This window comes from Streptomyces sp. NPDC085927, from assembly GCF_044540975.1.
GTDB classification, from domain to species: Bacteria; Actinomycetota; Actinomycetes; order Streptomycetales; family Streptomycetaceae; genus Streptomyces; species Streptomyces hirsutus.
Window position 1 is genome coordinate 234390 of sequence record NZ_JBITSN010000006.1, and the last position, 229729, is coordinate 464118.

At 71.0% G+C, this 229729-nt stretch carries 207 protein-coding genes, 6 tRNA genes and 7 pseudogenes (2 of these 220 only partly in view); 105 read left to right on the forward strand and 115 right to left on the reverse strand.

All coding sequences use genetic code 11. The features are described from left to right. A protein-coding gene (locus ACIF80_RS18330; RefSeq protein WP_399805695.1) for a glucose-6-phosphate dehydrogenase crosses the window boundary here: on the reverse strand, positions 1–374 show its 5' end (the start). Its footprint begins 1060 nt before the window's first position; 374 of the gene's 1434 nt are visible here — the first part of the coding sequence; the start codon lies at positions 372–374; the stop codon falls past the left edge of the window. Beyond that, positions 371–1216: an SMP-30/gluconolactonase/LRE family protein gene (locus tag ACIF80_RS18335; RefSeq protein ID WP_399805697.1), complete on the reverse strand. Its 846-nt coding sequence runs from the start codon at positions 1214–1216 to the stop codon at positions 371–373. The genes ACIF80_RS18330 and ACIF80_RS18335 overlap by 4 nt, the downstream gene beginning before the upstream one ends. 191 nt (positions 1217–1407) lie before the next feature. Between ACIF80_RS18335 and ACIF80_RS18340 the strand changes: the two genes are divergently transcribed. Together ACIF80_RS18340 and ACIF80_RS18345 are read left to right on the forward strand one after the other, a co-directional pair. Further along, complete coding sequence (locus tag ACIF80_RS18340) at positions 1408–2655, forward strand: aromatic acid exporter family protein (protein ID WP_399805699.1); 1248 nt, start codon at positions 1408–1410, stop codon at positions 2653–2655. Positions 2656–2915: 260 nt separating this feature from the next. Further along, positions 2916–3338: a DUF3151 domain-containing protein gene (locus ACIF80_RS18345; protein WP_399805701.1), complete on the forward strand. Its 423-nt coding sequence runs from the start codon at positions 2916–2918 to the stop codon at positions 3336–3338. Positions 3339–3367: 29 nt separating this feature from the next. Here ACIF80_RS18345 and ACIF80_RS18350 read toward each other — a convergent pair whose 3' ends face one another. The 7 genes from ACIF80_RS18350 to ACIF80_RS18380 all read right to left on the reverse strand — a co-directional run bounded on the left by ACIF80_RS18350 (position 3368) and on the right by ACIF80_RS18380 (position 11253). Continuing rightward, on the reverse strand, positions 3368–4885 hold the full coding sequence (locus ACIF80_RS18350) for an MFS transporter (protein WP_399805703.1): 1518 nt from the start codon (positions 4883–4885) through the stop codon (positions 3368–3370). 121 nt (positions 4886–5006) lie between these two features. Next, the gene (gene fbaA, locus ACIF80_RS18355) at positions 5007–6038 is read right to left on the reverse strand and encodes a class II fructose-bisphosphate aldolase (RefSeq protein ID WP_399805705.1); all 1032 of its coding nucleotides are present in this window, start codon (positions 6036–6038) and stop codon (positions 5007–5009) included. Between the two features lie 249 nt (positions 6039–6287). Continuing rightward, a complete protein-coding gene (gene pyrE, locus ACIF80_RS18360) occupies positions 6288–6836 on the reverse strand; it encodes an orotate phosphoribosyltransferase (RefSeq protein WP_399805707.1) in 549 nt (182 codons plus the stop codon). 58 nt (positions 6837–6894) lie between these two features. Then, a complete protein-coding gene (locus ACIF80_RS18365; RefSeq protein ID WP_399805708.1) occupies positions 6895–7692 on the reverse strand; it encodes an aldose 1-epimerase in 798 nt (265 codons plus the stop codon). A gap of 72 nt (positions 7693–7764) precedes the next feature. Next, entirely contained in the window at positions 7765–8733 is a 969-nt protein-coding gene (locus ACIF80_RS18370; protein WP_399805710.1) for an SRPBCC domain-containing protein, read from the reverse strand. Positions 8734–8876: 143 nt separating this feature from the next. After that, positions 8877–10592, reverse strand: coding sequence for a polyamine aminopropyltransferase (locus tag ACIF80_RS18375; protein WP_399805712.1), 1716 nt, complete (start codon positions 10590–10592; stop codon positions 8877–8879). Positions 10593–10734: 142 nt separating this feature from the next. Continuing rightward, positions 10735–11253: a DUF2617 family protein gene (locus ACIF80_RS18380; RefSeq protein ID WP_399805714.1), complete on the reverse strand. Its 519-nt coding sequence runs from the start codon at positions 11251–11253 to the stop codon at positions 10735–10737. A gap of 823 nt (positions 11254–12076) precedes the next feature. Between ACIF80_RS18380 and ACIF80_RS18385 the strand changes: the two genes are divergently transcribed. Then, positions 12077–13267 carry a pyridoxal phosphate-dependent aminotransferase gene (locus ACIF80_RS18385; RefSeq protein WP_399805716.1) on the forward strand — a complete coding sequence of 397 codons (1191 nt, stop codon included), beginning with the start codon at positions 12077–12079 and terminating at the stop codon, positions 13265–13267. A 222-nt stretch (positions 13268–13489) separates the two neighbouring features. Here the strand turns inward: ACIF80_RS18385 and ACIF80_RS18390 are convergent, their stop codons facing one another. From ACIF80_RS18390 to ACIF80_RS18400, 3 genes are all read right to left on the reverse strand, one after another. Continuing rightward, positions 13490–14236, reverse strand: coding sequence for a UPF0158 family protein (locus tag ACIF80_RS18390; protein ID WP_399805718.1), 747 nt, complete (start codon positions 14234–14236; stop codon positions 13490–13492). Between the two features lie 121 nt (positions 14237–14357). Further along, positions 14358–16445, reverse strand: a complete 2088-nt coding sequence (locus ACIF80_RS18395) for a hypothetical protein (protein ID WP_399805720.1) — start codon at positions 16443–16445, stop codon at positions 14358–14360. Positions 16446–16771: 326 nt separating this feature from the next. Then, positions 16772–17326 carry a Uma2 family endonuclease gene (locus ACIF80_RS18400; protein ID WP_399805721.1) on the reverse strand — a complete coding sequence of 185 codons (555 nt, stop codon included), beginning with the start codon at positions 17324–17326 and terminating at the stop codon, positions 16772–16774. Between the two features lie 162 nt (positions 17327–17488). On the opposite strand from ACIF80_RS18400, the pseudogene ACIF80_RS18405 reads away from it, so the two are divergent. Next, a pseudogene (locus ACIF80_RS18405) lies at positions 17489–17929 on the forward strand (aminotransferase class I/II-fold pyridoxal phosphate-dependent enzyme); the annotation flags it as partial. 144 nt (positions 17930–18073) lie between these two features. Here ACIF80_RS18405 and ACIF80_RS18410 read toward each other — a convergent pair. The 3 genes from ACIF80_RS18410 to ACIF80_RS18420 form a co-directional block, all read right to left on the reverse strand. Beyond that, a complete protein-coding gene (locus tag ACIF80_RS18410; protein ID WP_399805723.1) occupies positions 18074–18604 on the reverse strand; it encodes a YbjN domain-containing protein in 531 nt (176 codons plus the stop codon). Between the two features lie 172 nt (positions 18605–18776). After that, the gene (gene clpB / locus ACIF80_RS18415; RefSeq protein ID WP_399805725.1) at positions 18777–21374 is read right to left on the reverse strand and encodes an ATP-dependent chaperone ClpB; all 2598 of its coding nucleotides are present in this window, start codon (positions 21372–21374) and stop codon (positions 18777–18779) included. Between the two features lie 668 nt (positions 21375–22042). Then, positions 22043–22378, reverse strand: coding sequence for a hypothetical protein (locus ACIF80_RS18420; RefSeq protein ID WP_399805726.1), 336 nt, complete (start codon positions 22376–22378; stop codon positions 22043–22045). Positions 22379–22734: 356 nt separating this feature from the next. Between ACIF80_RS18420 and ACIF80_RS18425 the strand changes: the two genes are divergently transcribed. Then, complete coding sequence (locus ACIF80_RS18425; RefSeq protein ID WP_399805728.1) at positions 22735–23712, forward strand: helix-turn-helix transcriptional regulator; 978 nt, start codon at positions 22735–22737, stop codon at positions 23710–23712. A gap of 24 nt (positions 23713–23736) precedes the next feature. Next, a complete protein-coding gene (locus tag ACIF80_RS18430) occupies positions 23737–24714 on the forward strand; it encodes a LuxR C-terminal-related transcriptional regulator (protein ID WP_399805730.1) in 978 nt (325 codons plus the stop codon). On the opposite strand, the gene ACIF80_RS18435 is transcribed toward ACIF80_RS18430, so the two are convergent. The 6 genes from ACIF80_RS18435 to dnaK all read right to left on the reverse strand — a co-directional run bounded on the left by ACIF80_RS18435 (position 24677) and on the right by dnaK (position 31894). Then, positions 24677–25729 carry a LuxR C-terminal-related transcriptional regulator gene (locus ACIF80_RS18435; protein ID WP_399805732.1) on the reverse strand — a complete coding sequence of 351 codons (1053 nt, stop codon included), beginning with the start codon at positions 25727–25729 and terminating at the stop codon, positions 24677–24679. The genes ACIF80_RS18430 and ACIF80_RS18435 overlap by 38 nt on opposite strands. 356 nt (positions 25730–26085) lie before the next feature. Further along, positions 26086–27192 carry a sugar ABC transporter substrate-binding protein gene (locus ACIF80_RS18440; RefSeq protein ID WP_399805734.1) on the reverse strand — a complete coding sequence of 369 codons (1107 nt, stop codon included), beginning with the start codon at positions 27190–27192 and terminating at the stop codon, positions 26086–26088. Positions 27193–27636: 444 nt separating this feature from the next. After that, positions 27637–28089, reverse strand: coding sequence for a heat shock protein transcriptional repressor HspR (locus ACIF80_RS18445; RefSeq protein ID WP_399805736.1), 453 nt, complete (start codon positions 28087–28089; stop codon positions 27637–27639). A 5-nt stretch (positions 28090–28094) separates the two neighbouring features. Continuing rightward, a complete protein-coding gene (gene dnaJ / locus ACIF80_RS18450) occupies positions 28095–29285 on the reverse strand; it encodes a molecular chaperone DnaJ (protein WP_399805738.1) in 1191 nt (396 codons plus the stop codon). Between the two features lie 90 nt (positions 29286–29375). After that, the gene (gene grpE / locus ACIF80_RS18455) at positions 29376–30050 is read right to left on the reverse strand and encodes a nucleotide exchange factor GrpE (protein ID WP_399805740.1); all 675 of its coding nucleotides are present in this window, start codon (positions 30048–30050) and stop codon (positions 29376–29378) included. Continuing rightward, entirely contained in the window at positions 30047–31894 is a 1848-nt protein-coding gene (dnaK, locus tag ACIF80_RS18460) for a molecular chaperone DnaK (protein ID WP_399805741.1), read from the reverse strand. Before dnaK ends, grpE begins: the two co-directional genes overlap by 4 nt. 605 nt (positions 31895–32499) lie before the next feature. Here dnaK and ACIF80_RS18465 point away from each other — a divergent pair. From ACIF80_RS18465 to ACIF80_RS18490, 6 genes are all read left to right on the forward strand, one after another. Then, the gene (locus tag ACIF80_RS18465; protein WP_399805743.1) at positions 32500–34806 is read left to right on the forward strand and encodes a heterodisulfide reductase-related iron-sulfur binding cluster; all 2307 of its coding nucleotides are present in this window, start codon (positions 32500–32502) and stop codon (positions 34804–34806) included. 327 nt (positions 34807–35133) lie between these two features. Next, positions 35134–36588: an FG-GAP-like repeat-containing protein gene (locus ACIF80_RS18470; RefSeq protein WP_399805745.1), complete on the forward strand. Its 1455-nt coding sequence runs from the start codon at positions 35134–35136 to the stop codon at positions 36586–36588. A gap of 284 nt (positions 36589–36872) precedes the next feature. Continuing rightward, the gene (locus ACIF80_RS18475; RefSeq protein WP_399805746.1) at positions 36873–38327 is read left to right on the forward strand and encodes a hypothetical protein; all 1455 of its coding nucleotides are present in this window, start codon (positions 36873–36875) and stop codon (positions 38325–38327) included. Positions 38328–38422: 95 nt separating this feature from the next. Then, positions 38423–39853, forward strand: a complete 1431-nt coding sequence (locus tag ACIF80_RS18480; RefSeq protein WP_399805748.1) for an FG-GAP repeat protein — start codon at positions 38423–38425, stop codon at positions 39851–39853. 61 nt (positions 39854–39914) lie between these two features. Continuing rightward, on the forward strand, positions 39915–41294 hold the full coding sequence (locus tag ACIF80_RS18485) for an FG-GAP-like repeat-containing protein (RefSeq protein WP_399805750.1): 1380 nt from the start codon (positions 39915–39917) through the stop codon (positions 41292–41294). A gap of 91 nt (positions 41295–41385) precedes the next feature. Continuing rightward, positions 41386–42453, forward strand: coding sequence for a Yip1 family protein (locus ACIF80_RS18490; protein ID WP_399805752.1), 1068 nt, complete (start codon positions 41386–41388; stop codon positions 42451–42453). A gap of 88 nt (positions 42454–42541) precedes the next feature. Here the strand turns inward: ACIF80_RS18490 and ACIF80_RS18495 are convergent, their stop codons facing one another. Both ACIF80_RS18495 and dcd read right to left on the reverse strand, forming a co-directional pair. Continuing rightward, positions 42542–43048 carry a phosphoribosyltransferase gene (locus ACIF80_RS18495; protein WP_399805754.1) on the reverse strand — a complete coding sequence of 169 codons (507 nt, stop codon included), beginning with the start codon at positions 43046–43048 and terminating at the stop codon, positions 42542–42544. 5 nt (positions 43049–43053) lie between these two features. Then, positions 43054–43629, reverse strand: a complete 576-nt coding sequence (gene dcd / locus ACIF80_RS18500; RefSeq protein WP_399805756.1) for a dCTP deaminase — start codon at positions 43627–43629, stop codon at positions 43054–43056. Positions 43630–44203: 574 nt separating this feature from the next. On the opposite strand from dcd, the gene ACIF80_RS18505 reads away from it, so the two are divergent. Then, a tRNA-Gly gene (locus ACIF80_RS18505) sits at positions 44204–44277 on the forward strand. A gap of 198 nt (positions 44278–44475) precedes the next feature. On the opposite strand, the gene ACIF80_RS18510 is transcribed toward ACIF80_RS18505, so the two are convergent. Then, positions 44476–44913: an ATP-binding protein gene (locus tag ACIF80_RS18510; protein ID WP_399805758.1), complete on the reverse strand. Its 438-nt coding sequence runs from the start codon at positions 44911–44913 to the stop codon at positions 44476–44478. A gap of 322 nt (positions 44914–45235) precedes the next feature. On the opposite strand from ACIF80_RS18510, the gene ACIF80_RS18515 reads away from it, so the two are divergent. After that, positions 45236–46021 (forward strand): GntR family transcriptional regulator, encoded by a 786-nt coding sequence (locus ACIF80_RS18515; protein WP_399805760.1) that lies wholly within the window; start codon positions 45236–45238, stop codon positions 46019–46021. Positions 46022–46498: 477 nt separating this feature from the next. Here the strand turns inward: ACIF80_RS18515 and ACIF80_RS18520 are convergent, their stop codons facing one another. Then, positions 46499–46981, reverse strand: coding sequence for a hypothetical protein (locus tag ACIF80_RS18520; RefSeq protein ID WP_399805761.1), 483 nt, complete (start codon positions 46979–46981; stop codon positions 46499–46501). Between the two features lie 351 nt (positions 46982–47332). Here ACIF80_RS18520 and ACIF80_RS18525 point away from each other — a divergent pair, with 351 nt between their 5' ends. Continuing rightward, the gene (locus ACIF80_RS18525; RefSeq protein ID WP_399805763.1) at positions 47333–47848 is read left to right on the forward strand and encodes a putative immunity protein; all 516 of its coding nucleotides are present in this window, start codon (positions 47333–47335) and stop codon (positions 47846–47848) included. Between the two features lie 478 nt (positions 47849–48326). Here ACIF80_RS18525 and ACIF80_RS18530 read toward each other — a convergent pair whose 3' ends face one another. Further along, positions 48327–48971, reverse strand: a complete 645-nt coding sequence (locus ACIF80_RS18530) for an SMI1/KNR4 family protein (RefSeq protein WP_399805765.1) — start codon at positions 48969–48971, stop codon at positions 48327–48329. A gap of 397 nt (positions 48972–49368) precedes the next feature. Between ACIF80_RS18530 and ACIF80_RS18535 the strand changes: the two genes are divergently transcribed. Together ACIF80_RS18535 and ACIF80_RS18540 are read left to right on the forward strand one after the other, a co-directional pair. Further along, on the forward strand, positions 49369–49821 hold the full coding sequence (locus tag ACIF80_RS18535; protein WP_399805767.1) for a hypothetical protein: 453 nt from the start codon (positions 49369–49371) through the stop codon (positions 49819–49821). 738 nt (positions 49822–50559) lie between these two features. Then, positions 50560–51261: a hypothetical protein gene (locus tag ACIF80_RS18540; RefSeq protein WP_399805769.1), complete on the forward strand. Its 702-nt coding sequence runs from the start codon at positions 50560–50562 to the stop codon at positions 51259–51261. 334 nt (positions 51262–51595) lie between these two features. On the opposite strand, the gene ACIF80_RS18545 is transcribed toward ACIF80_RS18540, so the two are convergent. Together ACIF80_RS18545 and ACIF80_RS18550 are read right to left on the reverse strand one after the other, a co-directional pair. Continuing rightward, a complete protein-coding gene (locus ACIF80_RS18545) occupies positions 51596–51910 on the reverse strand; it encodes a hypothetical protein (protein WP_399805771.1) in 315 nt (104 codons plus the stop codon). 240 nt (positions 51911–52150) lie between these two features. Beyond that, positions 52151–52507: a hypothetical protein gene (locus ACIF80_RS18550; protein WP_399805772.1), complete on the reverse strand. Its 357-nt coding sequence runs from the start codon at positions 52505–52507 to the stop codon at positions 52151–52153. 740 nt (positions 52508–53247) lie between these two features. Between ACIF80_RS18550 and ACIF80_RS18555 the strand changes: the two genes are divergently transcribed. Together ACIF80_RS18555 and ACIF80_RS18560 are read left to right on the forward strand one after the other, a co-directional pair. Further along, the gene (locus ACIF80_RS18555) at positions 53248–53463 is read left to right on the forward strand and encodes a type II toxin-antitoxin system VapB family antitoxin (protein ID WP_358498045.1); all 216 of its coding nucleotides are present in this window, start codon (positions 53248–53250) and stop codon (positions 53461–53463) included. Next, a complete protein-coding gene (locus tag ACIF80_RS18560; RefSeq protein ID WP_399805775.1) occupies positions 53460–53882 on the forward strand; it encodes a PIN domain nuclease in 423 nt (140 codons plus the stop codon). Before ACIF80_RS18555 ends, ACIF80_RS18560 begins: the two co-directional genes overlap by 4 nt. A gap of 974 nt (positions 53883–54856) precedes the next feature. Here ACIF80_RS18560 and xerC read toward each other — a convergent pair. Next, a pseudogene (xerC, locus tag ACIF80_RS18565) lies at positions 54857–55423 on the reverse strand (tyrosine recombinase XerC); the annotation flags it as partial. Between the two features lie 339 nt (positions 55424–55762). Continuing rightward, positions 55763–56785 (reverse strand): peptidoglycan-binding protein, encoded by a 1023-nt coding sequence (locus ACIF80_RS18570; RefSeq protein ID WP_399805777.1) that lies wholly within the window; start codon positions 56783–56785, stop codon positions 55763–55765. An 803-nt stretch (positions 56786–57588) separates the two neighbouring features. On the opposite strand from ACIF80_RS18570, the gene ACIF80_RS18575 reads away from it, so the two are divergent. The 6 genes from ACIF80_RS18575 to ACIF80_RS18600 all read left to right on the forward strand — a co-directional run bounded on the left by ACIF80_RS18575 (position 57589) and on the right by ACIF80_RS18600 (position 63088). Continuing rightward, complete coding sequence (locus ACIF80_RS18575; protein WP_399805779.1) at positions 57589–59136, forward strand: ATP-binding protein; 1548 nt, start codon at positions 57589–57591, stop codon at positions 59134–59136. 2 nt (positions 59137–59138) lie between these two features. Beyond that, positions 59139–59546: a roadblock/LC7 domain-containing protein gene (locus ACIF80_RS18580; RefSeq protein ID WP_399805781.1), complete on the forward strand. Its 408-nt coding sequence runs from the start codon at positions 59139–59141 to the stop codon at positions 59544–59546. After that, positions 59543–59908: a DUF742 domain-containing protein gene (locus ACIF80_RS18585; protein ID WP_399805783.1), complete on the forward strand. Its 366-nt coding sequence runs from the start codon at positions 59543–59545 to the stop codon at positions 59906–59908. Before ACIF80_RS18580 ends, ACIF80_RS18585 begins: the two co-directional genes overlap by 4 nt. Next, complete coding sequence (locus tag ACIF80_RS18590) at positions 59886–60494, forward strand: GTP-binding protein (RefSeq protein WP_399805785.1); 609 nt, start codon at positions 59886–59888, stop codon at positions 60492–60494. The genes ACIF80_RS18585 and ACIF80_RS18590 overlap by 23 nt, the downstream gene beginning before the upstream one ends. After that, on the forward strand, positions 60491–61765 hold the full coding sequence (locus ACIF80_RS18595) for a cytochrome P450 (RefSeq protein ID WP_399805787.1): 1275 nt from the start codon (positions 60491–60493) through the stop codon (positions 61763–61765). Before ACIF80_RS18590 ends, ACIF80_RS18595 begins: the two co-directional genes overlap by 4 nt. A 69-nt stretch (positions 61766–61834) precedes the next feature. Continuing rightward, positions 61835–63088, forward strand: a complete 1254-nt coding sequence (locus ACIF80_RS18600) for a cytochrome P450 (protein WP_399805789.1) — start codon at positions 61835–61837, stop codon at positions 63086–63088. A 237-nt stretch (positions 63089–63325) separates the two neighbouring features. On the opposite strand, the gene ACIF80_RS18605 is transcribed toward ACIF80_RS18600, so the two are convergent. Further along, complete coding sequence (locus tag ACIF80_RS18605; protein ID WP_399805791.1) at positions 63326–63631, reverse strand: hypothetical protein; 306 nt, start codon at positions 63629–63631, stop codon at positions 63326–63328. 254 nt (positions 63632–63885) lie between these two features. Between ACIF80_RS18605 and ACIF80_RS18610 the strand changes: the two genes are divergently transcribed. After that, positions 63886–64719: a PIG-L family deacetylase gene (locus tag ACIF80_RS18610; protein WP_399805793.1), complete on the forward strand. Its 834-nt coding sequence runs from the start codon at positions 63886–63888 to the stop codon at positions 64717–64719. Positions 64720–65283: 564 nt separating this feature from the next. On the opposite strand, the gene ACIF80_RS18615 is transcribed toward ACIF80_RS18610, so the two are convergent. Beyond that, positions 65284–65709, reverse strand: coding sequence for a hypothetical protein (locus tag ACIF80_RS18615; protein ID WP_399805795.1), 426 nt, complete (start codon positions 65707–65709; stop codon positions 65284–65286). 78 nt (positions 65710–65787) lie between these two features. Between ACIF80_RS18615 and ACIF80_RS18620 the strand changes: the two genes are divergently transcribed. Then, positions 65788–67053, forward strand: a complete 1266-nt coding sequence (locus ACIF80_RS18620) for an IS701 family transposase (protein WP_399805797.1) — start codon at positions 65788–65790, stop codon at positions 67051–67053. A gap of 111 nt (positions 67054–67164) precedes the next feature. Here ACIF80_RS18620 and ACIF80_RS18625 read toward each other — a convergent pair. Continuing rightward, positions 67165–68078, reverse strand: a protein-coding gene (locus tag ACIF80_RS18625; RefSeq protein ID WP_399806124.1) for an IS5 family transposase whose coding sequence is annotated in 2 segments (ribosomal slippage) — positions 67165–67712 and positions 67712–68078 — 915 coding nt in all. Because the reading frame shifts where the segments join, the coding sequence is not laid out codon by codon here. A gap of 132 nt (positions 68079–68210) precedes the next feature. On the opposite strand from ACIF80_RS18625, the gene ACIF80_RS18630 reads away from it, so the two are divergent. Both ACIF80_RS18630 and ACIF80_RS18635 read left to right on the forward strand, forming a co-directional pair. Continuing rightward, entirely contained in the window at positions 68211–69446 is a 1236-nt protein-coding gene (locus ACIF80_RS18630; protein ID WP_399805799.1) for a hypothetical protein, read from the forward strand. Between the two features lie 841 nt (positions 69447–70287). Then, positions 70288–70428: a hypothetical protein gene (locus tag ACIF80_RS18635; RefSeq protein WP_399805801.1), complete on the forward strand. Its 141-nt coding sequence runs from the start codon at positions 70288–70290 to the stop codon at positions 70426–70428. A 372-nt stretch (positions 70429–70800) separates the two neighbouring features. Here the strand turns inward: ACIF80_RS18635 and ACIF80_RS18640 are convergent, their stop codons facing one another. Further along, a complete protein-coding gene (locus tag ACIF80_RS18640; protein WP_399805803.1) occupies positions 70801–71400 on the reverse strand; it encodes a hypothetical protein in 600 nt (199 codons plus the stop codon). A gap of 437 nt (positions 71401–71837) precedes the next feature. Beyond that, a pseudogene (locus tag ACIF80_RS18645) lies at positions 71838–71960 on the reverse strand (helix-turn-helix domain-containing protein); the annotation flags it as partial. A 559-nt stretch (positions 71961–72519) separates the two neighbouring features. On the opposite strand from ACIF80_RS18645, the gene ACIF80_RS18650 reads away from it, so the two are divergent. Continuing rightward, entirely contained in the window at positions 72520–73134 is a 615-nt protein-coding gene (locus ACIF80_RS18650; RefSeq protein ID WP_399805805.1) for a DUF1326 domain-containing protein, read from the forward strand. Then, positions 73131–73898: a DUF2182 domain-containing protein gene (locus tag ACIF80_RS18655; protein WP_399805806.1), complete on the forward strand. Its 768-nt coding sequence runs from the start codon at positions 73131–73133 to the stop codon at positions 73896–73898. The genes ACIF80_RS18650 and ACIF80_RS18655 overlap by 4 nt, the downstream gene beginning before the upstream one ends. Positions 73899–74404: 506 nt before the next feature. Here ACIF80_RS18655 and ACIF80_RS18660 read toward each other — a convergent pair. The 3 genes from ACIF80_RS18660 to ACIF80_RS18670 all read right to left on the reverse strand — a co-directional run bounded on the left by ACIF80_RS18660 (position 74405) and on the right by ACIF80_RS18670 (position 77135). After that, on the reverse strand, positions 74405–75715 hold the full coding sequence (locus ACIF80_RS18660; RefSeq protein WP_399805808.1) for an Nramp family divalent metal transporter: 1311 nt from the start codon (positions 75713–75715) through the stop codon (positions 74405–74407). A 34-nt stretch (positions 75716–75749) separates the two neighbouring features. Next, complete coding sequence (locus tag ACIF80_RS18665; protein WP_399805810.1) at positions 75750–75974, reverse strand: hypothetical protein; 225 nt, start codon at positions 75972–75974, stop codon at positions 75750–75752. Between the two features lie 252 nt (positions 75975–76226). Then, a complete protein-coding gene (locus tag ACIF80_RS18670; protein WP_399805812.1) occupies positions 76227–77135 on the reverse strand; it encodes a manganese catalase family protein in 909 nt (302 codons plus the stop codon). Between the two features lie 544 nt (positions 77136–77679). Here ACIF80_RS18670 and ACIF80_RS18675 point away from each other — a divergent pair. Then, positions 77680–78435: a BTAD domain-containing putative transcriptional regulator gene (locus ACIF80_RS18675; protein WP_399805814.1), complete on the forward strand. Its 756-nt coding sequence runs from the start codon at positions 77680–77682 to the stop codon at positions 78433–78435. 390 nt (positions 78436–78825) lie between these two features. Here ACIF80_RS18675 and ACIF80_RS18680 read toward each other — a convergent pair. The 3 genes and pseudogenes from ACIF80_RS18680 to ACIF80_RS18690 form a co-directional block, all read right to left on the reverse strand. Then, positions 78826–78960 (reverse strand): annotated as a pseudogene (locus ACIF80_RS18680) (hemerythrin domain-containing protein); the annotation flags it as partial. A gap of 57 nt (positions 78961–79017) precedes the next feature. Then, positions 79018–80241, reverse strand: a complete 1224-nt coding sequence (locus tag ACIF80_RS18685; RefSeq protein WP_399806126.1) for a PP2C family protein-serine/threonine phosphatase — start codon at positions 80239–80241, stop codon at positions 79018–79020. 354 nt (positions 80242–80595) lie between these two features. Further along, a pseudogene (locus ACIF80_RS18690) lies at positions 80596–81003 on the reverse strand (SDR family NAD(P)-dependent oxidoreductase); the annotation flags it as partial. Here ACIF80_RS18690 and ACIF80_RS18695 point away from each other — a divergent pair. Together ACIF80_RS18695 and ACIF80_RS18700 are read left to right on the forward strand one after the other, a co-directional pair. Then, positions 80929–81876: a Rieske 2Fe-2S domain-containing protein gene (locus tag ACIF80_RS18695; protein ID WP_399805816.1), complete on the forward strand. Its 948-nt coding sequence runs from the start codon at positions 80929–80931 to the stop codon at positions 81874–81876. The pseudogene ACIF80_RS18690 and the gene ACIF80_RS18695 overlap by 75 nt on opposite strands. 59 nt (positions 81877–81935) lie before the next feature. Continuing rightward, entirely contained in the window at positions 81936–82478 is a 543-nt protein-coding gene (locus tag ACIF80_RS18700) for a DUF1360 domain-containing protein (protein WP_399805818.1), read from the forward strand. A gap of 349 nt (positions 82479–82827) precedes the next feature. Here the strand turns inward: ACIF80_RS18700 and ACIF80_RS18705 are convergent, their stop codons facing one another. Together ACIF80_RS18705 and ACIF80_RS18710 are read right to left on the reverse strand one after the other, a co-directional pair. Further along, positions 82828–83397 (reverse strand): hypothetical protein, encoded by a 570-nt coding sequence (locus ACIF80_RS18705; RefSeq protein ID WP_399805820.1) that lies wholly within the window; start codon positions 83395–83397, stop codon positions 82828–82830. Between the two features lie 44 nt (positions 83398–83441). Next, on the reverse strand, positions 83442–83756 hold the full coding sequence (locus ACIF80_RS18710; RefSeq protein ID WP_399805822.1) for a hypothetical protein: 315 nt from the start codon (positions 83754–83756) through the stop codon (positions 83442–83444). Positions 83757–83871: 115 nt separating this feature from the next. Here ACIF80_RS18710 and ACIF80_RS18715 point away from each other — a divergent pair, with 115 nt between their 5' ends. From ACIF80_RS18715 to ACIF80_RS18725, 3 genes are all read left to right on the forward strand, one after another. Beyond that, on the forward strand, positions 83872–84507 hold the full coding sequence (locus ACIF80_RS18715; RefSeq protein ID WP_399805824.1) for a TetR/AcrR family transcriptional regulator: 636 nt from the start codon (positions 83872–83874) through the stop codon (positions 84505–84507). 859 nt (positions 84508–85366) lie between these two features. After that, complete coding sequence (locus tag ACIF80_RS18720) at positions 85367–86260, forward strand: serine hydrolase (protein WP_399805826.1); 894 nt, start codon at positions 85367–85369, stop codon at positions 86258–86260. Positions 86261–86415: 155 nt separating this feature from the next. Beyond that, positions 86416–86958, forward strand: a complete 543-nt coding sequence (locus ACIF80_RS18725) for a dihydrofolate reductase family protein (RefSeq protein ID WP_399805828.1) — start codon at positions 86416–86418, stop codon at positions 86956–86958. Positions 86959–87293: 335 nt separating this feature from the next. Here ACIF80_RS18725 and ACIF80_RS18730 read toward each other — a convergent pair whose 3' ends face one another. Beyond that, positions 87294–87590, reverse strand: coding sequence for a GYD domain-containing protein (locus ACIF80_RS18730; RefSeq protein ID WP_399805830.1), 297 nt, complete (start codon positions 87588–87590; stop codon positions 87294–87296). Positions 87591–88545: 955 nt separating this feature from the next. Further along, positions 88546–89277 carry a flavodoxin family protein gene (locus ACIF80_RS18735; RefSeq protein ID WP_399805832.1) on the reverse strand — a complete coding sequence of 244 codons (732 nt, stop codon included), beginning with the start codon at positions 89275–89277 and terminating at the stop codon, positions 88546–88548. A gap of 138 nt (positions 89278–89415) precedes the next feature. Between ACIF80_RS18735 and ACIF80_RS18740 the strand changes: the two genes are divergently transcribed. The 3 genes from ACIF80_RS18740 to ACIF80_RS18750 all read left to right on the forward strand — a co-directional run bounded on the left by ACIF80_RS18740 (position 89416) and on the right by ACIF80_RS18750 (position 92004). After that, a complete protein-coding gene (locus tag ACIF80_RS18740; RefSeq protein WP_399805834.1) occupies positions 89416–90435 on the forward strand; it encodes an NAD-dependent epimerase/dehydratase family protein in 1020 nt (339 codons plus the stop codon). Between the two features lie 109 nt (positions 90436–90544). Then, a complete protein-coding gene (locus tag ACIF80_RS18745) occupies positions 90545–91240 on the forward strand; it encodes a glycosyltransferase family 2 protein (protein ID WP_399805836.1) in 696 nt (231 codons plus the stop codon). Next, positions 91237–92004 (forward strand): DUF2064 domain-containing protein, encoded by a 768-nt coding sequence (locus ACIF80_RS18750; RefSeq protein WP_399805838.1) that lies wholly within the window; start codon positions 91237–91239, stop codon positions 92002–92004. The genes ACIF80_RS18745 and ACIF80_RS18750 overlap by 4 nt, the downstream gene beginning before the upstream one ends. A 136-nt stretch (positions 92005–92140) precedes the next feature. Here ACIF80_RS18750 and ACIF80_RS18755 read toward each other — a convergent pair whose 3' ends face one another. Together ACIF80_RS18755 and ACIF80_RS18760 are read right to left on the reverse strand one after the other, a co-directional pair. Further along, complete coding sequence (locus ACIF80_RS18755; RefSeq protein WP_399805840.1) at positions 92141–92644, reverse strand: hypothetical protein; 504 nt, start codon at positions 92642–92644, stop codon at positions 92141–92143. Further along, on the reverse strand, positions 92644–93882 hold the full coding sequence (locus ACIF80_RS18760) for a molybdopterin-dependent oxidoreductase (protein ID WP_399805842.1): 1239 nt from the start codon (positions 93880–93882) through the stop codon (positions 92644–92646). Before ACIF80_RS18760 ends, ACIF80_RS18755 begins: the two co-directional genes overlap by 1 nt. 112 nt (positions 93883–93994) lie before the next feature. Between ACIF80_RS18760 and ACIF80_RS18765 the strand changes: the two genes are divergently transcribed. Continuing rightward, positions 93995–95461, forward strand: a complete 1467-nt coding sequence (locus tag ACIF80_RS18765) for a hypothetical protein (protein ID WP_399805844.1) — start codon at positions 93995–93997, stop codon at positions 95459–95461. A gap of 224 nt (positions 95462–95685) precedes the next feature. On the opposite strand, the gene ACIF80_RS18770 is transcribed toward ACIF80_RS18765, so the two are convergent. The 5 genes from ACIF80_RS18770 to ACIF80_RS18790 all read right to left on the reverse strand — a co-directional run bounded on the left by ACIF80_RS18770 (position 95686) and on the right by ACIF80_RS18790 (position 100598). Then, positions 95686–96756 (reverse strand): CU044_5270 family protein, encoded by a 1071-nt coding sequence (locus tag ACIF80_RS18770; protein ID WP_399805846.1) that lies wholly within the window; start codon positions 96754–96756, stop codon positions 95686–95688. Beyond that, positions 96753–97373, reverse strand: coding sequence for an RNA polymerase sigma factor (locus ACIF80_RS18775; RefSeq protein ID WP_399805848.1), 621 nt, complete (start codon positions 97371–97373; stop codon positions 96753–96755). Before ACIF80_RS18775 ends, ACIF80_RS18770 begins: the two co-directional genes overlap by 4 nt. A gap of 320 nt (positions 97374–97693) precedes the next feature. After that, on the reverse strand, positions 97694–98650 hold the full coding sequence (gene ppk2, locus ACIF80_RS18780) for a polyphosphate kinase 2 (protein WP_399805850.1): 957 nt from the start codon (positions 98648–98650) through the stop codon (positions 97694–97696). Positions 98651–98700: 50 nt separating this feature from the next. Next, positions 98701–98943, reverse strand: a complete 243-nt coding sequence (locus tag ACIF80_RS18785; RefSeq protein WP_399805852.1) for a DUF6411 family protein — start codon at positions 98941–98943, stop codon at positions 98701–98703. 146 nt (positions 98944–99089) lie between these two features. Then, positions 99090–100598 (reverse strand): helix-turn-helix domain-containing protein, encoded by a 1509-nt coding sequence (locus ACIF80_RS18790; RefSeq protein ID WP_399805854.1) that lies wholly within the window; start codon positions 100596–100598, stop codon positions 99090–99092. 324 nt (positions 100599–100922) lie between these two features. On the opposite strand from ACIF80_RS18790, the gene ACIF80_RS18795 reads away from it, so the two are divergent. The 7 genes from ACIF80_RS18795 to ACIF80_RS18825 all read left to right on the forward strand — a co-directional run bounded on the left by ACIF80_RS18795 (position 100923) and on the right by ACIF80_RS18825 (position 104417). Continuing rightward, positions 100923–101471: a DUF4232 domain-containing protein gene (locus ACIF80_RS18795; protein ID WP_399805855.1), complete on the forward strand. Its 549-nt coding sequence runs from the start codon at positions 100923–100925 to the stop codon at positions 101469–101471. Positions 101472–101986: 515 nt separating this feature from the next. Continuing rightward, positions 101987–102409 carry a CBS domain-containing protein gene (locus ACIF80_RS18800; protein WP_399805857.1) on the forward strand — a complete coding sequence of 141 codons (423 nt, stop codon included), beginning with the start codon at positions 101987–101989 and terminating at the stop codon, positions 102407–102409. A gap of 89 nt (positions 102410–102498) precedes the next feature. Further along, positions 102499–102726 (forward strand): DUF6480 family protein, encoded by a 228-nt coding sequence (locus ACIF80_RS18805; protein ID WP_399805859.1) that lies wholly within the window; start codon positions 102499–102501, stop codon positions 102724–102726. 217 nt (positions 102727–102943) lie between these two features. Then, positions 102944–103186: a hypothetical protein gene (locus ACIF80_RS18810; protein WP_399805861.1), complete on the forward strand. Its 243-nt coding sequence runs from the start codon at positions 102944–102946 to the stop codon at positions 103184–103186. Between the two features lie 175 nt (positions 103187–103361). Beyond that, positions 103362–104024 (forward strand): NADPH-dependent F420 reductase, encoded by a 663-nt coding sequence (locus ACIF80_RS18815; protein ID WP_399806128.1) that lies wholly within the window; start codon positions 103362–103364, stop codon positions 104022–104024. Between the two features lie 43 nt (positions 104025–104067). After that, positions 104068–104307 (forward strand): transposase, encoded by a 240-nt coding sequence (locus ACIF80_RS18820; RefSeq protein WP_399805863.1) that lies wholly within the window; start codon positions 104068–104070, stop codon positions 104305–104307. Further along, on the forward strand, positions 104211–104417 hold the full coding sequence (locus tag ACIF80_RS18825; RefSeq protein ID WP_399806158.1) for a hypothetical protein: 207 nt from the start codon (positions 104211–104213) through the stop codon (positions 104415–104417). The genes ACIF80_RS18820 and ACIF80_RS18825 overlap by 97 nt, the downstream gene beginning before the upstream one ends. Positions 104418–104458: 41 nt before the next feature. Here ACIF80_RS18825 and ACIF80_RS18830 read toward each other — a convergent pair whose 3' ends face one another. The 3 genes from ACIF80_RS18830 to ACIF80_RS18840 all read right to left on the reverse strand — a co-directional run bounded on the left by ACIF80_RS18830 (position 104459) and on the right by ACIF80_RS18840 (position 108074). Next, a complete protein-coding gene (locus ACIF80_RS18830) occupies positions 104459–105001 on the reverse strand; it encodes an MOSC domain-containing protein (RefSeq protein ID WP_399805865.1) in 543 nt (180 codons plus the stop codon). Then, positions 104898–105824: a Crp/Fnr family transcriptional regulator gene (locus tag ACIF80_RS18835; RefSeq protein WP_399805867.1), complete on the reverse strand. Its 927-nt coding sequence runs from the start codon at positions 105822–105824 to the stop codon at positions 104898–104900. Before ACIF80_RS18835 ends, ACIF80_RS18830 begins: the two co-directional genes overlap by 104 nt. 294 nt (positions 105825–106118) lie before the next feature. Further along, positions 106119–108074, reverse strand: coding sequence for a YncE family protein (locus ACIF80_RS18840; RefSeq protein WP_399805869.1), 1956 nt, complete (start codon positions 108072–108074; stop codon positions 106119–106121). 450 nt (positions 108075–108524) lie between these two features. On the opposite strand from ACIF80_RS18840, the gene ACIF80_RS18845 reads away from it, so the two are divergent. Continuing rightward, on the forward strand, positions 108525–108668 hold the full coding sequence (locus tag ACIF80_RS18845; protein WP_399805871.1) for a hypothetical protein: 144 nt from the start codon (positions 108525–108527) through the stop codon (positions 108666–108668). A gap of 171 nt (positions 108669–108839) precedes the next feature. Here the strand turns inward: ACIF80_RS18845 and ACIF80_RS18850 are convergent, their stop codons facing one another. The 5 genes from ACIF80_RS18850 to ACIF80_RS18870 all read right to left on the reverse strand — a co-directional run bounded on the left by ACIF80_RS18850 (position 108840) and on the right by ACIF80_RS18870 (position 113085). Further along, entirely contained in the window at positions 108840–109373 is a 534-nt protein-coding gene (locus ACIF80_RS18850) for a hypothetical protein (protein WP_399805873.1), read from the reverse strand. A 469-nt stretch (positions 109374–109842) separates the two neighbouring features. Beyond that, positions 109843–110319: an SRPBCC family protein gene (locus tag ACIF80_RS18855; protein ID WP_399805875.1), complete on the reverse strand. Its 477-nt coding sequence runs from the start codon at positions 110317–110319 to the stop codon at positions 109843–109845. 71 nt (positions 110320–110390) lie between these two features. After that, on the reverse strand, positions 110391–110879 hold the full coding sequence (locus tag ACIF80_RS18860; protein ID WP_399805877.1) for a DUF5709 domain-containing protein: 489 nt from the start codon (positions 110877–110879) through the stop codon (positions 110391–110393). A gap of 140 nt (positions 110880–111019) precedes the next feature. Further along, a complete protein-coding gene (locus ACIF80_RS18865) occupies positions 111020–112087 on the reverse strand; it encodes an MBL fold metallo-hydrolase (RefSeq protein WP_399805879.1) in 1068 nt (355 codons plus the stop codon). Between the two features lie 83 nt (positions 112088–112170). Further along, a complete protein-coding gene (locus ACIF80_RS18870; RefSeq protein ID WP_399806129.1) occupies positions 112171–113085 on the reverse strand; it encodes a serine hydrolase in 915 nt (304 codons plus the stop codon). A 210-nt stretch (positions 113086–113295) separates the two neighbouring features. Between ACIF80_RS18870 and ACIF80_RS18875 the strand changes: the two genes are divergently transcribed. Further along, a complete protein-coding gene (locus ACIF80_RS18875; RefSeq protein ID WP_399806131.1) occupies positions 113296–114255 on the forward strand; it encodes a LysR family transcriptional regulator in 960 nt (319 codons plus the stop codon). Between the two features lie 227 nt (positions 114256–114482). Here the strand turns inward: ACIF80_RS18875 and ACIF80_RS18880 are convergent, their stop codons facing one another. After that, positions 114483–118871, reverse strand: coding sequence for a CHAT domain-containing protein (locus tag ACIF80_RS18880; protein ID WP_399805881.1), 4389 nt, complete (start codon positions 118869–118871; stop codon positions 114483–114485). Positions 118872–118938: 67 nt separating this feature from the next. On the opposite strand from ACIF80_RS18880, the gene ACIF80_RS18885 reads away from it, so the two are divergent. From ACIF80_RS18885 to ACIF80_RS18895, 3 genes are all read left to right on the forward strand, one after another. Further along, positions 118939–119325, forward strand: coding sequence for a hypothetical protein (locus ACIF80_RS18885; RefSeq protein ID WP_399805883.1), 387 nt, complete (start codon positions 118939–118941; stop codon positions 119323–119325). Between the two features lie 5 nt (positions 119326–119330). Next, positions 119331–120149, forward strand: a complete 819-nt coding sequence (locus tag ACIF80_RS18890; RefSeq protein ID WP_399805885.1) for a hypothetical protein — start codon at positions 119331–119333, stop codon at positions 120147–120149. 804 nt (positions 120150–120953) lie between these two features. Then, entirely contained in the window at positions 120954–121568 is a 615-nt protein-coding gene (locus tag ACIF80_RS18895; protein WP_399805887.1) for a hypothetical protein, read from the forward strand. A gap of 266 nt (positions 121569–121834) precedes the next feature. On the opposite strand, the gene ACIF80_RS18900 is transcribed toward ACIF80_RS18895, so the two are convergent. Both ACIF80_RS18900 and ctaD read right to left on the reverse strand, forming a co-directional pair. Then, positions 121835–122434: a hypothetical protein gene (locus tag ACIF80_RS18900; RefSeq protein WP_399805889.1), complete on the reverse strand. Its 600-nt coding sequence runs from the start codon at positions 122432–122434 to the stop codon at positions 121835–121837. Positions 122435–122436: 2 nt separating this feature from the next. Next, complete coding sequence (gene ctaD / locus ACIF80_RS18905; protein WP_399805891.1) at positions 122437–124146, reverse strand: cytochrome c oxidase subunit I; 1710 nt, start codon at positions 124144–124146, stop codon at positions 122437–122439. A gap of 371 nt (positions 124147–124517) precedes the next feature. Here ctaD and ACIF80_RS18910 point away from each other — a divergent pair, with 371 nt between their 5' ends. The 4 genes from ACIF80_RS18910 to ACIF80_RS18925 all read left to right on the forward strand — a co-directional run bounded on the left by ACIF80_RS18910 (position 124518) and on the right by ACIF80_RS18925 (position 128732). After that, positions 124518–125102 carry a sigma-70 family RNA polymerase sigma factor gene (locus tag ACIF80_RS18910; RefSeq protein WP_399805893.1) on the forward strand — a complete coding sequence of 195 codons (585 nt, stop codon included), beginning with the start codon at positions 124518–124520 and terminating at the stop codon, positions 125100–125102. Next, positions 125099–125860, forward strand: a complete 762-nt coding sequence (locus tag ACIF80_RS18915; RefSeq protein ID WP_399805895.1) for an anti-sigma factor domain-containing protein — start codon at positions 125099–125101, stop codon at positions 125858–125860. Before ACIF80_RS18910 ends, ACIF80_RS18915 begins: the two co-directional genes overlap by 4 nt. 366 nt (positions 125861–126226) lie before the next feature. Then, a complete protein-coding gene (locus ACIF80_RS18920; RefSeq protein WP_399805897.1) occupies positions 126227–127864 on the forward strand; it encodes a molybdopterin-dependent oxidoreductase in 1638 nt (545 codons plus the stop codon). A 211-nt stretch (positions 127865–128075) separates the two neighbouring features. Then, entirely contained in the window at positions 128076–128732 is a 657-nt protein-coding gene (locus ACIF80_RS18925) for a fasciclin domain-containing protein (protein ID WP_399805899.1), read from the forward strand. A 198-nt stretch (positions 128733–128930) separates the two neighbouring features. Here the strand turns inward: ACIF80_RS18925 and ACIF80_RS18930 are convergent, their stop codons facing one another. Then, positions 128931–129824, reverse strand: coding sequence for a LysR family transcriptional regulator (locus tag ACIF80_RS18930; RefSeq protein ID WP_399805901.1), 894 nt, complete (start codon positions 129822–129824; stop codon positions 128931–128933). 101 nt (positions 129825–129925) lie between these two features. Here ACIF80_RS18930 and ACIF80_RS18935 point away from each other — a divergent pair, with 101 nt between their 5' ends. Then, positions 129926–130324 carry a YybH family protein gene (locus ACIF80_RS18935; RefSeq protein WP_399805903.1) on the forward strand — a complete coding sequence of 133 codons (399 nt, stop codon included), beginning with the start codon at positions 129926–129928 and terminating at the stop codon, positions 130322–130324. A 58-nt stretch (positions 130325–130382) separates the two neighbouring features. Here ACIF80_RS18935 and ACIF80_RS18940 read toward each other — a convergent pair whose 3' ends face one another. Beyond that, positions 130383–130784 carry a RidA family protein gene (locus ACIF80_RS18940; RefSeq protein ID WP_399805905.1) on the reverse strand — a complete coding sequence of 134 codons (402 nt, stop codon included), beginning with the start codon at positions 130782–130784 and terminating at the stop codon, positions 130383–130385. Positions 130785–130898: 114 nt separating this feature from the next. Here ACIF80_RS18940 and ACIF80_RS18945 point away from each other — a divergent pair, with 114 nt between their 5' ends. Continuing rightward, complete coding sequence (locus ACIF80_RS18945) at positions 130899–131279, forward strand: winged helix-turn-helix transcriptional regulator (RefSeq protein ID WP_399805907.1); 381 nt, start codon at positions 130899–130901, stop codon at positions 131277–131279. A 73-nt stretch (positions 131280–131352) separates the two neighbouring features. Here ACIF80_RS18945 and ACIF80_RS18950 read toward each other — a convergent pair whose 3' ends face one another. From ACIF80_RS18950 to ACIF80_RS18960, 3 genes are all read right to left on the reverse strand, one after another. Then, a complete protein-coding gene (locus ACIF80_RS18950; RefSeq protein ID WP_399805909.1) occupies positions 131353–131706 on the reverse strand; it encodes an SCO4225 family membrane protein in 354 nt (117 codons plus the stop codon). 65 nt (positions 131707–131771) lie between these two features. Then, the gene (locus ACIF80_RS18955) at positions 131772–132455 is read right to left on the reverse strand and encodes a response regulator (protein WP_399805911.1); all 684 of its coding nucleotides are present in this window, start codon (positions 132453–132455) and stop codon (positions 131772–131774) included. Continuing rightward, complete coding sequence (locus ACIF80_RS18960) at positions 132452–134869, reverse strand: histidine kinase (RefSeq protein ID WP_399805913.1); 2418 nt, start codon at positions 134867–134869, stop codon at positions 132452–132454. Before ACIF80_RS18960 ends, ACIF80_RS18955 begins: the two co-directional genes overlap by 4 nt. A gap of 387 nt (positions 134870–135256) precedes the next feature. On the opposite strand from ACIF80_RS18960, the gene ACIF80_RS18965 reads away from it, so the two are divergent. Further along, positions 135257–135706 carry a DUF5707 domain-containing protein gene (locus ACIF80_RS18965; RefSeq protein WP_399805915.1) on the forward strand — a complete coding sequence of 150 codons (450 nt, stop codon included), beginning with the start codon at positions 135257–135259 and terminating at the stop codon, positions 135704–135706. Between the two features lie 94 nt (positions 135707–135800). Here ACIF80_RS18965 and ACIF80_RS18970 read toward each other — a convergent pair whose 3' ends face one another. After that, positions 135801–136514: an ABC transporter gene (locus ACIF80_RS18970; protein WP_399805917.1), complete on the reverse strand. Its 714-nt coding sequence runs from the start codon at positions 136512–136514 to the stop codon at positions 135801–135803. A gap of 82 nt (positions 136515–136596) precedes the next feature. On the opposite strand from ACIF80_RS18970, the gene ACIF80_RS18975 reads away from it, so the two are divergent. Next, the gene (locus tag ACIF80_RS18975; RefSeq protein ID WP_399805919.1) at positions 136597–136818 is read left to right on the forward strand and encodes a hypothetical protein; all 222 of its coding nucleotides are present in this window, start codon (positions 136597–136599) and stop codon (positions 136816–136818) included. Between the two features lie 555 nt (positions 136819–137373). Here the strand turns inward: ACIF80_RS18975 and ACIF80_RS18980 are convergent. From ACIF80_RS18980 to ACIF80_RS18990, 3 genes are all read right to left on the reverse strand, one after another. After that, complete coding sequence (locus ACIF80_RS18980; RefSeq protein WP_399805921.1) at positions 137374–139314, reverse strand: copper resistance CopC/CopD family protein; 1941 nt, start codon at positions 139312–139314, stop codon at positions 137374–137376. 327 nt (positions 139315–139641) lie between these two features. Then, the gene (locus ACIF80_RS18985; protein ID WP_399805923.1) at positions 139642–140253 is read right to left on the reverse strand and encodes a GNAT family N-acetyltransferase; all 612 of its coding nucleotides are present in this window, start codon (positions 140251–140253) and stop codon (positions 139642–139644) included. Beyond that, positions 140246–142585 carry a penicillin acylase family protein gene (locus tag ACIF80_RS18990; RefSeq protein ID WP_399806133.1) on the reverse strand — a complete coding sequence of 780 codons (2340 nt, stop codon included), beginning with the start codon at positions 142583–142585 and terminating at the stop codon, positions 140246–140248. Before ACIF80_RS18990 ends, ACIF80_RS18985 begins: the two co-directional genes overlap by 8 nt. Before the next feature lie 76 nt (positions 142586–142661). Between ACIF80_RS18990 and ACIF80_RS18995 the strand changes: the two genes are divergently transcribed. The 3 genes from ACIF80_RS18995 (at position 142662) to ACIF80_RS19005 (ending at position 144913) form a co-directional block, all read left to right on the forward strand. Next, positions 142662–143384 carry a siderophore-interacting protein gene (locus ACIF80_RS18995; RefSeq protein WP_399805925.1) on the forward strand — a complete coding sequence of 241 codons (723 nt, stop codon included), beginning with the start codon at positions 142662–142664 and terminating at the stop codon, positions 143382–143384. A gap of 294 nt (positions 143385–143678) precedes the next feature. Then, the gene (locus ACIF80_RS19000) at positions 143679–143975 is read left to right on the forward strand and encodes a type II toxin-antitoxin system VapB family antitoxin (protein ID WP_055572735.1); all 297 of its coding nucleotides are present in this window, start codon (positions 143679–143681) and stop codon (positions 143973–143975) included. Between the two features lie 314 nt (positions 143976–144289). Next, positions 144290–144913, forward strand: a complete 624-nt coding sequence (locus tag ACIF80_RS19005; protein ID WP_399806134.1) for a LytR C-terminal domain-containing protein — start codon at positions 144290–144292, stop codon at positions 144911–144913. Between the two features lie 219 nt (positions 144914–145132). Here the strand turns inward: ACIF80_RS19005 and upp are convergent, their stop codons facing one another. Next, positions 145133–145768, reverse strand: coding sequence for a uracil phosphoribosyltransferase (upp, locus tag ACIF80_RS19010; protein WP_399805927.1), 636 nt, complete (start codon positions 145766–145768; stop codon positions 145133–145135). Between the two features lie 290 nt (positions 145769–146058). Between upp and ACIF80_RS19015 the strand changes: the two genes are divergently transcribed. From ACIF80_RS19015 to ACIF80_RS19035, 5 genes are all read left to right on the forward strand, one after another. Next, a complete protein-coding gene (locus ACIF80_RS19015; RefSeq protein ID WP_332429424.1) occupies positions 146059–146229 on the forward strand; it encodes a hypothetical protein in 171 nt (56 codons plus the stop codon). A 374-nt stretch (positions 146230–146603) separates the two neighbouring features. Continuing rightward, positions 146604–147146 carry a hypothetical protein gene (locus ACIF80_RS19020; RefSeq protein ID WP_399805930.1) on the forward strand — a complete coding sequence of 181 codons (543 nt, stop codon included), beginning with the start codon at positions 146604–146606 and terminating at the stop codon, positions 147144–147146. 83 nt (positions 147147–147229) lie between these two features. Then, positions 147230–147661, forward strand: a complete 432-nt coding sequence (tadA, locus tag ACIF80_RS19025; RefSeq protein WP_399806136.1) for a tRNA adenosine(34) deaminase TadA — start codon at positions 147230–147232, stop codon at positions 147659–147661. A 67-nt stretch (positions 147662–147728) separates the two neighbouring features. Further along, positions 147729–147813: transfer RNA gene (locus tag ACIF80_RS19030), tRNA-Ser, on the forward strand. Between the two features lie 199 nt (positions 147814–148012). Continuing rightward, positions 148013–148672 carry a hypothetical protein gene (locus ACIF80_RS19035; RefSeq protein WP_399805932.1) on the forward strand — a complete coding sequence of 220 codons (660 nt, stop codon included), beginning with the start codon at positions 148013–148015 and terminating at the stop codon, positions 148670–148672. Positions 148673–148793: 121 nt separating this feature from the next. On the opposite strand, the gene ACIF80_RS19040 is transcribed toward ACIF80_RS19035, so the two are convergent. From ACIF80_RS19040 to ACIF80_RS19110, 15 genes are all read right to left on the reverse strand, one after another. Next, the gene (locus ACIF80_RS19040) at positions 148794–150071 is read right to left on the reverse strand and encodes a tyrosine-type recombinase/integrase (protein WP_399805934.1); all 1278 of its coding nucleotides are present in this window, start codon (positions 150069–150071) and stop codon (positions 148794–148796) included. Positions 150072–150087: 16 nt separating this feature from the next. Next, positions 150088–150318, reverse strand: a complete 231-nt coding sequence (locus tag ACIF80_RS19045; RefSeq protein WP_399805936.1) for an excisionase family DNA-binding protein — start codon at positions 150316–150318, stop codon at positions 150088–150090. A gap of 140 nt (positions 150319–150458) precedes the next feature. Next, positions 150459–151697, reverse strand: coding sequence for a DUF3631 domain-containing protein (locus ACIF80_RS19050; protein WP_399805938.1), 1239 nt, complete (start codon positions 151695–151697; stop codon positions 150459–150461). Next, entirely contained in the window at positions 151694–151960 is a 267-nt protein-coding gene (locus ACIF80_RS19055) for a hypothetical protein (protein ID WP_399805940.1), read from the reverse strand. Before ACIF80_RS19055 ends, ACIF80_RS19050 begins: the two co-directional genes overlap by 4 nt. An 86-nt stretch (positions 151961–152046) precedes the next feature. Beyond that, on the reverse strand, positions 152047–152949 hold the full coding sequence (locus ACIF80_RS19060) for a bifunctional DNA primase/polymerase (protein ID WP_399805942.1): 903 nt from the start codon (positions 152947–152949) through the stop codon (positions 152047–152049). A gap of 86 nt (positions 152950–153035) precedes the next feature. Further along, positions 153036–153500 carry a hypothetical protein gene (locus tag ACIF80_RS19065; protein ID WP_399805944.1) on the reverse strand — a complete coding sequence of 155 codons (465 nt, stop codon included), beginning with the start codon at positions 153498–153500 and terminating at the stop codon, positions 153036–153038. A 20-nt stretch (positions 153501–153520) separates the two neighbouring features. After that, a complete protein-coding gene (locus ACIF80_RS19070; RefSeq protein ID WP_399805945.1) occupies positions 153521–153985 on the reverse strand; it encodes a hypothetical protein in 465 nt (154 codons plus the stop codon). A 204-nt stretch (positions 153986–154189) separates the two neighbouring features. Next, positions 154190–156307 (reverse strand): ATP-binding protein, encoded by a 2118-nt coding sequence (locus tag ACIF80_RS19075; protein ID WP_399805947.1) that lies wholly within the window; start codon positions 156305–156307, stop codon positions 154190–154192. Positions 156308–156389: 82 nt separating this feature from the next. After that, positions 156390–156590, reverse strand: coding sequence for a hypothetical protein (locus tag ACIF80_RS19080; protein ID WP_399805949.1), 201 nt, complete (start codon positions 156588–156590; stop codon positions 156390–156392). Positions 156591–156592: 2 nt separating this feature from the next. Further along, entirely contained in the window at positions 156593–156772 is a 180-nt protein-coding gene (locus ACIF80_RS19085; RefSeq protein ID WP_399806138.1) for a pRL2-8, read from the reverse strand. Further along, a complete protein-coding gene (locus tag ACIF80_RS19090; protein ID WP_399805951.1) occupies positions 156766–157083 on the reverse strand; it encodes a hypothetical protein in 318 nt (105 codons plus the stop codon). Before ACIF80_RS19090 ends, ACIF80_RS19085 begins: the two co-directional genes overlap by 7 nt. A gap of 1 nt (position 157084) precedes the next feature. Next, complete coding sequence (locus tag ACIF80_RS19095; protein WP_399805953.1) at positions 157085–157432, reverse strand: RRQRL motif-containing zinc-binding protein; 348 nt, start codon at positions 157430–157432, stop codon at positions 157085–157087. Next, the gene (locus ACIF80_RS19100; protein WP_399805955.1) at positions 157432–158478 is read right to left on the reverse strand and encodes a hypothetical protein; all 1047 of its coding nucleotides are present in this window, start codon (positions 158476–158478) and stop codon (positions 157432–157434) included. The genes ACIF80_RS19095 and ACIF80_RS19100 overlap by 1 nt, the downstream gene beginning before the upstream one ends. Next, on the reverse strand, positions 158475–158774 hold the full coding sequence (locus ACIF80_RS19105; RefSeq protein WP_399805957.1) for a DUF6303 family protein: 300 nt from the start codon (positions 158772–158774) through the stop codon (positions 158475–158477). Before ACIF80_RS19105 ends, ACIF80_RS19100 begins: the two co-directional genes overlap by 4 nt. Next, positions 158771–159040, reverse strand: a complete 270-nt coding sequence (locus ACIF80_RS19110) for a DUF6284 family protein (protein ID WP_399805959.1) — start codon at positions 159038–159040, stop codon at positions 158771–158773. The genes ACIF80_RS19105 and ACIF80_RS19110 overlap by 4 nt, the downstream gene beginning before the upstream one ends. Positions 159041–159672: 632 nt before the next feature. Between ACIF80_RS19110 and ACIF80_RS19115 the strand changes: the two genes are divergently transcribed. Both ACIF80_RS19115 and ACIF80_RS19120 read left to right on the forward strand, forming a co-directional pair. Then, positions 159673–160389, forward strand: a complete 717-nt coding sequence (locus tag ACIF80_RS19115) for an XRE family transcriptional regulator (protein WP_399805961.1) — start codon at positions 159673–159675, stop codon at positions 160387–160389. A 2-nt stretch (positions 160390–160391) separates the two neighbouring features. After that, the gene (locus tag ACIF80_RS19120) at positions 160392–160865 is read left to right on the forward strand and encodes an NUDIX domain-containing protein (protein ID WP_399805963.1); all 474 of its coding nucleotides are present in this window, start codon (positions 160392–160394) and stop codon (positions 160863–160865) included. Here the strand turns inward: ACIF80_RS19120 and ACIF80_RS19125 are convergent. Continuing rightward, the gene (locus ACIF80_RS19125; RefSeq protein WP_399805965.1) at positions 160853–161425 is read right to left on the reverse strand and encodes an HD domain-containing protein; all 573 of its coding nucleotides are present in this window, start codon (positions 161423–161425) and stop codon (positions 160853–160855) included. The genes ACIF80_RS19120 and ACIF80_RS19125 overlap by 13 nt on opposite strands. Beyond that, complete coding sequence (locus ACIF80_RS19130; RefSeq protein WP_399805967.1) at positions 161422–161889, reverse strand: GntR family transcriptional regulator; 468 nt, start codon at positions 161887–161889, stop codon at positions 161422–161424. Before ACIF80_RS19130 ends, ACIF80_RS19125 begins: the two co-directional genes overlap by 4 nt. 416 nt (positions 161890–162305) lie before the next feature. Here ACIF80_RS19130 and ACIF80_RS19135 point away from each other — a divergent pair, with 416 nt between their 5' ends. From ACIF80_RS19135 to ACIF80_RS19150, 4 genes are all read left to right on the forward strand, one after another. Beyond that, entirely contained in the window at positions 162306–162482 is a 177-nt protein-coding gene (locus tag ACIF80_RS19135) for a hypothetical protein (RefSeq protein WP_399805969.1), read from the forward strand. Then, a complete protein-coding gene (locus ACIF80_RS19140; RefSeq protein ID WP_399805971.1) occupies positions 162482–162775 on the forward strand; it encodes a Dabb family protein in 294 nt (97 codons plus the stop codon). Before ACIF80_RS19135 ends, ACIF80_RS19140 begins: the two co-directional genes overlap by 1 nt. Positions 162776–162934: 159 nt before the next feature. Then, positions 162935–163843, forward strand: a complete 909-nt coding sequence (locus tag ACIF80_RS19145; RefSeq protein WP_399806139.1) for an RNA polymerase sigma factor SigF — start codon at positions 162935–162937, stop codon at positions 163841–163843. A 243-nt stretch (positions 163844–164086) separates the two neighbouring features. Beyond that, positions 164087–164998 (forward strand): RNA polymerase sigma factor SigF, encoded by a 912-nt coding sequence (locus ACIF80_RS19150; RefSeq protein WP_399805973.1) that lies wholly within the window; start codon positions 164087–164089, stop codon positions 164996–164998. Positions 164999–165159: 161 nt separating this feature from the next. On the opposite strand, the gene ACIF80_RS19155 is transcribed toward ACIF80_RS19150, so the two are convergent. Then, a complete protein-coding gene (locus ACIF80_RS19155; protein WP_055597646.1) occupies positions 165160–165357 on the reverse strand; it encodes a hypothetical protein in 198 nt (65 codons plus the stop codon). A 353-nt stretch (positions 165358–165710) separates the two neighbouring features. On the opposite strand from ACIF80_RS19155, the gene ACIF80_RS19160 reads away from it, so the two are divergent. The 3 genes and pseudogenes from ACIF80_RS19160 (at position 165711) to ACIF80_RS19170 (ending at position 168776) form a co-directional block, all read left to right on the forward strand. Further along, entirely contained in the window at positions 165711–166289 is a 579-nt protein-coding gene (locus tag ACIF80_RS19160; protein WP_399805975.1) for a MarR family winged helix-turn-helix transcriptional regulator, read from the forward strand. A gap of 13 nt (positions 166290–166302) precedes the next feature. Then, positions 166303–168087: an MDR family MFS transporter gene (locus ACIF80_RS19165; RefSeq protein WP_399805977.1), complete on the forward strand. Its 1785-nt coding sequence runs from the start codon at positions 166303–166305 to the stop codon at positions 168085–168087. 196 nt (positions 168088–168283) lie between these two features. Next, positions 168284–168776: pseudogene (locus ACIF80_RS19170) on the forward strand (PPOX class F420-dependent oxidoreductase). Between the two features lie 117 nt (positions 168777–168893). Here ACIF80_RS19170 and ACIF80_RS19175 read toward each other — a convergent pair. The 6 genes from ACIF80_RS19175 to ACIF80_RS19200 all read right to left on the reverse strand — a co-directional run bounded on the left by ACIF80_RS19175 (position 168894) and on the right by ACIF80_RS19200 (position 177326). Beyond that, complete coding sequence (locus ACIF80_RS19175; protein WP_399805979.1) at positions 168894–171161, reverse strand: ArnT family glycosyltransferase; 2268 nt, start codon at positions 171159–171161, stop codon at positions 168894–168896. After that, positions 171158–172699 carry a glycosyltransferase gene (locus ACIF80_RS19180; RefSeq protein WP_399805981.1) on the reverse strand — a complete coding sequence of 514 codons (1542 nt, stop codon included), beginning with the start codon at positions 172697–172699 and terminating at the stop codon, positions 171158–171160. Before ACIF80_RS19180 ends, ACIF80_RS19175 begins: the two co-directional genes overlap by 4 nt. Before the next feature lie 14 nt (positions 172700–172713). After that, complete coding sequence (locus tag ACIF80_RS19185; protein ID WP_399805983.1) at positions 172714–174486, reverse strand: ATP-binding protein; 1773 nt, start codon at positions 174484–174486, stop codon at positions 172714–172716. Beyond that, complete coding sequence (locus ACIF80_RS19190; protein ID WP_399805985.1) at positions 174483–175223, reverse strand: response regulator transcription factor; 741 nt, start codon at positions 175221–175223, stop codon at positions 174483–174485. The genes ACIF80_RS19185 and ACIF80_RS19190 overlap by 4 nt, the downstream gene beginning before the upstream one ends. 101 nt (positions 175224–175324) lie before the next feature. Next, entirely contained in the window at positions 175325–176308 is a 984-nt protein-coding gene (locus ACIF80_RS19195) for an amidohydrolase family protein (RefSeq protein WP_399805987.1), read from the reverse strand. 118 nt (positions 176309–176426) lie between these two features. Next, positions 176427–177326, reverse strand: coding sequence for a DUF2797 domain-containing protein (locus ACIF80_RS19200; RefSeq protein WP_399805989.1), 900 nt, complete (start codon positions 177324–177326; stop codon positions 176427–176429). A 476-nt stretch (positions 177327–177802) separates the two neighbouring features. Between ACIF80_RS19200 and ACIF80_RS19205 the strand changes: the two genes are divergently transcribed. Continuing rightward, positions 177803–178240, forward strand: coding sequence for a hypothetical protein (locus tag ACIF80_RS19205; RefSeq protein ID WP_399805991.1), 438 nt, complete (start codon positions 177803–177805; stop codon positions 178238–178240). 35 nt (positions 178241–178275) lie between these two features. Beyond that, positions 178276–178824, forward strand: coding sequence for a potassium channel family protein (locus tag ACIF80_RS19210; RefSeq protein ID WP_388441998.1), 549 nt, complete (start codon positions 178276–178278; stop codon positions 178822–178824). Positions 178825–178916: 92 nt separating this feature from the next. Here the strand turns inward: ACIF80_RS19210 and ACIF80_RS19215 are convergent. Together ACIF80_RS19215 and ACIF80_RS19220 are read right to left on the reverse strand one after the other, a co-directional pair. Beyond that, positions 178917–178989 (reverse strand) — tRNA-Arg (locus tag ACIF80_RS19215). A gap of 191 nt (positions 178990–179180) precedes the next feature. Further along, positions 179181–179271, reverse strand: a tRNA-Ser gene (locus ACIF80_RS19220). A 488-nt stretch (positions 179272–179759) separates the two neighbouring features. Here ACIF80_RS19220 and ACIF80_RS19225 point away from each other — a divergent pair. Beyond that, the gene (locus ACIF80_RS19225; protein WP_399805993.1) at positions 179760–184388 is read left to right on the forward strand and encodes a PAS domain-containing protein; all 4629 of its coding nucleotides are present in this window, start codon (positions 179760–179762) and stop codon (positions 184386–184388) included. A gap of 121 nt (positions 184389–184509) precedes the next feature. Here the strand turns inward: ACIF80_RS19225 and ACIF80_RS19230 are convergent, their stop codons facing one another. The 3 genes from ACIF80_RS19230 to ACIF80_RS19240 all read right to left on the reverse strand — a co-directional run bounded on the left by ACIF80_RS19230 (position 184510) and on the right by ACIF80_RS19240 (position 187908). After that, positions 184510–186165 (reverse strand): long-chain fatty acid--CoA ligase, encoded by a 1656-nt coding sequence (locus ACIF80_RS19230; protein ID WP_399806141.1) that lies wholly within the window; start codon positions 186163–186165, stop codon positions 184510–184512. Between the two features lie 136 nt (positions 186166–186301). Beyond that, on the reverse strand, positions 186302–186862 hold the full coding sequence (locus tag ACIF80_RS19235) for a SigE family RNA polymerase sigma factor (protein WP_384013784.1): 561 nt from the start codon (positions 186860–186862) through the stop codon (positions 186302–186304). 722 nt (positions 186863–187584) lie between these two features. Next, the gene (locus ACIF80_RS19240) at positions 187585–187908 is read right to left on the reverse strand and encodes a hypothetical protein (protein ID WP_399805996.1); all 324 of its coding nucleotides are present in this window, start codon (positions 187906–187908) and stop codon (positions 187585–187587) included. Between the two features lie 359 nt (positions 187909–188267). Between ACIF80_RS19240 and ACIF80_RS19245 the strand changes: the two genes are divergently transcribed. From ACIF80_RS19245 to ACIF80_RS19255, 3 genes are all read left to right on the forward strand, one after another. After that, on the forward strand, positions 188268–189149 hold the full coding sequence (locus tag ACIF80_RS19245) for a bifunctional DNA primase/polymerase (protein ID WP_399805998.1): 882 nt from the start codon (positions 188268–188270) through the stop codon (positions 189147–189149). Between the two features lie 121 nt (positions 189150–189270). Continuing rightward, the gene (locus ACIF80_RS19250; RefSeq protein ID WP_399806000.1) at positions 189271–189702 is read left to right on the forward strand and encodes a hypothetical protein; all 432 of its coding nucleotides are present in this window, start codon (positions 189271–189273) and stop codon (positions 189700–189702) included. Positions 189703–189743: 41 nt separating this feature from the next. Continuing rightward, the gene (locus ACIF80_RS19255) at positions 189744–190328 is read left to right on the forward strand and encodes a DinB family protein (RefSeq protein WP_399806001.1); all 585 of its coding nucleotides are present in this window, start codon (positions 189744–189746) and stop codon (positions 190326–190328) included. Positions 190329–191846: 1518 nt separating this feature from the next. Here the strand turns inward: ACIF80_RS19255 and ACIF80_RS19260 are convergent. Together ACIF80_RS19260 and ACIF80_RS19265 are read right to left on the reverse strand one after the other, a co-directional pair. Then, positions 191847–191933: transfer RNA gene (locus tag ACIF80_RS19260), tRNA-Ser, on the reverse strand. A 65-nt stretch (positions 191934–191998) separates the two neighbouring features. After that, complete coding sequence (locus ACIF80_RS19265) at positions 191999–193612, reverse strand: S1C family serine protease (RefSeq protein ID WP_399806003.1); 1614 nt, start codon at positions 193610–193612, stop codon at positions 191999–192001. A gap of 309 nt (positions 193613–193921) precedes the next feature. Between ACIF80_RS19265 and ACIF80_RS19270 the strand changes: the two genes are divergently transcribed. From ACIF80_RS19270 to ACIF80_RS19280, 3 genes are all read left to right on the forward strand, one after another. Continuing rightward, positions 193922–194749, forward strand: coding sequence for a glycerophosphodiester phosphodiesterase (locus ACIF80_RS19270; protein WP_399806006.1), 828 nt, complete (start codon positions 193922–193924; stop codon positions 194747–194749). 165 nt (positions 194750–194914) lie between these two features. Next, on the forward strand, positions 194915–195553 hold the full coding sequence (locus ACIF80_RS19275; protein ID WP_399806008.1) for an ATP-binding protein: 639 nt from the start codon (positions 194915–194917) through the stop codon (positions 195551–195553). 262 nt (positions 195554–195815) lie between these two features. Beyond that, positions 195816–196781, forward strand: coding sequence for a DUF5926 family protein (locus ACIF80_RS19280; RefSeq protein ID WP_399806010.1), 966 nt, complete (start codon positions 195816–195818; stop codon positions 196779–196781). 497 nt (positions 196782–197278) lie between these two features. Here ACIF80_RS19280 and ACIF80_RS19285 read toward each other — a convergent pair whose 3' ends face one another. Continuing rightward, on the reverse strand, positions 197279–197944 hold the full coding sequence (locus ACIF80_RS19285; RefSeq protein WP_399806012.1) for a bifunctional DNA primase/polymerase: 666 nt from the start codon (positions 197942–197944) through the stop codon (positions 197279–197281). A 528-nt stretch (positions 197945–198472) separates the two neighbouring features. Between ACIF80_RS19285 and ACIF80_RS19290 the strand changes: the two genes are divergently transcribed. Both ACIF80_RS19290 and ACIF80_RS19295 read left to right on the forward strand, forming a co-directional pair. After that, a complete protein-coding gene (locus ACIF80_RS19290; RefSeq protein WP_399806013.1) occupies positions 198473–200020 on the forward strand; it encodes a PP2C family protein-serine/threonine phosphatase in 1548 nt (515 codons plus the stop codon). A 306-nt stretch (positions 200021–200326) separates the two neighbouring features. Beyond that, positions 200327–201796: an aminopeptidase P family protein gene (locus tag ACIF80_RS19295; protein WP_399806143.1), complete on the forward strand. Its 1470-nt coding sequence runs from the start codon at positions 200327–200329 to the stop codon at positions 201794–201796. A 195-nt stretch (positions 201797–201991) separates the two neighbouring features. Here ACIF80_RS19295 and ACIF80_RS19300 read toward each other — a convergent pair whose 3' ends face one another. After that, positions 201992–202456 (reverse strand): ATP-binding protein, encoded by a 465-nt coding sequence (locus tag ACIF80_RS19300; RefSeq protein WP_399806015.1) that lies wholly within the window; start codon positions 202454–202456, stop codon positions 201992–201994. Positions 202457–202675: 219 nt separating this feature from the next. Between ACIF80_RS19300 and ACIF80_RS19305 the strand changes: the two genes are divergently transcribed. The 9 genes from ACIF80_RS19305 (at position 202676) to ACIF80_RS19345 (ending at position 212981) form a co-directional block, all read left to right on the forward strand. Then, on the forward strand, positions 202676–203548 hold the full coding sequence (locus tag ACIF80_RS19305; protein ID WP_399806017.1) for a hypothetical protein: 873 nt from the start codon (positions 202676–202678) through the stop codon (positions 203546–203548). A gap of 264 nt (positions 203549–203812) precedes the next feature. Then, positions 203813–204577, forward strand: coding sequence for a YcnI family protein (locus ACIF80_RS19310; RefSeq protein WP_399806018.1), 765 nt, complete (start codon positions 203813–203815; stop codon positions 204575–204577). Positions 204578–204666: 89 nt separating this feature from the next. Next, entirely contained in the window at positions 204667–205320 is a 654-nt protein-coding gene (locus ACIF80_RS19315) for an SCO family protein (RefSeq protein ID WP_399806020.1), read from the forward strand. Beyond that, a complete protein-coding gene (locus tag ACIF80_RS19320; RefSeq protein ID WP_399806022.1) occupies positions 205317–205820 on the forward strand; it encodes a copper chaperone PCu(A)C in 504 nt (167 codons plus the stop codon). The genes ACIF80_RS19315 and ACIF80_RS19320 overlap by 4 nt, the downstream gene beginning before the upstream one ends. Before the next feature lie 13 nt (positions 205821–205833). Beyond that, a complete protein-coding gene (locus ACIF80_RS19325) occupies positions 205834–207951 on the forward strand; it encodes a copper resistance CopC/CopD family protein (protein ID WP_399806024.1) in 2118 nt (705 codons plus the stop codon). Between the two features lie 6 nt (positions 207952–207957). Next, positions 207958–209250: an iron uptake transporter deferrochelatase/peroxidase subunit gene (efeB, locus tag ACIF80_RS19330; RefSeq protein ID WP_399806026.1), complete on the forward strand. Its 1293-nt coding sequence runs from the start codon at positions 207958–207960 to the stop codon at positions 209248–209250. Positions 209251–209352: 102 nt separating this feature from the next. After that, on the forward strand, positions 209353–210285 hold the full coding sequence (gene pheA, locus ACIF80_RS19335) for a prephenate dehydratase (RefSeq protein ID WP_399806028.1): 933 nt from the start codon (positions 209353–209355) through the stop codon (positions 210283–210285). A gap of 618 nt (positions 210286–210903) precedes the next feature. Beyond that, on the forward strand, positions 210904–212181 hold the full coding sequence (gene serS / locus ACIF80_RS19340; protein WP_399806030.1) for a serine--tRNA ligase: 1278 nt from the start codon (positions 210904–210906) through the stop codon (positions 212179–212181). Continuing rightward, positions 212178–212981: an HAD family hydrolase gene (locus ACIF80_RS19345; RefSeq protein WP_399806032.1), complete on the forward strand. Its 804-nt coding sequence runs from the start codon at positions 212178–212180 to the stop codon at positions 212979–212981. The genes serS and ACIF80_RS19345 overlap by 4 nt, the downstream gene beginning before the upstream one ends. 64 nt (positions 212982–213045) lie before the next feature. On the opposite strand, the gene ACIF80_RS19350 is transcribed toward ACIF80_RS19345, so the two are convergent. From ACIF80_RS19350 to ACIF80_RS19375, 6 genes are all read right to left on the reverse strand, one after another. Continuing rightward, positions 213046–213130: transfer RNA gene (locus ACIF80_RS19350), tRNA-Ser, on the reverse strand. A gap of 387 nt (positions 213131–213517) precedes the next feature. Next, entirely contained in the window at positions 213518–213733 is a 216-nt protein-coding gene (locus ACIF80_RS19355) for a hypothetical protein (protein WP_399806145.1), read from the reverse strand. 316 nt (positions 213734–214049) lie between these two features. Beyond that, positions 214050–214769 (reverse strand): ABC transporter permease subunit, encoded by a 720-nt coding sequence (locus tag ACIF80_RS19360; RefSeq protein WP_399806034.1) that lies wholly within the window; start codon positions 214767–214769, stop codon positions 214050–214052. Positions 214770–214780: 11 nt separating this feature from the next. Then, positions 214781–215692 (reverse strand): ABC transporter ATP-binding protein, encoded by a 912-nt coding sequence (locus tag ACIF80_RS19365; RefSeq protein ID WP_399806035.1) that lies wholly within the window; start codon positions 215690–215692, stop codon positions 214781–214783. Then, a complete protein-coding gene (locus tag ACIF80_RS19370) occupies positions 215689–216606 on the reverse strand; it encodes an ABC transporter permease (protein WP_399806037.1) in 918 nt (305 codons plus the stop codon). Before ACIF80_RS19370 ends, ACIF80_RS19365 begins: the two co-directional genes overlap by 4 nt. Further along, a complete protein-coding gene (locus ACIF80_RS19375) occupies positions 216596–217621 on the reverse strand; it encodes an ABC transporter ATP-binding protein (protein ID WP_399806147.1) in 1026 nt (341 codons plus the stop codon). Before ACIF80_RS19375 ends, ACIF80_RS19370 begins: the two co-directional genes overlap by 11 nt. Before the next feature lie 282 nt (positions 217622–217903). Here ACIF80_RS19375 and ACIF80_RS19380 point away from each other — a divergent pair, with 282 nt between their 5' ends. The 7 genes and pseudogenes from ACIF80_RS19380 (at position 217904) to ACIF80_RS19410 (ending at position 224163) form a co-directional block, all read left to right on the forward strand. Continuing rightward, a complete protein-coding gene (locus ACIF80_RS19380) occupies positions 217904–219676 on the forward strand; it encodes an SDR family oxidoreductase (RefSeq protein WP_399806039.1) in 1773 nt (590 codons plus the stop codon). A gap of 237 nt (positions 219677–219913) precedes the next feature. Further along, positions 219914–220462, forward strand: coding sequence for an RNA 2'-phosphotransferase (locus ACIF80_RS19385; RefSeq protein ID WP_399806041.1), 549 nt, complete (start codon positions 219914–219916; stop codon positions 220460–220462). A 32-nt stretch (positions 220463–220494) separates the two neighbouring features. Continuing rightward, complete coding sequence (locus tag ACIF80_RS19390; RefSeq protein WP_399806042.1) at positions 220495–220953, forward strand: hypothetical protein; 459 nt, start codon at positions 220495–220497, stop codon at positions 220951–220953. 77 nt (positions 220954–221030) lie between these two features. Beyond that, positions 221031–221240: pseudogene (locus ACIF80_RS19395) on the forward strand (LLM class flavin-dependent oxidoreductase); the annotation flags it as partial. A gap of 64 nt (positions 221241–221304) precedes the next feature. Beyond that, positions 221305–222177, forward strand: coding sequence for a DUF72 domain-containing protein (locus ACIF80_RS19400; RefSeq protein WP_399806044.1), 873 nt, complete (start codon positions 221305–221307; stop codon positions 222175–222177). A gap of 10 nt (positions 222178–222187) precedes the next feature. Further along, positions 222188–223084, forward strand: a complete 897-nt coding sequence (locus ACIF80_RS19405; RefSeq protein ID WP_399806046.1) for an LLM class flavin-dependent oxidoreductase — start codon at positions 222188–222190, stop codon at positions 223082–223084. 170 nt (positions 223085–223254) lie between these two features. Continuing rightward, positions 223255–224163 (forward strand): HAD family hydrolase, encoded by a 909-nt coding sequence (locus tag ACIF80_RS19410; RefSeq protein ID WP_399806048.1) that lies wholly within the window; start codon positions 223255–223257, stop codon positions 224161–224163. 114 nt (positions 224164–224277) lie between these two features. Here ACIF80_RS19410 and ACIF80_RS19415 read toward each other — a convergent pair whose 3' ends face one another. The 3 genes from ACIF80_RS19415 to cydB all read right to left on the reverse strand — a co-directional run. Further along, a complete protein-coding gene (locus tag ACIF80_RS19415) occupies positions 224278–225342 on the reverse strand; it encodes a peptidoglycan DD-metalloendopeptidase family protein (RefSeq protein ID WP_399806149.1) in 1065 nt (354 codons plus the stop codon). A gap of 197 nt (positions 225343–225539) precedes the next feature. Then, positions 225540–229091, reverse strand: coding sequence for a thiol reductant ABC exporter subunit CydD (gene cydD, locus ACIF80_RS19420; protein ID WP_399806050.1), 3552 nt, complete (start codon positions 229089–229091; stop codon positions 225540–225542). Positions 229092–229103: 12 nt separating this feature from the next. Continuing rightward, positions 229104–229729 carry the 3' portion of a cytochrome d ubiquinol oxidase subunit II gene (cydB, locus tag ACIF80_RS19425; RefSeq protein ID WP_399806052.1) on the reverse strand. The gene runs 379 nt beyond the window's last position, so 626 of the gene's 1005 nt are visible here — the last part of the coding sequence; its start codon lies off the right edge, out of view; the stop codon is at positions 229104–229106.

The following is a 229729-nucleotide window of genomic DNA, read 5'->3' on the forward strand; positions in this document are numbered from 1 at the left end:
GCGAAGTACAGGGTGAGACGGCCCCGGCGGCCCTCCAGGAGGCGGCGCAGGCCACCCTCGTCGGTGGCGTCCGCGGCCACGTAGCGCGCGTCGCGGACGACGGCGTCGACGGCGGGCCCGCCCGCCCCTCCCGCCGCGAACGCCTCCGCGACGACCGTCCGCCACTCCTCGTCGCTCCCCTCCCCGCTGTCGCAGCCGACGAGGAAAAGGCCGGTCAGCGAGGACGCGGCGATCAGGCCGCCCAGACCCGGCAGGAGCAGCCGGGACGTCAGGTCTCCGCGCGCACCGAAGACGAGCAGCGTCTGGGTCCGGTCGTCGCCCGTACCGTCCGCGCCGTCCGCGCGGGCTTCGGCGGGGACGTCGGCGGTGCTCATCCGGCGAACTCCCGTACCGGCACGCCCCGGACACCGGGCACGCAGGTGAACAGCGCTCCCGCGGCCGGTTCGGCATCGGGTGGGAGGTGTTCGCGCGAGGTCGTGACGAACAGCCGGCCGAGCTCCGGCCCGCCGAAGGTACACGCCGTCACCTTGGTGACCGGGAGGCCCACGACCTCGTCGAGGGTGCCGTCCGGCGTGTACCGGAGCACCGCGCCACCGTCGTACAGGGCGACCCACACGCCGCCCTCCGCGTCGACCGTCAGCCCGTCCGGATTCCCGGGCCCGGGAATGACGGCGAACGGGCGCCGTCCGGTCAGCCCGCGCTCACGGTCGTAGTCGAACACGTCGACGCGGCCCGTCCCCGTGTCGACGTAGTACGCGCGATCGCCGTCGGGGCTCCACTCCAGGCCGTTGGAAATCGTCACGGCGCCGAGGACGGTGGCCGTCGAGCCGTCGGGGTCCAGGCGGTGCAGCGCGCCGGCGCCCCGCCGGGCGCCGTACTCCATGGAACCGCAGTAGAACCGCCCGTCCGGATCGCAGCCCCCCTCGTTCATACGCACGCGCTCGTCACTCCACAGGGGGTCCAAGATGGTCACCTTTCCGTCCGGGTCCTCGAGGGCGAAGCCGCGTTCGACTCCGAGTACGGCACCGCCCCCTCGTCTGGGGCGGACCGCGGCGACCACGGTGTCGATGTGCCGCCGTGCCACTGTTCCGTCGGGGGCGAGCGACAGCACGTCTCCCGCCAGCATGTCCAGCCACCGGAGGCCGCCCCAGGCGTCCGACCAGACGGGTCCCTCGCCGTGGTAGGTGAGGACTTCGGTCAGTTGCTCGACCTTCATCGCCGTCGCCCCCTCTCGGCCGGCGCGGTCACGGGCATGGTTCGCCGGAGCTTCCCGGCACCGGGTGGGCCGGACGGCCGGCTGGCATCATGAGCAGGGTGAGCGCGCTGCGGTCCCGCACAGCAGCCCGCACGGAAACCCGCGGAGCAGCCCGTGGAGCAGCGCTCGGGCCGGCCCGCGGAGCCCGTGCGGTGGCGCAGTGGGTGACGTCGCGCTTCTCCGTCGGCGGCCGCCGGATCACTCTGGACGTGTGGCTGCTCCTCCAGGTGACCGCCAGTGCCGCGGCGGCGTGGCTGGTGGCCCGCTACGTGTTCGACCACCCCACGCCGTACTTCGCCCCCATCGCGGCGACGATCGCGCTGACCGAGAACCTCGGCGAACGCGGCCTGCACGCGATCCGGCTCCTCCTCGGCGTGATCCTCGGTCTGCTGGTCGGCCAGCTCGTGCTCGCCACTCTGGGGACCGGCCCCGGTGCGATGGCCTTCGCCGTCTTCGTCTCGCTCGCGGCCGCACGCGCCGTGCGCAGCCCGCAGACCGTCGTCGTCCAGTCCGCGGTGACCGCCATCCTCGTGGTGGCGGTGGGCGACGAGGCGAACGGTTTCCAGCGTCTGGTGGACGTGCTGACCGGCGCGGGCATCGCCCTCGTGTTCTCGCAGCTCCTCTTCCCGCCCGAGCCACTGGCCCTGCTGCGCCGCGCCGAAACGGCGGCACTCGGTGCGATCTCCGGCGGTCTCGCCACCCTGGCCGACGCCATCGACCGGGACGACGACGGTCTCGCCGCGCAGTCGGTCGGGGAACTCCGCGAGGTACTGGACCATCTGGTGGAGCTGCGCCGGGTCCGCCGGACCGACATGCGGGTCACCCGCCGTGCGCCGACGTGGCGGGCGAAGGTCGTCGTGCGCGAGAAGGAGAACGCGGAACACCTCGACCTGCTGGGTGCCAGCTCCTTCATGCTCGCGCGCCTCGTCGCCTCGGCCGGCTCCGACAGCCGTGCCCGGCTGCAGCGGCCGGTGCGCGAACTGACGGACGTCATCGCCTCGCTGGCCGACGCGCTCGACGACCGCGACGTACGCCAGCGGGCCGCCGACCGCGCACTGGCGCTCGCGACCCGGATCACGACGGACACAGAGGCTGCCGGGGCCGCCGGCTCCACGAGGCCCGCGGAGTCCACGGAGTCCACGGAGTCCACGGAACCGGCCGAAGCGGTGGACCCCGCGGCCTCGGACCGTACGTTCCTGGCCTACAGCCTCCGCACGGTCGCGACCGACGTCATCGCGTTCGCCGGTGTCGACCTCGCCGACGCACTCGAGGCGATCCGCACCGGAGCGCTGGACCGGCGCGTGGCCCCCACCCGACGGCCGCCCGGCCGGCTCGGCCGCTGGGCGCAACGCCTCCGGGACAGGGCCCGTCGGTCGTCCGTCCGGAAAGAGCCGTCCTGAGAGAGGCCGCGAGAGCTCGGGCATGACCATCCCGTCCTGAGGAGGAGACCGGTGGTGGGGCCGGCGCCAGGACCAGGGGCGGGGACCAGTGGTGCCCTCGGGTGAGGAGCGGTCGCGGGACCGGTCGCACCCCGGTGGCGAACCGGCCGGCTGACGGTACGGGGCCGCCACCGGTCCGATGGTCACCCGGGCCCCGCTCGCCCGCATCTCCAGCGCACGGTCCCGGCGGAACGCACCCCGCCAGGTGGCAGACTGGCGTCATGACCACTCAGAAGAACCTGCTCGGCGGCCCGGACCCGACACATCTGCCGGCGAACGAGGAGGCGTACCGCCTGCTCGGTGAGGAATCCCTGCCGCCCGCCGAGGTGGTGGCGAAGTTCCCGACGTTCTCGCTGGCCTGGGCCATGCTCGCCGACGACGCCTTCGAGGCGGGGCGAGTGGTCGAGTCGTACGCGTACGCCCGGACGGGCTACCACCGCGGGCTCGACTCGTTGCGCCGTTCCGGCTGGAAGGGCCACGGACCGATCCCGTGGAGCCACCGCGCCAACCGTGGTTTCCTGCGCTGCCTCGCCGCCCTCGCCCGCGCCGCCGAGGCGATCGACGAGAAGGACGAGGCGGAGCGCTGCAAGCAGTTCCTCCAGGACAGCAGCGCCGAGGCGTACGAGGAGCTGAAGCGGGCCTAGGGCCTGCGCCAGGGCCTGCCCTCGGGGGCTCAGGTTCCGGGCTGCCGGGGTTCGGGCGGTCGCGTTTCACGTGAAACACCACCGTCCGGCCCCACTCCGACCTCGGGTTCCAGCGGGGGCACGGCCACGCTGCCGTGCGTACGGCATTCGGGGCGGCGGCAGCCCGGCGCGGGACGCCGTACGGTCGCGAAGGCGATGGCCGAGCCGGCCACCAGGACGGCGGCGCACAGCACCATCGCCCGGCCGAACGCCTCGTCGAAGGCGTCCGGCACCCGGTACGCCTCCGGCCCCATCCCGACGAGCAGCGGCAGCGCGGCCACCGCCACCAGGCCGGCCGCGCGGGCCGCCGCGTTGTTGACACCGCTGGCCAGGCCCGCCCGCGCGGTGTCCACGGCCGCCAGGACGGTCGCGGTCAGCGGCGCCACCAGGGTGACCATGCCGAGGCCCAGCACCAGCAGCGCGGGCAGCACATCGGTGAGGTACGAGGCGCCCGGCCCCACCCGCCTCATCAGCAGCATCCCGGCCGCGCACAGCAGCGGTCCGACGGTGAGCGGGATGCGCGGCCCGATCCGGTCGGCGAGCTCGCCGGAGCGGGCGGAGAGCAGCAGCATCAGCACGGTCGTGGGCAGCAGCGCCGTACCGGCGGCGAGCGCGGACCAGCCGACGGCGACCTGGAGCTGGAGCGCGGCCAGGAAGAAGAAACCGCCGAACGCCGCGTACACGCACAGGGTCACCACGTTGATCACCGTGAACTGGCGGGACGCGAAGATGTCCAGCGGCATCATCGGGTGCGGCCGGCGCTTCTCGACGAGCACGAAGGCCACGGCCGCGACCAGTCCTGCGACCCCGGCGGCCACAACCGCGAGGGAGCCGTCACCGGCCTCGATCAGCGCATACGTCACCAGGGCGAGGGCGAGCGCGCCGAGCACCGCGCCGAGCACGTCGAAGCGGCCGGGGGCCCGCTCCCCGCTGTCCGACTCCGGTACGTGACGGACGGCGATCGGGGCGCACAGCACGGCGAGCGGCACGTTGATCAGGAACACCCAGCGCCAGCCCGGCCCGTCCACCAGCCAGCCGCCCAGGAACGGGCCGACCGCCGCGCCGATCCCGCCGAAGCCGGACCACAGGCCCACCGCCCGGCCCCGGTCGTCGGGATGGAAGGAGGCCTGGATCAGGGCGAGGGAACCGGGCGTGAGCAGCGCGCCGCCGATCCCCTGCAGGGCACGGGCGGCGATCAGCACACCGGCGTTCGGCGCGATACCGCACAGCAGGGAGGCCGTGGCGAACCACAGCACCCCGACCACGAACACCTTCCGGCGCCCGAACCGGTCGCCCAGCGCCCCGCCCAGCAGGATCAGGCCGGCCAGCGTGACCATGTACGCGTTGACCGTCCACTGGAGGGCGGCGAGGTCCGCGTCGAGATCGCGGCCGATGCGCGGCAGGGCGACGTTGACGACGGTGGAGTCCAGCATGGCCATGCTCGAACCGAGCACCGTGGTGAGCAGGATCCACTTGCCCTGCGGTGAGGCCAGCCGGACACCGGGCATGCTCGGAGCATACGGAAGCGGGCCGAGCCCGGCACCCCCTGCGCACGCGCCGCAACGGGTGCGGACGGACGTGACGGGCGGGGTGCCGGGCTCGGCTGCGCGCTACCGATGAGCCGCCGGGTTACTTGATCTTCGTACCCGTGGAGCGCAGGTGCTGGCAGGCCTCCAGGACGCGGGCGGCCATCGACGCCTCGGCCAGCTTGCCCCAGGTGCGCGGGTCGTAGGTCTTCTTGGAGCCGACCTCGCCGTCGACCTTCAGGACGCCGTCGTAGTTCTTGAGCATGTGGTCGGCGACCGGACGGGTGAAGGCGTACTGCGTGTCCGTGTCGATGTTCATCTTCACGACGCCGTTCTCCAGCGCGGTGAGGATCTCCTCCGGCGAGGAGCCCGAGCCGCCGTGGAAGACGAAGTCGAACGGCTGCGAGCCGGCCGGCTTGCCGTACTTGGCGGCGGTGCCCTCGTTCAGCTCCTTGAGCAGCTCCGGGCGCAGGACGACGTTGCCCGGCTTGTACACGCCGTGCACGTTGCCGAAGGACGCGGCCAGCAGGTAGCGGCCCTTCTCGCCGAGGCCGAGCGCCTCCGCGGTGCGGATCGCGTCGTCGACCGTGGTGTAGAGGGAGTCGTTGATCTCGTGCGAGACGCCGTCCTCCTCACCGCCGGTCGGGGTGATCTCGACCTCGAGGATGATCTTCGCGGCGCGGGCGCGCTCCAGAAGCTCCTGGGCGATGCTCAGGTTGTCGGCCAGGGTCTCCGCGGAGCCGTCCCACATGTGGGACTGGAACAGCGGGTTGCGGCCGCCCTTGACGCGCTCCTCCGAGATCGCGAGCAGCGGACGGACGTAGCCGTCGAGCTTGTCCTTCGGGCAGTGGTCCGTGTGCAGGGCGATGTTGACGTCGTACTTCTCGGCGACGATGTGCGCGAACTCGGCCAGGGCGACCGAACCGGTCACCATCTCCTTCTTGTGCTGACCGCCCAGGAACTCGGCGCCGCCCGTGGAGATCTGCACGATGCCGTCGCTCTCCGCCTCGGCGAAGCCGCGCAGTGCCGCGTGCAGGGTCTGGGACGAGGTGACGTTGATGGCCGGGTAGGCGAACTTTCCTGCCTTCGCCCGGTCCAGCATCTCGTTGTAGACCTCGGGAGTTGCGATGGGCATCTGTCCGCTCCTTATGCAAGCGCGTACGGGTTGGCGTACTGCGTACTGTCGGCCCTGACCTGGAACCTTGGATGCGACGTCATTGTCGGGGCCATCTTCCCAGACTTGTCCCGTCCGTCGACGGCGCCGGTCGAGTCGTTATGCGGGGGTTGCCGAGGGGGCCGGAACACGGGCCCCGGGGGCCGGGACACCGGCCGGCGGTGTGGGCGCCGGGGGCCGGGGGCCGGCCGGTGCGGTGGTGCCGGCCGGTCAGTCCAGGCCGAGCTCGTCCTTGCCGAAGGCGAACAGGTACGGCACCCCGGCGCCCTCCTGGATCTTCTCGGCGGCGCCGGTCGCCCGGTCCACGATGGTCGCGACGGCCACGACCTCGCCGCCGGCCTCACGCACGGCCTCGACGGCGGTGAGCGGGGAGCTGCCGGTGGTGGAGGTGTCCTCGACGACCAGGACCCGGCGGCCTCTGATGTCCGGGCCCTCCACCCGCCGCTGCATGCCGTGCGCCTTGGCCGCCTTGCGGACCACGAACGCGTCCAGCCGCTGCCCGCGCGCCGCGGCGGCGTGCAGCATGGCGCCGGCCACCGGGTCCGCGCCCATGGTGAGGCCGCCGACCGCGTCGAAGTCCAGCTCGGCGGTGAGGTCCAGCAGCACCTGGCCGACCAGCGGGGCGGCCTCTCCGTCGAGGGTGACGCGGCGCAGATCGACGTAGTAGTCGGCCTCGAGCCCCGAGGAGAGGGTCACCTTGCCGTGCACCACGGCCTTGTCCTTGATCTGCTGCAGCAGCGCGCCACGTACGTCACTCATGGCAGCCAGGGTAGACGGCGCCGGGGGATGCCCCACAGGGCATGCCCCGGGCTGCCGTCTAGAGCCGCCGCCAGGTCCAGGTGGTCGTGGCCTCCAGCGGCTCCAGCGGGGTGACCAGACGCGAATGGGTGTTCAGCCCGTCGGGCGGCCCGGTCTGCGGCTCCACGCAGACGGCCTCGGGCTGCTCGTCGTAGATCACCACCCACTCCTCGCGGCTGGCCACCTTCAGCTCCAGCTGCCCCGGCCAGGTGAGGGTGACGTCGACTCCGTCGGGCATGCCGAAGCAGTCGTCCCAGGGGCCGGGGCGGGGGTCGACCCGGTTGCCGGTGGGCAGGTGGTCGTCGCCGCGCTCCTCCTGCCAGGCGGCGGTGAAGTCGAGGCGTACGTCCTGGGCGTCCGCGCCGCCGAGGCTGCGGTTGAACCAGGGGTGCCAGCCGAGCTGCGCCGGAAAGGACGAATCGTAGGTCTCCACGGCCATGGTCAGCGTCAGCGCGTCCTCGCCGAGCGTGAACTGCTGCGTCACCCGCCCGGGGTACGGCCACGGCTCCACGAGGTCGTACGTGAGCACGACCTCGTCGGCGCTCTTGCGGGCGGTGCGCCAGGCGGCGTCACGGGCGGTGCCGTGGATGGCGTGGGGCGGGGCGTTCAGCGGCAGCTGGTGGACGGTCGCCCCGTTCCGGAACCGGCCGTCCCTGATCCGCCCGCACCAGGGGACCATCGGGAAGCACCCGAAACGGTCGCCCTGCCGCAGCAGTTCCACTCCCCCGACCCGCAGTCCTGAGACCCGCCCGCCGTTGCCCGGCCGTACGGTCACCTCCGCGTCGCCCGCGGTCAGCGTGATGTCTTCGTCACTCACGGGACGACCCTACTGGGGTGATCAAGGATGCCCCCGCCGGTCGGGCCGGCCCCGCCGCCCGGATACGGCTCTTCAGCCGCGCCTGCGGAGGGCCCGCACCGCGACGATCGCCGAGGCCACCGCCAGGGCGGCCGCCGGGGCGGCCCAGCGCAGCGGGGTGGAGGCGGAGACGGTCTGGGGGGCGGGGACGGGCGCGTAGCGGCCCCGGGGCGGGGCGTGGTCCACCTCTTCGGCACTGCGGCCGATCATGGTGCGGCGCGCGTGCGCGGCCTCGGCGACGGCGCCCTCGTCGGCGTCGTCCTCCCCGGCCTCCTCGCCCACCGGCCCGTCCACGGTCTCGTCCACGTCGTCCACGTCGTCCGGCAGCCCGGGTTCGAGGGACGGCAGGGGGATCTCCGCGTCGAAGACGGAGGGAACCGAGGGCGGCTCCGGGGCGGAGGGCTCCTCCGAGGAAGGCGTTCCCTCGCCGGGCGCCGCCTCGTCGGTCGTCGCCTCGTCGGTCGTCGCCTTGTCGGGTGCCGCCTCGTCGGGTGCCGCCTCGTCGGGTGCCGCCCGCTCGGGCGTCTCCTCCCCGGAGTTCTCCCCCGCTGTTGTCCCCGTCGTCGTCCCCGCCGTGGTGGCCGCGGTCGTCCCCAGATTCGCCGCGAAGCGGTTCAGCAGGCGGGCCACCGCCGAGGCCACCGCCTCCGGCGGCAGCTCCGTGACCCGGCCGTCGGCCGTCGCCGTGCCGTCGACGGCGAGCGTGGCGCCGCCCTCCGTGTCCCGCAGGCTCAGCCGCAGCGCCAGCTTCACGCCGCCGGTGCCGCGGGCCTCGGCGGCGTCGCCCTCGACGGCGTAGGAACCGTCGTCCCGCCGGGTCACCCGGACGGCGCCCCGGTAGGTGATGGAATGGCTGCCGATGCGGACCTTCAGCCGGCCGGCGACCGGATCGGCTCCGGCGTCGTGCTGGAGCCCCGGCACCGCGCGGGCGACCCGTGCGGGATCGTCCAGCGCCTCCCTGAGCCGCTCCACCGGAACCGGAACGAACACCTCGTGCTCCATGACTGCGGAGCCTACCCACGGGAACGCCGGACTGTACCCCCGTCGGCACGAAAGGCGCAGCGGGCACGGCTCGGACACGGGTCCGGGTGGACACGGGTCCGGGTGGACACGGGTCCGGGTGGACGCGGGTCGGCGGTCGTGGCTCACCGCGCGTACCGGGGGTGGATCAGCGTCGACGGCGGGAGGCCGGGGACGCGGGTGCGCTCGGCGGCCCGCGCGCCGACGGCGAGGGAGCCGTCGGTGAGGGTGCGCGGGCGGGGGCCGGACGGGTCCAGGCGCAGCTCGGGGTCCGTGCGGGCGGCGAGGACGAAGCCCCGGTCGCGCAGGGCGCGGGTGGTGTCCGCCGGGGAGCGGGCGGGCCCGGTGACGAGACCGGCCGGCCGGCCGCCCGTGCCGTAGGGGGCCGTGCGGAAGCCGGCCGAGCGGAGCGTCGACTCCACCGTCCAGTACGCCTCGGGCCGGGACGTCACCGGCCCCGCGTGCACCACGAGCCGTCCCTCGGGGGCGAGCACGCGCCGGGCCAGGCCGTAGAACTCCTGCGAGTACAGCTTGGTGCTCGCGGTGATCTCCGGGTGCGGCAGGTCGGACACCACCACGTCGTACGCGGCCGGGGGTGCCCCGCGCAGCCAGTCGAAGGCGTCCTCGGTGGTGACGCGTACGCGCGGGTCGTCGAGGGCGTGGCCGTTCAGCGCGGACAGGGCGGGGTCGCGGCGGGCCAGCCGCACCACGCCCGCGTCGAGTTCGACGACGTCGACCCGCCGCACACCGGGGTGGCGCAGCACTTCGCGGGCGGTCAGCCCGTCGCCGCCGCCGAGGACGAGCACGCGCTCGTGCGAGCCGGTCATGGCGGGGTGCACCAGGGCCTCGTGATACCGGAGTCCGTCCCGGCTGCTGACCCGGAGCCGGCCGTCGAGGAACAGCCCGAGGGACCGGCCGTCCCGGTCGCCGGTGAGCACCACCTCCTGTACGTCGGTCCGCAGGGCCACCCGGACGTCCGAGCCGTACATGGCGTGGCGGGCGGCCCGTTCGAAGTCGTCGACGAGGATGGTGGCCGAGGCGAGGACGGTCAGCACGGAGAGGTTGGCCACGATCAGCAGCCGGCGTGCGCGGCGGGTGAGGTCCTGCCGGAACAGGCCGAGCACCAGTGCGCCGCCGACCACCGTGTTGACCGCGCCGGTGATCAGCGTGCCCGTCAGCTGGCCGAGGAACGGCAGGAGGAGGAACGGGAAGGCGAGCCCGCCGACGAGGGCGCCGACGTAGTCCGCGGCGAACAGGTCGGCCACCGCGCCGCCCGCGTCCTGGCGGCGGATCCGCTGGATCAGCTCCATCAGGAGCGGCACCTCGGCCCCGATCAGCAGGCCGACGGCGAGCGAGAAGACGACCAGCAGGACAGGGGGCCCGTACGCCCACGGGCCGCCCCAGCCGCCGGTCCAGGCGAAGACGGCGTACAGGGCCATCGCGCTGCATCCGCCGACGAGGGCGAGGGCGGCCTCGACGGCGCCGAAGCCGGCCGCCGCGTGCCGCCGCAGCCGCTTGGCGGCCAGCGAGCCGATCCCCATGGCGAAGACCATGACGGACAGCACGACCGACGCCTGGGTGACCGAGTCACCCATCAGGTACGCCGCGAGTGCGACGAGTTCGAGTTCGTACACCAGTCCACAGGCCGCGCACACGAACACACCCGCGAGCACCAGGAACCGCCCGGTGCCCTGCCGCACGGGCAGCCGCAGCGAACTGCCCGAGCCGTCACCTCCGCCGCGACCCTCACCACTGCCGCCACCGCTACTGCCGCTGCCGCCGCGCAGTCTGTCTCGGGGGCGCGCGGAGCCGGGCGGAGCGGGGGCCTGCGGTTCGATCACTCTGCGACGTTACGTCACGCCTCCACTGCGGATCGTCACCCACACGTGTGATGTTTGTTTACCGTTGACCGCCGTTGGTACAACAGGGAAACCTCGCGCGGGTCACCGACGGGACGCCACTCGTACGGCAGTCACACGGCACTCACACGGCCGCTTTCACCCGCACGCCCACCCGTGTCCGGGTCGCCACCACCTGGCCGTCCTGCGGATAGGCGTGCCAGGTCCGCCAGTGGACCTGGCTCCCCTGGCGCTGGGCGAGCATCGCGGTGAACGCGTGCGGGCTTCCGGGGAACACGCCGGTGAGACCGTGCGGATGGTCGGAGACCAGGGCGAGCAGTTCCTGCGCGCGGCCCGCGAAGGAGCCCGGGGAGAGCATCTCCACGCGGGCGGCGAACTCGTACTCCCAGTCGCCCACGCGGGTGGCGACACCCAGCGGAAGGGGCGTTCTGCGGCCCCGGATGCACGCGACGGTCTCCGAACAGACGCCCTGCTCCTCCTCCAGCAGCACCTGGTGGGACGCGCCGAGGAGCCTCAACTGGACTTTGGCCCCCGTCAGCTCGAGGTCGAGTGTGGCCAGCGCGGGCAGCGGCTCGCACCCCAGGGCCCAGGCGAGGTCGGCCGCACGCGTGTCGGTGTAGGCGGTGGTCAGGGTCGTGAGCATGGAACGGCTCCGCAAGCGCGCATGGAGAAGGGGCGGGGAGAAGGAATGCGGGCGTTCGTTACGACCCGGCCGTACCGGGAGTTCGGCCCGCCAACCCGGTCGGCCGGTCGGACGAGGTCCGCAGGAGGTCCGAGGGCTGTGCTGGTGATGGAGAGGAAACCATGAACTATGGTGCCCCCACAGCATTTTTACCCAACTTCATGTGATTTCCATCCCCTCGGGGGCCCCTCAGATCACCTGTTCAAGGAGGCGAGCCTGGCGCGCACCTGGCGCGCGTCCGGTGCTCACCTGGCGCATGCGCGGCGCGTACCCGCCGCCCGTCCGCCGCTGAACGCGACAGCCGAACACGACGGCCGAACGCGACGGTGGGGCCCGCGTGAGCGCAGACCCCACCGTCTCCGGGGCGGATACCCCGGCAGCCCCCGTCAGCTGCCTCCCCCGTCAGCTGCCTCCCCCGCCACATCCGCCGCCGCCCCCGCACGACGAGCCGCCCCCGCAGGACGAGCCGCCGGAGCTTCCCCCGCCTCCGTCGCCGCTGTCCGCCCACCAGCTGCCGCCGCCCCCGCCTCCGTCGCCGCTCCCCTTGCCGGCGCGACGCGTCCCGCCGGTGGGACGACTCCGTCCCGCCCTCGCCAAGCCGAGCGCCCCCGCGAAGACCAGGGCCAGAATGATGCCGATGACCATGACGTCACCGTCCTTTCGCTCCCCCGTGATGCACTCGAAGCGACCCCCGTGGGCGCCTCGCTCACGCGTGTGGACGGGAGATGCCCGATGCCCGCACGGCCCAAAGCAGAGTTGAGCAACTCCAGAGGTTCGGCGCAGGATGACCGGCATGACCTCCAGCGCGCGTCCCCTCCTGAACCGCCGGCTCGCCGAGTTCGGGACCACGATCTTCGCCGAGATGTCCGCCCTGGCCCTGCGCACCGGCGCCATCAACCTGGGCCAGGGCTTCCCGGACACCGACGGCCCCGAGGAGGTCAGGGAGGCGGCGGTGCGGGCGCTGCGGGACGGCCGCGGCAACCAGTACCCGCCCGGCCCCGGCATCCCCGAACTGCGCACCGCGATCGCCGCGCACCAGCAGCGCCGCTACGGCCTCACCCTCGACCCCGACACGGAGGTCCTGGTCACCGCGGGCGCCACCGAGGCGATCGCCGCGTCGCTGCTCGCCCTGCTGGAGCCGGGCGACGAGGTGGTCGCCCTGGAGCCGTACTACGACTCGTACGCGGCGTGCATCGCGATGGCGGGCGCCACGCGCGTGCCGGTCACCCTGCGCCCCCGTGAGGGCCGCTTCCACCTCGACCTCGACGAACTGCGCGACGCCGTCACCGACCGCACCCGCCTGCTGCTGCTCAACACCCCCCACAACCCGACCGGCACCGTCCTCACCCGCGAGGAGCTGACCGCGATCGCCGAGCTGGCGGTGGAGCGCGACCTGCTGGTGGTGACGGACGAGGTGTACGAGCACCTGGTCTTCGACGACGCCGAACACGTACCCCTCGCGACCTTCCCGGGCATGCGGGACCGCACGGTCACCATCTCGAGCGCCGGCAAGACCTTCTCGTTCACCGGCTGGAAGGTCGGCTGGGTTACCGGCGCCCCCGATCTCGTCGCCGCCGTCCGCTCGGCCAAGCAGTTCCTGACGTATGTCGCCTCCGGGCCCTTCCAATACGCCGTGGCCGAGGCCCTGCGCCTGCCCGACTCCTACTTCGCGGACTTCCGCGCGAACATGCTGGCCAAACGGGACCTGCTCGCGGGCGGCCTGGAGCGGGCGGGCTTCAAGGTCTTCCGCCCGGCCGGCACGTACTTCATCACCACCGACATCCGGCCCCTTGGTGAGAACGACGGTTTCACCTTCTGCCGTGCGCTGCCGGAGCGCTGCGGGGTGGTCGCGATCCCCAACGCGGTCTTCTACGACCACCGTGAGCAGGGCGCACCCTTTGTTCGCTTCGCGTTCTGCAAGCGGACAGGCGTACTGGAGGAGGCGGCCTCCCGACTCAAGACGCTGGCTGCCTGACAGCCACAGCCGTACCAGCAAATGTACCGGCCACACGGCCTGGTTGCTCCGAGCCGCCGCGCACCCGCACTCGACTGCCGCCTGGTCGACCGGGACGCCGGTGATCGGCAGTCGTATCACGCAGCCCGCCTGTCGGCGGACACACTTCCCTCAGCGATCAACCGGCGACGCCAGGCCCGGTGACAGCGCCCCCGGATCATGCAGGACAGGGGCAGCAAAGAGTCATACCGGCCCCGAAGGATACGAACCCGAGCTGGGCTCTACGAAGAAGGTGATGTGCGGGCAGTAGCCCTCCTCGGCCAGCCAGGCGCGGGCCCGGCCGCGCTGCCGCTCATCGCAGAACCGGTGGTACCGGCTCCAGGAGCGCTCGTCACCAGCGAGGACGTCCTTGAAGCGCCGGAAGACGCCCCGCCCACCGATGGCGATCCGCAGCCTGTCGGCAAGGGCGGCGTCCTCGACCTCTTCGATGAACAGCTCCATGTCCCGGTACCCGGCCCGGGACCCCAGAGCCGGCACGTACAGCCATCGCTCGGAATCGTCGTCCTCCTCGGCCCCGGGCCCAGGCCCCAGCTCATCGGTGAAGGCAGGCCAGCACTCCCCGGTGGTCAGATCGATCCGGCCACCGGACTCGGCCGGGTCGCCCTCCAGCAGCATGGCGAGCATCTCCAGATCGACCGCGAGCGGGCGCAGGAGGGGGATCGCCGCGTCTCCCGTGGCCGCGCGCAACCGGTCCGCCAGCTCCCCATCGCCCCGGAAGCCGCGCTCCTGGAGCGCGCCGAGAAACAAGGCCGCCATCTCCGCAGCCCCCGGCAGGCCCTGCGCCGCGGCCCCGGCCACACCATCGCCGGCCAGCTGCAACACCTCACGCACGGGTCCACGACGCAACGCCGCAAGCAACGCCACTCCGTCCTGCGCGTGGAGCGCGCCACGCAGGGCCCGCAGCCCGTCCTCGCCCCATCCCTCAACCACGACCCCGACGGTAGCGCGCCACCGAGGACGTACGACGCCGGGACCCATCGGTTTCCCTCCGCCCGGCTCCGTGCCAGTGCCAGCGCACCCGGCGCCTGGGGGGGCAGACGGTGTTGCCCGGTCAGCGGCGCCGCTTGCGGCCGCTCTTGCCTGAGGAGCGCCGAGCCTTCCGGGCGCGACCGACGCGGGCGCCGTGGGTACCCAGTGCCCGGGCCGCCAGCTGCCTGAGCTCTTCGAGTCCGGCCCGGTCCGGGTGCGCGGAGTCCAGTGCGGCGGCAACCGCTTCCCTGGCCTGGGAGCCCTGGGTGCGCAGCGCCTCCTCGGCGCCGTCCCGGCCGCCCGCCAGCTCCACAAGCTGAAGCAGGCTCTCGGCGAGCACCAGCAGATACTCGGCATCGGTCATGTCCTCGGGGGGCAGCAGTTCACGCTGAGCCAGTGCGTTCAGCGCCAACGGCGCCAGCTGTGTGTCTCGCCGCAGCGTGCGCAGCAGTCGCTCGCCCTCGCCGTCCGGCAACGCCACCTGCAGTACGTCGAGCATCGCCTGCGCACGTGCGCGGAAGGCCATGGTCCCTACAGCGTCCGTCAGTTGCTGCAGAGCGGCATCCCGCTCCCCGCGGGCCGAAAGCCAGCCGGCCAGCTCCGTGCTGGCGGTATCCGGGTCGTAGTCCTCGGCCAGCGCCCCCAGCAGACCGGCCGCCGGTACCTGAGCCAGCTCACCGACCAGCGGTGCGTCCCGGCCGGCCGCCAGCAGCCGCTGCCGTACGGCCCGGGTGCCCAGTTCGGTGAGACGGATGAGCTCCACCGGCCCTGCCGTCAGCTCTTCACGCCGGGCATCGGCGCGCTCCTGCGGCGCCGGATCCGCTGCCGCCCCCGCAACACCCAGCAGTTCCGCAAGCTCCGGCGGCATGTCCGCGGGCAGTTCGGGTCCAGCCTCGGAGAGATCGACGTCCAGGAACACCGGGTCGGCCATCCCACGGTCACGCTTGATCGCCCCCAGGTCGTCCAGCATGGCGAGTACCGTGCGCAGGTCCCGGTCGGCGTGCTCGAACCACATCCGGTGCCGGAGGTCCGATCCGCTGTCCAGCTGGAAGCGGGCCCGGTAGGCCAGGTGCACGGAGTCGCGCAGCCGCGGCCAGGGCATCGGGTACGGCAGGCTGTAGAGCGTGTTCAGCACATCCTCCAGCACGTCCTCGTACGCATCGAACAGCATCGACTCGACGTGCCAGCCGCTGCGCGCCCCGATCAGGGCCTGCCGCAGCTCGAAGCACGCGTCGAAGGCGCGCAACCACAGCTGAAGCGGGTCGGCCAGCACCGGCCGGGCCCTGGCCACCGCGTACAACCGCCCCTTGGCCACCCGGACCAGCCGCGCCTTCTTCGCCCACTCCACCAGCAGCCCCAGCCGCGGCAGGTCGGCCGAAGATCGCACGCCCTCGGTCTTGTCGCCGGTGCTCAGCGCATCCACCAGCTCGCGGGCATCCGCCATCCGCAGCCGTCCCGTTCCCGTCACCGCCCGGCCGTCGCGCCCCGCCCACTGGGCGAGCCCGCGCAACTGCGACACGATCGCCGACACCTCGGCCCGTCGTCGCAATTCGTTGTCCGTGGGGAGCGTCACGGGCAGCTGTGGTTCGGCCCGGGCCGAACCGGACGGCGCGCGGCCGGTCAGCCGTTGCTCCATGATCGCGTCGAGGGTCTGCTGATCGTAGGCGACCTCCCCGCGCTGTGCCCGGTCCGCGAAGCGCTGCAACGCCGCCCCGTCCCGGATGTCCACGCCCTGCTCGGCGGCTGTCGTCATCCAGTACTTCGCCAGGCCCCAGCGGGTGCGGTCCGCCATCGCCACCGGGTACTGTTCCGCAGCCGCGTCGACCGCGGCGAGGGAGTCCTCAAGTACGGGGCCGCGCGGGTCCGCCAACTGCATGGCGTGCAGATAGCGCAGCAGTGTGCGCAGTGTGCCCGGGGCGTCGCCGCGTTCCTCCCCGGGGAGTTCGGTGACCTGCCGGGGAAGCCAGGAGAGGAGCAGCTCTTCCACGTGCCGCGGCTCCCACCATCCGAGTCGGCCATCGACAGTCGCCCGGTGCCGGTACTCCAGCGTCGCCTCGGCCAGGAAAGCGTCCACCGGCAGACCCTGCTCCCCGGCCCACCGGACCAGCCGGTCGACCAGCAGTCCACACGCCGCCTCGAAGTCCTCATCGGCCTCGGGTTCGATCCGCATCCGCATGAAATTCGTCCAGCCTGTCCGCAGCAGTCCTTGCCGTACCACGCTATCGCCGAACCGGGGCCGACAAACCCGGCCGAGGACGAGCGGCCCGCTGCCTCAACGGCACTACGTGGTGGTTGACGCCCGCAGCAAACGCGGCTTCGAACTTCGTTTCCCCAAACCGGACTTCGCCGTACGGACTCGCGGCACAGAACGGTCCGCTTCCCTGGCCGACCCCGATCGACGAAAGGGCGGGGCCCAGCCGGCTGCCCGGACCAGGAACGACCAGGTCCGATGACAGCGGTGCCAACGGCACGGGCCCGGCGCACCGGAGTCCGTCGTCAGCGGGCGTCCGCCTCGGGCTCGGGGCGCGGGAGTTCGTCGAGGTCGAGGGTGAAGGTGCGGCCGTCGGCCAGGGGGATGGGGAGCTTGCCCGTCCCGTACTTGTGGGTGTGTGCCGCGATGTAACCGGTGGCGGTCGGCTGGGTGTGGAGGACGACTTCCTGGGCGTAGGGGTCCACAACCAAGTAGATGGGGATGCCGTAACGGCCGTACTTCGCGGTGCAGTCGTCGTAGTCCTTGCGTGCGGAGGAGGTCGAGACGACCTCGGAGATCAGCAGGACGTCCTCGAAGCTGTAGCGCTTGCCTTCCCGGCGGGCGTCCTCGCGAAGGATTGCCAGATCGGGGGCGGAGTTCTCGTCGGCGGGGAAGTCGATGTAGACGTCCGAGGCGGTCTTCGCGTGGCGTCCGAGGGACACGACCGTGTCGTACTGCATCGACTTGATCGTGCTGGAGTGCTCGAAGCTTTGCGGAGTCATGATCACCTTTCCGTCAGCTCCGAACAGGACCGTGTACCCCTCGGGGAACTCGGTGTGCATGATCGCGTCGACGCTCATGGACGGCTCCTTCCCGTGTGGGGTCAGGATACGGCGGACAGCGCCGTGTCACCGAGCCCGGCGTTACGGCTGTGAGATCAGGCGGGACAGGCTCCGCGGCCGCCACAGCTCCGTCGTCATGGAGCTTGCCGCGTGGCACGCGAATAGGCGTACGAACAAGGTGTCGGCTGGGTGACGGGAGCACCCGGACTGGTGACGGCGGTCCGCTCGGCGAAGCAGTACCTGACGTACGTCTCCGCGGGCCCGTTCCAGTACGCGGTCGCCGAGGCACTCGCCCTGCCGGAGTCGTACTACACCGAGCTCCGCGCGGACCTGCGCGCCAAACGGGACCTGCTGTCGACGGGCCTGACGGAAGCGGGCTTCGACGTCCTCCGGCCGGCCGGAACATACTTCCTCACCGCCGACATCCGCCCGCTCGGCGAAACCGACGGCGAAGCCTTCTGCCGCGCCCTCCCGGAACGCGCCGGTGTCGTCGCCATCCCCACCTCGGTCTTCTACGACCACCGGGAGGCAGGCGCTCCGTACATCCGTTTCGCCTTCTGCAAGCGGAAGAGCGTATTGGAGGAGGCGGCCTCCCGGCTGCGGGCGGTGGGACAGCGGTAGGCGAACCCCCGGGTGACGCGCCCACGGGAGCGCCTCGGGCGGCGGGCCCGGGGGAAACCGAAGGAGCCCGGATCCGGGTGACCTCTGAGGTCGGTCCGGAGCCGGGCTCCTTCGCGTGTGCGCGGGCGGGAGGCGGAGGGCTTCCTACTCGTCGTCCTCGGGCTTCTCCGCGTCGTCGATCTCCTGCTCCAGGCCGAGCTGCTCGACGAGCCACTTGTCGAACTCGATCGCGGCCCGCACCCAGCTGACCGTCGACGAGACGAAGTGCTCCAGGCTGACGCCCGTGCCGATCAGCATCTGGGCCTCGCCGATGAGGCGGACGGTGCCGTCGTCATGGGTGTGGGTGTAGACCTTGGGCCACAGGGTGCGGCGGTTCCAGTCGTCGATCGACTCGAGGAGCTGCTGCTTCTCCTCGATGCCGTGCGGCCGGTCGTAGAACGTCCGCACGGAGAAGATCTGCTGGTCACCCTCCCCACGGAACATGAAGTAGGTACGGAACTGCTCCCACGGCGCCGCGAGGTCTCCCTCGTCGTCGACGACGTACTTGAGCTCCATCTGGTCGAGGAGCTGCTTCACGAGGTCCTGATCCGGGACGACGGGGCCCGCGGGGCCCTGGGGCTGCGGCTCCGGCTGCTGGCCCCCGAAGCTAGGAATCGAGGACGGGTCGATGGACATCTGGGACTCTCCTGCGGTCGTCTGGCGTCCGGCCGTGGATGGGACCAGACGTATGTCCCACCCTCTCTCTCTTGGCACGTGCCGGGCAACCTGCCAGGCCGAGGGGTCTCCCCACGTGCCGGTCTCCATGATCACATTTCGATGACCATGGAGACCGTACCCCTGAGGGGTATTACAGCGTCTTGCCCGTGGCCGGGCCCACCAGGAGGCCCTCGCCGGCGCGGTCCACGCGGACCGTGTCCCCGTCCTTGATCTCTCCGGACAGGATCTCCTTGGCGAGCCGGTCGCCGATGGCGGTCTGCACCAGGCGGCGCAGCGGGCGGGCGCCGTAGGCCGGGTCCATGCCCTCCTCCGCCAGCCAGGCCAGCGCCTCGGGAGTGATGTCCAGGCTGAGCCGGCGTTCGGCCAGGCGCCGGCCCAGCCGGTCGAGCTGCAGTGCGGCGATGCGCTCCAGCTCGGGCTTGGTCAGCGCCGAGAAGACGACCAGGTCGTCGAGCCGGTTGATGAACTCCGGCTTGAAGGAGGTCCGGACCACTTCCAGGACCTGTTCCTTCTTCTGCTCCTCGGTGGTCAGCGGGTCGACCAGGTACTGGCTGCCCAGGTTGGACGTCAGCACCAGGATCGTGTTGCGGAAGTCGACCGTGCGGCCCTGGCCGTCGGTGAGCCGGCCGTCGTCGAGGACCTGGAGCAGGATGTCGAAGACCTCGGGGTGGGCCTTCTCCACCTCGTCGAGGAGCACCACGCTGTACGGGCGGCGGCGCACGGACTCGGTGAGCTGGCCGCCCTCCTCGTACCCGACGTAGCCGGGCGGGGCGCCGACCAGGCGGGCCACGCTGTGCTTCTCGCTGTACTCCGACATGTCGATGCGGACCATCGCCCGCTCGTCGTCGAAGAGGAAGTCGGCGAGCGCCTTGGCCAGTTCGGTCTTGCCGACGCCGGTGGGGCCGAGGAAGAGGAAGGAGCCGGTGGGGCGGTCCGGGTCCGCGATTCCGGCGCGGCTGCGGCGTACGGCGTCCGACACCGCCCGTACGGCCTCGCCCTGGCCGATGAGCCGCTTGCCCAGCTCGTCCTCCATGCGCAGCAGCTTCTGCGTCTCGCCCTCCAGCAGGCGGCCGGCGGGGATGCCGGTCCAGGAGGCGACGACGTCCGCGATGTCGTCGGAGCCGACCTCCTCCTTGACCATGGTGTCCTTGGCGACCTCCTCCTCGGCCTCGGAGGCGGCCTCCAGGTCGCGTTCCAGGCCGGGGATCTCGCCGTAGAGCAGCTTGGAGGCGGTGTCGAAGTCGCCCTCGCGCTGGGCGCGTTCGGCCTGGCCGCGCAGGTCGTCGAGCTTCTCCTTCAGCTCGCCGACCCGGTTCAGGGACTGCTTCTCCTTCTCCCAGCGGGCGTTGAGGCCGCGCAGCTCCTCCTCCTTGTCGGCGAGGTCGCGGCGCAGCTTCTCCAGGCGTTCGAGGGAGGCGGCGTCGGTCTCCTTGCCGATCGCCAGTTCCTCCATCTTCAACCGGTCCACCGAGCGCTGGAGTTCGTCGATCTCGACGGGCGAGGAGTCGATCTCCATGCGGAGCCGGGAAGCCGCCTCGTCGACCAGGTCGATGGCCTTGTCGGGCAGGAAGCGGGAGGTGATGTAGCGGTCCGAGAGGGTCGCCGCCGCCACCAGCGCGCTGTCGGCGATCTGCACCTTGTGGTGCGCCTCGTAGCGGCCCTTCAGGCCGCGCAGGATGGCGATGGAGTCCTCGACCGACGGCTCGGCGACCAGCACCTGCTGGAAGCGCCGCTCCAGCGCCGGGTCCTTCTCGATCCGCTCGCGGTACTCGTCGAGGGTGGTGGCGCCGACCATGCGCAGCTCACCGCGGGCGAGCATCGGCTTGAGCATGTTGCCGGCGTCCATGGCGGAGTCGCCGCCGGCACCGGCGCCGACGACCGTGTGCAGCTCGTCGATGAAGGTGATGATCTGCCCGTCGGAGTCCTTGATCTCGGCGAGGACGGTCTTCAGCCGCTCCTCGAACTCGCCGCGGTACTTGGCCCCGGCGATCATCGCCCCCAGGTCGAGCGCGACCAGCCGCTTGTCCTTCAGTGACTCGGGCACGTCCCCCTTGACGATCCGCTGGGCGAGCCCCTCGACGACGGCGGTCTTGCCGACGCCGGGCTCGCCGATGAGCACGGGGTTGTTCTTGGTGCGGCGGGACAGCACCTGCACGACCCGCCGGATCTCCTGGTCCCGGCCGATCACCGGGTCGAGCCTGCCCTCGCGGGCGGCGTCGGTGAGGTCGGTCCCGAACTTCTCCAGGGCCTTGTACTGACCCTCAGGGTCGGCCGTCGTCACCCGACGGGCTCCTCTCGTCTGCTGGAAGGCTGCCTGCAGCTTCTTCGCGGTGGCGCCCTGCCCGGCCAGCACCTCGCCGGCCGCGCCGCCCTTCGCGGCGATACCCAGGAGCAGGTGCTCGGTGGAAAGGTAATCGTCGCCCAGGTCACGGGCGCGGGACTGGGCGTCCGCGATGACGGCGAGCAGCTCACGGTTGGGCTGAGGCGGGGCGACGGTGGACCCGGTGACGCTCGGCAGCCCGGCGAGGACGCGCTCGGCCCCGGCGCGTACGGCGGCCTGGTCGGCGTCGACCGCGGCGAGCAGGTCGGTGATGTTCTCGTTGTCCTGCCCTTCGAGCAGGGCGAGCAGCAGGTGGGCGGGGGTGAGGTCGGGGTGTCCCCCGGTCAGGGCCCGATTGCCGGCTGCGTTGATCGCGTCCCGGCTCCGGTTGGTCAGCTCGGCGTCCACGTTCGCGTTCTCCTCCTTGCGACGACCGTTCAGCGGCCTTCATGGCTGACATCGACTTGGCTGACTCGGTCAGCGTACACAAACTTGAGTCTATTCCACTCAAGGTGAGGACGGGAGGGCCGGGATGGTCGAGTTCCCGGGCATTCCGGCTTCAGGCGCGACCACCGGCCGTGCACATCGGCCATGCACATCGGCCACGAGCACGCACACAGACGGCGACGACGGAACACGGCGGGCGCCACGGCACGAGGCGGACGCGGAGGAGCGGTGCGGGGCGAGGACGCGAGGCGGACGCGAGGACGCGGGGGGGCGCGCGCAGGGGACGACGACGCCGGCCGCGGGTGACACTGAGGGGCGGCGGCGCGGCGCGCGGGCCGGGGCACGCGGCGAAGGCGCGGCCGGGGCGCCACGGGCGGGCGCCGCCGGTACCGGATCCGGCGCGGGGGATCATGGCGACCACGCTCGTACACGCGAGGAGGCAGGGGTGGGCCGACGGTGAGGCAGCGGTGAAGATTCGTACCGTCCGACGACCGGTTCCGGCCATCGACCGATCCCGGCCATACCCGGAAATGTCTCCGAAAACTGCAGTGGCGTCACCGTGTTCAGGTCACGGTGACGCCACTGCCGGGGGAAGTACCTGCGCGATCTTTTACGACGGGGGAATCGCGTCAGGCACTGCGGGGGGTGGCCGAGATGGTCCGGGGAGCGAGAGAGTCGGACTCCACCTGCTCATGGTCCCGTTGATCCAGGTTCACAAAGATCATTCCGTACCGGATGGCACACCGCACCGGTTGCGGCGCCCCGCGGGGCCGCCGCAGACACCGGTACGCCCGTACGTCCTGGTCCTCGTCGCGCGTGACGACGACCGGTTCACCGAACACGGTCACCATCAGGGAGTCACCGCTGTGGGGGATGGCGGTGACCAGGTCGATGAAGTGCCAGCCGGACCGGTAGGCGGTGGCCATCTCGCGGCGGAAGGATCGGTCGTCGGGAGGCGTGGTCATCACTCAGTCCAACTGCTGTCGGCCGCACCTACGGAGTTGGCGCCCACCACCGGTCCCCAGCTGCTGTCCAGGGCTACGGAGTTGGCGCCCACCACTGGCCCCCAGCTACTGTCCGCCCGGACGTCACCCTTCGTGCCGGCCAAGCCACTCAGCGCCCCGAAGGCCATGACGGCGGAGAATGCGGCAACAAGCACCGAGCGAAGCGTTCTCTTGCGCATAGTCGGCTTCGTCCTCACTCGAAGATCACCCTTTTCCCCCGTCACGTACGACGATGGCTCATTCGGGCACGTCGTGGCCACACAATCGGTGCATCATGTTCCTGCATGTTCAGGACCCTGGGGGGTGGAGATTTAACAATGAATCGGACTAATGGTACGCATCCCCATGCGGTCACCGAACTGTGCGAGGCCGGCAGCCGTCTCTATGCCGACGCCCTGCGCGCGGGCCGCATCGCCCGCACGGACGTGGAGCCCGCTCCCTGCCTGATGGAGCTCGCCCTGCTGCACCCCGACCCGGACGACCCCACCTGGCTGCGCCCCCTCTCCCCGGCGGTGGCTCTGGCCCACCGGCTCAACCCGCTGGAACGGGAGATCACCGAGCGCAGGCGGATGTCGATCGAACTGGCCGACGCCTTCGAACCGTTCATGGCCCTCAGCGCCCAGACGACGATGACCACCCACTCGATCACGGTGCTGGAGGGCTTCGACCGGATCAACGCCGCCCTCGATCTGGCCACCGCGCAGTGCCGGTCCGAGATGCTCACCGTCCAGCCGGGCGGCCGTCGGCTGGAACACACCCTCGCCCAGGGGCTGGAGCGCGACCAGCAGCTGACCGAGCGGGGGGTGCGCATCCGGACCCTCTACCAGCACACCGCCCGCCACAGTCCCGAGACGCTGGCGTACGTGGCACGGTTCGACACCAGCAGGGTGGAGTACCGCACCATCGACGAGCTCGTGGAGCGGCTCGTCATCTGCGACGAGACCGTGGCCTTCATTCCCACCCGTGACGACCGTCAGGTCGCCCTGGAACTGCGCCACCCCGGCCTCGTCCGCTACCTGATCAAGGTCTTCGAGTTCATGTGGACCCGCGCGGTCCCCCTGAGCATGGGAGCCCCGTACGAACCGGCCTCGGACGGCCTCACGGACATCCAGCACTCCATCGCCAAGCTCCTCGTGGAGGGCCACGTCGACGAGGCCATCGCCCGGCGCCTGGGCATGAACGTCCGCACCTGCCGCGCCCACATAGCCAAGCTGGCCTCCGCCCTCGGCAGTGGCAGCCGCGCCCAACTGGGTTACCTTATCGCCCAGTCGGGGATCCTCGAACAGGAGAACTGAGCACTGGGGATGAGCGAGCCACGCATGTACGGGAACGCACACGACGACGCGCCGGCGGAGCCGTGCGAGGGGGACCTGGACCTGTACACCCGTGCACTGCGCCAGGGGAACGTACCCGCCGACGGGGCCGACAAGGCGGCGCACCTCGCCGACCTCGGCCTCCTGACCCCCGCCCTCGACGACCCGAGCCAGTGGGAGCCCGTCGCGCCGCACATCGTCCTGCACCGGCTTCTGCGGGCCTCGGCGGACCGGATCGCCGGGGAACGGCAACGGGAGGCACAGCTGGTCGAGGCGTTCGAACCGCTGATGCGGGCGGGACGGGACGACAGCGTCTCGACGACACCCCTGCTCACGCTCCACAGCGACAAGGAACGCATCAGCGGGGTCATCAACGAGGCAATGGCCGACGCCAGTGAACTCCTGGCCGTCCAACCGCACAACAGCTACAGACACCCCAAGCCGGACTTCCACGAGGCCGCGATCCGGCGCGACCAGGCCCTGCTCGGCCGCGGTGGCCGCATCCGCGCCCTCTACCAGCACACCCTGCGCCACTTGCCCTCGCTCGCCGCCCGCTACGAACGGCTGACGGGCGACGTCGAGGCCCGGACGCTGGACGAGATCACCGAACGCCTCATCGTCGTCGACCGCGCCGTCGCGTTCGTCCCCGCCGACGCCGACCGCACCTCGGCGCTGGAGGTCCGCCACCCGGCGCTCGTGGGGTACCTCGCCACCACCTTCGACCGCCTCTGGCGGCTCGCCACACCGATGTACCCCCAGGCGGTCCGCCGGCCCACGCTGAACGGCGTCACGCCCCGCCAGCGCGCCATCGCCCGCCTCCTCGTCGAAGGCCACACCGACGCCGTCATAGCCGACCGCCTCGGCATGAACGTCCGCACCGCTCGCGTGCACATCGCCAAGATCGCCGCGACCCTGGGCAGCGGGAGCCGGGCTCAGCTCGGTTACCTCATCGGGCAGTCCGGGATTCTCGACCAGGAACCGTGACGGAGGCGGAGGCCGCTCGCGGCGGGCCGTCCAGGCCGGCCTGGGCGATACGCACACCGAGTTGGGTACGACTGGCCGCGCCCAGCGTCTCCGACAGCCGGGCGATGTGAGCCCGGCAGGTGCGCACACTGATGCCGAGGCGCTCCGCTATCACCGCATCCTGGTGGCCCTCCGCGAGCAGCGCCGCGATGGACCGCTCCCGGTGCGAGATGCCCTCGATGCCGGTGTCGGGGAGCGGGGCGGCCAGCGGGAGGGCGAGCCGCCACAGCCGCTCGAAGACCGTGCTCAGGTATTCCACCAGCGCCGGGTGCCGCAGTTCCAGTGCCATCGAGCGCTCGGCGTTGGCGGGGATGAAGGCGACCGTGCGGTCGAAGAGGATCAGCCGCTCGGTCACCTCGTCCAGCGTCCGCGCCTCCACCGCGTCGCCCATCAGCTCCAGGTACGTGTACAGCCCCTGGCCGTGCCGGGCCACATGCGTGTAGAGGTCCCGCATCCGCACCCCGCGCCCGCGCAGCGCCGTCGCCCGGTGCAGGCCCTCCGACAGCTCCGCCTCGCGCCGGATGCCGCCGGGCTGGACCGTGAGCACCTCCGTGGTGCACGCCTGCGTCGCCTCGTCCATCGCGGCCTGGATACGGGCCACCCCGTCCAGCACCCGGATCGCCGGGCCCTCCCCGGCCGAGGCGGCGAAGGCCTGCGGTGACTGCGTCCCGCGGCCGAGGCCGGCGTACCACTCGAAGGCCTCGACGGCCGAACCCACCCGGCGCTGGCTCGCGCTGACCTCGTCGTACATCCCGCGCAGCAGCCGGGTCATGACCTCCTGCGGGGCGGTCGGCACCAGCCAGTCCATGTCGTCGGGGTCCGGGTGCAGCAGGGCCAGGTCCAGCAGACAGGGCACCGGCTCCGCGTCCCGGCGCGGCACCCGTCCGCGCCGCACGGCCCGGGAATACACGCGATCCCCGATGTCGCACAGTCGGTCAGCACCGTGTGGATGCTCGTCCGTCCCGCGCCCGGCCATTGCCCGTCCCACCCCCGGTTCAGCCACTTTCCGATGCGCAACTATGCGCGGACACACCCGGCTCCGCAACACGGCTCCCGTCGGCACGATCGCCGGAAACCACTGGTATGACCGTCTATACCCCTGCCCCGCCTCGCCACATTGCAACAAACCGGCGGCGGTCGGCCCCACATGAGCGCGTGAGGGCGGCGGGGTGCGGGGCGAGGGGCGAGGGCGCGGGGCGTGTGCGGGAGGGAACAACACTGCCGGGGAGCGCGGCTGTCCGCGCTCCCCGGCAGGGTGGTCGACGGGGCGGTCGACGCGGTCCGGCGGCCGAAGACCCGCCGTCGGGCGGGTCTTCGGCCGCCGGACGGGCCTTACTTCAGTCCGGCCTTGTCGCACGCCTCCTTGTAGGGGGCCGTGCAGATGTCCGACAGCTTGTAGATCCCGTCGGCGACGACCGTGTCCGCGATGTTCTCCTTGGTCAGGGCGACCACGGGCACGAGCTGCGCCGGAATGTCCTTGTCGGTGGGGCTGTCGACGCGCTCGCTGGTCAGCGCGTCGAACTGGATGTCCTTGCCCTGGACCCGCGCCACCGCGATCTCCGCGGCGTTGTCCGCCTCGGTCGGGTAGGACTTGTAGACGCTCATGAACTGCTCGCCCACGAGGATCCGCTGCACCCCGGCGAGTTCGGCGTCCTGGCCGGTGATCGGGGGCATCTCGGTCACCCCGGCGGCCTTCAGCGCCTTGATGATGCCGCCCGCCATGCCGTCGTTGGCGGAGTAGACCGCGGCGATGTTGCCGGCGCCGATCGCGGCGATCGCCTCGGCCATGTTGGCCTCGGCGTTCTCCGGCTTCCAGTCCTTGGTGTCGTAGGTCTTGGCGATGGTCACCGCGTCCTGGAGCTCGGACAGCGCCCCCGCCTTGAACTGCTTGGCGTTCGGGTCGGTCGGCGAGCCGTTCATCATGACGATCTTGCTGGTGACCCCGCCGTCACCGCCGAGCGCCTCCAGCAGGGAGCGGCCCTGGACCTCGCCGACCAGCTCGTTGTCGAAGGAGATGTACGCGTCGATCGGGCCCTCGGCCAGCCGGTCGTAGGCGATGACGGGGATGCCCGCGTCCTTGGCCTTCGTCACGTCCTCGGCGATGGCGTGCGCGTCGACCGCGTCCAGCACGATGACGTCGACCTCGTCCTCGATCATCTGCTGCATCTGGCTCGACTGCTTGCCCGCGTCCGCGTCGGCGTTGGCGTAGTCGACCTTGCCCTTGTCGTTGGTGAGCTCCTCCACCTTCTTCTTGAAGATGGGGTAGTCGAACTGCTCGTACCGGGTGTTGGCCGTCTCCGGCAGCAGGAGCCCGATGGTGACATCGTTCCCCTTGGTGGGGCTCGCTCCGTCGCTGCTCCCCGTCGCGTTGAGTGCGCCGCAACCGGCGAGCATGACGGACATCGAGGCGGCGGCGACTGATATGGCGATACGACGCATGCGAGGGCTCACTTCAGTACGTTTTTGGACGTGGGCACAACATTGCGGCCCATGTGACTGAAAAGCCAACGCTCCAGCGACCAGTGGCGTCAAGACCAACTACTTAACGAGATGAACACAGCACCGTGCGCTGAAGTCGTGTGGGCTCGGCGAAAGAATCGCACATATCTCCTACACACGCATACACGTGCTGCTCACAGCCGTGCGCAGGGCGTGCTCGGGGGCGTCCGGGGCTCCGGGTGACGTGCCGTCAACAGCCCGTACACGGGTGGGGCCCGGAGGTTCGCACGAACCTCCGGGCCCCACCCGGTACTTCACTTTTGCGCCAAACGGAACTTCTCCGTCAGGCCGCAGCCTTCCCACTGAGCCGCTTCCGTCACACCGCCGCCGCCCCGGACCGGCGCTTTCGCGCCGGCCGACGACGACCGGACCGGGTGCCGGCCGTCAGTCGGTCTGCTGCTGGCGCTTGGGCCGCCACACCACCAGCGCGCTGGTCTGCTGGACCTCCTGGTACGGCACCAGGTCCCGGCGGTACGACGCGTGCACCGCCGCCTCACGCTGACGCATGGTCGCGGCCACGCCGTCCAGGGTCCCCTCCAGCTCCGCCACCCGGGCTTGGAGCGCGGCGACCTGGTTCTCCAGTTCGATGATGCGCTTGATGCCGGCCAGGTTGATGCCCTCGGTCTGCGACAGCTGCTGCACCTGACGGAGCAGCTCGATGTCACGGGCCGAGTAGCGGCGGCCCCGGCCCGCGGTGCGGTCCGGCGAGACGAGCCCCAGGCGGTCGTACTGACGCAGCGTCTGCGGATGCAGCCCGGAGAGCTGGGCCGCCACCGAAATGACATAGACCGGAGTGTCCTGCGTCAGTTCGTACGGATTGCGTCGACGACCGTCCATCGCCCTCAAGCTCCCTTCGCGGCCTGGAACAGCTCCGCCCGCGGATCGTCGTCCGCGGTCGCCTCGCGATACGCCTCCAGTGCGTCACGAGCCTTCCCCGGCAGGTCCTTGGGAACACTCACCTCGACGGTGACCAGCAGATCACCGCGCGAGCCGTCCTTGCGGACCGCTCCCTTGCCGCGGGCCCGCATGGTCCGCCCGTTGGGTGTCCCCGGGGGCAGCTTCAGCGTGACCGGCGGACCGCCGAGCGTCGGGACGCGGATCTCGCCGCCGAGCGCCGCCTCCGGGTAGGTGACCGGGACGGTGACGGTGAGGTTGTCGTCCTTGCGGCCGAACACCGGGTGGCTGCCGACGTGCACGACCACGTAGAGGTCGCCCGCCGGGCCGCCGCGTTCGCCCGGAGCGCCCTTGCCGCGCAGCCGGATCCGCTGGCCGTCGCTGACCCCCGCGGGGATGCGCACCTGCATCGTCCGCGAGGACTTGGCCCGGCCGCTGCCCTTGCAGATGTCGCAGGGGTTCTCCGCGATCAGGCCGCGGCCCTTGCAGTCGGGGCACGGGTCGGTGAGCGAGAAGCCGCCGCCGCTGCCCCGGGCGACCTGCCCGGTGCCGACGCAGGTCGGGCACACGCGCGGTGTGCCGTTCTTGTCGCCGGTGCCCGAACAGGCCTTGCAGGCCTGCTGGGAGGACATCCGCAGCGGGACCGTCGCCCCCTCGATCGCCTCGGTGAAGCTCAGGGTGACCTCGGACTCGATGTCCTGGCCGCGCCGGGGCTGGGTACGCGTGGTGCCCGTGCCGCCGCGGTTGAACAGTCCGCCGAAGACGTCGCCGATCCCGCCGCCGAAGCCACCGGCACCGGCCTGGCCGCCCTGACCGCCGCCCTGGCCCCCGAAGAGGTCACCCAGGTCGAAGTTGAACGACCCGGCACCGCCCGCTCCCGGCCCCGCGCGGAAACCGCCGCTGCCGAAGAGCGAGCGGGCCTCGTCGTACTCCTTGCGCTTCTTGGGGTCGCCGAGGACGTCGTTCGCCTCGGAGATCTCCTTGAACCGCTCCTCCGCCTTGGCGTTGCCCTTGTTGGCGTCCGGGTGGTACTCGCGGGCGAGCTTCCGGTACGCCTTCTTGATCTCGGCCTCGGTGGCGTCCTGGGGGACGCCGAGGACCTTGTAGTAGTCCTTCTCGATGAAGTCCTTGGTACTCATCCCCGACGTCCCTCCTCTCCTGCCCCGCCGGTCTTTCCTGACCTGCTCGTCCTGCCCGCCTTCGCCGGCGTGCGGACGCCGGCGAAGGCGTCAGCCCTCCTGAGGGCCACCTGTCTCCTTGTCGTCCGCCGCCGCCTCGGTGCTCTCCTCGGCCGGCTTGCCCGGCTGGGCACCCGGCTGCGGTTCCGCCACGGCCACCCGCGCGGGGCGGATGATGCGCTCGCCGATGCGGTACCCCGGCTGCAGTATCGCCACGCACGTCGTCTCGGTGACGTCCGGGGCGTAGGAGTGCATCAGGGCCTCGTGGATCGTCGGGTCGAAGGGCTCGCCCTCCTTGCCGAACAACTGCAGGCCCATCTTCGCCACGGTCGACTCCAGCGACTCGGCGACGGACTTGAACCCGCCGACCAGCTCGCCGTGCTCCCGCGCGCGGCCGATGTCGTCGAGCACGGGCAGGAGCTCGGTCATGAGGTTCACCGCGGCGACCTCCTTGACCGCGATCCGGTCGCGCTCGACCCGGCGGCGGTAGTTCTGGTACTCGGCCTGGAGCCGCTGGAGGTCCGCGGTGCGCTCACCGAGCGCCGTACGCACCTGGTCCAGCTGAGCCACCAGCCCGGCGTCGGGACCCGAGTCCCCGGCCGGGGCCGCCTCCTCCTCCGCGGAGGGGGTGGCGGCCTTCGGCTCGGCCTCGTCGGCCGGAACGCCTGAGGAGGGGACGTCGGGCTGCTGCGACTGCTCGTCGAAGCCCGGGGTCTCCTCGGTCACGCCGCACCGTCCTTACGTTCGTCGTCCACGATCTCGGCGTCGACCACGTCGTCGTCCGCCTTGGCCTCACCGGCACCGGCTCCGGCGCCGCCGCCCGCGGCCTGGGAGGCCTGCGCGTCGGCGTACATGGCCTGGCCCAGCTTCTGGGAGACGGCCGCGACCTTCTCGGTGGCGGTGCGGATCTCGGCGGTGTCCTCGCCCTTGAGCTTTTCCTTCAGCTCGGCGACGGCGGCCTCGACCTCGGTCTTGATCTCGCCCGGGACCTTGTCCTCGTTGTCCGCGAGGAACTTCTCGGTCTGGTAGACGAGCTGCTCGCCCTGGTTGCGGGACTCGGCGGCCTCGCGGCGCTGGTGGTCCTCCTCCGCGTACCGCTCGGCCTCCTCACGCATGCGGTCGACTTCGTCCTTCGGGAGCGAGGAGCCGCCGGTGACGGTCATCTTCTGCTCCTTGCCGGTGCCGAGGTCCTTCGCCGTGACGTGCATGATGCCGTTGGCGTCGATGTCGAAGGAGACCTCGATCTGCGGGACGCCGCGCGGCGCCGGCGGCAGACCGGTCAGCTCGAACATGCCGAGCTTCTTGTTGTACGCCGCGATCTCGCGCTCGCCCTGGTAGACCTGGATCTGCACCGACGGCTGGTTGTCCTCGGCCGTGGTGAAGATCTCGGAGCGCTTCGTCGGGATCGTGGTGTTGCGCTCGATCAGCTTGGTCATGATGCCGCCCTTGGTCTCGATACCGAGGGACAGCGGGGTGACGTCGAGCAGCAGGACGTCCTTGACCTCGCCCTTGAGGACACCGGCCTGGAGCGCGGCGCCGATCGAGACGACCTCGTCCGGGTTCACACCCTTGTTGGCCTCCTTGCCGCCGGTCATCTCCTTGACGAGCTCGGCGACGGCGGGCATACGGGTGGAGCCACCGACCAGAACGACGTGGTCGATCTCGGACAGTGCGATGCCGGCGTCCTTGACGACGTTGTTGAACGGCGTCTTGCAGCGCTCCAGCAGGTCCGCGGTCAGCTGCTGGAACTGGGCGCGGGTCAGCTTCTCGTCGAGGTGCAGGGGACCCTCGGCGGAGGCGGTGATGTAGGGCAGGTTGATCGTGGTCTCGGTGGACGAGGACAGCTCGATCTTGGCCTTCTCGGCGGCCTCACGGAGGCGCTGGAGCGCCATCTTGTCCTTGCCCAGGTCCACGCCGTGCCCGGACTGGAACTGCTTGACCAGGTAGTCGACGACGCGCTGGTCCCAGTCGTCACCACCGAGGTTGTTGTCACCGTTGGTGGCCTTCACCTCGACGACGCCGTCGCCGATCTCCAGCAGCGAGACGTCGAACGTACCGCCACCGAGGTCGAAGACCAGGATGACCTGCTCGTCCTTGTCGAGGCCGTACGCCAGGGCGGCGGCCGTCGGCTCGTTGACGATGCGCAGCACGTTCAGGCCGGCGATCTCGCCGGCCTCCTTGGTCGCCTGGCGCTCCGCGTCGTTGAAGTACGCCGGGACGGTGATGACCGCGTCGGTCACCTTCTCGCCCAGGTACGCCTCGGCGTCCCGCTTCAGCTTCTGGAGCACGAAGGCGCTCATCTGCTGCGGGTTGAAGTCCTTGCCGTCCAGGTTGATCTTCCAGTCGGTGCCCATGTGGCGCTTGACCGACCGGATGGTCCTGTCGACGTTGGTCACGGCCTGCCGCTTGGCCACCTCACCGACCAGCACCTCGCCGTTCTTCGCGAAGGCGACGACGGAAGGCGTGGTCCTGGCGCCCTCGGCGTTGGTGATGACGGTGGGCTCGCCGCCCTCCAGAACGCTGACGACGGAGTTAGTCGTGCCCAGGTCGATGCCGACCGCACGTGCCATTTCGATTCCTCCAGCTGACTTGAGTGGAACAGACTCAAGCATGCCTGACGTCCGGCGCCGGGTCAACAGAGCTGAGTCGGACAGACTCAAGTCTTATCCGTTCCTTACGCGCAACCAGGCGCTGAACTGCGATTTCGCGCGAGAGCGAGGCGGGAGTCACCCACCGGGAGCGGGCCACCGGCGGCGCCGACGGCGACCCGCGATGAGGCCGCGGTAAGGCCACGGCGGGGTCGCGACCCCCTCGGCGGCCGGGGCGGCCACAGCGGACGGCGGCGGGCGGAAACCTCGCGCGAGAACACGGAGGCACCGCGCCGAGGTGCCCGCGGGCCGCCGGGACGGCGGTATCAGGACGGCGGCCTGCGGATACAAGTGTGCGCCACGGATATAAGTTAGTGACGTATGCCCCGCTTTGATGGCCGTCACGCGGCCGCACCCGGAGCGTCTCCCAAGGCAAGCCTCAGCGATTCAGATCACCCCGCACCCGACTACAGTGCGGCTGGGGTTAGGGGTAGTCTCAGACGGACTGCATAAGTTACCGCTTAGTAATGTCGGGTATCCCGTGGCAGGAGCCCCCGACGAAACCCTCGCAGGCCCGAGGAGCCCCCATGCAACTCGCCGCGATCATCGTGTCGCTGGTCCTGGCCGTGGTCGGCGCTGCCCTGCTCGCGCGCGCGATCGGCCAGTTCGTCCGGTATTTCAAGCTGGGCCAGCCGGTTCCGGCCGGCACCCGGACCGACAATCCCTACCAGCGCAGTGTGACCCTGGTGCGGGAGTTCCTCGGCCACACGCGCATGAACAAGTGGGGCGTCGTCGGCATCGCCCACTGGTTCGTGGCCGTCGGCTTCCTGACGCTGCCGCCGACCCTCGCCCAGGCGTTCGGCCAGCTCTTCCAGGCCGACTGGGTGCTGCCGGTCATCGGCGGCTTCCTGCCGTTCGAGATGTACATCGAGTTCATCGGCGTGATGACCGTGCTCGGCATCGCCGTGCTCATCGCCATCCGTCTGCTGAACCTGCCGTCGCGTCCGGGCCGCAAGTCCCGCTTCGCCGGCTCCAAGTCGGGTCAGGCGTACTTCGTCGAGTACGTCATCCTCACCATCGGCCTCGCCATCTACGTACTGCGCGGCCTCGAGGGCGCCCTGCACCACGTGGACGGCTACCAGGCGGCGTACTTCGCCTCGTACCCGCTGGTGCTCGCCTTCGACAGCCTCGACGTCACCACGCTGCAGAACCTGGTCTACCTGGTCGCCATGATCAAGATCGGGACCTCGTTCGTGTGGATGATCGTGGTCTCGCTCAACACCAACATGGGTGTGGCCTGGCACCGCTTCCTCGCCTTCCCGAACATCTGGTTCAAGCGCGAGGCCGACGGCGACGTCGCCCTCGGCGCCCTGCAGCCGATGACGTCGGGCGGCAGGCCGATCGACTTCACCGACCCCGGTGACGACGATGTCTTCGGCGTCTCCCAGGTCGAGCAGTTCTCCTGGAAGGGCCTGCTGGACTTCTCCACCTGCACCGAGTGCGGGCGCTGCCAGTCGCAGTGCCCCGCCTGGAACACCGGCAAGCCGCTCTCCCCCAAGCTGCTGATCATGTCGCTGCGCGACCACGCGCACGCCAAGGCCCCGTACCTGCTGGCCGGCGGCGGCAAGAGCATGGAGGGCGAGGAGAAGGCCTCGGCCGAGGCTCTGAAGGACGTGCCCGCCGCCGCGCTGGCCGAGGCCGAGCGCCCGCTGATCGGCACCCTGGAAGAGAACGGCGTCATCGACCCGGACGTCCTGTGGTCCTGCACCACCTGCGGCGCCTGCGTCGAGCAGTGCCCGGTCGACATCGAGCACGTCGACCACATCGTCGACATGCGCCGCTACCAGGTGATGATCGAGAGCTCCTTCCCGTCCGAGGCGGGCACGATGCTCAAGAACCTGGAGAAGAAGGGCAACCCCTGGGGCCTGGCCAAGAAGCAGCGCCTGGAGTGGACCAAGGAGGTCGACTTCGAGATCCCGGTCGTCGGCAGGGACATCGAGGACCTGTCCGAGGTCGAGTACCTGTACTGGGTGGGCTGCGCCGGCGCCCTCGAGGACCGCGCCAAGAAGACCACCAAGGCCTTCGCCGAGCTGCTGCACATCGCGGGCGTCAAGTTCGCGATCATGGGCGGCGACGAGAAGTGCACCGGTGACTCCGCCCGCCGCCTCGGCAACGAGCCCCTGTTCCAGGAGCTCGGCATGGACAACGTCATGTCACTGAACATGGCCTTCGGCGAGGAGACCGACGACGAGGGCAAGGTCACCGAGGAGACGCGGAAGCCCAAGTCGGCGAAGAAGATCGTCGCCACCTGCCCGCACTGCCTCAACACCCTCGGCAACGAGTACCCGCAGCTCGGCGGCGACTACGAGGTCATCCACCACACCCAGCTGCTCCAGCACCTCATCGACGAGGGCAAGCTGATCCCGGTCACCCCGGTCGAGGGCCTCATCACCTACCACGACCCGTGCTACCTGGGCCGGCACAACAAGATCTACACGCCTCCGCGCGAGATCATCGCCAACGTCCCGGGCCTGCGCAACGAGGAGATGCACCGCCACAAGGAGCGCGGCTTCTGCTGCGGCGCCGGCGGCGCGCGGATGTGGATGGAGGAGCGGATCGGCAAGCGCATCAACGACGAACGCGTCGACGAGGCCCTCGCCCTGAACCCCGACATCGTCTCCACCGCCTGCCCGTTCTGCCTGGTCATGCTGACCGACTCGGTCAACGGCAAGAAGGCCGCAGCCGAAAGCGGCTCCGCCGCGGGCGTCAAGCCCAAGGAGTCCATCCAGGTCGTCGACGTCGCCCAGCTCCTGCTGGAGTCCGTCAAGACGCCGCTCGACCCCGCCGGTGAGGCGGAGAGCGAGACCACCCCGGAGCCCGAGCCGGTGAAGTAACCGGCCCGCCCCTCCTCCAGCGCCCCGTCCCGGCTCCGGCCGGCGACGGGGCGCTGCCGTTCTCCCGGGCGTCCGTCCCGGGCACCGCCGCGCGGTACGGGACGACGGCCTCACGCCCGTCGGCGCCCGCCGGATCCGCCGCACATCCGTCCCCCACATTCGCCATGTCCACGTACAACCCTCCCCGCCCCTCGCCGGTCTCCTTGGCGGTGATCACCGGGTGATCACCCGGTGAACCCGTGCCCCCTCCAGGACGAACACGGATGACCCACCGCACCGGCACGGGACGCCGCAGCCGGCGGCCGTCCCGCACAGGGCAGGAGACCCATGCGCAAGAAGCTCAGCATCACTCTGGCGACCGCCACGGCGGCCGCGCTCACCGGCGGCCTGCTCGTGGCCGCGGCCGGACCCGCGGCCGCCGCCCCGGGCCTCGACAGCGACTTCAACGGCGACGGCTACCGGGACGTCGCCGTCACCGCTCCCCTCGCCTCCGTCAACGGCAAGTCCAAGGCCGGGTCCGTCACCATCCTGTACGGCTCCCCGGGCGGCGCCGGCGCCAAGAAGATCCAGACCCTGCACCAGAACAGCGCCGGTGTCCCCGGCTCCGCGGAGAAGGGCGACCAGTTCGGCGCCCACACCGCCCCCGGCGACTACAACGGCGACGGCTACGCCGACCTCGCCGTGGGCGCGCCGGGCGAGGACGCCGGCTCGGACACCGACGGCGGCACCGTGGCCATCCTGTGGGGCGGCGCCGGCGGCCTGTCCGGCGGCACCACGGTCTCCGACCCGGCCCGCTCCACCCACGACTGGTTCGGCCAGGTGGTCGCGGCCGGCGACTACAACGGCGACGGCCGGGACGACCTCGCGATCGCGTCCGACATCAACAAGGTCGACATCTACCGCGGCGGCTTCACCAAGTCGGGCTCCACCGGAGGCCGTTACAGCGTCACGGCCCCCATCCTCAAGGTGAAGGGCCTGGACATCTTCAACCTCACCCCGGGCGACATCGACGCCGACGGCCGGACCGACCTGGTCGTGGACGGCTACGAGGGCGACAGCGACGGCGAGTACGCGTACAACGCCAACTACTGGCTGCCCGGCTCCTCCTCCGGTGTGACGACGTCGGGCGCGCAGAAGCTGCCCGCCGGGATCATCTCCGACATCGGCGACGTGGACGGCGACGGCCACGGCGACATCGTCATCGGCAACGGCTGGGACGCCGGCACGAACAGCGCGGGCGTCGCCAAGGGCGGGGCCGTCGAGATCGTCTACGGGACGGCGGGCGGCCCCGAGGGCGCCGCCGAGACCATCAGCCAGAACACGGCGGGCGTCCCCGGCAGCAACGAGAAGGGCGACAACTTCGGCTACGAGGTCTCCCTCGGCGACATCAACGGCGACGGCCACGACGACCTCGTCGTCGGCGCGCCGGGCGAGGACCTGGACGGGGTCAAGGACGCCGGGATGGTCTCCGTGATCTACGGCTGGAACGGCGGCCTCCGCGACACCGGCTCCCAGGCCCTGGAACAGAACACCCCGGGCGTCCCCGGCACCAGCGAGGAGGGCGACGGCTTCGGCGGCGAGGTCCTCCTCTCCGACGTCACCGGCGACGGAAAGGCCGACCTCACGGTCGGCCTCCCCTGGGAGAACGCGAACAACGGCTACGCCGTCGTCTTCAACTCCGACGGTACGAAGATCGACCCCGCCGGACGCGGCATCGGCCTGACCCCCGCCGGCATCTCCTCGGCCGGCACCCCGCTGTTCGGCTTCCACGTCAACGGCTGACCCGACCGGGCCACTTGAGCGAACCGCGGGCCGGCACCGGCGACCGTCGGCCTCCGCCGCCGACGGCCGGCCGGTGCCGGCCCGCGGCGCACGAAAATCCCGCGCACCACGCACACACGGCTTCCGCGATCCGGCCCAGGACATGATCGACGGCCCATCCGCCGTGCGCACCGCCCGCCCCCGGCCGGACACCACGTCGCGCCTCACCTCGCGTCATCGATCGAGATCCCTTCCCGAACTTCCCGGCACGCCGACCGCGTCCGGCCCCCGCAGGAGAACTCCGCATGCACCAGCACCCCGTGCGCCTCGCCCTGGCCACCGCCACCGCCACCGCACTGACCGGCGGCCTGCTCGTCCTGTCGGCCCCGTCGGCCGCCGCCGCCCCCTCCGGCCTGGCCGGCGACTTCAACGGCGACGGCTACCGGGACGTCGCCATCGGCGCGTCGAGCGCCGACGTGGGCTCGGTGCCGTACGCCGGCGCCGTCGTCGTGCTGTACGGCTCGTCCTCCGGCGTGTCGGCCGCGAGGCGGACCGTCATCACCCAGAACTCCGCCGGTGTTCCGGGCACCGCCGAGACCGACGACCGCTTCGGCAACAGTCTCGCCGCCGCGGACCTGGACCGCGACGGCTACGCCGACCTCGTCGTCGGCGCCCAGTACGAGGCCATCGGCGACCGCGACGGCATCGGCTCGGTCACCGTCGTCTGGGGCGGCAGGTCGGGCCTGTCCGGCGGCGCGGTCCTGCCCCGGCCGTCCGGTCTCAGCGAATGGGGCGGCTACTCCTCCGGCATCGCGACCGGCGACTTCGACGGCGACGGCGACATGGACGTGACCGCCACCGGCCAGAGCCGCACCTACCTCTACAACGGCCCCTTCACCCGCACCGGCGCCCCCGCGAGCCACCGGGGCGTCGACGAGCTCGGCTCGACCTACGAGGTGTTCGCGGGCGACATGACCGGCGACCGGGCGGCCGAGCGCGTCTACCCGTTCGGCGTCGACGGCGACTCGGCCGGCGCGATCCACTACATGCGCCACGACCCCGGGAACTGGGACGCCCACCCCGGGTCGGACTACGCCCGCCTCGAACTGCCGGACGCCGACGGCCTGAACGGCGTGATCGCCGACGTCGACAAGGACGGCTACGGCGACCTCGTCCTCGGCGACCACGGCGACCCGCGCGACGGCAACTCGGTCAACGGCCGCACCGGTGGCCGGATCACCGTCTGGTACGGCGGCCCGAACGGCCCCGACCCCGCGCAGAAGCCGACCGTGATCCACCAGGACACGGCGGGCGTGCCCGGCGGCGGCGAGCACGGCGACCGGTTCGGCTCCGCACTGAGCGCGGGCGACGTCAACGGCGACGGCTACGCCGACATCGCGGTCGGCGCCTGGGGCGAGGACCTGGGCACGAAGAAGGACACCGGTACGGTGACCCTCCTGTTCGGCTCGGCCTCCGGCCTGACCGGCAAGGGCGCCAAGCAGTACTCGCAGAACACCGCGGGTGTGCCCGGCAGCAACGAGACCGACGACGCCTTCGGCATGTCGGTCCGCCTGGTCGACCTCGACAAGAACGGCAGGGCCGACCTCGTCATCGGCGCCGGCTACGAGAACGGCTACGGCGCCGCCACCGTCCTGCGCGGCACCGGCACCGGACTCACCACCTCCGGCGCCAAGTTCATCTCCGCCCGTGACGTCTCCCTCAAGGGCGGCGCGAACTTCGCCTGGGCGATAGCCCAGTGACCAACAGCCCGCACCCCCTCCCGCATCCCCTCCCGCACCACCACCCGGACCGCCACCCGGACCGCCGTCACGCCCCGCACAGCCGCAGGAGTCCCATGCGTCCCCGCGCCACCACCACCGCCGCCCTCCTCGTCGCCGCCCTGACCGCGCTCGGCACGGCGAGCCCCGCCGCACACGCCGCCCCGGCCACCGCCACCCCGTACGACTTCAACGGCGACGGCCGCACCGACCTGGCGATCAGCGCCCCGGACGCCACGGTCGCCGGCCACGCGAAGGCGGGCGCGGTCTCCGTCGTCCACGGCGGCTCCACCGGCCCCAAGACCTCGACGCGCACCCTGATCACCCAGAACACCTCCGGCGTCCCGGGCACCGCCGAGGCCGGCGACGCCTTCGGCAGCAGCCTGGCCTCCGCCGACCTGAACACCGACGGCTACGCCGACCTCCTGATCGGCGCACCCGGCGAGGACACCAACGGCGACTCGGGCAACGGCACGGCCGTCGTCGTCTGGGGCTCGAAGTCCGGCCTGTCCGGGGCACGGACCCTCTTCAACTTCTCCGGCAGGGACTCCGACCATTACGGCCAGGCGCTGGCCACGGGCGACTTCGACGACGACGGCGACCTCGACGTCGCGGTCGGCTCCACCGGCCCGGTCGTCCTGTCCGTCGTGGACGGGCCGCTCACCAGGACCGGCGCGCACAACGGCGGTTCCGGCTCGCAGTACGACTGGTGGTCCTCCTCGCCCGGCGTCACCCACCTCACCTCCGCGGACGCCCCCGGCGACGGCCGGGGCCCGATGGTCCTGCACGGCCGCGCCGCGCACACCGGCAAGGCGACCACCTCCCTGGCCGACCTGCGGATCGGCAACTACACGGACTGGCTCCAGCGGATGCCGGCCGGGTACGTCTCCGCCGCCGGCGACATCGACCGCGACGGCCACCCGGACTTCGCCGTCGGCAACGACCGGGAGACCTCCGCCGATCCCGAGGGCGCGAAGGGCGGCAAGGTCACGGTGGTCTACGGCGGCCCGGACGGCCTGGCCGCCGACCGCGCCCCGCTCGTCCTCACCCAGGACACCGCCGGCGTCCCCGGCTCGTCCGAGACCGGCGACCGCTTCGGCAGCGGCGTCGCCCTCGGCGACGTCAACGGCGACGGGTACGCCGACCTGGCCGTCGGCACCGCGGGCGAGAACAGCGGGGCCGGCGCCGTCACCGTCCTGTACGGCTCGGCCTCGGGCCTCACCACCAAGGGCGCCAAGTCCTTCACCCAGAACACCACGGGCGTGCCCGGAAGTTCGGAGAAGGGTGACCTCTTCGGCACCCGCGTCGTCCTCACCGACCACACCGGCGACGGCCGTGCCGACCTGTCCCTGTCCGCACCGGGCGAGAACTCCGGCGACGGCTCGGTCTGGTTCCTGCGCGGCACGGCGACCGGTCTCACGGCCACGGGCGCGACCAGTTTCGGCCCGACGACGGCAGGCGTGTCCACCGCGGGCAGCCCGCGCTTCGGCACGGCCCTCGCCGGCTGACCACCGCCCCCTCCCACGGGCCCACGAACCCCACGGGCCCACGAACCCCACGGAGACCTCCATGCGGACCCCTCTGCGGACCCCTCTGCGCGGACACACCGGAGCCGCCCTGGCCGCCACCCTCCTGGCCGCCGGCCTCACCCCGGTCCTCCTCGCCGCCCCCGCCTCCGCCGCCGTCGCCAAGCACTACGACGACTTCAACGGCGACGGCCGCCGCGACCTCGCCTACGGCGGCACCAATGACGTCGACCGCGAGGGCGGCACCGTCACCGTGCTCTACGGCACCGCGAACGGCCTCGACACCACCCGCCCCCAGCTGATCCACCAGGACGGCCCGGGCATCCCCGGGACCGGCGAGGAGGACGACCAGTTCGGCGAGACGCTGGCGAGCGCCGACCTCAACAAGGACGGCTACGCGGACCTCGTCGTCGGCAACCCCAGCGAGCACATCGGCAGCGCCGAGTACCGCGGCACGGTCACCGTCGTCTGGGGCTCGAAGTCCGGCCTGTCCGGCGGCACCAGCGTCGCCCCCAAGTCCGGCGCCGGCGGGGGCTACGGCTACTTCGGCCGCGACCTGGCCACCGGCGACTTCAACGGTGACGGCTCGCCCGACCTCGCGCTGATCGGCGGCAACGAGGCGTGGCTCCACCGCGGCCCGTTCACCAAGGCCGGCAAGGCCGGCACCGTGAGCAAGATCGACAAGGCGGGAGAGAGCTGGTACTCGCACGGCCTCACCGCGGGCAAGGTCAACGGCGACGGCCGGACGGACCTGGTGGTCCTCGGCACCCAGTTCGCCTCCGGCAGCGACAAGCCCCTGCACCGCATCTGGTCTCTCAAGGGCTCGTCCTCCGGCCTGACCTCCGGCCCGTACAAGACCTTCACCAGCGAACCCTGGGCTGCCACGATCGGCGACTTCGACAAGAACGGCTACGGCGACATCGCCGTCGGCCTGCCCGACCAGGGCAACGGCCGGGGCGCGGTCACCGTCTGGCGCGGCACCTCCTCCGGCCCGAGCGGCTCCACCACGTTCACCCAGGCCACGGCCGGCGTCTCGGGCTCCGCCGAGGCGGACGACAACTTCGGCTACGCCGTCTCCGCCGGCGACACGAACGGCGACGGCCACGCGGACCTCGCGGTCGGCGTGCCGCACGAGAACGTCGGCGGCCGGGCCTACCAGGGCGGCGTGCACGTCTTCCGCGGCGGCTCGGGCGGCCTCAGCGGCTCCCGCTCCTCCTGGATCGCCCAGACGGTGCTGGGCCCGGCCGAAGCCGACTCCTTCTTCGGGAACTCCGTACGTCTGCGCGACCTGAACGCCGACGGCCGCGCCGACCTCGGCGTGAGCGCGCAGTGGCGCGGCATCCTGCTGCGCGGCACGAGCACCACCCCGACGACGCAGGACGCCGTGAAGCTGCCGGAGTTCAGTGGCGGCTTCGCCGACTGACGCCTGCCGGCCCCGGCTCCGTCCTGCGGAGGACCGGGGCCGCGCCAGACCCTCCGAAGGACGGACCGCCAGGCTGACGGCCCCTTAGGGGATGTCACAGCTCGGCCGCAAAGCCGGGCCCGAAACCCCGGGCCCGGCACGCGGCCCCCCGGGACCAGGTACGTTCGACAACGTGGCTGGATTCAGGATCGGACGCGGCCGGGACAACAACGGCGCTCCTCACGCGCGACCGCAACAACCCCCGTACGGACAGCAGACGCCGCCGGGGCCGTCGTACGGCTCCCCGCAGGCGCCTCAGCCGTACCCGCCCCAGCAGCCGCCCTACGGCAGAGGTGGTCACAGCGGCGGCGGCAACGGCGGCGGCTGGCCGCAGATGAACCGCGGACCGGGCGGTCCGGGCGGTCCGGGCGGCTACGGCGGCCACCACCGCCCCGGGGCCGGCGGCGGCCACGGCGAGCCCGAATACTTCGGCGACGGCGGCGCGTACCCTCCCGGCCCGCACAGCCCGCACGCCCCCCACGACCCGTACGCGGCCAACAATCCGGGGCACACCCAGGCCTTCCGGATCAGCGACGACCACTACCACGACGACGCGGCCCCGCCGCCGGGCCCGGTCGGTCCCCGCCTGCGCTGGAAGGATCTGCTCAAGGGCATCGTCACCGCTCCCGACCAGACCTTCCTGCGGATGCGCGACTACACGGTGTGGGGCCCCGCCCTCACCGTCACCTTCCTCTACGGCCTGCTGGCGGTCTTCGGCTTCGACGGCGCCCGCGAAGAGGCGATCGACGCCACCATCACCAGCGCCATACCCATCGTCCTGATGACGGGCGTGGCCATGGTGATCAGCTTCCTCATCCTGGGCGTGGTCACCCACTCCCTGGCCCGCCAGCTCGGCGGCAACGGCGCCTGGCAGCCCACGGTCGGCCTGTCCATGCTGATCATGGCCCTCACGGACGCCCCCCGCCTGATCCTCGCGATGTTCGCGAGCGGCGACGCCACCTTCGTCCAGATCGTCGGCTGGGCCACCTGGGTCGCGGGCGGCGCGCTCCTCACCCTGATGGTCAGCCGCTCCCACGACCTGCCCTGGCCGAAGGCCCTGGGCGCGTCCGCGATCCAGCTCCTGGCCCTGCTGTCCCTGGTGAAGCTGGGCACGCTCTGACCACGAGCAGCACACGAGGAAGGGGGCTCCCGGCGGGAGCCCCCTTCTTCTTGTCGTCCTGCCCCGGCCGCGCCGGCCGTGCGTCCCTCTACGCGTCGAGAACCTGCCCGGCCCGCTTCACCACGGGCGGCTGAACGCTCCACGGGAAATTGATCCACTCATCGGTCCGCTTCCACACGTACTCGCACTTCACCAGGGACTGCGTCTTCTCGTACACCACGGCGCTGCGCACCTCGGCGACGGCGCCGAGGCAGAAGTCGCGGACGAGCTTGAGCGTCTTGCCGGTGTCGGCGACGTCGTCCGCGATCAGCACCTTCTTGTCGGTGAAGTCGATGGCGTTGGGCACGGGCGCCAGCATGACCGGCATCTCCAGCGTCGTCCCCACCCCGGTGTAGAACTCGACGTTCACGAGGTGGATGTTCTTGCAGTCGAGGGCGTAGGCGAGCCCGCCGGCGACGAAGACGCCACCCCGCGCGATGCTCAGCACGACGTCGGGCTGGTACCCGTCGTCCGCGATGGCCTGCGCGAGCTCCCGCACGGCCACCCCGAACTGCTCGTAGCTCAGGTTCTCCCGCGCTCCGCCCACGTCACTCATCCCGCTCACACCTGGGTCCGGTGGAAGTTGAGGAAGGAGCGCGAGGCGGTGGGCCCGCGCTGCCCCTGGTAACGGGACCCGTACCGCTCACTGCCGTACGGGAACTCGGCGCGCGAACTGAGCCGGAACAGACACAGCTGGCCGATCTTCATACCGGGCCACAGCTTGATGGGGAGCGTCGCGAGGTTCGACAGCTCGAGGGTCACGTGCCCGGAGAAGCCGGGGTCGATGAACCCGGCGGTCGAGTGCGTGACGAGCCCGAGCCGCCCCAGCGAACTCTTCCCCTCGAGCCGCGAAGCGAGATCGTCGGGCAGTGAGATGACCTCGTACGTACTGGCCAGCACGAACTCACCGGGATGCAGGATGAAGGGCTCGTCCCCCTCCGGCTCGACGAGCCGGGTCAGCTCCGCCTGCTCGATGGAGGGGTCGATGTGCGGGTACCGGTGGTTCTCGAACACCCGGAAGAAGCGGTCGAGGCGCACGTCGACACTGGACGGCTGCACCATGGATTCGTCGTAGGGATCGACCCGTACCCGCCCGGCGTCGATCTCGGCCCGGATGTCCTTGTCTGAGAGAAGCACTCCCCGAGGATACGCAAGACGCGCAGGCCGGCCACCACCGCGCCGCCCCACGCGCCCACGCCCAAGGTCTCCGTACTGCCCCGGCCCGCCGACCGCTCTCACGACCGGCGGCCCGGACACAGCCCTGCCGCTACCGCTCTACCGCTTCCCGAAAGTCACCGGTACGACGCTGCGAAGCCGCGCACAGCGCGGACACCGCAGCAACCGACCGGGGCCGAGCCGCTCGGCCTGCTGCATCGGGAACGAGGTGGCGGCGAATACGTGCCCATCGGCACAGCGGACGACGGTGCGCTCCATCAAGTCCAAGAGTCCCTTCCCAAGAACCGCATCTGGCTTCCTACCCTGACGACAAAAGCCACATTACGGGATCAAGGAGACGCCCTCACGAGGGGACTCCCCACCCCGCGCACCCCTCACTCGGGGCCCCACCGTACGCCCCAACTTCAGCCCTCCGCACACGCTTCCCTCTCTGAAACAGCATCAGGTCCCCGGCACGTAAAACACCGGGGACCTGGCATGGGGTACAGTGGGCGGGCATCCGGACACCGGTCGGTATCAGTGTCCTGGATCACAAGCGGGTGTAGTTTAATGGTAGAACATCAGCTTCCCAAGCTGAGAGCGCGAGTTCGATTCTCGTCACCCGCTCCACGAAGAAGGCCCAGGTCAGAGACCCGGGCCTTTCTGCTGTCCACCGTGATCACTCGCCGCGTGCCGGATCCGCGCCAGAAGACTTGTCGCCCATCCCCCTGACCATGACGGTCAAGCACGCGCGACGGTGACGTCCGACCCCGGCCCGCAGGCACACAGCGATCCCCCCATGCCGTACGCCAACGCCACCCAAACCCTTCAGGCCGGCCAGGCGTCAGCCATCACGAAGGAGACGACCGTCCCCCCGAAACGACTTGGGCCGGAATGCCAGGATGCGGCGAGGGAATCGACCAGGAGCAGCCCGCGTCCGTGCGCGTCGCCGGTGTCCGGTCGGCGGAGGCACACGCTCGCCGGGCATCCCGGGTTGTGCACCTCCACCCGCAGCGAGGCCCCCTCCCGGAACCACTCGACCCGTACGACCCACGCCTCGTCCGACCGTCCGTAGAGGATCGCGTTGGTCACCAACTCCGAGATCATCAGCGTGCAGTCGTCGACCGAGCAGAGCGGACCGTACGGGGCGATGAACTTCCGGAACCAGCGGCGGACCCGGGGAACGGACTCCGGAATCGGATGCAAGGTCATCGCCCCGAGCCGCGGCGATTCCTCGCAGGGATAGCGGTCGATCATGCAGGCCATCCGCGCTCACTCCTTGCCGCTGCCGTCGCGATCACAGCAGCGCTGGTTCCGGCCGTCGAAGCGTCTCGATCGGCGCCACAGAATTCGATGACGGCACTGCCGCCCCTGTTATCGAGAAGGGGCCGATGCCGAACGATGGCACACGGACACCCCGCATCCACAGAGACCAAAACTCGACCTCTCTAGACATCTACAGAATCTGCCACATCTCTAGAGATATCAATCAAGGCACCCGCGAGCAGGAAGCGCGAGCGGTTACACGCAGCGAGCGAGCCTCCGACCTATGGCCTAAGGTGTCTAGAGAAGCGAGGAGGGTTCCGGAATGGCGACTACCGACGACGACCGTCGGCCCAAGTACCAGCGGATCGCGGACTCCCTGCGCGAGGCGATCCAGTCGGGCGACTACGGTCCCGGTGATCGGCTTCCGGGAGAGAACGACCTCATGACCACGCACGGCGTGGCCCGCATGACAGCCCGACAGGCCCTGAGCGTCCTCCGGGACGAAGGGGTCGCCGAAGCCCGCAAGGGCGCCGGCGTGTTCGTCCGGGCCTTCCGCCCGATCCGACGCCGAAGCATCGAGCGACTGGCCCGCGACCAGTGGGGCAACGGCCGGTCCATCTGGTCGGCAGACATCGAGGACCGGGCACTCGAGGTCGACCGGATCACCGTGTCCGAGGAGACAGCGCCCGACCGCATCAACGCAGTCCTGAACCTGGCCGACGACGGGACGACATGCGTCAGGCGCCGGCGCTTCGTCCTGGACGGCAAGCCGGTCCTGCTCGCGACGAGCTACCTTCCCATGCCCCTGGTCGCCGGATCTGCGATCACCCAGGAGGACACCGGGCCGGGCGGAACATACGCAAGGCTCGCCGAACTCGGATACGAGCCGGTGCACTTCCGCGAAGAGATCCGCTCACGCATGCCGTCGAAGGACGAGGCGGCACAACTGAGCATGTCCGCAGGCACTCCGGTCATCCTCATCTGCCGCACCGCATTCACGGACAAGGGCCACCCCGTCGAGGTCAACGAGATGACACTGGACGCCGCCTCGTACGTCCTGGAGTACGACTTCGACGCGAACCCGAGAACCACCCCGACCAACAACTGAGTTACAACCTTCTTCACGGATTCAAGGCCCGCGCACGGCGCGGGCGCGCGCCGCCTTGTCGGCGGGGCCGCCGCTCTGTCTTCGCCAGCGGCGGCCCCGCCCGGCGGCGCGCTGCGTGCAGGCGGGCAAGGGCGAGACGTCATCCGCGGCCACAAGATGATGCCTCCGGCGGGGGATCGGCCGGCACCGGGATGGAGGGGGCACCGTCGCCGACTGCGGGCCCGTAGTGGCGTGCGCGGGGAGCTCCCATCCCGTCCACCACCGACCCAGGCAGAGCCGAGCAGACGCGGCCCCTGGCGTCCAGGTCGTTCGTACAGTGGCGCGCTCCACCTGGACGCCCTGAACCACGCCCGCTCCACGGTGTGTGGGTCGACGGCGGACGGGATGGGAGCTGAGGTGAGTGGTGGGTAACAGATGGTGGTGAAAGTGCGCCTCGAAGGACGGGCACACGAGCCAGCCATCAAAGACTCCGTCGAGCTAAGACCACCGCTTGATGATCTTTGCTGGACGTTCCGGGGCCGCCCACACCTGGATACGGATCTTCTCAGTAGTCTCGGGGCTCTCGTCAGAGTCGACGTCGGCCTGAGCTGCCCGAGCCAAGTTGCTCCGGGACACGCGGACGCGATTCCAGCCTGGCGGGACCTCGAACGTAGCCGCCTCGGGGGCGTAGTCCGTGCAGCCCAGAACCATCAGGCGGCCCAACGACACATCGAGGCTGGCCTCAACGACGTGATCGAATTCCGAGCTGTCATCACTCGGCTCCTGAGGCAGGACGACAACAGTGACGGATACGTTGACATTGACCACCGTGCCGATGCCCAGCGCATCCGATGCAACCGCGAGGTGATCGGCAACGGCCTGGTCCGTCCACGCGTCGCTTAGATCACCGTCCGAATCCGCATCGGATACCTGTATGTGGAAGTAGTCGGCGAAGAGGGTGAGCTCTGTCGTTGTCGTCATGGCCGCACACTGGCATGCAGCACTGACAGCCGGAGATGCGGTTGAAGGAGTCGGGGGCATCTTGTCAAGAGGGCCCCGGATGCATGACATCAGTGCCTGACACCAACAGGGGCGGACCGCAGCGGTCGACGTCGAACCTCAGCGGACAGCCAGCCGAGCAACAAGGCGGGTTGGCCGACGTCGACGACTCCCCGTGATCGACCTGATAGGGATGAGGCTCGACGTTTGACCGGAAGGACCCGACGAGCCTTGCGGGTCGACCATCGAGTTTGCAGGCTGCGCTTGGGGCGTGCCTTGCGCGCGTGCGCGCCCTTAGGCATTGGACGGATGCAAGCATCAGGAGTGTCAATCATGCTCCTTCCGAAGGTCCGAGACCCTCGCTTCGTGACGATCCGCCGCGGTGGGACCCTCACTGATTCGAATCACCATCTCCTCGCTCTATGGGCGGCATCTTGCGCGGAGCACGTCCTTGACCTCTTCGAGTCGGCTCAGCCTGAGGACCCACGGCCGCGTCAGGCGATCGAGCATGCCCGCGCCTGGGTGCGTGGCGAGGTCAAGATGATGCAGGCTCGCGCGGCGGGCGGCCATGCAATGGGTGCGGCCAGAGACCTGCGTGGGGCAGCACGGCATGCCGCGTACGCCGCCGGCCAGGCGGGGGTCGTCGCACACGTCGCCGCCCACGAGCTCGGTGCGGCCGCCTATGCGATCAAGGCCGCACGTGCTGCCGTGCCGGAAGGCGAGGGTGAGGCCGCAGGGCGACTCGAGTGCCAGTGGCAGCGTGACCAGCTCCCGGAGGCGATCCGCGAGCTCGTACTTGACGACCAGCGGTTGCGGAACGACATCTGCTGGTCGGTGTTCAACTGCTGAGCGCGCGTCGGGGCGCCAGCAGCGCCCTTTGGCCGAACAGGTGCTTGTTGCGTTGGTTGCCGCGGGCTGCGGTACAGCAGTGAATTACAGCAACCCCAGCAACCGTGCCCGCCCGCTAGCGTCTTCGTAAGGCCCTAGCACAATCGGTATGACCGTCAGCGACCGATCTCTGTATAGCTACGGATCAGAAGTGGGGGTCGTCGATGCGACGGGCAGATCTGTCAAGAGGGCATCCAGCGCCTGACATCAGCGGCTGACACCAACAGGCACGAACTTCGACGGTCAGCGCTGGACCTCGGCGAACCATCGTCCGAGGACTTCAGACAGTCGACCGACATCGCTGACGTCCCATGATCGACCTGATAAGGATGAGGCTCGAACCTGTCCCAGGCGGGGCGCTGCCCTCAACCGATGGGCGACGCCCCGCCGGTTTGACTCGCCCTTTGAGACTCCACCGACCTCACTTTCCGCTGCTGCGTCATGACCGATGCACGGTCCGGTCACTGCGCAGCGGTACGAAGTCCCAGTGCAGCCTCTGTTCCTCGTCCACTACCGGCGTGTAGCCGTTGAGGGGCTGGGAGGTCTCGAGAGACGTGGCGATCGCCTCCATGAGCACCGGCAGGGACGTCCACATCTCGTGCGGTACGCGCATAATGCCTTCCACGGCCTCGGCTGCGTGGACGCGCCCCCGGTCGATCTCGGGACGGTGGTCCAGCACGAGATGCCCCCCGCCGAGCTCCCGCGCGATGGGGATCAACTGCGGGTGTCCGTACAGGACGCTGCTGGACCCGATCTTCATGAAGTCGTAGTCCGCCTCGTCTCCTTTCTCATCCGCCGTGCGCTGGTCGTAGAAGCCGGTGAGAAGTTGCCACGCAGCCGCTATCTCGCGTGCACTCATCGGTCGGTAGAACGCTGGCAGCAGCGAGGCCTGCTGGTCGAGGAGACCGTCGTGCCGCAGCAGCGACATCACCAAGGGCTTCAGCAGTGGCCGGCCGATGACGCGTTCGATCGCGGCGATGTCCGCCGGATCCGCGGGCGGCGCCAGCGCGGCGTAGGTCGCCGGGGCGTGCTCGGCCAGCCAGTTCTCGATGCGCGTCCACGACTCACTGATCGGTGCGGTCATGGCACGGCATCCTGCCACCCGGTGCTGACACCCCCTGAGAACAGCCAGACGGTGGCCGTGACCCCGATACATCCAACTGGGGCCGTCCCTGGGCCGTGCGAGGGGGCTCAACGATGACAGGCGACGACAGCCGCCGACCGCTGACCCGCAGGCCAGAAGAGCGGCGGCTGGAGTGCGTGCAGGTCAGAAGGGTGCCGCGTCACTTCTTCGGCTACTGATCGCGCTCGATGGAGCTTGGCCTGGCCATTGAGGCTCCGCCAACCGCGTGCGCCCCTTAGGGCCGCTTTGCGTCTGCTTATGGAGCAGCGCACACGGTGCCGCCCAAGTGCCACAACTACCTACCTCCGAGCACCCCGGCCAGATAGCGTGACTGCCGTCATATCTGGAGGGGAACGGTATGGCATTTATCTCGAAGAAGAGCCCAGAGCAACAGGCACAAGTCGCAGCAGAGAAGGAGCGCAAGCGGCAGGAGACAGAAGAGAAGCAGCAGGCCGAGCGACTCGAACGCGACCGGCAGGCGTTCCTGGCCACACCGGTGGGTCAAGCACGCCAGTGCTTCGAGCGGGGGGATCTCGTATACCAATGCTCGATCGACGTTATGAGCCAGCAAGCGGTCATCGTCGCGATGGTTGGTAGCGCGACCACACGGCAGACGAAGGATCCTGTAGTGGTCCTCAACGCCGTGTGCCGGGAGGGGTGGGAACTGGTGAACGGTTCCTTTGTCTTCGTAGAGCAGGGACAGCAGAGCCGCGACAAGTTCATGTCGTCCGGTCAGAACGTCGCAATCAAGGGGGAAACCGTGGGCTACTACCTCTTCAAGCGTTGCCAGGCGAACAGACGCGAGTCTTGACCGGCAGCCGGCACGTGCTTTTGCTGCGCCGGATGGAGAGCAACGGATCAGAAGTCCCCTGACATCCACAGCTGACATCAACGGTGCCGCACGACGGCGTACGCCAGCGTCTCTGTCCGGCCGTCGCACCAGCCACCCCCAGTTGCCGGAGTGGGCGCGGATCGAACTCCCGAAGCGGTGCTCACAAGAAATGGCCGCCGACGGCAGTGACGGCAGCGCTGACGGCAACGACGGCAGACGGCAGCGGCACTCGACGACCCAGCACGGTGCTGGCGTAGGCCGATCAGGTGGACTTACCAAGGCTTGCCCGCATCTTCTAAGCACTTGGTCAACGACCGCAAGGCCGCAACCGACCGGGGCCTCACGTGCCAGGTGCGTGCCAGATCGTGCGGGGAACCACGGGGAATGGCGGGGACCAGGTCGGCAGTCAGGCAGGCCCCCTCGTCACTTCGCCGCAGGTCAGCGCAGCAACCGCCGCCAAGAAACCCAAGCTTCCCAAGCTAATAGCTCTGTCGGCTGATCGGCGGTTACTCCACAGGATTCGCTGAGCCGCGGCTCTACAGAGTCTGTCTGAGTGATCAATGTGAGACGTCACTGGACACGACGCTGATGGACCGCAGCCAACGCCGGCCTAACCGAAGCGCAACGGACACGAAGCCGCTGGCTCTGGTGGCACGGTCGGTGCCCGCTTAAGATCAAGCCTCTTGACTTGGCTTTGGGGGACTTATGCATGCCCGGATGCTGCTGTCGACACATGCCGCCCTGGCACTGCTCACTGCCGCGACTCTGACCAGTTGCTCGACCGCGGACGGCACAGCAACGGCTGCCGATGACAAAGGGCCCCCCATGTCAGCCACGGCGCGGGCGCAGCCACTGAGCGAGGCAGAGCTGAGGGCGCTGACCTTCCAGGAGGCGGATTTGCCTGAGGCTCGCCCAGGCTCGATCCCCATCCAGGTCCGCAGTGACCCGGCCGACGACCCCTCCTTCAAGCCCGCCTCTGATGCCGACTGCCAGACGGTGCAAGACATCCGCTACGCGACGACGGCCTCTGTGGTCGTCGAGCAGGTCATCAACTGGAAGGGCGGCATCCACCCCGGTGGAGTCACCCTCGCCTCCTACGACGACGGTGAGGCCGAGCGACTTTTCGCGGAACTCAAGCGTGCCGCAGGCTCATGCCACACCTACCAGGGCGACGGGTGGACCGGTGCCTACACCTCCACCATGAAGACGCAGAAGGCGCCGGAGGCCGGCGACGAGGCCGTGCAGTTCCGTGAGTACAGCACCGTCGAGCTAGGTAAGCGCGACGAGCTGTTCATCGTCGTGCGGACCGGCAGCATCATCGCGACCTACACGTCCCTCGATGTCGGTCGCACCCCGACCTTCCCCACCGAGCCGATCATCAAGCAGGCCGAGCGGATGCGCGACGCCCAAGGCAAGTGAAGCGAAGCTGGCCGACCCTTCAGCCGAGGTATCTACCCAACCGATGGTCCACTGCCGCCACCGCACCTGCGATGGAGCAGCGAAGTACAGAAACCGCCACGACCGCAGTCGGGTCACCAACACCCCAGGACGGCCACCAGACCAGCGCATCGAGCCCCAATGACCCTGCGCCGAGAGTTCGGGACGAAAACATCCCGTGCCACAGCCGTGCCAGATGCAGGGATCAACGACGGTGCTCAGCAGGCGAATGTCCAGGGGGGGCGAGAAGACCCACAAGCCACAGGTCAGCCGCTCTATGGCTCAGCCTCTCTCCTAAACTGGTTGTCCGGCCCGTTCACTGAGTCCACACCCGTTGGAACTCCTCGGCCGGGATGGTCTCCAGCGGGTCCTCTTCAGGGTCGATCGCCTGGTCCGTCAGGAAGCCGTGCTCGTCCTCCAGGTGCTCCCAGCTGTACCGGTGGAGTCGGCCGACCGAAGTCAGCTCGGCCTGCTTGATGACGACCAACTCACCGCGGTCGGGTACGGCCTCGAAGTACCACAAGCCGCCCTCCTCGTCAGCGCCGCGGAAGTGGTGCCGCAGGGTGGTGTTCTCATCGAGTGCTCGGAAGTAGGCCACGCTCTCTGCCTTGATGCGCTCCAGGTCAACCACGGGGCCATCGTGCCAGCGAGCGCGGGTTGCTCCGTTCTGACATTCACGGCTGGCATCAACGACCCCGGACGCCGGCACTCCTAAGCGGTCCTGCACGGCAGGCGTGGCCGGGTGGCTCCCCGACAATGCCGAGCAGCGATCGAACTCCTAAAGCGGGTGTCGGCGGACTACCGTCGCAAGTCGGCATACAGTCGTCTACGGGCGGCGCTCCGGCGCCTTTACGAGGCCGCCTGAGATGCTTCAGGCGTCACGGTAAAGGCCGCGCGCTACGCGGACCACTCGGCCTTCCTTGAGCAGGCCGTCGATATACACCGAGACTCCGTTGGGGTTGAGGATCTTGCCGGCTTCCGTCACAGAGCCGGCGATCTGCTTCAGGGTCATCGGTTCAGGTGAGTAGCGGAGCACCTCAACAATGGCCTGCGCCTTAGTCATGCCTGCGATCCGCTCGGCGAGTCCGGACTGCAGGGGGACCTGTTTGGCCAGAGCTTCGCGCTTCGCCTTCAGCCCTTCGATCTCGACTCCCAGGCGCGCGTACTGCAACTGCGCCTCCTGCAAGGCAGCTTCGACTTCCGTCAGGTCCCTCTGCAGCTCTTCCATGGCAGAGATGCTAGGAAACTTTAACTAAGAAGTATAGAGATTCCCTAACGCTTCTCAGTGGGAGGCCATGTGCATCTAGTGCGGCAGGGTGGAGCAGTGCGGTGGACGGTCAGCTCCTCCGCACCACTGCCGCACCAGGTGGGGCGGGGAGCAGCGGGGAATCACGGTGAATGGGAGCCCGCTCGGATGGGCCGAAGCCACACCGTCACCGCAGGTCAGCGCCGCGACAGGCCGCAAATGATCGCAGCTTCCCAAGCTGAGAGCGCGAGTTCGATTCTCGTCACCCGCTCCATGCGAAACCCCCAGGTCAGAGGCCTGGGGGTTCTTTGTTGTCGTCGTCGAGCCCGGCAACCTCCCGTTGCCGCTCCTCGTCGGGATGCTGGTGGACCGGCGCGGCCTTCCCGTACGGCCCCGGTAGGCCCGCACCATCATTTCCCTGAGCCGCCGGTGCACGCGCTCACACACCGGCCGGCCTTTTCTCCATCTACTCCCGCAGCGCCGTGACCGCTCCACCGCGGCGAAGCGGAGCCCTGCTGTCGCACCGAACGCAGCCCCTGCGAACAGGATCGCGTCAGCGATTCCCGTGCCGATCACGCTCTCACTGGTCACCGATGCATCCTCCATGATCGGGGGTACACCAAACGATTGACAGTGCCCCGCCCGGCCGCGGTCACCATCCAGCAGGGGCGACGCCATCGCATATACTTGATGATACTCAATATATCTGCGGAGGTGCATCAATGGCTCGCACCGTAATAGACCTCGATGATCAGCTGGTCGCCGACGTGGCCAAGGCCCTCGGCACCAGCACCAAGAAGGAGACGGTGAACACCGCCCTGCGCGAGGTGCTGGAGAACCGGCGGCGGGCTCTGGCCCTCACCCGCCTGCGGGCGGCGGCGGCCGAAGGCGCCTTCGATCTTGATCTCCTTGAGGACAAGGGAAACTACCGTCGGTGAACGCCGCTCAGTTCCTGATCGACACCAGTGCACTCGCCCGGCTGTTGCGCGGTGACGCCGAGCAATACGGCTGGGACCAGGCGGCGGCAGCCGGGCTCATCGCCACGTGCCCCATCACCGAGCTGGAGTTCTTCTACAGCGCGCGTTCCGCCGCCGACCGCGCCCAAGGCATCGAGGACCTGCGTCTGCTCTTCGGCTGGGTGCCGGTCGACGACCGCGCCTACGACCGTGCCTGGCAGGTCCAGGACATCCTCACCCAGCGCGGACAGCACCGCAGTGCCGGAGCCGTCGACCTCGTGGTGGCGGCCACGGCCGAGTTGCAGGGACTGACCCTCCTCCACCGCGACCGGGACTTCGAATGCATCGCCGCCGTCACAGGCCAGGCGCTCCAGTGGTACGGGCCAGAACCCGGCAAATGAACCCAGGGGGCCAGGTGTTCGGCTGTTCCGTGGAAACCTCGGCCACCGGCCTGTGGTGGCCGAGGGGCTGGGACCGGGAATCGGCGCATGCGCGAAGGTGCTCCCCGACTGGATGCCCGCCTCTCCAGGAGATGGGCCCGCTTTACCGCGCCGGTGGCGTCCACCCGGAGCAGGTCAGCATCGCAGGAGCCCTTCTACCGATCTCCGTCCTGAGTTCTGTGGCCACCGCTGAACCTTCTCCGCGTGCGCCTGCACAGGGGTCCCTCCGCCACCGGACCTAACCGCAGCCCCCTGAAAGAGCTCCCCCGGACACGGCACACGAAGTACGGTCGGGCTGGGGACGCCGACGATGAAGTCGGCTGCCGTGGGAGCGGGAAGTATGAGGCTGTGACGGACGAAGAGTTGCAGGAGCGGCTCGCGTGGGCGCGCGAACAGATCGTCGGTATGGGCGTTCTCAAATCACCCGACAGGCTCCGCTGGGCGGCCGCCTACGGTCTCGTCCTGTCCGTGTGGCGAAACGGCCCGATCGAGGATGCACACGCGTCCCGGCCGACCAAGCGACGCAAAAACCTGAGCGACGGCGTGATGTTCGCCCGCAACACGTGGCTGACGAAGCAGGCATACGACACCTTGACCAGCCGTGACCGCTTCCGTCTTTACGGACTCGAAGACGTGATCCTGGACCGAGAGGCACTCTGGCCGGGCTGTGACGGAACGTTGACAGACTTCGGCTGGGGGTTCCTCGGAGAGATCAAGCAGCACGTCAAACAGCGCATCGACACGCTGAGGCACTTCGAAAAGCGACTGTCCCCGGACGACTTCCTGCTCCTCCTCGCCGCCCCTCAGATCGGCACCCACGATGACCACTTCGGCATGCCGAAGTGGCCCCTCTGCGTGGAGGCCGCGATCAGCCGGCTGCGAGGCGAGGACGAGGAGTTCCACCAAAAGTGGGGGAACCTGATGAAGGACGTCGGACCGGCACCCGAGTCGGTCTCCCGCCGCCCGTTCATCCGCCCAGGCTCAGCAAGGCGGATCCGGATGCGCAGGTGGTCGACGTCGACGTCCCGGCGACGAAGGCCGGCCAGTTCCTCCGGCCGCATCGGACCATAGGCGCCGAGGTACACCATCAGCCGCCACCGCATCCCCACCGCGTTGGCGAGGGCGTCGACCTGGGCGACGGTGGCGATGCGCCGCTCGGCCGCCTTCTCCTTACCGGCGCCCTTGATCCGGCACGGGTTGCGCTGGATCATCTCGTCGTCGACGGCCGTCTCCATGATGGCCTTCAGCAGCCGGTATGCCTTCGCGGTGATCGTCTTGGCGCCCGTGCTCCGCAGCCGCTCGGCTCGCCACGCACGGACACGGGGTGCGGTGATCTCGTCCAGGTCCAGGTCCAGGTCCAGGTCCGCGAAGGCGGTCAGGTGCTTGTCGAGGAGGTAGCGGTAGAGGTCCCGGGTCAGCGGGGCCAACTCGCGCTCCTCCACCCACTTGTCGGCATAGGCCCAAAAGCCCACCGCGCCGGCCTCGGGATCCCTCCACTCACCCGGCGGATCTCGGTCTGAACCGCTCCGGGTTTGGTGGGGACTCGGACCTGTCCCGAGTTGCGTGCAGTCGGGACAGGTCCGAGTGGTCTGCCCCGGGTCTGATGGAGTCTGGGCAGACCAGCTGTTACCCGCGCAGACCGATGACGGAAACGACTGGGCGGACGGCCACTGTTGGCAGGGCTCGAGCCGAAAGCGCGAACGCCCGCCCTCACCCCCGATGATCGGGGCGGGGGCGGGCGCCAGCTGCTGCGACTGCCGTGGACGATCAGCGGGTGCCGACCGCACGGCCTGGCCGCCGGGCCGTGTGTGAATCACGGGCGGCCACCGGCGCGCCGTCGATCAGACCAGGGCGGCCCAGGTCTGAGGCCCGACCGAACCGTCGACGACGAGCTTCTTGCTGCTCTGGAAATCGGTGACGGCCTTCTTGGTCACCGGACCGAACTGGCCGTCGACCGTGAGCTGGTAGCCGTGTGCCACCAGTTGAGTCTGCAGCGCCCGGACGGCGTCGCCCTGCGAACCGCTCTTGACGTCGACCACCAGGCGAGGCCAGCTCTTGGGCCCGATCTCCCCGTCCGCTACGAGCCCGTTGGCGTCCTGGAACGCCTTGGCCTGCGCGGCGGTCTTCGGGCCGTATGAGCCGTCCACGGCCGTGCTGTGGCCGCGGACACGGAGCAGATACTGCGCGGTGGTGACGTCTGTCCCCTGCGCCCCGACCTTCAGCAGCGGCCAGTCCGCGGCCGGCGGTTCGGGGTCGGGCGGGGTCTCACCGGACAGGTTGACCGGACGGTACGGCCTGTACTCGCTGCCCGGGTCGAGCCCGTAGGTGCGCACCCGGTGGTCCGTGCCGTGGCCGCCGCGCTGCTCGAAGGCCGAGTAGGCGGTGTGCGAGGAGTCGGTCCACTTCTCGAAGATGACCACATGACGGGTCGTGTTGGAGCCATCCGCGTCGATCAGCAGGTCGCCGGGCTTGAGGTCCCGGAGAGAGATCGGGGTGGTCAGGCTGCGATTGCTCGCGAGTTCGACGGTGTTCGGACCGGACTTCCACAGGCCGAGCGTCATCGACACGTAGCCGGAACAGTCCTGCCGGTAGCCGTCCGACCAGACCGAGGTCTGGCTGTACGGCACCTGAGAGCCGTTGTCGGCGGTGAGCCAGGTGCCGGCCCGGCGAAGCATCTCGGCCGGGGTGACGGTGCCGGTCTGCGCCTGGACCGAACTGGCCTGGTACGTCGGGGCGGTTGTGGCGGTCGAGGCGGCGATCGCGGACGAGGGAAGCAACGTGATGCCTGCGACGGCGAGACCACCGGCGGCAACTGCCGCCAAGGCGAGGCGAGCTCGACGGCTCACCCTGGAGCGAAGTGACATGGTTCGCCCTTCAAGTGGGGGAATGATCGACCGACGCACGTGGGAGGAATTCGGCCGAGACGCCGGCGACATTTCCACCGTCGAGCGCCAGTCGCCATGCTCACCTCAAACTTCTCGCCCCACCCAGGACAAGCGCTGAATTTTCACTTTTCCATCACGTACCGGAGGCCTGAAAGGCGCCATAGCGCTGATATCGGAAACCGCGTGGAGGGGAGTAGCGAGCTGCTGGAGAAACCCACCCACTTTCGCAGACCCTGACCTCGATGCTCGGAGCCGGACTCCGCATCTCTTGAGTGAGGTTTGGTTCGCTTGGAGGTCTTCCCTGCCAAGTTCCGCGTGCTGAGGGAGCCCCCGTCAGGAATCAATACAGGTAGACCCCGCACCGCCTGATGACCTGTCGGCCGGTTGCCCTTCACCGCGCCCCTTCCCTTGCCTGGCCCGCCCGACGGGGTTCCCGCGCCCGGTGACCCGTAGGTCGGCGTACCCAAGTGGAAAGAACACAAAGGAAGTTCACGGAACGTCACTCTTCCGTTGCGGTGAATCGAAGATACGATCTTCAAACAACCTCTGGTGCAGAAGTGGTTCCTCCATGAAGACGATGACCGACCCGGGCCATGCCGACGGTGCGTCCGGGGCTTCACGCCCCCGTACCGCCGCCCCCCGGTCCTCCCTCCATCGCACATCTCTTGACGTACTACGCCTCACGTCCACCGGACATCGACCCACCGCCGACTCAAAGGTTTTCCATGGCTCGTTCCCCCGCGTCCACTCTCGAATCCCGAGGAAGCAGAGCCCTTTGGGCAGTGGCTCTCGTGCTCACGTTCCTCGCGTTCTCGGCGGCCGTGGTGCCCGTCGCCGGCATCGGCGTGGCTGCGGCTGTGGTCTACGCGGCCGTGTCCCTTCTGGCCCTCGGCTGCCTCGTCCGCCTGAGCGGGCAGCATCGGGCAGGCGTGGCGGAGGCAGCACGCCTGCACACCGAGATACGTGAGCGGGAGGCGGAGGCCGCGCGCCGCGATGCCGACTGGCACACATATGTGCGCAGGCAATCCGGTGCGGCCCTCCAGGAAGTGGAGTTCCTCGTGGCGGAGCGGCTTCCCGCCGCTCTTGCCAGGAACGAGGTTCCTTCGTCCCCGGAGAGCGGGGAGCCGCTGGTGGTGGAGCTCTCCAAGTGGTTCGACAAGCTGCTCTCGGATGTGTCCGAGGCGATCGACGACCGTGAGGAGTCGCAGCGCATCGCGCTGGTGGAGCTGGCGAGCCGGGTTCAGACCTCGGCGCACCGGATCCAGGCCACGATCACGGGTGTGGCGGAGCGTCACCCCGGCGACTCGGGCCTGCTCGAGGCCACGATGCAGGTGGACCACGCGGCGACGCAGCAGGCCAGGCACGCCCAGAGTCTCAAGGTGCTGTGCGGGGAATGGCCGGGCCAGCAGTGGCAGAAGCCGCTGGCGCTGGTCGACGTGGTGCGCGCCGCTTCGGGCCGGATCGTCTCGTTCAAGCGTGTCGAGGTGACCGGCGACCCCGATGTCGGCATCACCGCGTCGGTGGTCGAACCCCTGATCCACCTCGTCGCGGAACTGCTCGCCAACGCGACCGAGTACTCACCGCCGAGGACCGGCGTGTCGGTCACCGTGCGCACGGTGCAGCGCGGCGCGGTCATCGAGGTGGACGACGGCGGCCTGGGCCTGGACGAGTACCGGTTGACCGAGGCGCGCGAGATCGTCTCGGGCCGCCGCCTTCTGGGCGTCGGAGACGTCGGCGAGATCCCGCAGACCGGTTTCGCGGTGGTCGGCCGCTTCGCGCACCGTCACGGCTTCGGCGTCGACCTCGGTCCGTCACCGTACGGTGGCGTCCGTGCGGTGATCCTGGTGCCTCTCGAACTCCTGAAGGCTCTCGAGCCCGCCGGGGCGCCCGGTGGGCGCGTGCTCCCCGCACAGCCCCCTGTTCCACCGGCGCCGACGCCGCCGGCCGCCGCGCCCTTCCCCGAGTCCCCGCCGGCCGCCGCCCCCGATCACGCCGTTCCCGTACAGGCCCCGGAGCCCGCCCCGTCGGTCGAGCCGCCCCCGCCCGCCGCGCGTGTTCCGGGCACCCGTCACCGCCGGCTGCCCCAGCGCCGGTCGCGGCGTGACGGGTACGTTCCCGCGGTGGAGGAGGCGCCGACCGCCGTCACTCCGCCGGGTTCGCCGGAGGACGCAGGCGACTGGATGGAGCAGTTCTTCGAGGGCGGCCGGACCACGTCCCCCTCGACCGGATCCGTGCCCCCGCCGTCCGGGGCCGTGCCTCCGGATCACACCTCGTACGATCCCCCGCCCAGCCCCTCCCCCAACCCCGATTCCTCGGAAGGACAGATGTGAGCATGAGTTACGTGGAGAACCCTGAGCAGCGCGGCTGGATGATCTCCGAGGTCACCGCAGTGCCCGGCGTACGACTGGCGATCGTCTTCAGTTCCGACGGTCTGCTGCTGGCCAACTCGGAGGGCATGGACCGTGACTCCGCCGACCGGCTGTCGGCGAGCTGTTCGGGTCTTCAGTCGCTCGGCCGTGGTCTCGGGCGGGAGTTCGGTGAAGACGGCGGCGCCGTGCACCAGCAGATGGTGGAGTTCAACGGGGGTTTCCTGTTCATGCGCAGTGCCAACGGCGCGCATCTCGCCGTGGTGACGGGACCGGTGGTCGACCCCAAGCTCGTCGCGCGGCAGATGCAGGCGCAGGTGATGAAGATCGGCGCCCGCAACCTCAGCAGCCCGCCACGCCAGGGCTCCGCGTGAGCGGGCCGGGAGAGGGTTTCGCGGACGGTGCATTACGCCCGTACGTGATAACCAAGGGACGCTCCCGGCCCTCCCGCAACACCATCGGCGTCGAAACACTCCTGGTCGCGGTCGACCCTCCTCGGGCCCTCCCCCTCTCCGCCACCAGGGAGGAGGCCGCCCTCGTACGGATGTGCGCGCAGCTCCTGTCGCTGGTGGAGGCCGCCGCCCATCTCCGACTGCCCGTCAGTCTGGTGAAGGTGCTGGCGTCCGACCTCGTCGACAGTGGACATCTGTCCGCGCGCTCCGGTGTTCCACGGGCCGCACAGCCCGACAAGCAACTGCTACAGGAGGTACTGGATGGTCTCCGTCGGCTCCGCTGACCGTTACTTGCCCGACACGGTGCAGCAGGCCGTCAAGATCCTCGTCGTGGGTGCGTTCGGCGTGGGCAAGACCACGTTCGTCGGGTCCGTCAGCGAGATCGAACCGCTGCGCACAGAGGAGGTCATGACGGAAGCGAGTGTGGGCGTCGACGAACTGGCCGGTCTGGAAGGCAAGACGACCACCACCGTCGCCATGGACTTCGGCCGTGTCACGCTCAGCTCCCGGCTGGTCATGTATCTGTTCGGAACCCCGGGGCAGCGGCGGTTCTGGGATCTGTGGGAGGGGCTGGCCGAGGGCGCGCTGGGGGTGCTCGTGCTGATCGACACCCGCAGGCTGGAGGACAGCTTCGACGTCCTGGAGCAACTGGAGATCCGGGGACTCCCGTTCGCGGTGGCGGTCAATCAGTTCCCGGACAGCGAGCTGTACTCCGAGGAGGAACTGCGCGGCGCGCTCGATCTGCTCCCGGAAACACCCATCGTGACCTGCGACGCCCGCCACTGGACCTCATCGGTCGATGCCCTGATCACCCTGGTGCAACACGTGTCGGGCAGGAGCGCGGCGGGGGCCGCGGGGGCCGCCTCGTGAGCATGCTGCCGCCGCCGGGGTGCCCGGCGCACGCACACCACGGCACCGGTCCGGTTCCGCTTGCCGCCGTGGTCGGGTCCTCCGACCCGCGTGCGGTGTACCGCGACCTCCGCGAGAAGTGGGGCAGCGTCGCGAAGGTCGAGCTGGAGCCGGGTGTCTCCGCCTGGCTGGTGATGGGGTACCGGGAGATGCTGACCATCACCCGGCAGGAACAGCTGTACTCCCGCGACGCCCGCAACTGGCGCGATCTCAACGAGGGGGTCGTCCCGCCGCATTCGGGGCTCCTGCCGATGATGGGCTGGCGTGCCAACGTCATCGGTGCCGACGGCCCCGAGCACCGGCGCCTGCGTAAGCCTCTCGACGACGGCATCGCGCGGATGGACCAGCGCAGAGTACGTCGTGAGGTGGAGTCGCTGTGCACGGATCTGATCGCGGCGTTCTCCGAGCGCGGCAGCGCCGATCTGGTCAACGAGTACGCCACGATCGTCCCGATGCTCTCTCTCGCCTCGCTGTTCGGCCTGGCCAGCGAGGAAGGCCGCGAACTACTCGATGCACTCATCGCCCTGTTCGGCAGTGCGGACGACTCCCAGGCGGGTAACCGCAACTTCGAGCAGATCCTTCTCGACACGGTGCGCGAGCGTCGGCGGAATCCGGCCGACGACATGACGACGGTCTTCATCAACCACCCGAATCTGCGCAATGAGGCGGAGCAGCTGCAGTCGATCGTCGTGATGATCTCTGCGGGCAATGAGACGGTCACGGCGTGGATATCCCACACACTCCGTCTCATGCTCACGGATCCGCGGTTCGCCGCCCGGCTGCACGGCGGACGGCTCGGAGTGGACGACGCCCTCGACGAGGCACTGTGGCGCGATCCGCCCATGAACAACATGCCCGCCCGGTACGCGCTCCACGACACCGAGCTGGGAGGCCGGCTCATCCGCCGCGGCGACTGCCTCATCCTCGGGCTCGCCGCCGCGAACGACGATCCGGAGGTCCGGCAGGACGGTCCGGACGACGGGTGGGGCAACCGCTCGCATCTGGCCTTCTCCGCGGGCCCGCACATGTGTCCCGCGCAGGTGCCCGCACGGCTGATCACCCGTACCGCGGTGCAGACCGCTCTGCATCTGCTGCCGGACATGAGGCTCGCCGTTTCCGCGGACGAGCTGGCCTGGCGCCCCTCTCCCTGGACCAGGGTGCCGGTGGCACTGCCCACGGTGTTCTCCGCAGCCCGCATACCGGCCCGCGTGCCGACCGGCACGGGGCCGTGAATCCTCGAACCCTCACATCCGAAAAGACCCCCGCACGGCGGCGGGTCCTGAGACAAGGAGCAGCCCAGCATGACGTCGTCCACGAACTCCTCCGCCGAGGGGCACGTACCGGTCATCGCTCTGGATCCGCACGGAAAGGACCATCACGGCGAGGCCGCCAGGCTCCGCGAGCTGGGCCCCGTGGTTCGGGTCCGGCTGCCAGGGGAGGTGATGGCCTGGTCGGTGACCGACCACGCCCTGCTGAACGACATGGTCACCGACGCTCGTTTCAGCAAGGACTGGCGCCACTGGAACGCCATCATCCGGGATGAGATAGCGGACGGTTGGCCGCTCATCGGCATGGTGAAGGTCACCAACATGGTGACCTCGGACGGCCAGGAGCACCGCCGCCTGCGCAAACTCGTCACCCAGACGTTCACCCCGCGCCGGGTACAGGACCTGCGTCCTCGTATCCAGCAGATCGTGGGGCAGTTGCTGGACGACCTGCCGTCGCACGCCGCGGCCGACGGCAGCGTCGACCTCCGCCGGCACTTCGCGCACCCCGTGCCTATGCAGGTCATCTGCGAACTGTTCGGGGTGCCGGCCGACGAGCGTCCTCGTCTGCAGGAGTTGATGGACAACATCTTCCGCTCCGATCTGCGGCCCGAGGAGGTCCAGGCGAGCCAGATCGAGCAGTACGAGCTGCTGGCGCGGGTGGTCGAGGGCCGTAGGCGTGAGCCGGGCGACGACCTCACCAGCGCGCTGATCGCGGCCCGTGCCGCCGACCCGGACGCGCTGAGTGAGGAGGAGCTGGTCGGCACGCTGTTGCTCATGCTCTCGGCAGGACAGGAAACCACGCTGAGCCTGATCACCAATGCAGTACGCGCGCTGCTGACCCATCCCGACCAGCGGGAGATCGCCGTACGGGGAGACGCGGAAATCTGGGCGAACGTGGTGGAGGAGACGCTGCGCTGGGATGCTCCGATCGGCAACTTCCCGTTCCGCTATCCACTGGAGGACGTCGAGATTGCCGGAGTGCGCATCCCGAAGGGCGAGGCGATCATGGCTCCGTTCAGCGCTGTCGGACGTGATACGGCCCAGCACGGCGAGGACGCCGACCGCTTCGATATCGCCCGGGAGCAGCGCAGACACCTGGCCTTCAGTAACGGTCCGCACTTCTGCCTCGGCGCACCACTGGCGCGTCTGGAGGCGGCACTGGCCCTTCCTGCGGTGTTCGAGCGATACCCGGATCTGTCGTTGGCCGTCGATCCGGACGACCTTGTGCCGGTGCCGTCCCTGTTCTCGAACAGTTCCTCGACGCTGCCGGTGCGGCTCGGGAGCTGAGCCGCTGGGCGGCCCGGCGGACGGGGGGTCCGCCGGGCCGCTCGTGCGGGGACAGCCTCTCGTCCGGATCATGCCGGGCTCGTGGCCCGGCACACGGCCTCAGAGGACATCGGTATAACTGTCGGTGAACCGTTCCGGGTTGGATGGAGGACTCGGAGTGCCCTGAGTTCGGTGGAGCCGTAAGGCGGCTGAAAGTACCCGCCCTGTGCGGTTGCGATGCTTGTCGCTCGCCTGCACTCAGGTTCCTTCGGTCCAGTACTGGTGAAGTCGAGCCACCGCGTCCTCCTTGGTCAGCTCGGCTACCGTCTCCTCTGCGAGGCCGACCCGATGGATCAGCAAATACACCAGGCCTGCAGGCAGCGCTTCCTTCCGCACCGCCGGGGCTCCCCGGACCGGGAGCCGGCCGTTAAGCACGCAGTTCCAGAATTCGTCCTCGGAGACATCGAGGGCCAGCACGAGTTCCGCGGCCGATGTGGCCAGGCCCACCGGGCTGCAGAACTCCGAGCTCTGCAGCCCTTCCCTGGCGCTGAACGACTCCCACACGAGCTGGAATGCGCCAACGCCTTTGTCTGTCGCCCATCTCGTTCGCGTTGAAACGCCGACGTGTGGGCCAAGCGGCCGTGCCGGGAACAGCCGGTCCGGGCGGCGATGTTGCATCGACCGAGGCGCCGGCGCCGTGCGGGCGGGGAACACGGAGACCACAAGGTCGTCCGCCCCACCAGGATCCTGGCCTCAGGAGCGCGGTACGCCCGCCACGCTACTTGGACCAAGACGTATCTCTGCAGGAGGACTGTTTCATGACTGACCGGCCCTTGACGCTCATGGCAGTACACGCCCACCCCGACGACGAGGCCACCGGAACCGGAGGGGTCCTCGCGCGGTACGCGGCGGAAGGCATCCGCACGGTTCTCGTGACGTGTACCGACGGCGGTTGCGGTGACGGACCGGGAGGCGTCAAGCCGGGTGATCCCGGGCATGATCCGGCGGCGGTCGCCTTGATGCGCCGTCGCGAACTCGAGGCGAGCTGTGACGTCCTGAAGGTCAGCGAGCTGGAGATGCTGGACTACGCCGACTCCGGGATGACGGGCTGGCCGAGCAACGACGCCCCCGGATCCTTCTGGCAGACCCCCGTCGAGGAAGGCGCCGCCCGACTCGCGGAACTCATGCGGCACTACCGACCCGATGTGGTCGTCACCTACGACGAGAACGGCTTCTACGGCCACCCCGACCACATCCAGGCCCACCGCATCACGATGGCGGCGCTGGAGATGACCGCGCTGACACCGAAGGTGTACTGGACCACGATGCCCCGCTCGGGGATGCAGCGGTTCGGCGAGATCATGCGCGAGTTCCATGAGGACATGCCGGAGCCGGATCCTGCCGAGGCCGCCGCGATGGCCGAGATCGGTCTCCCCGACGATGAGATCACCACGTGGGTGGACACCACCGCGTTCAGCGGTCAGAAGTTCGACGCGCTGGCCGCGCACGCCAGTCAGGGCGAGAACATCTTCTTCCTCAAGATGGGCAAGGAGAAGTTCGGCGAGTTGATGGGCACGGAGACCTTCGTACGTGTCCAGGACGCCACCGGCGCGGCCATGCCCGAGAACGATCTCTTCGCCGGACTACGCTGATCCACCCGTCCGACCGGCGGCCGGGAAAACTCATCGGCCGCCGGTCGGACGGCGCAATCGAGCGGGACACACGGAGTCGCCGTCCGTCGCGAGCTTTCCAGCGCGGTCAATCTCGGTGACCGAGCTGTCACACGTGACCTCGGCGACGAGCAGCGCCCCGTACGGCTCCTCGCCGAACTACGTGGTCGTCGTGACTTTGCGCGGACACGTCGAGCGTCGTTGGACTTGGACATACTTCTCTGACAGTGCCTCCGCGATACCCCAGCTGGGCCACTCGTATGCAGCTGCAACGTCACATCAACAGCTGCTCTCCGTACGAGGCAGCCCATGCGCGGTTGCACCGTCAGCAACGCCGGCCTCTCCCCTCCCGAGGTTCTGTGCCCTCCGCGTGCCCGTAGGGACGGAAAACCACGGTCGACAACGGTGCGATCCGACCCACACGACCACTTCGAGCACCAGGTATCTGCGCTGGTCAGAGTCATGCAGCCCGCCCAAGCGCCGTCGCTTCCCAAGCTGAGAGCGCGAGTTCGATTCTCGTCACCCGCTCCATGACAAACCCCCAGGTCATCGACCCGGGGGTTCTTTGTTGTCCAGACCAGTGCGCGGGGCACGCACCACAACCGCACCATAAGGGCGCGACCAGTGTCCTGCGGCGCGCTTCCGGGTGGCGATCACGGTGGCGGCCGTGCCCGCCGTTCCGTACAGCGCGTACAGCAGGCCCTGGCCCAGGAGGTCGCCGCGCTTCACCTCCTGGGCGTACTTGAGCTGGTCGTACGTGGCCGTGCCGGTCGAATAGCCGCCGTGGACGCTGTAGTCGAGCGCGCAGGTATGGCCCTGCCGCATGGGGCCGGGGTGGTCCTCGCCGTCCTCGCCCAGCTGGAGCCCCGGGCAGTCCGGGACGCCGTGGGCCGCCCCGGCCCTCAGCAGGGTGATCACCCCCCACGCCAGCGGGACCAGGAAAAATGCGATGAACACTCCGCGTAACCTCATTGCGGCACCCTAGTAGGGCTTGGTCAGGTCGGCGTTGATGGTGCGTGTCCTGTGGGTCCGGTGTGTCGTTGAGGATGTGTGACTCCGGAGGAAATTGCATCTTTGCGTAGCGAGTTGGAGGACTTCGCGGCAGGGGTCTTCGAGCCGTTCGCGCGTAATGATCAGCGTCGGTGGGGGCAGGTCTATCTGCGGGGTCTGCTCACCGATGGGCAGCGCAAGTCGGTCGAGCCGATGGCGGCCCGGCTGGGTGAGGACGGGAACCGGCAGGCTCTTGCCCATTTCGTGACGACCAGTCCGTGGGATCCGGCGCACGTGCGGGCCCGGCTGGCCTGGAAGATGGAAGCGGCGATCCGGCCGAAGGCGCTGATCTTCGACGACACCGGCTTCCTCAAGGACGGCCATGCCTCGGCGTGTGTGTCGCGGCAGTACACCGGCACCGCGGGCAAGGTCACCAATTGCCAGGTCGGTGTTTCGCTGCACCTGGCCTCGGACCACGCCTCGGCGGCGGTCGACTGGCGGCTGTTCCTGCCCGAGACCTGGGCGCCCGGGTCCGTGAAGGCGGACCCGGGCAAGGTTGCCCGCCGCACTGCCTGCGGCATTCCCGACGACATCGGGCATGTGGAGAAGTGGCAGCTGGCCCTGGACATGCTCGATGAGACCCGCTCGTGGGGGATCGAGGTGCCGCTGGCCGTCGCGGACGCCGGATACGGCGACGCGGCGGCGTTCCGCCTCGGCCTGCAGGCCCGCGGCCTTCACTATGTCGTGGGCATCTCCACCACGCTCTCGGCCCAGCCCGGCGACGCCGTGCCGGTGACCCCGCCCTACAGCGGGAACGGGCGTCCGCCGGTGGCGAAGTACCCGGACAAGTCCCAGTCGGTGAAAGAGCTGGTCATCGCGGCGGGCCGGAAGGCCGCACGGCCGGTCCAGTGGCGGGAGGGATCCCGGCCCGGCGCCGGGCGCTCCGGCCGCAAGCGGATGTACTCCCGCTTCGTGGCCCTGCGGATCCGGCCTGCCGGGCGCGAGATCCGGCAGGCCACCGACGGCCCGCAGCTGCCGGAGTGCTGGCTTCTGGCCGAGTGGCCCGCCACCGAACCGGAACCGGTCCAGTTCTGGCTGTCCGACCTGCCCGTCGACACCCCACTGACCACCCTGGTCCGGCTCGCCAAACTCCGCTGGCGCATCGAGCACGACTACCGGGAGATGAAACAGGCCCTGGGACTGGCTCACTTCGAGGGCCGCACTTGGACCGGCTGGCACCACCACGTCACCCTCGTCTCCGTCGCGCACGCGTTCTGCACCCTGCAACGACTGGCCCGAGCCCCAAAAGACGAGGCGCCGGCCTGAGCCTCTACCGAGTCGTCCGCGAACTGCAGACCCTCCTTGCGGTCTGGACCGGCGCCTGCCCCACCTGCCACCGCGACATATCCTCACCCACCCCGACCTGACCAAGCACTACTAGTGCCGTGACCGGAAAGGTTCACCGGCTCGCGACGCCCGGCACGGCACCAGGGTCCGTCTTCCAACGGATCTTGCCCAGAGCAGGAATGATGCGCGTGTGACCACCGCTTCGTAGGAGGTGGCGGTCTTTTCGTATCGGGTGGCGATGCCGCGGAAGCCCTTGAGGAGGTTGAAGCAGCGTTCGACGGTGTTGCGGCTGCGGTAGATCTCCCGGCCGAACCGAGGCGGCCGACCGCCGCGGCTGCCGCGATGGTGCCGGTGTCGCCGCTGGCCGATCTTCTCCGGGATGGTGTGCGCGATTCCGCGTCGCCGCAGACAGCCGCGGGAGCTGTAGGCCTTGTCCGCGATCACCCGGTCGGGTCGGCGGCGTGGCCGGCCGGGGCCGGTGCGCGGGACGCGGATTTGTTCCAGCAGGGTCTGGGCACAGGTGCTGTCGTGGCGCCGGCCGGGTGTGATGAGGAGGGCCAGGGGGCGGCCCTTGCCGTCGCAGGCGGGGTGGATTTTGGTGGTCAGTCCTCCTCGGGATCGGCCGAGGGCGTGATCGTCCGGTTCGTCCGGCCGGTGGGCCCCCCTTTTCGCCCGGTGGCGGCGGCGTGCTGGTGGGCGCGGACGATGGTGGAGTCGATCTGGACGAGCCAGTCGATGTCCCCGGCGGCGTCCGCCCGGGACTGGATCTGTTGCAGGGCCCGGGTGAACACACCGTCCAGCGCGTAGCGACGGAAACGGGTGCAGACCGTCTGCCACGGTCCGTAGCGTTCGGGCAGGTCACGCCACGGGATACCGGTGCGGATCTTGCAGACCATGCCGTTGATGACCCGCCGGTCCTCCACGCGAGGTCGGCCTGTCGCGGCCCGCGGTATCAGCGGAGCGAGCAACTCCCCTTCACAGTCGGTCAGTTCATGGCGGCGTATCGCCCCACCATGATCCATGAACTAACGACCTTTGAAGACGGGCCCTGGCCGAGCGGGGCCGCCTGCGTCTCTCAGCCTCAGGTGATCGGCTGAGCATCCACCTCTGTCAGTGCCAGGCCGTACTCTTCGGTCATGCGCAGAGGAGCGATCACACGGCAGTCTGTGCTCAACACACTCGCAGAGTATGACGAGTTGGGGCGCGAGACCTTCCTGGCGAAGTACGGCTACAGCAAGGCCCGTACATACGTCCTCGTGCACGAGGGCAGGGAGTATGACGCGAAGGCGATTGCAGGAGTGGCGCACAGGTGGGACCACGAACGTGCCCTCAAGCCCTCCGAGTTCAGCGGCAGCAAGGTGCACGCGGTGACCTGGTTGGAGCGCCTTGGCTTCCGAGTTCAAGGCGGAGCCCCCGATTTCAGCGAGCTCGAATTCACTCATTTCCTTATGCAGCTACTCGTTAAGACCGGCCACCGGAACGTATCGCAAGACGTTCTCTTGGGCCCAGGGGCTCGCGCGGACATTATCGCCGAGTCACAGGACGCCGTTCTCATTATTGAGGTCAAACGCGTATCACCGCAGACGAACCTTCGCATTGAAGATGCCGTAAACCAGATGAAGCATTACGGCGGTCTTGCCCGGCCGGCACAGTATGACGATCATAGGCAGCGCCTTGTTGTGGCAGCTCCTGGAGTATTGGCAAACAAGGGCGCGGAGCTACTCACAAAAAGCGGGATCGAAATATGGGATGGCGCATGGATCGCTCAGAGGTCGGTGGCCGCGGGTCTGCAAGACGAGGCATCCAGGTTCCTCGCTCCAGAGTACTTCGAGGCCGCTCCACAGAGCGAAGCCCTCGACTTGATTGATAAGCTCATAAAGATGCCTGCCGGGCGAGCTACCTGGTCGGCCTACCAGCGCCTATGCCGAGACATCGCAGAATATCTATTCTGCCCCCCTTTGAAATCCCCCGTATGGGAGAGCTTGGACGATGCCGAGATGAACCGGCGGGACTTCATTCTCCCCAATTACGCCGACGCCGGCTTCTGGAAATTCATTAGAGATAAATACTTCGCAGACTATATAGTTGCAGACGCTAAAAATTACACACGCGGAATCGAGAAACAGGAGATCATCCAGGTCGCCAATTATCTGTCTGAGCATGGAACTGGGCTATTCGCCTTAATCGTGACGCGCATAGATCCGCAGGAGTCCGCAGTCCACGCAATTAAGAGACAATGGATACAACACAACAAGATGATCGTGGCTCTTACTGATGCCGACATTGTGCAGATGCTGACCGACAGGTCTTTCGGGAACGACCCTAGTGAGGTGATCCGCCAAAAGATCGAAGATTTCCGCCTAGGGGTTTGACGCCATTGCATGGCACAGGAAATTCGACGTCCGCATCGTCGCTACGACGGGCACAGCGCACCAGGGGGGCAGACGTCTGGGCAGAAGCACGTACGGGCTACAGGGCCCGGACGGCACGCCAGGAGGCTGGTCGAAGCCATCCGGCGCCCAAGACGAAGCGGTCTCGCCGTTTAGAGGGCGCCAATTGACCAGCAATGCCCCGGCCTGCTCCAAGTACGGCCAACCTATCGACATCGTCCCGGAAGTTCGTCCGCGCCGACGGCGATTGCCGAGCTTCATCGATATGGCCAACAGTGATGGCACGTGCGGTCGAGGGGCTGCAGGTGGAGCAATTCATGGGGATGCCGTCGCGGCATCAGTCGATCACGCTGCTGTGAGGGCTCGGGCGTGCCGCGGTCGGGCCCCTCAGCAGCCTCAGTGGCCGACCGGCCAGGCTGCCGGGCCGCGATAGCCACGCAGTCGATACTGCATGACGAGGCGATCGCGCTGTAACCGCCGAACGCTTGCAGCACGGAGCTCCGAGGCACTTGCGTCCGCTGCCAAAGCACAGGCTGCGAGCGACGCCAACTTCCCCTGTTAAAAGGCTAGTTGACCTACCAGCCGGTAACTCGCTACCGTCTCAGTAGCGTTAAGGGGCCCCACCATGGCTTGCCAAGGTGGGGCCCCTTTTATGTCCTCTTCTGCACAGGCGGTAGGGGTGGGCGGGGGCGTCGCCGTCATCAGGTTCCTAGGCCGCGAGAGCGGCGACGCCCCACCACGAAGGGGTTTACCCATGAACCACCAGCATGACATGTCTGTCAACGGGAGCCAGGATGGCCCGGCCAGCCCTGGAGCCCATCCCGTGAGCACGCCCCGATATGTGCGCGTGACCGTCGGCAAGCACTTCAACTTGTCCATGTCCGTGTCGGTCTCGCCGGCCTTCCTCACCCTCCTGGCTGTTGCCGTGGGTGTCGCTGGAGGCAACTACTGGTACTTGCTCTGAGCTCTCGGCCCGGCCTGGCGCGGTCGTCACCGCCAGGCCGTGGACCAGTTGTGGACGGCTTGGTTACGGTGGGCTGGGTTTGCGGCTGTGACCTGCGGCTTTCCCGTGACGCGAAGGGCCCTCCGGAGCTGTGTGCCACTCAGGCCCGCCGCCGAAGGACTGGTCCGACTGCATCCGACAACGTGGCTGAGACCGGTGGGAGTGCAGCGAGACACACGCGCACCTGGTCGATCGACGCAACCGCCGTCGTGGCTGACGTTCTTCGGCTGAGGCTCAGACGTCAAAGGGCCGGCCTCCGCCCAGGGCACTTCGAAGAGCCCGTCAGCAAGCTGACGGGCTCCCGCGAAAGACCGGGGCTAACCTGCCATCAGGTCAGATCGTCGGTGTCTCATCGACGACCTCTTTGTGCGGTTCGACAATGAACCTCCAGCCATCGCTGGGCTCCATGAATCGCACTCGGGTCGGGTAGATGTCCAAGGCGCGGCGGTCGCGGTTCTGGCTGCTCGCGTTCTTCCTCGCCCGGGCCGGCTCCTCGAACAAGTCGACCTTGACATCCGGCACCGTGACGACTTCCTCACTCCAGCGCTGGACGATCCCCGCGCCGAAGGCGTCCCGGGCGGCGGAGTAGAGCGACTCCAGAGATTCCTTGTTCCCGTTGGGCACGAAGAGGGCGAGATTCAGGAGGACGCCGGCATTCTGAAGAACCTCGATTTCTTCCCCTGCCTTGTCGGCGACCCAGATCCCGGGCTCTTCGGCATTGTCCGGGAGAACGCGGATTTCCTGACCGAATATCGTCCTCGCGGTGAAGGACCCTCCCTCAAAATTCTTACCCGGCTCCGTAAGGGAAGCCGGGGCATAGCAGTCGAGAGGAAGGCCATCCATCTCTGCCGAGACGAAGATTCCGTCCTGGAGGCTCAACTCCGAAACCTCTTCGGCCGTAAGACGTCGAGCCGTGACCTTCTCGGTATTCACGCCATTCCCCTTTTTTCGCGGCGTCCTGTGAATTCATTGAAACTCTACCACGAAAACGATCACTCGACTCCCGTTCAATTCCCCCCTGGGAGAACGGCAGAAGAATCCTCCCACGTCACCGGCGAAACGTGGCAAGCGTAGAGAAATGATGCGAGATTCGAGAGGTTACCGTCCCGTTCCAACAGCGCTTTCGGCAACCAAGTCAGCCGTCAAGGGTTGTTCGTAACGATCACTTGGGCACCCGCCTGGATGGCCGCAGCCAGCACGTGCCTGTCGTCCATGTCGGGCAGCTCGAGCCCCTTGATGAGAGGCTCGAAGCCCGTGACCGAGCAGTCGCGTACGGCCCCTGTTCATGAGAGCCCTCCGAGGCGCCAGAGCCTCGGAAGCGATGTCGTAGTCCCGCGCGATGTTCCGGTCCACCTCATCGAGGAGCACTAAGGGATCTCGCCGGACCCAAGCAGGCCGATCAAGTACGGACGGGACACGTTCAGCATGTCGGCGGCCTGCTGGGTCGTCAGCTCCGCGTCGACCGGCACAATCCGGACGCCTTGCCCATGGGCGTCGTGGTGGATGAGCGGGCACCACAGGATCTGCAGCAGGTCGGTGCCGGCGGGGAAGGCAAGGCCGGGCACATCGCGTGCGGAGAGCCGGAGCACCGGGACCATCGCGACCGGCTCGGCACCGTACTCGACGCGGCGTCGGCCGACGCACCCAACGACACCGACGAGGAGCACCTCGCCCGCGAGCGTGGCCCGAGGTCGTGGCGGCCGCCGGGCGCCTCGCACAGGTCATGGTCGCGAACGATCTGAAGGAAATCAGGGCAACGATCTCGTACACCTGCGCCTGCCGCCGCCGGAGGCCGTGCAGGAAGGCGTGACGGGCATGGTGTGCGGGTGCGGGACTAGCCTGGGAAGTACCCGGGCGGCCGTTCGGGCCAAGGAGCTTTCCTGGTGTCGATCTTGTGGCCGAGCGGGCGCGCGACGCGCGTCCACGGCCCCGTTTTTCCTCATGAGGCCGAGGCGCCGCACAAGGTCGGCGCTCGCATCAGGCCTTTCGCTCCGTTGGCTGGGCACCGCTTCGCATCACCGACAGGCGTGTGAACCAGGCAGGAGTACAAAGATGGCTTGGAATGTGAACGGTACATATCTTGAGAGCTGCAACTGCGACACCGTGTGTCCGTGCACCACCTCAGGTCTGACCGCACCCGCCGACAACGAGCGCTGCCAGGTGACTCTCGCGTTCCACGTCGCACGGGGTGAGGTCGACGGCGTGGACGTGGCGGACCACAGCGTCGTTGTCTTCGCCGACGCGCCCCGCGTGATGGCCGACGGAGGCTGGCAGGTCGTGCTGTACGTCGACGCCTCGGCCGACGACAGCCAGGCGGACGCGCTGGGCAAGGTCTTCTCCGGGCAGGTGGGCGGACCGATGGCGGCGCTCGTCCCCCTCATCGGCGAGGTCCTCGGCGTCGAACGCGTTTCCATCGACTTCCACGACGACGGTCGCCGTCACACGGTGCAGGTGGCGAACGCCATCGACATCGAGATCGAGGATCAGGTGGCCCCACAGTTCGGCGAGGACGGTCCCGTGATGGGGCTGACCGGCATGTTCCACCCGGCGAACAGCACGTTGACGATCGCCCGATCGACGCGGGCCGTCGGCGACGGCGTACACGGCCGCTCATGGGACTTCACCGGCCGCAACGCACACTCGGCGCCCTTCTCATGGTCGGCGTGACCAGGACGACGATCACAGCCCGGCACAGCGCGAGCTACTGCGGGCCGGTGCTGCTCACGGCGGCCGCAGCCTGGGCGTGGGTGGCACTGCGCTGGGGGGACATGGGGTCCCGGACCATGGCCGGGCAACTGCCCGCCTTCATAGGCACATGGACGATCATGATGACCGCGATGATGCTGCCGGCCACGGCACCTGTCGCCTCGTTGTACGCGCGGACGGCCCCCGTTCACCGGGCGCCGCGCATGATCGCGTTCACCGCCGGCTACGTGCTGGTCTGGGCCGCCGCCGGGCTGCCGGCATACGCCTTGGCCGTCGGCGCGACGCACGTCGCAACCACACATCCCACGGCAGGGACGGTGGCGGCCGCCGCCGTTTTCGCCGTCAACGGTGTCTACCAGCTCACTGCCCTCAAGGATTTCTGTCTCACCAAGTGCCGCTCACCGATCGGCCTGTTGCTGCGCTACGCGTCGTACCGCGGCCCCTCGCGCCACCTGCGTGCCGGAGCGCATCACGGCGCGTTCTGCCTGGGATGCTGCTGGTCCTTGATGCTGCTGCTCACGGCGTTCGGTGTGATGAATCTTTGGGCCATGGCGGGCCTGGCCGCCATCGTCACCGCAGAGAAACGCTTGCCGCGGGGTCGTCTTGTCGCCCGGGCCGTCGGCCTCACCTCGCTCGCGCTCGCGATCGCCGTCTTCTGGGTGCCCCTGCTGGCCCCCAACCTCACAGGCGGCGGCATGACCGAGATGGGCCTCCGTCACCTGTGACACGCGCCATACAGCCGCAAGCCGTGCCAGGCCCGTGCCGGCTCGTGCGGGGAACCAGGAGAACGCCGGGGAACGAAGTCCGTGGCCATCGGGCACCGGCGCCGTTCCCACGCAGGTCAACAAGGTTCCTGCCCCGGAAGCACCCAAGCTTCCCAGGCCGAGAGCGCGAGTTCGATTCTCGTCACCCGCTCCACAATAAAACCCCAGGTCAGGCGCCTGGGGTTTGTTATCCAGGCCAATTTCGGGGTTCCGTGCCCCCAGCAGAAGTCGAGTCCTCACCCGGAGCGCCTTCTGGGACAAGTGTGGGCACCCCAGGACCAGGGGTCTCACATCGCGAGGCCCCTTTGCAGTGCCCCCCGGTCACACCTCGGGCACGTCGCGTTCACGTCGCTCACAAAAAGGGCGTCTTGCTCGGCGTCCTGTGGTTTCCGGTGTCGAGCACCGGTGCCGGCGTGATTGCCGCCGGTCGTGGTGCGTCTGCCGCGGAGCGGGCGGGGACGGACGGCTCATGGCCCCAGCAGTGCCCGGCCGACGAGGAAGAGATTCAGACCGGCGATGACGGCGCAGACGACGACCGCGGCGACCGTGGTCGTCCGCTTGTTCGCCAGGGGACCCATGACCGTCCGCCGGGCGGTGAACAAAAGCAGTGGCACCAACGCGAAGGGGATGCCGAAGGACAGGACCACCTGGCTGAGGACCAGGGCCTGGGTCGGGTCGGCCCCCAGGGCGAGTACGGCCAGAGGCGGTGCCATGGTGATCAGCCGGCGCAGGGTCAGGGGAACCTGCCGGCGCAGGAACCCGCGCATGATGACCTGTCCCGCGAAGGTGCCCACACCGGCCGAGGCGAGTCCCGAGGCCAGCAGCGCGAGCGCGAAGGCCACGGCTGCTCCGGGACCGAGCACCTGGCCGAGCCCTTGATGGAATCCGTCGAGTGTCTCCTCGGCCGGTCCGCTTCCGTGCAGGGTGTTCGCCGCGAGGACGAGCATGGCGGCGTTCACCAGCCCGGCCAGCCCGAGGGCGAGGACGATCGCCGTGCGATGGGCGCGCAGCTCGCGGACTTTGCGCGTGAGGGGTTCCGTGGAAGGCACGCGGCTGAGGGAGGAGTGCAGGTAGATCACGTGCGGCATGACGGTGGCGCCGATGATGCCGGTGGTCAGCAGCAGGCTCTCGGTGCCTTCGAGGCGGGGCCGCATCCCCGTCATGGCCTCGCTCCAGGAGCCGGCCACGACGGCCTGGTAGGCGAAGCCGACCAGGATCACCAGCAGCAGAGCGGCCGTGACGATCTCGAACCGGCGGCGTCCCTCCGGGGCGAGGGTGAGCAGCAGGAGGGAGACGCCCGCCACGACGAAGGCCGCGGGCAGCAAGGGCATGCCGAACAGCAGGTGCAGCGCGACGGCTCCTCCGACGAACTCGGCGAGGTCGGTCGCCATGGCGACGAGCTCGGCCTGTGCCCACAGGCCGTAGGCGACCGGACGAGGGGCGCGCTCCCGGCACAGCCGGGGCAGGTCCCGACCGGTGGCGACGCCCAGTTTGCACGCGAGGTACTGGACGAAGACGGCCATGATGTTGGCGAGGGCGATGACCCAGAGCAGCATCGGCCCGTACCGGCTGCCCGCGGTCATGTTCGTGGCGAAGTTGCCGGGGTCCATGTAGGCGACCGACACGACGAGCGAGGGGCCGAGCATGGCCGCCGCGGCACGGAACCCGGACCGTCGTCCCGCCCGGGCCCCGGGGTCCGGCGCTCCTTCCGGCGCGCGTTCCGGCCCGGCGGCGGGCGGGGGCGCGGGGGCCTCGGCCGTGTTCGCGGGTGGACTCAAGGTGGCTGCGGGAACGTCGCGGTAGGTTCGCGGGTCAAGCATGACGTCCGGTCTTCCCCGTGCTGTCGGGGCGCGCGGGATCGGCGGGACCGCGTCGCCCGCGGCCGGCGCCGCCGGCGTACCGGTGCAGAGCGGTGATGCGCCAGACGACCACGGCGAGCAGGCCGAACGAGGTGAGGGTCACCGTTGTGTCCGTCCCGAGAGCCAGGCCGGTCAGGGCGGCGGCGAGGTACAAGGCCGTCAGGGCGGAACGGCTCAAGACGGAACGGCTCAGGGCGGAACGGCTCAGGATGGATCGGCTCAGGGCGCGGCGGCCCGGCTGATGCGGTACTGGGCGGTGGGCGGCGGGAACGGTGGAAGCCATGATCGCTGCTCCGCAGTGGGGGGAGGGGAGGGGCGGGCACGGCGGCCGGGGTGGGCGGCCACCGTATGGGGGGGAAGAGGTAGGTGCGGTGGCCGGGGTCGGCCACCGCACCGTGGAAGGGACGGGCGTCCCTGCGAGGGCCGGCGGTCACTCGTCGGGGGTGAGCGCGTCCTTGATCTTTCCCTTGACGCCGGTCTCGGTGCCCAGGACGGGTCCCTTCGGTTCGCCGCGGCTGCCGTCGTAGGTGGCGTACAGCCGGGGGTCCGGCGGAGGTGCCATGCCCTTGCCGCCGAGCGGCTGGGGGTTGGTCAGCACGGACAGTTCGTGCTCTCCGTCGGGTGCGGGCCCGGTGGCCCACAGGCCGGCGTCGGACTCCGTGCCGTCCGAGAGGTGCCACAGCTCCTGCGCGTGCTGGCGGTACTCTTCCTCCTCCAGTCCGCCGGGGACGACGACGCCCTCCAGTCCGTCCTCCCGGAGCTGCTCGATCGCGGCCAGCCACTGGTTCTGGTGGACGGTGTCCCGGGCAAGGTTGAACTTCAACATGTCCTTGACACCGGGGTCGTCGGTCATGCGGTAGAGGCGGGCGGTCTGCAGCCGGCTCTGCGCCTCGGCGGCCACGTTGGCATAGAAGTCGGCCAGCAGGTTGCCGCTGGCGATGGCGTAACGGCCGTTCCACGGGTAGCCGTTGCTGTCGGCGGGCAGGGCCGCACCGCCGGCGATGATCGCCTGCTGCGGGTCCATGCCGCCGAGGACGGCGCCGACCGCGGGGTCGCTGGTGGCCATCTTGGTGGTGGCAGTGGCCGGTGCGCCTTCGAGGAGCCGGGCGACCATGGTGGCCAGCATCTCGACGTGGCCGATCTCCTCGGTGGCGATGTCCATGATGAGGTCTTTGTACTTGCCCTTCATGCGGCAGTTCCAGCCCTGGAACAGGTACTGCATCATCACGGACATCTCGCCGTACGCACCGCCGACCAGCTCCTGGAGCTTGTGCGCGTAGACGGGGTCGGGCTTCTCCGGTGCGGCCTCGAACTGCAGGCGCTGTGTGTGGGTGTACATCGCCGCTCCTCGTGTGAGTCGTTCGCGGTGCGAGCGGGCCCCGCCGGAGGGCGGGGTCCGGTCGCCGGATCGCGGCAGCGACGCTAGGCGCGGTCTGTCACCGCTCCGTCTCCGCCGACGTACCGGGGCCGGGCGGGGTCCCATGGCGAGCAGCCGTGGGGCGGGGCCCAGGGGCCGGGGTCCCGGGGCGGGGCAGGCTCTTCCCCGACCGCTCGGGCCACGCTGTGCGACCGTCCGGGCCGGGCTCGGCGCCCCGTGGCGCGGTGGAATGGCTCCGGTGACGCCGGGGTGACGCGGGAGCACACAAAGCGCGGGGGCGCGCGTACCGCGGACGGCGGCGCGGCTCGCCATCGGGGCCGGGGCCGGTGGAGGGGAGTCGTCCGGCGGAGCCGTCACCGGTTACCTTGGAAAGTCCGGAGGTTGGAAGTGCAGCCTCGTGCCACGACCGGCATGGACGCCTCACCCGACGCCCCTGGTCCGCCGGAGGGTCTCGGTGAGCGAGGAGGCCGTGCCGACACCCGCCACACGATTTCCGGTGCAAGCGATGGATCAGGACCCGGACACCACACCCGTACGGTCGTCGTGCGCGACTCTGCGGCTGCTCGGCTGCTTCACCCTCCATGTCGACGGACGGGCGGTCTACGTGCCGCCGACGGCGCAGAGGCTGCTGGTCTACCTCGCCCTGCACCGGCAGGGCGGCAGTCGTGAGCAGGCCGCCGAGCTGCTCTGGCCCGGCCTGCCGCGGGCCCGCGCCGCCGCCGGCCTTCGCTCGGCGCTGTGGCGGCTGTCCCGGCGCAGCGACCGGCAACTGGTGGCGGACCTCGACTCCAGTCGCCTGTCCCTCGCCGAGCACGTGGACATCGACCTGCAGGCGGCGACACGTTACGCCGTCGGCCTCGCCAGCGGGATGCGTGACGACACTCCCGGTCCGGAGATCCCCTCGCAGTTGCGCGAGGACCTGTTGCCGGCATGGTGTGACGACTGGCTCCTGGACGCCCGCGAGCACTTCCACCAGGCCCGGCTGCACGCGCTCGAAGCCGTCAGCCGCCATCACCGCCGCGACGGCCGCATGTGCGAGGCCCTGATCTACGCCATGACGGCCGTGGAGGCCGAGCCCTTGCGGGAGAGCGCGCACCGGGAGGTCACCGCCGTGCATCTGAGCGAGGGGAACACCGCGGAGGCGCTGCGGCACTTCGAGTCCTTCCGGCGGCGGCTGCGCAGGGAACTGGGACTGCCCCCCTCCGCGGGCTACCGCCACCTCGTCGCCCCGTACCTGGGCAGGCCGGTGGACGCCCGGTAGTCCTGAGATGCTCCGAGCGGTCGTCCGCCCGGAACGTGAGGCGGTCGCGGTGGTCAGCGGCGGCGGGCCGAGCGCCTCGCCCCGACGGTCACCGCCCCGGTGGCGGCGAGGGCGGCGCCCAGTGCCGGCACCGCGCGCCGCCCCGAGGAGCTGTTCACCGCGAACAGGTCGCGCAGCCGGTCGAAGCCGCTCAGCGGAACGCCCGCAAGAGCATGGCCGGGCGGGCGGGCGGCGGGAAACGGCCGGATGCGGATGCGTGGGGGCGGTCATCCGCATGGTCTCCCAGGCCGCGCCGGCGCGGCGGAGCTGCCGGTCGTCCAGTGCTGCGCGCAGGTGGGGCAGGAGGACGTCCTCCTCATCCCCGATGTCCTCCCTCACGCAGCGGAACGCCTCCTCGGTCAACGCCTCGCACCGGGAGTCCTCCTTGTCCTTCTCCACGCGTGCGAGCAGGTCGTTGACGGCTTGGTGTTCCTCTTCGACCCGGCTGGCCGGTTCCTCGCCGTCCGGGGAGACGCGCCGCAGCATCGGCCACAAGACCGTTCGGTGCGCCGCGCCCGACGGTCACCCAGGCATCCGCCCGACCTACCGGCCGGGCCGGATGTCGGCGCCGGCGTTCGCGTAGCGGCCTTCGGCATGCGGGCCGTACCAGTCCAGGCACAGGACGGTGGCGTCGTCCTTCACATGGCCGTGGCAGGCTTCGGCGACCGCGGCGACCATGGCGCGCACCGCCTCCCGAGGGTGCTCGGCGGTGGTGGCACGGATGAGGGCGGGCAGGTCCACGGCTTCCGCCTGGCGCTCCTGCATGCCGTCGGTGTAGAGCACGAGGCGGTCCCCGGGACGCAGATCGATGTCCTGCACCCGGTAGGGGCCCTGGGCGACGACACCGAAAGGCATGTTGATGTGCAGCCGGACCTCCTCGACCTCGCCGTCACGCAGCCGGAGCGGCCAGAGGTGTCCCGCGTTGACGAGCTGGGCGCCGCTCCCGTCCAGGGCGATGCGCAGCAGCTGGCCGGTGGCGAAGGTGCGCCGGCCGTGGTCGAGGAGGGCCTGATGGGTCTGCCTGGCCTGTTCGGCGAGATCGGTTCCGGCGCGGCGGGCGCCGCGGGAGGCGTTGATCAGGAGGGTGGCCATGAGGGAGGCGTCCACGTCGTGGCCCATGGCGTCGGTGATGGACAGGTGCAGGGTGTCGTGGTCGAGGCTGTAGTCGTAGGTGTCGCCCGCGATGTCGTCGGCGGGGACCAGGGCGCCGGCGAGGGCGAACTCCGCGGCCTCGCAGGAGGGAGCCGAAGGGAGGAGCTGGCGCTGGATCTCGGCGGCCAGGGTGACAGAGGTGGTGCGGTTGCCCCAGTGGTAGAGGTCGGTGAACCGGCGATCGGTGAGGATGATGTACGCCAGCGCGTGTGCCGCCTCCTCGACCTGGTCCAGCACCTCCGGCGCCGCGTGGTCGAGGAACAGTTCCAGGACCCCTATCGTGTCGCCGCGATTGGTGACCGGGGCGAGCACCCGTTCGCCCCGCCCGGCCTCCGGGGCCCGCACCAGCCGCTGGGTGCGCAGGACCTCGTCGTAGAGGCTGCCGGTGAGCGGAACCCGAGTCGGGTGACGCTCCTCGCGCGCCACCGTCTCCTCACTCACCCGGAGCAGGCGTCGGCCGACGATGTCGAGGAACAGGAACGACACGGATCGTGCCCCGAACCGGTCCCGCAGGTCGCGCGCCACCACGTCGAGGGAGCGCACCGGCGCGGCCGCCTCCGCCGCTGCCAGTACCTCTGCCAGTCCGATCCACTTACGCGCCACATGCGCCTCCATGGGCCATAGTGCCTCTTTCCCGCCGACAGGTCGGGTATCACAAGGCGGACCGCCGCCGGCTCCGGCCGTCCTGGGGGGCGGGCCGTGAGGCGCGGAGGACCGGGCAGAACAGCGGGCCCCGCCGCGCCGGTCGGCTCCTCCCCCGGCGAGCCGCCTCGCGGACGGCCCGTTCGGCCTCTGCCGGCCCTTCTCTGCCGGCCCCTCGATCGTCGCGGAATCCCGGAGCCCCGGTACACACACCACCTCTCCGGCGTCCGGCCCGGCCGGCGAAGCGTGGATGACCTGGCCCATCGGCATTCCGCCGTCCTCGTGCACCCTCTGTTCACGGCCCCGGACCGGCTCCTCACCGCGCGAGCGGTGGAACTCGGTGGCGGTCGGGCCGGGGCAGGGCACCCGGACGCGCAGAGGTGTGCCGGCCGGTTCGGCGGCGAGGGTACGGGTGAAGGTGACCACGTATCCCTTCCTGCCGCCGTACACCGCGCGCTGGGGCAGCGGCCGTGGTGGCAGAGACCCGGCGAAAGCCGGCTGCGAGACCACGTGGACCAGGATGCCACGCCCGCGTTCCCGCATGGCCGCGACCGCCGCCCGGGCCAGTTCGGTGACGGCGAGGACGTTGCTCCGCGGGCACGCACAGTGCCGGCCGCGGAGCGGCTGTTTGTCCCTCGCCCCCGGGGGGACCCTGCGTCCATGAGCGAAAAGCCAGGTCGCCGCCGTATGGGCCAGAACCGGATGCTGTGGCTGCTGGACGCCCTGGAGCGTGATCCCAGGGCGGACACGGCGATCGACGTGCTGACCGGGAAAGTGCGGGCGCTGCCGCTCGGCCGGGCGCGGGACGCGCTGCACGGCAGGTGGCTCGGCCATCCCGTGCACCCTCTGATGGTGCAGGTGCCGATCGGCAGCTGGATGTCCGCCGCGGTACTCGACCTGCTGCCCGGCCGTTCCCGCGAGGCAGGCCTCCTGGTGGGCGTCGGGCTGGCGGCGGCCGGTCCCGCCGCGCTGGCGGGCGCGGTCGACTGGGCCGAGCTGCGTCGTCAGCAGACCCGGGTGGGCCTGGTGCACGCCGTGGCCAACGCGGCGGCCGTGGGTCTGTACGGCGCGTCCCTCCTGTGCCGCCTCACCGGGAGGAGCGGCGCGGGCCGGACGTACGGCTTCCTCGGGCTGACCGCGGTCGGCCTCGGAGGGATGCTGGGCGGCCACCTGGCCTACCGGCAGGCGTCCGGTGCCAACCACGCCGAGGAGGTGCCGCACGTCGTCAGCGAGGGCTGGCACCGGATCGGCACCGTGGACGAGTTTCCCGCCGGCGAGCCCGTGCGACGCGCCGTGGACGACGTACCGGTGCTGGTGGTGCGCGAAATCGGCGGGACCTTCCATGCGCTGGCCGAGCGGTGCAGTCATCTGGCGGGGCCGCTGTCGGAGGGCACGGTCGCCGACGGGTGCGTCCGCTGTCCCTGGCACGGCAGCGTCTTCCGGCTCTCGGACGGCTGGAACGTCCAGGGTCCCGCCACCGCGCCCCAGCCCGCCTTCGACGCCCGCGTCGTCGACGGGCATGTGGAGGTCAGCCTGCGCCGCGGGTACGGGACAGAGGGGCCGTCCGGCCGGGAGACGGACGGACGAGGAGCCGGCGGGGATGGGTGAGGGCACGGGAACAGGTGCGGGGACGGGAACAGGTGCGGGGACGGAAGAGGACAGGGGCCATGGACGCAGCGACTGACAGCCGTTTCGCGGGCCGTCTCGGGCGACGGCTGCGACACACCGAGCGCACTTACGGAGCCGGTGAGGAGCGCCCCCTGCGTGGTTACGCGGCGGCCATGGCGGTTTTCGGCGCCTACACGGTGGGGTGGGCGACGGTGGTGAAGAGGCGGGGACGTCCGCTGCCGGAGCGGCCCCTGCCCTGGGACGTGGCGCTGACCGCGGTGGCGACCTTCCGGCTCAGCCGGCTGCTGAGCAAGGCGTCGGTGACCAGTCCGCTGCGCGCGCCCTTCACCACGTTCCAGGGCCCCCAGGGGCCGGCCGAACTGCACGAGGAGGCCCGGTCCGGAGGGGGCAAGGACACCGTCGGTGAGCTGGTGACCTGCCCGTTCTGCATGAGCGTCTGGGTGGCCTCGACCCTCACCGCCGGCCAACTGCTCTGGCCGCGCGCCACCCGCACCGCCATGGGGGCGCTCGCCGCGCTGGCGGGCGCGGACGCGCTGCAGTTGACGTACAGCGCGCTGGTGGACAGGACGACCGGCGCCTGACACGCCTGACGGACACCCTTCAGGAGAGGGCCTCTGTACCGGGGGTGCCCTGGCGGCCCTTGGGCGACAGGTGCTCCTCGATGCCGTGGGCACCCGGTGTCGTGCGCCTCGTCCGTCCGTTCCAGGACCCGGGCGTCCAGGTGCTCGTCGAGGAAGACCTCCGCGTAAACGCGGTCGCCCGTGGGGTGCTGCAAGAGGTCGGACCAGAATTCCTCGCGCTCGGTGACGGCTCCGGCCACCTCCTGCAGTTCCTGCCCGTCGAGTACTCGTCTCCCGGTGGAGATCGGCCTCGGCCGGATCCGACCCGGTCCGCCCTTGACCGGGGAGGGGAATCACGGCCACCGCCAGGTCATGCCCCCTTGCGGGCGCGGGCGCGGTTCAGGCGGAGTGCGGAGATGAGGAAGAAGACGCCTCCGAGAAAGGCGTAGCCGGCGAGACCTCCGAGCGAGACGTCGTCGGTGCCGGCCTGTGCGAAGAACGACGTGCCCGCGGCAGTGGAGAGGGCACCGCTGGCGATCATCGGCCACTGCCCGCCGAGTTGCCGGCGAACGGCACCCACGATGAGTTGAACGAGCCCTGCGGTGATGGCCCAGACTCCCCACACCCGCAGGACGGCCGGGATGCCGGTCGAGGCGGCGACCGCCAGACCGATGCCTGCCAGCGAGCTGATCACGATGTTCGCGTACAGGCCGGCGGCCCCACCGCCGTTCGCCTTGGCGGAGCGGACATCGACGACCGCGGCCGCCACATCGAACAGGGGGTAGATCACCAGCAGTGTCACACTCAGCGGACCCAGTGTGGAAGCGGTCGCGAACAGCAGGACGGCCCACACGGTGGCGAACGCGAAGCGCAGGAAGTACAGCTTGCGCAGGGCCGCGGGAACGCTGGTGGAGGCGGTGGTGGTGGCGAGGGTGTCCATGGGAGAGCCTTTCAGTGGCAGCGAAGTGATGCGTGACGGCTGGGTCATCGCGTGCTGTGGTCCGCTTTCTCGATCAGGCCAGTGACCGTGGCGGTGTCCGTCGGCAGGCCGCGCAGCGGATGTGCGGCGGCACGCACGGGATGACCGTCGTGCCGGAGCCGCTCGATCAAGCCGTTCCCACGGGAGGAGTCGGCGTAGGCGCCGTGGACCAGCACCACGGTCGGCCTGTCACCGGCAGGCTTCGTGCCGGTGGCGGCTGCCGGGGACGGCTGAGAGGCGGCGGCCGGCAACGCGGTCATGAAACCGGCCGCGGTGGCCGGGGGGACACCCGATAAAACGATCTTGCGTCGGAGAGCCATGGAGGCGCCGCCCATCATGAGGGAGAACGTTCGGTCTCATGCACACTCAAGAGGACCGGCACGGCCGCTGTCAATACCGAACGTTCTCCCTCATCGGCTTGGTACGCTGGGCGGCATGAGGCGGAGCACAGAGGGCGGCAGCACCTCCGAAGCGCGATCGCGGCTGCTCAGCACGGCAACCAAGATCTTCTACGCGGAGGGGATCCACTCCGTCGGCATCGACCGGATCACCGCGGAGGCGCAGGTGACCCGGGCCACGCTGTACCGGCACTTCTCGGGCAAGGAAGAACTCATCCTCGCCTACCTGCAACAGGCCGACCGGGCGATCCGGGGACAAGTGGCCACTGCCCAGGCGAGCACCCGGTCGGCAGCCGACCGGGTCCGGGCCGTCAGCAGGTCCATCGTCGAAGGCATCCAGTCCCCCGGATTCCGTGGCTGTGCGTTCCTCAACGCGGTGGCCGAGTACCCCGATCCCGCCCACCCGGTCCACCAAGCAGTCCTGGCTCACCGACAGTGGTTCCTGAACACCGTCACGGACCTGCTGGCACAGACCGGCGATGCGGCCGCCGACGCCGCCGGCCGACAGTTCGTCATGCTCAGGGACGGCGCGATGGCAGCCGGCTGCCTCTTCGATCCGCGACTGATCTCCGAGACTTTCCTGCACGGCGTCGAAGGAATCCTGCAAGCGCGCACTGCCCCAGTGGCCGCTTCCCACTCGGTCGCCCCTCCCGCAACCGGCACGACCGTCTGAGTGCTCACGCCAGAGCACGCGTTGCAGTCCAGCACCTCGTATCGGACTCCTGAAACGGTGGTCACCGGCACGGCGGGCGCACAGACCAGAAGGTCGCGCCCATGCCGGACGCGTGCGGGAACCACGGGAATGACGGGGACCAGACCGCCGACCGCACAAGTCCTGTTGCCGCTCCACCGCAGGTCGGCTCAGCAACCACTCGTAGACAACCTGAACTTCCCAAGTCGAGGGCTCCGAAGCCGCCGTCACGGGCCAACCGCCGCGGCCGATTCCGGTCGACGACACACGACGACACACGACGGCAGCGCGGCTGAAGCCGGTGAGGGTACACCCGGGCACCCCGCATGCACAGCATCCCTCACCGGCACCTGAGACAGCCGACGTACTCCACGCCCGGACCAACCTCGATGACACCCACAGCCACGCCGCGCAACTCCCCCAAACGCTGCAAGGCGCTCACCGGGAAGAGTGGCGTGGAGAGGCCACCGCACCCGGGGACCAGGGGGTGGCGCGTCGCACGACATGGCGGCGCGGGGCAGGTGCACAGGGCCGCGAGAGACGGGCCTCCGCTTCATTTCCAAAGGGTCGTCAGGTGGCGTCTGCCGTGAGCGTGTTACGCCTTTAGGGGGAAATCGACCCGGGATGCGGCGCGCCTCACCCCGGAAAAGACTGTGAGCGTGGTTCTCCCTCCGGCTGTCTCCCGCTTGTGCGATTGAGGTTCGTGATGAATCCGAATCATGCTGCCTGTCCACCCCACGGAATGGGGCACCGGCCTGTCCCGCCCGGTCCGAGCGGACAGGGCAAGGCCTGCGCGCGGCGGGAGCGGATACGGCTGGTGCTGGCATGCTCAGCAGCGGGCATGCTGCTCACGGGCTGCTTCGCTGCCGGTCACACCACAACCGGTGACCGGGCCGGGCGCCCCCTGGCACAGAACCAGGCACCTTTGACGCCGGCAAACAGCAAGCCGGCCCAAGCGCCGCCGGGCCTCCCCGACACGCGGACGCCGGCCCCGACGGATGTGAACAACGCGCTCACTCGTCTGCTCGAACCGATTCGAGCACGGAGCGGCACTCAGGTGTCGGTCGCCGTTCTGGAGCCCAGGACCGGCCGGCGAATGGTGTACGGCTCACAAACACACATCACCGCGAGCCTGGCGAAGGTGAATATCCTGGCGGCACTGCTGCTGCGTGCCCAGCGCGAAAGACAGTCGCTCACCCCGGGGGAGACATCCACCGCCGCCTCAATGATCCAGAGCAGCGACAACGACTCCGCAGGTGCCCTGTGGCGACGTATCGGCGGCGGCCCAGGACTCACTGACGCCAACAAGGCCCTGGGGCTGACCTCCACCCAAGCAGGACCAGGTACCCACTGGGGCCTCACCCGCACCACCGCGGCAGACCAACTAACCCTGCTGACCGCCGTGTTCGACGCCCCTTCACCGCTCAGCGAAGCCTCACGCCACCTGATCCAGACCTTCATGGGCCGGATCGACGCCGACCAGGACTGGGGAGTGTCCGCGGAAGGCAGCCGTTGGCAACTCAAGAACGGGTGGCTGCAGCGCTCCCACTCGCAACGCTGGGCAATCAACAGCATGGGGCGGGTCAAAGCACACGGGAGCACGTTCTACGTCGTCGTCCTCTCTCACGGCAGCCCGACCATGTCTCACGGCATCTCCACGGTGGAGCGAGCGGCGCAAACAGCCGTCCATGCCCTTCGCAGCACCGCCCCTCCTGTGTCCCCGATCATCCGCTGACCTCTTTCCTGCCGACCCGAGGCCGCGTCTCCTGCCCCGGATGCCGGTTGTTCGCGTGGGGCCACCGCAGACAGGCGTGCGACTTCCGCCCTCGCCCTCCCCACCGGCCGAACTATGATGCGGCTCCGGGCCTCCAAAACCCTTGGGGAAAACGCATGAGTGATGTGAGCATCGGCACCGGCAAAGTGGTCGTGAACAGGGCGATGTCGCTGGACGGGTTCATCGCCGGTCCTGGCCACGCGATGGACTGGGTCGCCGAGTACCTGACTGCGGACGTGTTCCCGGAGGTCATGGCGGCCACGGGCGCCATGCTCATCGGCCGGGGCACGTACGAGGTCGCCAAGCGCATGGCCGACCAGGGCACCCCCTACGACGGGGGAGCACAGTTCGTCCTCACCCACGAGCCTCCTGGCGAGCCGGACCCTGCCGTCACGTTCCTCACCTGTGACCTTGAGGAGGCCGTTGCCACGGCACGCAGCGCCGCGGGCGGCAAGAACCTGGAGATCCTCGGTGCCGACGTGGCCGCCCAGTGCCTGCAGCGCGGGCTCGTCGACGAGATCCTGGTGTATGTCCTACCGGTGCTGCTCGGCGACGGTGTCCGCTTCTCGCCCCCAGGCCTCGACAGGATCGACCTGGAACCTTTCAGCAACACCCAGTCGGGTGCCGTCACGATGCTCCGCTTCCGCGTGCGAAAGTAGGCGCGGTTCCCCAGCAGTTGACACCAGCACGCGCGGACACCCCGATGTCCGGCTCGGGCCGGACATCGGCGACGTGCCTCGTGCGTTGACCGCGATCGTTCGATGAGTGGGTTGATCATGCTGCCGTGCGGTGGGGGCGGGCCCCTGGGTGCGGACTGTTCGTGGACCTGACTACCGCCCATCGATCACTTGCAAGGCTGTGACCTGCGCGCACGTCCGGGACGGAAAGGGGCTCCGGAGCCGCGTGCGCAGGTTCGAACCCTGCGAGGGCACCAGGAAAAAGGCCCCGGACCCATCAAGGTCCGGGGCCTTTTGGAATCAAGGCCGACATGCCCTCAGCCGGCGGCCTTGGCGATGATGCGATCCATCTCCTCTCGGCCAAAGGCCCGCAGGGTCGTCGTACGGGCGTTGCCCACTCCGCCAAGCTGCAGGAGCGCCGCGGTGGCGGTCTCGTCGTCGGGTGCCTCGACAACGGCCACGAGGTCGTACGAACCGACGGTCCAGTAGAGGTTCAGGACCTTCGCCCCGAGCTTCTGCGCCGCTGCGGCGAAGGCCTCGGCACGCTTTGCGGTGTCCTTGTAGTTTCGGATCCCTTGATCGGTCCAGTTCAGCAACGTGACATACGTCGGCATGGGCTTTCACCTTCATGAGGGAACACATCGCGAGATCAAGCCTGGGCATCACGACCGAAACGCGCACAAGGTGTGCACCCGAATGAGCAACAGCAGCCGATCACAAGTGGTTGACCACGGTGGCTGGAACCGGCGAAATAGCACTGTTCATGGCACGCGCCATCCCCTGTCGGGGCCGCCCTCGCCCGGCGTGAGCGGGTCCTGGGCGACACCCGCCCCGACGCCTTCACCAGCCGCAAACAACCTCGCTCATGCCCGTCAAGTCGCCCAAGGTGTGCAGCAGAGAAGTGCGGCAGTCCGTCGGCTCCGGACTCGCTGTCAGCGTCCCCGTCGATAGGCCAGGACGATCCCGATGGCAGCCAGCACCGCAACTACGACGACAAACCATGTCGGCATCGACCCGAGCCCTTTGTAGGCAAGGGGGACAGTTACGAGCATCGAACCTCCTCGAGCGAGAGGAGCTTTCGAGTGCCCGTCATAAAGATCGAAATGCATCGTCCGCAAGGGGTGTCACCGCAAGGCGGCATGCAGTCGCGGCACCGCAGCGAAGTACAACAACCACAGCAACCGTTCCCGCCCGGTGGCGTCTCCACGGAGCCGTGGCACGGTCGGCCGTCCGCGACCGATCCATACATGACTACGAGTCAGAAGGCTGCCGCACGGGAGATGATCCGGTCTCATGCCGGATCGCCTCCCGCCGACGTCTCGGCCGTTACCGAGAGGCCGGCGACCGCTCCGGGCTGCGGCAGCGCCTACGGGAAGCACTGGAGTGATCAGCTCCCACGACTCGTCCGACGTCGGCCGCTTCGGTCGTCCCTGCCCTGTACCTCCCGCACCGCCGGCCTCCTGCACCGGTTGCCTCCCGGGAGTCACTCGTCCGACTCCCGTCCGACGGACGGAATGGCCGTCCCGGGCTGCCCGGCGGATGAGGAAACCCCCGCGTCCGCCGGGGCGGTCAGCGGTGTTCGGGGTTGTCCGCGCCCGGGTGGCAGCCGGCGTCCCACTGCGAGCGCTGGTTGCCGTGGGCGGGGATGCCTCCGGCGCGCTTCAGCAGGGCGGCGAGGTGCATCAGGTTCCAGGTCATGAAGGTGGTGTTGCGGTTGGTGAAGTCGTTCTCCGGGCCGCCCGAGCCGGAGTCGAGGTACGACGGCCCGGGGCCGACCGTGCCGATCCAGCCGGCGTCCGCCTGGGGCGGGATCGTGTAGCCGAGGTGCTGGAGGCTGTAGAGGACGTTCATGGCGCAGTGCTTCACCCCGTCCTCGTTGCCGGTGATCAGACAGCCGCCGACGCGGCCGTAGTAGGCGTACTGCCCCTGGGAGTTGAGCAGCGAGGAGCAGGCGTAGAGACGCTCGACGACCTGCTTGGTGACGGAGCTGTTGTCGCCCAGCCAGATCGGGCCGGCGAGCACGAGGATGTCGGCGGCCATCACCTTCTCGTACAGCTCGGGCCAGACGTCGGTGGCGAAGCCGTGCTCGGTCATGTCCGGGTGGACGCCGGGTGCGATGTCCTGGTCCACGGCGCGGATCAGGTCCGTGGTCACGCCGGCGGCGTCCATGACGGCCCGGCTCCTGTCGATCAGGCCCTGGGTATGGCTGAGCTGCGGGGACGGTTTGAGGGTGCAGTTGAAGTAGAGGGCGGTCAGGTCGTCGTAGCGGTACGGGGTCTCGGTGGAGGGTGAGGCTGTCATGGGCGGCAGCCTCTCGCACGATTCCCGGTGTGCCCCGGTCCGACGCACCCGCGCACACCTCCCCCGCATGCCTGACGAAGTCATGGCCCACGGGCGCGGTCCCGTGGTGCGGCGCCGGTGCGGACCTAGCGTGGCCGTATGCGCGTACTGGTCACCGGCGGCGCCGGGTTCATCGGGTCCCATGTCGTCACCGTGCTCCGGGAGCGCGGACACGAGCCGCTCGTGTTCGACGTGCGGAAGGATCCCGGCGCCGACGTGCGGGACCCGGCAGCCGTCGGCCGTGCCCTGTCCGGTGTGGACGCCGTGTGCCACCAGGCCGCGATGGTCGGGCTCGGCAACGGGGTCGCCGACGCGGCGGAGTACGTCTCGCGCAACGACCTGGGCACCGCCGTGCTGCTCGCCGCCATGGCGGAGGCCGGCGTCGGGCGTCTCGTCCTGGCCGGGTCGATGGTCGTCTACGGGGAGGGGCGGTACGAGTGCCCGCGGCACGGAGCCGTACGGCCCGGGCCGCGTGCCGTCGCCGACCTCGAAGCGGGCCGCTTCGAACCCACCTGCCCGGCGTGCGGGGACGACCTCTCCCCCTGCCCGGTCGGCGAGGACGTCCCGGCCGATCCCCGGAACGTGTACGCGGCGACCAAGCTCGCCCAGGAGCACCTGGCCGCCGCCTGGGCCCGCTGCACCGGCGGGTCGGCGGTGTCGCTGCGCTATCACAACGTGTACGGGCCCGGAATGCCCCGCGACACCCCGTACGCCGGTGTCGCCTCCTTCTTCCGCTCGGCACTCGCCCGGGGTGAAGCACCGCGCGTGTTCGAGGACGGGCGGCAGTTGAGGGACTTCGTGCACGTCCGGGACGTGGCGGCGGCCAACGCGGTGGCGCTGGAGGCGGAGGCCGCCGGGGGTGTGCTCACGGCGTACAACACCGGCAGCGGTGAACCGCACACCGTCGGCGAGATGGCGCGGGCGCTGGCCGCCGCGTACGGCGGGCCCGAGCCGGTCGTCACCGGCGAGTACCGGCTCGGGGACGTACGGCACATCACCGCGGACTCGTCGCGGCTGCGGGTCGGGCTGAGGTGGAAGCCGGAGGTCGGTTTCGAGGAAGGCATGGCGGAGTTCGCGCGGGCCGGAATGCGAGGGACGCAGGACCGCGCCGGGGCATAGGACCGCGCCGTCGCCGGCGCGTGCCCGGGCGCCGCCCCGGCCTCGGACGTCCGCGTTTCGTGAGGAACGAAAGCCCGGTATGCCCGATTCGTGTTTGTAGGGTGACCCCGTGACGACGACTCCTCCGGACGTCGACGTGGTGCTGCCCTGCCTGAACGAGGCCGAGGCCCTCCCCTGGGTGCTCGAACGGATCCCGCCGGGCTGGCGCGCCCTCGTCGTCGACAACGGTTCCACCGACGGCTCGGCCGAGGTCGCCCGCGCGTACGGCGCGACCGTCGTGCACGAGCCGCGCCGGGGTTTCGGCGCCGCCTGCCACGCCGGACTGACCGCCGCCACCGCCGACGTGGTGTGCTTCTGCGACGGCGACGCCTCCCTCGACCCGTCGCTCCTCGTCCCCTTCGTCCGCGAAGTCCGCGACGGCGAGGCCGACCTGGTGCTCGGCCGACGGCGTCCGCGGGGCCGGGGCGCGTGGCCCGCACACGCCCGCGCCGGCAACCTCGCGCTCGCACGGATGCTGCGCCGCCGCACCGGGCTGCGCCTGCACGACCTCGGCCCCTTGCGCGCCGCCCGCCGCGCACCCCTGCTCGCCCTCGGCCTCACCGACCGGCGCAGCGGCTATCCGCTCCAGATGGTCGTCCGCGCGGCCGACGCCGGCTGGCGGATCGCCGAGCACGACGTGCCGTACCTGCCGCGCACCGGGGCGTCGAAGGTGACGGGCACCTGGCGCGGCACCTGGCAGACCGTGCGGGACATGAGGCGCGTGCTGCGCGAGCCCTCCGCGCACGGGGGAGGAACCGTCCGTTGACCACGCTCCTCGTCATCGCCAAGGAGCCGCGGCCCGGCCGGGTCAAGACCCGGCTCACCCCACCGTTCACACCCGGTCAGGCGGCCGAGCTGGCCGAGGCGGCCCTCGCGGACACCCTGCACGCCGTGGCGGCCACGCCCGCCTCCCGGCGCGTCCTCGTCCTCGACGGCACCCCCGGCCCCTGGCTGCCGCCCGGCTTCGACGTCGTACCGCAGTGCGCGGGCGGGCTGGACGAGCGGCTGGCGGCCGCCTTCGCGCACTGCGACGGCCCGGCCCTGCTCATCGGCATGGACACCCCGCAGGTGACACCGGAGCTGCTCACCGTGGACTTCACCGACTGCGACGCCCACTTCGGCCCGGCCGAGGACGGCGGTTTCTGGGCCCTCGGTCTGGCGCACCCCGATCCCGCCCTGCTGCGGGGCGTGCCCATGTCGACCCCGGGGACGGGAGCAGCCCAGCGGAACCGGCTCCTCACCGCCGGCCTGCGGGTGCGCGACCTGCCGGCCCTGCGCGACGTCGACACCGCTGCCGACGCCCACGCCGTCGCCGCCCTGGCCCCGCACGGCCGCTTCGCCACGCAGCTGGCCCGGTGCACGGCGGTCGCGGGGCCGGATGCGCGGCCGGTCACCAGGGGCGTATCACCGCCGGCCACAGAGCCGGACTCCGGGCCGGGCTCCGGGCCGGGCTCCGGGCCGGGCTCCGGGCCGGGCTCCGGGCCGGGCTCCGGGCCGGCAGGCCGGCCGGGCTCCTCGCCGGGCCCCTGACCCGTCGCGGAGCCGACTCCGCCCCCGGCCGTACCCCGCCCCTCACCGGCGGCGGCGGAGCCGACGCCTTCTTCCCCTGGGCGCGGCTCGGCACGCGGGTGCTGCTCCGGTACGCACAGGGCTGGGAACCGGCCGGTCAGTGGACGGCCGGCGGACGGTGCTTCGCCGCCCTGCGCAGCCGCCGCAGCTGCCGCAGTCGCAGCACCAGCAGCAGTGCCGCGCCGCCGAAGAGGACGGCGGTGATCAGCAGCCAGCGGGCGAGGAACACGTCCGCCGACAGTCCGGTGCCGAACCGGTAGCGCCGCTCCACCCTCCCGCTGATCAGCGGGAACCACACCAGAAGGAGCAGTCCGGAGAGGGCCGCCGGCACGCGTAGGTACGGCACCCACTCCCGGCGCCGGATCGTGCCGAGCCCTCGTACGGCCGCCCGGTCCGCTACCGCGTACAAGGGCAGCAGCACGAGGTCGTGCAGCAGCGCCACCCCCACGAACCACAGCGCCACGCCGAGCCAGTCGTCCGCGAGCAGCCGCACACCCGCGTAGGCGGCGAGCGCGAACGAGCAGGCCAACAGCAGGAGTTGCAGGGGACTGCCGACCGGAACGCGCGGAAGCCGCAGAGGACGCGGAAGACGCGGAAGCATCACAGGTCTCCGAACGTCATCCGGGCCACCCACTTGGTGTTGAGCACACCGGGCGCGGCGGGCACGATGATCCGCGCCGGGTGGCCGTGGTCGGGGGACAGCTCCTCGCCGTTGACGTACAGGGCGAGCAGGGAACGCGGGTCGGCCACCTGGTTGGCGCGCAGGGCGGCTTCCCGGAAGGCGCCGCTCCGCTGGAGGGACTCGACGAACACGTCCGGCGGGTCGTCGTCGTACCCGACGAGCGCCGCGAGGTCGCGCAGCCGCACCCCGCGCCACCACTGGTCCGACGTCGACCAGCCCTCCACGCAGGCGATGGGCAACGCCGCGCTGTGCAGGGGCAGCCGGAGCAGCTCGTCCCGGCGGAGGCGGACGGTGCCCGTGCGTCCCGTGACGACGAGCCGCCACGCGTCCTGGCCCGTCTCCGCCGCGTCGATCCCGGCGTACGCGGCGGTCTTGTTGATCTGGAAACCGTTCGGGCCACTGCCGGGATCGCCGCCGCCGTGCGGTGCGAGGAGGGCGGTGCGCCGCAGCGGACCGTCGAAGTTCTGTCCCACCGTGGTGGCGAACAGCAGCAGCGAGCCGCCCCCGACGAACCACAGGGCTCCACGCCGGGAGACGGTCGGCTCGGCGGGGCGCGGAGTCACCAGGTCGTTCCGCTCCTCCCGCAGGTGGCGCAGATTGCGCAGCGCCGTGGGCATCCTCAGCAGCACGTGGACGACGAACGCGGCGAAGAACACCCACGCCCCGTAGAAGTGCAGCGGGTAGAAGGAGCCGGGGAAGACGTAGTCGAGCTGGATGTTGAGCACACCGGTCACGAACTGGAACAGTGCGCCGCCCACCAGGAGCAGCAGCGAGATCCGCTCCAGGGCGTGCGCGAGCGAGCGGGCCGGCGGCAGCGCGAACAGCCTCGGCACCACGGACCACAGCTTGGCGAGCAGGACGGGGATCAGGGTGATGCCGAGGGTGACGTGGACGCCCTGGTTGAGCCGGTACAGCCAGTGCGGGTTCGTCGGCCAGGCGAAGAGGTAGAAGCCGAGGATCCCCTTGTCCGGTGTCATGTCGTTCACCGGCGACAGGCCGGGGTTGTAAGCGGCGTACGAGACCAGACCCGTCACGAACAGCACGGTGATGCCGACGAGCAGGACGAGGCCCAGCACCGAGGTGAACCAGGGGCCTCGCAGGGGGCTGCGCCAGAAGCCGGGCGAGAAGGGAAGCCGTGGAGCGTCAGGGTCGCGCATGTCCCGACGGTAGGCCGGAACCATCCGGCGAAAGGTGCGCAACCCCTGACGAAACGCCGACATCGGGCCCGGACAGCGGTCCGTGACCGGCCGCGCGGCCTAGCGTTCCGGTGTGATCCGCACTCCGCCCTCCGCCGGGCCCGGCGCCACGCACCCCGGCGCACCCCGCGGCCCGAGCCGTGACCTGTACGCCGCCGGGGCCGCCGTGCTGCTCGTGACGGCGGCCGTGCTGGTCGGCCGCCACATCCAGGGGACCAGCCGCACGCTGTTCGCCGACTGGCCCCCACTGCTGGCGTCCTGGGACCCCCACCTCGGCCCCGGCACTCCGGCGGCCGTCCTGGTGGCGATCGCCACCGTGGCGTACGGTCCCGCCCTCGCGGCCCGTCTCCCCTGGCGGGCCCTGGTCCCCCTGACGTGGGTCACGGCCATGGCGTGGACCTGGTCCCTCGCCCTGGTCGACGGCTGGCACCGGGGCATCGCCGTACGGCTCACCACCCCCCACGAGTACCTCCAGGTCATCGACCGTTTCCAGGACATCCCGGCGGCGCTGCGGGACTTCACCCAGCACATCCTGCTCGGCTCCCCCGACCACTGGCCCGCCCACATCGCCGGCCACCCGCCCGCGGCCGCGCTCACCTTCGTCCTGCTCGACCGGATCGGGCTGCGGGGCGGAGGCTGGGCCGGGGTGTGGTGCATCACCGTCGGGGCGACCGCCTGCGCGGCCGTGCTGGTCACGATCCGCGCCCTGGCCGACGAGGCACTCGCGCGAAGGGCGGCCCCCTTCCTCGTCCTGGCCCCGGCCGCCGTGTGGATGGGCACCTCGGCCGACGCGTACTTCGCGGCGGTGGCGGCGTGGGCGGTGGCGCTGCTCGCACTGGCGGTCACCGGACGGTCCCTGTGGTGGGCGGGGGCATCCGGGCTGCTGTTCGGCCTGACCTGCTACCTGTCGTACGGCCTCACGCTCGTCGCACTGATCGCGGCGGCGGTCATGGTGCTCGGCCGACACGGGATCCGGGGGCGCCCCGCCCTGCTGGTGCCCCTGCTCGCCGGACTGGCGGTGGTCCCGACGGCGTTCACGCTCGCCGGGTTCAACTGGTGGGAGGCCTACCACCTGCTGGTCACGCGCTACCACCAGGGCGTGGGCGGCATCCGTCCCTACGGCTACTGGGTGTGGGCCAACCTCGCCTGCACGGTGCTCGTCACGGGCCTGGCGACGGCGGCGGGCCTGCGGCGGACCGGTGCGGTGCTCGTCCGCCACCGCCGCGACACCCCCGACCGGGCGGCCGAGGTCCGCCTCGCACTCCTCGTGTCCGCCGCCCTCCTCGCCCTGCTGGTCGCCGACCTGTCCGGCATGAGCAAGGCGGAGACGGAACGCATCTGGCTGCCCTTCACGCTGTGGCTGCTCCCGGCCTGCGCGTTCCTCACCCTCCCCCGAGGTCTCGGCTCCTCCCCCACGTTCTCGACCTTGCTCGAACAGGGGGGACCCCCACGAGCAGGGGGGATCCCCGTCCGCGCTTGGCTCACCGCCCAGGCACTGCTCGCCCTGCTCCTCAACCATCTGTTGCTCACCCGATGGTGACCGCTTCCGAGGAGGCGGAAACCCGGGGCCATGACGATCGACGCACCGGCCGGGCGCTTCCTGCCCGGCAAGCGCTGGTGGCCCCGAACCACGCAGGGGTCTGATCCGCTGAACGGATCAGCTCTCTGCTCCCCGGCGCTTCGCGGATCCCGCCGGCCCGACCGGGCTCCAGGCCGAGGAACCTCTGCGCCCTCCCTCCCTCCCCCCCGTCTGCGCAGCCTGGGTCAGCTCTCGGTCCTGGCGGGTTCCTCGCCATGACGGTCGACGACCGCGCGGACCATGACGGCGTCGATGCCGTACAGCGTGTCGGTCGTGATGCCCCTGGCCTCGTCCCTGGTGATGTACGAGCGCGAGCCGAGGTGGGCGAGCGTGCGCTTGTCGAAGATCCACACGTCCCGGGTCGCGGATCCGGCGTCCTCGCGGGTGATGCCGATGCCGTGCCGGCCGGCGGCGTCGACGGCGTCGGGGATCTGGGTCACGCCGGGAATCCTCTCGACGGCCTTGTAGAGGGCGGAGGCGGTGGCGGGGGGCATGATCGTCGAGCCGAGCAGGTCGCCGATCCTCCCGAAGACGGCCTGGTACTTCGATTCTCCGTCCTCCACCCCGGTCCGGGAGTAGAGCAGTTCGAGCAGGGCGTCGGGGTCGGTGGGCAGCGAGGCCAGCCACTCGTACGTGGGGTGGTCGATGCCCGCCCGGACGGGATCGGTGAACTCGAGGGGCACCACCTGACCGGGCATGACGGCGTCCTTGCCGGTCTCCCTCATCCAGCCGGTCCTGGTCACCGGGCCGGGAACCTGCGCGGTCCACACCTCCTGCTTGTGCAGGGCGCCGAGCCGCACCGGACCGTTGAAGGAGCCCGTGTTCCCACGGATCAGGCGCTCGACGTACACGAACTGGCCGTCCTTCACCGGCGTGGCGTCGGTCTCCAGGGCCGCGGCGGCGATCCGGTCGAGAGTGACGGAGGCACTGTTCACCTCGGCGGGTACGGTGCCGGCTCCGGCCGCGGGGGCAGAGCCGTGGCCGCCATCGGAGAACGTGATGAACAGCGCCCCTGCCAGGACCATCGACACGGCCGGCAACACCAGGGCGGGGCGCGGGAGTCGGCGGCGCGGTGCCGGGGGCGTCCGGGGCGAGGGGGTGCGGGTCGAGGGGGTGTGGGCGCGGTCGATCTGCTGCATCAGGGCTTCCTTGTGACGGAGATGACGGCTCGGCGGGAGGTCCCATTCGGCCGATGCCAGCAGGTCCTCCGCCGCACTCCGGGCGGAGCCCGCGCGGGGCGGGTGGTCGGCGTTCATCGGGTTTCCTCCCGCAGGAACAGGGCCACGAACGCGGCCTCACTCTCCATCTCTCCGTGGGCGCCCGGTGGTTCCGCTTTCCGTCCGCGCAGTGGGGCGGAGCTGATCCGGGCCAGTCGCGCCCGGGCGCGCGAGAGCCGCGACCGCACGGTGCCCACCGGAATGCCGAGCGCCTCGGCGGCCTGCTGGTAGTCCAGCCCGGACGCCACGCACAGGGCGATCACCTCCCGGTCCTGGCGTCGCAGCCGGCACAGGGCGTCGTGGACCGCCGCGAGCCGGCGGGCGTCGTCGATCCGGCCGGCCGTCTCGTCCGCGAAGTCCTCGACCTGGCGGGGTTCGGGGCTGCGCGCCAGGAAGGCGAGCCGCCGGCGCACACCCCGGTTGGCGTTGTGCGCCTTGTTCGTGGCGATGCCGAGCAGCCACGGCTTGAGCGAGCCGCCCTCCGGCTCCACCGATTCCCGGGTGCGCCAGGCGGCGAGGAAGGTCTCGGACATCGCCTCCTCGGCGTCCGACCAGTTGCCGGTCAGCCGCAGGGCATGGTTGTAGACCGCCCGCGCGTGCTGGTCGTACAGGTCGGCGAACGCGGCACGGTCCCCCGAGCGTATGCGCGTGCGCAACGACTCCGCTGGTTCTGTATGGCTCACACTCTTTACTCTCCGCCGCCCCGGCCCGGTTCCTGTGGCATGGGCCACAGCACTGTCGGACGGGGCGGGGTGCCGTCGGAGCGTGAGTGTCGCAGCGCGCAGTCCCTCCCCCGGTCCCGAGCCGCACCGTCGGCAGGTCGGTTGCGACGGGGCCCGTCACAGGCCGGGGCAGGCGCGGAGCCCGTTCGGTCACCGTTTCCTGACGCCCTGCACGACCTCGAGTACCGGGAGGATCACCGGCCGCCCGGGTAACGCTTCATCAGCCGCTTCATCTCATGAGGGGCTCGTGGGCGTCAGGCGGTCCCGGGGTGCTTGCCAGGCCCCTCGGCGCCGGGGGACAACGGAGTGGGTGACAGGGCGGTGTCCTCCTCACCGGGCTCCAGAAGGGTGTCGGCGGCGCCGACGACGAGGGGATCGGGTGTGCCGACCGCCTCGCTGTCCTTACTGGCGTAGTCGATGCGCGACAGCAGACTGCGCATGGTCTCCAGGCGGGCGCGCCGCTTGTCGTTGCTCTTGACGACGGTCCAGGGGGCGTGGGCGGTGTCCGTGGCGCGGAACATGTCGACCTTCGCCTCGGTGTAGTCGTCCCAGAGGTCCAGTGACGCCAGGTCGGTGGGCGAGAGCTTCCACTGGCGCACCGGATCGACCTGCCGGATCGCGAAGCGCGTGCGCTGCTCGGAGCGGGACACCGAGAACCAGAACTTCACCAGCAGGATGCCGTCGTCGGTCAGCATCCGTTCGAAGGCCGGGCACTGCTCGAGGAACAGCTCGTACTCGTCCTTGGAGCAGTACCCCATCACGCGTTCCACGCCGGCCCGGTTGTACCAGGAGCGGTCGAAGAAGACGATCTCACCGGCCGTCGGCAGGTGCGCGATGTGCCGCTGGAAGTACCACTGGCCCGCCTCGCGTTCGGTGGGCTTGTCCAGGGCGACCACGCGTGCGCCGCGCGGGTTGAGCCGCTCGGTGAGCCGCTGGATCGTGCCGCCCTTGCCCGCCGCGTCACGCCCCTCGCACACGACGACCAGGCGTGCGCCGGTGTCCTTGACCCACCGCTGGAGCTTGAGCAGCTCGACCTGCAGGACGCGCTTGGCCCGCTCGTACTCCTTGCGGCTCACCTTGCGGTCGTACGGATGGTTCTCCCGCCATGTCCGGATGGGACGCCCGTCCGCGTCCAGCACGATCGGCTGTTCCCGCCGACTGGCATCCACCGTCAGCCCGTCCAGCAGCTTGTCCGCGTCTTCGGCGTTCATCACCGGTCTCCCCGCTCGATCCGCTCGGTCCGCTCCGTCCGCACAGCCGGTCAGAAGGGCATACGGCCACGGGAGCGGCGGCCTGCCGAACCGCTGCGGCTCACCGCGCGCGAACTGGTGTGGAAGGGCTTGCTGAAGATCCGGCCCAGGATGCCGGGCGCCTTGCCACCGGCCCGCGCCCCGGCACCGAGCGTACGTTGCGTGCCGCGTTCGGGATGGCGGGAGAGACGGGGGACGAGGAAGGCCAGGACGGCCAGGACCACACACACGGCGATGACCGCGACGACTACCATGATCGGCTCCCTTCACTGGTGGACGGACATACGGGTGCCCCGTCCCGTCCCACCCATGTGAGCAGCGAAGGCTCCGACCCGGGACACGCGCCCGGCGTCGTCGACGCTTCGGCCCCGACATGTCCTCGACGTCGGGGCCCCGGGGGTCAGTTCTCCGCCACGCTGAACCATTCGGTGCCGCCGAGCAGGTGCTCGTAGACGGGACGGCCCTGGCTGCCGCTGGTGCGGAACGGTTTTCCGTGGTCGTCGATCCGTGTGGTTCCCTGACGGCCGCCGCTGGACCACTGCAGCTCCGCATACCAGTTCACATCGTGGACGTCGGCACCGGCGGTGATGTACAGCACCTCGGGATCGGACCGGCTGACCTTGTAGGGGAAACCGCGCTGGCCGGCCTTCGGCACGATGGTGGGGTGACCGGCGTCGAGGTCCGTGTCGAACGACCTCGTCTCCACGCCTCCGCCGCAGCCCGACGACCCCAGGTACGCGTTCCAGGCCGGGGGCGCGCTCGAGCTGACCACGCGGACGTGCAGGGACTCGATGACGACGGTTTCGTCCCCGATGCCCTGGACGGTCAGCGCCACCCGCTGCCGGTCGGCGGCGACGGCGCCGTGCGCCTTCACCCAGCCCGGCACGTCCTGCCCCATCACCGGCGGCGAGACTTCGCCGGGAGGCCGGTTGATCAGGTACTTCCCCTCGCACTGCGGGTCGTCCCAGGCGTAGGTGCGGGTGCTCACCGTGAGCGGGACCTCATCGCCGTCCTGGGCGCGGCCCGTGTCGGTGCCGGGCGCCGGCGGCTTGGCGTCGGGCGTCCCGGGGGCCGGAGCCGGAGCCGGGGAGCGGCTCGGGCGCGCGGAGGGGGACGTGGACGCCGAAGGGTGCGGCGTGGAGGCGCCGGAGGCCGGTTCTTCGGAGGAGGTCACGGTGTCGGCCGGCCGGCCGTTCTCCGCCAGGTCTTTCTCCCCGCTCTTCAGACCGACCGCGAGCGCGGTGGACACGGCGACGACGACGGCGGTGCTCGCCGCGATCAGGGCCCACCGCCTGCGGGCGGTCCGGAGGGGCGCCGGAGTGCGGTGAGTGAGAACGGCCGTCTCCGGCGACGGTTCGGCGACGGGGCCGGGAGGGGCCTCGGGCTCGCTCGTGGAGGTGGAGGTGGAGGTAAAGGTGGGCGTGGGTGCGGACGTGGTCGGCGGCGCGGGCGGGGGAGCGGGTGCGGGCACGGGTGCGGGTGCGGGCACGGGCGGAGTGTCCGGCACGGGCGGAGTGTCCGGTACGGACTCCGGCTGGGGTCGGTGCTCTGTGCGTACCTGCGCGGAGCGTGGCTCCGGGCCTGAGCCGCCGGGCGTGGACGCTCCGGCCTGCTCCGCGGAGTCCGGTTCCGCATCAGCCGTGGTCCGCCGGGCACGTTCCCGCGCCGCGTCCGCCAGGACCCAGCGCCGGTGCAACTCGACCCGTTCCTCGGGAGTCGCCTTGCACACCCGGGCGAAGCGGGAGACGGCAGCGTTGTCGGCCGGTACGCCTTCCCCCTTGCAGTACCGGTGCAGCGTCGAGGTGCTCATGTGCGCCCGCTTCGCCAGCGCCTCGTAACTCAGCCCGGATCGCTGCTTCAACTCGCGCAACAGCGCCGCGAAATCAGCGATCTCCTCAGCCGCCCCCACCAGTTCCCCATTCCGTTCGGCATCCCATGAAGGTCACGTTTCCCCAGGTCAGAGCAGGTCGCGCATCCCAACGTCCCAAAAATCCCGATGGAATGGCGCATGGGACGCCGCATGACACAGCCTTGGACCATCCAAGCACGGCGCCTCGCCGGACACGGTGATCCGCCCCGCTCAACTCCCTTTCACGATCCGCGCTTCCTGCGTGCCCACCCGCACTCCACGCAGCGCGGCCAGGACAAGACCGGTCGGCCGGCCGCTCAGCCGACCGACACAGTTCACCACCGAAAAATCATCTTCCTGATGTTCAGAGAAAGCAGTCCACTCATGCGTATCGCCACTCGTTTCGCCTCCCGCACGGCCGCCTCCTCCATGGTCGTCGCCGCCGCCCTCGCCTTCGTCGGCTTCCAGGCCGCCGGGCAGACCGCCTCCGCCGCCACGGCGAAGGCCTCCGCGGTCGTCACCTGCACCACGGCAAACACCAAACTGACCGTCACCGAGGTGTCCCGCCCGATCAACCACCTGCTGCTCAAGGCCACCAACACCGGCACCAAGCCCTGCTACGCCTACAGCGCCCCGTACCTGAGGGCCGGCGCCGACGCCCAGGCCCCGCTGCCGTGGGCCGAGGAGACCACACCGCAGGCCGTAGTGGTGCTCGAGCCCGGTCAGTCCGCGTACGCGGGCATCACGACGTCCTCCCCCGAGGGCGAAGGGGGCGCCACCGAGAAGACCCTGGGCGTGTTCTTCGCCGGCAAGAAGGGCAACGCGACCTCCACGGAGAAGACCCTGAAGCTGCCGAACGGCGGTGTCTTCTTCAACAGCGCCGCCACCGTCACCTACTGGCAGGACAACGCGGCGGACGCCCTCGTCTGGTAGCCGTAGCCGCCCCGGCGTCCCACGACACAGCCGCCGCCGGCCGCACCGGGCGTCCCGTCTTCACCGGGGCGCGGTGCGGCCGGCTGCTCAGTGTCGGGCTCGACGAAGGCGAGCGCGGTGACCGGGTCGGGGTGCGCACAGCCGCAGGGATGCCCGGGCACCGTCCCGTCCTGTAACCCCGTCCGGGGTCGTGACGGGATTACGAGCCCGTGTCCGGTTTACGAGCCCGTGGCGGGCTCACGAGGCCGGGAGGTCCAGCGGCGCCCGGCAACCGGCAGGGCCTGTCTGCGGACGTGGCCCGTCCCGCCCCCTCGGAAGTCACCCTCCGTGAGGAAAGTCCCGCCCCGGTACTCGCAGCACTCGTAGTACTCGTATCGAGGTACCGGGACGATCACCGATCCCGGCCGTTGCCCACACGCCCCTGGTGACCACGTGAGGACCGGTCGCCCACGGGTACTCGGCAGGCCGATCGGCGGGAAGCGCACCGCCCACTCACTCCACGGAGGGATGGTCCCATGGCTCAGCATGTCAGCGACGTCATGACGAGTGCCCCGGTGACCGTCGAACCCCGGACCTCGGTGACGGTCGTGGCCCGGATGATGCGGGACGAGGACATCGGTGCCGTTCTGGTCGTCGAAGGCGAGCGGTTGCGGGGGCTGGTCAGCGACCGTGACCTGGTGGTGCGCGCACTGGCCGAGGGCGGCGATCCGAACCGTACGACCGTGGCGAACGCGTGCAGCGACGACCTGGTCACGGTGAAACCCGACGACGACCTGGTCCGCGCGGTGGAAGTGATGCGTGAGCACGCGGTCCGCCGTGTACCGGTCGTCGACGACAGCCGGCACGCGGTGGGCATCGTCTTCCTCGCGGACCTGGCCATCGAGCGCGACCCCGAGTCGGCCCTCGGCGACATCAGCGCCGCCAGGCCCAACAAGTAGCGCGCCGTCCGTATGCATCCGTATGAGGGCGGTGCGATGTCAAGGAGAACCAGCCCGCAGACAGATGAGTGCCAAGAGGAGCGTGTGCCATGACAACTCCTGATCCCGACCCGAGGCGAACCCCGGAGGCCGCACCGAGGAGCGGCGTCTCCCCCGGTGAGACGCCTCCCGCCGAAGGCGGCACGTACGGCATCTCGTATCCGGAGCCACCCGAGCAGCGCAAGGGGTGGGGGACGATGCCGCTCGTCCTGATCATGGCGGTGGTGGCGCTGGTGGTGATCGGACTGATCGCCATGGTGGTGACCCTGATCGTGTAACGCTTCCCATGCCTGCTCAGGGGGCCGCGAGGTGGTGCCGCCAGGTGTTGGTCGCCGCCAGGTGTCTCCGAGGGAGGATTCGCGATCCTGGGGCCCACTCCCGCGGTCGTGGGGCTTGTGCTCCAGGCTGCGCGGTGGCGCTCGACCGGTCCCTTGAGACTCCACCGGCCGCGAGGGCGGGCTTCCTCAGGGTGATCGCGCTCCGCGGAATGAGCGGATGGGAGCAGCCGTGATGATCGTCCTGGGTCCGCTGATGATGTCACTCGCGGGCATCATCCTGGCTACTGATTACCGAGGGTGGCGGGATGCGGCGGCCAAGGCTCACGGAGGAGTCTGGAGCGCCGGCCACTCCACGTCCTACGGGGCCTTCCGGTACGTGGGGCTGATGGCGGCGTGGGCGGGAGCCGTTCTCACCGTGGGAGCCACGGCACTCGTGATCTTCATCTACGCGAGGAGGTAGCGGGCCAGGAGCTGCCGTCGAATGGTCACGCCGGGTATCGGGAGCGAAGCGAAGGTGACGGCCGCCCGGTGGGAGTCGGCAGTCCTGTCGTGGCGAGTGGCGAGTGGCGAGTGGCGAGTGGCGAGTGATCACGGAACTAGGTCTTTGGTGCCGGCGCACCCGGGCCCGAGGTCCGATCCGCAGCGCCCCGACGACAGCTAGCGTCCCAACCATGCGATTAGGACTACTTGGCACCGGCAATGTCGCCCGAGCACTGGCCCACGGCTGGAGCGCCGCAGGGCACGACGTGCTCCTCGGTTCACGTCATCCCAAGGACCGGACGGACCTCGGTCTCCCCGTGGCAAGCCTGAACGAGACAGCCGCCCACGCGGAGGTACTCGTCAACGCCACCCCGGGGGCCGTCTCCGTGGAACTGTTGCACTCCATCGGGGCACCGGCGCTGGCCGGCACCCTGCTGATCGATGTCGGGGTCGGCCTCTCCGACGACTTCACCGAGCTCTCGCACCCGAACAGCAGCCTGGGTGAGCAGATCCAGGAGGCCTTCCCCCTGACCCCCGTGGTGAAGACGCTGTGCACCATGGACTCCACCGTGATGACCGCCCCGGACGGTCTGGAGGGCCCGAGCACCGTTTTCCTCTCCGGCGACGACGCCGAAGCCAAACGGATCACCGGTCAGTTGCTGACCGACCTCGGCTGGCCCGCTTCGTCCCAGCTGGACATGGGCGGCATCACCACCGCACGCGGACAAGAGCACTTCGCCCTGCTCTTCATGGGCATCGCGAGCGGTCTGGGTTCTCACACGTTCAACATCAACGTGGTCGCTCACCCCTCTGCCTAGAGCCCCGCCGTCCATGTGATGCTGATCGGTGGATCACGGTCGGGTGATACGCCGTCATGAACTGTCCGACGCGGAATGGGACTTCGTCCGTCCACTGCTGTCCGCGCCGTCGCGGGGCCGCAAGCGGCTGGACGACCGGACGGTCCTCAACGGGGTCCTGTGGAAGTTCCGCACCGGGGTGGCCTGGTGGCCTGGCGAGACGTGCCCGAGCGGTACGGCTCCCGGGTCACCCCGCACACGCGATTCCGCCGTCGGGCGAAGGACGGCACCTTCACCCGCCTGAAACACTTGAAACACCTGAAACAGTGGCGCGGCATCACCACCCGTTGCGACAAGACCGCCGAGTCCTACCGGGCGTCCGTCACCCTCGCATCACCGCTGATGTGGACGTGACATCTGACGACAGGCCCTACGGCCTGCCCGATGGAGGAGCGTCAGACCCGTTCCAGGGGCCGGTGCGGCCCGCTGGGCAGCTCCGCTCTGATCGCGTCGCCCGGACGCACCGCGCCGCCCTCCTTCACGATGCTCATGATTCCGGCCTTGCGCACGATGTTCCCGGCTTCGTCGCGGCCGGCCACCTGCTTCAGCAGGCCGTCCTGAAAGTTGTCGATCTGCAGGCAGGGATTGCGCAGGCCGGTCACCTCCAGCACCGCGTCGTCGCCGATGCGCAGCAGCGTGCCGACCGGCAGACCGAGCAGGTCGATGCCGCGGGTGGTGATGTTCTCGCCGAGGTCGCCGGGCGCCACCTCGAATCCCTCCGCACCGACCTCGGCGAAGAGCTCTTCATGGATGAGGTGGACCTGGCGCAGGTTCGGCTGTGTGGGGTCCTGCGCGACCCGCGAGCGGTGCTTGACCGTCACGCCGGCATGGACGTCACCCTCCACACCGAGCCCGGCGAGCAGCGTGACGCTGTCCCGGTTCGGCTTGGTGAACGAGTACTCGCCGTTGCTGCTGACCGCCGTCACTGTCCCGCTCATCCTCGGGTCCCCCTCTTCGACCATGACCGGCCACGACCCTAACCGCCGGGCCCCGCAGCCGCCACGGTCGTGCGCACGGCCGCAGGGCCGAAGCCGACGCCAGTACCGGGCACTGTCCCAGCTGCGCGCCGTCTCCGCCGAGGAGTACCGCGCGATCGGGCGCTCCCGCGTGGACAACGACGCCTGGCGCGGCCGCGTACGGGGCGCAGGACGCGAGGTCGTTCAGGGCGGCGGTGACGGTGTTCCGGGACGTCCCCAGGTGCTGGGCCAGCTCGTGACGGGTCAGCGCGAGCTCCACCGGACCGCCGGTGCCCTGCGCGGAGTGGGGCTGTCCCGAGATGTCGATCAGGTGCACCAGCGCGGCGGCCAGCCGGGTGCGGACGTCGCCACCTCCGCGGGCCTCGTCCGATTCCCTCAGTCGCGTGAGGGCGTACCTCACGAGCACGGGGAACAGGCCGTGTCTGCCGACGAATGCCAGGAACTCCGCCTTCCTCATGACCCCCACGGTGCAGGGGGAGATGGACTCGGCGTTCGCCGAGCGGACCCCGTCGTCCAGCACGGCCACCTCACCCAGCAGTTCACCGGGGCCCCGGAAGGCGAGCAGCGACAGGTCCCCGTTCCGCTCCTGGCGGATGACCTTGGCCACGCCCGTCACGACGGTGAGCACGTGCGTACCGGGCTCGCCCTGCCGCAGCAGCACGCTGCCCGCCGGATGCCGGCGTTCGAAGGAATGCTCCAGGAGATCGGCCCAGACTCCTTCTCCGGTGAAGTCCCGGAGGCTTCGCCGTGATGGCGTCGGCTCTTGTGTTCCGCGCTCGGTCACACCATGGCCTCAGTCGTTGCACCTGGCCCGGTGTGTGTCCGGGCGCGGGAGGTGAGAGAAGTCGGCCCGCTCCGGGAGACGCGCCTGCGCGCCCTCCCCTTCCGCTGATGCGGCGTCATGCCGTTCATCATGCTGTATCCGTAAGGGAGTTCGGGCACAGTCCGCCATCACCGTCACGTCGTCGGAGCCCGGGCGACCGTGGCCCGGCCTTCGAGCCGATGTCTCCGGCCTCACTCCGTCGCCGATACGGCCCGGGCGAGCGGGGCCGTACCGGCGGCGGCTGCCGAAGAGGGCTCAGTTGGTGAAGGTGAAGTACTTCCAGGCGCCGTGCGTCGTGGAGTTGACGGTGTCGCCGGAGGAGCCGTTGATGTACGACGAGCGCATACGGGCGCGGATGCCGGACTCGCCCGGCGCCTCCAGTTTCACGGCCGACTTGCCGTTGGTGCCCAGGGCGAAGTACTCGGAGCCCGAGTCGTACCACGAGCCCTGCACGTACACCTGGAGCTGGAAGCGCTGCATGCGGCCGGTGTAGTGGTTCATCGTGGTGGTGAACACCGGGTCGGTCTTCTTGCGGAAGTAGGAGTACGTCGTGGAGCCGATCTTGCCCGTCTTGTAGTGCTTGGAGACGGTGGTGGAGACCTTCGCCTTGGCGTACGCCGTGGACTTGACGGTCTTGGAGGCGTGGCGGGCGTCTCCGGCGAAGACCGCGGTGACGGCGGTGTCGCGGGTCATGTCGACCACCGCCGACAGGTTGCCCTTGGAGTTGACCTTGGCCTTCTTCAGCAGCTTCTTCGGCTTGTCGGAGCCGAAGGGGTCCGCGTAGATCGCGACCGTGCGGTTCTTGTACGTCGTACCGAGGTGGGCGGTGAAGGTGACGTCCTTGCCGTACGAGTACAGCTTGCCGTTGTTGTTCAGGCTCAGCGCGGTCGCCTTGCGCGAGACCTCCACCGCGTCGGAGCCGGAGGCGGGTGCGTGGGTGGCGTCGCCCGCGTAGGAGACCTTGTAGGTGACCTTGCCCCCGGCGGTCGGGGTGTCCGTGAAGGAGAAGCTGCCGTCCGCCTTCGTCCTGACCGCGGCCAGCGCCTTGCCGTCCGGCGTCTCGAGGTCCGTGCGGGTCACCTTCAGGCTGGTGCCCGCCGCGGGGGTCTTCTTCGAGGTCAGCTTGCCGGTGACGGTGAGCTTCTTGGCCCGTTCCGACTTGGTGGGCGCCGACACCTTGAGGGTGGGCAGTTCCTTGGTGGGGTCGGTCAGGGCGCGGAGGGTGTACGTGCCGTAGGTGTTCACGGAGACGGCGAAGACCCGGCTCGCGTCCGGTGCCCAGGCGAGCGCCCCGTCCACGAGGGTGTCGGCGCCGCTGCTGTTGCCGGTGTTGGGGAAGTCGTACTCCCGCACCGGCTCCGGGTCACCGGGCCGGTGGATGTGGACGTCGGGGTCGTACCAGGAGAAGCTGCCGCCCGCGACGCTGCCGTCGGGCGCGACCCGCACGGCGTTCGGGTAGGCGTCGATCGGGTAACCCGCCTGCTCGGTGAGGTCGGTGGCCGAGTAGGCGCCGATGCCGTAGCCGTAGTCCGGGTCGCCCCACGAGGTGAGCACCTGGGCGCCGTCGGGCGTCAGGTCCAGCTGCTTCACGCCGGTGTCCATGCCGCCCTTGACCCGCAGCGCGGCGCCGTCGGCCGAGACGTCGTACACGGCGAGGTCGCCGCCGTTGCCCGCCACCAGGACGCCCGGGACGGCCGGGTCGGAGGCCAGGAACATCCCGTAGGCGCCGTAGAAGTCGACGTCGCCCCGCTGGGCGAGCCGGACGACGGGCTCGGCGCCGGAGACGTCGAGCGAACCGAAGTCGGTGCCGTGGGCGAACCAGATCCGGCCGTCCACCACCTCCAGGTCGCCGGGAGCCGTGCCCACCGGGTAACTCGCGGTCCGGGTGTACGTCTCCGTCTCCACCGAGACGATCCGGTTGCCGTCCTTCACGGCCGCGTAGACCTGGCCGGAGTCGGCGGACAGCGCGAGGCCACTCACGCCGGAGAGCCCGGTCAGGGTCGCCTTCACGGTGCCCGAGTAGTCGGCGACGACGATCTTGCCGCCGGCCGGATCGGAGACGTAGACCCGCCGGTGGGTGCCGTCCACGACGATGTCGCCGACCGACTTCACCGGAAGGACTTTCGCGGAGTCGGCCGCCGCCGGCCCCGCCGTTCCCGCGGCCAGGGCCGCGGAACTGAGAATGACCGCGAGTGCCGTCGCGATCGACATGCTGCGCCTGCGCACAGTGCTGTGACCCCCACAGAAGAAGCCCGGTGCTCACCGGGCGGAAACGAAATGAACGGCCGCGCGTCCCCCCTCGCACCGAGGACGGTGCATGGACGCTGCCGAAAACGCAGCGTATGGCATGCCAGTGACAATCGAGGACTGGAATTTCACGGCTCAGCTCGTTCCGGCAAGGGTTGAGGGCTGGGGCTGGGGCCGGACTTGGCCGCGGACGTCGGCCGGCCACCACCCGGGCGGCCCCCGGTACACGCGGCCGATCGACGGCCGGTGGTCGAGCGGTGGTCGGGCGAACCGGCCTTGCGACGTTTTCCGTGGCCCCGATGGGACACCCGAAAGGGAAAAGCAGCAGGGGCCGGAAAACCAGACGGGCCCAACGGGACGGACTCAGAAGGAAGATGAACCGCAGTGACTGTGGAAGTCAGGAAGAAGGACACCGTGCGACCGTCCGAAACGGGCTGGGCGAAGGCACGTCGGCTGCGCGGGCAGCGCATACGCACCTGTGAGCGCGCGACGCTCGACGGCGACGCGAGGCAGACGCGGCAAGGGGGCGACTGGAACGTGGTGCGGGGCGAGGACTGAGGTGCTGCCGCCGGGGCCCGTCACCGATCGAACGCGCCCTTCGGGTACAGGCCCGGAGGGTGTGCTTCGCCACTCGCTCTCCGGCTCCCTCCACCGCGCCGCGCACTCGGGGGCGGGGCGGGGACACGCACAGAGCATGCGTGCTCAGCCGGATACGGCCGACCTGCGCTTTCACTCCGGTGTTCGTGCCCTGTCCTCACCCCATGCCGAGACACGGCCGTCCCCCTGCTCGACGACGGTCCAGGGAAGTGGCGGGCGTCTCTTGTCCGACCCCGATCCCTGACCCGGGCGGCTGTTCCACATCAGCAGCAGGTCGCGCGCGTAGAACCGGGCTCTCGGATACCACCGCTGCCCGTCCACCGTGTCCGGAAGGGTGTCAGGGCGGTCATCCTTGATCTGCGTGACACTCCGGCCGTCCATTCCGATCAGCTCGGCGAATCCCCCCAGCGTCACCTCGCGGTCCAGATCCTCTTCGCTCAGTTCCACCGGATCAGCTCGCCGCGGGCGAAACGGTTCCAGCTTCGCCGGGTCGTACAGCGCGCTGCCTCCGCCCCCTCCCTTGTCGCTCATTCCGAAGCGAGGCCGCTCCGGTGCGGGGAATCCGGGGTAGTAACGCGGCATCACATGCACCACATAGCCATGGCTGTAGCCCACTCGGGCAGCCCACTCCCTCAGTGTCACCCACCCCTCGTCGGACTCCGCCACGATCCGCTCCCCCTCCCCGGAGTCCGCGACACGCGGATGCCCCGTCGATGTCATACCCATGGTCGCGGCTGCCCATGGCAACCCGAAAACCCTTGTCGGGCGAGGCCGTGGGCCGCGGTCGATGCCGGGACGGGACACCGACCGCTCCGCCGACCGGCGTACCGTCCCGGATCGGGACCGCCGGGACCGCCGGGACCGCTGGGGCCGCTGGGGCCGCTGGGACCACCGTGGCCGCCGTGGCCGCCGTGGCCGCCGTGGCCGCCGTGGCCGCCGTGGCCGCCGTGGCCGCCGAAGCGAGCATGTCCGGCGGTCGCGGACCGCACCGCTCGCAGGGCCTCACGGCTGGGCGCCCCTCCGGGTAGTACCCGGAGGAGCGCCCTCGTCCGCAGCGGCGTCACGCGCCTCGTGCGCGTCTGCTGCTCCATTCCCGCCGGCCCGATCGCACCGCCCCGACCGCGCCGGCTCGTCCTCAGTGGACCGAGCCGGGGTCTCCGGGCCGGATGCGTCCCCGCCAGGCGCCCGTCTCCCCACCGTGCTGTTCGATGTACTCCTTGAAGCGGTGAAGGTCTCCCTTGACCCGGCGGTCGATCACGCCCAGCATGTCCGCGCCCTTCTCGGCCATGCCGGAGGGCTCGACGTCCATGGTGAGCTCCACTCGGGTATGGGTGTCGTCCAGCCGCTCGAACCTGACCGATCCCCGTTGCCGGGTCTCGCCGTCGACGGACCGCCAGGTGATCCGGTCGTCCGCCAGCTGGTCGACGATCTCGGTGTCGAACTCGCGCCGCACCCCGCCGATGCTGGTCTTCCAGTGGTTGCGGCGCTCGTCGAGCTGCCGCACCTCCTCGACGCCCTCCATGAACTTCGGGAAGTCCTCGAACTGCGTCCACTGGTTGTAGGCGGTGTGGACGGGCACCTCGACGTCCACCGCTTCCTTCACCGTGCTCATCGATTCCTCCTCGCCTGCGGTCGTTCCGCACGACGCCGGGTACCCGGGTCCGGACGGATGAGACCTTCTCCTCATTCCTCCCGCTCGTCCGCCGGGGGCAGTTGGTCCTCGGGCACCACGTGGACCGCAGCCTCCTCGGCACCCGCCGCCCCGCCGTCGATGCCCTGGTCGTCGGCGACCAGCTCCGCGGTGGTGTCCGTCCGCGTGCCCTCGTCCGGCGCGACCAGGCGCCCTGCGCGGTCGGTGCCGGTTTCCGGGTCCCGCGGTTCCCCTTCACCGCCGGGCAGGTCGCCCACACCGTCCCCGGCCGGCACCTCCACGTCGGGAACCTCCTGTCGCAGCCTCTCGTCGAGGGACTCCCCCTCGTGCTGCTCGGCGGCCGTGGTGCCGGTCTTGGTGACGCCCAGCGGCTTTTCCGGCGGGGAGTAGCCCTCGTCCAGCATGTCGTCGTACGAGCGCTCGTCCACCGCGTCCTGCATGTCCAGCGGCGACGCGTCCTCCTGCTGCTCATTGCTACCGGTGGGCTGGTAGACGTCGTCCGCCATGTTCTCGTCGCTCATGTCCGCCTCCGGCCGGTGATCGGCTCATGTTTTCCGTCAGGACGGGACGAGTACCCAGGTCATGATCCGTCTACCTCGGCTCCCCGGTCCTCGGCTCCCCGGTCCCCGGGTCACCGGTCCCCGGGTCACCGGTCCCCGGGTCACCGGTCCCGCCGGCGGCCTCCCGGACGCATGGCGGCGTCGTACACGGTGCGGTAGTCCGGGACGACGATCCGCGTCGCCGGAGACGCCTTCCCGACCTGGGTGAGGAACGCTTCCAGGTCCATCGCCGGGTCTCGTACGGGGGAGCCGCTCAGTGGCACCTCGAAGTTGTCCCAGTGGACGGGGACGACGACGCCCGGGCTGTCCAGCGCGCGCAGCAGCCGGGGTACGTACTGGTGGGTGGCGGTGCCCGCGGGTACGGCGATCATCGCGAGGTCGGGGCGCAGGCCCCTCACCGCCCGTTCGGAGAAGTCGCTGGCGCCCATGAGGAACGCCGACGGGCCGTCGTCCCCCGTCGTCACCCGGAAGGCGAGGGTGTCGCCCTCCGGCAGGTCCGAGATGGTTTTCGGGGCCGTCGCGGGCGGGGCGTTCAGCGTGCCCGGGGCGAAGTAGGCGCACTTCTTGTTGCGGCTGTGCAGGCTCGGCACGACCTCCACGGTGATCCCCCCGCCGAAGTCCAGTACCTCGCCGCCCTTCACCACGGAGATCTGTCCCGCGTCGACCCCCAGGGAAACCAGCAGGTGGTACGTGGTCTCGGTGCCGACGACGCGGGCGCCGGTGGTCCTGGCGATGTGCGGCACGTCGCCGAGGTGGTCCCAGTGGGAGTGGCTGACCAGGACGAGTTCGGGGCGGCCGATGTGCGCGTCCACGACCTCCGGCCGGGTCCGCAGGCGGGTCCCCGGGTCGAAGGCGCCGTCGAAGAGACCCGTGGGGAAGCGGGTGAGATACGGATCGAAGAGGACGGTCCGGTCGCCGACGTCGATGCGCCAGCCGGCGGTACCGAGCCAGCGCCATGAGACCGAACCGGCGGCTCGGCCACCGCCCCGGGCGGGAGCGGGGGCGGCGTCCGTGGCAGCGGCGGCGGTGGCAGTGGCGGCCGTGGCCGGGATCAGCGGGGAGGCCGCGCCGACTGCGGCACCGCGCAGCACCGTACGACGGTCGAAACCCCGTCGGAAAGGCGTGTCCGGTCGGTCCGCCCGGTCTGTGGCACGTGTGTCCTGGGTCATGGCGTCAGAAGATCAGGACGCCGACTCCCCTGTCCAAGACCGGAATTCGGCTACGCCGATATGCGAACGCATATGCGCTCCGGTCACCGGCCGTCGCCGCGCAGGAAGCCGACCGCGATTCCGGCGGCCCTGCCCGCCGCGGCGTCCACCGTGGGGCGGGAAGCGGCCAGGGCGTGCGTGCGGGCGAAGACGGCGACCGCGTAGCACCCACCGTCGGGATAGCGGACGACGCCCGCCTCCATGTGCAGTCCCGGCAGGGTTCCGGTCTTGGCCGCGACCGTGACGTCGTCCGGGAAGCCCGACACCAGCCGGTGCCGGAAAACTTGACGTGACATCAAGTCGCGTACGAACGAGCAGGCTTCGGGCGGTCCGGCGGCGTCGGTCCAGATGAGCCGGAGCAGCAGCGTGATCTCGCGGGGCGTGCTCGCCGTGGTGCGGCGGGGATCCAGCACGGCCAGCCGCCTCTTGCGGTCGTCCGGCAGGGCGGGGTAGCGGACGGCGAAGTCCCGCTCGTCACGCGCCCCGACCTCCGCGAGCATCGACTCCAGCAGGTCTCGCGGTCCGCCCGCGATCCGGGTCCGCTCCAGGCCGAGTTCCGCCGCGAGCAGCCGTACGGTGTCCAGGCCCACGCGGGCCAGCAGCAGGTCGGCCGCCGAGTTGTCGCTGACCGACATCGCGAAGTGGGCCAGGTCGCGCAGCGACAGCTCGACGTCGTCCAGACAGCCGGCGGTCCCCCAGCCGCCGAGCCGGTCGGCCGCGGTCACCCGCACCCGCTCCCGCGGGTCCAGCTGGCCGGCGGCGACCTGCCGGGCGAACTCCAGGACCAGCAGCACCTTGAAGATCGAGGCGATCACGACAGGGTCGTCGGCGCCGATGCCGACCCCACGCCCACCCGGCTCCTCCGCACCGGCCCCCGCAGGTCCGTGGACCGGTACCGCGTGCAGCCGGCCTTCGGCCCCCGCCTCGGCGAAGACCTGCCGGATCCGCTCCTCGATCACTTCTTCTCCTCGGTCCTCGACCATCGGCCCCGCCCATCACCCTCGGCCATCGGCCCTCGGTCGTCGGCCCGCCCCGGTCGGTGATTCCGTGCGGCCGTCCATGCGTCGCGGCCGACGGTCCGCCGGACCCGACCCCCGTCCGTGGGACCCGGCCACCGGATGCGTCATCCTCACCGCGGCCTTCACGTAAGGTCATTGACCGTGGATCTCTTGCGCCACCTGCGCCTTTTCGTCACCGTAGCCGACGAGTTGCACTTCAGCCGGGCCGCCGAGCGACTGGGCATGGCACAGCCGCCCCTCAGCCAGGCGATCCGCAGGCTGGAGAGGGAGCTCGGTGCAGAGCTGTTCGACCGCTCGCAGCGTGGCGTCCGCTTGAGCGCCGCGGGGGCGGTGCTGCTGGACGAGGCCCACGAACTGCTCGACCGGGAACAGCGGCTGCGCACCCTGGCCCACCGCGCCGCCGACGGCGGCCTCGGCACGCTCCGCACGGGCGTACCGCCCGACACCACGGCCGCCGTACTGTCCGCCCTGCTCGCCGCCTGCGCGGCCCACGCTCCCGGGCTGTCCGTGGACCTCCAGGAGGTCACCACCGAGGAGCAGACACGGCTGCTCTCCTCCGGCGGGCTGGACGTCGGCCTCGTGCACCATCCCGTCGACACCACCGAACTGCGGCTCGGACCCGAGATCTCGCTCGACCTGGGTGTCGTCCTGCCGCGTACGTCACCGCTGGCGAGGCTGCCGGAAGTGGCGCTCGGCGAGCTCTCCGGCCACGACCTGGTGCTCTTCCCGCGGGCCCACGCGCCCGGCTGGTACGACCGGATCCTCGACGTGTGCCGCGCGGAGGGCTTCGTACCCGGCCGGGTACGGCACGCGTCGAACCCCGAGTTCCTGCTCGCGCTGGTGACGGCGGGGCACGGCATCGCCTTCGATCAGGGGCCGGTGGCCCGCAAAGAGCCCCGCGTCGCCTGGCGGCCCCTGGCCGGCCGTCCCCTCACCCTGCGCATCAGCGGCGCCTGGCCCTCCGGCCGCGGCGCTCACCCGGCCGCCCGCCGCTTCGCGGAACTCGCGGCCGACGTCCTGGCCCGCGACCACACCGCGACCCCGTGGCGCGACGGCGTCCCTCGCCCACCGGACGATTCCCCGCGCCCGTGGTCGGTGGTCTACGGCTAGTACTCCGGTCCGAACAACCCGGCGGACGCCCTCGTCCGGTAGCCGCCCCGGCGTCCCACGACCCAGCCGCCGCCGACCGCACCGGGCACCCCTCCTTCACCGGGGGACGCGGTGCCGCCGACGGCGGAACCGCGCACGCCACGCGGGCTCCCACCGCCTGTCGCCCGGCTCCCCGCGCCGGCTTCCGCGTTCACTCCTCACCCTCCTGGACGCGGACGGCGTGTCCTCTACGTCCCCGCGTGGACGTACGCCGCCCAGACGTGCGGGCGGTCGGGGGCACGGCGGCGCAGCTGGCGGACCGTGTCGTGCAGGGCGTGGGCGGCGCCGGGGGTGTCGGCGGCTGTTGCACGGCGGTAGAAGTCGCGGGTCATGTGGTCCGCGTGGGTGCTGTCGATCTTCCACAGGGTGCCGACCGCGGTGGGGAAACCGGCCAGCAGGAAGGAGCTCGTGATGTGGATGGCCTCGTCCGTGAGGCGTTCGGCGGCGCGTGCGGTCCCGCAGGCCGCCAGGAAGGCGAGCTGCGCCGAGCGCGGGCGGGCCCGGCAGATCTCCAGGACCGAGACCGTCTCGCCGCCGGGCAGGTGCAGCAGGGCGCCGGAGGGCTCCGTCGGGTCGGTGGCCGCGTGGCAGCCGAAGTGGGCCCACGAGGCATCGTGCAGTGCGGCGAGCACCGCCTGCCGGGTGGCCGCCGGGCCGACCAGCGGCTGGGGTGCGCCGAGGAGTTCGGCGGCGTGGGCGGCGGCCGCCGCGACGCCGGGGAGGTCGTCCTCGGGCGCGGCGACCAGCAGGGCGTTGTCGTGGCCGGCCGCACCGCGCTGCCGGGCGCGGGCCCGGGCGTACGCCAGGGTCCGCAGGCCCGGTGCGTACGACGACACCACGGTGTCGAGTGCGGCGCCGCAGCCGTCGAGCGCGCAGTCGGGCGCCGTGCACTGGGCCGCGTGCAGCGGCAGGGTGCTGAAGGGCCCGGTCGGGACCCACCAGATGCGTGGCCACTCGCCGTGCCGGGGGACGGGGTCCGCCGACCCGACCAGCTCCAGCACCGGGCGCACGATCCGGTGCCACGTCCACGCCAGCGTCTCGCGGACCGTGTCGCCGGCGGCGACGAGCCGGAGCGGGGACGGCCGCGACGTGCCCTGCGCGTTGACGGCGTCGACCGCGTCCCGCAGCCTCCGTGCCGTGTCGGCGATCTCGTCGGCCCCGGGGTCCAGCGTCAGGGCGGTGATCGACCGGTGCGTGACGACGAGGGCGTGGCACCAGCGTCGGCCGTGGTTGAGGATCACCACGGGGCCGTCGGCCGCGAGGGCGCGCGACTCCTCGGCGGTGAGCGGGCGCAGGAACCCTTCGAAGCCCGGCCGGGCGCGGATGCGCCGTACGACGTGGTCGAGTTCGTTGGATGCGCGCAGGCCGGCGAGCCGGGCCCATTCGGCGTCACCGGCGGCGGGTGCCCCGGGCCGTGCTTCGAGCTGTTCGGTCAGCCGCTCGAACTCGTCCGCCAGCGCGGGGTGCGCCGAGCGCAGGTCGCCGGTGTCGGCGCGGGCCTCGATCCGCCGGGCCAGCAGCAGACCGCGGCCCCGCTCCAGCAGTTCGACGGCGCGGTCCACGTCGGGGCCTTCGACGGTCCACTCCAGGGCGCCGGGCTCGGGCGGGGTCCGCCCCGCCTCGGCCGCGCGCACCACTTCTTCCAGGGCCGCCCGGCGGGCGGAGATCCGGGCGGTGATCTCGCGCTCGAAGACGCGGGCGAGGACCAGCTCGACGATCGACCGGATGTCCCCCTCGAACGTCGACAGGCCGTGCTCGGCGGACGCCTGGTCGCTGCCCCGGTCGGTGATGCCCGCCATGGCCTCGACGCCCGCTTCGAGATGGGCCAGGGCCAGGTCGACCCGGGGCCGCGGCCCGCGCAGCGCACCGGCCGCGGCGCCGATCTCGCCGTGGGCCCGCATCCACACCGGGATCCCGGGGTCCCGCCACGCGTCGGGGTCCGCGGTTCCGTCGAAGCGCGCCCGGACGGGCGCGAGGAGGGTGGCCAGGAAGTCCTCGTGTGCGGGAGGCACGCCCGGAGGGCGGGGGGCGCCCGTGGCCGTGGTGACCTCCGGGAGGCGGCCCCGGCCGATGACGTCGAGGAACATGCGCATCGTGGCGCCGATGTCGTCCGGTGCTCCCTGCGGCGCCTCCTCGGAGAGGACGCGGCTCAGCTCGTCCGCCTCGGCCAGCAGGGCCTTCGCCCGCTCCGGTTCGGTGACGCGGAGCGCGACGGAACGCTGCGCGAGCGCCCGGGCGAGCGTCATCGCGGTCATCGGCCGCATCGGGTGCCCGGCGCAGCACTTGGCGAAGGTCTCCCGGCACTGGTCGACCACGGCGTCGTCGAGGTCCGGGCGGGGTCCGCCGCCCGGACCCGTCGTCTCCACGAGGTTGATGTAGGCGTCGCCCATCAGGTCGTACCAGGGACGGCCCGCCCCCTCCCCCGCGGGCGCGGCGCGGATGACGTCCCGCATCCTGCGGGCGATCTGCCGGGCCCGTTCCAGTTGGGCCGGTTCGTGGCCGAAGAGGTAGTTCTGCAGGGCGTTGTGGAGCTCGGTACGGGCCGACAAGAGCTCCCTGTCGGTCTCGGACATCGTCGGATCGCCGGGCCGGGGCTCCCCCTCGGCCACCGGCGTGCCGGGTGCGCCCGCGGCCGAGGCGAGCAGGGCCGCCGCCTCGCGCGCGCCCTCCGCGTCGAAGGTGACGGTCGACAGGGTGGTGAGCGCGGCCGCGAGCATCCGGAGGAACTCGGCCGGCAGGTCGGCGGCGTGGGAGCGGGCGTAGCGCAGCAGCTCGACGGTCTCCGCGAGCAGGGCGGGGTCGGCGCGGCCGGCGGAGCGGGCGGACAGGGCGCTGCCGAGCGCGGCGGCGAGGTAGGGGCGGACGAGGACGTCGTCCTCGTCCAGCCCCTCGAAGATCTCCCGGATGATCCCGATGTCGGCGTCGAGGGTCTCGGGGTCGTCGAGGCGGACGTCGCTCAAGCGGATGAGCTGTTCCACCAACGCGTGCGTCTCGTCGTCCGGGCCGCCCGCGCCCTCCCCGCCGCCCGTGGTGACCGCCATGACGGCGACGGGCAGCGCGACCTCGAACAGGCCCCGCCGCAGCAGATCCAGCACCGGGAAACCGTCCGGGGCGCCGGCCGCCGCCGACCCGGTCAACTCGCGGGACTCCGCCGCGAGCAGGTCCGCGCGGGCGGGCGCGGTGCCGCGCAGCGCGCCCGCCCGCAGCCCGGTGAGCGCGGCCAGTACGGCGACGTAGGCGTGGCGGTGCGGCCGGTCGGCGGGGAGGGCCGCAAGGGCGGTGCGGTAGCGGGCGATCCGTTCGTCGGAGGAGTCGTCGGGCTCGAAGCCGGCGGCCAGGTCGACGAGGTCGAGGTCGATGTCGACCGGGTCGCCGTCGCGTGCGGCGCGCTCCCGGGCCCGCTCGGCGAAGCGCCGGAGCAGCGGTTGAAGCCGCTCCCGGTCACCCGGCTCGTCGCTCCGGCTCAGCTCCTCCACCTCCCGGTAGGCGGCGAGTGTCTCCCGGACCTCGTCACTCAGCACACCGACGGAATCGAGCAGTTCCATGGCCTCGAGGGCGGCCGTCTCGTCCTCGCGCTCCTGCGCGAAGGCCGCGAGCGCCCGGCCGAGCACGGCGGTGATGCGGGGGTGTGCGGGATGGCCGTCGGGAGTGTCGGCCAGGGCCGCGCGCAGTCGTCGTACGGCGCAGGCGATGCGGCCCGCGTCGTGCTCGGCCGTGCCCGCGTCGGCGATGGCCGCGCCGACGCGCAGGTCGCGTTCGCCGGGCCAGGAGAGGGGCTGGGCGTCCAGCCGGCGCAGGAAGCGCAGCCCTTCGGCGGTCTCCGGGGTGAGCGCGCCGTCCGGGGCGTCCGCGACCAGCCGTTCGACGAGGGCGAGCCGGGGCGTGCCGAGCAGGCGTGCGGCGTCCACCACCGTACGCAGGGTCACCGCGGCGACGGTCCGCGCTCCGTCGGGGTCGAACAGGTCCGGTCCGGCGGTGGCGAGCCGCGCGCACACCGCCCGCCCGTACCGGGCCGCCGCGGCCAGCCCGTCCGGCTCCGCCGCCCATTGGAAGCGCGTCAGGTGGAGGTCGTGGGCGTGGACGGCCAACTCCACGAATCCTGCGTGGTCCTCGGGCCGGACGTACTCGAACGAGGTGTCCGACCAGGCGAGGGCGGCCTCCAGGGCAGTGGCCCCCGCCTGCCGCGGCCCGTTGACCACGGCGTCGGCGTACGCCGAGCTCACCAGGTGGGCGAACCGCGCGTCGTGGGACGGGTCGGCGGGGTCGAAGCCCTCCTCGAGGGCGTCGGGAAGCCGGGTTTCCTCGGACACGCGGGGGCGCAGGAAGCCGAACGTGCCGAACACGACCATCAGGTTCTGTGCCGCGTCGGGGTCGTCGGTGCCCTGGTGGCGGAACCAGAAGGTCCAGAGGACGGCGGCGACCGAAGCCAGGTCGACCTGCCCCTCGGGCGAGGGCGCGGCCTCCCGCAGCAGGGCCAGCGCGTCGGCCACCGCGTCCTGGTCGCGCAGGGCGGCGGGGTCGCGGGCGTTCTGAGTCGTGACGAGGCGGGCGACCACTCGTTCCCGAATCTCGGACATCGTTCTTTACATTAGTGTGACTGACTGTCAGAGCGCATGGGTTCCGGGGACTTTCAGGGAGGCCACCGTGGGGGACGGGCCGAAGGCGCGCAGGGTGTACGAGAACGCCGTGGAATACCTGTGCCGCAATGTCGAGGAGCTGCGTCCGCTGGTCCCCTCCGCCGTCTGGGAGTCGGCCTTCCCCGTCGTGCGGGACGCGGACCCGGCCGGCACCGAGTGGCGGGACGCCGTACGCGTCCTGCACGACGCGGTCGAGTCGGCCGGTGTCCCGAACGGGCTCGGTCTGCCCGCCACCATGGGCGTGGGCGACTGGCCGGGCGCCCCCACACCGCAGTCGGTCGGCTGGGTCTGCCCCACACGTCGCTGCGCCCGGGTCGAACTGCGTGACGGAGCCCCGGCGCCGGCCCCGGCCTGCGATCTGGCCGGGGGACCGATGCGCCTGGTGGACGGCTGACGGCTGTGGGCCTGCTCATCGAGCTGCAGAAGCGCATACCGGACGGCTGGTTCCTGCGCCGCCTCCTGCCCGCCGCGCTGTTCGTCGTGGTCGCGGTCGTCGGCGGCGGGGAGCTGGGCCACTCCCACTGGAACGACGTCGCCCTCGCCCGCGAGCGGATCGCCGACGCACTGCGTGCGGGCGGCGGCCTCTCCGCGGACACCGTCGCCTCGCTCGTGCTCTTCGCGGTGCCGGTGGTGGGGGCCGCGTTCGCGGTGCCGTACGCAGCGGCCGCGGTCGGGGCACTGGCGTCCGGGGCCTGGCCGTGGTGGCTGCTGCCCGTGGGCCGACGGCTGAAGGCGTGGCGGATACGGCGCTGGGTGGAGCCGGACACACTGGCCGGGGAGTCCGTGCGGGCACGCGCCGCGGGCCGCGCGCTGCGCGCCGACCGGCTCGACGCACGGGCGGCCCGCGCCAGAACCGCCGGGCGGCCCGAGTCACCGACCTGGTCGGGCGACCGGCTTCGCCTCACCGAGGCGAACATCGCAAGAGAGACGGGCGGCGACGTCGTCAGCGGCTGGACCGCGCTCCTCCTGGGGACCGCCGATGCGCCCCGCGCCGCACTGGCCGAGGCCCGCGACGCCTACGACGCGGCCTGCGAGGCCCTCTCCTGGAGCGTGGCGTTCACGGTCCTCGGCGCCTGGTGGTGGCCCGCGGCCCCGATCGGCGGCCTCCTCGGCCTGGCCTCCTGGCGCTCACTGCGTCACGCGGTGCAGGCCCTGTGCCGCACGACGGAGGCGGCGTTCGTCCTGCGCGACACGGACCAGCCGCCCGCCCAGCCCTGAAACCGCTCCCCGTCCGCACCTCACGGTTCCGGCGACGGCTGTTCCGACTCGGGTCACCGGGCCGTCCGCGGGAACGCCCGGCCGCCCTGGACAGGAGCGGGTCGTCCGTCCGGCTCCCGGAATGCGGCTTTCGACGGCCTGCTCGACGGCTGCGCGCAGCGGCTCCACCGTCGAACAGGCCGGTCACCCGTGGCGGCTCCGGATCGCGGACGGCCCTGAACGGCATGCACGTACCCTCCAGGGCCGTGATCATCGAGTGGGCCGGCGACGATGTCCCTCCCGCGGCATCCTCTTCGTGGACCGTGCCCCCGATCTGGCCCACGTCGATCTCGACGGCCGGGAAGCCCGGGCCGGCGACCATGTGAATGACCGAGCGAGGTTCGGGCCGCTCACCCCAAGGACGGCACACATGACGTCGATCGATCCGGACAGGGCGTGGGCGGACAAGAGCCTGCCGGAGATCCTTGCCGCCCCCGCTCCGAAGACGCAGCACCGATCGTGACCGAACTCGGCCTGGTCGCCGCCCTCCCGACAGCGTCACCGTCCAGGGCGACGAGTCGGGCCGCACCGTCGCCGCAAGACCAGGGCCTGCCCAACGATCCTGCCGGGCAAGGCGGTTGAGGTTATCGACAGGCTGCGGAGAGTCGGCTGCCGAAGACACTCAGAGGGCCGTTCGGGCAAACCGATCGCCGATACTGACGCGAAGTGGCCCTCCCTGCTGCCACGTGGGCGGGAGACCTGCACCCGTGTCCCCCGACGAGCAGTCCCCCTGTCCGCCCGATGCCGCAAAGGAACTGCCCCCGCATGACCGCCCCCGTCACCGCCGAGTCCCAGCCCCCTCGCTCTCCTCGCCCGAAGGCCGTCCGGATCGTCACCGATGTCCTGCAACCGCGCAACGTGCTGCTGGTCGGGCTGACGGGGTTCGGCGCCCTCACCCACACCGGTCCCGCCGGCGCGATGTGGGGCTTGTTCGCCTCACTGTGCGCGGGCGTGGTGCCGGCCGGGTACATCGAGTGGGAACGGCGCCGGGGCACATGGGGCGACCGCCACGTCGTCGACCGGCACCAGCGGCCCCGCATCTTCGCCGTCATTCTCGCGTCGATCGGCATCGGCATCGCGGTGATGGAGGGCGGCGGCGGTCCGACCGATGTGGAGCACGCCATGATCGCCCTGTGGGGCATGACCGTCGTGCTGCTGACCGTCAACGCGGTCTGGAAGATCTCCGTCGATGCCGCGGTCGTGTCGTCGGTCGTGGCACTTCTCGCGTCCTTCCACTCACCGTGGTGGCTGCTCGGCTACGTCCTGGTCGTCGCCGTCTGCTGGACCCGGGTGGCCCTCGCCTACCACTCGGTCGCCCAGACGGTGGCCGGCGCGTCACTCGGCGCGGCGGCAGCCGCCGGTGTCCGACTGCTCTCGTGAGCCCCCCGGCGGCACCGGCCTTCCCCGGTGAGGCCCTTCGGAAGAGCCGAGGCCCGCGATCAGGACATCGCCCTCCGGGAAGCGTCGCCGCCTCCCGGCCGGAGAGCGCGGGTCCGGTTCTCGTCGTCCGCCCCGTACGGCATCCGCCCCGTACGGCGGCTCGTCCGGCAGCGCGAACGCCGCTGTCCGGCCGAGTGCGAAGACGTCGGTCGCCGCCGTGACCTCGTCCCGGACGTCTGCTCAGGAGCCATGGGCCGGGGCGTGCCTCATCGCCCCGGAACGTCGTGTCGTTCGCTGCCCTGCCGTGCGGGCCGGACCGGGACACCGTGGTCGCGGTGGCGGGTTCCGCGAGTGGCCGTGACGGCGACGGCGACGGCGACGGCGAGGGACAGGGCGACGAAAGTGAGGGGAGTGGCGGCGGTCAGCCAGAGCGGGACCGCGTCCCGGCCCTGAGTCCAGAGGAGAGCGGCGGTGGTCGTGGCGGCGGCCAGACCGCCGGCCAGGACGGCGGCGACGAAGGCGGTACGAGAACGCTCGGGGGGACCGGACCACCCCAGTTGCGCCCAGAGGCGGGCTGCTTCGCGTGCGCCGCGTCGGCGGTGGACGGCCGCGCGGGCCCACAGGCCGGCCGTGGCGGTCACGCCCGCCAGGGCCGCCGCGCAGGGCGGCCACCAGCTGTCGGTCAGGAGGAGGAGTACGGCGACGGCGGCGGCCGTGCTCCAGCCGCTGAGGCAGGCCACCGCCCCGGTGCGACGGGAGGCGGGCCGGTCGGCCCCGGTCCTCAGGTCGGCGAGGGCCGGCAGGTACCAGACGGAGCCGGCCGCGGTCACCACCGCCGTGCCGAGGGCCAGGACGGGTTGGGACATGGTCAGCGCACCGCCTCGAGGGCCGCGATCTCCGGGTGGTGGAGGTCGAAGGCGGGGGATTCGGACCGGATGCGGGGCAGGGAGGTGAAGTTGTGGCGCGGGGGCGGGCAGGAGGTCGCCCATTCGAGCGAACGGCCGTAGCCCCACGGGTCGTCGACCTCGACCTTCTTGCCGTACTTGGCCGTCTTCCAGACGTTGTAGAAGAACGGCAGGATCGACATGCCCAGCATGAACGACCCGATGGACGACAGGGTGTTGAGGGCGGTGAAGCCGTCGGCGGCCAGGTAGTCGGCGTAGCGGCGGGGCATGCCCTCGACGCCCACCCAGTGCTGGACCAGGAAGGTGAGATGGAAGCCCACCGTGAGCGTCCAGAAGGTGATCTTCCCGAGCCGCTCGTCGAGCATCTTGCCGGTGAACTTCGGCCACCAGAAGTGGAAGCCAGCGAACATCGCGTACACGACGGTGCCGAAGAGCGTGTAGTGGAAGTGCGCCACGACGAAGTACGAGTCGGAGAGGTGGAAGTCCAGCGGCGGTGAGGCCAGGATGACGCCGGTCAGGCCGCCGAAGAGGAACGTGACGAGGAAGCCCGTGGCCCAGAGCATGGGCGTCTCGAAGGACAGGCTGCCCTTCCACATGGTGCCGATCCAGTTGAAGAACTTCACCCCGGTCGGAATCGCGATCAGGAAGGTCATGAAGGAGAAGAACGGCAGCAGCACTCCCCCCGTGGTGTACATGTGGTGCGCCCACACCGTCACCGACAGGCCCGCGATCGCGATGGTCGCGCCGATCAGGCCCATGTAGCCGAAGATCGGCTTGCGGGAGAAGACCGGGACGATCTCGGAGATGATGCCGAAGAACGGCAGCGCCAGGACGTAGACCTCCGGGTGGCCGAAGAACCAGAACAGGTGCTGCCACAGCAGCGCGCCGCCGTTGGCCGCGTCGAAGATGTGGCTGCCGAACGTGCGGTCCATCTCCAGGGCGAACAGGGCCGCCGCCAGGACCGGGAACACCATCAGGACCAGCAAGCCGGTCAGCAGCACGTTCCAGGTGAAGATCGGCATGCGGAACATCGTCATGCCGGGAGCGCGCATGCAGATGATCGTGGTGATGAAGTTGACCGCACCGAGGATCGAGCCGAAGCCGGACAGGGCCACACCCATGATCCACATGTCGGAGCCGATGCCCGGCGAGTAGAGCTCGCTGGACAGCGGGGCGTACAGGAACCAGCCGAAGCTGGCCGCTCCGTCGGGGGTGAGGAAGCCACCGGCCGCGATCAGCGAGCCGAACAGGAACAGCCAGAAGGCCAGCATGTTCAGCCGCGGGAACGCCACGTCCGGGGCGCCGATCTGCAGCGGCATGAGCCAGTTCGCGAACCCGGTGAACAGCGGCATCGCGAACAGCAGCAGCATGATCGAACCGTGCATCGTGAACGCCTGGTTGAACTGCTCGTTCGACACGATCTGCAGACCGGGCCGGGCCAGCTCCGCACGCATGACGAGCGCCAGCACACCACCGACGACGAAGAACACGAGCGCGGAGACCATGTACAGCGTCCCGATCCGCTTGTGGTCGGTGGTCGTCAGCCAGTCCACCCACGACGCGCGCGTTGTCTCCGGCGCGGTGTTCCCGGGGCGCCCGAGCGCCTCGCCCGCGCCGGGGGCCGCGGCGTGCGCACCCGCGGCCCCCACCTCTTGTATCTGCCCCTCGGCCACCGCCGGTGCCCTCTCCTTCTGCTCACGCGCTCCGCTCCTGTCCGTACGTGTTCGGACAGGCGTCGGCGAACCGGGAGATGCCGAGTGGACGGGAGTGGACGCGACGTTTCCCGGCCGCTGCCCCATGATCCCCGCCGGGGTACGGGGGCCGAACAGGGCCGAACAGTCCCCACTGTGCGCCGGACAAGGGGACCAACGGCCCTGATGTGCCCGGCACCCGGAGCGCGTTCGGCCTTGGCCCGTGCGGGAAGAAGGGGATCGCCCGTCCGTGCCGGCGTGTGCGGCCTGCGATGTCGGCGGCCCCGTGACCAATCCAGGGTCTCCGTGGGAACGGATTACGCCCGGACATGTCCCGACCGTGGAGGCCCTCGGTGCAAGAAGCAGTACATATCGTCGGAAACCCCTCGGCGGGGCCCGACCTGCAGGAACTGGTGAGCCGGGTGGCGCTGGGGGACGAGGAGGCATTCGCCGGTGTCTACGACGCCGTGGCGGGCCCGGTGCTGGGGGTCGTGCGCGCCGTGCTGCGCGATCGGGCGCAGTCCGAGGAAGTGACGCAGGAAGTACTGGTGGAGGTGTGGCGGACCTCTCCCCGCTACCGTCCCGACCGCGGGACGGCCATCAACTGGATCCTCACCCTGGCGCACCGCCGGGCGGTGGACAGGGTGAGGTCGGTGGACGCCGCGTCCGCCCGGGACCACAAGGCCGCCCTGCTGGAACGGCTGCCCGAGTACGACGAGGTGGCCGAGCACGTCGAGGCACGGCTGGAACGGGAGCAGGTACGGCGCTGCCTGCGCACGCTGACCGACCTGCAGCGCCAGGCCGTCACCCTGGCGTACTACCGGGGGCTCACCTACCGCGAGGTGGCGGAGGCGCTGGCGCTTCCGCTGGGGACCGTCAAGAGCCGGCTCCGCGACGGACTCATCCGGTTGCGTGACTGCCTGGGGGTGACCGCGTGACGACCACCGACCTGCACCGGCTGACGGGCGCCCACGCCCTGCACGCGTTGTCCGACGAGGAGAGCGTGGCGTTCGAGCGTCATCTCGCGGACTGCGAGTCGTGCGCTCAGGAGTCGGCCGAGCTGAGCTCGACCGCGGCCCGCCTCGGCCTCGCCGTCGCCGTCACACCCCCGCCGGCACTGCGCGCCCAGGTACTGCGCCGGATCGCCACGGTCCGGCAGCAGACGCCCGGTGCTCCCGCCCGGGCCCTCCCCGTCCGGGTCGGCCTACGGGCCCGGACACTGTCCAGGTGGACGCTTGCCGCCTGCCTCGCGGCGGCCACTGCTCTCGGCGGGACGGCCGTGTGGCAGCACCAGCAGGCCGAGGACGCCCGTGACCAGGCGCGTCGTGCCGTGCGGGCGGCGGACGAGATCGCCGCCGTACTGGCCGCGCCGGATGCCAAGACCCTGGCGGCCGGCGCGGCCGGGCTGGGCAACGGCGCCACCGGCACCGTCGTCGTCTCCCCCAGCCGGGACAGGGCCGTGTTCGTCGCCTCCGGGACGGCCCGTCCGCCCGGCGGGAAGGTCTACCAGTTGTGGTTCGACGACGGCGGCACCATGCGGCCGGCCGGTCTGATGGACCCCGGCCGCAGCGACCAGGCCGTCCTCATGCAGGGCCCCGTCGACAGGGCGTCGGGCATGGGCATCACCGTCGAACCCGGCGGCGGCTCGAAGCAGCCCACCACCGACCCCGTCGCCCTGATGTCCCTCCCCACCTGAGCGAACGCCCCGACCACGTCGGAGAGGCCTGACGGCCCGGATGCCGGACCGTCAGGCCTCTTCGCGTCATGGCGCGGCGCGCTCCGCTCCGTCCCGCCCCGTTGCAGCACGTCCCGTCGCGTCCCGTCGCGGTGCAGCACGTACCGTCGCGTCCCGTCGCGGTGCGAGCGACCGGTCCCGGGTGCGGCGGGGCGGGACCGTGCGACGGCCGAAGCCCTGCCTCAATACGCTTCAGTACGCCTCAAGGCCGCGGGCGTTCCTTGTTCTTTCTCCGTAGCCGAAGTCGGCACGGATGGGTCGGAGAAGAAAATTCCTCCGATCGTGGCAGCGACCAATCCGGCCGGCTTTCGGAACCGGATTCCCCGCGTGACTGAGACCGAGAGGCACCCACGAAGCCCGCGCAGGCCGATACGGCTGCCGCTGGGCGCGCTGAGCGGCGCGTTGGCGGGTTTCGCCGCGCTCGCGGTGGCCGAGGCGGTGGCGGGAGCGACGCGTCCGCAGGCCGGTCCCGTCGTCGCGGTCGGCGGTGCGGCGATCGACCGCACACCCGCCGCCGTGAAGGACTGGGCGATCCGTGATTTCGGCACCCACGACAAGCTGGTTCTCCAGCTGGGAATTCTCGCGGTGCTGACGCTTTTCGCACTGGTGCTGGGAATCGCCGCACTGCGGTTCCGGCGCGGCGCGGCGGCCGGTGTGCTGCTGTTCGGTGCCGTCGGCGCGCTCGCGGCGACCGGCAGGCCCGACGCGAGCGGGGCCGTCGACGCCCTGCCCTCCGTCGTGGGCGCTGCCGCCGGGACCGTGCTGCTGTACGTCCTCGTGGGCCGCCTCGCACCCCGGGGCCCCGTGCCTGGCACACCACCGCACGGTGAGGAGGCACGGCCGCACGGTGAGGAGACACGGCCGCACGGTGAGACGTGGGATCGCCGCGGCTTCGTGATCGCGGCGAGCGCCGCCGCGGCCGCGACTGCCGGAACCGGTCTGCTCGCCCGCTCCCTGAGCGGGGCCGGCGGCCGGGACGCGGCCGTCGGCCGGAGGAACGTGGTGCTGCCCGCGCCCGGTTCCCCGGCCCGGCCCGTGCCCAGGGGCGCCCAGCTGCGGATCCCAGGAATCAGCCCCTTCGTCACGCCCAGCGGTGACTTCTACCGCGTGGACACCGCCCTGGTGGTGCCCGAGGTCGACGTGACGGGATGGAGTCTGCGCATCCACGGCACGGGCGTCACCCGGCCGGTCACCCTCTCCTACGACGGCCTGCTGCGGCGCGAGTTGATCGAGCGCGACATCACGCTCACCTGTGTGTCGAACGAGGTCGGCGGCCCCTATGTCGGCAACGCCCGCTGGATCGGCGTCCGTCTCGCCGACCTGCTGGCCGAGTGCGGAGTGGTACCGCCCTCGAAGGGCGGGCCGGCCGACCAGCTGGTGGCCCGATCCGTCGACGGCATGACGATCGGCACCCCCGTCGAGGACGTACTGGACGGACGCGACGCCCTTCTCGCCCTGGGCATGAACGGCGCGCCGCTGCCCTTCGAGCACGGCTTCCCGGCCCGCATGGTGGTGCCCGGCCTCTACGGTTACGTCTCCGCCTGCAAGTGGATCCAGGACATCGAACTCACCACGTTCGACGCCTACGACCCCTACTGGGTCGAGCGCGGCTGGGCCCGCGAGGCGCCGGTCAAGACGCAGTGCCGGATCGACACCCCCAAGCCCTTTGCCCGCCCCTCGGCCGGCACGGTCATGGTCGCCGGGGTCGCCTGGGCGCAGCACCGCGGCATCGACAAGGTCGAGATCCGCGTCGACGACGGTCCCTGGCAGGAGGCCCGGCCGGCGGCGGAGGCCTCGCGCGACACCTGGCGCCAGTGGTCCTTCCCCTGGAAGGCAACCAAGGGCGGCCACACCCTCACCGTCCGCGCCACCGACCGCACCGGCGAGACGCAGACCGAGAAGCGCACCCGCACCGCCCCCGACGGCGCCGACGGACGGCACTCCGTCGTGGTCACCGTCGAGTGACTCCCCCACGGATCCCACGGTCCCCCCTGACCGACCCGGACTTCCCGGACTTCCCGGACGCCCCGGCCCCGGACTTCCCGGCCCCCGGCCTTCCCGGCCTTCCCCAGTGCGGCACCCCGCGGCTCCCCAGGGCACCCACTGACACCCCGAGCCACCTTCCCTCCACCCATCCAGACGCGGCTCCGGCCGCGACCGACCACAGGAGAAACTCATGAGCAACCGTGCCCGCCGTACCGCCGTCGTCCTGGCCGCCGCGGCCGTACTTCCCCTCGCCCTGAGCGCCTGCTCCGACGACAGCGGGGACACCGCGAAGGCCGGTTCCTCCACCGAGGCGTCCGCCTCCGCACCGGTCTCGGACGACGGCATGAGCGGCTCCGGCGCGTCCCCGGCCGGCCGGCCCTTCGGTCCGGCCTGTTCCTCGGTCCCGAAGGACGGCGCCGGTTCCTTCGACGGCATGGCCCAGGACCCGGTGGCCACCGCCGCATCCAACAACCCCGCCCTGTCCACACTGGTGACAGCGGTGAAGAAGGCCGGGCTCGTCGACACGCTCAACAACGCCCGGGACATCACCGTGTTCGCGCCGACCAACGACGCCTTCGCGAAGATCCCCGAGGACACCCTGAACGAGGTCCTCAACGACAAGGCCCAGCTGACGAAGATCCTCACCTACCACGTCGTGGGCCAGAGGCTCGCCCCGAAGGACCTGGAGAACGGTTCCTACGAGACGCTGGAGAAGTCGAAGGTCACCACCTCGGGTTCCGGTGAGTCCTACACCGTCGACGACTCCGCCAAGGTGGTCTGCGGCAGCGTCGAGACCGCCAACGCCGAGGTCCACATCATCGACACGGTCCTGATGCCCGCCAAGTGATCGACCGCTGTCCCGGGGGCACCACTTCGGTGGTGCCCCGACGGTACGGGCGGCCGGCGGGGACCGGGCAGACAGCCGGCCGGGCCGGGCCGGGTGTCGGACGACGTCCGCGATCCGGCGCACGCCCGTGCGGACAGCGGCGGCGAACCAGGGAACGGCTGTCGGCTATCGGCCGTCCGCCGTCCGCCTCTCGCTCTGTCACGCCGGGTCGGACAGTGCGAACGCCCTCCGGCTGTGGTGCAGCAACTCCCGTACGGCGGCGGGGTTGTGGTCGCTCTTCCAGATCAGGGCGAGCATCGCCGGTGTGTCGGCGTCGTCGATGAGGCGGGCGATGAGCCGGTCACCGCGGCCCGCGGCCATCGACTCGCTGAGGACGGCGACACCGAGCCCGCGGGCGGCGAGGTCCGCGACGGCGTCCGCCGCGCCGGCCTGCAGCGCGATCACGGGCCGGAGGTCCTGTGCGGCACAGGCCAGGTCGAACGCCGTGCGCAGCCCCGTACCGGAGGGCATGCAGACGATCGGATGGGCGGCCAGGTCGCGCAGCGCGACCCGTGGCTGTTGCGCCAAGGGGTGCCCGGCCGGGACCGCTGCCACGAGCCGCTCACTGAGGATCGTCAGCGCCTCCAGCCCGTCCGGGGCGGCGGTCGCGGTTCCGACGAGGGCCAGGTCGACGGTGCCGGCGCGTACGCCCTCGACGAGCCGGTCGGAGTTGTCCTCCAGCAGAGCGATCTCCACACCGGGATGCGCCCGGTGGAAGGCGGCGAGGGCGTCGAACAGCGGGGTGACCGTGCAGCCCAGGACCATCCCGACCGTGAGCCGGCCCCGGAGCAGGCCGGTGACCTCGCCCACCGCCCGGCCCACCGCCCCGGCCGCGGCGAGCGCGGCGCGGGCGGGGCCGAGCGCGGCCTTTCCCGCGACGGTGAGGGTGACGGCACGCGACGTCCGGTCGAACAGCTCGGCGCCGAGCTCCCGTTCCAGCCGGCGGATCTGGGCGCTGACCCCGGACTGGCTGATGCGGACCCGCTCGGCCGCCCGCGTGAAGTTCCGCTCCTCGGCGACCGCGACGAAGTACTCCAGCTGCCTCAGTTCCATAACCATGGATTCTAGTTGCCAGCAGATCCATCTGTTGGACTTCTGGTCGGCAAGCGACCACGCTGGAGGCATCGAAGTCCGAGCGAGGCCAGGAGGCATCCATGCCGGAAACACCGGGGCACCCGCACGAGGACGGGTCCGCGTACGCGAAGGCCATGCGGCCCGAGGACATCACCCGCCTGTTCGTCGAACGGTCCAACGCCGGTGACGCGGCCGGAGTCGCCGCGCTCTACGAAGAGGACGCGGTGATGGCATACCCGCCCGGCGACCGGACGGTGGGCCGGGAGGCGATCCGCGCCCTGTGGGAGAAGGTGCTGGCCCACCGCCCCCGCTTCGAGCCGGAGCAGCCGCTTCCGACGCTGGTCAGCGGCGACATCGCCCTCACCTCGACGCCGCCGGGGGACGGGGCGGGCGCCCGCGCGCAGGTCGTCCGGCGCCAGCCCGACGGAAGCTGGCTGCGCCTGCTCGACCAGCCCGAGTTCGTGCCGCCCGCCCGTTGATCCCTTCGGCTGCGTGACCACGCCGCCCGGGCGCCGCCGACGGACGCGGCTCTCGGACCTACGCCGCCAGTCCCGTGTCGACGACGCAGCCGATCTCGACGAGCTGGCCGGGGAACGTCAGCTCGCTGACACCGACGACGGTGCTGACCGGGTGGTGGCCGCCGAAATACGCCCGGTTGCCCGCCGCCACCGCGTCGGCGTTCCGCAGCAGGTTCACCACGTACAGCGTCTGCGAGACGATCTGGTTGCGGGTGACGCCGTAGTGGTCCAGAACCTTGTCGATGTTGGTGTAGGTCAGCCGGAGCTGGGCTGCGAGGTCCTCGGCGTGCCGGAACGCGCCCTCCTCGTCGAGCGAGAGCTGACCGGACACATGGATCAGGCCGCCGGACCTGATCGCCTGCGCATAGCCGAAGTCGCTCTCGGCCGGGACGTCGTGGTGGAAGACATCGGTAGTGGCCATCGTGCATGTCCTTCCGGTGCGGTACGCACTCGTGCTCTCTTGCGGTTACTCAGGCACTGTAGGAGAGTCAGCACCGACCTGGAAGAACGCACTTTTCGGTGACTGGGGAACCGTATGGGAACCAAGCAGTACACGGGCTCGCCCGAGGACGCGGACCTGAGGCGCGCGGACTCCCTGGCGCGGGAGATCTTCTCGGACGTCGCCAACAAATGGGCCCTGCTGATCATCGAGGGGCTCGGTGACGGGACCCTGCGCTTCAGCGAGTTGCGGGACGCGGTCGAGGGCATCAGCCACAAGATGCTCACCCAGAACCTGCGCATGCTGGAGCGCTACGGACTGGTCGAGCGCACGGTGCACCCCACCGTGCCGCCTCGGGTCGAGTACACCCTCACCGAGCCGGGCCGGGCCCTGCGCGCCATGGTCGACGGCATGTGCGACTGGACCCACCGGTACCTCGGCCACATCGACGCCGCCCGCCACCGCTTCGACACCTGACGGCACCGGCCGGGATCGTGACGGCGCCTGCCGGGATCATGACGCCGGGGGGCGGCGCGCGACGCCCCGCCGCTCAGCCGGCGAGGTCCGGGCGGCCGCCGCGGCGCAGTACGCGGGCACACCAGCCGATGACCGCGGCGTTGACCAGCGCGCCACCGGCCACCGCGCCGATGAACGTCATGGCACCGCCCGGCAGCCCGAACAACACCAAGCTGACCGGGGCCGCGGCCAGCAGCGGGATGATTCCGGCGAAGGACGCGTCCTCCCCGGCGCCGGCGACGGTCACCACGACGGCCCACACGAGCAGGGCGGCACAGATCCCGAGGTAGACGAGGGCGAGGACATCACCGAAGAAGACGCGGCGCAGCCAACGGGAAAGGGATCTGACAGGCCGCGCGGGTCTGGCGGATCGGCCGGAATCGGTCATGGTGGTGGGTCTCTCGGTGTCAGAGGCGTCGGTGGCGTCAGAGACGATCGGGGGGCGGACGGGGGTCAGAGGTGTGCGCCCGGCGGGTTCGGGTGGGCGAGGCCGACGTCGTACGCGAGGATCGTCGCCTGTACCCGGTCGCGCAGTCCGAGCTTGCGCAGCAGCGCGTTCACGTGGGACTTCACCGTGCCGACGGTGATGCCGAGTTCGGCACCGATCTCCATGTTGGTGAGTCCGGACGCCACGAGGGTGAGGACGAACCGCTCGCGCGCGGTCAGGCTGTCCAGCTCGTGGTGGCCGCTCGCGGCGTGGATCCGGGTGGGCTCGCCGGACGCGTAGTGGCCGATGAGCCGGCGGGTCGCGGACGGGGAGAGCACGCTCTCGCCCGAGGCCACCACCCGGATGCCCTGGAGCAGTTCGGAGGGGTGCACGTCCTTGAGCAGGAAGCCGGAGGCACCGGCACGCAGCGCGTCGAAGACGTACACGTCGAGGTCGAAGGTGGTCAGCACCAGGACACGGGGCGCGTTCTTCCTGCCGGTGATGATCCGGGTGGCGGCGATGCCGTCCAGTTCGGGCATCCGGACGTCCATCACCACCACGTCGGGTGCCAGTTCCTCCGCGAGCCGTACCGCGGCGGCACCGTCGGCGGCCTCGCCGACGACGGTCATGTCCTCCTCGGCGCCGATCACGGCGGCGAACCCCGCCCGTACGATGCCCTGGTCGTCGACGACCAGCACCTTGAGGCTCATCGTTCTCTCTTCTCCTCGTCCCCCTGCTCGGCGACCGGCGCGCCTGTGGCCTCCGGGCCCGGGGCGAGGGGCAGCCGGAGGCGGACGGTGTCCGCCGGGCCGGTGGTCACCGTACCGTCGAGGGCCGCGACCCGTGCCGTCAGCCGTTCCCGTACGAGGCCGCGGGTGGCGCCCGGCACCCCGGTGACCGTGAGTGTCAACGAGCCGTCGTACGCGTCGAATTCCAGGAGTGCCGGCCCCTCAACGCTCGCCGCGAGCACGGTCTCCGCCGCATGGTACGCGGTCAGGTCCACGGCGGTGGGGAGTCGGCCGGGCACCCGGTCGGCCAGCCGTATCTCCACGTCACGGCCGGTGGCCCGGTACTGGTGGGCGAGCAGGTCGAGGGCCTGGAGGGTGGGCTGCGGCCGCCGCGCGGCCTCCGTCCCGCCCTCCCGGACCGTGTCGAGGAGGGAGCGCATCGCGGCCAGTGCCTCGCGGGCGCGTTCCGCGGTCCCGTCGAGCCGGCCCGCCTCCGCCTCCGTGACCATGTCGGCGGTGCGTGCCAGCACGGTGCTCTCCAGCCCGGCGGCGATCCGGCGGCGCTCGGCCCACGCGTCCCGGACGGCCTCCTCGGTCCAGGCGGCGAGGCGTTCGTCGCGCGTGCCCCGCGCGGCCCGGTCGCGCCGGCCCCGCAGGGTCCCGCCCCGGTGGGCCGCGCCGGCCGCCACGGACGCCCCGGCCGTCGCCAGCGCGGCGACCGTCCAGGCGGGGACCGTCGTGCCCCGGTCCAGGACGGCGGCGGTCGCCGCCGCCGCGTGCACCACCACCGCCACGGCCGAACCGGCCACCGCGGTCGCCGCGGCGGGCCCGCTCCCCGCAGCCGCCGCGGCGGGGCGGAGCCACCGGGGCGGGCGTGGGCGGTTCCCGGCAAGGACCGGACCGGCGGCGGTCCGGGCCGCGTGTGCCGCGTGGGTGGCGAGCGCCCCGCAGGTGGCGAGCATGCTCAGCGCCGGTGGCAGCACGGCCGGCCCGGTGTAGTCGCCGACCGCCATCGCCACCGGCCACAGCGGGGCCAGCGCGAGCAGGGCGCCCGTGGCCGCGCGGGGCGCCCGGCGCAGCCACAGCAGCGCGGCCGCCTGTGCCGCGGCGAGCAGGGCGAAGAACGCGCCGGCGGACACCGTCGACCCGCTCGACACGTCCTCCGACCTGATGATCATTACGGGGAGGAGCGGTTGCAGGACGAGTCCGGTCGCGGCCGTCAGTTGCGCCAGGCGGTAGCTGCGCGGGACGGACCGCTCGACCGGGGCGGCCGTCCGGCCGGGCAGGACCGCGGCCACCTCCCAACCGCCGTCCGCGGTCGGGCCGCTGGTCAGCGTGCCTCCCGCCTCCCGCGCACGGGACCGCAGGAAGGCCGTGCCGCGTCCCCCGCCGAGGTTCGCGCCGTGCGCCGTCGCCCCTGCCGGCGGTGCCGAGCTCGTGACCACGACGTCCGTACGCGTGTCGCCGTACCGGCACCGCACCCTCGTGTGCGCGCCGGGGGCGTGCCTGGCCACGTTCGTCAGCGCCTCGCGCACGATGCCGAAAGCCGCGTCGGCGACGGCGCCGTTCGGCAAGGGGCCGATCTCGTGGTCCACTTCCCGGCCCAGCCCGCGGAACCCCTCGACCAGGTCCCGCAACCGCTCCTCCGACGACGGCAGTTCCTCGCGCGAGGGCGAGGGCGACCGTACCGACCCGAGCGCCCGGGTGACTTCGTGGCCGGTACCGACGGCGAACCGGAGCGCCTCGTCGGCCAGTTCGGGACGGCTCTCCCGAAGCCCGAGCGCCGCCCCCGCCGTGACCACCACGGCTGTCAGATGGTGGGCGCTCACATCGTGCAGCTCCCGTTCCATGCGCTGACGTTCGGCAGCCGGAAGCCGGTGGCGTTCGGACTCGGCGCGTTGCAGCAGCCGTCCGGCCGCTTCCCGTGCGCGACGGGTCCGCCGCGCGAACAGGCCGGCCCCGCAGGCAAGGGCGTACAGCAGGGCGGTGAGGACGAGGTCGAGCCCGTCGTGGTCGCTGAGCCCGTGCAGGCTGATCCAGTACAGGACCTGCCAGGCGGCGAGCGCGACCGTGCACAGCAGGGCGGTGAAGGTGTCGCGTTCGGCCGCCACGGTGAACAGGGCCAGTGCGACACCCGCGGTCCCGAGTACCGCCATCGCCCCGATGGGCAGCGGACCGGCACCCAGCGCGCAGGCGGCGGCGACCAGGACGAGGGTGGTCACCGGGCGGGTACGGCGCAGGGCGAGCGCGGCCGTCACCGGTCCGGCGACCAGGATCGCCACGAGAAGAGCGGACGCGGTCGGGACGGTCCCGCGCACCAGTGCCGCCCCCGGCCAGACCACGGCCTGGGCACAGATCAGCAGGACCGGGAGCAGCCGGTCGTCGGTTCGCTTCATGAGACGCCAAGGCTATGTCCGCAGGTGGGCGGCCCGACTCCGGCTGGAGGTGGATCCCCTTCTCCTACCTGGGTTACAGGAGCGGTGATACCCGCCCGGTGGAGACCGCACAGCCTTCTCCGTCTCCGGTTGCACGCGGCAATCGTCCGCCGGCCCGAGGACCGAGGGGTGCCCCCGGCCCTAGTCTCGATCACATCGGGAAGCGGCCCGCCACCGGCTCCACCAGCGGTTTCCGTTCCGTCCAGGACGCGGCGTACCGCTTTCCCGCGGCCCGGTCCGGCAGGTGCGACCACACCTGTTTCCGCGCAACCAGCCAGGCACATCCAAGCGAATTCAAGTGGATTCAAGCGGATTCAAGCGGATTCGATCACATCAGGGGGATTCACCATGTCCAAGCGCGTTCTCATCGGGTCCTTCGTCGGTGCCCTCGTCGTCGGCGGAGCCGCCGCCGGTTTCGCCGTGGCCTCGAGCCCCACGAAGCCGTCTCTGGAGAACAGCTCGGCCCGCTACACCGCTCCGTCCGGCGACAGCGCGGGCTCGTTCTCCTTCACCACGGACGTGAGCGACGACTCGGGCATCCAGAGCCTCCACGTCCTGCCGTGGCCCGCCGATTCGGAGCTGGACCCGACCGAGAAGGAGCTCCGCGACGCGGAGGAGACCGCCACCTGCCGCACGACCTCGGACGAGACCTCCCGCTGCACCTACGCGCTGAAGGTCACCGAGGTGGAGGCGGCCGCGCTGGAGGCGGGCACCTGGAAGGTCACGGCGCTGGCGACGGCCAAGGACGGTGACACCCTGTTCGTGCCCTCCGCCGCCGCCTTCGAGGTCGAGCGCTGATCCGTCGAGCGCTGACCGTCACGCGACGGCCGGGCACCCGGCCCCCGGCAGGGCCCGGCCGCGCACGGAACACGGCACCGACGGCCGGCCGGGCTCAGTCCAGGACGTGCCGCAGGTAGGACCGCGGGTCGGCCAGGTAACGGCGCCAGTGCTCGACCAGGGCGAGTTCGTCCCAGGCCGTCCGGCGCATGCCGTGGTCGCCGACCTCGACGATGTCCGCGCCGGGCAGGGCGGTCAGCAGCGGAGAGTGCGTGGCGCAGATGACCTGGCCACCACTCTTGACCAGCTGGTCGACATGGCCGAGCAGCTCCAGGCACGAGGTGAACGACAGCGCCGCCTCCGGCTCGTCCATCACATACAGGCCGGGATGGAGGAACTTCCCCCGGAACGCCGCGAGGAAGCCCTCGCCGTGGCTGACCGAATCCGGTGCGAACCCTTCCCGGTCCAGTGCGTCCAGCGCCGTCTCGGCGCGCAGGAAGAAACCCTTGCGGGCGTGCCAGCTGCCCAGCATGTGGCGTCCGCGCGGTGCCGCGTCGAAGCGGATGCGCTCGCCCAGCACCGACTTCGGGCGGTGACTGGCATACCGCCAGTCGTGCGAGCCGCCCCAGGAGTCCAGCCCGAAGCCTTCGGCGAGAGCCTCGACCAGGGTCGACTTGCCCGAGCCGTTCTCACCGACCAGGTAGGTCACCGGCGAGGTGAGGTGCAGACCGTCCGCCAGGAGCCCCCGCACACAGGGCACGGACCACGGCCATTCCGCCTCGTCCTCGTCGGGCAGGACACCGGATACGTACGCACGTTCGACGATCACACCCCGAGTTTCCCATGGAGCCGGGAGTAGTGAACTGTGGAGGGCGGTAGCAAGCGGCGCTCGCAGGCCCATACTGGAGACAATGACAAAGCCAGTTGCACCGAAGCGCATTCTGCCCACCAGCCCCTTCAAAGCCCCGGTCGCACCGCCGCCCAAGCACTTCGCGGTGGGTGACCAGGTCACGCACGACATGTACGGTCTCGGCCGGGTGATCGGCATCGAGGACGGAATCGCGGTACTCGTGGATTTCGGTTCGGCGCAGGAACGGATCCTGAGCCCGTACGCCAAGATGAGCAAGCTGTAGTTCCAGCCGTAGCTGTAGTCCCAGCTGGGGCCGAGGCTGCCGCCGCGACCGACGTCGCAGCCGTGGCAGCGGCTCCAGGACCGCCGGGCCCGGTCACGACACGCAAGACCCCTTCATGGCCCCGCACCGAATCGGAGACCTCTCATCGACACGACCTCGCTGTTCTCCGCCCCGGAAGGGGCGCCGCGCCAGGCCACCGCAGCGTCCCCCCGTCCGGAGGCGGACCCCTTCCAGGCCCCGGACTTCGGGGAGGACGAGAGCTTCCTGTTCGAGGAGGCGCAAGCATCCTTCCCGGACCTGGACACAGGTACGCCCCACCGCAAGGCGCGCTAGGCCGCAGCCGCGTGAACAGGCACGACAGACCCCGGACTGCGCGGCAGCCGGGGTCTTCGTCGTGCCACGGGCCCGGTTCCCCGGCCGGACGTCCCGGCTCCCGCACCCGACTGCCGCTGTGCGGTTCACCACTCTCCTTCGTGAGCCGGCCCTCGGCGGGGCCACGGACACGGGCTCCGGGGCGGATGCCGGGACAGGTGCCGGGGCGGTTACCCGGGCGGCTCAGGGTTCGATGTGCAGAGGGTGGGACTCGGTCACCTGGTCCACCTCCGAGACCCTGATCGTCGCCTTCATCGTCCAGGTGCCCGGCAGGGGGAGGTTGAGGTCGCTGGTGGCCCAGTAGCCGCCGCGGTCGGTCAGTCCGGCGTCGATGGGGCCGATGTCCTTCTCGGCGAGGGTGAAGGAGAGGCGGAGCTCCGGGATCGAGTCCAGGGCACCGGCGGGGCCGAAGGCCACCGCCTGGATGCCGTTCTCCCCCACCCGGCCCGGGTCCAGGGTGATCTGCACACTGCCCTTCCCACCGGGGACGTCGAGGGCGTACGGGATCGTGACCACCGTCGCCGCGGGCAGTCCGGCGACCGGGGCCGTCCCGGTCGCCGCGGCCTCGGCCTCCGCTCGGGCCGGAAGGGTGCTGGTCAGCACCGTCGTGACCAGCAGCACCACGACCGCCACCACCGCTTCCACCAGAACGGAGACGCGCAGGGCACGGCGGTAGCGGTCGAGGGGCGGCTCGTTCGGGTCGGACGGGTCCTGGACGGAGGGCGAGGCAGGGGACGGAGCGGGGGACGGGGAGTCCGGGGCGCCGTCGTCGGAGGCGGGCAGCGCGGGGGCGGTGGGCGGTGCCTTGTCCGAAGTGGCGGAGGCCACCAGTTCCGGGATCCGTTCCCGCACGGCCGCCGCAGCCGTCTCCACAGCCTTCCCCTTCTCCTTCTTCCCCTCCGTCTCCGTCTCCGTCTCCGTGGGTGAGGCCGCCGTCGCCAGGCCGAGCGTCAAGCGGCGGGACAGGCCCGCCGCCAGCAGCAGTGCGGCCGTCATCACGAGCTTGACGGCCAGGGTCCTCCCGTACGACGAGTCAGCGAGCGCCGACCAGGAGCCGAGGCCCCGCCAGGACTGGTAGACGCCGGTGACGACAAGGACCGTCACCGACAGGAAGGCGAGACGGGAGAAGCGGGTGACCGTGGCGACGGGCGGCGGGGTGTCGGCGCGGAACAGGACGATGAGCAGGGCCGTGAGGCCGCCGAGCCAGCAGGCCATCGCCAGCAGGTGCAGTACGGACGACGTCATCGCCACCGGAACCTGGATACCGGCCGAGGCGTGCTCGGCCGACGCCCACGTCAACGCGAGGGCGACGGCCAGGACGGTGCCCACGGCGAACCGGGCGGGCGATGTCCGGCCGTCCGGCCCACCGTGGTCCCGCCGCAGGCGGGACGGTCGGGGCAGGCGCAGGAGGACCGCCGCCGCCAGTACCAGCAGGGCGAGCCGGGTCAGCAGCGCGATGCCCGGCCGCTCGGTGAGGACGCCGGTGAAGGCCGAGAGGTCGAACGCGGTCGCCGGGGACGTTCCGTTCTCGTACGGAGCCCGCAGCACGAGGAGGACCGCGGTGGACGTCAGCAGCGTCCACCAGCCCGTGACCAGCGGCGTCCGCAGCGGGGCGGTGTCCGGCGGCCGGCACAGGGCCGCGAACGCCACCGTCCCGATGAGCAGCGCGGCGGCGATGTACGCGAGATAGCGGCCGGTGTCGTAGAGACTCGCGGTGATCGGGTGCTCCGCCGGGGTCGCGGGCGCCACCGGTGCGGTGGGCGAGGGCGCGCCGATGGAGAAGGTGAAGGCGCCGGAGACGGGGTGGCTGTCCGCGGAGACCACCCGCCAGGCGACCGTGTAGGTGCCGTCGTCGAGCCCGTCGGGCAGGCCGATGCGTGCCGTGTCGGACCTGCCGTCGGCGTGCTCCGGCTCGCCCAGCGGCACCCGGTGGTTGTCGGGGCTGTAGATCCGGAACGAGTCGTCGAGCAGGGCGACGGACTCCGTGAAGGTCAGGGTGACGTGCCGGGGGGCGGACTTGACGACGCTTCCGTCCCCGGGGTCGGCTTCGCGGAGCGCCGCATGGGCGCTCGCCGGTCCGGCGCTGCCGAGGAGGAGCAGGACCAGCACGGTGCCCAGCAGCACCAGCCCTTGAAGCCGCCGGACTCCGCGACCGGTCGTTGTGCGATCGAACGTTCCGGGACCGGCCGTTGTGCGATCCGTTGCTCGGCGGCCCGTTCCGTCGCCCCACCCGCCCGCACCCCGCCCGCCCGCACCTCGTCCGCCACCGTCGCCCGCCGCCCCGCTGCGCCGTCGCTGCACGTCGTTCCCACCTCCCGGCCGTCCGGCTGTCCGGCACTCCGGCCGTCCAACGCCCCGGCCATCCGGCACTCCGGCTTCAGATGGGGTACGGACGGGAGGCGTGGAATGCTCACCGCCCCGGCGGGACGACGACCCGCCGGCCGGTCGGCATCACCTGTTCCCGAAGGCCGTCTCCCTTGCGAGGAAGGCGAGTTGGGCCTTCTTCTCCGGCAGGTACACGTCCGGCAGATCGATCTCGGGCAGGACGACCTCGGGGCCCGCCGTGAAACCCTGCCGCAGGAAACGGGCGACCGCCTTCTCGTTGGCCACGTCCGGGTCCACCACCACGCGCCCGCGGTCCAGGCCCAGCAGGACGAACCCGACCATGACGGTCAGCAGTGCGCCGGTCCACCCGGGACGCGCTCCCTCCGGGCCGGCCGGAGCGAGCAGCAGGTGGACGCCGATGTCGCCGGGCTCGACGGGGTAGCAGTCGCCGACCCGGTCGGCCTCCGGCTCGTACGTCTGGAGCAGCGCGGCCGGCTCGCCGTCCTTGACGACGAGGTACGCGTGGTGGGTGTCGAGCGTGTCCATATGGGCGTAGATCTCGGCCACTTGCTGCTCGGTGAGGCCGTTCATGCCCCAGAAGACGGCACGTTCGCCGCTCACCCAGCGGTGCAGGACGGCCGCGTCCGCCGCCGGTTCGAGCGGCAGCACGCGTACGGAACCGAAGCCGTCGGCCACGTGCTCGTGAACGGCCGCGCGGGACACGTACGGGTCAGACATCGGTCTCCTCCTGAAGCTCATCGGCCCCATAGGCCCCATCAGTCCCATCGGTCCCATCGGTCCCATCGGTCCCATCGAGTCCATCGAGTCCATCGGTCTCCTCATGAGTGCTCCGGCCCCGGACCACGTCCTCCCTGCGGAGCCCGTCCCAGTCGGTGACGACCGGGACCAGGTCCCCCGCGAGCCACAGCGGCAGCTGGTCGCGGTGGTGGGGTGAGCCCGGGACGCCCGAGGCGCCGAGCGGCACCACCCAGCGGCTGTCCTCGCGGCGGGCCAGGTCCCAGACGTAGCGGGCGGCCGGACCGCGTGCCGCGAGGTCGGTGAGGCCGGGCACCGAGGAGGTGCACAGCACGCAGTCGTGGTCGCCGGACAGAGCGGGTTCCTCGTACGGCGTCGTGGGCGGCAGGGCCCGCCAGGGCGCCAGCCGGTGGGTGTCGCCCCAGGTTCCGGCCGGTGGCCGGGCGGCCACCTCCTCCAGCGCCGCGCGCACCGCCTCCGGACGGTCGATGCCGTACACCTCCTTCGCGGTCAGGAGGTGTTCGAGTGCGTAGCCGATCCGCGGGACCAGCGCGAGCCAGGGCTGGAACACCTCCGGGTAGGCCGGGGGCGCGGCCAGCCGGGCGAACGCGGGGTGCCGCGCGAGTTGCCGTACGAGCGCGCCGCGCACCGCCGCGTGGAGCGCCGCGCCGGTGCTGTCCGCGTCCATGTGCCGGTCCCAGTCCAGCAGCCGGTCGCGCAGGCCGGCCGCCGGACCGGTCAGATCGTCGAGGGCGGCGGCATGGTCCAGCAGGGCGGCGGCGGAGGCGAGGTGGGTGTCCGTGTGGATGGCCGGCATCTCGGCGGCCGACCAGCGTTCCCGCCGGGCGAGCAGCGCGGCGATACGGTCGGCGCGGTGCGGCGCGGCGAACTCGACGCCGAGGGGAGCCGCCGGGCCGCGCTGGTTCGCCATCACGGCGATGCCGTCGGTCAGGCCGGCGCGCGGCGACTCGTGCCACCCCTGCCAGTCGTGGCCGGGCTCCCACGCGGGCACCGGACGGATCCGGTTGGCCTCGGCCCGTACCGGCACCCGGCCGGCCACCCGGTGCAGCGTGCCGCCCTCGGTGTCGGCGGCCTGGACCACGTTGACCGGCTCCGCCCACAGGTCGAGGGCCCGGTCCACGTCGGCGACCCGGCGGGCCCGCAGCAGCGGCAGCAGGGCGCCGAAGCCCAGGTCGCCGGTGACGCGGGGCGGGTAGCGCAGGGCGACGGCGACCGGGGGAACGCCGGGTTCGGACACACCGTCCTCCAGACCCTCGGGGCCGCCGATGATCACCGGTCCCCGGTCGGTCTCGATCACCTCGACCTCGACCGGGTCCTCGCCGGCGACCTCGATGGTCTCGGTGTGCCGGGCGGCCCGGTGCCAGACACCGTCCGGACCGAGCGCCTCCACACCTTCCCCCGAGCTCTCGGCTCCTCCCCCATCGGTGCGGCGCAACTGCTCCCGGTACAGGTCCTGGTAGTCGGCCATGGCGTTGGTGATCGCCCAGGCGACCGAGCCGGTGTGGCCGAAGTGGGCGATACCGGGGACGCCGGGCACGGCGATGCCGACGACGTCGAACTCCGGGCAGGACAGGCGGATCTGCTGGTAGACACCGGGATCCTCGATGAAACGGTGCGGGTCTCCCGCGATCACCGCCTGCCCGGTCACCGTCCGCTCCCCGGCGACCAGCCAGCCGTTGCTTCCGGAGGTGCCGGGACCGTCGGCGGCGAACAGTCCGACGGCGTCCCGCCCGAGACACTCGACGACCTGCTCGCGCCAGAGCTTCGCGGGGAACCCGGCGAACAGGATGTGTGTGGAGAGCCACACCGCGAGCGGCGTCCAGGGCTCCCAGCGGCCGGGCGTGAGGGCGACACGGGCGAATTCGGGGGCGGCGAATCCGGGGGCCGCGGCGGGTTCCGGAACTCCGGTGGACTCGGGAACCGGGGAGGGACCGGAAGCCGGGGAGGAATCGGAGGCCGGGGAGGGGGAAGCGCCCGGGGCCGCCAGCCCTTCGTTGACCCCCTCCACGTACGCCCGGAGCCACTGCCCCGTCTCCGGGTCCCGCCGGTCCAGCTCGGCGAGGCAGCGGCGGGCCGTGTCGGCCAGACGGACACGGCGGGCGAAGCGGTCCCAGGGAAGGGCTTCGGGGCCGAGGAAGGACGCCGAGGTGCCCTGCGCCCTGTGCCGTTCGGTCTCCAGCTGCCAGGCCCGGTCCAGGGCGGTGACCCGGCCCTGGAGACGGGCCAGTTCGGTGGCGTCACCCGCGCGCAGATGCGGAATGCCCCAGGCGTCCCGGAAGATCTCGCCGGTCACTGTGCCCCCCATTCACTTTAGGTTAGGCTCCCCTAACCAAGCCGTGGCGGAATCGTACGCGAAAGGTGAACGGGCGATGGGGCAGGGGCGGGGCTGGGAGGGCGCGGTCCTCAAACTGATGCGCGCCAAGGACTTCGAGTTCACGGTGACGCGTGCCGAGGACGTCACCCCCGACTACCGGCGGCTGCGCTTCACCGACGGCGGCATGCTCGCCACGACCGGCGTCCACCCGACGATGTGGGTGCGACTGTGGTTCGACAACGCGGGCAAGCCGCACCAGCGGGCGTACACCCTCGTCGACCCCGACCCGGCGGCCGGCACCTTCGGCCTGGAGTTCGCCCTGCACGAGGGGTGCGCCAGCGACTGGGCGCGAGCGGCGAAGCCCGGGGACACCATCGGGGCGACCGTCCAAGGGACGGGCTTCGACATGCCCGCTCCCGCCCCCTCGCACGTCTTCGTGGTGGGGGACCCGGCCTCCCTCCCGGCCGTCAACTCCTTGCTGGGCGCCCTGGGATCCGCGCCGGCGACCATCTGGTTCGAGGGCGCCCTGCACGGGCTGCCCTGCCTGGCCGACCCCGAGCGGCACGAGGTGCGCGAGGTCCCGCGCCGGGACTCCGGCGCCCACCTCGTCGAGCGGGTCCGGGCCGATCTGCCCGGCCTGCTGCGGGCCCACCCCGACCCGTACGTCTGGGTCGCCTGCGACACCGCGACCACCCGGACCCTGTCGGCGTTCCTGCGCAAGGAGCTGGGCGTGCCCAAGCAGCGGCTGCACGCCCTGGGGTACTGGCGCACGGGCTGACCCGCGGACACGCCGATCACCGAGGCATGAGCGTCACCCTTCACCTCGTCAGGACCCCGGCCCCGACCCTGCCGCCGAGGCCGCCCCCGACCCCGACCTCAAGGAGGTCCGGCACGGCGTGGACACCGGCGAGGAGCTGCTGAAGCGGCTGGAGGACCCGCCCGGGTTCGGCCGGCGGAAGGTGCGGACCTCCCTCACCCGTTTCCGCTTCATTCCGTTCCGGGATGTTTTTTCCCGTGTCGTACTCCGCCGCCATGGCTGCGCCCGGAACGTCTGGGCCGGTAGGCTTTCCGTGTGATCTTCAAGCGCATCGGAAACGGCCGGCCGTACCCCGACCACGGCCGGGAAAGCACCCGGTCGTGGGCGGACGTCGCGCCGCGCCCGGTCCGCCTCGATCAGCTCGTCACGACGAAGCAGCAGCTCGACCTCGAGACCCTCCTCGCCGAGGACTCGACCTTCTACGGCGACCTCTTCGCGCACGTCGTGAAGTGGCAGGGCGATCTGTATCTGGAGGACGGGCTGCACCGCGCGGTACGGGCGGCGCTCCAGCAGCGCCAGGTGCTGCACGCCCGCGTCCTCGATCTGGGCTGACACTCCCACCCGCAGGCCGGTTGCCCCACCGGCCGGTGCGCGGGCGACTCCGGACGACGTGCGGACGACGCGCGGACGACGTGCGGACGGCTCCGGACGACGTGCGGGCTGCTCGGTCGGCGTGCGGGTGACACCAGTCAGTACACGGAGGGCACCGGTACGTCGCCGATCCCCTCGATCCCGCCGGACGCACCTCTTTCGGCCCAGGGTTTGACCCTTTCGGGTTGGACTGCGCGCTATCGAATGATCATCTGGTAGGCATAGTTGCCGGAGCGCATTACGCTGCGCCCATGAGCATGCTGACTCCTCCCGGCATGGGCGGCCAGTACCAGATCCGGGGTGACAAGTACCCGCGGATGCGCCGACCCCGACGCCGCGGCAAGCTCGTCGTCCTGGCCATCACCTCCGTCGCGGCGCTCGGCGTGGCCGGCTGGGGCACACTGCAGCTCTTCGACGTCTTCACCGGTGGCGGCAACCCCGCCTCCGCGGTCGGCGTCAAGGCGGGCTGCGCCACCAAGGCGAGCCCCTCGCCCAGTCCGAGCCCCAGTGCCGCGCTCCCCGGGCCCGGCCGGATCACGGTCAACGTCCTCAACGCCACGACCAAGTCGGGTCTGGCCAAGAAGACCGCGGACGAACTGAAAAAGCGTGGCTTCAAGATCGGCGACGTCGGCAACGCGGCCGAGGAGTACGACAAGAAGGTCAAGGGCACCGGTGTGCTCCTCGGCCCCGCGTCCGCCCTCAAGACCTCGCTGCCGGTACTCGGCACCCAGCTCGCCGACGCCGAACGCCGCACCGAGGTCTCCCGCAAGGGCGTCGAGATCGACCTGATCATCGGCGACGCCTTCACCCGGCTGACGGCCAAGGCGGACGCCGACCGGGCCCTGGCCGCGCTGAACGAGCCCGAGCCCGCGCCCACCACCGCGAAGAACAGCTGCTGACGCCGGAGACAGAAGCAGAAGCAACAAGCGGGAGCGGGAGCAGAGGCGACCGCCCCCGAGCTCGAGGCCGGGCCTCGAGGCCGGAACTCGGGGGCGGTCGCTTCGTCCGAGGTCATCCGCGGTCGTCCGCGGTCGTCCTGCGAACGGGCGGCCGGTCCGGCACCGCCGTCCGTCACCGCCGTTCGTATGTATGCGTAGTGCGTACCTACGGCGGACGGCCTACTCGGCCGCCCCGTACATCCGGTCCCCCGCGTCTCCGAGACCCGGCACGATGTAGCCCTGCTCGTTGAGGCGCTCGTCGACCGACGCCGTCACGACGGTCACCGGGGTGCCGGCCAGCTCGCGCTCCATGACCTCGACGCCCTCGGGAGCGGCCAGCAGCACCACCGCGGTCACGTCGTCCGCGCCCCGCTTGATCAGCTCCAGGATCGCGGCGACCAGCGTGCCGCCGGTGGCGAGCATCGGGTCCAGCACGTACACCTGACGCCCGGAGAGGTCCTCCGGCATCCGGGTGGTGTACGTCGAGGCCTGCAGCGTCTCCTCGTTGCGGATCATGCCGAGGAAGCCCACCTCGGCGGTCGGCAGCAGCCGGACCATGCCGTCCAGCATGCCGAGACCGGCCCGCAGGATCGGCACCACCAGCGGGCGCGGGTGGGAGAGCTTGACGCCCGTGGTCCGCTCCACCGGCGTTTGGATGTCGACCTGTTCGGTGCGCACGTCACGCGTGGCCTCGTAGGCGAGGAGGGTGACCAGCTCGTCGGCGAGACGGCGGAAGGTCGCGGAGTCGGTGCGCTGGTCGCGCAGCGTGGTGAGCTTGTGTGCGACCAGGGGGTGGTCGACGACGTGGAGACGCATGTCCCCACATTAACCGGGCAGGACCGGACCCGGATCCCCCGCACACGGCAAGCCCCACAGCCCGCCGCCACTCCTTCGCTGGCGTCAAACCGGCCGTCCGGGGGAAGGTGGGAGGGACGGACTGGGGTGATGAAGCAATGCCTGAGCGGAATTTCCGAGACAAGCCGTCGGCACGCGAGACACCCGGCGGCCTGCGCGGCGCACCAGGCGCTTCAGGCACGGCCGGCGTGGCCGGCGTGGGCCGCACGGCCCGCGCGTCGGAGGCCTCCGGAGTGTCCGGGGTGCCCGGCATGACCGGACCGCCCGGCGCGGACGAGACCGACGCCGAGCGGCGGCGGCGACGCGCCCGGTTCCTGCGCGAACTCGCCGAGGCCCGGGAACTGCGCGACCGGGTCCAGCCGCGCCGCGCCAAGGCGGCCCGGCTGCGGCACGCGATGCGCATGCGGACCTTCCGCTGGTAGGAGGCCCACGGCCTCCCAGGACGGGACGCTCATGGTGAACGGGATGTCGCACACACGGCAGGAACAGGCCCGGCTGCGGGAAGATCGCGGCCCATGCGGGTGTTTGCCCCGTGGTCGTACGAGCACGGCAGTCCGAGCCGCGTACGATCCGCTGTGGCAGCGGCGAGCGCGCCGACGGGTCCCGGGCAGGCTCCGGGGGGACACTCGGCGGGGCGGGGTCAAAACTGCCGGACACAGGGAACCGAAGACGTCCCCTGTCGGCCTTGTTTCTGCCACGATTCCGAATGGGCGGGGCTCGTAGAGCACTCCTCGTCCACACACCTCCGCCGGGGGGAATCCCAACCGGCACACCTAAGACCAGTGGGAGAGTCACGGTGTACTTCGCCGCACTGCTCGCGCGCACCGAAGACGGGTGGGAAGCGAGCGACACGGAGCTCGACGATGTGGAAACCCTGTCGGATCTGGCCGACCTGGCCCGGGAAGCCGCCCCCGACGAGGACACGGTGCTCGTGCTGATCGAGCAGGAGGACGGCTGGTTCGGCGTCGTCCGCGTGGACGGCGAGGACGACCCTCGTATCTACGTGTCCGACGCCGCGGCCGCCGCCCGCAGCAGCTACGGGGAGATCCTGCTCACCGACGAGCTGCTCGGCCGGGAACCCGGGGCCGGCGGCCCCGACCTGGACGCCCTCGACCTCGACGGCACGGAGGACGGTGAACCGGACGACGCCGGCACCGGCGAGGACGGCGCGGCGGACACCGGTTCCGCCGAGTCCGTGCCGCACGGGCCGGTCGGCGACGCCCTGGTCCTGGACGACCTGGGCGTGAGCGAGAAGGACCTGCGCTCGCTGTCCGGGGACGCCCTCGGCGAGATCGCCGAGGTCCTGGGCGCCGCAGAGGTCCTGGAGACCGTCCGCTGACCGGGCCCACTCCGCCCGATCCGGTGCACGACCCGGTGCGCGACTCGGTGCCCGACCCGGTGCGCGATCCCTGGCGGGCCGCGATGCGGCTCGCCCTGGACGAGGCCGAGCAGGCCGTCCGGGGCGGGGACGTACCCGTCGGCGCGGTCGTCCTGGCACCGGACGGCAGCACGGTACTGGCCTCCGGGCACAACGAACGCGAGGCCGCCCGCGACCCCACCGCGCACGCGGAACTGCTCGCCCTCCGGCGGGCCGCCGCGACACTGGGGCAGTGGCGGCTGGCCGACTGCACCCTCGTGGTGACACTGGAGCCCTGCACCATGTGCGCGGGCGCGATCCAGCAGTCCCGGGTCGACCGGCTCGTCTACGGCGCCCGGGACGAGAAGGCGGGCGCGGCCGGCTCCCTCTGGGACGTCGTCCGCGACCGGCGGCTCAACCACCGGCCCGAAGTCGTCGAAGGAGTGCTCGCCGAGGAGTGCGCGCGCCTGCTCACGGCGTTCTTCCGGGACCGCTGACGGCGGGGCCGCCACCTCCCGAATACCGATTTCAAACCATCGCACCGCGTGCTGTAAGGTCTCTCTCGGTAGCGTGTCCGAGCGGCCGAAGGAGCTCGCCTCGAAAGCGAGTGTGGCGCAAGTCACCGAGGGTTCAAATCCCTCCGCTACCGCAGGTAGACGAAGGGCCCCGTCCGTTGGACGGGGCCCTTCGTGATCTTCCGTCTCAGTTTCCGTCTCAGTTGGGTGTATCGCGCCCTCCAATCATCGACCGAGCGATGAGGCGGAAGGTAGCCAGCGGCGAGCTCAGATCTAGCTCTGAAACAACAGAATCGGGTTCGAACCCTGGGCCGGGCGGACAAGATGCCCGCCATGAAGCGTGTATCGAAGGCCGTCGGCCTCTCCTTGCTCGTTGCCGCCGGGGTCCTCGGTTATGGGTTGCTCCTCTGGAAGGGGCCCTGGATCTTCGACGGATCGCACGTGCGGAAGCGTGACCTACAGCCCGCCGACGGCGTCGTCATCACTGGGTTCCGCACCATGGTCATCGCTATCGGCGCTGGCATCATCGCAGCTGTCGGCCTGCTCTACACGCACCGGAACCACAAGCTGGCCCAAGTCCAGTTCGAACACACCCAAGAGCAGTTCACTTTGGCGCAGGAGCAGTTCAGGCTGGCCCAGGAGCAGTTCAAGCAGAGCCAGGATCAGTTCACCTACGAGCAGGAGAAAGACAGGACTGCGGCCAAGGGGGAACTAGAGGCGCGGGCCACGGAACAGTACGTCACCGCCATCAGGCTGCTCGCCAGTGCTAACCCCACGGAGCGGATCGGAGGCATCTACAGTCTGCAACGGATTGCGAACGACTCCGATCGAGACCGTCCCGCTATCCGGATGATGCTCGAAACGTTTGTCCGTAATCGCAAAGAGGTGATCGACGAGGAGCGCTTCGGGGACAAGCCGATCCCGGCTTCGGAGCTGTCGTATGGCAACGACCACGATGTCGCGCTCGAGACACTGAAGCGCTTGGCGATGTAACCACCACCGCGTGACGGAACCCCAGCGGATAGTGAGGGAGCCCAACAGCGCGGGATGAGTGTGATCAACTCCGCATACGTGCGAAGGGGCAGCCCGAGGCGGGCTGCCCCTTCGTCTCACCTCATCCGGCCGGCACGAGGACCCCGGTGAGTCCGTCATCATCGTCGTCCGGACCATCGCCATCCGGCTTCCAGATGAGCTCGTCGACCTGCCGGGCGATGTTGGTGCGGACCGTGTCCACCATGTGCTGGTACCGCGCGGCCATGGCCGTGGACGACCAGCCCATGAGCCCCATCACGGCGCGCTCGGACACTCCGAGGATCAGCAGCACTGTGGCGGCCGTGTGTCGCGCGTCGTGCAATCGGCCGTCTCGAACCTTCGCGGCGGCAAGCAGCTCCTTCCAGTCGTCGTAGTCCGTTCGGGGGGACGTGCCGCGTCCCGTCTCCGTGGCGAAGAGCCACCCTTCCTCCGTCCACTTGTCCCCGGCCGCCACTCGTTCGGCGTCCTGTCGCTTCCTGTGTGTCCGAAGCAGATCCACAAGCTGTGGAGGAAGACCGACCGCACGGCGGCCGGCGCGGGACTTCGTGTCGGCCGTCTCGGGGTTGGTCCGCTTGCGCTGCGGGCAGTACCCGGCCTTCCGACCGCAGGTGTCACCGCATCCGTGGGCGTAGCGGGGGCGCCGGCGGCTGCGACGGACCATCAGCACTCCCCCATCCAGGTCAACATCGGTCCACTTGAGACCGAGCGCCTCGCCCTGGCGGAGACCGAGCGAGAGAGCGATGGCCCATCGCGCTGAGTTCCGGCGCTTGTCGGCGGCGCGCAGCAGCCTGCGGACCTCTTCGACGCTGTACGGCTCGATCTCGTCCTCCCGTACGCGTGGTGCCTTGGCGAGCCGCACAGGGTTCTGCCCGAGGTGCCCGCGCCGGACCGCCTCATTGAGCGCGGTCCGGAAAGTCCGGTGCGCCTGGTGGGCGGTCGCGGGCTTGCTTCCCTTGGCCTGCATCGCGGCATAGAACGTCTCGATGTGCTCGGGCTTGAGCCTGTCGAGACGATGGGCCCCGAGTCCGGGGATGAGGTGCTTCCGAACGGCCGCGCCGTATCCCACCATCGTGTTCTCGTTCACCCCGAGCGGAGCAATGTTCTCGATCCAGTGCGTGAGCCACGCCTTGACCGTCCAGGGCTTGCCCGGCTTGCGTACGGTCTTGGCGTCGCGCTGCCGCTCCAGTTCCCGAACGGCTTCCGCCACCTCGGCGCGGGTCTTCCGCTCGACGTGGCGGCGGTCCGGCTTGCCGTCGTCACGAATACCGACCGTCACGCGGCCGTGCCACTTCCCATCCTTGCCGAGATAGATCGAGGATCGGCCGTTGGGCTGACGGGTGCGCTTGTTCTTCTCTTCCACAGTCGTGGTCGTCCTCTCAGGCGGCAGCCGCGGTCGGCCGATTGGCCTCACGGAGCCGGGTGACGTAGTCGTGCAGTGCGGCGGGCGGGACCCTGCGGAGACGGCCGACGGCGACGGATTCCAGCTCTCCGGAGCCGACCAGTCGGAAGCAGAGGGTCCGGCCGATACGGAGCCGCCGGGCAGCCTCTTCGACGGTGAGGAGGGCCAGCGTGGGGTCAGCGAGCGCATCGAGTTCGGGCGATTCCATGCGATGGACTCCTTGCCGGGGGCAGGGAACGGCGCCCTGCCCCCTCCGGTCAGAAGTGCTACATCCGCTACATCTGCTACAGAGCAGGTCAGGGGCCTGTTTCGTGTAGCAGATGCGCGGCATGTAGCAGATAGCTGCTGCTACGGGGCGGCGATGGCCGCGCCGGGCGTAGCGGTTTCTCGGGCCGTGTAGCAGATACCAGGGACCTCTTCTGCTACGGATTCACCCCCGCTGACCTGGGCTGTAGCAGATGTAGCGGATGTAGCGGACTTTCCAGGGGGTGGGGGGCAGTAGCGGGCCCAGGCGTCGGCCAGGTCCTCGGCGTAGTAGCCGCGCGGAACCGTGCCGCCCGGGGTCCGAATCGGCCGGGCCTTGACCGGCCGGTTGGCCGACGTCATGTAGCCACTGAGCAGGCGCCCAAGTCCGCGCGGGGTGAGCGGCTTGCCGCCCATATCGACCCACGGGGCGTCATCCATCGCGGTCAGGCACTCGATGATCGCGGCGGTGGGCATGCGGTCGATGCCACAGAACACCGTGTCGCGCAGGTCGGTCAGCAGCCGGATACCGAGCGAGGATTCGTCGTCCTGCGCGGCAGCGGTGACCAGCTCAAGGCAGGCGGCGCGGGCCCGGCCGGGCCAGTCGCCCCCGGCGGCGTCAGCGACGGCGAGCAGCGGCTCCCACACGTCGGCCGGCCGGTCGGTGACACCCTCGGGCATCTCCGGCCACGCCCCGGTCAGGGGCTCGCGCACCTGGTCGGCCCAGCGGGCGAGCCGGTCCCGCAGGGCGTGACCTTCCTTCTCGTGAATGCGCTGCCGGTAGGGCTGCACCCGCTCGTTCGGTGCCCGGCGGCGCATGCGGATGATGACGGAGCGGGTCAGGATCGTGTCCGGCAGCGACCCGAGTCCGGCGACCGCGACCGCGCAGTAGGACGGGAAGGGCTGCACACTCTGGTTCGAGCCGTCCCCGACACACCGGTAGGTGACACCGGAGCGCCGGTGCCCGGCGTTCAGAAAGCCGCGCAGTTCCTCGTTTTCCCCGGCCTTGGGGCCGAACACGGTGTCGATCTCGTCGAAGAGGATCGTCGGCCGCCCGTCGGTGCCGGACACGGCCCGGAAGAGTGCGGCCGGGGAGGCGTTCACCGCCACCATCGGCTGCGGCACGAGGGTTTCCACGATCTCCAGCGCGCGGGACTTCCCGGACCCCGGCTCGGGGGAGAGGAACGCGAGGCGGGGGGTGGAGTCGAAGGCATCGAGCAGGTGGGCGTGTGCGTCCCACAGGGCGACGGCGACGTAGGCGGCCTGCGTGGGGAAGACGTTGAACCGGCGGTGGAAGGCTTCCACCTCGTTGAGCAGCGCGGCCCCGTCGATGGCGGTCGTCATGCGGCGGCCCTCCCTTCCTGGGGGTTGCGCAGCGGGCAGGTGTTGCGGTGGTCGGTGTGGTCGGCGATCAGGGCGAGCACGCGGCGGTGTCCGACGGCGCTGCGGTCCCGCCCGCACGCGCACGTCGACGTGGCGGTGGGCACGGCGCCGCGCGGTGCGGTGATGTGCAGCCACGCCACGGGGTAGCGGCCGTCGCCACGGCGCGGGTCAGGGCGAAGGGCAGTTCGGACGCCCTTGCGGGCGGCGCCTGTCGGCTCGCCCACGGCCGGCCGGACGACGCTCGGTTCGGCGGCGCGCGGGCCAGTGGCGGCGGGGGGTTGGCCTTCCAAGCGGGGGCGGTGCCGGGTGGTCATGCCGCCTCCCGGGGTCGGGCGGTGCGCAGGGAGCTGTCCAGAGCGCTGCGGATCGTGGTCCGGCACTCGGCAGCGGTGAGCCCCACCGCCTCTCCAGCCCCTTGGAAGGCCTCCTCTGCCACATGCCGGGGGAGGTCGCCCCACGCGACGAACCGCCCCACCTTGAACGCGCACCGGTTCAACGTGACGTTGCGCAGCCCGTCCGGCGCGCCGGCCACCACCGCGCACTCGGCTTCCAGCGCGGCCACGGCCGCCCGGCTCCCGTCCACCGCCGGGAGCCGCAGCGGACCCACAGGCCGCACGGGGGCCGGTTTCAGGATGGTGTGCAGCCATCCGGGCAGAGCGACGGCCACAGAGCCGCACAGGGCTTCGTACGCTCCAGCGGGCAGGGTGCTGCCAGCGGCGACGACGTAGCCGCCCCACGCGCGAGTGTCGACCGAAGCAGCCACGGTCCCCGCCGTGTTGGCGAGCCGGGCGCCGTCCGGGGCGGTGAAGTACAGGTGCGTTCCGCCGCTCGCGGTCCGGGTCCGGTAGGTGGCCGGGACGGCCTGGCCGGCGCGCTCGCAGAGCGCCCCGAAGGTTGCCGCGCCGTCAGGCGCGTCCGAACTGCTGTTGTCCTTGGGCACGTCCAGGTCGACGACGACCAGCCCGGACGGGCCGGTGGCGATGCCGACGTTGAACGGGGCGCGCGCCCAGGCGGCGCGGATGCGGTCGGGGTCGGTGGTGGCGCGCTGTTCCCACTTGCGGTGCCCGCCGGCGCACGGCCCGGTGCCGGTGCAGGTCTTCTCGCCGTGCAGGGCGGGGCGCTTGGTGCCGGGGCGGAGCGGGAAGACGTGCCAGCCGCGTGCGGCGGCGTTCAGGGCCGCGCGCAGCAGCGCGGCACGGGGGTCTTGGGTCATGCTGGAGGTCTCCAGTTCCTTGGATGGGTGCTGGTTGGCAAGGGCGGCCCCGGACTTTGGCGAGACGGGGGCCGCCCTTGGCGTGGCTAGTGGTGCGTGGCCCAGTGGGCGTACTGCTGACGGACGTAGTGGCGCGGGTCGCAGATCACGAGCGTGTCGTCCAGGCCCATGAGGTGGCGGGCGGCCTCGGTCGCGGCGCGGGCCATGTCGTCGGTGTCCCGGCCGTCGACGGTGAGTGCCATGCGGTCCAGCACGGCGGCCTTGCGCAGGAAGTACTCCCGGTCCAGGCCCTGACCGATCGGGGTGCGCGCGCTCGCCCGGGTGGTCCAGCCGATTTCGCTGCTGATGCTCGGGGCGTCGGCGTACGCCTGCTCGGGGGTCGGCCACGAGGGTTCGGGCGTGCTGCGGTGGTCGGCCCGGAAGTAGAGGCGGTTCCGTCGGCCGTCGCGGGTGGGGTAGACGGTCGCGGTGCCGGTGGTGAAGGTGCGGTCCAGTGCGGCGACGACGTGCTCGGTGTCGGCCGGGTCGCAGATGATGCGGATGTCGAACACGGATCTCTCCTTCTGGCTGGTCAGCCGTGGAAGTGGTTGCGCTTGAAGACGGCCTTGCGGATGTGCACCGTGGTGGCGCCCTGGTCGCCGGTGCCGGTGAAGATCTGGACGGCGATCCAGCCGCCGAAGATGACGGCGGCCAGGATGATGAGCTGGGTGATGAACGCGGTCAGTGCGGCGATGAACGAGGTGAGCAGCAGCAGTCCGCCGCAGACGGCGAGGAAGCCGACGCCTCCGAGGGCGACGTTCACCGCGGTGCGGGAGACGGCCGGCTTGACCGCGACGGGTGCGGGCTGCGGGTGCTCGATGGCGTAGCCGGTGACGATCCGGCCGTCCGGCAGGACGATGCTCGCCACCGCCGGGACCGTGCCCGGCTGCACGGGAACGAGCGGCGCGGTGACCGGGACGGCGGGGGTGATGGGGGTGGGCTGGTGGACTTCCACGGCCCGCTGTGCGGGCACGCCGTGGGTGTGGTCGGGGTACATGCGGAATCCCTTCCGGACATGGGTCAGGGAGGCGAAGACACCCCCTGGCGGGGGCGTCGTGAAGGGGGTTTCGGGGGTCTGACCTGGGGTGCCTCCCTGCCTCCCTGACGGATCATTGATGCTGGTCAGAGCCAGGGAGGCGGGTCAGGGAGGCGGTCAGGGAGTTCTCCCTGCCTCCCTGACCGTGTGGGGGTCGGCTCCCTGTCATCCGTCGGCGGAAGCGGAACCCTCGGTGTCGCGGTTGGCGAGGGCGCGGGCGACGCGGTCGCGGCCGACGACCATGCGCCCGTCGGACTTGTACGGCTCGGCGCCGGCGTCCTCCAGCACGCGCTTGAGGTCGCCCGGTGTCCACGTGCCGTAGGCGTCCTCGCTGAGCGCGGACAGCCGCTTGAGCACGTCGGCGGTCAGCACGCGGGAGGCGGTGCCCAGGACGGCGGCGATGTCGGCGAGCGGGTCCCGCTCCTCGCCCCGCTCGACGGCGTGCAGGGTGGTGACCCCGTCGCGCAGGGCCTTGGCCCGCTCCGCGATCTCGGTCGCGGTGTCGGTGTCGATGTAGTGCGTGCGCACCGTGATGGACGCCTGCCCGGCGGGGATCTCGATGCCGTCGGAGGCGACGACCAGGGTTCCCTTGTCCAGGCCCTGGCGCAGCAGGTGCGGCGCGGCCCCGCCGTCGACGGCCTTGTCCCCCAGCGCCATGCGGGCCTGCGACTCGGTGCCCAGGGCGAGGGAGGCGCGGGTGTGGGCGCCCTCCCGGACGAGCTTGGGAAGGTTCTGGTCGGTGGGGTCCTGGGTGCCCTGCCACAGCAGCACGTTCACCGCCCGGCCCTGGTTCTGGATCTTCCGGCAGGCCATGAAGTACCGGGACTCGTTCTTCTGCCCGCCGTACGGCCGCTTCTTCTCGTCCTTGGCGGGGCACATGAACGCCACCTGCGCCTCGTCGACCAGCAGGATCAGCGGCGGGAACACGGTGCCGGACGGGGCCTGGATGCGGCGGTTCATCTCCGTGACGCCGTCCTCCACCATCTCGGTCGCCTCGATCACGTGCTCGTCGGTCGGCCCCTGGATCAGGATGGTGGCGAGCCCGTCGAACATGGCCCAGTCGCCCACGCCCTTCAGGTCGGCGATGCGGAATTCCGTGCTGCGGTCGAGGGCGAGCCACAGGGCGAGCGCCCGCAGCGCGGCCGTCTTGCCCTGGTTGGACAGGCCGGTGACCAGCAGCATGCGCTGATACAGGCTCAGCAGGGCGGCGTCCCCGCGCAGGTCCTGTCCCCAGGGGGCGCGGCCCTTTGCATAGTCGGCGGTCAGCGACTCGTCCGTGGTGAGCGGGGACGGGCCGATCGGCTCGTCCAGCGCCCCGGAGTCGGCGATCCACAGCCGCACGGTGCGGGCGGCGGTCGGGAGGGTGATGAACACCTCGTGCTCGTGCCTCGTGAGGTTCTCGGCGAGCTTGCGCCGCTTGTTCTGCACCTCCACGGTGGACACCCCGGAGGGGAGGGTGACGTCAACCTCCACGCCGCATCCGGCGATGCGGATGGGTCCGAGCATGGAGGCGCCGGCGTCGCCCATCTCCTTGATGGCGTTCTTCAGCGGAGCGATGCCGAGGTCCCGCAGGGCCTTGACCACGATGGACGGCGTGATCGGCTCCCCCTCACCGTTGCGGACGTTCGCGGGCAGCGCCCACGCGGGGGCGGCCTGCTGGTGCCGGCCGACGCCCCACAGAGCGAGCAGGGCCAGGAACGGGCCGATCGAGATCAGCGGGCCCCACACCACCTGCACGATCCGGATCAGCAGGGCGATGAAGTCGATGGTTGCGGTCAGCGGGGTGATGACGTCGCCGACCTGGCCGGTGTTGATGGCCATGACGACTCCGAGGGCGACCAGGACGCCGATGCCCATGCCGGCGCCGACGGCGGCGCCCTTGGCGGCGTCGAGCGGGGAGTGCAGCAGGTCCATGCGGCGGCGGTGGCGGGCGTCGCGGAACCGCTGCCCGCGCTCCTCCCACTCCGCGGCCGCTTCCATGTTCCCCGCCGCTTCCGCCGTGCGCATGTAGCGCTCGTAGCGGGCGGCGGTCCGGCCGTCCCAGGTGCGGCGGGTCACGATCCGCGCCCCGCCGGCCACGTAGAGGCCGTGCCGGGCGGCGAACCGCACCGTGCCGATGGTGCGCTCGTCGGTGGCGAGACGCTTGACGGCCCGTCCGGAGCGCACCCACAGCGGTACGGGTGCGGGCGGTGCCGGGTCGGGGACCACGGTCAGCGTGGTCACGGTCGCGGTGTCGGCGGGCGGGTCGATGTGCTTGTGCAGGTGAACGACGTTGTCACCCATGACGGGAAGGCTCCTGACTACCCCGAACGGGGCGGGAAGACGAGAGAGGGGCGCCGGCCGGGCAGGGGCCGGCGCCCAGGGGTCAGCGGCGGTGGCCGTTCTTGTGGGCGCGCAGTGCCGCCTTACAGGCCGGGCACTTGCGTTCCGGGCCGTCCCCGACGACCGGAGCGGGGATCACGTGGCCGCAGATGGCCCGGGTCACGCCGAACACCAGCGGCCCGCAGTCCGGGCAGTGAAAGTGCGAGATCAGGGCGGGCGTAGCCCTGCCGGCGGTGCGCGGCACGCTCACCACCACCCCGACGACTTCTTGGGCACGAGGTAGGGGCAGCCGTTGACCATGTGGTCCACGCACTGCGGGCAGTCCTCACGCGGCTTGAGCTTGCGGTGTATGCGCCGGTCGTGGGCGTGCTGCCAGCACTGCGGGCACTGGCCCGGCGGCGTCTTGGTGGCGGGCACGCTCACCACCACCCCGACGACTTCTTGGCGGCCTTGTCGCGGGCGGCCTCGGTGACGATGCGCTGCCGCTCGGTCTGCAGGGCGGTAATCTCGGCGATCAGCCGGGTCTCCGCCGCCGTCCAGGCGGTGTCCATGGCGTGTTCGGCGCGGCCGGTGCTCTCGCCCCGGTGCAGCCGGTAGCCGCCGGTGACGGCGGCGCCCGCGATGGCACGGCGCTCGCTGCCGTCCAGCGGCCACAGCTCCCGCCGTCGGACGGCGTCCAGCTTGCGGGTGGCCTGGTGGATGGCGCGGTCCAGGCGGCGGGTGTCGGGCTTGCCCATCTCAGGCACTCCTTGGGAAGTCGCAGGGGTCGGGGTAGGCGCAGGGCACGCAGGTGCCGAGCGCGGCGGGGATGACGTATCCGGCATCGCACCCGCAGGCCGGGCAGGTGCGGCGTGCGCGGTTGGCCTTGGCCAGCGCCGCGCGTTTCGCATCCGTCATCGGCCTCACCGGCTTGGCCCGGTCGATGTGGTACAGGTAGGCGACCAGCGGGCCCCGGCTCCGGCGTGGCCGCTCCAGCTGGGCGGCCACGTCCTGCCCGCCGGGCCGCAGCCCCTGGGCACGGAGTTGGCGGCGGGTGGCGTAGCCGTCCGGGGCCAGGCGCCACCGGAACACCGGCAGCGCGGCCATCACGCCGCCTGGTCAGCAGCGGCGGCCCGCTCGGCCAGGAGCGTGTCCCGCAGCGTGCGCGCGTTCGCCGGTGACGTGCGCAGCGTGCGGCGGATGCCCTCGGCGGTCACCCTCGCGTCGGGCCAGTCGGCCGTGACCGTGCGGGCCTCCTCGAGCAGTTGAGCCGGGGTCCGGGCCGGTCGGCTCGGCTTGGCCACGGCCGGGATTCGGCCCGTGGCCCGGCGGGGCCGGGTCGATTCAGCGGCCGATGTCCGCCGCTCGATCGCGGCGACCGGATCGGGTACCCGCTCCAGCGATACGGTGATCGGTTCGGGGGTCGATTCGGGCAGGTCAGCCATAGACCGTTCGCGATCGACCCCGGTCGATTCCTCCGTGTTCGCGACCGGTTCGGTGGCGCCCCACACGGGGAGCTCCCAGCGGGGTGTGACGCCCCTCGTCACACTGGTCAGCGCCCTTCCGGTGTCCTTGCCCTCCCGTGCCGCCTCCAGCGTCGACCACGCCTTGGCGAGGGCGTCGGCGGTGGTCGCCTGGACGCGGGCGACGCGGGCCCCGGCCTCCGTCACGGCCGTCAGCCGGGTCTCCTCGGTCGCCGCCTCCGCGCGCAGTCGGGCGCGGGCCACGGCCGCCTCGTCGCGGGCCTCCTGCTGGATTCCCGCGATGGAGTCGAGCGCGTCAGGGGTGAGCGCGGTCTGCTCCCACAGGCCGTGCACCAGCCACAGCGCCTTGGCCGCGATCGGTAGCCAGGCCACGGCCAGCCACGCGCCGGCGGAGTGCTCGGCGGTCAGCGCGTGGGCGATCAGGACGGCGGTGGCGATCAGGCCGAAGGACCAGCCGACGGCGGTGACCGCGCGGCTGTGGTCGCCCTGCGCGGCCAGGCGGCGCTCATAGGCGAGGGTGGCCAGCCATCCCCCGTCGATGCCGACCCCGACGACCAGCGCGACCGGCCACGGCATCGCCGTGCCCAGCCACATCACCACCACCGCCAGGGTGAGCACCATGGACACGGCCGTCATGGCGACGGCGGGCAGCACGGTTTTGGCCTTCATGCCGCACCCCCCGTCAGGGGCCGCACAGCAAGGGCCGCGATCAGCAGGACCGGCGAGCCGGCATCCCGCCAGTCCTCGGCGTCCTCCGACCAGCTCCACTCCGCTCCGGGCAGGGGCTCGAAGCCCAGCGCGGCCAGCGCGGCGGACCGCTCGGTGCGCGTCGGCACGGGCAGCACCCGGCCGAAGGTGTGGACCGGCCAGCGGTCCGTACACACGTACAGGTGCCAGTCCCGGCCGCCGCGCAGCGACAGCTGCGCCCGCAGCGGCGCGGCCAGCGGGTCACGGGTGCCGGTCATGCCGCACCTCCCGGCAGGCTCGCGCCGGTCGTGCGGTTGACCAGCGCGACCCGCGCGGCCAGCGCCCGGCGGCGGGCCCGGCGGATGCGGCGCGCGTCCAGCTCGGTCGGCGTGCGGTCCAGGGTGACGATGTGTGCGTCGAGCAGGTCGACGTCCGCCAGGATGACGGGCATCTCCCGCTTGATGGCGTCCAGTTCCGCGTCCGTCGGCTCCATGAAGTCGGCGAACGCGGTAACAGCGTCCTGAACAGTGACGATGTGGTTCATGGGTCGTGTTCTCCCTAGCAGGCGGCAACGGCCCAAACAGCGGCCCCGGTGTTCGAGCACCGGGGCCGCGCGCCGTTGAAGTCGGTAGGTCCGGCTCCCCTCGGCGCTGCTCGTACGAGACGAGCAGCGGAGGCAACCGGCCGCGGCGCAGAAAGCGCCGCGTGGATGGTGGTCGTACGGGTGTCTCCTTCGGGAACACGGGCTCCCGTTTCAGGCGTATGGAGAAGTGACCTTTCGGTCTAAGCCCTCCGGTTGACCAGGGGTCCGGGTCCCTCGGCCCGCTCTGTCCCGGGCCCCTTGGCGTCGCGGTTGGAAGCGCGATGCCCTCTACTGATGAGCAGCCCAAAGAAGACCCCTCAGGTGTTGCTGAGAACCGCGACCGAACCGAAGCCCGATGTGGTACCTCTATTACAGGTACCGCATCGAGTTCCGTCAAGCTTGCCGACGGGTTCTCCGTGTCTCGCGCCGGGACTTCTTGGCGCACCATCAGAATCGGTGCAGGTGAGGGGCGTTGTTTACCCCGCACATAGACACCTTGGGCTGATCTCGTTACCGTCAGGAAGTCCCTAGACGTCCCACCGGGGGTAGAGATGTCCAACGAGCGCTTAAGGTCTGCTCTCTTGGCTCAGGGCATGACCGTGCAGGATCTGGCAGACGCGATCGAGGTCAACCCGAAGACCGTCGAACGCTGGATCACTCAAGGGAAAGTCCCGTACCGGCGGCATCAGTACGCGACGGCGTCGCTGCTCAAAGTCGATGTGACGACGCTGTGGGAGGACTCCCGCACGGTCGAAAGCGCCTCCGACCTGAGCAAGGCTGAGATCGTCACCATCTACCCGCACCGGCACATGGTGCCCGCCGGCCTGTGGCGTGAGATCTATGGGCGGGCCCAGTCGCACATAGACGTTCTCGTCTACTCCGGGCTGTGGCTGTCGGAAGACCCGCTGTTTCATGACCTGCTCAAAACCAAGGTGCAGGCGAACGCCCAGGTGCGCATCCTGCTCGGGGACCCGAGCTGTGCAGCGGTCAAGCAGCGCGGCATAGACGAGGGTCACCAGATCATGGACGGCAAGATCCGGAACGCGCTGATGAACTACCGTCCGCTGTTCGCCAGCCATCCCGACATCGGGTTCCGGCTGCATGACGCGACGCTCTACAACTCGCTGTTCCGGTCCGATGACGAGATGCTGGTGAACACCCACGTCTACGGCATCGGTGCGTACCTGGCGCCGGTCCTTCACCTCCGGCGGCTGCCGGGCGGGGGCCTCTTCGACACCTACGCGAATAGCATCGAACAGACCTGGGGAGGCGCGCGCCAGGTGACGGAACACGACCTCACGGGAGCCTGACCATGGGACGCATCGACTATCTGCACGACCCTGACGCACCGCCGGCCAACTCCGTCGTGCCGTCCGTCGTCGCGTTCGTCCAGAACGACGCGGGCGAAGTGCTGGTGATCCAGCGGTCCGACAACGGCCGGTGGGCGCTCCCCGGCGGCGGGCACGACGTGGGCGAGTCCATCAGCGACACGGTCGTGCGTGAAGTGTGGGAAGAGACCGGAATCAAGGCCGAAGTCGTCGACGTGTCCGGGATCTACACCGATCCCGGACACGTGATGCTGTACGACGACGGCGAGGCGCGGCAGCAGTTCAGCATCTGCTTCCGCGCGCGGCCGGTCGGCGGTGACGTGCGTACGAGCAGCGAGACGACACAGGTCCGCTGGGTTGCCCCAGCGGACCTGACGGACCTCGACATCCACCCGACGATGCGCCTGCGCATCGAGCACGCCATGGACGAGACGCGCGTCGCCCCCTACATCGGCTGACGCTTCGCGGCGGCGACCCGCTCCAGCACACGGGCGGTACTGGCCAGGATCTCCGGTTCAGCGCGACGGATGAACGTGCCGATCAGGCTGTCCGACCCGTACCGCCCGGCGATCTCGTTCACGCGATCCACCGGGTTGGTGGGGGTGCCGTCCGGTGTGGTGTTCATGTCGCAGTAGCAGAGGGCATCCGCGAGGTGCGGGCGCTCGCGGGAAAACTCGCTCTCCAGCTCGTCGCGCAGTCCCCGTGCCTCCGCTTCCATCCATGCGCAGGAGTGGTGGGCCACCAGTCGGATCACCCGCACGTCGGCTTCGGTGTTGTCCCTCAGGTAGCGGGCACCGTCCAGCGGATGGAAGCCGGTCTTCGCAAGGTCCGGCGAGTACCCGATGTCATGGAGTACCGCGGCGGCCTCCAGCAGCTCGGCATCCTCCCCGAGGATGAGAGCGATCGTCCGCGCTCGCTCGGCCACTCCGAGCGAGTGCTTCCACCGGCGCGGCAGCGGTTCGGCCAGTAGCGACTCTGCGAGGGGGTACGCCCACTCCGTCAGTCCCGATGCACTCACAGCTTGGGCCCCTCCTCTTTATTCGGCACCGTCAGTACAGTGCGCTGCTTTCCTTGCCGCGTCGCTGACAGCAGTCCCGCGGCTTCGAGCTTGTCCAGCGCTTTCGCCACGGTCGGCCGGGAGACTCCAAATCGGGTGGCGAGTGTCGAGGTGCTGGGGAACGACTTCCCTACGGCGATGCCGTCCGTCGTGATCACCTCGGCAAGCCGCTCGGCCAGTGGCCGGCGGTCGATGCTCTCCCCCTCTTTGATCACGCGCCACCGGCCGCCGGGCACGGGTTCAGCCACCCCTTCTTCCCTGAGCACGTTGAAAGCCCGGAGCACCACGCCACGGGAGACCCCGTACCGCTCCATGAGCGTCGCCAGGGTCGGCAGCTCCGTCGTCTCAGGCTCTGCCACGATCTCAGCCTTCACGGCGTCCGCGATCTTCACAAAGGTCCCCCGAGGGCTGGTCTGCTGCGACACTCGCTCTCCCTCTCCGTCTGCCGTCGTCGTCTGTGGTCAAGACTCCCACGGCCCTTCACAAGGGCGACAGCATGAGCACGGGGCCGCCGGTGGCCCGTTTCCTCCGTCTCAGTTTCCGTCTCAGTTCACCTCCGTACGTCGGCGTTCATCGCCGTTCACGCGTCGCGAGCGCCCCCGTCGGGGGAACTGTGGTGAACGGCGGCGGACCCCGCGAGCGAGCCTCTGATCAACAGGAACAGACCTCGAAAGCGAGTGTGGCGCAAGTCACCGAGGGTTCAAATCCCTCCGCTACCGCTCCTGAAGGGCCCCGTCGTCAGACGGGGCCCTTCGTGCGATCATGGGCCCGCCCGGCAGCAAGGGTGACGCCTGTGCACAGCAGTGACGCCTGTGCGCAACAGTGACAGGGGAGGGCCGCGATGGCGGTGAACGCCAAGAAGGTCGCCGTCTACGTCCTCGTGGTCTTCGCGCTGTATGTGATCATCACGGATCCCGCCACGGCGGCCGACTACGTCCAGATAGCGTTCGAGGGCATATCCGACGCCGCGACCGCCGTCGGGGACTTCATGACGTGGCTCGCCAACGGAGGAGACTGATGATCCGCCACCTGGTCCTCTTCAGGCTGAACGAGGGCGTGGAACGTGACGATCCACGCGTCGTGGCGGGCGAGGAGGCGTTCCGCTCGCTCGAGGGCAGGATCCCGGAGATCCGCTTCTGGGAGTGCGCCTGGAACATCAGCGACCGGCCCATCGCCTACGACTTCGCCATCAACTCGGCGTTCGAGGACGCCGACGCGCTGCGCCGGTACGTGGAGCATCCGGAGCATCAGGCGGGTGTCGGCCTGTGGCGCGAGTTCGCCACGTGGGTGATCGCCGACTACGAGTTCTGAGCCTCCGCCCCGGCAGCCCCCGTCGCAATGACGGGGGCTTTACGCATGATCGGCACGACTCGCCCTCAACACGGAATATGCGGTGCTTGCACACGGTGAGCATGTCTTGTGATGCTATGACCGCTTTTGACGGATGAGTTGACCGATGAAGAGGTGGCGTTGACCGTGTCGGCCAGTACTGCGCCGCCCCAGGACCAGGTGTCCGCCCTGACCCCGGCTCCGGCTCAGTCCCCGGACACCCCGGCTGTGCCCGCCGGTCCGCCCTCCACCGCACCACCGCCGGCCGCCCTGTCACCCGCCAAACGCCGGGGGGCGGACACCCGGGCGCTGACCCAGGTGCTCTTCGGCCAGCTCAAGAACCTTCAGCCGGGCACGCCGGAGCACACCCGCGTACGCGCCGCGCTCATCGAGGCCAACCTGCCCCTCGTGCGCTACGCGGCCGCCCGCTTCCGCTCCCGCAACGAGCCGATGGAGGACGTGGTCCAGGTCGGCACCATCGGGCTCATCAACGCCATCGACCGCTTCGACCCGGAGCGGGGCGTGCAGTTCCCGACCTTCGCGATGCCGACCGTGGTCGGCGAGATCAAGCGGTACTTCCGCGACAACGTCCGCACCGTCCACGTGCCGCGCCGGCTGCACGAGCTGTGGGTGCAGGTCAACAGCGCGACCGAAGACCTCACGACCGCCTTCGGGCGCTCCCCGACGACCGCCGAGATCGCCGAACGGCTGCGCATCACCGAGGAGGAGGTGCTCTCCTGCATCGAGGCCGGGCGGTCGTACCACGCCACCTCCCTCGAGGCCGCGCAGGAGGGCGACGGACTTCCCGGACTGCTCGACCGGCTCGGCTACGAGGATCCGGCACTGGACGGCGTCGAGCACCGTGACCTCGTCCGGCACCTGCTCGTCCAACTCCCCGAACGGGAACAGCGGATCCTGCTGCTGCGGTACTACAGCAACCTCACCCAGTCGCAGATCAGCGCCGAACTGGGCGTCTCCCAGATGCACGTGTCCCGGCTGCTCGCGCGCAGCTTCCAGCGGTTGCGGTCCGCAAACAGGATCGACGCGTAACTCCTGAGCGAATCGCTCACCAGTACCTTTACTTGCTCTTCTGGCCTGAAACGGCGTCAGACCCCCTGTTTACAGGGCTGATTCACCACATCGATGTCGACATGTCACTACAGCGCGTTGCCGACATGTGACATTCTGCCGGAAGCGCGTTTGCCGAAGCTCCGGCTCCGGTATTCAGGTGAAGGCTGCGTTCCTCGGACAGGAACGTCCGCCGCGACCGTCCCGCGACCCAAAGGGGGTGGCATGTCCGCAGACCAGGGCAGCTCGAAGGTGCTCACGCTCGCGGAGAGCGAGACAGCTCCCAATGCTCTCGACGTACTCGGCCCCATCGACGACGTCCCGGCCCTCGCGGCCGCGCCCGCTCCAGATCTTCCGGAAACACCGGACACAGCGGCCATCGACACCCGCACCCTGTCCCGCTCCCTGTTCCTGCGGCTCGCCGCGCTCGACGAGAACAGCCCGGAGCGCGGCTACGTCCGGGACACGCTGATCGAACTCAACCTCCCACTGGTGCGGTACGCGGCGGCCCGCTTCCGCTCGCGCAACGAGCCGATGGAGGACATCGTCCAGGTCGGCACCATCGGGCTGATCAAGGCGATCGACCGCTTCGACTGCGAACGGGGCGTGGAGTTCCCGACGTTCGCGATGCCGACGGTGGTCGGTGAGATCAAGCGGTTCTTCCGCGACACGTCGTGGTCGGTGCGCGTGCCGCGCCGGCTCCAGGAGCTGCGCCTGGCGCTGACGAAGGCCGGCGACGAACTCTCCCAGAAGCTCGACCGCTCCCCGACGGTTCCCGAACTCGCCGCGGTACTGGGCGTGTCCGAGGAGGACGTGGTCGACGGGCTCGCGGTCGGCAACGCGTACACGGCGTCCTCGCTGGACTCCCCGGCACCCGAGGACGACGGCGGCGAGGGCTCGCTCGCGGACCGCCTCGGCTACGAGGACACGGCACTGGAGGGCGTGGAGTACCGGGAGTCGCTCAAGCCCCTGCTGGCCAAGCTGCCGCCCCGGGAGCGGCGGATCATCATGCTGCGCTTCTTCGCCAACATGACGCAGTCACAGATCGGCGAGGAGGTCGGCATCTCCCAGATGCACGTCTCCCGGCTGCTCACCCGGACCCTGGCCCAGCTGCGCGAGGGCCTCATCTCGGACTGAGACACACCGATCGCCGGCAGCCATCGGTTCTCACCGTCGGCCACCGGCTCGGACGCGGACCCACGGCCGCCGGGGCGCCCCTCACGGGCGCAACGGCGGCCTCCGCGTGTCCTGTCGAGCTCTGCCGGGCCCTGTCTGTCGGGTCTGTCGGGTCCGTCGGATCAGCCCAGCGCCAGCCAGGCCACGGCCGCGACGATCGCCACGGCGACGACGACACCGATGATCAGACCGATACGGGGACCGCCACCGCTCGTCGTGGCGGCCTGCTGCCCCTGAGGGGCCTCGTCGACGAACGCGCGGAACATCTGGGTGCTGCCGGCGGGGTCGTGGTTGCCCTGCGGGGGCTGGGAGTTAGCCATGGCCCGAGACACTAGCGAACTGCCTGCGGAGGCCCCAAGCGGGGGCGCCCTCGGAGCGGCCGCGCAGGGGCGCGCACGGGGGACGCGAGGGGTGCGTATGGGGCACCCGCGCGGGTGCACGCCCGGCTCGGCGGCGCGGGTCGGGGGCGGCCCGCAGGCACTCCGCCGACCGCAGGAGCGTCACCGGAAGGCCCCGCCGCTGGTCCGGAGTAGCCGACGCCCCACCCCACCTGCGCGTTTACGATTTACAATACTTGCCTTTGCCAAGTTTTGAGACCCTCGGACCCCCTTTTTGTTTGCTTTCGGCAACCATCCACTTCTATCGTTGCCCTAAGCAACGAATGGGAGGTGTCATGGCCGAGCAGGCGCAGTACGAGGAACTGGTACGGCAGCTCAGTGCCTTCAGCGCGGTGAAGCGGGAGTTGCGCCGGAGCATGCCGGCCGACTTCCACAGCGGCTCCGCCGGCGTGCTGACGGCCCTCGGCCGCCACGGCGCCATGCGCATGAGCCGGCTCACCGAGCTGCTCGCCGTCGACCTCTCGGTCACCAGCCGCCAAGTCGCCCAGGCGGTCGAGCTCGGCTGGATCGAGCGTTCCCCCGACCCGGCCGACAAGCGCTCCCGCATCCTGCGCCTGACGCCCGCGGGCCGAGTGCAGCTCGACGCGTTGTTCCGACGGGCCACCCAGCTGCTCACCGAGCGCCTGGACGACTGGTCCGACGACGAGATCGGCCTGCTCGCCCAGCTCATGTCCCGGCTCCGGGACAGCTTCAGCGACTGCCGGCCCACGCCCCGCGCGACACCACCGCCCAGTCCCGCGCCCCCTGCGGCCCCCGCGCCGCCCGAGGCGGCCGCACCCCCCGCGGCCCCGGGACCCACGGCTCCCCGCGCCCCCCAGGACACCGATCCCACCCGTACACCCGCAAACGCGTAAGAGAAGGAAGTCCATGGCAACGACCACACCGACTGGTGTGCGGGCTCAGGCCGAGCGCGGGGGGAACTCCTCCGCGAGCGGCGCTCCCATGTCCCACCGGCAGATCCTGGAGGCACTGTCGGGCCTGCTGCTCGGCATGTTCGCCGCGATCCTGTCCTCCACCATCGTTTCCAACGCCCTGCCCGAGATCATCACCGAACTCGGCGGCGGCCAGAGCGCCTACACCTGGGTCGTGACGGCGGCGCTCCTGTCGATGACCGCGTCCACGCCCCTGTGGGGCAAGCTGGCCGACCTGGTCAGCAAGAAGACACTGGTCCAGACGGCCCTGGTCATCTTCATCGTGGGCTCCGTGGTCGCCGGCATGTCGCAGAACACCGGCATGCTGATCACGGCCCGGGTCATCCAGGGCCTGGGCGCCGGTGGTCTGACCGCACTGGCCCAGATCATCATGGCCGCGATGATCTCCCCCCGGGAGCGCGGCCGCTACTCCGGCTACCTGGGCGCGACCTTCGCCGTCGCGACCGTGGGCGGCCCGCTGGTCGGCGGCGTGATCACGGACACCTCGTGGCTCGGCTGGCGCTGGTGCCTGTACGTCGGCGTGCCGTTCGCGCTGATCGCCCTGATCGTGCTGCAGAAGACCCTGAAGCTGCCGGAGACCAAGCGCAAGGTGAAGGTCGACTGGACCGGCGCCTTCTTCATCACCGCTGCCGTCAGCCTGCTGCTGATCTGGGTCACCTTCGCCGACGACAAGTTCGCCTGGGTGTCCTGGCAGACGTACGCGATGGTCGGCGGCGCGCTGCTGCTCACCCTGGTCTTCCTGTTCGTCGAGACGAAGGCCGCCGAGCCGATCATCCCGCTGCGGCTGTTCCGCAACCGCACCATCACGCTGGCCTCGGTCGCCTCGCTGTTCGTCGGTATCGCGATGTTCGCCGGCACCATCTACTTCAGCCAGTTCTTCCAGCTGGCCCGGAACGAGTCCCCGACCATGTCGGGTGTCCTCACCATCCCGATGATCGGCGGTCTGTTCGTCTCCTCGACCGTCTCCGGTCTGATCATCACCCGGACCGGTAAGTGGAAGTCCTGGCTCGTCACCGGCGCCGCGCTGCTGACCGCCGCCCTGGGGCTGCTGAGCTCCATACGCTACGACACCCCGTACTGGCACATCGGTCTCTTCATGGTGATCATGGGCCTCGGTACCGGCATGATGATGCAGAACCTGGTGCTGTGCACGCAGAACCAGGTCGACCCGAGCGACCTCGGCGCCGCGAGCTCCGTCGTCACCTTCTTCCGGTCGCTCGGCGGCGCGGTGGGCGTCTCGGTGCTCGGCTCGGTCATGTCGACCCGGATCAACCACTACGCCGAGGACACCATCGGCTCGCTGAGCCCGCAGGAGCAGGCCGCCGCCGCCCAGTCGGCCGACTCGGGCGAACTGCCGAACATGGACCTGCTGCCCGACGGCATCCGCACCTGGCTGGAGAGCGCCTACGGGCACGGCATCGCCGACATCTTCCTGTACGTCGCCCCGGTCGCCTTCCTCGCCTTCCTGGTGACCCTGTTCATCAAGGAGGTCCCGCTGCGGACCTCGGGCGCGCTGGCCCAGGCCACCGAGTCGCTCTCCGCCGCGCCGGTTCCGGTGGCTGCCGGGACGACGGACGGAACCACCGGCGGGGCGGCCGAGGCCGACACCACCGACGTCCCGAGCCGGTCCGGCTCCGCTTCGGCCGCCGCCGCCGGCGGCGGCGGCGGCAAGGACAACGGCCGCACCGGCCGCACCGGCCCCACCGGCCCCGGCAAGTAGTCCGGACTCCTTCTCCTTCGGACCACCCGACCCCGGCCCGCGGCGGGCGGCGCGCTCTTAGCGGAGGCGCGCCCCCACCGCGGGCCGGTCCTCTTCGCCGGGTCCTCTTCACCGGCCCTGCTCACCGGTACTCCTCCCGGGTCTTCGCCCCCCAACGGCCGGGTGAGGCACCCGGCGTCGGTCCTAGGCTGGCGCCATGGCACCGAACACCCGTGTCTCCCTCGACGAGTTGCTGGACTTCGTACGGCCCCGGCACCGCGCGATCCTGCTGACCCGGCGGGCCGACGGAAGCCCTCAGGGGTCGCCGCTGACCTGCGGGGTCGACGACTCCGGCCGCATCGTGGTTCTCCACCTACCCGGAGCGCGCCAAGACCCGCAACGCCTGGGGGGCACCTCCCAGGCCCTTAAGGCACTGGGGGAGGGACGCCCGCGTGAGCCTGATCGTCCTCAGCGACGAGTGGAACGGCCCCTGGGTACAGATCGACGGCACCGCCGAGGTCGTCGACACGCCCGAGTCGGTGGAGCCGCTCGTGGAGTACTACCGGAACATCGCCGGCGAACACCCCGACTGGGACGAGTACCGGGCCGCCATGGTCAAGCAGGGCAAGTCGATCATCCGGATCACCCCGGAGCGGTGGGGCCCGGTGGCGACCGGCGGCTTCCCGGCACGGCTGGTCGAAGGAGAGTAGTGGGCGGGCGGGGGCCGGTGGCTCCCGGTGTCACCGGCCCCCGCCCGCTTGCTGCCGACCGGCTGCCGACCGGCTGCCGCCGACTGCCGCCGACTGCTGCCGACTGCGGAGTGGTCGTCAGCCGTCGGCCTTCCGGGTGAGGTCGTAGAAGGTGGCCGAGCCTGCCGTCACCTCCTTGAAGTTCTCCTCCACCCAGGACGTGATCTGCGAAGAGGTACTGGAGTCAGCGGAGGTGTCACCCCCGCCCATACCTCCGCCCATGCCGCCCCCGGAGACGAAGTAGTGGATCCTGCCTTCCTCCACGTACTGCTGGAACTGGGCCAAGGTCGGTGACGGGTCGGTGCCGTTGAATCCGCCGATCGCCATGACGGGACCACCGGTGGCGAGTTGGTAGCTCGCGGCGTTCTGGGCGCCGATCGCGGCGGCGACCCAGGTGTAGTTCCCGGCGTCGGTCTCCAGGAGTTCCTTCGCCTCCGAGTCGATGCTCGTGCCGCCGAGCAGTCCGCCCATGCCGCCCGCATCGCCACCGCCACCGCCACCCGGCATTCCGTTCTCGGCACTGCCACCGGTGCCGTCCTGCTGGTTCTGGCCGGGCTGTCCCTCTTGACCGTCCTGGCCGTCCTGGTTGCCCTGACCGTCCTGGTCCATCGGTCCGCCGCCGGGGAAGCCGCCGGCGCCGCCGTTACCGCCGGCGCCACCGCCGGGCGGGGTCTGACCCTGCCCGCCCTGCCCGCCCCCGCCGGGGAAGCCTCCGCCCCCACCGGGACCGCCGCCCGGACCACCCCCGCCGCCCCTGCTCGCGCCCGCCGGACCGGCCGTGACGATGGAACCGGTGTGACCTTCCTGCACCGTGCTCAGCGTGTACGCCGTCGGACCGGCCAGCGCCGCCACCAGCGCCAGCCCTGCCACCGCGAGCGCCAGGCGGTGTCCGAGCCTGCCCACGAAGATCAGTCCGAGTGCCGCGACCAGACCGCCGACCAGAACCGGCCACTTCAGCCAGGGCAGGTAATCGGGCGTGCGGTTGAGCAGCACGTACCCCCAGGCCGCCGTGGCCGTCGTGGCGGTCGCGAGGCCGAGCGAGGCGGCGACCGAGCGCCGCCTCTCCCACAGCGCGGCCGACCCCATGCCGACCAGAGCCGCCAGATACGGCGCGAGGGCCACCGTGTAGTACTCGTGGAAAATGCCGGCCATGTAGCTGAAGACGACGACGGTCACCAGCAGCGAGCCGCCCCAGACCAGGAACGAGCCGCGCGCCAGGTCGGTCCGTCCGGCCTTACGGGTGAGGACCAGCCCCGCGATCAGCAGGATCAGCGCGGCGGGCAGCAGCCAGGAGATCTGACCGCCGGTCGATGAACCGAACATCCGGTCCCAGCCGGTCTCGCCCCATTGCCCGCCGCCGGTACCACCACCGGGACCACCGGCACCTCCGCCGCCGACGCTGCCGGTCTCCTCGCCGTTGAGCCGGCCGAGGCCGTTGTAGCCGAAGGTCAGCTCCAGGAAACTGTTGTTCTGCGAGCCGCCGATGTACGGGCGCGAGGACGCGGGCCACAGCTCGACGACCGCCACCCACCAGCCGCCGGAGACGACCAGCGCGAGGGTTGCCCACGCCAGCTGCGTCATCCGCTTCCTCGGCTTCACCGGGGCGCAGACGCCGTAGACCAGCGCGAGGGCCGGGAGGACGAGGAACGCCTGGAGCGTCTTCGCGAGGAACGCGAAGCCGATCACGGCGCCGGCCCACACCAGCCATTTCGTACGGCCGTCCTCCAGGGCACGGACCACGAGGTAGCAGGCGAGGGACATCAGCAGCGCCAGCATGGCGTCCGGATTGTTGAACCGGAACATCAGCGCGGCGACCGGCGTCAGGGCCAGCACGGTGCCCGCGATCAGACCGGCGGCCGGGCCGAAGCGGCGGCGCACGGCCGCGTACACGACAGCGACCGTGCCGACGCCCATCAGCACCTCGGGCACGAGGATCGCCCAGGAGTTCAGGCCGAAGACCCGCACCGAGAGCTCCATCGGCCACAGCGAGGCCGGGGGCTTGTCCACGGTGATGGCGTTCGCCGCGTCCAGCGAGCCGAAGAAGAACGCCTTCCACGACTCACTGCCCGCCTGTACCGCCGCCGAGTAGAAGGAGTTGGCGTATCCGGACGCGCTCAGGTTGTACAGGTACAGCAGCCCGGTCACCAGCAGCAGGCCGAGGAGGGCCGGGCGCGCCCAGCGGGGGTCCTCGGGCCTGCCGCGCCACAGTCTCCGGGCGAACGGCTGCCGCGGTTCACCCGCCGCCGGAGCGGGAGCGGGGCGGGGCGGCCCCCAGAGGGCGGGGTCCGCCCCGGGACTCGTGCCGGAGCTCGCGCCGGGACTCGTCTGATCGGACTGCGTGCTCATCGAGGGTCCCTCGGGTCGATGTCGGACGGGCCGGAAGTACGGGGCTGGGCGGGCGGGCCGGACGGGCCGGAAGTACGGGGCTGGGCGGCCGGGCCGGACGAGTGGGAGACATGGGAAGCGGGGGAGGCGGGAGAGGCGTGGGGCCCGGCGGGCGTACGCACCGGCTGCAGCCGCATGGTCGCGTCCCGCCAGGAGCGGCCGCCGTCGAAGGCGTCCGAGGCGTCAAAGGGAGGCACGGCCGGTACGTCGCGACGATCGTGAGGGCGCCGGGAACCGGGGTGGCCGCGGTCCGGGAACACCCATGCCCGGAACAACAGGAACCGCAGCACCGTCGCGGCGAGGTTCGCGGCGATCAGGACCGCCAGCTCGGTGGAGTGGGCGGGATCGCCGGCCGCGGCGTCGAGCGCGGCGAGCGAGCCGGAGGTCAGCACGAGGCCGATACCGAAGACGACCAGCCCCTGCGCCTGGTGCCGTACCGCGCCGCCGCGCCCCCGCACCCCGAATGTGAGCCGGCGGTTGGCGGCCGTGTTGGCGACCGCCGAGACCAGCAGGGCGAGCCCGTTGGCCGTCTGGGAGCCGGTGAAGGTCCGGAAGCCGCTGTAGAGCAGCAGATAGAAGAGGGTGGACAGGACGCCGACGACGCAGAAGCCGACCAGTTGCCGTGCCAGCCCCTGCGGTACGCCCGTCAGGTCGCGGTCGCGCGGGTCGTCGCCGAAGGGCCTGGTCAGCCGGTCCAGTGGCAGCGAACCGGTGACCAGGGCCCTGCCGACCCGCCACACGCCCTTGAGGTCGTCGGTCGCCGTCCGGACGATGTGCACGGTCGAGTCGGGGTCGTCGACCCAGTCGACCGGCACCTCGTGGATCCGCAGCCCCGCGCGCTCGGCGAGCACCAGCAGTTCGGTGTCGAAGAACCAGCCGCTGTCCTCCACCAGGGGGAGCAGCACCTGGGCGACGTCCCGGCGGATCGCCTTGAAACCGCACTGCGCGTCGGAGAAGCGGGCCTGGAGCGAACCCCTCAGGATCAGGTTGTACGAGCGGCTGATGAACTCCCGCTTGGCTCCCCGCACGACCCGTGAACTCCGGCTGAGCCGGGAGCCGATGGCGAGGTCCGAGTGGCCGGAGATCAACGGGGCGACCAGCGGCAGCAGAGCGTTCAGGTCGGTGGACAGGTCCACGTCCATGTAGGCGAGGACGGGGGCGTCCGAGGCCGACCAGACGGTCCGCAGGGCCCGGCCCCGCCCCTTCCGCTCCAGCCGGAAGGACCTCACCTCCGTGAGGCTCTCCGCCAGCCCCGCCGCCACCTGCGCGGTGGTGTCCGTGGAGGCGTTGTCCGCGATCGTGATGCGGAACGCGTAGGGGAAGGTGCGGGTGAGGTGCTCGTGCAGTCCGCGGACGCACGGCCGGAGGTCCTTCTCCTCGTTGTAGACGGGGATCACTACGTCCAGGACCGGCGTGGCGGCTCCGTCGACCGGGAGGTGTTCCCGGGCCGGCAGGTGCTCCCACGCCGGCTCAGTGCCGGAGGAAGAGTCGGTTCGCATGGGACCGACTCTTCTCAAGTCCCCTGTTCCACTCGTGTGTCGAGGCTGTGCCGCGCCTGTGAGTACGCCGGTGGGTACGGGGGCGGACACGGCGCGGGCGCCGGCCGGGGCGCCCGCGCCGACTCCGGTGCGAGCACGGGGTGAGGGGTGGGAGCGGGGTGGGGGGCGAGGGCGGGCAGCCGGAGCGTGAACACCGTCCGCCCCGGCGCGCTCTCGACGGTCACGGCACCGCCGTGCGCGGTCGCGACGGCCTGCACGATGGCCAGCCCCAGACCGGTCGAACCACCACCCGAACCACCGGGCGGACCACCGGCCGAGGCGCTCGCCGAACCACCGGGCGAGGCGCTCGCCGAACCACCGGGCGAGGCACTCGCCGAACCACCGGGCGAGGCACTCGCCGAACCGCCGGGCGAGCGGGTGCGCGCCGAGTCACCGCGCGCGAACCGTTCGAAGACGTGCGGAAGCAGCGCCGGCGGGATGCCGGGCCCGTCGTCCGCCACCTCCACGCACAGCCAGGAGCCCTGCCGCCGCACCTTCGAGGTCACGGTGGTGCCCGGCGGGGTGTGGTGGCGGGCGTTGCCGAGCAGGTTGACGAGCACCTGCTGGAGGCGGGCCGCGTCGGCGTGCGCCGTGGCGGGTTCGTCGGGCAGCTCCAGCCGCCAGTGATGATCCGGGCCGACCGCGCGGGCGTCGCTGACGGTGTCCACGACGAGCGGTACGAGGTCGGTCTCCTCGAACTGCAGGGGCCGCCCGGCGTCCAGACGCGCGAGCAGCAGCAGGTCCTCGACGAGCAGGGTCATCCGGTCCGCCTCGGACTCGATCCGCCGCAGCGCGTGCCGGGTGTCGGGGCCGACCTCCTCCCGTCCCCGCCTGGTGAGTTCGGCGTAGCCCCGGATGGAGGCCAGGGGTGTACGCAGCTCATGGCTGGCGTCGGCGACGAACTGCCGTACCCGCATCTCGCTCGTCTGGCGTGCGTGCAGCGCGCCGTGGACGTGGTCGAGCATCCGGTTCAGGGCGGCGCCGACCCGGCCGACCTCGGTGTGCGGATCGCACTCGGCCTCGGGGACCCGCTCCTCGAGCGTCACCTCGCCGCGGTGCAGCGGCAGTTCGGAGACCCGGGTGGCGGTGGCGGCGACCCGGCGCAGCGGACCGGTCGCGACGCCGACGAGGACGAACCCCGCGATACCGGCCGCCACGAGCCCGGCGCCGGTGACGCTCACCTCGACCAGGATGAGGGTGCTGATGGTGTCGTCGGTGTTCTCGGTCGGCAGCGCGACGTAGAACGTGCCGTTCCGGCCACTCAGGTACTCCACTCGGTACTCGCCCAGGCCGGGGAGTTCCACGGTGTGCGGCTTCCCGTCGCGTGGGACGGCCGCGAGGGCGGTGAGCTGGGCGTCGGTGAGCAGCGCGGCCTCGGGCGTCGTGAACCCGTCCTCCTCCCTCGAGTCGCTGACGATTCCTTCGGTCACCCGGCCGTCCTCGACGGTCGCGCCGACGGTGCCGATCCCCTGCGGGCCCTTGACGACGAACTCGAGCGGGCCCTGTTCGCCCTGGGGCCGCAGGGGCGGCCCGCCGCCCGCGGGCCCTCCGACGGCACGCATCGCCACCTCGTGCAGCTGCCCGTCCAGTTGCTCGTACAGGTGCGACCGCAGGGCCAGCGTCGTCACCGTGCCGATCACCGCGCACACCACGGCGATCAGGACCACGGACGCGACGACGAGCCGGGTCCGGAGCGTGCGCGGTGTGCCCGCTCTCCGCCGTGGACGCGGCCGTCGCCGTCCGCTCACGACACCGCGGGCTTGATCAGGTATCCGGCACCGCGCCGGGTGTGGATCATCGGCTCCCGGCCGGCGTCGATCTTCCGGCGCAGATACGAGATGTACAGCTCGACGATGTTCGCCTGCCCGCCGAAGTCGTAGGACCAGACCCGGTCGAGGATCTGCGCCTTGCTGAGCACCCGCCGCGGGTTGCGCATCAGGTAGCGCAGCAGCTCGAACTCGGTGGCGGTGAGGTGGATGTCCACCCCGTCCCGGGTCACGTCGTGGCTGTCCTCGTCGAGCGTGAGGTCGCCGACGACCAGCATGGACTCCGGCCGGCGGTCGGCCGCGCCGGAGCGCCGGATCAGACCGCGCAGCCGCGCGACGACCTCCTCCAGGCTGAACGGCTTGGTCACGTAGTCGTCCCCGCCGGCGGTCAGGCCCGCGATGCGGTCCTCGACGGCGTCCCTCGCGGTGAGGAAGAGGACGGGCATGTCCTGCTGCTCGCGGCGCAGCCGCCCGAGCACGGACAGGCCGTCCATGTCCGGCAGCATCATGTCCAGGACGACGGCATCGGGCCGGAACTCGCGCGCGGCACGGACAGCGCCCTGTCCGTCGGCCTCACTGCGGATCTGCCAGCCCTCGTAGCGCAGGGCCATGGACAGCAGGTCGGTGATCGACTGCTCGTCGTCCACCACCAGCACGCGGACGGGGCTCCCGTCCGGCCTCAGCAGTTCGGTGCGCCCCTGGGGCGAGGTCGTGGTCATGCCCCACACCCTCGTGGGGACCTCTGAGAGTGCCCTTTCCGAAATCTGTGTTTTCCCTGAGAAATCCTCGGGCCGCTCCTTCGGCGGCCCGGACGCTCTCGTCAGCCGACGGCGCCGCTTCCCCCTCCGTTCCCGTTTCCTCCTCCGTTCCCGCTTTCGTCTCCGTTCCCGCTTTCGTTCCCCCGCAGGCCGAAGAGGCGGGCCGCGTTGTCGTGGCACACCGCCCGCAGCCATGCGGACCCGAGTCCGAGCCGCTCCAGGGCCTGGAGCTGGTGGAGGTACGGGTACGGGATGTTGGGGAAGTCCGTGCCGAGCAGGATCCGGTCGCCGAGGCCGGCCAGCCGGGGCAGGGCCCGCCGGGGGAACGGCGCCATGCGCTCGGCGAAGTCGGTGAACGCCATCGTGGTGTCCAGCCGCACCTCCGGGTAGCGCTCGGCGAGGTCGAGGAAGTCCTCGTACTCGGGCATCCCGAGGTGCGCCACGATCAGCCGCAGCCGGGGGTGCCGGGCCAGTACCCGTGCGATCGGCTCGGGGCCGGTGTACTTGCCGGGCGCGGGCCCGGAACCGCAGTGGATCACCACCGGGACGCCCGCCTCGGCGAGCACGCCCCAGGCACCGTCGAGCAACGCGTCGGCCGGATCGTACGCCCCCACCTGCACATGCGCCTTGAAGACCCGTGCCCCCGCTTCGACGGCGTCCCCGACCAAGCTCTCGGCCCCGGGTTCGGGGAACAGCGTCGCGGTGTGCAGGCAGCCGGGCGTCCGGCGGGCGAAGTCGACCGCCCAGCCGTTCAGCCACCGCGCCATGCCGGGCTTGTGCGGATAGAGCATGGCCGTGAAGGCGACCGCCCCGAACTCCCGCAGCAGCTCGGCCCGTTCCCTCTCCTCCTGCCGGTAGGTGATCGGCCACTCGACCCCGCCGGTCAACGGCCCGAGCGCGTCGAAGTAGGCCCACACCTTGCGCAGCACCCGCTCCGGCATGAAGTGCGTGTGCACGTCGACGAGCCCGGGAAGCCCGAGCCCCTCCCAGAAGCGCCGCACGTCGGCGGCCTCGGCGCGGACGGATTCCGTGAGGTGATGGCTCATGCCGCCACGATCACCCGTGACCCGGCTCCCGGTCCACCCCCTGCCGCCAGGACGGGCCGACACACCGGACGGCCGCCGCACGGGTCACCAACGCCCCGGCCCCGGCCCCGCGAACGGATCAGAACAAGCCGTCCTGCGCTCCCGCCCTCTCCCCGGCCCCCCTGAGCGCCTTGAGCGTCTTGAGGGCCTTGACCGGCACGTCGAACTCCCTCCCCTCCGCCGGAACCAGCCCCCATCCGGGCAGGAACCGCGTATCCAGCACCACCACGCCGCCCGCCGTCGCCAGATGCAGATCGGGCCCGGCGGCGGCCACCAGTTCCCCGCTCACCGCACCCCCGGGAACCAGTTCGCCCACTTCCCCGAACGCGGCCGGCGCCCCCGCCAGCCCGAACACCTCGACATGGTCGACGGGCCGGAACACCTCACGGCCCAGCGACTCCGGCCACCCGGCCAGCGCGACCGCCCGCCCGTGCAACTCCGCCAGCTCGGCAGCCCGTTCGGCCTCCGTGCCCGGAAGTACCGCGCGTACCGCCCGTTTGTCCGCGTAGGGAATCCGGTCGGGCACCCGGAGTGCGGCGCGCAGCAGCTCCTCGGTGCGCCGCGCCGCCATCAGCGGCCCGGTCCCCAGCCAGCTGAAGCAGACCGCCCCCTGCTCCAGCAGCCGCGCCGGGCCTCGCGCCACACCGGTGATCCCGACCTTGACCATCCCGGGCCCGAACCAGGCCAGATAGACGCGGTACGGCCGCGGATCGTCCGCGAGGGTGTCGGCGGCCACGGAGTGCGCCCGGTCCAGCCGCGCGCACTCCTCGCACCGCGCTCCCGTGCCTCGCCCCGGCACCACCGCGCCGAGCGGACACGCATGCCCCCGCGCCCCCACGCATGTCCTCACGCCCCCTTCCACGACCGCGAAGGCCACCCGTTTCCCCCAGGTCAGCGTGCTGTGCAGCCCGCCGTCCCACGCCAGCACGGGACCGCTTGCCGACCACCGCAGCCCCGAGCATCTCCACACCTGTGCCATCTCCGCCGAGCGTAGAGGTCGCCACTGACAACGGGTCGCGCCAAGCCTCAGCACACGGAACCACCGGCACCCACGGCGCCCGGATCCCCAGCACCGTCCCTCGGCACGGGCACGGGCACGGGGACGGGGACGGAGACGCGGGCGCCGGATTCCGCCGCCGTGGTCCGGTGCCGACCGCGGCCCGCCAGCCGGCACCCCAGGCACTCCGGGTGCCCCAAGCACCCCAAGCACCCCAAGCACCCCAAGCACCCCAAGCACCCCGGGTGCCCCTCCCCGGCATCGGGGTCCCCGACCCGCCAGTCCCCCTGCTCCCTCGGCCGCCGTCCTGTCGGCTTGCCCCACCCGGCCAGGTGCAGCACCCAGGTGACGAGGCGCGCGGCACGGCATCCGAGGTGCCGAGCACACCCGGGGGTGCCAACCTGGATGAGGAGACACACCGCTCGGGGACCACTCGGGGCAGCCGAAAGGGCGAGCACATGGCGAGCAACGTCGGTGGAACACACCAGCAGCGGACCGGATGGGAGGCCCAGAGCGCCTGGGCGACGGGCTGGACCGGGGCCGCAGCGGTCCTGATGACGTTCGGCGGGATCATGGCGATCTTCCAGGGCATCGCCGCCATCGCCGAGGACGACGTCTTCGTCACCACCCGCAACTTCACCTACGCGTTCAGCCTGACCGGCTGGGGCTGGATCCACCTGATCGTCGGCGCTCTCATCCTGGCCGCAGGCCTCGCCCTGTTCACGGGAGCGGCCTGGGCCCGCGCCGTGGGCGTCGCACTGGCCGGACTGAGCATGATCGCCAACTTCGTGTGGCTGCCCTACGCGCCGGTCTGGTCGATCGTCCTCATCGTCATCGACGGCTTCATCATCTGGGCCCTGTGCTCCCCACGCCGTGAGACGACGCCCCAGACCTAGGGACGTCCTTCCGCTCCAGCACTCCTCCCCACCCCATGGACAGCAGCCGCACCCGCGAGCCGGCCACGGCACGGAGGACCCTGTGGCGCTGGCTCGCCCAGGCCGCCGCCGCGACCGTCCTGGTCACCGCCTACTTCCTGCTCCCCCTCGACGGCCTGGGCCCTCGACGCCCCGCCCTGAGCTGGACGCTCTTCGGCCTGACCCTGACGCTCATCGCCGCTCTGCTGCTCCAGCAGATCAGCCACGTCATCTTCGATCACCCACACGCCCGGCCCGGACTGGTCATCCCCCTGCTGATGAGCCTGTCCATCCTGGCCTTCGCCACGGCCTACCAGGCCCTGGCCCAAAGCCCCGGCGAACTCATCGGCCTCGACACCCGCCTGGACGCCCTGTACTTCACGATGGTCACCCTCGCCACCATCGGCTACGGCGACATCACCCCGCACGGCCAGACGGCCCGCCTGGTCACCATGCTCCAGATCCTCTACACCTTCATCTTCCTCACCGCGGCGGCCACAGCCCTGAGCCGTCAGCTCCGCACCGCGCTCCTCCGCCGCAGAACCGACCACCACCACAAACCCTGACCCCGCCCGAAGCCACGGGACCGGACCTCGGCCAGCCCTCGCCCCATACGGAAAGAGCCCCGCCGGTTCAACCGGCGGGGCTCTTGTCTCTGTGCACTCGGCAGGATTCGAACCTGCAACCTTCTGATCCGTAGTCAGATGCTCTATCCGTTAAGCTACGAGTGCCTGTTTTTTCAGTTTTCTCGCCGCTCCCGGCCCTCTGCGGGCTCGCTCGCGGCGACAGGAAGAACATTACATGACCGCCGCCGCCATGTGAAATCCGTTTGCCCCACCCCTTGCGACCTGCGGAAACGGCGGCGGAAGGCCGGGCATACGGCGAAGCCCCGGCCGAGTGGGCCGGGGCTTCGCAATCGGTGCGGAGGCGGAGGGATTTGAACCCTCGATGGGCTTTAAGGCCCAAACCGCATTAGCAGTGCGGCGCCATAGACCGGACTAGGCGACGCCTCCGTGCACAACCTTCCGCGCGCGAGCGCGGTTCAAGTGGTGCGTGCCGATGATGACACAGCCGTGCGTGGTGTCACCAATCGCCCCCTACGGTACTAGGCACGACGGCCGCAGAGCAAAGTCCTTCCGTCGGCGTGTGGCGGGCCCGTCGTCGCCTCACCACGAGGACGTACGGGCGTGTGACCGGGACAGTGGTGGCGGGCCGGGGGGATCGGGGGAATGAGGAGGACCGGGGCGACGAGGCGGACCGGGCGGGGCCGGGGCCGGTCCGCGTGGAGGTCCCGCAACGGTTCGGGCCGTGGCGGGGCGGGGCGGGGCCGGTGTCGGCCGGCGGCGGCGTCACAGCACCGTCACGTTACGTGCGACCTCGGTCTCATCCGGCGTCGCGAGCGCAACCCCAGCCCTTAGACTCCCTCCGGTGACACGTTGAGGGCCGGTCGGCAAGATGGCCCGACCGGTCGGCACATCGCGGAACAGGAAGGAAGCGTCTCGTGAGCAGCAGGCCATCCCGAGGCACTGCTCGCCTCGCAGCCATACTGGACGCGCTTCCCGACGCCTTGTTGCTGGTCAACGCCAACGGGACGGTCGTCAACGCCAACACCATCGCCCTCGAGGCCTTCGAGACTCCGGGCACCGCTCTGGTGGGGCGCGGGCTGCTCGACCTGCTGCCGGAGTTCGACTCCAAGCTCATCCCCGGTTCCATGCGCCGGCCCGACCACATCGACCCGCGGGCCCGTACCAAGCCGACGCGGATGGTCGCCCGGCGGACCGACGGGGCCGAGTTCCCGGTCGAGGTCACCAGTGCGAATCTGGAGACCGGCCAGCAGGCCTACGACACTTACGGCTACACCGGTGACGAACTGCTGATGCTCGTCGTACGCGATCTGTCCGGCACCGTGGACACCGAGGCCGAGCTGGCCCGTTCGCAACGGCAGACCGAGATGATCCTGCGGGCCGCCGCCGAGGGTGTCGTCGGGACGGACACCGACGGGCGGATCGTTCTCGTCAACCCGGCCGCCGCCCAGATACTGGGTTACCGGGCCAGCGATCTCGGCGGGCGGGAGCTGCACACCCTCGTCCTCCATTCGCGCGCCGACGGCTCCCCCTTCCCCTACGACGAGTCCCCGCTCGCCGACACCCTGCGCTCCGGGCGCAAGCACCGGGTGCGCGGCCAGGTGCTGTACTCCAAGAGCAACGACAAGGTGTCGGTCGACCTGACGACCGCGCCGGTGCGCGACGGTGATCAGCTCGTCGGCGCCGTCATGACCTTCACCGACCGGCGTCCCTACGACGCGCTCGTCAAGGAGAAGGAAGAGACCGAGCGACAGCACGCCGAGGAACTGGAGCGGATCGCCGAGGAGCACGCCTCCGAGCTCACTGCCCTGCGCCAGGAGCAGGTCCGCGAGCTGGAGGAACTGCGCGAGGCGCACACTGAGGAACTCGCCGCGAACGAGGAGCGGTACGCCGCGCTCGGCGAGCGGGAGAAGGACCGCTTCGAGGCCCTCGCCGGCCGGCACGAGCAGTTGCTGACCCTGCTCGGGCAGTCACTGCGGGGCCCGCTGGAGGAACTGCGCCGCGACCTGGCCGCACTGGCCGCGGACGACGCCGGGCAGCTGTGGCCCGAGGCCAACCAGGTGCTCCACCACCTGTCGGCCGGCTACTCCCGGATCACCACCCTCATCGACAACGTCCTCGGCTTCCAGCGGCTCGACGCCGGGACGGGCGGCATCACTCGTACGAAGGCGATGCTCGACGCCGTCGTCGCCGCCGGTGTCGACGGGGCCGTGGAACTCATCGGGCCGGGCCGGGTCCAGTTCGCCGTGCACGCGCCGCCCATCGAGGCCGAGGTCGACTCGCGGCTGCTCGCCACCGCCCTCGCGCATCTCGTCGCGGATGTCGCGGGCGTCGACGCCACCGGCAGCAGTCCCGTGTCGGCGGGCGGTTACCTGGACAACACGGTCGTGGTCGCGGCGGCACAGCGCGGCGAGGTCGTACGGATCGAGGTGCGCGGGCCGTACAGCGGCGGCGATCCGGTGCACGAGCCGATCGTGCGCGGGATCGTACGGGCGCACGGAGGTGTGCTGCAGACGCACGAGGTGCCGGGAATGAGCGGCAGCGCGTTCGTCCTCGAGGTGCCCATCGGAGCCGGTGCGGGTGCCGTCGCCGCAGGTCAGGCGAGTTCCCAGCTCGCGTTGCCCGCCGGGGTGCCGGCGGGCGGGGCGCCGGTCGAGGCACCGGTGCCGGGAGTGGTGCCGACCGAGGAGGCCGCCGCTGTCGCGGGCGGTCAGCAGGGTTCCGGCGGCGGACGGCGCAGGGCCCGGCGGTCCTCGGTGGACGCCTTCCTGGAGAGCGAGGTGCCGGGGCCGGACGACGCTTCCGGCGCCGGTACGGAGACCGCGGCGCCCACCGGACGGCGCAGGCGCCGGGCGGCCTCGGCGGCCGCGGAGCCCGCGCAGATTCCGGCTCAGGCGTCCGGTGAGGACGCGGTGGCGGTGTCGTCCGGCGGGACCGGACGGCGGCGCGGCCGGCCGGCCGAGAGCGCGGAGTCCGCTGCCCCTGCCGTCCCGGGCGCGGTCGCCGGTGCGATCGGTGCGGCCGGCTCCGTGGGCGGCGTGTCCGAGGGGGCCGTTGTCACGGCCGCCGAGTCCGCGGCGGGGTCCGCCGCCTCGAACACCGGGCTGGGCGGGACCGTACCGCCGCAGGGCGTACCCGTCCCGGCGGGGGGACAGCGTGCCCGGCAGGTCTCCGGTGAGCAGCACGCCCTGCCGCCCGCGCTGCCCGCGGTGGGCAGCGGGGACGGAACGGCCGGTGCCTTCCAGACGCAGGAGCAGGAGCAGGGTCAGCAGACTCAGACGGCCGGGCGACGCCGGCGTGCGCTGGCGGCGGCCACCGAGCGGGCGGCGGCGCAGGAGGCCGCGCCCCGTACGGTGTTCGCCCTGCCGCCCGCCGAGGCGGACCAGGGAGAACAGATCGGGGCCGCCGGAGCCGTCAGTGCGGTCGGACAGGGCCAGGCGCAGGGCTCGGCGCCCATGGTGGTGCCCGGACCGGCCACTGCCGGTGACGCGCTGATCGACGGGGGGCGCCATGACGCCGTCCCGCACGACCAGCCCGACGATCACACCCCTCCGCAGCCTCATCCCACCAGCGCCCCGACGGGCCGCCGTCGGCGGGCCGCGGCCCAGCCTGCCGAGCAGGGCACGGTCCCTTCGCCGGCGCAGGCCGCCCAGGCCCAGGCACAAGCCCAGGTGCAGGCACAGGCACAGGTTCCGGGGGGTGCGGCCGGAGGTACCGCTCAGCCGGTTCCCGCACCGGTGGCGCCTGTGCCGGGGGCCGTCCCGGAGGGCGCCCCCGTACCGCCGCAGGGAACGGCCCTTCCGGCGGCCGTCCCGCCGCAGGGCGTGGCCGGACAGGGACAGCTGCCTCAGGCGCAGGTTCCGGCACCGGCGGCGGCGCCCCACGATCAGCTCCAGTCGGCCCCCGCCGGGCAGCCGTTGCCCCAGCCGGCAGTGCTGCCGCCCGCTGCCCAGGCGCAGGCGCAGCCCGTCGCTCCGGTGGCGGAACAGCCCGTTTCCGCGGCCCAGCCGTTGCCCGCCGAGGCCGTGCCCGGTCAGGTGGCTCCGGCCCGGGGCACTCCGTCCGCGCAGCCGCCGTGGCCCGCCGCCGGTGACGCCTCCGGCGCCGGAACTCCCGTGCCGCCGCAGGGTGCTCCCGTTCCGCCGAACGGCATGCCGATGCCGACACCCGCGCCGGCCACCCCGCTGCCTCCCGAGAACGCGGCGGCACCCTCACAACGGGCCGCTCAGCCGCTCCCCGTCGAGACGTCGGCCCCGGTGGCTCCGTCGGCCCCGTTCACTCCATCGGCTCCGGTGGACCCGAACTCGACCCAGGGGCGTGCGTTCAGCGTGCGCACGCTGGGGCAGGGTGTGCCGTTCACCCGGCAGGCCGCCCAGGTCCAGCAGCCGCTGCCGTCGGCCACACCTCCCCCGCACCAGCCGGGCGGCTCGGGCCGCCGCCGCAAGCTCGGTACGCCCCCCGACCCGGCCGCGGGCCAGGAGCAGAGCGCGCAGCCGCACGCGACGGCCGGATCCGCCCTCACCCAGCGGCAGGCCCAGGCAGCGACCCAGGCCCCTCGCGCCCAGGCACCCGCCCGACCCCAGGCGCCGGCACAGACCCCACCGCCCCAGCAGCCCCAGCAGCCCCAGCCTCAACCCCCGTCGCAGCCCCAGGCACAGCCACAGCCTCAGTCGCGGCTCACGCCGACGACCGAGGGAACGGGACGCTCGTACGCGATAGGAGCGCCGGACGCGGACGCGGCCGAGGGACCCGAGCCGCTGGACGGTCCGGGCGGGGCCGTCGAGGTGGCGGACCCTCCGCGTCCGCAGCCGATGGACGACGAACTGCCGCCGGAGCCCCTGGACAACCCGCGCCGGCTGCTGGTGTGGCCCGCGCCGGACGTCGCCACGCAGCAGGCGTTGAGCGACCGCGGCTACCGGCCGGTGATCGTGCATTCGCGCGAGGAGGTCGACGCCCAGATCGCGGCGTTCCCCGCCGCGCTGTTCGTGGACCCGCTGACCGGTCCGATCACCCGTACGGCGCTCCAGTCGCTGCGGACGGCGGCGGTGGCCGCCGAGGTGCCGGTGCTCGTCACGGCCGGGCTGGGGCAGGCCTCGCGCGATGCCGCCTACGGCGCCGACCCCGCCGTCCTGCTGAAGGCCCTCGCGCCACGGGACAGCGAGCAGCATCCACCGCGGGTGCTGCTGATCGAGGAGCACGCGGAGATCGCGCTCGCGCTGACCGGGACGCTGGAGCGGCGGGGAATGCAGGTGGCGCGGGCCGCCGGCGACGCGGACGCCGTGGCGCTCGCGGGGCAGTTCCGGCCGAACCTGGTGGTGATGGACCTGATGCAGGTACGTCGTCAGCAGGCCGGAATCGTGGACTGGCTGCGGGCGAACGGACAGCTCACCCGGACCCCGCTCGTCGTCTACACCGCCGCCGTCGACCAGGGGGACCTGCCACGGCTGGCCTCCGGCGAGACGGTGCTGTTCCTCGCGGAGCGTTCCACGAGCGACGAGGTGCAGGACAGGATCGTCGACCTGCTGGCCCGCATCGGCACCAACTGAGCCGCGCCGCGCCCGTACCGAGGGAACCGCGCCCCGGGCGCACGACGGGCCCCGCGTGCGGCCGGCCTGGTGACCGGTGTACGCGGGGCCCGTCACAGCGTGTCGGAGGGCGTCGAGCGGGTCAGAGCTGGGTGATGTCCAGCGTGCCCTCGGCGTACTGCCGGCGCAGCACTTTCTTGTCGAACTTGCCGACGCTCGTCTTCGGCACCGACTCGATCACCGTCCAGCGCTCGGGCAGCTGCCACTTGGCGATCCTGCCCTCGCCGGCGAGGAAGTCGCGCAGGGTGTCGAAGTCGGCGGTCGAGCCCTCCTTGAGGACGACCGTGGCCAGCGGGCGCTCGCCCCACTTGTCGTCCGGGACCGCGACGACGGCGGCCTCGGCGACGTCCGGGTGGGACATCAGGGCGTTCTCCAGCTCGACGGAGGAGATCCACTCGCCGCCGGACTTGATGACGTCCTTGGCCCGGTCGGTGAGGGTGAGGAAGCCGTCGGAAGAGATCGTGCCGACGTCGCCGGTCTTCAGCCAGCCGTCCTCACTGAACTTGTCGGCGGGACGCAGGGGTTCGGCGTCGGTGCCGTTGTAGTAGGCGCCGGCGATCCAGGGGCCGCGCACCTCCAGCTCGCCCGCGGACTCGCCGTCCCAGGGGAGCCGTTCGCCGCCGGGGCCGGTGAGCCGGGCCTCGACACCGGCCGGGAAGCGGCCCTGGGTCAGACGGTAGACGAACTCCTTGTCGGTGCCCACGGCGTGGGCCGGCGGGCGGGCGATGGTGCCGAGGGGGGAGGTCTCCGTCATGCCCCAGGCGTGGCAGACCCGCATGCCGAGTTCGTCGAACGCCTCCATCAGGGAGGGCGGACAGGCCGAGCCACCGATGGTGACCTGGGTGAGGGAGGAGACGTCGCGCGGCTTGGCCAGCAGTTCGGCCAGCAGCCCTTGCCAGATGGTGGGGACGGCGGCGGCGTGGGTCGGACGCTCGCTTTCGATCATCTCGGCGAGCGGCACGGGCTGCAGGAAGCGGTCCGGCATCAGCATGTTGACGCCGGTCATGAAGGTGGCGTGCGGCAGACCCCAGGCGTTGACGTGGAACTGGGGGACCACGACCAGCGAGGTGTCCTCGTCGGTCAGGCCCATCGACTGGGCCATGTTGACCTGCATCGAGTGCAGGTAGATCGAACGGTGGCTGTAGACCACGCCCTTGGGGTCCCCGGTCGTGCCCGAGGTGTAGCACATGGCGGCCGCGGCACGCTCGTCCAGCTCGGGCCAGTCGTAGGCGGTCGGCTTCCCCGCGATCAGGTCCTCGTACTCGTGCACCCGCACCTGCGCCTGCGCCGCGGCATCCGTCAGCGCGGAGCGGTCCCCGGCGCCGGACACGACGACGTGCTCGAGCGACTTCAGGTGCGGCAGCAGGGGGGCGAGCAGCGGGATCAGCGAACCGTTGACCAGGACCACCCGGTCGGCGGCGTGGCCGACGATCCACACGAGCTGCTCGGGCGGGAGGCGAAGGTTCAGGGTGTGGAGCACCGCGCCCATGGAGGGAATCGCGAAGTACGCCTCGACATGCTCGGCGTTGTTCCACATGAGGGTGGCCACGCGCTCGTCGCCGGACACTCCGAGGTCCTCGCGCAGCGCGTGCGCCAGCTGCGCCGCGCGGGCGCCGATCTCCGCGTAGGAACGGCGGTGCGACTCGCCGTCGCCGGTCCAGGTGGTCACCTGTGACGTGCCGTGGATCGTCGATCCGTGGGCCAGGATCCTCGAGATCAACAGCGGTACGTCCTGCATCGTGCTCAGCACGGCGTCCTCCCGGGCGACATTGCCTACGCGGCGGTAACGGATGTGCTGATTCTGCGCACATACCGCGCGGTATGTCACTAGAGGAACGGATGATCGATCACGTATCGCGAAACGACATTTCGGTTCAGGACCGAACAAGCCCCAGCTCAGCGTCATCCCGCAGCTTGCCGAGCGCTCGCGACACGGCTGATTTCACCGTACCCACCGATACGCCGAGCACCTCGGCCGTCTGGACCTCGCTGAGGTCCTCGTAGTACCGCAGGACGACCATGGCGCGCTGTCGCGCGGGCAGCCGCATGATCGCCCGCCACATCGCGTCGCGCAGCGCCTGCTGCTCGGCCGGGTCGTCGGCGGCGGACACCGGGTCCGGCTCGGGCAGCTCCTCGCAGGCGAACTCGTCCACCTTGCGCTTGCGCCACTGCGACGTCCGGGTGTTCAGCAGCGCCCGGCGCACATAGCCGTCGAGCGCGCGATGGTCCTCGATGCGCTCCCAGGCGACATACGTCTTGGCGAGCGCGGTCTGCAGCAGGTCCTCCGCGTCGCTCGGGTTCCCGGTCAGGGACCGGGCGGTACGCAGGAGCACCGGCTGGCGGGCCCTCATGTACGACGAGAACGACGGGTACGGGAGGGTCTGCGTCACTGGAGCAGCGGCATTCGAAGCGCTGGTGCAGACGGGTGTGGTCATGGCTCAACGCTATGAGCGGGGCACGTTCGGCAAATCGGCCACAAGTCCCGAAGCCACGTCCCTCTCAGGTTGTAGGGGTAGTGCCTGCTCCACCTCCTGAGGGTGGAGGAGCGGTGGAGAGCCACTGCGGGTTCACCCCTGGGGGAAACACACCGGCACCTCGAGGCCTCGCCCGTTCCCGGCGCGACACCGGCTCCCTCCCGCCCCCACCCGTCCGCCACAAGGATCAGCCCGAGGCCGGCACGCCCCCGCCCGCGTCCCCGCCCCCCGCTCTTGCCACCCTCGCCGGCCCTGCCGCCCCTGGGGCCGGTTCTCCTTGCGCGGCCGACGAGGCCTCCCGCCCCTCGCACGGCTTCGGCCGCACCTCGACAAGCACATCGGCCGGCCACCCCGGCTCCTCCCTCGCCTCCGGCTTCCCGCTCACACAGCCCCTCACCGCCGCAGCACCACCTCCCCCTTGCGTCCCCCTTGCGTCCCCCCTGCGTCCCCCTTGCGTCCCCCTGCGTCCCTCCGAGAGATCCCCTGATCGCCCGTCGGGTATCACCTCCTCTCAAGGCCGCCCCCCGCAGACGCACGCACACGAACCGGCCGCCCCCGCCCCGGTCAACAAGCACGGCCCCGCGAGGCGTGTGCCCGGCGGCGCCGAAGCACCGACGTGCACACGCCTTGCACCCCACAAGGCACACCCCACACGCCGTCAGGGGGCCGTCGGCCCCCTCACCTCACCACAGCGGGGTGAAGTTGATCGCCACGTTGTCGTTGCCCTGATTGACGGCCGTGAACGCGGAACCGTTGACCTGGGCGGTGTTGCTCTGGTTCGAGGCACCGGAACCGACGGCCTGCTGCTGCGTGGTGGCCGAGTTGCCGAAGTTGTCCCCGCCGACGCCGCTGCCGACCACACCCGCCGTGGCACTCGCAGCCGTGGCACTCGAACCGTTGTCCGCGAAAGCGCCGTTGTCCGCCGCCGCAACGCCGGTGAAGAGGGCTGCCGCGAGCGGAAGAGCGGAGACGGCGGCGATGACGCGGACGGTACGGATGCTTGCCATGTTGTGTTTCCTCCAAAACCAAGGACGCACCGGTTCATGACCGTGTGTGCCCGATCTACGGCTGTCACCAGGGAAGTTGGCCGACCGCCCCGGGCTGCTCTCGACGTCGCAAGATCAAGCTTGCCCACCGGATCCCCGTGAACCACCCCTGAAGCCGTCATTCGCACGCAAGCGTGAGGACAAGTCGATAAACCCCCACTCACCCCCCAATCCACCCCCTCCCTCCGGCAAGGAACCCTCCGCGCCAAGCCCCGCAAGAGGCGAAGCGTTCCAGCACATTTCTCGCCAACCACCCGAACCCCGGCGCGTCGCCTCGACCCCCTCTTCCCTTATTCGAACATGCGTACGAAAATAGAGGCATGGCCACCACCGACCGGCAGGCCACGACACTGGCCCTCGCACACGCCCTGTCAGCCGCCGAGCGCGGACTGGCCGTCATCCCGCTGTCCCGGACGAAACTCCCCGCACTGCGTTCCCCGCACCGCGACGGAACCGATCCCGGTCCCGGCCCCACCACGCGCTGCCGCGGCGAGTGCGGCCGCTTCGGACACGGTGTCCACGACGCCTCCACCGACCCCGCCCGCATCCGTGAACTGTTCGCCGCCGCCCCCCGGGCCACCGGTTACGGCATCGCCTGCGGCCTGCCCCCGCACCACCTCATCGGCGTCGACCTGGACACCAAGACCGACAACGACTCCTCCGCCGCTCTGCGCGAACTGGCCCTGCGCCACCTGTTCACGATCCCCGCCACCATGGTCGTCCTGACCCCCAGCGGCGGCCGTCACCTGTGGCTCAGCGGCCCGCCGGACGTCGCCGTCCCCAACTCCGCGAGCCGACTCGCCCCCGGCATCGACATCCGGGGCGCCGGCGGCTACCTGGTCGGCCCCGGCTCCCGCACGGACCACGGCACGTACACCACCGCCCCCGGTACCGCACACCTCGTCCCCGCCGCATGCCCGCCCGCCCTCCTGCAGCTCCTGCTGCCGCCGCCCCGTGCCCACCACCCCACGCCCCCGCCGGCCGGCGGCCATGGGCAGGGGCTGGTCCAGTTCGTCCTCGCGGCGCACGAGGGCCAGCGCAACACCCGCCTGTTCTGGGCGGCCTGCCGCGCCTACGAGGACGGCATCGGCCCCGCCCTGGCGGTCCCCCTGCTGGAGGCGGCCCTCAACACGGGCCTGTCCGAACGCGAGGCCCGCGCGACGATCGCCTCGGCAGCCCGCATGACGGGCCACCACCCCTGACGGCACCACACGGCCCGCCCCCTCTCCTCTCCTCCCTTCTCCCCTCCGCCCCTCCCCCAGCCCTTCTCCGCCCGACGAAAACCGAAAGCCCCGAATGCACCACCGCCCTAGAGTGCCGACCATGTCACTCGCGCGCGTCGTCCTCGCCTCGGGCCGCTCGGTCGACCTCTCCGAGCTGCGGATGTCGTCGACGTACGGCGGCATGCTCGAGGGCTACCCGTGCAAGCCCCTCAACGACCGGAAGATCACCTCGGCGCTGCGGTCCGCCGAAGACGCCTTCCCCGGAACCCCGGTCCACCTGGTTCCGCCCCCGCGCGAGCGCCCCGACCAGTACGCCGGCGCCTTCGGCCCCGTGGAGGTCATGCCCGCCGTGACCTGCCTGGGCCACTTCCGCTCCGAGGCACTCGACCCGGCCCACGACCGAGCCCTGTACCGCTCCCGCCTCACCGTCGTCTGGTTCCAGCCGGCCGCACACGTGCCGTCGGGCCACGACACGGAACCCGTACTGCGGGAGGTGTCCTGGGAGCAACTCGCCCAGGACATCGAGATCTGACCACCCGTACCGCACACATCGCGGAAGGCCAAGGAACCTCAATGAGCACCCCCGACCCGAGCACCCCGGAGCCGAGCACCCCCGGCCTCACCGCTTCCGGTTCCTCACCCGTCTCCCGGACACAACTCCTGCGCTGGCAGTTCGACCTGACCTGGTCGCTGTTCGAGTACCACCTGGAGCGGCTGGAGCCGGACGATTTCCTGTGGGAGCCCACCCCTCACTGCTGGACGCTGCACCGCTCCGCCGACGGAACCTGGGAACCGGACTGGGCCGAGACCGAGCCCGACCCCGTCCCCGTCCCCACCATCGCCTGGGTCAGCTGGCACATCGGCTGGTGGTGGAGCGTGACCCTGGACCACACGCGCGGGCGACAGCCCCGGGAGCGGGCCGACATCACCTGGCCCGGCGAAGGAGCGCCGACCGTCCAGTGGCTGCGCGGCCTGCGGACGGAGTGGCAGACGGTCCTGGACAACCTCACCGACACCGATCTGGACGCCACGGCCCCGTTCCCCTGGCCGGGCGACCCGGCGCACACCGTGGCCCACACGATCGCCTGGGTGAACACCGAACTCCTGAAGAACGCAACGGAAATCGGCCAGCTCCGCCTGCTGCGAGCGGCCTCCTGACCGCAGAGAGCCCGCATGCCCCGGCTCAGGACAGAGCCGACGGCCCCTTCGCTCCCGACGCGCTTCTCGGCCGGCCGGACATCGGTATTGCCGGCCTTCCATGCGTGCGGTCGTCACGGTGATTCGCGCAGGCCGATACGGCACATCCCTTTGTGGCTTTCCCGTTGCCGGCATGCCGCCTGATACGATCCGTGATCGTCTCGTCACCCACTGTAAGGGTATGGAAATGATTCGTCGCACCGCCATTGTTCTCGCCGGCCTTGTCACCGCGGGACTCTTCGCCATGGGTACCGCAGTGGCCGCACCCACGGACTCGGCACCCCAGGAAAGCTCACAGGGAAATGCTGAGCTCGGCCCTGCGGGTGGCGTTCTCGGCTCCCTCATCGGCGGCGTCAAGCAGACATTGGGCCAAGGCCTCTGACGCCACCTCGGCAGCACCGAAAGCGGTGGCCGAAAATATTCCGGATCCCGCGTGCGCACGCATTGCCTCACCCGCGGGAGTGCTATCCGGAGCCATTCCGGTGCGCCGCCCAAGGAGAACGCCACTGGTCTCCCAGCGTTGACCATTCCAGCGCCCGCCCCGCCCCACCGGGTGGCCAGGTGACACGCCCACCGGGCAGCGCCTTGTGGGCGTGGGGCACCTCGTGGCGCTCTTCGGCTGACTGTGCTCGAGCTGCCGAAAAGCCCTCTTCCATGCCGGCGCGTCGGCCAACTCGCTCAATCCGTCACCCCGTTCGCAGCAGACCGATCACGCCAACGGATGGAACAGGTGGTCAGGAAGCCATTGTGGGGCGAGTCCCCCCCCCAATCATGGCTCACCGTCGGACTTCAACGGACAGGCCCACAGACCGCCCGACTCGCCATCGACTTACGGGCCATGATCACTCGCCCCAAGGCAGCTCCACCAACCGCACGTGATGGGCGGGGGGCGGGGCTGAGCGCCCGTCGTCCAATTAAAGGCGGCCCGGATTCCGGAAGCGGAATCCGGGCCGATGTCTTCATCCGGGCCGATGTCTTCATCACGGCGTTTCGGAACAGTCCTGGGAATCATGGGAATCAGCGGCGCAACACACTCACCACCGCCTTGGCGAATCGACCGAGAGGTGGAAACAGCGCGGCAGGAGCAGCGTTCGCGCCGGCGTGGACGCGTGGGAAGTGTTGCGCCGGGCAGTCGCTCCGCAATCGACTCGGAAGACGACGTGATCGTCCCACCAGGGGCCCACAGAAGATGGTTCGCCCGTCACGGAACAGTCCGAGCCCTCGGGGCACGGGCGGCGTCGTGGAACCCGCCGCTCCCCACGAGATCGTCCGCAAGGTGCCGGTCGGTCGCCGGCCGGCCGCATCCGGCGCCCGTCGCCGATGTCCTCACACGGTCGTCCGTGCGTGCCCCGGACCGTGCCCCTTCCGCGCCCGGTCGAGCGGAGACCACGGGCAGAGACGGTGAGCAGCGGGCAGCAGGCAGCAGAACGGCCCCTGACCGTAGGACCTGGCCAGGGGTCGTTCTCACTGCTCATCGCGCGGAGGCGGTGGGATTTGAACCCACGGTGACATCGCTGCCACGACGGTTTTCAAGACCGTTCCCTTAGGCCGCTCGGGCACACCTCCCCGCGCTCGCCGGATGATCGGCGGCGCGGGGACAAGGGTAACGGGTCGGTGCGGCCGGGGTGGGGTCAGCTGTCGCCGACGCGGGAGCCCAGGGTGAGTTTCGTGGTCTGTTCCTTGCCGCCGCGTTCGTAGGTGAGGGTGACCTCGTCGCCCGGCTTGTGGGTCCAGATCTCGCCGATCAGGGTCGGGCCGGAGTCGATGACGCGGTCGTCGAGCTTGGTGATGACGTCACCGGGCCGCAGACCGGCCTGGTCGGCGGGACCGTCGGGGTCGACCGACTCGGAGCCGCCGGCACCCTGCTCGGTGATCTTCGCCCCGCCCGTGCCTTCCTCCAGGGAGACCGACGCGCCGATCTTGGCGTACACCGGCTCGCCCGTCTTGATCAGTTCCTGGGCGACGTACTTGGCCTGGTTGATCGGGATGGCGAAGCCCAGGCCGATGGAGCCGGACTGGCCGGTGCCGAAGCCGCCGTTGCTGGTGGACTGGATGGCGGAGTTGATGCCGATGACGTTGCCCTGGGCATCCAGCAGTGGTCCGCCGGAGTTGCCCGGGTTGATCGAGGCGTCGGTCTGCAGGGCGCTCATGTACGAGGCCTGGCTGCCGGTGCCGTCGCTGGAGGCCACCGGGCGGTTCTTCGCGCTGATGATGCCGGTCGTCACCGTGTTGGACAGGCCGAACGGGGCGCCGATGGCGATCGTCGAGTCGCCGACGGCGACCTTGTCGGAGTTGCCCAGCGTGAGGGGCTTCAGGTTCGAGGGAGCGTTCTTCAGCTTGATGACCGCGACGTCGTAGCCCTGGGCGTGACCGACCACCTCGGCGTCGTACTTCTTGCCGTCCGGGAAGGTCGCCGCGACCTTCCCACCGTCCACGGCATCCGCCACCACGTGGTTGTTGGTGACGATGTGCCCCTGGGTGTCGAACACGAACCCCGTGCCGGTGCCGCCCTCGCCGCTGCTGCTCTCCGCCTCGATGGTGACGGTGCTCGGCAGCGCCTTGGCGGCCACCGCCGCGACCGTGCCCGGGTCGCGCTTGACGTTGCCGCCGCTGGTGGACGACGAGACGGTCGTCGAGCCGTTGCCGTCGTCGTTGTTCTTGGCCAGCGTGTAGCCGAGGCCGCCGCCCAGGCCGCCGGCGACCAGTGCGGCCACCAGGACGGTGGCGACCAGGCGGCCGCGCCTGCCGCCCTTCTTCGGCGCCGGCTCCTGGTACGAGGAGCCCCATCCGGCCGCACCGCCGCCGGCTCCCTCACCGGCGCCGCCACCGTCGTACGACGGGGTGCCCGGCGCCGGGGGCGGGGGCCAGGAGGCGTCGGGCGGGGAGGCGGCTCCCGCAGGGGCTCCCACCGGGGCTCCCGGCGGAGGGCCGACGGGGGGCTGGTCCTGGGCGCCGTAGCCTCCCTGGCCCGCGTGGGCGGCCGGGGCGCCGTGTCCGGCCGGCTCGCCGTATCCGCCGTGGTCTCCGCCGCCGCCGTATCCCGGGTAGGGCGACGCACCGTGGCCCTGTGCCGTACCGGGCGCGTTCGGCGGGACCGGGGGCAGGGGGGTCGTCGGACTGCCCCCGTCCGGAGCCGGGCGCCCCGGATGCGCCTGAGCAGCGGGAGCGTCCACCGGCGTGGGCGGTACGGACGGGGCCGGGGGTACCGATGCGCCCTCGTTTGTGCCCTCGTTCTCGGTGCTCACAGCTCTCTCTCCTCGATCCACGGCTGTTGTTCCAGGTCGCACTCGGTCACGCTCATTCACGCTCGATCACGCGTGTCGACGAGTCCGGCGCGCTTCAGCTGTGCATGTCTCTTTGTATGACGTCAGCTTTTCCCATGGGCCGTCAGGGCACCATAAGCCGTTCCTGTGGGTGCGAGACCATCCCTTACATAGGGCATTACTCACTAAGGGTGCACCAATCCCATGCCTCCGGTCAGGCGTCCGCGTCGCCCACCCCCTCGACACCCATGCGCTCGCACAGGTACCCCCACGCGATGGCACCATGACGCCGTGACCCCTGCACGTCAGCGCCCGCCCCAAGTCGTCGCCCACCGCGGAGCCTCCGAGGACGCCCCCGAGCACACCCTGGCCGCGTACCGCAAGGCGATCGAGGACGGTGCGGACGCACTCGAATGCGATGTACGGCTGACCGCGGACGGCCATCTCGTCTGCGTCCACGACCGTCGCGTCAACCGTACGTCCAACGGCCGCGGGGCGGTGTCGGCGCTGGAGCTCTCCGATCTGTCCGCCCTGGACTTCGGCTCCTGGAAGACCCGTGACCCACTCGGGGGACGGGCCGAGGAGCCCGACTGGGAGTACGGGCCGGAGGACCGGGAGGCGACCTCCGTCCTCACCCTGGAGCGGCTGCTGGAGCTCGTCGCCGACGCCGGCCGCCGGGTGGAGCTGGCGATCGAGACCAAGCACCCCACGCGGTGGGCAGGGCAGGTGGAGGAGCGGCTGCTGCTCCTGCTGAAGAGGTTCGGCCTGGACGCGCCCGGCACCCCCGAGGAGTCCCCGGTACGCGTGATGAGCTTCTCCGCGCGGTCGCTGCATCGTGTGCACGCCGCCTCGCCCACCCTGCCGACGGTCCACCTCATGCAGTTCGTCTCGCCCCGCCTGCGTGACGGGCGGCTGCCGGAAGGGATTCCGATCGCGGGGCCCTCGATCCGGATCGTCCGCAGCCACCCCGCGTACATCGAGCGCCTGAAGCGGTCCGGCCACCAGGTGCACGTGTGGACCGTGAACGATCCCCGGGACGTGGACGCCTGCGTCGGTCTCGGGGTCGACGCCATCATCACCAACCGCCCCCGCGCGGTGCTCGACCAGCTCGGCCGCTGAGCGGGACGGGGCGGGCCGGCCATGCGGTCCGCCCTGCTCGGCGCAGGGCCCTTGACCACGGCCCCCCTCTCGTTCCATCCTCACATCTCGGCCACATCGACTGAATCCAGCCATCCGACTACGAGGAGTGCTCCGGCGCATTCGGTGCGTGCTCGACTGTTTCGAGTGCGTCACCGCACACGGATGGGCCGGTTTCCGGTTCAGGCCCATGGGGCATTCACACCGTGGCGTGGGGCAAAGGAGGTTTCGGGGGTGGCGTTGGTGGTGGCACAGGAGGTGCCCACGTCGTCGAGCATGGCCGTACCCCATGGCCCTGCGGGCGTGGGGAAAGCGAGGCGCCGCATGCGCCTGCAGTTGCGCGACGGCGGCGTGGCGGACACGGTCATCGACGATGCCGTACTGATCCTTTCCGAACTGCTGAGCAACGCGTGCAAACACGGCAGACCCCTGGGCGACGCCCCGACCGGGGACGGTGACGTCCGCGCGGCCTGGCAGGTGGATCCCTGCGGCCGGCTGGTCGTGGAGGTCACGGACGGCGGAGGCCCGACCCGGCCGGCACCGGCGACCCCGTCGGTCACCGCGCACGGCGGCCGGGGGCTGAACATCATCACGGCGCTGGCCGACGACTGGGGCGTACGCGACGAGGTACCGGGCGAGGTCACGGTGTGGGCCGTCGTCCACGACGACGTGCACGACCCGGACGCCGGACACCGGCGCGACGACTTCGCCACGCGGGTGACGGCGCCCTCGGTGTCCGAGCTGTCCGGCCTGGAGTTCGCGGACGCCTTCGAGCGCTTCGACTGACGACGCACGCGCGGTGATCCCCCACGACCACTCCGCGCGGTCGTCCACCGTCGGCCGCTGGCGGCCACGGGCGGCCACCGTCCGCCGCCTCACGGTCGCATCGCGGCCGCCTTGCACGGGCCCCGGTCCCGTACGGACCCGGCCCCGTACGGCTCGCGCGTCACCCACGGTCGGCATGTTGTCCACAGGGTCCCGTCAGCCGCGTCGTGACCGACTAGGCTCCCGCCCGTACGAGACGAGCCGTAACCGGGAGACACCCACGATGGCCAAGAAGCGCCCTCAGACCAAGGCCAAGCGCCCGCAGCTCACGGACGGAGAGATCCCGGTCGTCGGCGCCCGCGAACCCTGCCCCTGCGGCAGCGGCCGCCGCTACAAGGCCTGCCACGGCCGTGCCGCCGCGCACGCCGTGACCGAGCTGGTGCACCGCCCGTTCGAAGGGCTGCCGGGCGAGTGCGACTGGGTGGCGCTGCGCGAACTGGTGCCGGCGGCCACCGTCGAGCTGCCCCTCAAGGACGGCCTGCCCGAGGGTGTCCCGTCGGTCACCCTGGCCACCGTACTGCCGATGGCCTGGCCCGCGCTGCGCCGCGAGGACGGTTCGATCCTCCTCGGCCTGCAGAACGACACGTCGTCCGGCGACATCAGCCGCGACCTCGCCGACACCCTCCAGCGCGCGCTCGTCGCCGATCCGGGCACCCCGGTGCAGGCCCGCCGCGCTCCGGCCGACGGGCCCCGGCTGCAGGATCTCCTCGACCCCGAGGGCGCGTTCGAGCCGGTGGTGCACAGCGGCTTCGAGTTCTGGGTCCCCGACCCGGAGAACGCCGCCCCGGACGTGACCGCTTCCCTGGAGCGGGCCAACTCGGCGGCCATCCCGACCGTCAAGCTCTCGGGCGTGGACTCCGCGTACTGGTGCGAGACACCCGAGAAGAACCATCTGCGGTGGGTCATGCCGCACCCCGAGGAGCAGCTTCTGGACGCCTTGGCGCGGCTGCACGCGGCGGGCCGCTCCTCCCTCGGCGAGGGGACCCGTCTCGTGGGGTCCTTCCGCGCCCACGGACTCACCGTGCCGGTCTGGGACCTGCCCAGCGGGGTCGGCGCCGAGGATGTGGAGAAGCCGGCGGCCGAGTTCGCCGAGCGCCTCGCCCCGGCCCTGGCCACCGATGCCCCGCTCACCGCCGACGAGCGCCGCGCACGCGGCGGCCTGACCAACCGTCAGGTCACCCTCAGCTGAGGCACGGGCACGCTCCCCGGTCGCGCTGACCGCCCGGTCAGCGCGACCGCCCGGCCCGCATGTCCGGCTTGCTCCACAACTCCCGGCGGAGACAAGCCAGTCGGTGACCGGAAAAGCTGAGATCGAATTTGCTAACAGCCGATCTCTTGTTACCGTTCCCGTAGCCCGGTTGCTGGTGCATCCCCCGTCGCCAGCAACCGGGTCTTTCTGTGACCACTCTTCTTCACAGAACGCAGTCGCATGGCAACCAGCGGTCCCCACCGGCCGGCTGCTCCCCGGCACGACAGCGGCACGCGGCACGACAGCGGCCCGCGTCCGGCCCGGTTCCCGAACTCCGTGTCTGCGCCACCGGCGTGCAGTACCGCTCGAAGCCGCCCCACCGAGAGTCACCGCCCCGCCGAGGGTCGGGTGGGGCGCACGGAAACCGTGGAGCCGGCCAAGCCGCCGGACGCCGCGCGAAGACAGGAAGCACCGGACGCCGCACCCGCCGGCAGCCGCTACTTCTCGGGCGCGCTCACACCCGTACGGGTGAGGGCCTCGACCACGGCGTCCACCACGGCCTCGACATCGGGCACCCAGGGCGAGGCCGAGCCGGGCAGCGGCGCGCGCTCCCAGCGGACCTCCCCCAGGCCGGTGGAGGACGGGGGCAGGGCGAGGTAGCCGCCCTCACCGTGGAAGCGGAGGGAGCCGGGGACGAAGTCCTTGGCGTACAGCAGCTCGCCCAGCTGCTCCAGGGAGTACGGCTTGACCAGGATCGACCAGCGGTCCGCCGAGGCGACGACCGGGCCGAGCCGCATGCCGAGCCGGTCGAGGGCGTCCAGGGCCTGGGCGGCCGGCGCCGCGGGCAGCGAGACGGCGCAGGGCGCCCTGCCCCCGGTGGCCAGGACGACGGGCGCCGTGGGCCGGTTGCCCCACCACCAGCGCACCATGCGCGCGTCGGTGGTGGCGGCGAGGAGCCCGGGGTCGAAGGGATGGGCGCCCGGCACTGTGCATTCGGGGTCCGGGCAGCCGCAACGGGACCCGCCCTGCGGGTCCGTCGCCACACCCGGGAGTACCGGCCACTGCCAGTCCGAGGCGAAGGTCAGGGCTGCTTCGATCAGCTGGGGCCCACCGTCGCCTCGCCGGGACAGGAGCCTGCGTCGCCTTCCGAGGATCTCGCGCATGAGCGCTCGTTCCTTTCCGTTGCACGCCTGGCAACACCGTGGTCCACGTCACAACATGTGTCGATCACTGCACTGTGCGTACCTACTGTGCGTACCTGTTGGCGCATCACACCCCTGCATCGGGCAAGGGGAGCCCCCTGTGGGCCGAGCAAGGGCTGCCTCCGCGGCCGTGCCACCCGTACCGCATCGATCGGAAGCACGGGGTGGCGTGGGGGTGGCGAAGTCTGGCGTTTACCGTCGCGCGTGTTTCTCTCCGCCTCCGCCACGGGAGGATGGGGCACGGTCGTCGGTGGTTAAGACGCCCGGGTCCGTCGCCAGGTTCCCGGGTGATTCCCAACCACCCCTGGCCTTCTCCGAGTACGTACCCATCACGACCGTTGTGACGCTCCGTCGAGCGAGCCCAGTCGACCGCAATCAGCCTCCCCCTGAGGCAGTTTCAAGCCAAGTTTCATTTTCGGCAAGAGGGTGGGAGCGAGTTCCCTCCGGACTCCCTCCGGACCCACGGACACCAGGAATCCCGGCAGGACAATGCTGGACATCTCCTCACGAGAACGTGTACATGTGGAGACACTGCCGGCGACGCAGGACGACATGGGGGTTTGCGATGCTTTTGAGCAGTTCGTACCGGCGGGAAAGCCGGACGCCATGAACGCCCCGCACCCTCCGAAAGTGGCTGGAATCGATTCAACGGTTCCGGCCCCCGCACACACTGTCGCGTCCGTTGCTACGGGTACCTCCCCGACCGCCCCTGCAAACTCCCAGAACGCACCGGGCGCGCTTCTGCAGGACCGGCTCGCGGGATGGGTCTCCGACCTCACGACCCTCCACGAGCTGACCGAACGCCTGGCCCGCACGAACTCCCTCGACGAGGCGCTTCGGGAGCTGCTGCGCGCCGGCGCCGCCCTGGTGGGTGCCCGGCGCGGTCTCGTCGTCCTGGAACCCCCCGACGGTCGCGGTCCGGACACCACGATCGGGCTCGGACTGGCCCGCGCCGATCTCGGCCACATCGAGACGATCCCGCGCAGCGCGGTGCCCTACGGCAGGATCCTCGACGGACTGCCCGGCACCGACGGCATCGCCGTACCCGACCTGCTCGCCGAGAAGGGGCTCGACCCCCGGCACCGCGAGGTCGCCGCCCGCCTCGGCTATGCCGCGAGCTACACGCTGCCCCTCACCCCCGGGGCCGTGGCCGGCACGGACACCACGCGGGCGGCAGAAGCGGCGCGGCGCCTGGGCGCCGCGGTGTGGCTCTACGACGAACCCGCCGAGCCCTCGGAACGCCAGCGGCACCTCATCGGTCTCTACGCCCGGTACGCCGCCGAGCATCTCGCCCGCCTCCTGGAACTCGAGCGCGCGCGTGTGTCCATGACCACCATGTCCGAGGAGCTCCTCCCCTCACGCCTGCCCCGGATCCCCGGTGTCCAGCTCGCCGCCCGGCACCGCACCTCCCCGCACGGCGGCGGCGACTGGTACGACGCGCTGCCGTTGCCGGACGCCGCCCTCGGCCTCGCCGTGGGGTCCGTCACCGGGGCCGGACCGAGCGCGGTCGCCGCGATGGGGCGGCTGCGGGCGTCCCTGCGCGCGTACGCCGTGATGGAGGGAGAGGACCCGGTCGCCGTCCTGTCCGACCTGGAACTGCTGCTGCGGCTCACCGAACCGGCCCGGTCGGCCACCGCGCTGTTCGGCTACTGCGAACCCGCGCTGCGCAGGATCACGCTGGCCGGTGCCGGGCACAGTCCGCCGCTGCTGCTCGGCGAGCGCCGCACGGAGTTCGTGGAGACGTCGGTCTCGGCCCCCCTGGGCATGCTCGCCTGCTGGGAGGCGCCGAGCGTGGAGGTCCACGCGGAACCGGGAGAGACGGTTCTGCTCTACACCGACGGGCTGCTGCACCGTACCGGCGATCCCACCGACCGCGCCTTCGCGCGACTGCACGCGGCTGCCGCCGGGGTGCCCCAGGCGCTGCGGCGCGACCCCGGCGCGATCGCCGACCACGTCCTGCGCACCGTGCTGCCCGAGGGCACGGAGACGACGGACTCCATGGAGGACGTCGTCCTGCTGGCCGCACGGTTCGAGTAGCCGCCCGGACGGGACGGGGGAGACGGCGCCGGACGGGCGGGAAGGTGCCGGTTCGCGGCCGGCCGGGTGTCCGCCCCTGTGCGTGCGCCGTGCCCGCTCCCGTGCCGGCGGCTCGCTCCCGTCGCCCTCCGCGCGCCCTCGGTAACAGGCCCTTCCCCCCGGTGACCGTTTCGTCGGTAACCGTACGATGGAGGAGGTCCCCCGGCCCGGACGAAGCCGACACCCTGGGGGAGGTCCAGAGCTTTACCGAGGAGGATGACCGCTGTGGCAGAAGAGCTCCCGACCGCGTTCGACGAGGCCGCCGGTATGCCCGGCCCGGAAGGTCCGGAAGTCGCGGCGGACCGGGAGGCCGGCGAGGAAGAGCCCGTCAAGCAGCGCAAGAACGGCCTCTACCCCGGCGTGTCCGACGAGCTGGCCGAGAACATGAAGGGCGGCTGGGCCGACACCGAGCTGCGTGACCTCGAGCCGATCCCCCAGGCGGCGGAGACCGCCGCCCGCCGCGCCGCGCTGTCCGCGCGCTTCCCGGGCGAGCGTCTGGTCGTCCCCGCGGGCAACCTGAAGACGCGGTCCAACGACACCGAGTACGCCTTCCGCGCCTCGGTCGAGTACACCTACCTCACCGGCAACCAGACCGAGGACGGCGTCCTCGTCCTGGAGCCGACAGCCGACGGCCACCAGGAGACGATCTACCTCCTGCCGCGCTCGGACCGCGAGAACGGCGAGTTCTGGCTGGACGGCCAGGGCGAGCTGTGGGTCGGCCGCCGCCACTCCCTCACCGAGGCCGAGAAGCGGTACGGCATCCCCGCCTCCGACGTGCGCGAGCTGGCCGGTGCCCTGCGCGAGGCCACCGGGCCGGTGCGCGTCGTGCGGGGGTACGACGCCGGCATCGAGGCGGCGCTGACCGACAAGGTCACCGCCGAGCGCGACGAGGAGCTGCGCGTCTTCCTCTCCGAGGCGCGGCTGGTCAAGGACGACTTCGAGATCGGCGAGCTGCAGAAGGCCGTCGACTCCACCGTGCGCGGCTTCGAGGACGTCGTGAAGGTCCTCGACAAGGCCGAGGCCACCAGCGAGCGCTACATCGAGGGCACGTTCTTCCTGCGCGCGCGGGTCGAGGGCAACGACGTCGGCTACGGCTCCATCTGCGCCGCCGGCCCGCACGCCACCACCCTGCACTGGGTGCGCAACGACGGCCCGGTCCGCTCCGGTGACCTGCTGCTGCTCGACGCCGGTGTCGAGACGCACACGTACTACACGGCGGACGTCACCCGTACGCTGCCGATCGACGGCACGTACAGCGCGCTGCAGAAGAAGATCTACGACGCTGTGTACGACGCCCAGGAGGCCGGTATCGCGGCGGTGAAGCCCGGTGCCAAGTACCGGGACTTCCACGACGCCGCCCAGCGGGTCCTGGCCGAGCGGCTCGTCGAGTGGGGTCTGGTCGAGGGCCCGGTGGAGCGGGTGCTGGAGCTCGGTCTGCAGCGCCGCTGGACCCTGCACGGCACCGGCCACATGCTCGGCCTGGACGTCCACGACTGCGCGGTCGCCCGTACCGAGACGTACGTCGACGGCACCCTGGAGCCGGGCATGGTGCTCACGGTCGAACCGGGCCTGTACTTCCAGGCCGACGACCTGACCGTCCCCGAGGAGTACCGGGGCATCGGCGTCCGCATCGAGGACGACATCCTGGTGACCGAGGACGGCAACCGGAACCTCTCCGCCGCGCTGCCCAGGCGGTCGGACGAGGTCGAGGCGTGGATGGCGGCCCTCAAGGGCTGATCGCCGCTCGAGGGGTTGATGGACCGCTCGACGGGCTGATGTACGTACTGCGGCCGGTGCCCCGCGCGGGGTACCGGCCGCAGTGTGATCAGGTGCGGCGGGATCGGGTTCACCACGATCGGATGCACCGCGATCAGGTGCGGTGCGATCGGGTGCGTTTCCGCGCGCCCGCCGGCTCTCGAGCCGGTGGTGAGGTCACACCGCCATCAGCGGCGCGCCCTTGCGCCATTTGAGGATCTTGTCGAAGCTCACCACGGCGCCGCTCCGGTCGGGCTTGTTGCCGATGTGGACGTGATCGGCGAGCTCCTGGATGAGACAGAGGCCGCGGCCGTGTTCCGCGTCGTACGGCGCGGGGCGGGCCGGCGGGTGGGCGCGGCCGCCGGCCACGGCGGGAAAGCCGGGGCCCGCGTCGGCGACCTCGATACGGCACTTCTCGCCCTCGAGGTAGGCGGTCACCCGGTACGCCTCCGAGGACTCGCCCCGGGCGGCGCCCCCGCCGTGCTCGACGGCGTTCGCGCAGGCTTCGGTGAGGGCGACGGAGAGGTCGTAGGAGATGTCGGGGTCGACGCCCGCGGTCTCCATCGCGCCGAGAAGAAGGCGACGCGCGAGGGGCACGCTCGCAGCATCACGGCGCAGATGGAGTGACCACCAGATGCTCATGCTCCAGCCTCCCGGCCGCGGCTCGACATACCGTTACCTATTGCCCTGCGTACCCGCTTGTAAGCGTCCCGTTGACGTGATAACCCCCATATGGCGGGTGCGCCGTGGAGCCGACCGGTGTATATGGTGCACCTCGTACATAAGTGATCTCCCGGCCGTAGCTCTCCTTGCGGACCTGCCGTACGGCGGCCGACGGCCCAGTGCGATGATGAGCCCGCCATGACTGCCCCCCACCCGCACACGGTGCGCTCCGGACTCGGGCTCCGGATACTGCGGGCCGCGGTGTTCGCCGCGGTCTGTGTCGTGCTGGCCGGGGCAGGTCACACACTCGCCTCCCACGCAGCAGTTCCGCTGTGGACCCTGGGCGTCGGATTCCTCGGGACGTTCGTGGTCTCGGTACCGCTCGCCGGACGCGCGCGGTCCCTTCCGGGCATCGCCGTCCCGCTGGCGGTCTGCCAGACGGTGCTGCACACCCTGTTCGGCATCGGCCAGCACGGCGCCGCGACCCCCGCGAACGTGTCGTCGTCCGTGTCCGAGTCCCTGTCGGACACCTCGCTGATCGAGCAGGCGGCCCGGTTGATGTGCGGTGCCGGCACGGTGGCCATCAGCCCCGCGCAGGCGCAGCGCATCCTCACCGACGCCCGGGTCCACCCCGGCACGAGCGGTACGGGAAGTACGGCCGGCGGCACCCACGGGGGGCACGCCCAGGACGGCGTCCTGACCCTGGCCGCGGACCCCTCGTCCGCGGCCTCGGCGATGCCGCTGCTGCCGTCCCTGCCGATGCTGCTCGTGCACGTCCTCACGGCACTCGCCACCGGCTGGCTGCTGCGCCGCGGTGACCTGGCTCTGCTGCGGCTCACCGAACTGTCGGCGCACGGTGTGGCCGAGGGCGCCCTCGTACGGTCTCTCCGCGCGGCACTCGCTCTGGTGCGTGCCCTGCGCGCGGGTCTCCCGGGGGCTCCACAGGTGGCCCCGCGCCGGTTGCGCACCGTACCGGCCGTGCCGTCCACACCCCGTACCACCGCACTCCAGCACTCGGTGATCCGCCGGGGCCCGCCCCCGGCCGGTGCCGCACTCGCCCTCGCCGCCTGACGCGACCGGGCCGCCCCTCCACGACCGCCGGACCTCCGGACGGAAGGAGGGTGCCCGCATGCGCCATGGCACGGCACGCGCGTGTGCGTCCGCTTTCCCGCGTTTCCCCGCGCGCCTCCCGCGTGCTTCCCGCCTGCTCCGCTCGTACGTCCCTCGTACGACGAGCCGTCCGTGGCCCGGTCGCCACCGACGGGCCGGGACGTACGCGCCGTACGCGGTTCCCTCACCGTCAGTGAAACCCAACCGAAGCGGAGTGCTTCTGCCATGAAGGCTTCCCGTATCGCCGCCGTCGGCGCTGTCGCCGGTGTCGCCGTCCTCACCCTGTCCGCCCCCGCCTTCGCGCACGTCAGCGTGCAGCCCGAGGGCGAGGCGGCCAAGGGCGGTTACGCGGTCGTGGACTTCAAGGTCCCCAACGAGCGCGACAACGCGTCGACGACCAAGCTCGAGGTGACGTTCCCGACCGACCACCCGCTGGCCTCCGTGATGCCGCAGCCGGTCGACGGCTGGGACATCAAGGTCACCAAGTCCAAGCTGGACAAGCCGCTGGAGATGCACGGCAAGAAGATCGACGAGGCCGTCACCAAGGTCACCTGGACCGCCGACGGTGACGACGCCGGCATCCGGCCCGGCTTCTTCCAGAAGTTCCCGGTGTCTGTCGGCACCCTGCCCGAGGACGCCGACGAACTGGTCTTCAAGGCGCTGCAGACGTACTCCAACAAGGAGGTCGTCCGCTGGATCGAGGTGCCGCAGGAGGGCCAGGAGGAGCCCGACTTCCCGGCTCCCGTGCTCACCCTGGCCGAGGCCTCCGCCGACGGTCACTCGCACGGCGCGTCGGACGGCGCGGCCGAGGACGCCAAGTCCGACGGGAACACCGAGAACGCCTCCGCGGAGACCACCGCGGCGGCCGACTCCGGTGACGCGGGCGGTACGGACACCACCGCCCGGGTCCTGGGCATCGTCGGCATCGTGGTCGGTGCCGCGGGTGTCGCCTACGGCGTACTCGCCGGGCGTCGGCGCGCCGACGCCTGAGCCTTTCTCTGTTCAACGGCACGCACCGGGATTCCCCGGCCCGGTGGAACCCCGGTGCGTGCCGGAGCACCTACATTCTGGACACCATCATGCGCAAGAAGACCCTCACGGCGGCCCTGCTCGCCGCCGCCACCCTGACCCTCTCCGCCTGCGGCAGCGGCGACGGCGACAGCGGCGAGCCCATCGCCGTGGTCTCCGAGGAGGCCGGCGCGGAGAAGGCCTCCACGGCCCTCGACAAGCCGTTCGAAAAGCCGGACCTCGTCCTCACCGACACCCAGGGCAAGGAATACGACTTCCGCGCGGAGACCGCCGGCAAGCCCACGCTGATCTACTTCGGCTACACGCACTGCCCCGACGTCTGCCCGCTGACCATGAACAACCTCGCGGTGGCCAAGAAGCAGCTGCCCCAGGACCAGCAGGACGAGCTGCGGATCGTGTTCGTCACCACCGACCCCGAGCGGGACACTTCCGCCGCGCTCGGCAAGTGGCTCAAGGGCATCGACTCCCAGGTCGTCGGCCTCACCGGCGACTTCGACACGATCCAGGCCGGCGCCCGCACCCTCGGCATCTCCATCAACGCGCCGCGCAAGGACGACAAGGGCCAGGTCGTCTCCGATCACGGCACCCAGGTCATCGCCTTCTCCCCGAAGACCGACGGCGGCTACCTCCTCTACGGCGAGGACGCCACCGTCGAGGACTACACCGCGGACCTCCCCAAGATCATCAAGGGTGAGAAGCCGTGAGACGGCTTGCGGGGAGGCAGCTCCTCGGAAGGCCGCACGCCTTCGCGGCGGTGGCCGTCGCCGGGGTGCTGGCCCTCACCGGCTGCGGCGGTTCGGACTCGGACGGTTCGGGCTCGGGCCCGGACGGCGAGGCGGACCTGTCCGTCGGCTCCGCGTACATGCCGCAGCCGGTCTCGGACATGGCGGCCGGCTTCCTCGTCATCAGCAACAAGGGCGGCACGGCCGACCGGCTGACCTCGGTCAGCAGTGACGCCGCCGACCGCGTCACCGTGCACGAGACCGTCGACGGGGCCATGCAGGAGGTCGACGCGCTCGGCATCCCGGCCCACGGCAGCCTCGTGCTCGAGAGCGGCGGCAACCATCTGATGTTCGAGCAGCTGACACGGAAACCGAAGCAGGGTCAGAAGGTCTCCGTCGAACTGCGCTTCGCCCACTCCGACCCCGTCACGGTCGAGATTCCGGTGAAGCCGGCCACCTACACCCCGAAGCACGGACACTGAGGGAGAAACCCCCGTGACCCAGACCATCGCCCCCCGCGTCCGGATACTGGTGCTGCTGTTCCTGGCCGTCACCGGCGCGCTCCTCGCCGGGGCCGCTCCCGTCTCCGCGCACGCCGCGCTGACCGGCAGCGATCCCCGGCAGGGGGCGGTGGTCGACAAGGCGCCCGCCCAGGTCTCGCTCACCTTCTCCGAACCGGTCGCGGTGAGCGACGACGCCCTGCGCGTCCTCGACCCCAAGGGCGAACGGGTCGACAAGGGCGACCCGGCCGGCACGAGCGGCACCACGTACACCGTGCAGCTGCTCGGCGGGCTGCCCGACGGCACCTACACCGTCACCTACCAGGTGGTGTCCGCGGACAGCCATCCCGTCGCCGGCGCCTTCACCTTCTCCGTCGGGGCCCCCTCAGAGACCTCCGTCGAGGCCTCCGCCCAGTCCCCCGACGACGGATTGATCGGCTCGCTGTACAGCGCCGGACGGTACCTGTCGTACGCCGGGTTCGTGGTCATGGTCGGCGGGGCCGCCTTCGTGCTCGCCTGCTGGCGGCGCGGTTCCGGCGTACGGGCGGTGCAGCGGCTGGTCGTCTCCGGGTGGCTCACGCTCACCGCGTCCACCCTCGCACTGCTGCTCCTGCGCGGTTCCTACACGAGCTCCGGGAAGATCGGCGACGTCTTCGACCTGACGCTGCTCAGCGAGGTGCTGCAGACCAAGACCGGCGCGGCTCTCGTGTCACGGCTGCTGCTGCTCGCCGCGGCGGCGCTGTTCATCGCGGTGCTCTTCGGCGCCGCCCAGGAGCAGCGGAACGACGAGGAGAAGCGGGACCTGTCCTTCGGGCTCGCCATCGGGGGGACGGTCGTGGCGGCCGGGCTCGCCTCGAGCTGGGCCCTGTCCGAGCACGCCTCCCAGGGGCTCCAGCCGGGCCTCGCGATGCCGGTCGACGTCGTCCACCTGCTGGCCGTCGCCGCCTGGCTCGGCGGGCTCACCGCCCTGCTCGTCGCGCTCCACCGCGCGCCCGCCGACACCGCGGTCGACACGGCCGCCGTCCAGCGGTTCTCGCGGCTCGCGTTCGGCAGTGTGGTCGCGCTGGTCGTCACCGGGATCTACCAGAGCTGGCGGCAGCTCGGCTCCTGGTCGGCGTTCACCGACACCCGGTACGGGCAGTTGCTGCTCGCCAAGATCGGGCTCGTGGTGGTCATGGTCGGGATCGCGTACGCCTCCCGGAGGTGGACGGCCCGACTGGCGGAGCCAGGTGCGCCGGTGACGCTCCGGGAGGAGCAGAAGGAAACCGCGGCGGCGGTGTCGGCCACCAAGGGCGGGGCAGGACAGGAAAGCGCCGGAGCCACCACCGGTACCGGGAAGGGCGAGGCCGGTACGGAGAAGGCCGCAGCCGCCTCCGCTTCCGTCTCCGCGGCCTCGGCCTCGGCCTCGGCCTCGGCCGACACCGAACGGGAGAAGTCCGCGGCCGTCACGGGGCCTGCCGAGGTCCGGTCGAAGGAGTCGGGAGCCGGGGCGAAGACCGGGGCGAAGACCGGCGGGGACTCCGCGCGGGCGGCGCAGCTCGCCCGGCAGCGGGCCGCCGTGGCGACCGCCCGGGAGAAGCGACTGCGGGACGCCGACCCGAACCGCTTCGGGCTGCGCCGCTCCGTGCTCGCCGAGGCCGGTATCGCCGTCGTCCTGCTCGCGATCACCACCGTGCTGACCCAGACCGAACCGGGGCGCACGGAGCAGGAGGCCGCGAGGGCCGCCTCGTCGTCCTCGGTCCCGTCGTCGCCCTCGTTCGCTCAGGGGACCGGCGCGGTGACCCTGAACATGCCGTTCGACACCGGCGGCAAGGACGGCAAGGGCGTCGTCACCGTCGACCTGAGCCCCGCGCGCGTGGGCGGCAACGACCTGCACGTCTATGTGGAGCGGACCGACGGCAAGGCCTTCGACGTCCCCGAGCTCAAGGTCGCCCTCACTCTCTCCGCGAAGGACATCGGACCGCTGCCCGTCGTCCCCGACCGCATCGCCACCGGACACATGTCGGCGAGCGGAGTGCAGATCCCCGTGGCGGGCGACTGGACCGTCGAGGTGACCGTGCGGACCTCCGACATCGACCAGGTGACCGTCTCCAAGAACGCACAGATCGGCTGAACCACCATGGCTGACCAGTCCATTCCGGAGGCCCGTACCCCTGTGGCGCCGGAACCCCGGGAAGACGCCGCCCCACCCGTCGCCCGGGAGGGCATCTCCCGGCGCCGTCTGCTCGGCACCGCCGGGGCCACCGGGCTGGTGCTCGGTGCTGCGGGCGGTGCCGTGGGCTACGCCGCCGCACCGGCCGAAGCCACCCCGTTGTCCTCCGTGGGTGAGGGCCGGGCAATGTTTCACGGGAAACATCAGCCCGGTATCACCGAAGGGCTCCCGGCCCTCGGGCATCTCGTCGCGTTCGACCTCGCACCGGGCGCCGGGCGCAAGGAAGCGGCCGCCCTGCTGCGCCGCTGGTCGGACACGGCTCGGCGGCTCATGGCAGGCGAGCCGAGCGCCGACGGCGACACCGGTGTGGCACAGGACGCCGGCCCCTCCTCCCTGACCCTCACCTTCGGCTTCGGCCACAGCTTCTTCGCCCGCACCGGACTGGAGAAGCAGCGTCCGGTGGCTCTGGACCCGCTGCCCGACTTCTCCTCGGACCATCTCGACAAGACCCGCAGCAACGGCGACCTGTGGGTGCAGATCGGCGCCCATGACGCCCTGGTCGCCTTCCACGCGCTGCGTGCCGTACAGAAGGACGCCGGTTCGGCGGCCAGGGTGCGCTGGCAGATGAACGGGTTCAACCGCTCGCCCGGCGCCACCGCCCGCCCGATGACCGCCCGCAACCTGATGGGCCAGATCGACGGCACACGCAACCCCAAGCCGTCCGAATCCGACTTCGACCAGCGGATCTTCGTACCGGCGAACGGTGACCCCGCCTGGATGGCGAACGGCTCCTACGTGGTCGTCCGCCGTATCCGCATGCTGCTCGACGACTGGGAGAAGCTCGCGGTCAAGGAGCAGGAGGCGGTCATCGGCCGCCGCAAGTCCGACGGGGCGCCGCTGTCCGGAGGCACCGAGACCTCCGCGATGGACCTGGAGAAGACGGACTCCGCGGGCAATCTGGTGGTCCCCATCAACGCCCACGCCCGAATCACCCGCCCCGACCAGAACGGGGGCGCGGCGATGCTCCGGCGCCCGCTCTCGTACCACGACGGCATCGACGCGGACGGCGTGCCGGACGCGGGCCTGTTGTTCGTCTGCTGGCAGGCCGACCCGCTGCGCGGTTTCGTGCCGGTGCAGCGCAAGCTCGACCGGGGGGACGCGCTCACGCCGTTCGTCCGGCACGAGGCGAGCGGGCTGTTCGCGGCGCCGGGTGGCGCGGCGGAGGGCGAGTACGTGGGGCAGCGACTGCTGGAGGGGTGAGGCTCCCCCGCCCCACTCGCACACCACTCGTATGCCACTCGTATGTCACTCCTGGGAGGGCATCCGGGGATGCCCTCGGTGTGGGCCCATTAGGGTGAGGTCATGCCAGCGAGCTACGCGTATCTCGGCCCCGAGGGCACCTTCACCGAAGTCGCCCTGCGCACTCTCCCGGAGGCGGCCACCCGGGAACTGATCCCGTACGTGTCCGTACAGTCCGCGCTCGACGCGGTACGTGCCGGGGAGGCCGAAGCCGCTTTCGTCCCCATCGAGAACTCCGTCGAGGGCGGCATCACCACCACTCTCGACGAGCTGGTCGCGGGCACCCCGTTGACGATCTACCGCGAGGTGCTGCTGTCGATCACCTTCGCGCTGCTCGTCCGCCCCGGCACCAGGCTGTCGGAGATCAAGACCGTCAGCGCCCACCCCGCCGCCCAGCCGCAGGTCCGCAACTGGCTGAAGAAGCACCTCCCGGACGTCGTCTGGGAATCGGCCGCCTCCAACGCGGACGGGGCCCGGCTGGTGCAGGAGGGCCGGTACGACGCGGCCTTCGCCGGTGAGTTCGCGGCGGCCCGGTACGGGCTGGAGGCCCTGGAGACCGGGATCCACGACGCGGAGAACGCCCAGACCCGCTTCGTCCTGGTCGGACGGCCCGCACGCCCCGCCGCGCCCACCGGCGCGGACAAGACCTCCATCGTGGTGTGGCAGCGCGACGACCACCCCGGTGGTCTGCGCGATCTGCTGGGTGAGTTCGCCACGCGCGGCGTCAACCTGATGCTGCTCCAGTCCCGGCCCACCGGTGCCGGCATCGGCAATTACTGCTTCTGCATCGACGCCGAGGGCCACATCTCGGACCGCAGGGTGGCCGAGACGCTGATGGGTCTCAAGCGGGTCTGCCTTCAGGTGCGCTTCCTCGGTTCGTACCCGCGGGCGGATGCGGGGCCGGCCGAGGTGCGGGAGCCGCTGCCCGGGACCTCGGACGACGAATTCGCGTCCGCGGCGGACTGGGTGGCGCGCTGCCAGGACGGCCGGTTCTGAGTTTCCCAGTCCTATTAATCCTATTTACCGATTTTCGTTATCCACAGAAGTTATCCACAGGCCAACTTCTCGATCCGGGGACAAGTCGACAGCGTTGTGTCGTTCCGTCGACAAATCTCCCTACCGTCCATGATCGCGTTCACTCGCCCGGCGGGCACCTTTCGTCCACCCTTTTCCTCTCGTCAACCCTTTGGAGTGACCATTTTCTCACCGAAAGTGGAGGTAAGGGAGGGTTCGCGCCGGGAATCCTCGCCTCCGGTCACGTGCTCCGGAATGAGCTATTCCGAAATCCACAGACTTTCTTCACACCCTGTGGATAACTTTCCCCACCCTGTGGACACCTGTGGACAACCGGACCCCGAATCCCGGTTCCGCAAGGAATTCCAGTCAACGGGCAGCCCGTGAACTGACCCTTTCCAGGGAGTGGGCCACCCTCCTTGACCCCGATCGCCGCCGAGCCGGCCCCCGGAACGCCCCGTGGTGGACCCTCGGAACGCCCTGTGGCGACCTCGGCTCCACCTCATGGACACATTGCACAATTCCCTCATACGGGGCGCGAGCGACTCCGGTGGAATAGTGAGTCGTGGAGCGTCACCACGCACCGGTAGCCTTGACCGCGTGATTGACCTTCGCCTGCTCCGTGAGGACCCCGACCGTGTGCGCGCTTCGCAGCGCGCCCGTGGAGAGGACGTCGCGCTCGTCGACTCCCTCCTGTCCGCCGACGAACGGCGCAGGTCGTCCGGCGTCCGCTTCGACGAGCTGCGCGCCGAACAGAAAGCGCTCGGCAAGCTCATTCCCAAGGCGACCGGCGACGAGAAGGCCGAGCTGCTGAAGAAGGCCGGCACCCTCGCGGCCGACGTCAAGGCGGCCGACGCGGAGCGGGACGCGGCAGCGGCCGAGACGCAGGAGCTTCTGGTCAGGCTGAGCAACCTCGTCCACCCCGACGTCCCCGTCGGCGGCGAGGAGGACTTCGTCACGCTCGAGACGCACGGCACCGCCCGCGACTTCGGCGCCGAGGGATTCGAGCCCAAGGACCACCTGGAGCTCGGCCAGCTCCTCGGCGCCATCGACGTCGAGCGCGGCGCCAAGGTCTCCGGGTCGCGCTTCTACTTCCTGACCGGCGTCGGCGCGCTGCTCGAGCTGGCTCTGGTGAACGCCGCGATCGCCCAGGCCACCGCGGCCGGCTTCACCCCGATGCTGACCCCGGCCCTGGTCCGGCCCCAGTCCATGGCGGGCACCGGCTTCCTCGGGCAGGCGGCCCAGGACGTCTACCACCTCGAGAAGGACGACCTCTACCTGGTCGGCACGTCCGAGGTGGCGCTCGCCGCGTACCACATGGACGAGATCATCGACGCCGACCGGCTGCCGCTCCGCTACGCGGGCTTCTCGCCCTGCTTCCGGCGCGAGGCCGGTTCGCACGGCAAGGACACCCGCGGCATCTTCCGCGTACACCAGTTCGACAAGGTCGAGATGTTCTCCTATGTCACTCCGGAGGAGTCGCAGGAGGAGCACCGGCGGCTGCTGGAATGGGAGAAGCAGTGGCTGACGTCGCTGGAGCTGCCGTTCCGTGTGATCGACGTCGCCTCGGGCGACCTGGGGTCCTCCGCCGCACGGAAGTACGACTGCGAGGCGTGGATCCCGACCCAGGGCAAGTACCGCGAGCTGACCTCGACCTCGGACTGCACCGAATACCAGTCCCGCCGGCTCCAGATCCGCGTCAGGGAGGGCAAGCAGGTGCGCCCGCTCGCCACGCTCAACGGCACCCTGTGCGCCGTACCGCGCACGATCGTGGCCATCCTGGAGAACCACCAGCAGGCCGACGGCTCGGTGCGGATCCCCGAGGTGCTGCGTCCCTACCTGGGCGGCCGGGAGCTTCTGGAACCGGTTTCCAAGTGAGCACGCCGTTCCCGTACCAACTCGTCGCCACCGACCTCGACGGCACGCTGCTGCGTGACGACCACTCGGTCTCCCGCCGCACCCGGGACGCGCTCGCCGCGGCCACCGCGGCGGGCGCCGCCCACATCGTCGTCACCGGCCGCGCGGTTCCCTGGACCCGGCCCATCCTCGACGACCTGGGCTACCAGGGCCTCGCCGTCTGCGGCCAGGGCGCCCAGGTGTACGACGCCGGGGCGCACCGGCTGCTCACCTCGGTGACGCTGGACCGGCAGCTGGCCGCGGTGGCACTGGCCAAGATCGAGGCGGAGACCGGCCCGCTGCACCTGGCCGCGAGCCGCGACGGGCTGGACGGTGAAGTGCTGGTCGGCCCCGGCTACGAGGTGACGGGCCGACTGCCCTCGACGCCGCTCACGGACGCGTCGGACCTGTGGTCGGCCCCCCTGAACAAGCTGTACATACAGCACCCGACCCTCACCGACGACGAGCTCGCCGAGGCGGCCACCCGCACCGCGGGCGGTTTCGTCACCGTCGTCATGGCGGGCGAGGGCATCGTCGAACTGCTTCCCCTCGGCCTGTCCAAGGCCACTGGGCTTTCCCTGGCCGCCCGACGGCTCGGGGCGAAGGCCGCGGGGACGATCGCCTTCGGCGACATGCCCAACGACATCCCGATGTTCGCCTGGGCCGCGCACAGCGTCGCCATGGCCAACGCCCACCAGGAACTGCGGGCGGTGGCCGACGAGGTGACGTCCTCCAACGAGGAGGACGGGATCGCGGTGGTGCTGGAGCGGTTGCTGGGCTGAGAACGCGACGCCCGCTGAGCCGTTCGGGAACCGGAGGGCTCAGCGGGGCGGGTTCGACGTCCTGCGGAGGATGCACGAATCGAACGTGCGCGGGCTTGCGCCCGACCGCGGCTCAGCGAGCCGGTGCCTTACCTCTCGGCCAATCCTCCGGGTGGGCGGCCCACGCGGCTGATGCGCGTGCTCGAAGCGGCCGCCCCGGGCAGCTCCCCGTGGGGCGGACTCGGCAAAGGAGCAGGAACTACTCCGGAGCCCGCCGTCGGCTGCCCTGGCAGGAGCTGGACGTACTGCCGTGCATGGACATCGTCCCGCTCCTCTCCCGGATCACGGCACCGGACCTTCCCGGCGATGCGGACACCACCACTCTGCCCGCCGGGCGAGGCGGGTGCCACTCATTTAGGGCCTGGCGTCCGGACCACACCGAGGGCTTGGGATCGCGAGGTCGCGAAGCCTCGGGGCCGCGGGCCGTGAGGGCCCGGCCGCCCCGCCGTCAGCGGAACGCGGCCGGGCGGGCACCGCTGCCGGCCGTCGCGGCGCGCTCATCCCCGGCGGCGGCGCCACCGGCGTCGGCGTGCCTTGCTGAAGAACCACCCCGCCGGCGGCTCGTCGGAGCGCCAGGGCTGCGGCTCCGGCTCCTCGTGCCGCCAGCGTTCGGTCAGCATGCGGGCGCGGGCGGACGGCTCGGCGGTCTCCGCAGCACGGATGAAGGCGTCGTCCAGGACCACGTCATTCGGGACCACGTCGTCCGGGACCACGTCGTCCGGGGCGGGGGAGACACTGCCCTCGGCCTCGCCCCGGGCCTCGGCGTCCCGGTCACGGGTCCGGTGGCCGTGCCGGTGATCCGGCCGGTCGTCGGGCCCGTGCACGGGCCCGTGGACGGGTGGGTCGTCCGGCCCGTGAGCGGGCCGGTGAGCGGGCCGGTCCCCGCCCTCGTGCTCCCGCCGTTCGTCGTGCCCGGCCGTCCCACCCGCCATCGCGATCAGTCCTTCCGTCGGATCGTGAGCCGTAACCCTCGCTGTCCCCCGTGCTCGGTGTGCCGGAGCGGAACGAGGTGCGCGGAACGGGGCGAGGTCACTCCTCCCCGGCGAGCGTCAGCGTGCGCAGCTTCTGGCCCGCGTACCAGGTGGCCAGGACGGTGACGACGACCAGCAGGACCGTCGCGGTCGTGAGACCGACGTCCGAGGTGACCAGGTCACCGCCGGAGACCTTCTGGGCCACGGCCAGCGACCACTGCTGGATGCTCAGCGTGCGCGCGCCGGGCACCAGGGAGCCGAACAGTGCCTCCCAGACCAGCGCGTAGACCAGCCCGAACACCACCGCGTGCCGGGAGACCGTGCCGAGCAGCAGGAAGAGCGCCGCGTACGCGATGGAGGCGACCAGCGCGGCCACCGTGTAGGCGACGGCGATCTGCTGGCCGTTGCCGTTGAGGACGAAGCCGGCGATCAGGGTGGGCACCGCCGAGAAGACCATCGTCACGGCGATCGCCACGATCAGCTTGGTGTAGATGATCGTGGGCCGCTTGATCGGTTTGGACAGCAGGTACACCACCGAGCCGTCGTCGATCTCCGGGCCCATCGCGCCGGTTCCCGCGATGACACCGATGATCGGCACCATGGTGGCGAGCGCCAGCCCGCCGAGCACGTCGGCCGCGGTCTGGTCGTCGGCACCGGCGAGGACGCGCACCGCCACGGAGATCGCGATCAGCAGCAGGGGCAGGGCGCCCAGGATGAGGGCCCGGCGACGGCCGAGCAGGGCCCGGTAGGTGAGTCGGGCGACTGTGGGGTCGTACATGGTTCGGCCTCCTACGCCGCGACGAGATACGAGAAGACGGACTCGAGGGACTCGTCGGACGGCGAGACCGTGAGCAGGCGGATGCCGTGTTCCTTCGCGACCCTGGGCAGCAGGGACGTGAAGCGGGCGAAGTCGACGGCCTGGATGCGCAGGACGCCCTCGCTGTGGTCGACCTCGATGCCGGACGTGGACGGATCGGCGATCAGCGCGGCCGCGAGGGCGCGGTCGTCGCTGGAGCGCACCAGGTAGCGGTGCGGGCGGTCCGTCATCAGGCGGCGGATCTTGCGGAAGTCGCCGCTGGCCGCGTGCCGGCCCGCGACGACGACCTCGATGTGCCAGGCGAGCTGCTCGACCTCTTCGAGGATGTGGGACGAGAACAGCACGGTGCGGCCCTCGTCACCCATCCGCCGCAGCAGGTCCATCAACTGCATGCGCTGGCGCGGGTCCATGCCGTTGAACGGTTCGTCCAGCAGGAGCAGGGACGGCTCGTGGACCAGCGCGGAGGCCATCTTCACGCGCTGCCGCATGCCCTTGGAGTACGTGGCGATCTTGCGGTCCTGCGCGTACTCCATCTCGACCGTCGCCAGGGCCTGCTGGGCCGCCTTGGCGCCCAGTCCGTGCAGTTCGGCGTTGGCGACGACGAACTCACGGCCGGTGAGGAAGTCGTACATCCCCTCGCGCTCGGGGACGATGCCGATCTGCCGGTAGATCTTTTCGTTGCGCCACACGGTCTGGCCGTCGAGGGTGACGGTGCCGGTGGAGGGGGCGAGGAAGCCGCCCATCATGTTGATGAGGGTGGACTTTCCGGCACCGTTGGGGCCGAGGAGGCCGGTGACACCGGGACCGATGGTCATGGTGATGTCGTTGACGGCGACCACGTTGCCGAACCAGCGGGAGACGTGGTCGATGGAGAGCGTGGTCACAGGCCCACCTTCCGGTAGCGGCGCGTCAGAAGGCCGTAGCAGGCCGCGATCAGGCCGAGGGTGATGAGGACGTACACCACGCCCTCGCCGTTCGACGGTCCCACTCCGCCGGGGAAGGTGGTGCTCGCGCCCAGGAAGGCGGACTGCACACCGTCGATGAGGGTGACCGGCGAGAACAGGCCGATCCAGGCGATCGCCTGGGAGCTGTCCTGGACGTGCGCGATCGCCTGGAGGGTGGAGACCGCGCCGTAGGAGATGGTCAGCACGGCGATCACGGCGGCGATGCCGAAGCCGCGACGCGGGGTGACCGCCGCGATGACCAGGCTGATGCCGGCGAAGAGCAGGGAGAGCAGTGCCACCGAGACGAGTCCTTGCGCGAACCCCTTGGTCTGGTCGGTGAAGTCGAGTTCGGCCAGCAGCGCGCCCACATAGAGCACCAGCAGGGGAGTGGCCGTCAGGATGAAGAGGGCCGAGGTCAGGGCCGCGAACTTGGCGCGTACGTAGTCGGCGGTCTCGATGGGCCGCGAGAAGTACAGCGGCACGGTCTTGAAGCGCAGGTCGCGCGAGACGGACTGAGGTGCCTGCGAGGCGATGTACAGGCTGATCACGGCCTGCATGATGATCGCGTAGCGGGTGTAGTCGACGGGCAGTTCGTTCGTCTTGGTGGCCACGGCGACGGCCACCATGATGGCGGCGGGGATGCACATCACCACGAACAGCAGCATCGGCAGCACCTTGGACTTCGCCGAGCGGCCGAGGCCGTAGGAGCCGCGCAGGGACTGCGAGTACAGCGAGAGCCTGGCGTAGGAGCGGCCGAGGCGGGGGCCCTCGTAGGAGCGGTAGCCGATGTTGTGGATCCGGGTCTGGTCACCCGACGCCGGTGCGGGTGTCCGCAGGGGCTGCTCAACCGCCATGGCCGACCGCCTCCTTCCGCTGCTCGCCGTTGCCGTGGCCGGCCCCGGTGTCCGTACCTGTACCCGCGTCCGTGCCCGCGCCGGTGTCCGTGTCGTTCGTGAAGACCTCGGAGATGTGGTGGCGGCGCTGTTCCATGCGCACCAGGCCGAGTCCGAGGTCGGCGATCACGTCCCGCACCAGGTCATAGGTCTCCTCGCCCTGGGCGGTGAGCAGGAGGATGTGTCCGGAGCCCGGCAGTCCGCTGCCGTCCTGGACGGACACCCCGCGCGCGTGGAGCGCGTCGCGCACCGCGCGGGTGCCGTCGGGGTGCTCGTCGGTGTCGGTGACCTCGATCGCGAGGGTCGTGGTGTTCTGCGTGAAGTCCGTGGTGGAGCTGGAGCGCAGCAGCTTGCCGCCGTCGACGACGACGACGTGGTCGCAGGTGCGCTCGAGCTCGCCCAGAAGGTGTGAGGTGACCAGGACCGAGATGCCGAAGTCGGTGTGGATGCGACGGATCAGGCCGAGCATCTCGTCGCGGCCGACGGGGTCGAGGCCGTTGGTCGGCTCGTCCAGGAAGACCAGGTCCGGGTCGTGCACCAGGGCCTGCGCGAGCTTCACGCGCTGCTTCATGCCGGTCGAGTAACCGCCCATGGGGCGGTAGCGCTCCTCGTACAGGCCGACATGGCGCAGGGTGTCCGCGGTGCGCTCCCGCGCGGCGGTGGGCGGCAGGCCGGACATGCGGGCCATGTGGACCACGAACTCGGTGGCCGAGACGTCCGGCGGCAGGCAGTCGTGTTCCGGCATGTAGCCGACCCGCTCCCGGATGGCGGCGCCCTCGGTCGCGACGTCGAGGCCGAGCACTTCGGCGCGGCCCTCCGTGGCGGGGGAAAGACCCAGAAGGATCTTGATCAATGTGGACTTGCCGGCTCCATTGGCCCCGACGAGTCCGGTCACACCGGGCCCGACGTCCATGGAGAGCCGGTCAAGCGCGGTCACCCTGGGGAACCGCTTGCTCAGGCTTTCGGTCGCGATCACAGTCACGTCCCCGACGTTAGTGACCCGCGCCACGCCGGTCGTCAGCCCGGAGAGCCGTCTTGGCATCCCCCTCTGGTTGTACGGGCCCGTAGGGGATCCTCCCCTCGGGGAGCTGCCCGCGGCCAGGAGTCACCTATTGACCCGGCCTCCGGTGAGCTGCCAGATTCGCCGGTGTCACGCTGCGGACACGGAGCGCAGCCTCCGGTACGGACATGTGGCACAGCAAGCGGGTGCGGACGCGGGGCGAGGTCGGCGGTACGGAGCGGAGGGAGAGTGACGGGCTTGTCCGGAACGGTGCTGCGGGGCGCGCGTGAGCGCCGGGTACGTACGGGTGGCGTCGAGCTGTGCGTGGCGGAGCTGGGCGACCCCGGGCGGCCGACGATCGTCCTGGTGCACGGCTACCCCGACAGCAAGGAGGTGTGGTCCGAGGTCGCACCGCGCCTCGCGGAGCGTTTCCACGTCGTGGCGTACGACGTCCGCGGCCACGGGCGGTCCACCGCGCCGCGTCCGCTGCGGGGCGGTTTCACCCTCGAGAAGCTGACCGACGACTTCCTGGCCGTCGCGGACGCGGTCAGCCCGGACGAACCGGTACATCTGGTGGGGCACGACTGGGGTTCGGTGCAGGCCTGGGAGTTCGTCACCGTCGGGCGCGGCGAGGGGCGGATCGCCTCGTTCACCTCGATGTCCGGCCCGTCGCTCGACCACTTCGGTCACTGGATCGACCGCCGGCTGCGGCGGCCCACCCCGCGCCGGGTCGGCCAGTTGCTCGGCCAGGGCGCCAAGTCCTGGTACGTGTACCTGCTGCACACACCGGTGCTGCCCGAACTGGCCTGGCGCGGCCCTCTCGGCAAGCGCTGGCCGGACATCCTGAAGCGGTTCGAGAACGTCCCCCGCACAGATGACGGGGACTATCCGACCTCGTCCCTGCCGTCGGACGCGGCGCACGGGGCATGGCTCTACCGGGACAACGTCCGGTCCCGGCTGCGCCGCCCCCGCACGGACGCCTACGCGCACGCGCCCGTACAGCTCGTCACGCCGCTGGGGGACGCGTTCCTGTCGGAGCGGCTCTACGACGATCTCGAGCTGTGGGCACCGCGGCTGACCCGTCGGACGCTCCCGGCGAAGCACTGGGTCCCGCGGACCCGCCCGGACCAGCTCACGACCTGGATCACCGAGTTCGTGACCTCCGTGGAGGCCGGCCGGACGGAGGTCACCGCCCCGGGCCGGTACGCGGACCGGTTCGGCGGGCAACTCGTCCTGGTCACCGGGGCGGGCAACGGCATCGGACGGGCGACGGCGCTCGCTTTCGCCGAGGCGGGCGCGCGCGTAGTGGCCGTCGACCGGGACACGGAGGCGGCGGTCCGCACCGCCGAGGAGGCCCGTTCGGCCGGAGCGTCGGCGGCCTGGGCCAGGACCGCCGACGTCTCCGACGCGCAGGCCATGGAAAAACTCGCCGAGGAGACCACCGCGGAACACGGCGTGGTGGACGTCCTGGTGAACAACGCGGGTGTCGGCCTGGGCGGCTCCTTCTTCGAGACCACCCCGGAGGACTGGAAACGGGTTCTCGACGTCAATCTGTGGGGCGTGATCCACGGTTGCCGGCTCTTCGGAGCGCGGATGGCCGGGCGCGGGCAGGGCGGTCACATCGTGAACGTGGCGTCCGCCGCGGCGTACCGGCCGTCCCGGGCACTGCCCGCCTACAGCACTTCCAAGGCGGCGGTGCTGATGCTCAGCGAGTGCCTGCGCGCGGAACTCTCCGGGCAGGGGGTCGGCGTGACGGCGGTCTGCCCCGGCATCGTCAACACCGGCATCACCTCCGGCGCGCGCTTCGCGGGTGCGGAGGCCGGGGAGGAACAGCGCCACAGGCAGCGGGCGGCCCGCCTCTACGGGCTGCGCGACTGTCCTCCGGAGAAGGTCGCCGCCGCGATTCTGCGCGCGGTGGTGCGGGACGAGGCGGTGGTACCGGTGAGCCCGGAGGCACGCGGCGCGTACGTGTTGGCGCGGTGGATGCCGAGGGCGCTGCGCAGGATCGCCCGGGTGAAGCCACCGGTGTGAGACCTCCGGTGCGGGGCCCCTGGGTGAGGCCGTGGCGAGGGCCGGCCCGAAGCCCGGGCCCGCGTCGGTCGGCGGCCGGCGGCTGGTGGCCGGTGGGACGGGGCCGTTCGGGAGCCGCCGGTACGGTTGTCCACAGGGCAGGCCGACTCCGCTGTGGATAAACAGACTTTGCTGTGGATCAAACATCCTGGGCAAAATCAATCGCGTGATTCGCGTCTCTCACGGCAGGCTGAGCGGATGGACGAAAGACGCACCGTGAAGGTGTCGAAGTACATGGCCAGACATCTGCGCCATCAGCCCGAGGCCATCGGGCTCACCCTCGACGAGGCCGGCTGGGTCGAGATCGACACACTGATCTCCGCGGCGGCCGCACACGGCTTCCGGTTCACCCGGGCGGAACTGGACCACGTCGTCGCCGCCAACGACAAGCAGCGCTTCGCGATCGAGGACACCCGGATCCGCGCCAGCCAGGGGCACAGCATCGAGATCGACCTCGGACTGCCGCCGGCCACCCCGCCGCCGTATCTCTTCCACGGCACCGTCGCCCGTCACCTGGCCGCCATCCGCGCCGAGGGGCTGCTGCCCATGGACCGGCACGACGTGCACCTCTCCGCCGACCGCGCGACGGCGACCCGCGTGGGTGCCCGCAGGGGCCGTCCCGTGGTGCTCTCCGTAAACTCGGCCGCCATGCACCGCGACGGCCATGTCTTCCGGGTGAGCGCGAACGGCGTGTGGCTGACCGGCACCGTGCCCCCCGGATATCTGCGGTTCCCCGAGAGCCACTGACGCAGCGGTTTCCCGGCAGCCGACGGCACCGCATGATCAGCGGTATGGACCATCTGCCCACCACCGAGGCCGCCGTCACCGCCCTCCGGACGCTCGCGGACGCATACGGGCGCGAGGTCGAGGTCACCCATGACATCGGCGCCGACCAGACGTCACGCCGCACCGCGGCGGGCGTGGGCGTGACCACCGACCCGGACGGCTCCCTCCCTCATGAGGCCTACGTCGAGTTCGGCGGCCTGCCCCGGGTCAGCGTGCGGCTCTATCCCGAGGACGACGCCCTGATCGACGTGGAGGGCGTGGAGTGCCCCGACATCCCCCGCGACGAAGTGCCCGCCTTCCTCCGCTCCGTCTTCGACGGCCTCGCCCATGTGCGAACCCGGCGCTTCCCCCCGGGCCGCTTCCTGATCGTGCCGCTGCCCGGCGACCGGACGCACAAGGAATTCATCCCCATGATCGTCTTCACGCCTTGGCTGAGTGCGCGTGTGCGGTGATCGTTGGATATGTGGCGACTGTTTCACGTGAAACACCTGGGCACCGTCGGGCACCGTCAGAACCCGGGCTCCCCGGCATGAGGCTGCGCCTGAGCGCCGTGATCCTCCCGTACCGCCGCCGGAACGAGGGCAGCCGTTCGGCCTGGAAGCGCACCGAGGAGCTCGGCTTCCACACGGGATACACCCGTGGTCACCCGTCGTGGCGCCCCTTCCGGGACGGTCCGCAGTCCGGCGCCCTTCCGACCCTGACCGGCGGCTCCGGCGGAACCACCAGAGCCTGTTGCGGACCGCCGGGCGGATGACCTCACGTGCCGGACGAATCCGTCACCGCGCCCGGGGAAGACTGGCGGGATGGGAAAGATCCGGGTCGGAACCTGCTCGTGGACGGACAAGGCGCTGGTGTCCAGCGGCTGGTATCCGACAGGCCGGCGCGACGCGGAGGGCAGACTGCGGCACTACGCCACACAGTTCCCGGTGGCAGAGGTGGACTCCACCTATTACGGGCTGCCCAGCACCCGTAACAGCCTTCTGTGGGCCGACCGCACCCCTGAGGGATTCCGGTTCGACGTGAAGGCGTTCTCCCTGTTCACCGGGCATCCGACACGGCCGGAAGCGCTGCCCGCCGAACTGCGCCCGGCCCTCGCACGGCAGCGGGGGCGGGCAGGCACCGACCCCGGACTGCTCGACGATGTGTGGGCCCGGTACAGCGCGGCCCTCGAACCACTGCGCGCATCCGGCCGTCTGGGGACGCTGGTTTTCCAGTTCCCGCACCGGCTCGCACCGGGGAGGCCCGCGGTGGAGTTCCTGCGCCGGTGCCGTGAGCGTGCCGCGGGATGGCCGATGGCCGTGGAGTTCCGGCACCCCGGCTGGTGGCACGAGGAGCACGTCGATGCGACGACCGCCCTGCTGACGGAGCTGGACACGGCTGCCGTGGCCGTGGACATGGTGCAGACGCTTCCCGCTTCCGTACCACCTGTCGTACGGGTCACCACCCCGGAACTCGCCCTGGTGCGCTTCCACGGTCGCAACAGCGCGTGGGGGACCGGCACCAAGGAAGAGAGGTTCCGCCACTCGTACACGCCCGAAGAACTCTCCGAGTGGACACCGCGCGTCCGCGAGATGGCCGAGCAGGCGCGGGAGGTCCACGTCCTGTTCAACAACTGCTGCGGTGACGCCGCCGTCCGCGCCGCGCAGTCGATGCAGCACCTGCTCGGTCTCTCGTAGGGTCGTCCCCATGCGACTGAGCACTGTGATCCTGCCGATCGACCGCTGGCGCGAGGGTGGCCACGACAAGTGGCGACGCGCCGAGGAGCTGGGCTTCCACGCCGCCTACATCTACGACCACCTGTCCTGGCGGACCTTCCGGGACGGCCCCTGGTTCGGCGCGGTACCCACGCTCACCGCCGCCGCGACGGCCACCGAACGACTCCGGCTCGGCACGCTCGTCACCTCGCCGAACTTCCGGCACCCGGTGACCCTGGCCAAGGAACTGATCTCTCTCGACGACATCTCGGGCGGACGCGTCACCCTCGGCATCGGCGCGGGCGGCTCCGGTTTCGACGCCACCGCGCTCGGCCAGGAGCCGTGGACCCCGCGCCAGCGGGCGGACCGCTTCGCCGAGTTCGTACCGCTGCTCGACCGGCTGCTCACCGAGGACTCCGTGTCGTACGAGGGCGACTTCTACGCGGCGCACGAGGCCCGCGGCATCCCGGGATGTGTGCAGCGGCCCCGGCTGCCGTTCGCCGTGGCCGCCACCGGGCCGCGCGGGCTGCGGCTCGCCGCCCGGCACGGGCAGGCGTGGGTGACCACGGGTGACCCCAGGCTGTACGAGAACGGCACACCCGGACAGTCGGTGCACGCCCTTCGCGGCCAGATGGAGAAGCTGGCCGATGCCTGTGCCGAGATCGGGCGGAGCACGGCCGAGCTGGACAAGATCCTGCTCACGGGCTTCACCCCGGACCGGGGGCGCCCGCTGGAGTCCCTGGACGCGTTCGTCGACTTCGCGGGCCGCCATGTGGAGCTGGGCTTCACCGAGATCGTGGTCCACTGGCCCATCCCCGACTCGGACTTCGCGGCGGACCAGAAGATCTTCGAGCGGATCGCCATGGAGGCGCCGGCCCAGCTGGGCTGAGCGGGCGGGCGGGCGGCGAGCCGGATCGATGCCCGTAGCCGATCCTCACCGCCCCGCCACTGCCGCAGCCTGGGCCGCCTCAACCGTTTCGGCAGCTCACCGAGAGCGGTAACCCCTCACATGTGCGGAGTGCCGCACGGTCGTGCGGGCTCATACGGGACAATGGCGGGGTGACCTCAGCGACCGCACAGCCCGAGACCCCGGGCTCCCCCCAGTTCTCGACCTCGCTCGAGCGGGGGGACAGCCCTGTCACCCCGCCGCGGCTCATCGCCACCGACCTCGACGGCACCCTGCTGCGCGACGACAAGTCGGTGTCCCCCCGCACGGTCGCCGCGCTGGCCGCCGCCGAGGAGGCGGGCATCGAGGTCTTCTTCGTCACCGGCCGCCCGGCCCGCTGGATGGACGTCGTCAGCGACCACGTCCACGGCCATGGGCTCGCCATCTGCGGGAACGGCGCCGCCGTCGTCGACCTGCACGGCGGTGCCGGTGCCCACCGTTTCGTGAAGGTGCGCGAGCTGGCCCGGCAGAACGCGCTGGACGCGGTGCGACTGCTGCGTGAGGCGGCGCCCGGCACGGTGTACGCCGTCGAGCAGACCTACGGCTTCAACCAGGAGCCGGCGTATCCGAAGCTGCACATGGAGATACCGGACGTCCGCGCCCCGGCCGAGGAACTGCTGGCGCCGGGCGGCCCCGCCTCCGACGAGCCGGTGCTCAAGATCCTCGCCCACCACCCGGAGCTCGACCCCGACGCCTTCCTCACCCTGGCCCGGCTGGCCATCGGCACCCGCGCCAACGTCACCCGTTCCAGCCCCAGCGCCCTGCTGGAGATCAGCGGTCCCGACGTGTCGAAGGCCAGCACCCTCGCCCTGTGCTGCGCAGAGCGCGGGATCTCGCACGAGGAGGTCGTGGCGTTCGGGGACATGCCCAACGACATCGAAATGCTGACCTGGGCGGGCCGTTCCTACGCGATGGGCAACGCCCACCCGGATGTCCTCACCGCCGCTTCGGGGCGCACGGTCGCCAACAACGAGGACGGTGTGGCCGTGGTGATCGAACGGCTGCTGAGCGGACGGCTGTGACCGGATCCGATCACCCGGTGGGCCGACCGCCCCGGGGGGCGACCACCTCGGGGGAGACGACCGCCTCGGGTGGATCCGGCGTGAACGGCGGAGCCGACCGGGCCCGGTGCGCGCTCAGAGTGTCAGCCCCCGTTGCGCCAGCCACGACATCGGGTCCACTGCCGAGCCCATCTCGGGCGTGACCCGCACCTCGAAGTGCAGGTGCGGCCCGGTGGAGTTTCCGCTGGTCCCGGACTGGCCGATCCACTGGCCGGGCGAGACACGTTCGCCCTGGTCCACGGTGACGGCGGCCAGGTGGGCGTACTGCGTGTAGTAGCCGCCCGCGTGCTCGACCACGATCTCGATGCCGAAGGCCCCTCCGCAGGACACCTTCACCACCTTGCCCACACCCACGGACCGCACCGGCGTGCCGATCGGCACCGCGAAGTCCTGGCCGGTGTGCCGGCTTGCCCAGCGTGCACCGCCGCTCCCGTAGGAAGCGGACAGCGCGTAGGTCTCCACCGGCACCACCCAGGACTCGGTGAACGCGGTCTCCGGCTGATCGAGCCGCACCGCCCCGCGGCAGGAACCGGCCGCCACCGAGGCGTCCGCCTGGCCCTGTAGCTGCCACCGCGCCGTCTCGAGCTTCTGCTCGATGCCGCTCTTGAGGGCGGCGAGTTCCTTGTTCCGCTTCTCCAGCGCCTTCCACGCCTTTTCCGCCTTCGCCTCGTTCCGGGCGAGCCGGGCCTCGGCACGGGCGTTCTTCTCGATCGCGTTGTCGAGGGTCAGGTTCGCCTTCCACAAGGCATGCTGACCACGCATCACCTTCTCCGGGTCGTCCGCGAGAATCATGTGCGCGGTCAGCGGCAGTCCGCCGCCGCTGCGGTACTGGGACCGTGCGATGCGGCCGAGGTCATCGCGCAGGGCCTCGGACTCCTGGCGCTCCCGGTCGAGCAGTTTCTCCAGCCGTCGCACCTCGGTCCGCTGCCGGTCGGCCTGGCGCCGGCCCTCCTCGTACTTCAGTGTCGCCGTGGCCGCCTCCTCGTAGAGCCGCACCACCTGGGCGCTGGCCCCGGCTTCCGGACCGTGGCCCGGAGCGTACGGGCCGTCGCCCTCGCCGTCGGCGGGCCGGGCGGCGAGCACGGCGAGCGCGCACAACGGGACGGCGACGAGCAGCGGATGACGACGGGCGAGGCGCATGACAGCGATCCTGGTTCCTGCCCCGGCCACGGTCCTGTTCATGTCGTACGCCTGGGGGACCGTACGACCCGGATGGACCAGCCATACCGCCGAACAGGGGCCCTTCCGATCGGGATTGGCACCCCGTCAAGCATTCTCGCGTCACGCAGGCCCCTCCCGGACGCGCCCGCCTCGTCACGCGCACCCGTCGTGCCCGGTCAGCCCGCCTCCACCAGCTCCACCAGCCGGTCCGACTCCGCCTCACGTCGCGCCATCCGCCGCAACGGTCCGGCCGCGGCGGCCAGTTCTCCGTACGCACCGCGCTGCACCACGCGTCCCTCGTCCAGCACGATCACCTCGTCCACCGCCTCGAGCCCGGCCAGCCGATGGGTGATCAGCAGCGTCGTACGGCCCTCGGTGGCGGCCAGCAGGTCGGCGGTGAGCGCGTCGGCGGTCGGCAGGTCGAGGTGCTCCGCGGGCTCGTCCAGCACCAGTACGGGGAAGTCCGCGAGCAGCGCCCTGGCCAGTGCCAGGCGTTGCCGCTGACCGCCGGAGAGCCGCGCCCCGTGCTCGCCGACGAGCGTGTCCAGGCCCTCGGGAAGACTGTCGGCCCACTCCAGCAGCCGGGCCCGGGCGAGCGCGTCGCGCAGTTCTTCCTCGGTGGCTCCGCGCTTCGCGAGCAGCAGGTTCTCGCGTACGGAGCTGTCGAAGAGGTGGGCGTCCTGCGCGCACAGCCCGACCAGCCCTCGTACGTCGTCGCCGTCCAGGGCGTACGCGTCCACACCGGCCAGCGTGTACGAACCGGCGCCCGGGTCCAGGAACCGCAGCAGCACCTGTGCGAGCGTCGTCTTGCCGGAGCCGGACGGGCCGACCACCGCGGTCCTGCGGCCCTGCTCCAGCGTCAGGTCCAGCCCGGCGAGCGCGTCCCGCTCCTGCCCGGCGTGCCGGGCCTCGAGTCCCTTGACCACGAGCGGGAACGGCGACGCGGGTGCCTGCCGGGGCTGCTCCGGCTCCTGTACGGGCGCCGGGGCGTCCAGGACCTCGTACACGCGCTCGGCGCTCTTGCGTACCCTCTGCCGGTGCTGCACGGCGAGCGGCAGCCCGAGTACGGCCTCGAAGGCCGCGAGCGGGGTGAGGACGACGACGGCCAGCGTCACTCCGTCCAGCCGGCCGGCGGCCACGGCCTGGACGCCGACGAGGGCCGCGGCCGTGACGGTCAGGCCCGAGACGAGCGCGGTGAGCCCGTCGCCGAGGGCGGTGGCGGTGGCGGCGCGCGAGGCGATCCGGGTGAGCACGCCGTCGGCCCGCCGGGCCTCGGCGGTCCGTGCGGGCAGAGCCCCGGCGACCGTCAGTTCCCCGGTCCCGGTGAGCAGGTCGGTGGCACGGGTCGCGAGGACTCCGCGGGCGGGCGCCAGCCTGCGCTCCGCGCGCCGGGCCACGGCGCCCGTGAGCAGGGGCAGACCCACACCTGCCGCGAGCAGCCCGACCGCGAGGACGGCACCGGCCTCGGGAAGCAGCCAGGCCGTGAAGCCGACCGACAGTGCCGAGACGACGACCGCCGCACCCGCCGGCAGCAGCCAGCGCAGCCAGTAGTCCTGAAGCTCGTCCACGTCGGCGACCAGCCGGGAGAGCAGATCGCCCCGGCGGACCCCGCGCAGTCCGGCGGGCGCCAGCCGCTCCAGCCGCCGGTACACCGCGACCCTGGTGTCGGCCAGCATCCGCAGGACCGCTTCGTGCGACACGAGCCGCTCGGCGTACCGGAACACGGCCCGTCCGATACCGAAGGCCCGGGTCGCCGTGACGGCGACCATCAGGTACATCACGGGCGGTTGCTGCGAGGCCCGGGAGATGAGATACCCGGATGTCGCCATGAGGCCCACGGCGCTGCCCAGCGCGAGGCTGCCGAGCAGCAGTGCGAGCGTGAGCCGCCCTCGGCGGGCACCGGACATGGCACGGACGCGGGCCAGCACGCCCCCCGCTCCGGCCTCCGCGACCGACTCGGCCGGCACCGGGCCCGCGAAGTCGGCGGGCCCGGCCTCCTCCACCCGTTCCCAGTCGAGTGCGGGCTGGACGTCCGCCCGTTCCCGGCCGGCAGCGAGGACGGTGTCACCGTGCTCGGGCAGCGGCCGGTCACCGGGCGCGGGCTCCGTCAGTCGCACCACGCGGTCCGCCACCGCGAGCAGCGCCGGCCGGTGCACCACCAGCAGCACCGTCCGGCCGGCCGTCAGGCGCCGTACCGCCGCCACGACCTCGGCCTCGGTGGCACCGTCCAGTGCGGCCGTCGGCTCGTCGAGCAGCAGCACGGGCCGGTCCGCGAGGAACGCACGGGCCAGCGCGAGCCGTTGCCGCTGACCCGCGGACAGTCCCGTCCCGCCCTCGCCCAGTACCGTGCCGGTGCCCTCGGGCAGCGCGTCCACGAACTCCAGGGCGCCCGCGTCCCGAAGAGCCCGGCGGACGGCGTCGTCGTCCGCGTCGGGCCGGGCCAGGCGCACGTTCTCGGCGACCGTCCCGGCGTACAAGTGCGGCCGCTGCGATACCCAGGCCACCTGGCTGTGCCACTGGACCGGATCGATACCGGCGAGATCCGCTCCCCCGATCCGTACCCGCCCCTCGGCCGGCCGCACGAAGCCCAGCAGCACGTTCAGCAGTGTCGACTTGCCCGCCCCGCTCGGCCCGACGAGCGCGACCGTCTCACCGGGTTCGACGGAGAAGGACACGGCCGACACGGCGTCCGCCGACCGTCCGGGGTAGCGGACGGTCACCCCCTCGAAGGACAGGGCACCCGACGGCACCGCCTCGGTCCCCGGCGCCGGCACGGGTGTCTCCAGGACCTCGAAGATCTCTTCTGCGGCGGCCAGCCCTTCCGCCGCCGCGTGGTACTGCGTGCCGACCTGCCGCAGGGGCAGATACGCCTCGGGGGCGAGAATCAGGATGAGCAGGCCGATGTACAGGTCCATGTCGCCGTACACGAGCCGCATGCCGATCGTCACGGCGACCAGTGCCACCGAGAGAGTGGCGAGGAGTTCCAGCGCGAAGGAGGAGATGAAGGCGATCCGCAGGGTCCGCATGGTCGCTCTGCGGTACTCGGCGGTGATTCGCCGGATCGACTCCGCCTGCGCCTTGGCCCGTCCGAACACCTTCAGCGTCGGCAGCCCGGCCACGACGTCCAGGAAGTGGCCGGACAGCCGGGACAGCAGCTCCCACTGCCGGTCCATCCGGGACTGGGTGACCCAGCCGATCAGCATCATGAAGGCCGGGATGAGCGGCAGGGTGACGACGATGATCGCGGCCGAGACCCAGTCCTCGGTGACGATCCGTGCCAGCACCGCCACCGGAACGACCACCGAGAGCCCCAGCTGGGGCAGATAACGGGAGAAGTATCCGTCGAGGGCATCGACCCCACGGGTCGCCAGGGCGACCAGAGAGCCGGTCCGCTGCCCGGTCAGCCACCCCGGGCCGAGTGCCGTCGCCCGCTCCAGCAGCCGGCCCCGCAGCTCCGACTTGACTGCCGCGCTCGCCCGGTGCGCGGCCAGCTCGGTGAGCCAGCCGACCAGGGCACGGCCGACCGCGACACAGGCCAGAAGCACCAGGGGAGTGCCGAGGTCGGCCACGGTCATGCCGTGCTGGAAGGCACCCACCACCACCTCGGCGATGAGCATGGCCTGAGCGATCACCAGCACCGCGCCGATGACGCCCAGGGCGACCACCGCCACCAGGAAGAGCCGTGTGGCGCGGGCGTAACGGAGCAGTCGCGGGTCGATTGGTTTCACGTGAAACACACCTCAGTGCACGGGATCGGCTATGTGCTGGGTGCCGATCCGCTTGCGGAAGACCCAGTACGTCCAGCCCTGGTAGACCATGACGAGCGGCGCGGCGATGACCGTGAGCCAGGTCATGATCTTCAATGTGTAGTCGCTGGAAGAGGCGTTGGTGACGGTGAGACTCCAGTCCGCATCGAGAGTGGACGGCATGACGTTCGGAAAGAGCGTCAGGAAGAGCATCGTCACGGCGGCCACGATGGTGACGCCGGACAGAGTGAACGACCAGCCTTCGCGCCCCGCCTGGTTCGCCGCCAGGGCGGCGACCAGGGCGGCGACCGCGACGACCATCGCGACCAGGCTCGCGCCGTCACCGCGCTCGATCTGCGTCCATCCCAGGAAGACCAGAGCGAGGACGGCGGTGGTCAGTCCTACCCGCAGGGCCGTCTGACGGGCCCGGCCCCGGATGTCGCCGACGGTCTTGAGTGCGGCGAACACGGCACCGTGGAAGGTGAAGAGCGTCAGCGTGACCAGACCGCCCAGCAACGCGTACGGGTTGAGCAGGTCCCAGACGTTGCCCACGTACTCGAACTCGGCGTCGAGCTTCACTCCGCGCACGATGTTGCCGAACGCCACGCCCCAGAGGAACG

Bases quoted from the DNA above. Each gene is read 5' to 3' on its own strand.
- ACIF80_RS18335 (WP_399805697.1), bottom strand. From the start codon at position 1,216: ATGAAGGTCGAGCAACTGACCGAAGTCCTCACCTACCACGGCGAGGGA.
- ACIF80_RS18345 (WP_399805701.1), top strand. From the start codon at position 2,916: ATGACCACTCAGAAGAACCTGCTCGGCGGCCCGGACCCGACACATCTG.
- ACIF80_RS18350 (WP_399805703.1), bottom strand. From the start codon at position 4,885: ATGCCCGGTGTCCGGCTGGCCTCACCGCAGGGCAAGTGGATCCTGCTC.
- fbaA (WP_399805705.1), bottom strand. From the start codon at position 6,038: ATGCCCATCGCAACTCCCGAGGTCTACAACGAGATGCTGGACCGGGCG.
- pyrE (WP_399805707.1), bottom strand. From the start codon at position 6,836: ATGAGTGACGTACGTGGCGCGCTGCTGCAGCAGATCAAGGACAAGGCC.
- ACIF80_RS18370 (WP_399805710.1), bottom strand. From the start codon at position 8,733: ATGGAGCACGAGGTGTTCGTTCCGGTTCCGGTGGAGCGGCTCAGGGAG.
- ACIF80_RS18380 (WP_399805714.1), bottom strand. From the start codon at position 11,253: ATGCTCACGACCCTGACCACCGCCTACACCGACACGCGTGCGGCCGAC.
- ACIF80_RS18385 (WP_399805716.1), top strand. From the start codon at position 12,077: ATGACCGGCATGACCTCCAGCGCGCGTCCCCTCCTGAACCGCCGGCTC.
- ACIF80_RS18395 (WP_399805720.1), bottom strand. From the start codon at position 16,445: ATGCGGATCGAACCCGAGGCCGATGAGGACTTCGAGGCGGCGTGTGGA.
- ACIF80_RS18400 (WP_399805721.1), bottom strand. From the start codon at position 17,326: ATGAGCGTCGACGCGATCATGCACACCGAGTTCCCCGAGGGGTACACG.
- ACIF80_RS18410 (WP_399805723.1), bottom strand. From the start codon at position 18,604: ATGTCCATCGACCCGTCCTCGATTCCTAGCTTCGGGGGCCAGCAGCCG.
- ACIF80_RS18420 (WP_399805726.1), bottom strand. From the start codon at position 22,378: ATGACCACGCCTCCCGACGACCGATCCTTCCGCCGCGAGATGGCCACC.
- ACIF80_RS18425 (WP_399805728.1), top strand. From the start codon at position 22,735: ATGAATCGGACTAATGGTACGCATCCCCATGCGGTCACCGAACTGTGC.
- ACIF80_RS18430 (WP_399805730.1), top strand. From the start codon at position 23,737: ATGTACGGGAACGCACACGACGACGCGCCGGCGGAGCCGTGCGAGGGG.
- ACIF80_RS18435 (WP_399805732.1), bottom strand. From the start codon at position 25,729: ATGGCCGGGCGCGGGACGGACGAGCATCCACACGGTGCTGACCGACTG.
- ACIF80_RS18440 (WP_399805734.1), bottom strand. From the start codon at position 27,192: ATGCGTCGTATCGCCATATCAGTCGCCGCCGCCTCGATGTCCGTCATG.
- ACIF80_RS18445 (WP_399805736.1), bottom strand. From the start codon at position 28,089: ATGGACGGTCGTCGACGCAATCCGTACGAACTGACGCAGGACACTCCG.
- dnaJ (WP_399805738.1), bottom strand. From the start codon at position 29,285: ATGAGTACCAAGGACTTCATCGAGAAGGACTACTACAAGGTCCTCGGC.
- dnaK (WP_399805741.1), bottom strand. From the start codon at position 31,894: ATGGCACGTGCGGTCGGCATCGACCTGGGCACGACTAACTCCGTCGTC.
- ACIF80_RS18465 (WP_399805743.1), top strand. From the start codon at position 32,500: ATGCAACTCGCCGCGATCATCGTGTCGCTGGTCCTGGCCGTGGTCGGC.
- ACIF80_RS18470 (WP_399805745.1), top strand. From the start codon at position 35,134: ATGCGCAAGAAGCTCAGCATCACTCTGGCGACCGCCACGGCGGCCGCG.
- ACIF80_RS18475 (WP_399805746.1), top strand. From the start codon at position 36,873: ATGCACCAGCACCCCGTGCGCCTCGCCCTGGCCACCGCCACCGCCACC.
- ACIF80_RS18480 (WP_399805748.1), top strand. From the start codon at position 38,423: ATGCGTCCCCGCGCCACCACCACCGCCGCCCTCCTCGTCGCCGCCCTG.
- ACIF80_RS18485 (WP_399805750.1), top strand. From the start codon at position 39,915: ATGCGGACCCCTCTGCGGACCCCTCTGCGCGGACACACCGGAGCCGCC.
- ACIF80_RS18490 (WP_399805752.1), top strand. From the start codon at position 41,386: ATGTCACAGCTCGGCCGCAAAGCCGGGCCCGAAACCCCGGGCCCGGCA.
- ACIF80_RS18495 (WP_399805754.1), bottom strand. From the start codon at position 43,048: ATGAGTGACGTGGGCGGAGCGCGGGAGAACCTGAGCTACGAGCAGTTC.
- ACIF80_RS18510 (WP_399805758.1), bottom strand. From the start codon at position 44,913: ATGGCCTGCATGATCGACCGCTATCCCTGCGAGGAATCGCCGCGGCTC.
- ACIF80_RS18515 (WP_399805760.1), top strand. From the start codon at position 45,236: ATGGCGACTACCGACGACGACCGTCGGCCCAAGTACCAGCGGATCGCG.
- ACIF80_RS18520 (WP_399805761.1), bottom strand. From the start codon at position 46,981: ATGACGACAACGACAGAGCTCACCCTCTTCGCCGACTACTTCCACATA.
- ACIF80_RS18525 (WP_399805763.1), top strand. From the start codon at position 47,333: ATGCTCCTTCCGAAGGTCCGAGACCCTCGCTTCGTGACGATCCGCCGC.
- ACIF80_RS18530 (WP_399805765.1), bottom strand. From the start codon at position 48,971: ATGACCGCACCGATCAGTGAGTCGTGGACGCGCATCGAGAACTGGCTG.
- ACIF80_RS18535 (WP_399805767.1), top strand. From the start codon at position 49,369: ATGGCATTTATCTCGAAGAAGAGCCCAGAGCAACAGGCACAAGTCGCA.
- ACIF80_RS18540 (WP_399805769.1), top strand. From the start codon at position 50,560: ATGCTGCTGTCGACACATGCCGCCCTGGCACTGCTCACTGCCGCGACT.
- ACIF80_RS18550 (WP_399805772.1), bottom strand. From the start codon at position 52,507: ATGGAAGAGCTGCAGAGGGACCTGACGGAAGTCGAAGCTGCCTTGCAG.
- ACIF80_RS18555 (WP_358498045.1), top strand. From the start codon at position 53,248: ATGGCTCGCACCGTAATAGACCTCGATGATCAGCTGGTCGCCGACGTG.
- ACIF80_RS18570 (WP_399805777.1), bottom strand. From the start codon at position 56,785: ATGTCACTTCGCTCCAGGGTGAGCCGTCGAGCTCGCCTCGCCTTGGCG.
- ACIF80_RS18580 (WP_399805781.1), top strand. From the start codon at position 59,139: ATGAGTTACGTGGAGAACCCTGAGCAGCGCGGCTGGATGATCTCCGAG.
- ACIF80_RS18590 (WP_399805785.1), top strand. From the start codon at position 59,886: ATGGTCTCCGTCGGCTCCGCTGACCGTTACTTGCCCGACACGGTGCAG.
- ACIF80_RS18600 (WP_399805789.1), top strand. From the start codon at position 61,835: ATGACGTCGTCCACGAACTCCTCCGCCGAGGGGCACGTACCGGTCATC.
- ACIF80_RS18610 (WP_399805793.1), top strand. From the start codon at position 63,886: ATGACTGACCGGCCCTTGACGCTCATGGCAGTACACGCCCACCCCGAC.
- ACIF80_RS18615 (WP_399805795.1), bottom strand. From the start codon at position 65,709: ATGAGGTTACGCGGAGTGTTCATCGCATTTTTCCTGGTCCCGCTGGCG.
- ACIF80_RS18630 (WP_399805799.1), top strand. From the start codon at position 68,211: ATGCGCAGAGGAGCGATCACACGGCAGTCTGTGCTCAACACACTCGCA.
- ACIF80_RS18650 (WP_399805805.1), top strand. From the start codon at position 72,520: ATGGCTTGGAATGTGAACGGTACATATCTTGAGAGCTGCAACTGCGAC.
- ACIF80_RS18670 (WP_399805812.1), bottom strand. From the start codon at position 77,135: ATGTACACCCACACACAGCGCCTGCAGTTCGAGGCCGCACCGGAGAAG.
- ACIF80_RS18675 (WP_399805814.1), top strand. From the start codon at position 77,680: ATGGATCAGGACCCGGACACCACACCCGTACGGTCGTCGTGCGCGACT.
- ACIF80_RS18685 (WP_399806126.1), bottom strand. From the start codon at position 80,241: ATGGAGGCGCATGTGGCGCGTAAGTGGATCGGACTGGCAGAGGTACTG.
- ACIF80_RS18695 (WP_399805816.1), top strand. From the start codon at position 80,929: ATGAGCGAAAAGCCAGGTCGCCGCCGTATGGGCCAGAACCGGATGCTG.
- ACIF80_RS18700 (WP_399805818.1), top strand. From the start codon at position 81,936: ATGGACGCAGCGACTGACAGCCGTTTCGCGGGCCGTCTCGGGCGACGG.
- ACIF80_RS18705 (WP_399805820.1), bottom strand. From the start codon at position 83,397: ATGGACACCCTCGCCACCACCACCGCCTCCACCAGCGTTCCCGCGGCC.
- ACIF80_RS18710 (WP_399805822.1), bottom strand. From the start codon at position 83,756: ATGGCTCTCCGACGCAAGATCGTTTTATCGGGTGTCCCCCCGGCCACC.
- ACIF80_RS18715 (WP_399805824.1), top strand. From the start codon at position 83,872: ATGAGGCGGAGCACAGAGGGCGGCAGCACCTCCGAAGCGCGATCGCGG.
- ACIF80_RS18720 (WP_399805826.1), top strand. From the start codon at position 85,367: ATGCTGCTCACGGGCTGCTTCGCTGCCGGTCACACCACAACCGGTGAC.
- ACIF80_RS18725 (WP_399805828.1), top strand. From the start codon at position 86,416: ATGAGTGATGTGAGCATCGGCACCGGCAAAGTGGTCGTGAACAGGGCG.
- ACIF80_RS18730 (WP_399805830.1), bottom strand. From the start codon at position 87,590: ATGCCGACGTATGTCACGTTGCTGAACTGGACCGATCAAGGGATCCGA.
- ACIF80_RS18735 (WP_399805832.1), bottom strand. From the start codon at position 89,277: ATGACAGCCTCACCCTCCACCGAGACCCCGTACCGCTACGACGACCTG.
- ACIF80_RS18740 (WP_399805834.1), top strand. From the start codon at position 89,416: ATGCGCGTACTGGTCACCGGCGGCGCCGGGTTCATCGGGTCCCATGTC.
- ACIF80_RS18755 (WP_399805840.1), bottom strand. From the start codon at position 92,644: ATGCTTCCGCGTCTTCCGCGTCCTCTGCGGCTTCCGCGCGTTCCGGTC.
- ACIF80_RS18760 (WP_399805842.1), bottom strand. From the start codon at position 93,882: ATGCGCGACCCTGACGCTCCACGGCTTCCCTTCTCGCCCGGCTTCTGG.
- ACIF80_RS18770 (WP_399805846.1), bottom strand. From the start codon at position 96,756: ATGAACGCCGACCACCCGCCCCGCGCGGGCTCCGCCCGGAGTGCGGCG.
- ppk2 (WP_399805850.1), bottom strand. From the start codon at position 98,650: ATGAACGCCGAAGACGCGGACAAGCTGCTGGACGGGCTGACGGTGGAT.
- ACIF80_RS18785 (WP_399805852.1), bottom strand. From the start codon at position 98,943: ATGGTAGTCGTCGCGGTCATCGCCGTGTGTGTGGTCCTGGCCGTCCTG.
- ACIF80_RS18795 (WP_399805855.1), top strand. From the start codon at position 100,923: ATGCGTATCGCCACTCGTTTCGCCTCCCGCACGGCCGCCTCCTCCATG.
- ACIF80_RS18800 (WP_399805857.1), top strand. From the start codon at position 101,987: ATGGCTCAGCATGTCAGCGACGTCATGACGAGTGCCCCGGTGACCGTC.
- ACIF80_RS18805 (WP_399805859.1), top strand. From the start codon at position 102,499: ATGACAACTCCTGATCCCGACCCGAGGCGAACCCCGGAGGCCGCACCG.
- ACIF80_RS18810 (WP_399805861.1), top strand. From the start codon at position 102,944: ATGGGAGCAGCCGTGATGATCGTCCTGGGTCCGCTGATGATGTCACTC.
- ACIF80_RS18830 (WP_399805865.1), bottom strand. From the start codon at position 105,001: ATGAGCGGGACAGTGACGGCGGTCAGCAGCAACGGCGAGTACTCGTTC.
- ACIF80_RS18840 (WP_399805869.1), bottom strand. From the start codon at position 108,074: ATGTCGATCGCGACGGCACTCGCGGTCATTCTCAGTTCCGCGGCCCTG.
- ACIF80_RS18855 (WP_399805875.1), bottom strand. From the start codon at position 110,319: ATGAGCACGGTGAAGGAAGCGGTGGACGTCGAGGTGCCCGTCCACACC.
- ACIF80_RS18860 (WP_399805877.1), bottom strand. From the start codon at position 110,879: ATGAGCGACGAGAACATGGCGGACGACGTCTACCAGCCCACCGGTAGC.
- ACIF80_RS18865 (WP_399805879.1), bottom strand. From the start codon at position 112,087: ATGACCCAGGACACACGTGCCACAGACCGGGCGGACCGACCGGACACG.
- ACIF80_RS18880 (WP_399805881.1), bottom strand. From the start codon at position 118,871: ATGTCCGAGATTCGGGAACGAGTGGTCGCCCGCCTCGTCACGACTCAG.
- ACIF80_RS18895 (WP_399805887.1), top strand. From the start codon at position 120,954: ATGACCGCCCCCGTCACCGCCGAGTCCCAGCCCCCTCGCTCTCCTCGC.
- ACIF80_RS18900 (WP_399805889.1), bottom strand. From the start codon at position 122,434: ATGTCCCAACCCGTCCTGGCCCTCGGCACGGCGGTGGTGACCGCGGCC.
- ACIF80_RS18925 (WP_399805899.1), top strand. From the start codon at position 128,076: ATGAGCAACCGTGCCCGCCGTACCGCCGTCGTCCTGGCCGCCGCGGCC.
- ACIF80_RS18930 (WP_399805901.1), bottom strand. From the start codon at position 129,824: ATGGAACTGAGGCAGCTGGAGTACTTCGTCGCGGTCGCCGAGGAGCGG.
- ACIF80_RS18935 (WP_399805903.1), top strand. From the start codon at position 129,926: ATGCCGGAAACACCGGGGCACCCGCACGAGGACGGGTCCGCGTACGCG.
- ACIF80_RS18940 (WP_399805905.1), bottom strand. From the start codon at position 130,784: ATGGCCACTACCGATGTCTTCCACCACGACGTCCCGGCCGAGAGCGAC.
- ACIF80_RS18945 (WP_399805907.1), top strand. From the start codon at position 130,899: ATGGGAACCAAGCAGTACACGGGCTCGCCCGAGGACGCGGACCTGAGG.
- ACIF80_RS18950 (WP_399805909.1), bottom strand. From the start codon at position 131,706: ATGACCGATTCCGGCCGATCCGCCAGACCCGCGCGGCCTGTCAGATCC.
- ACIF80_RS18955 (WP_399805911.1), bottom strand. From the start codon at position 132,455: ATGAGCCTCAAGGTGCTGGTCGTCGACGACCAGGGCATCGTACGGGCG.
- ACIF80_RS18960 (WP_399805913.1), bottom strand. From the start codon at position 134,869: ATGAAGCGAACCGACGACCGGCTGCTCCCGGTCCTGCTGATCTGTGCC.
- ACIF80_RS18965 (WP_399805915.1), top strand. From the start codon at position 135,257: ATGTCCAAGCGCGTTCTCATCGGGTCCTTCGTCGGTGCCCTCGTCGTC.
- ACIF80_RS18975 (WP_399805919.1), top strand. From the start codon at position 136,597: ATGACAAAGCCAGTTGCACCGAAGCGCATTCTGCCCACCAGCCCCTTC.
- ACIF80_RS18985 (WP_399805923.1), bottom strand. From the start codon at position 140,253: ATGTCTGACCCGTACGTGTCCCGCGCGGCCGTTCACGAGCACGTGGCC.
- ACIF80_RS18995 (WP_399805925.1), top strand. From the start codon at position 142,662: ATGGGGCAGGGGCGGGGCTGGGAGGGCGCGGTCCTCAAACTGATGCGC.
- ACIF80_RS19005 (WP_399806134.1), top strand. From the start codon at position 144,290: ATGGGCGGCCAGTACCAGATCCGGGGTGACAAGTACCCGCGGATGCGC.
- upp (WP_399805927.1), bottom strand. From the start codon at position 145,768: ATGCGTCTCCACGTCGTCGACCACCCCCTGGTCGCACACAAGCTCACC.
- ACIF80_RS19015 (WP_332429424.1), top strand. From the start codon at position 146,059: ATGACCGGACCGCCCGGCGCGGACGAGACCGACGCCGAGCGGCGGCGG.
- tadA (WP_399806136.1), top strand. From the start codon at position 147,230: ATGCGGCTCGCCCTGGACGAGGCCGAGCAGGCCGTCCGGGGCGGGGAC.
- ACIF80_RS19035 (WP_399805932.1), top strand. From the start codon at position 148,013: ATGAAGCGTGTATCGAAGGCCGTCGGCCTCTCCTTGCTCGTTGCCGCC.
- ACIF80_RS19045 (WP_399805936.1), bottom strand. From the start codon at position 150,318: ATGGAATCGCCCGAACTCGATGCGCTCGCTGACCCCACGCTGGCCCTC.
- ACIF80_RS19050 (WP_399805938.1), bottom strand. From the start codon at position 151,697: ATGACGACCGCCATCGACGGGGCCGCGCTGCTCAACGAGGTGGAAGCC.
- ACIF80_RS19060 (WP_399805942.1), bottom strand. From the start codon at position 152,949: ATGACCCAAGACCCCCGTGCCGCGCTGCTGCGCGCGGCCCTGAACGCC.
- ACIF80_RS19070 (WP_399805945.1), bottom strand. From the start codon at position 153,985: ATGTACCCCGACCACACCCACGGCGTGCCCGCACAGCGGGCCGTGGAA.
- ACIF80_RS19075 (WP_399805947.1), bottom strand. From the start codon at position 156,307: ATGGGTGACAACGTCGTTCACCTGCACAAGCACATCGACCCGCCCGCC.
- ACIF80_RS19090 (WP_399805951.1), bottom strand. From the start codon at position 157,083: ATGGGCAAGCCCGACACCCGCCGCCTGGACCGCGCCATCCACCAGGCC.
- ACIF80_RS19095 (WP_399805953.1), bottom strand. From the start codon at position 157,432: ATGGCCGCGCTGCCGGTGTTCCGGTGGCGCCTGGCCCCGGACGGCTAC.
- ACIF80_RS19100 (WP_399805955.1), bottom strand. From the start codon at position 158,478: ATGAAGGCCAAAACCGTGCTGCCCGCCGTCGCCATGACGGCCGTGTCC.
- ACIF80_RS19105 (WP_399805957.1), bottom strand. From the start codon at position 158,774: ATGACCGGCACCCGTGACCCGCTGGCCGCGCCGCTGCGGGCGCAGCTG.
- ACIF80_RS19110 (WP_399805959.1), bottom strand. From the start codon at position 159,040: ATGAACCACATCGTCACTGTTCAGGACGCTGTTACCGCGTTCGCCGAC.
- ACIF80_RS19115 (WP_399805961.1), top strand. From the start codon at position 159,673: ATGACCGTGCAGGATCTGGCAGACGCGATCGAGGTCAACCCGAAGACC.
- ACIF80_RS19120 (WP_399805963.1), top strand. From the start codon at position 160,392: ATGGGACGCATCGACTATCTGCACGACCCTGACGCACCGCCGGCCAAC.
- ACIF80_RS19135 (WP_399805969.1), top strand. From the start codon at position 162,306: ATGGCGGTGAACGCCAAGAAGGTCGCCGTCTACGTCCTCGTGGTCTTC.
- ACIF80_RS19140 (WP_399805971.1), top strand. From the start codon at position 162,482: ATGATCCGCCACCTGGTCCTCTTCAGGCTGAACGAGGGCGTGGAACGT.
- ACIF80_RS19150 (WP_399805973.1), top strand. From the start codon at position 164,087: ATGTCCGCAGACCAGGGCAGCTCGAAGGTGCTCACGCTCGCGGAGAGC.
- ACIF80_RS19155 (WP_055597646.1), bottom strand. From the start codon at position 165,357: ATGGCTAACTCCCAGCCCCCGCAGGGCAACCACGACCCCGCCGGCAGC.
- ACIF80_RS19160 (WP_399805975.1), top strand. From the start codon at position 165,711: ATGGCCGAGCAGGCGCAGTACGAGGAACTGGTACGGCAGCTCAGTGCC.
- ACIF80_RS19165 (WP_399805977.1), top strand. From the start codon at position 166,303: ATGGCAACGACCACACCGACTGGTGTGCGGGCTCAGGCCGAGCGCGGG.
- ACIF80_RS19175 (WP_399805979.1), bottom strand. From the start codon at position 171,161: ATGAGCACGCAGTCCGATCAGACGAGTCCCGGCGCGAGCTCCGGCACG.
- ACIF80_RS19180 (WP_399805981.1), bottom strand. From the start codon at position 172,699: ATGCGAACCGACTCTTCCTCCGGCACTGAGCCGGCGTGGGAGCACCTG.
- ACIF80_RS19190 (WP_399805985.1), bottom strand. From the start codon at position 175,223: ATGACCACGACCTCGCCCCAGGGGCGCACCGAACTGCTGAGGCCGGAC.
- ACIF80_RS19195 (WP_399805987.1), bottom strand. From the start codon at position 176,308: ATGAGCCATCACCTCACGGAATCCGTCCGCGCCGAGGCCGCCGACGTG.
- ACIF80_RS19200 (WP_399805989.1), bottom strand. From the start codon at position 177,326: ATGGCACAGGTGTGGAGATGCTCGGGGCTGCGGTGGTCGGCAAGCGGT.
- ACIF80_RS19205 (WP_399805991.1), top strand. From the start codon at position 177,803: ATGGCGAGCAACGTCGGTGGAACACACCAGCAGCGGACCGGATGGGAG.
- ACIF80_RS19210 (WP_388441998.1), top strand. From the start codon at position 178,276: ATGGACAGCAGCCGCACCCGCGAGCCGGCCACGGCACGGAGGACCCTG.
- ACIF80_RS19230 (WP_399806141.1), bottom strand. From the start codon at position 186,165: ATGCAGGACGTACCGCTGTTGATCTCGAGGATCCTGGCCCACGGATCG.
- ACIF80_RS19235 (WP_384013784.1), bottom strand. From the start codon at position 186,862: ATGACCACACCCGTCTGCACCAGCGCTTCGAATGCCGCTGCTCCAGTG.
- ACIF80_RS19240 (WP_399805996.1), bottom strand. From the start codon at position 187,908: ATGGCAAGCATCCGTACCGTCCGCGTCATCGCCGCCGTCTCCGCTCTT.
- ACIF80_RS19245 (WP_399805998.1), top strand. From the start codon at position 188,268: ATGGCCACCACCGACCGGCAGGCCACGACACTGGCCCTCGCACACGCC.
- ACIF80_RS19250 (WP_399806000.1), top strand. From the start codon at position 189,271: ATGTCACTCGCGCGCGTCGTCCTCGCCTCGGGCCGCTCGGTCGACCTC.
- ACIF80_RS19255 (WP_399806001.1), top strand. From the start codon at position 189,744: ATGAGCACCCCCGACCCGAGCACCCCGGAGCCGAGCACCCCCGGCCTC.
- ACIF80_RS19280 (WP_399806010.1), top strand. From the start codon at position 195,816: ATGGCCAAGAAGCGCCCTCAGACCAAGGCCAAGCGCCCGCAGCTCACG.
- ACIF80_RS19285 (WP_399806012.1), bottom strand. From the start codon at position 197,944: ATGCGCGAGATCCTCGGAAGGCGACGCAGGCTCCTGTCCCGGCGAGGC.
- ACIF80_RS19290 (WP_399806013.1), top strand. From the start codon at position 198,473: ATGCTGGACATCTCCTCACGAGAACGTGTACATGTGGAGACACTGCCG.
- ACIF80_RS19295 (WP_399806143.1), top strand. From the start codon at position 200,327: ATGCCCGGCCCGGAAGGTCCGGAAGTCGCGGCGGACCGGGAGGCCGGC.
- ACIF80_RS19300 (WP_399806015.1), bottom strand. From the start codon at position 202,456: ATGAGCATCTGGTGGTCACTCCATCTGCGCCGTGATGCTGCGAGCGTG.
- ACIF80_RS19305 (WP_399806017.1), top strand. From the start codon at position 202,676: ATGACTGCCCCCCACCCGCACACGGTGCGCTCCGGACTCGGGCTCCGG.
- ACIF80_RS19310 (WP_399806018.1), top strand. From the start codon at position 203,813: ATGAAGGCTTCCCGTATCGCCGCCGTCGGCGCTGTCGCCGGTGTCGCC.
- ACIF80_RS19315 (WP_399806020.1), top strand. From the start codon at position 204,667: ATGCGCAAGAAGACCCTCACGGCGGCCCTGCTCGCCGCCGCCACCCTG.
- efeB (WP_399806026.1), top strand. From the start codon at position 207,958: ATGGCTGACCAGTCCATTCCGGAGGCCCGTACCCCTGTGGCGCCGGAA.
- pheA (WP_399806028.1), top strand. From the start codon at position 209,353: ATGCCAGCGAGCTACGCGTATCTCGGCCCCGAGGGCACCTTCACCGAA.
- ACIF80_RS19360 (WP_399806034.1), bottom strand. From the start codon at position 214,769: ATGTACGACCCCACAGTCGCCCGACTCACCTACCGGGCCCTGCTCGGC.
- ACIF80_RS19370 (WP_399806037.1), bottom strand. From the start codon at position 216,606: ATGGCGGTTGAGCAGCCCCTGCGGACACCCGCACCGGCGTCGGGTGAC.
- ACIF80_RS19385 (WP_399806041.1), top strand. From the start codon at position 219,914: ATGGACGAAAGACGCACCGTGAAGGTGTCGAAGTACATGGCCAGACAT.
- ACIF80_RS19390 (WP_399806042.1), top strand. From the start codon at position 220,495: ATGATCAGCGGTATGGACCATCTGCCCACCACCGAGGCCGCCGTCACC.
- ACIF80_RS19400 (WP_399806044.1), top strand. From the start codon at position 221,305: ATGGGAAAGATCCGGGTCGGAACCTGCTCGTGGACGGACAAGGCGCTG.
- ACIF80_RS19405 (WP_399806046.1), top strand. From the start codon at position 222,188: ATGCGACTGAGCACTGTGATCCTGCCGATCGACCGCTGGCGCGAGGGT.
- ACIF80_RS19415 (WP_399806149.1), bottom strand. From the start codon at position 225,342: ATGCGCCTCGCCCGTCGTCATCCGCTGCTCGTCGCCGTCCCGTTGTGC.